203 protein-coding genes and 5 pseudogenes (2 of these 208 only partly in view) are annotated in these 226259 nt (G+C 62.0%); 106 read left to right on the forward strand and 102 right to left on the reverse strand.

Annotation, left to right across the window (positions count from 1 at the left end):
- Positions 1-93 carry the 5' end (the start) of an alpha/beta hydrolase-fold protein gene (locus ACNFHO_RS01485; RefSeq protein ID WP_392502088.1) on the reverse strand. 357 nt of this gene lie to the left of the window's left edge, so the window shows 93 of its 450 coding nt (coding positions 1-93); its start codon is at positions 91-93; its stop codon lies beyond the left edge, outside the window.
- A gap of 642 nt (positions 94-735) precedes the next feature.
- Here ACNFHO_RS01485 and ACNFHO_RS01490 point away from each other — a divergent pair.
- The gene (locus tag ACNFHO_RS01490; protein WP_392502059.1) at positions 736-1176 is read left to right on the forward strand and encodes a winged helix-turn-helix transcriptional regulator; all 441 of its coding nucleotides are present in this window, start codon (positions 736-738) and stop codon (positions 1174-1176) included.
- A 141-nt stretch (positions 1177-1317) separates the two neighbouring features.
- Here ACNFHO_RS01490 and ACNFHO_RS01495 read toward each other — a convergent pair whose 3' ends face one another.
- Positions 1318-2223: a LysR family transcriptional regulator gene (locus ACNFHO_RS01495; protein ID WP_416764893.1), complete on the reverse strand. Its 906-nt coding sequence runs from the start codon at positions 2221-2223 to the stop codon at positions 1318-1320.
- Between the two features lie 441 nt (positions 2224-2664).
- Entirely contained in the window at positions 2665-4530 is a 1866-nt protein-coding gene (gene ilvD, locus ACNFHO_RS01500) for a dihydroxy-acid dehydratase (protein WP_416764895.1), read from the reverse strand.
- A 720-nt stretch (positions 4531-5250) separates the two neighbouring features.
- Between ilvD and ACNFHO_RS01505 the strand changes: the two genes are divergently transcribed.
- On the forward strand, positions 5251-6234 hold the full coding sequence (locus ACNFHO_RS01505) for a bile acid:sodium symporter family protein (RefSeq protein ID WP_392502056.1): 984 nt from the start codon (positions 5251-5253) through the stop codon (positions 6232-6234).
- A gap of 50 nt (positions 6235-6284) precedes the next feature.
- Here the strand turns inward: ACNFHO_RS01505 and ACNFHO_RS01510 are convergent.
- Positions 6285-6487: pseudogene (locus tag ACNFHO_RS01510) on the reverse strand (transposase); the annotation flags it as partial.
- Positions 6488-6503: 16 nt separating this feature from the next.
- Here ACNFHO_RS01510 and ACNFHO_RS01515 point away from each other — a divergent pair.
- Positions 6504-6927 (forward strand): annotated as a pseudogene (locus tag ACNFHO_RS01515) (IS66 family transposase); the annotation flags it as partial.
- Between the two features lie 285 nt (positions 6928-7212).
- On the opposite strand, the gene ACNFHO_RS01520 reads toward ACNFHO_RS01515, so the two are convergent.
- Positions 7213-8610, reverse strand: coding sequence for a tyrosine-type recombinase/integrase (locus tag ACNFHO_RS01520; RefSeq protein ID WP_392502055.1), 1398 nt, complete (start codon positions 8608-8610; stop codon positions 7213-7215).
- Positions 8611-9058: 448 nt separating this feature from the next.
- Between ACNFHO_RS01520 and ACNFHO_RS01525 the strand changes: the two genes are divergently transcribed.
- Positions 9059-9961, forward strand: coding sequence for a hypothetical protein (locus tag ACNFHO_RS01525; protein WP_416764897.1), 903 nt, complete (start codon positions 9059-9061; stop codon positions 9959-9961).
- 40 nt (positions 9962-10001) lie between these two features.
- Here ACNFHO_RS01525 and ACNFHO_RS01530 read toward each other — a convergent pair whose 3' ends face one another.
- The 3 genes from ACNFHO_RS01530 to ACNFHO_RS01540 all read right to left on the reverse strand — a co-directional run bounded on the left by ACNFHO_RS01530 (position 10002) and on the right by ACNFHO_RS01540 (position 12099).
- Positions 10002-10583, reverse strand: a complete 582-nt coding sequence (locus ACNFHO_RS01530; protein WP_416764898.1) for a hypothetical protein — start codon at positions 10581-10583, stop codon at positions 10002-10004.
- A 14-nt stretch (positions 10584-10597) separates the two neighbouring features.
- Positions 10598-10957, reverse strand: coding sequence for a histone-like nucleoid-structuring protein, MvaT/MvaU family (locus ACNFHO_RS01535; RefSeq protein ID WP_416764900.1), 360 nt, complete (start codon positions 10955-10957; stop codon positions 10598-10600).
- 71 nt (positions 10958-11028) lie between these two features.
- Positions 11029-12099 carry a hypothetical protein gene (locus ACNFHO_RS01540; RefSeq protein ID WP_416764902.1) on the reverse strand — a complete coding sequence of 357 codons (1071 nt, stop codon included), beginning with the start codon at positions 12097-12099 and terminating at the stop codon, positions 11029-11031.
- Between the two features lie 419 nt (positions 12100-12518).
- On the opposite strand from ACNFHO_RS01540, the gene ACNFHO_RS01545 reads away from it, so the two are divergent.
- The 4 genes from ACNFHO_RS01545 to ACNFHO_RS01560 all read left to right on the forward strand — a co-directional run bounded on the left by ACNFHO_RS01545 (position 12519) and on the right by ACNFHO_RS01560 (position 16224).
- Positions 12519-12878: a hypothetical protein gene (locus ACNFHO_RS01545; RefSeq protein ID WP_416764904.1), complete on the forward strand. Its 360-nt coding sequence runs from the start codon at positions 12519-12521 to the stop codon at positions 12876-12878.
- Positions 12879-12892: 14 nt separating this feature from the next.
- Positions 12893-14311, forward strand: a complete 1419-nt coding sequence (locus ACNFHO_RS01550; RefSeq protein WP_416764906.1) for a relaxase/mobilization nuclease domain-containing protein — start codon at positions 12893-12895, stop codon at positions 14309-14311.
- 63 nt (positions 14312-14374) lie between these two features.
- Positions 14375-15109, forward strand: coding sequence for an HNH endonuclease signature motif containing protein (locus ACNFHO_RS01555; protein WP_416764908.1), 735 nt, complete (start codon positions 14375-14377; stop codon positions 15107-15109).
- Between the two features lie 410 nt (positions 15110-15519).
- Positions 15520-16224, forward strand: a complete 705-nt coding sequence (locus ACNFHO_RS01560) for a hypothetical protein (protein WP_416764910.1) — start codon at positions 15520-15522, stop codon at positions 16222-16224.
- A 622-nt stretch (positions 16225-16846) separates the two neighbouring features.
- On the opposite strand, the gene ACNFHO_RS01565 is transcribed toward ACNFHO_RS01560, so the two are convergent.
- Both ACNFHO_RS01565 and ACNFHO_RS01570 read right to left on the reverse strand, forming a co-directional pair.
- Positions 16847-17569, reverse strand: coding sequence for a hypothetical protein (locus tag ACNFHO_RS01565; protein WP_416764912.1), 723 nt, complete (start codon positions 17567-17569; stop codon positions 16847-16849).
- A 367-nt stretch (positions 17570-17936) separates the two neighbouring features.
- A complete protein-coding gene (locus ACNFHO_RS01570) occupies positions 17937-18251 on the reverse strand; it encodes a helix-turn-helix domain-containing protein (protein WP_416764914.1) in 315 nt (104 codons plus the stop codon).
- Between the two features lie 93 nt (positions 18252-18344).
- Here ACNFHO_RS01570 and ACNFHO_RS01575 point away from each other — a divergent pair, with 93 nt between their 5' ends.
- The 5 genes from ACNFHO_RS01575 to ACNFHO_RS01595 all read left to right on the forward strand — a co-directional run bounded on the left by ACNFHO_RS01575 (position 18345) and on the right by ACNFHO_RS01595 (position 22691).
- A complete protein-coding gene (locus ACNFHO_RS01575) occupies positions 18345-18761 on the forward strand; it encodes a hypothetical protein (protein WP_416764916.1) in 417 nt (138 codons plus the stop codon).
- Positions 18754-19344: an antitoxin Xre/MbcA/ParS toxin-binding domain-containing protein gene (locus ACNFHO_RS01580; protein ID WP_416764918.1), complete on the forward strand. Its 591-nt coding sequence runs from the start codon at positions 18754-18756 to the stop codon at positions 19342-19344. Before ACNFHO_RS01575 ends, ACNFHO_RS01580 begins: the two co-directional genes overlap by 8 nt.
- Positions 19345-19374: 30 nt before the next feature.
- A complete protein-coding gene (locus tag ACNFHO_RS01585) occupies positions 19375-19842 on the forward strand; it encodes a hypothetical protein (RefSeq protein WP_416764920.1) in 468 nt (155 codons plus the stop codon).
- A gap of 356 nt (positions 19843-20198) precedes the next feature.
- Positions 20199-21605 carry an NERD domain-containing protein gene (locus ACNFHO_RS01590; RefSeq protein WP_416764922.1) on the forward strand — a complete coding sequence of 469 codons (1407 nt, stop codon included), beginning with the start codon at positions 20199-20201 and terminating at the stop codon, positions 21603-21605.
- 60 nt (positions 21606-21665) lie between these two features.
- Complete coding sequence (locus ACNFHO_RS01595) at positions 21666-22691, forward strand: hypothetical protein (RefSeq protein WP_416764924.1); 1026 nt, start codon at positions 21666-21668, stop codon at positions 22689-22691.
- Between the two features lie 84 nt (positions 22692-22775).
- Here the strand turns inward: ACNFHO_RS01595 and ACNFHO_RS01600 are convergent, their stop codons facing one another.
- Positions 22776-23183, reverse strand: coding sequence for a hypothetical protein (locus ACNFHO_RS01600; RefSeq protein WP_416764926.1), 408 nt, complete (start codon positions 23181-23183; stop codon positions 22776-22778).
- A gap of 685 nt (positions 23184-23868) precedes the next feature.
- Between ACNFHO_RS01600 and ACNFHO_RS01605 the strand changes: the two genes are divergently transcribed.
- Together ACNFHO_RS01605 and ACNFHO_RS01610 are read left to right on the forward strand one after the other, a co-directional pair.
- Complete coding sequence (locus ACNFHO_RS01605) at positions 23869-24669, forward strand: hypothetical protein (protein WP_416764927.1); 801 nt, start codon at positions 23869-23871, stop codon at positions 24667-24669.
- A gap of 522 nt (positions 24670-25191) precedes the next feature.
- A complete protein-coding gene (locus tag ACNFHO_RS01610) occupies positions 25192-30513 on the forward strand; it encodes a hypothetical protein (protein WP_416764928.1) in 5322 nt (1773 codons plus the stop codon).
- A gap of 230 nt (positions 30514-30743) precedes the next feature.
- Here the strand turns inward: ACNFHO_RS01610 and ACNFHO_RS01615 are convergent.
- From ACNFHO_RS01615 to ACNFHO_RS01625, 3 genes and pseudogenes are all read right to left on the reverse strand, one after another.
- Positions 30744-30949, reverse strand: a pseudogene (locus ACNFHO_RS01615) (class II aldolase/adducin family protein); the annotation flags it as partial.
- Between the two features lie 306 nt (positions 30950-31255).
- On the reverse strand, positions 31256-31495 hold the full coding sequence (locus ACNFHO_RS01620) for a DUF2188 domain-containing protein (protein ID WP_064615052.1): 240 nt from the start codon (positions 31493-31495) through the stop codon (positions 31256-31258).
- A 101-nt stretch (positions 31496-31596) separates the two neighbouring features.
- Positions 31597-32322, reverse strand: a complete 726-nt coding sequence (locus ACNFHO_RS01625) for a DUF5677 domain-containing protein (protein ID WP_416764930.1) — start codon at positions 32320-32322, stop codon at positions 31597-31599.
- 367 nt (positions 32323-32689) lie between these two features.
- On the opposite strand from ACNFHO_RS01625, the gene ACNFHO_RS01630 reads away from it, so the two are divergent.
- Positions 32690-33553 carry a restriction endonuclease gene (locus ACNFHO_RS01630; protein WP_416764932.1) on the forward strand — a complete coding sequence of 288 codons (864 nt, stop codon included), beginning with the start codon at positions 32690-32692 and terminating at the stop codon, positions 33551-33553.
- Positions 33554-33884: 331 nt separating this feature from the next.
- Here the strand turns inward: ACNFHO_RS01630 and ACNFHO_RS01635 are convergent, their stop codons facing one another.
- Together ACNFHO_RS01635 and ACNFHO_RS01640 are read right to left on the reverse strand one after the other, a co-directional pair.
- Complete coding sequence (locus ACNFHO_RS01635; protein ID WP_416764933.1) at positions 33885-34253, reverse strand: hypothetical protein; 369 nt, start codon at positions 34251-34253, stop codon at positions 33885-33887.
- 259 nt (positions 34254-34512) lie between these two features.
- Positions 34513-34623, reverse strand: a pseudogene (locus tag ACNFHO_RS01640) (alkene reductase); the annotation flags it as partial.
- 225 nt (positions 34624-34848) lie between these two features.
- On the opposite strand from ACNFHO_RS01640, the pseudogene ACNFHO_RS01645 reads away from it, so the two are divergent.
- The 3 genes and pseudogenes from ACNFHO_RS01645 to ACNFHO_RS01655 all read left to right on the forward strand — a co-directional run.
- Positions 34849-35504: pseudogene (locus ACNFHO_RS01645) on the forward strand (IS3 family transposase); the annotation flags it as partial.
- A 41-nt stretch (positions 35505-35545) separates the two neighbouring features.
- Positions 35546-35791: a hypothetical protein gene (locus tag ACNFHO_RS01650; RefSeq protein WP_151924981.1), complete on the forward strand. Its 246-nt coding sequence runs from the start codon at positions 35546-35548 to the stop codon at positions 35789-35791.
- A gap of 31 nt (positions 35792-35822) precedes the next feature.
- Positions 35823-36059 carry a hypothetical protein gene (locus ACNFHO_RS01655; protein WP_151924980.1) on the forward strand — a complete coding sequence of 79 codons (237 nt, stop codon included), beginning with the start codon at positions 35823-35825 and terminating at the stop codon, positions 36057-36059.
- Positions 36060-36225: 166 nt separating this feature from the next.
- Here ACNFHO_RS01655 and ACNFHO_RS01660 read toward each other — a convergent pair whose 3' ends face one another.
- Positions 36226-36774: an RNA 2'-phosphotransferase gene (locus ACNFHO_RS01660; RefSeq protein WP_416764934.1), complete on the reverse strand. Its 549-nt coding sequence runs from the start codon at positions 36772-36774 to the stop codon at positions 36226-36228.
- 153 nt (positions 36775-36927) lie between these two features.
- Between ACNFHO_RS01660 and ACNFHO_RS01665 the strand changes: the two genes are divergently transcribed.
- From ACNFHO_RS01665 to ACNFHO_RS01685, 5 genes are all read left to right on the forward strand, one after another.
- Positions 36928-37278, forward strand: a complete 351-nt coding sequence (locus ACNFHO_RS01665) for a hypothetical protein (RefSeq protein ID WP_416764935.1) — start codon at positions 36928-36930, stop codon at positions 37276-37278.
- A gap of 113 nt (positions 37279-37391) precedes the next feature.
- Entirely contained in the window at positions 37392-37919 is a 528-nt protein-coding gene (locus ACNFHO_RS01670) for a GNAT family N-acetyltransferase (RefSeq protein ID WP_416764936.1), read from the forward strand.
- Positions 37920-38043: 124 nt separating this feature from the next.
- A complete protein-coding gene (locus ACNFHO_RS01675) occupies positions 38044-38343 on the forward strand; it encodes a DUF3077 domain-containing protein (protein WP_416764938.1) in 300 nt (99 codons plus the stop codon).
- A gap of 169 nt (positions 38344-38512) precedes the next feature.
- The gene (locus ACNFHO_RS01680; RefSeq protein WP_416764939.1) at positions 38513-38860 is read left to right on the forward strand and encodes a hypothetical protein; all 348 of its coding nucleotides are present in this window, start codon (positions 38513-38515) and stop codon (positions 38858-38860) included.
- A 100-nt stretch (positions 38861-38960) separates the two neighbouring features.
- On the forward strand, positions 38961-39224 hold the full coding sequence (locus ACNFHO_RS01685; protein WP_151924974.1) for a hypothetical protein: 264 nt from the start codon (positions 38961-38963) through the stop codon (positions 39222-39224).
- 91 nt (positions 39225-39315) lie between these two features.
- On the opposite strand, the gene ACNFHO_RS01690 is transcribed toward ACNFHO_RS01685, so the two are convergent.
- Both ACNFHO_RS01690 and ACNFHO_RS01695 read right to left on the reverse strand, forming a co-directional pair.
- Positions 39316-40479 carry an AAA family ATPase gene (locus ACNFHO_RS01690; RefSeq protein WP_200603892.1) on the reverse strand — a complete coding sequence of 388 codons (1164 nt, stop codon included), beginning with the start codon at positions 40477-40479 and terminating at the stop codon, positions 39316-39318.
- A 209-nt stretch (positions 40480-40688) separates the two neighbouring features.
- Positions 40689-41384, reverse strand: a complete 696-nt coding sequence (locus ACNFHO_RS01695; RefSeq protein WP_416764941.1) for a type 1 glutamine amidotransferase domain-containing protein — start codon at positions 41382-41384, stop codon at positions 40689-40691.
- 260 nt (positions 41385-41644) lie between these two features.
- Here ACNFHO_RS01695 and ACNFHO_RS01700 point away from each other — a divergent pair, with 260 nt between their 5' ends.
- The 3 genes from ACNFHO_RS01700 to ACNFHO_RS01710 all read left to right on the forward strand — a co-directional run bounded on the left by ACNFHO_RS01700 (position 41645) and on the right by ACNFHO_RS01710 (position 46983).
- Entirely contained in the window at positions 41645-45043 is a 3399-nt protein-coding gene (locus tag ACNFHO_RS01700) for a type III effector HrpK domain-containing protein (protein ID WP_416764942.1), read from the forward strand.
- A gap of 278 nt (positions 45044-45321) precedes the next feature.
- Positions 45322-45630: a DUF3077 domain-containing protein gene (locus ACNFHO_RS01705; RefSeq protein ID WP_416764943.1), complete on the forward strand. Its 309-nt coding sequence runs from the start codon at positions 45322-45324 to the stop codon at positions 45628-45630.
- Positions 45631-45744: 114 nt separating this feature from the next.
- Positions 45745-46983: a hypothetical protein gene (locus tag ACNFHO_RS01710; RefSeq protein ID WP_416764944.1), complete on the forward strand. Its 1239-nt coding sequence runs from the start codon at positions 45745-45747 to the stop codon at positions 46981-46983.
- A gap of 11 nt (positions 46984-46994) precedes the next feature.
- Here the strand turns inward: ACNFHO_RS01710 and ACNFHO_RS01715 are convergent, their stop codons facing one another.
- Positions 46995-47999 carry a 5'-nucleotidase gene (locus tag ACNFHO_RS01715; protein ID WP_416764946.1) on the reverse strand — a complete coding sequence of 335 codons (1005 nt, stop codon included), beginning with the start codon at positions 47997-47999 and terminating at the stop codon, positions 46995-46997.
- Between the two features lie 340 nt (positions 48000-48339).
- Between ACNFHO_RS01715 and codB the strand changes: the two genes are divergently transcribed.
- The 3 genes from codB to codA are packed head-to-tail and all read left to right on the forward strand — an operon-like array spanning position 48340 to position 52059.
- Positions 48340-49599, forward strand: coding sequence for a cytosine permease (gene codB, locus ACNFHO_RS01720; protein ID WP_054892038.1), 1260 nt, complete (start codon positions 48340-48342; stop codon positions 49597-49599).
- A complete protein-coding gene (locus ACNFHO_RS01725) occupies positions 49596-50813 on the forward strand; it encodes a PucR family transcriptional regulator (RefSeq protein ID WP_054892037.1) in 1218 nt (405 codons plus the stop codon). The genes codB and ACNFHO_RS01725 overlap by 4 nt, the downstream gene beginning before the upstream one ends.
- 4 nt (positions 50814-50817) lie before the next feature.
- Positions 50818-52059, forward strand: a complete 1242-nt coding sequence (gene codA / locus ACNFHO_RS01730) for a cytosine deaminase (protein ID WP_054892036.1) — start codon at positions 50818-50820, stop codon at positions 52057-52059.
- A gap of 36 nt (positions 52060-52095) precedes the next feature.
- Here codA and ACNFHO_RS01735 read toward each other — a convergent pair whose 3' ends face one another.
- Positions 52096-52584: an Lrp/AsnC family transcriptional regulator gene (locus ACNFHO_RS01735; RefSeq protein WP_416765404.1), complete on the reverse strand. Its 489-nt coding sequence runs from the start codon at positions 52582-52584 to the stop codon at positions 52096-52098.
- A gap of 146 nt (positions 52585-52730) precedes the next feature.
- On the opposite strand from ACNFHO_RS01735, the gene ACNFHO_RS01740 reads away from it, so the two are divergent.
- The 3 genes from ACNFHO_RS01740 to ACNFHO_RS01750 all read left to right on the forward strand — a co-directional run bounded on the left by ACNFHO_RS01740 (position 52731) and on the right by ACNFHO_RS01750 (position 54977).
- Positions 52731-53366, forward strand: a complete 636-nt coding sequence (locus ACNFHO_RS01740) for a LysE family translocator (RefSeq protein WP_054892034.1) — start codon at positions 52731-52733, stop codon at positions 53364-53366.
- 48 nt (positions 53367-53414) lie between these two features.
- Complete coding sequence (locus ACNFHO_RS01745) at positions 53415-54158, forward strand: sulfite exporter TauE/SafE family protein (protein ID WP_054892033.1); 744 nt, start codon at positions 53415-53417, stop codon at positions 54156-54158.
- 81 nt (positions 54159-54239) lie between these two features.
- Positions 54240-54977, forward strand: coding sequence for a hypothetical protein (locus ACNFHO_RS01750; protein ID WP_414155671.1), 738 nt, complete (start codon positions 54240-54242; stop codon positions 54975-54977).
- Here ACNFHO_RS01750 and glcF read toward each other — a convergent pair.
- The 4 genes from glcF to ACNFHO_RS01770 all read right to left on the reverse strand — a co-directional run bounded on the left by glcF (position 54934) and on the right by ACNFHO_RS01770 (position 59916).
- Positions 54934-56196: a glycolate oxidase subunit GlcF gene (gene glcF / locus ACNFHO_RS01755; RefSeq protein ID WP_416764950.1), complete on the reverse strand. Its 1263-nt coding sequence runs from the start codon at positions 56194-56196 to the stop codon at positions 54934-54936. The two genes, ACNFHO_RS01750 and glcF, sit on opposite strands and share 44 nt — an antisense overlap.
- A gap of 9 nt (positions 56197-56205) precedes the next feature.
- Complete coding sequence (gene glcE / locus ACNFHO_RS01760) at positions 56206-57258, reverse strand: glycolate oxidase subunit GlcE (RefSeq protein WP_416764951.1); 1053 nt, start codon at positions 57256-57258, stop codon at positions 56206-56208.
- On the reverse strand, positions 57258-58757 hold the full coding sequence (glcD, locus tag ACNFHO_RS01765; RefSeq protein ID WP_416764953.1) for a glycolate oxidase subunit GlcD: 1500 nt from the start codon (positions 58755-58757) through the stop codon (positions 57258-57260). Before glcD ends, glcE begins: the two co-directional genes overlap by 1 nt.
- 70 nt (positions 58758-58827) lie before the next feature.
- The gene (locus ACNFHO_RS01770; protein WP_416764954.1) at positions 58828-59916 is read right to left on the reverse strand and encodes an AbrB family transcriptional regulator; all 1089 of its coding nucleotides are present in this window, start codon (positions 59914-59916) and stop codon (positions 58828-58830) included.
- A gap of 116 nt (positions 59917-60032) precedes the next feature.
- On the opposite strand from ACNFHO_RS01770, the gene ACNFHO_RS01775 reads away from it, so the two are divergent.
- A complete protein-coding gene (locus ACNFHO_RS01775; protein ID WP_054892028.1) occupies positions 60033-60935 on the forward strand; it encodes a LysR family transcriptional regulator in 903 nt (300 codons plus the stop codon).
- Between the two features lie 58 nt (positions 60936-60993).
- Here the strand turns inward: ACNFHO_RS01775 and ACNFHO_RS01780 are convergent, their stop codons facing one another.
- Positions 60994-61446: an Lrp/AsnC family transcriptional regulator gene (locus ACNFHO_RS01780; protein WP_054892027.1), complete on the reverse strand. Its 453-nt coding sequence runs from the start codon at positions 61444-61446 to the stop codon at positions 60994-60996.
- Between the two features lie 110 nt (positions 61447-61556).
- On the opposite strand from ACNFHO_RS01780, the gene ACNFHO_RS01785 reads away from it, so the two are divergent.
- From ACNFHO_RS01785 to ACNFHO_RS01795, 3 genes are all read left to right on the forward strand, one after another.
- Positions 61557-62171 carry a LysE family translocator gene (locus ACNFHO_RS01785; RefSeq protein WP_416764956.1) on the forward strand — a complete coding sequence of 205 codons (615 nt, stop codon included), beginning with the start codon at positions 61557-61559 and terminating at the stop codon, positions 62169-62171.
- Between the two features lie 88 nt (positions 62172-62259).
- Complete coding sequence (locus ACNFHO_RS01790) at positions 62260-62892, forward strand: LysE family translocator (protein WP_416764958.1); 633 nt, start codon at positions 62260-62262, stop codon at positions 62890-62892.
- Between the two features lie 99 nt (positions 62893-62991).
- The gene (locus tag ACNFHO_RS01795; RefSeq protein WP_416764960.1) at positions 62992-65223 is read left to right on the forward strand and encodes an ATP-binding protein; all 2232 of its coding nucleotides are present in this window, start codon (positions 62992-62994) and stop codon (positions 65221-65223) included.
- A gap of 96 nt (positions 65224-65319) precedes the next feature.
- Here the strand turns inward: ACNFHO_RS01795 and ACNFHO_RS01800 are convergent, their stop codons facing one another.
- The 10 genes from ACNFHO_RS01800 to ACNFHO_RS01845 form a co-directional block, all read right to left on the reverse strand.
- Positions 65320-67500, reverse strand: coding sequence for an ATP-binding protein (locus tag ACNFHO_RS01800; protein ID WP_416764962.1), 2181 nt, complete (start codon positions 67498-67500; stop codon positions 65320-65322).
- A 106-nt stretch (positions 67501-67606) separates the two neighbouring features.
- Complete coding sequence (locus ACNFHO_RS01805) at positions 67607-68170, reverse strand: NUDIX hydrolase (protein WP_065862549.1); 564 nt, start codon at positions 68168-68170, stop codon at positions 67607-67609.
- 20 nt (positions 68171-68190) lie between these two features.
- Positions 68191-68937 carry a GntR family transcriptional regulator gene (locus ACNFHO_RS01810; protein WP_054892021.1) on the reverse strand — a complete coding sequence of 249 codons (747 nt, stop codon included), beginning with the start codon at positions 68935-68937 and terminating at the stop codon, positions 68191-68193.
- Between the two features lie 86 nt (positions 68938-69023).
- A complete protein-coding gene (locus tag ACNFHO_RS01815) occupies positions 69024-69413 on the reverse strand; it encodes a carboxymuconolactone decarboxylase family protein (RefSeq protein WP_054892020.1) in 390 nt (129 codons plus the stop codon).
- A 125-nt stretch (positions 69414-69538) separates the two neighbouring features.
- Entirely contained in the window at positions 69539-70024 is a 486-nt protein-coding gene (locus tag ACNFHO_RS01820) for a flavin reductase family protein (protein WP_065862551.1), read from the reverse strand.
- 13 nt (positions 70025-70037) lie between these two features.
- A complete protein-coding gene (locus ACNFHO_RS01825; RefSeq protein ID WP_416764965.1) occupies positions 70038-71519 on the reverse strand; it encodes an aldehyde dehydrogenase in 1482 nt (493 codons plus the stop codon).
- Complete coding sequence (locus tag ACNFHO_RS01830) at positions 71516-72349, reverse strand: alpha/beta fold hydrolase (protein WP_063545281.1); 834 nt, start codon at positions 72347-72349, stop codon at positions 71516-71518. The genes ACNFHO_RS01825 and ACNFHO_RS01830 overlap by 4 nt, the downstream gene beginning before the upstream one ends.
- A gap of 60 nt (positions 72350-72409) precedes the next feature.
- Positions 72410-73006: an amino acid synthesis family protein gene (locus ACNFHO_RS01835; protein WP_054892016.1), complete on the reverse strand. Its 597-nt coding sequence runs from the start codon at positions 73004-73006 to the stop codon at positions 72410-72412.
- Positions 73007-73240: 234 nt separating this feature from the next.
- Positions 73241-74284: an LLM class flavin-dependent oxidoreductase gene (locus ACNFHO_RS01840; RefSeq protein WP_414155663.1), complete on the reverse strand. Its 1044-nt coding sequence runs from the start codon at positions 74282-74284 to the stop codon at positions 73241-73243.
- Between the two features lie 141 nt (positions 74285-74425).
- A complete protein-coding gene (locus ACNFHO_RS01845; protein WP_125929614.1) occupies positions 74426-74911 on the reverse strand; it encodes a flavin reductase family protein in 486 nt (161 codons plus the stop codon).
- A gap of 318 nt (positions 74912-75229) precedes the next feature.
- On the opposite strand from ACNFHO_RS01845, the gene ACNFHO_RS01850 reads away from it, so the two are divergent.
- Positions 75230-76633, forward strand: a complete 1404-nt coding sequence (locus ACNFHO_RS01850; protein ID WP_054892013.1) for a purine-cytosine permease family protein — start codon at positions 75230-75232, stop codon at positions 76631-76633.
- Positions 76634-76676: 43 nt separating this feature from the next.
- Here ACNFHO_RS01850 and ACNFHO_RS01855 read toward each other — a convergent pair whose 3' ends face one another.
- Entirely contained in the window at positions 76677-78302 is a 1626-nt protein-coding gene (locus ACNFHO_RS01855; RefSeq protein ID WP_416764969.1) for a methyl-accepting chemotaxis protein, read from the reverse strand.
- 233 nt (positions 78303-78535) lie between these two features.
- Positions 78536-79738 carry an NAD(P)/FAD-dependent oxidoreductase gene (locus ACNFHO_RS01860; RefSeq protein ID WP_063545277.1) on the reverse strand — a complete coding sequence of 401 codons (1203 nt, stop codon included), beginning with the start codon at positions 79736-79738 and terminating at the stop codon, positions 78536-78538.
- A 278-nt stretch (positions 79739-80016) separates the two neighbouring features.
- Here ACNFHO_RS01860 and ACNFHO_RS01865 point away from each other — a divergent pair, with 278 nt between their 5' ends.
- Entirely contained in the window at positions 80017-80559 is a 543-nt protein-coding gene (locus ACNFHO_RS01865) for an RrF2 family transcriptional regulator (RefSeq protein ID WP_063545276.1), read from the forward strand.
- Here ACNFHO_RS01865 and ACNFHO_RS01870 read toward each other — a convergent pair.
- Positions 80556-80894, reverse strand: coding sequence for a cupin domain-containing protein (locus ACNFHO_RS01870; RefSeq protein ID WP_063545275.1), 339 nt, complete (start codon positions 80892-80894; stop codon positions 80556-80558). The two genes, ACNFHO_RS01865 and ACNFHO_RS01870, sit on opposite strands and share 4 nt — an antisense overlap.
- Positions 80895-81021: 127 nt before the next feature.
- On the opposite strand from ACNFHO_RS01870, the gene ACNFHO_RS01875 reads away from it, so the two are divergent.
- Entirely contained in the window at positions 81022-81921 is a 900-nt protein-coding gene (locus tag ACNFHO_RS01875) for a LysR family transcriptional regulator (RefSeq protein ID WP_063545274.1), read from the forward strand.
- A gap of 113 nt (positions 81922-82034) precedes the next feature.
- Entirely contained in the window at positions 82035-83234 is a 1200-nt protein-coding gene (locus tag ACNFHO_RS01880) for an MFS transporter (RefSeq protein ID WP_063545273.1), read from the forward strand.
- A gap of 64 nt (positions 83235-83298) precedes the next feature.
- Here ACNFHO_RS01880 and ACNFHO_RS01885 read toward each other — a convergent pair whose 3' ends face one another.
- The gene (locus tag ACNFHO_RS01885) at positions 83299-83958 is read right to left on the reverse strand and encodes an HAD family hydrolase (protein WP_063545272.1); all 660 of its coding nucleotides are present in this window, start codon (positions 83956-83958) and stop codon (positions 83299-83301) included.
- A gap of 94 nt (positions 83959-84052) precedes the next feature.
- On the opposite strand from ACNFHO_RS01885, the gene lexA reads away from it, so the two are divergent.
- From lexA to ACNFHO_RS01905, 4 genes are read left to right on the forward strand one after another with little or no spacing between them, the layout of a single operon-like run.
- Complete coding sequence (gene lexA, locus ACNFHO_RS01890) at positions 84053-84670, forward strand: transcriptional repressor LexA (RefSeq protein ID WP_416764972.1); 618 nt, start codon at positions 84053-84055, stop codon at positions 84668-84670.
- Positions 84670-85290: a translesion DNA synthesis-associated protein ImuA gene (imuA, locus tag ACNFHO_RS01895; protein WP_112898538.1), complete on the forward strand. Its 621-nt coding sequence runs from the start codon at positions 84670-84672 to the stop codon at positions 85288-85290. The genes lexA and imuA overlap by 1 nt, the downstream gene beginning before the upstream one ends.
- A gap of 6 nt (positions 85291-85296) precedes the next feature.
- Entirely contained in the window at positions 85297-86715 is a 1419-nt protein-coding gene (locus tag ACNFHO_RS01900; RefSeq protein ID WP_063545263.1) for a Y-family DNA polymerase, read from the forward strand.
- The gene (locus ACNFHO_RS01905; RefSeq protein ID WP_416764975.1) at positions 86712-89792 is read left to right on the forward strand and encodes an error-prone DNA polymerase; all 3081 of its coding nucleotides are present in this window, start codon (positions 86712-86714) and stop codon (positions 89790-89792) included. Before ACNFHO_RS01900 ends, ACNFHO_RS01905 begins: the two co-directional genes overlap by 4 nt.
- Here ACNFHO_RS01905 and ACNFHO_RS01910 read toward each other — a convergent pair.
- On the reverse strand, positions 89789-91207 hold the full coding sequence (locus ACNFHO_RS01910; RefSeq protein WP_054891567.1) for a PLP-dependent aminotransferase family protein: 1419 nt from the start codon (positions 91205-91207) through the stop codon (positions 89789-89791). The two genes, ACNFHO_RS01905 and ACNFHO_RS01910, sit on opposite strands and share 4 nt — an antisense overlap.
- Positions 91208-91540: 333 nt before the next feature.
- On the opposite strand from ACNFHO_RS01910, the gene ACNFHO_RS01915 reads away from it, so the two are divergent.
- A complete protein-coding gene (locus tag ACNFHO_RS01915; protein ID WP_112898536.1) occupies positions 91541-92953 on the forward strand; it encodes an amino acid permease in 1413 nt (470 codons plus the stop codon).
- Positions 92954-93010: 57 nt separating this feature from the next.
- Here ACNFHO_RS01915 and ACNFHO_RS01920 read toward each other — a convergent pair whose 3' ends face one another.
- Complete coding sequence (locus ACNFHO_RS01920; protein ID WP_063545260.1) at positions 93011-93745, reverse strand: FecR family protein; 735 nt, start codon at positions 93743-93745, stop codon at positions 93011-93013.
- A 151-nt stretch (positions 93746-93896) separates the two neighbouring features.
- Between ACNFHO_RS01920 and tam the strand changes: the two genes are divergently transcribed.
- The gene (gene tam / locus ACNFHO_RS01925; RefSeq protein ID WP_416764977.1) at positions 93897-94673 is read left to right on the forward strand and encodes a trans-aconitate 2-methyltransferase; all 777 of its coding nucleotides are present in this window, start codon (positions 93897-93899) and stop codon (positions 94671-94673) included.
- Here the strand turns inward: tam and ACNFHO_RS01930 are convergent.
- Complete coding sequence (locus ACNFHO_RS01930) at positions 94663-95034, reverse strand: DUF2784 domain-containing protein (RefSeq protein WP_054891563.1); 372 nt, start codon at positions 95032-95034, stop codon at positions 94663-94665. The two genes, tam and ACNFHO_RS01930, sit on opposite strands and share 11 nt — an antisense overlap.
- A 94-nt stretch (positions 95035-95128) precedes the next feature.
- Positions 95129-95998 (reverse strand): LysR substrate-binding domain-containing protein, encoded by an 870-nt coding sequence (locus tag ACNFHO_RS01935; RefSeq protein ID WP_416764979.1) that lies wholly within the window; start codon positions 95996-95998, stop codon positions 95129-95131.
- 239 nt (positions 95999-96237) lie between these two features.
- Between ACNFHO_RS01935 and ACNFHO_RS01940 the strand changes: the two genes are divergently transcribed.
- From ACNFHO_RS01940 to ACNFHO_RS01960, 5 genes are all read left to right on the forward strand, one after another.
- Positions 96238-97554 carry an MFS transporter gene (locus ACNFHO_RS01940; RefSeq protein ID WP_416764981.1) on the forward strand — a complete coding sequence of 439 codons (1317 nt, stop codon included), beginning with the start codon at positions 96238-96240 and terminating at the stop codon, positions 97552-97554.
- A 14-nt stretch (positions 97555-97568) separates the two neighbouring features.
- Positions 97569-98960, forward strand: coding sequence for an FAD-dependent oxidoreductase (locus tag ACNFHO_RS01945; protein WP_063545257.1), 1392 nt, complete (start codon positions 97569-97571; stop codon positions 98958-98960).
- A gap of 213 nt (positions 98961-99173) precedes the next feature.
- Positions 99174-99884, forward strand: coding sequence for a YebC/PmpR family DNA-binding transcriptional regulator (locus ACNFHO_RS01950; protein WP_063545256.1), 711 nt, complete (start codon positions 99174-99176; stop codon positions 99882-99884).
- A 74-nt stretch (positions 99885-99958) separates the two neighbouring features.
- Positions 99959-100903 carry a LysR family transcriptional regulator gene (locus ACNFHO_RS01955; RefSeq protein WP_416764984.1) on the forward strand — a complete coding sequence of 315 codons (945 nt, stop codon included), beginning with the start codon at positions 99959-99961 and terminating at the stop codon, positions 100901-100903.
- 107 nt (positions 100904-101010) lie between these two features.
- The gene (locus ACNFHO_RS01960; protein WP_416764985.1) at positions 101011-102423 is read left to right on the forward strand and encodes a DOPA decarboxylase; all 1413 of its coding nucleotides are present in this window, start codon (positions 101011-101013) and stop codon (positions 102421-102423) included.
- A 33-nt stretch (positions 102424-102456) separates the two neighbouring features.
- Here ACNFHO_RS01960 and ACNFHO_RS01965 read toward each other — a convergent pair whose 3' ends face one another.
- Positions 102457-103827 carry an MFS transporter gene (locus ACNFHO_RS01965; RefSeq protein WP_054891558.1) on the reverse strand — a complete coding sequence of 457 codons (1371 nt, stop codon included), beginning with the start codon at positions 103825-103827 and terminating at the stop codon, positions 102457-102459.
- A gap of 279 nt (positions 103828-104106) precedes the next feature.
- Between ACNFHO_RS01965 and quiC the strand changes: the two genes are divergently transcribed.
- Complete coding sequence (quiC, locus tag ACNFHO_RS01970; protein ID WP_416764987.1) at positions 104107-106002, forward strand: 3-dehydroshikimate dehydratase QuiC; 1896 nt, start codon at positions 104107-104109, stop codon at positions 106000-106002.
- A gap of 89 nt (positions 106003-106091) precedes the next feature.
- A complete protein-coding gene (locus ACNFHO_RS01975) occupies positions 106092-106760 on the forward strand; it encodes a TetR/AcrR family transcriptional regulator (protein ID WP_063545252.1) in 669 nt (222 codons plus the stop codon).
- Between the two features lie 15 nt (positions 106761-106775).
- Here the strand turns inward: ACNFHO_RS01975 and ACNFHO_RS01980 are convergent, their stop codons facing one another.
- Positions 106776-107783: a GlxA family transcriptional regulator gene (locus ACNFHO_RS01980; RefSeq protein WP_054891555.1), complete on the reverse strand. Its 1008-nt coding sequence runs from the start codon at positions 107781-107783 to the stop codon at positions 106776-106778.
- Between the two features lie 168 nt (positions 107784-107951).
- Between ACNFHO_RS01980 and ACNFHO_RS01985 the strand changes: the two genes are divergently transcribed.
- The 4 genes from ACNFHO_RS01985 to ACNFHO_RS02000 all read left to right on the forward strand — a co-directional run bounded on the left by ACNFHO_RS01985 (position 107952) and on the right by ACNFHO_RS02000 (position 112373).
- Complete coding sequence (locus ACNFHO_RS01985) at positions 107952-108164, forward strand: PLDc N-terminal domain-containing protein (RefSeq protein ID WP_054891554.1); 213 nt, start codon at positions 107952-107954, stop codon at positions 108162-108164.
- Positions 108165-108283: 119 nt separating this feature from the next.
- Positions 108284-108787: a GNAT family N-acetyltransferase gene (locus tag ACNFHO_RS01990; RefSeq protein WP_063545251.1), complete on the forward strand. Its 504-nt coding sequence runs from the start codon at positions 108284-108286 to the stop codon at positions 108785-108787.
- A 106-nt stretch (positions 108788-108893) separates the two neighbouring features.
- Positions 108894-111383 (forward strand): EAL and GGDEF domain-containing protein, encoded by a 2490-nt coding sequence (locus tag ACNFHO_RS01995; RefSeq protein WP_416764989.1) that lies wholly within the window; start codon positions 108894-108896, stop codon positions 111381-111383.
- Positions 111384-111494: 111 nt separating this feature from the next.
- Positions 111495-112373: a DMT family transporter gene (locus ACNFHO_RS02000; protein WP_054891552.1), complete on the forward strand. Its 879-nt coding sequence runs from the start codon at positions 111495-111497 to the stop codon at positions 112371-112373.
- A 3-nt stretch (positions 112374-112376) separates the two neighbouring features.
- Here the strand turns inward: ACNFHO_RS02000 and ACNFHO_RS02005 are convergent, their stop codons facing one another.
- Positions 112377-113006 carry a hypothetical protein gene (locus tag ACNFHO_RS02005; protein ID WP_416764992.1) on the reverse strand — a complete coding sequence of 210 codons (630 nt, stop codon included), beginning with the start codon at positions 113004-113006 and terminating at the stop codon, positions 112377-112379.
- 349 nt (positions 113007-113355) lie between these two features.
- On the opposite strand from ACNFHO_RS02005, the gene katG reads away from it, so the two are divergent.
- Complete coding sequence (katG, locus tag ACNFHO_RS02010; RefSeq protein WP_416764993.1) at positions 113356-115605, forward strand: catalase/peroxidase HPI; 2250 nt, start codon at positions 113356-113358, stop codon at positions 115603-115605.
- Positions 115606-115698: 93 nt separating this feature from the next.
- Here katG and ACNFHO_RS02015 read toward each other — a convergent pair whose 3' ends face one another.
- The gene (locus ACNFHO_RS02015; RefSeq protein ID WP_063545246.1) at positions 115699-116649 is read right to left on the reverse strand and encodes a DMT family transporter; all 951 of its coding nucleotides are present in this window, start codon (positions 116647-116649) and stop codon (positions 115699-115701) included.
- 104 nt (positions 116650-116753) lie between these two features.
- Here ACNFHO_RS02015 and ACNFHO_RS02020 point away from each other — a divergent pair, with 104 nt between their 5' ends.
- Together ACNFHO_RS02020 and ACNFHO_RS02025 are read left to right on the forward strand one after the other, a co-directional pair.
- Positions 116754-117638 carry a LysR substrate-binding domain-containing protein gene (locus ACNFHO_RS02020; RefSeq protein ID WP_063545245.1) on the forward strand — a complete coding sequence of 295 codons (885 nt, stop codon included), beginning with the start codon at positions 116754-116756 and terminating at the stop codon, positions 117636-117638.
- 81 nt (positions 117639-117719) lie between these two features.
- On the forward strand, positions 117720-118880 hold the full coding sequence (locus ACNFHO_RS02025) for a GGDEF domain-containing protein (RefSeq protein ID WP_054891547.1): 1161 nt from the start codon (positions 117720-117722) through the stop codon (positions 118878-118880).
- 15 nt (positions 118881-118895) lie between these two features.
- On the opposite strand, the gene ACNFHO_RS02030 is transcribed toward ACNFHO_RS02025, so the two are convergent.
- On the reverse strand, positions 118896-119219 hold the full coding sequence (locus ACNFHO_RS02030) for a DUF2790 domain-containing protein (protein WP_063545244.1): 324 nt from the start codon (positions 119217-119219) through the stop codon (positions 118896-118898).
- A gap of 224 nt (positions 119220-119443) precedes the next feature.
- On the opposite strand from ACNFHO_RS02030, the gene ACNFHO_RS02035 reads away from it, so the two are divergent.
- Positions 119444-120781, forward strand: coding sequence for an OprD family porin (locus ACNFHO_RS02035; RefSeq protein ID WP_416764996.1), 1338 nt, complete (start codon positions 119444-119446; stop codon positions 120779-120781).
- Between the two features lie 108 nt (positions 120782-120889).
- Here the strand turns inward: ACNFHO_RS02035 and ACNFHO_RS02040 are convergent, their stop codons facing one another.
- The gene (locus tag ACNFHO_RS02040) at positions 120890-121888 is read right to left on the reverse strand and encodes a FecR family protein (protein ID WP_416764998.1); all 999 of its coding nucleotides are present in this window, start codon (positions 121886-121888) and stop codon (positions 120890-120892) included.
- 225 nt (positions 121889-122113) lie between these two features.
- Here ACNFHO_RS02040 and ACNFHO_RS02045 point away from each other — a divergent pair, with 225 nt between their 5' ends.
- The 4 genes from ACNFHO_RS02045 to ACNFHO_RS02060 all read left to right on the forward strand — a co-directional run bounded on the left by ACNFHO_RS02045 (position 122114) and on the right by ACNFHO_RS02060 (position 126187).
- A complete protein-coding gene (locus tag ACNFHO_RS02045) occupies positions 122114-122602 on the forward strand; it encodes a MarR family winged helix-turn-helix transcriptional regulator (RefSeq protein WP_054925628.1) in 489 nt (162 codons plus the stop codon).
- Positions 122603-122618: 16 nt separating this feature from the next.
- Entirely contained in the window at positions 122619-123815 is a 1197-nt protein-coding gene (locus ACNFHO_RS02050; protein WP_153772728.1) for an HlyD family efflux transporter periplasmic adaptor subunit, read from the forward strand.
- A complete protein-coding gene (locus ACNFHO_RS02055) occupies positions 123812-125347 on the forward strand; it encodes a DHA2 family efflux MFS transporter permease subunit (RefSeq protein WP_416765000.1) in 1536 nt (511 codons plus the stop codon). Before ACNFHO_RS02050 ends, ACNFHO_RS02055 begins: the two co-directional genes overlap by 4 nt.
- 93 nt (positions 125348-125440) lie before the next feature.
- On the forward strand, positions 125441-126187 hold the full coding sequence (locus ACNFHO_RS02060; RefSeq protein WP_416765002.1) for an SDR family oxidoreductase: 747 nt from the start codon (positions 125441-125443) through the stop codon (positions 126185-126187).
- Positions 126188-126190: 3 nt separating this feature from the next.
- Here the strand turns inward: ACNFHO_RS02060 and ACNFHO_RS02065 are convergent, their stop codons facing one another.
- From ACNFHO_RS02065 to ACNFHO_RS02080, 4 genes are all read right to left on the reverse strand, one after another.
- Positions 126191-127879, reverse strand: a complete 1689-nt coding sequence (locus ACNFHO_RS02065) for an ATP-binding protein (protein WP_416765003.1) — start codon at positions 127877-127879, stop codon at positions 126191-126193.
- A 47-nt stretch (positions 127880-127926) separates the two neighbouring features.
- Complete coding sequence (mapR, locus tag ACNFHO_RS02070) at positions 127927-129336, reverse strand: GntR family transcriptional regulator MpaR (protein ID WP_054891539.1); 1410 nt, start codon at positions 129334-129336, stop codon at positions 127927-127929.
- Between the two features lie 48 nt (positions 129337-129384).
- Entirely contained in the window at positions 129385-130791 is a 1407-nt protein-coding gene (gene ccoG, locus ACNFHO_RS02075; RefSeq protein ID WP_054891538.1) for a cytochrome c oxidase accessory protein CcoG, read from the reverse strand.
- 121 nt (positions 130792-130912) lie between these two features.
- Positions 130913-131152 carry a DUF3203 family protein gene (locus tag ACNFHO_RS02080; RefSeq protein ID WP_054891537.1) on the reverse strand — a complete coding sequence of 80 codons (240 nt, stop codon included), beginning with the start codon at positions 131150-131152 and terminating at the stop codon, positions 130913-130915.
- 147 nt (positions 131153-131299) lie between these two features.
- On the opposite strand from ACNFHO_RS02080, the gene ACNFHO_RS02085 reads away from it, so the two are divergent.
- Positions 131300-131827, forward strand: a complete 528-nt coding sequence (locus ACNFHO_RS02085) for an MgtC/SapB family protein (protein WP_054891536.1) — start codon at positions 131300-131302, stop codon at positions 131825-131827.
- A gap of 532 nt (positions 131828-132359) precedes the next feature.
- Here ACNFHO_RS02085 and ACNFHO_RS02090 read toward each other — a convergent pair.
- On the reverse strand, positions 132360-132839 hold the full coding sequence (locus ACNFHO_RS02090) for a GNAT family N-acetyltransferase (protein WP_112899582.1): 480 nt from the start codon (positions 132837-132839) through the stop codon (positions 132360-132362).
- Positions 132840-132971: 132 nt separating this feature from the next.
- On the opposite strand from ACNFHO_RS02090, the gene ACNFHO_RS02095 reads away from it, so the two are divergent.
- The 4 genes from ACNFHO_RS02095 to ACNFHO_RS02110 all read left to right on the forward strand — a co-directional run bounded on the left by ACNFHO_RS02095 (position 132972) and on the right by ACNFHO_RS02110 (position 135161).
- Positions 132972-133346 carry a hypothetical protein gene (locus ACNFHO_RS02095; protein ID WP_065862587.1) on the forward strand — a complete coding sequence of 125 codons (375 nt, stop codon included), beginning with the start codon at positions 132972-132974 and terminating at the stop codon, positions 133344-133346.
- The gene (locus ACNFHO_RS02100; protein WP_063545237.1) at positions 133343-133546 is read left to right on the forward strand and encodes a helix-turn-helix transcriptional regulator; all 204 of its coding nucleotides are present in this window, start codon (positions 133343-133345) and stop codon (positions 133544-133546) included. The genes ACNFHO_RS02095 and ACNFHO_RS02100 overlap by 4 nt, the downstream gene beginning before the upstream one ends.
- Positions 133547-133647: 101 nt before the next feature.
- Positions 133648-134268 (forward strand): LysE family translocator, encoded by a 621-nt coding sequence (locus ACNFHO_RS02105; protein ID WP_054891533.1) that lies wholly within the window; start codon positions 133648-133650, stop codon positions 134266-134268.
- A gap of 20 nt (positions 134269-134288) precedes the next feature.
- Positions 134289-135161, forward strand: a complete 873-nt coding sequence (locus ACNFHO_RS02110; RefSeq protein WP_416765006.1) for an alpha/beta fold hydrolase — start codon at positions 134289-134291, stop codon at positions 135159-135161.
- An 18-nt stretch (positions 135162-135179) separates the two neighbouring features.
- Here ACNFHO_RS02110 and xthA read toward each other — a convergent pair whose 3' ends face one another.
- Positions 135180-135992, reverse strand: a complete 813-nt coding sequence (gene xthA / locus ACNFHO_RS02115) for an exodeoxyribonuclease III (RefSeq protein ID WP_372822578.1) — start codon at positions 135990-135992, stop codon at positions 135180-135182.
- A 161-nt stretch (positions 135993-136153) separates the two neighbouring features.
- Here xthA and ACNFHO_RS02120 point away from each other — a divergent pair, with 161 nt between their 5' ends.
- The 3 genes from ACNFHO_RS02120 to ACNFHO_RS02130 are packed head-to-tail and all read left to right on the forward strand — an operon-like array spanning position 136154 to position 142261.
- On the forward strand, positions 136154-136795 hold the full coding sequence (locus ACNFHO_RS02120) for a GNAT family N-acetyltransferase (RefSeq protein ID WP_054891530.1): 642 nt from the start codon (positions 136154-136156) through the stop codon (positions 136793-136795).
- A 52-nt stretch (positions 136796-136847) separates the two neighbouring features.
- On the forward strand, positions 136848-138590 hold the full coding sequence (locus tag ACNFHO_RS02125; protein ID WP_063545235.1) for an autotransporter assembly complex protein TamA: 1743 nt from the start codon (positions 136848-136850) through the stop codon (positions 138588-138590).
- Complete coding sequence (locus ACNFHO_RS02130) at positions 138590-142261, forward strand: translocation/assembly module TamB domain-containing protein (protein WP_416765008.1); 3672 nt, start codon at positions 138590-138592, stop codon at positions 142259-142261. The genes ACNFHO_RS02125 and ACNFHO_RS02130 overlap by 1 nt, the downstream gene beginning before the upstream one ends.
- Here the strand turns inward: ACNFHO_RS02130 and ACNFHO_RS02135 are convergent.
- The 4 genes from ACNFHO_RS02135 to ACNFHO_RS02150 all read right to left on the reverse strand — a co-directional run bounded on the left by ACNFHO_RS02135 (position 142243) and on the right by ACNFHO_RS02150 (position 144689).
- Complete coding sequence (locus ACNFHO_RS02135) at positions 142243-142815, reverse strand: DUF2589 domain-containing protein (protein WP_151924919.1); 573 nt, start codon at positions 142813-142815, stop codon at positions 142243-142245. The genes ACNFHO_RS02130 and ACNFHO_RS02135 overlap by 19 nt on opposite strands.
- 115 nt (positions 142816-142930) lie before the next feature.
- The gene (locus ACNFHO_RS02140) at positions 142931-143572 is read right to left on the reverse strand and encodes a DUF2589 domain-containing protein (protein ID WP_063545232.1); all 642 of its coding nucleotides are present in this window, start codon (positions 143570-143572) and stop codon (positions 142931-142933) included.
- Between the two features lie 43 nt (positions 143573-143615).
- Positions 143616-143996 (reverse strand): Mor transcription activator family protein, encoded by a 381-nt coding sequence (locus ACNFHO_RS02145; RefSeq protein ID WP_054891525.1) that lies wholly within the window; start codon positions 143994-143996, stop codon positions 143616-143618.
- Positions 143997-144227: 231 nt separating this feature from the next.
- Positions 144228-144689 carry a hypothetical protein gene (locus ACNFHO_RS02150; RefSeq protein WP_063545230.1) on the reverse strand — a complete coding sequence of 154 codons (462 nt, stop codon included), beginning with the start codon at positions 144687-144689 and terminating at the stop codon, positions 144228-144230.
- Between the two features lie 150 nt (positions 144690-144839).
- Here ACNFHO_RS02150 and ACNFHO_RS02155 point away from each other — a divergent pair, with 150 nt between their 5' ends.
- Positions 144840-145028 (forward strand): hypothetical protein, encoded by a 189-nt coding sequence (locus tag ACNFHO_RS02155; RefSeq protein ID WP_054891523.1) that lies wholly within the window; start codon positions 144840-144842, stop codon positions 145026-145028.
- Between the two features lie 35 nt (positions 145029-145063).
- Here ACNFHO_RS02155 and ACNFHO_RS02160 read toward each other — a convergent pair whose 3' ends face one another.
- Complete coding sequence (locus ACNFHO_RS02160) at positions 145064-145438, reverse strand: fe2+ zn2+ uptake regulation protein (RefSeq protein WP_416765011.1); 375 nt, start codon at positions 145436-145438, stop codon at positions 145064-145066.
- Between the two features lie 198 nt (positions 145439-145636).
- Here ACNFHO_RS02160 and ACNFHO_RS02165 point away from each other — a divergent pair, with 198 nt between their 5' ends.
- Positions 145637-147952 carry an acylase gene (locus ACNFHO_RS02165; protein ID WP_416765012.1) on the forward strand — a complete coding sequence of 772 codons (2316 nt, stop codon included), beginning with the start codon at positions 145637-145639 and terminating at the stop codon, positions 147950-147952.
- Between the two features lie 49 nt (positions 147953-148001).
- Here the strand turns inward: ACNFHO_RS02165 and ACNFHO_RS02170 are convergent, their stop codons facing one another.
- Entirely contained in the window at positions 148002-148724 is a 723-nt protein-coding gene (locus ACNFHO_RS02170) for a UDP-2,3-diacylglucosamine diphosphatase (RefSeq protein WP_416765013.1), read from the reverse strand.
- A complete protein-coding gene (locus ACNFHO_RS02175) occupies positions 148721-149221 on the reverse strand; it encodes a peptidylprolyl isomerase (RefSeq protein WP_063545226.1) in 501 nt (166 codons plus the stop codon). Before ACNFHO_RS02175 ends, ACNFHO_RS02170 begins: the two co-directional genes overlap by 4 nt.
- Before the next feature lie 246 nt (positions 149222-149467).
- Between ACNFHO_RS02175 and ACNFHO_RS02180 the strand changes: the two genes are divergently transcribed.
- Both ACNFHO_RS02180 and cysS read left to right on the forward strand, forming a co-directional pair.
- Positions 149468-151168, forward strand: coding sequence for a glutamine--tRNA ligase/YqeY domain fusion protein (locus ACNFHO_RS02180; RefSeq protein WP_054891518.1), 1701 nt, complete (start codon positions 149468-149470; stop codon positions 151166-151168).
- Positions 151169-151177: 9 nt separating this feature from the next.
- Positions 151178-152560 (forward strand): cysteine--tRNA ligase, encoded by a 1383-nt coding sequence (cysS, locus tag ACNFHO_RS02185; RefSeq protein ID WP_416765014.1) that lies wholly within the window; start codon positions 151178-151180, stop codon positions 152558-152560.
- A gap of 76 nt (positions 152561-152636) precedes the next feature.
- Here the strand turns inward: cysS and ACNFHO_RS02190 are convergent, their stop codons facing one another.
- The 7 genes from ACNFHO_RS02190 to ACNFHO_RS02220 all read right to left on the reverse strand — a co-directional run bounded on the left by ACNFHO_RS02190 (position 152637) and on the right by ACNFHO_RS02220 (position 158298).
- Positions 152637-154016: a sensor histidine kinase gene (locus ACNFHO_RS02190; RefSeq protein ID WP_065862604.1), complete on the reverse strand. Its 1380-nt coding sequence runs from the start codon at positions 154014-154016 to the stop codon at positions 152637-152639.
- Positions 153994-154674 carry a response regulator transcription factor gene (locus ACNFHO_RS02195; protein WP_054891589.1) on the reverse strand — a complete coding sequence of 227 codons (681 nt, stop codon included), beginning with the start codon at positions 154672-154674 and terminating at the stop codon, positions 153994-153996. Before ACNFHO_RS02195 ends, ACNFHO_RS02190 begins: the two co-directional genes overlap by 23 nt.
- 234 nt (positions 154675-154908) lie before the next feature.
- Positions 154909-155925, reverse strand: coding sequence for a branched-chain amino acid aminotransferase (locus tag ACNFHO_RS02200; RefSeq protein WP_063545224.1), 1017 nt, complete (start codon positions 155923-155925; stop codon positions 154909-154911).
- A gap of 223 nt (positions 155926-156148) precedes the next feature.
- Complete coding sequence (locus tag ACNFHO_RS02205) at positions 156149-156409, reverse strand: hypothetical protein (RefSeq protein ID WP_416765016.1); 261 nt, start codon at positions 156407-156409, stop codon at positions 156149-156151.
- Positions 156409-156801 carry a hypothetical protein gene (locus ACNFHO_RS02210; protein WP_416765018.1) on the reverse strand — a complete coding sequence of 131 codons (393 nt, stop codon included), beginning with the start codon at positions 156799-156801 and terminating at the stop codon, positions 156409-156411. The genes ACNFHO_RS02205 and ACNFHO_RS02210 overlap by 1 nt, the downstream gene beginning before the upstream one ends.
- 205 nt (positions 156802-157006) lie before the next feature.
- On the reverse strand, positions 157007-157375 hold the full coding sequence (locus ACNFHO_RS02215) for a glyoxalase superfamily protein (RefSeq protein ID WP_063545223.1): 369 nt from the start codon (positions 157373-157375) through the stop codon (positions 157007-157009).
- Positions 157376-157440: 65 nt separating this feature from the next.
- Positions 157441-158298, reverse strand: coding sequence for a LysR substrate-binding domain-containing protein (locus ACNFHO_RS02220; protein WP_063545222.1), 858 nt, complete (start codon positions 158296-158298; stop codon positions 157441-157443).
- Positions 158299-158575: 277 nt separating this feature from the next.
- On the opposite strand from ACNFHO_RS02220, the gene ACNFHO_RS02225 reads away from it, so the two are divergent.
- From ACNFHO_RS02225 to metC, 6 genes are all read left to right on the forward strand, one after another.
- Complete coding sequence (locus ACNFHO_RS02225; protein ID WP_416765019.1) at positions 158576-159400, forward strand: transporter substrate-binding domain-containing protein; 825 nt, start codon at positions 158576-158578, stop codon at positions 159398-159400.
- Positions 159400-160134, forward strand: a complete 735-nt coding sequence (locus ACNFHO_RS02230) for an amino acid ABC transporter permease (RefSeq protein ID WP_063545220.1) — start codon at positions 159400-159402, stop codon at positions 160132-160134. Before ACNFHO_RS02225 ends, ACNFHO_RS02230 begins: the two co-directional genes overlap by 1 nt.
- Positions 160124-160804 (forward strand): amino acid ABC transporter permease, encoded by a 681-nt coding sequence (locus ACNFHO_RS02235; protein WP_054891509.1) that lies wholly within the window; start codon positions 160124-160126, stop codon positions 160802-160804. The genes ACNFHO_RS02230 and ACNFHO_RS02235 overlap by 11 nt, the downstream gene beginning before the upstream one ends.
- Positions 160794-161612 carry an amino acid ABC transporter ATP-binding protein gene (locus ACNFHO_RS02240; RefSeq protein WP_416765021.1) on the forward strand — a complete coding sequence of 273 codons (819 nt, stop codon included), beginning with the start codon at positions 160794-160796 and terminating at the stop codon, positions 161610-161612. The genes ACNFHO_RS02235 and ACNFHO_RS02240 overlap by 11 nt, the downstream gene beginning before the upstream one ends.
- A 29-nt stretch (positions 161613-161641) precedes the next feature.
- On the forward strand, positions 161642-162232 hold the full coding sequence (locus ACNFHO_RS02245; protein WP_416765022.1) for a cysteine dioxygenase: 591 nt from the start codon (positions 161642-161644) through the stop codon (positions 162230-162232).
- Positions 162233-162375: 143 nt separating this feature from the next.
- Positions 162376-165072, forward strand: a complete 2697-nt coding sequence (gene metC, locus ACNFHO_RS02250; RefSeq protein ID WP_416765024.1) for a cystathionine beta-lyase — start codon at positions 162376-162378, stop codon at positions 165070-165072.
- Positions 165073-165076: 4 nt separating this feature from the next.
- Here metC and ACNFHO_RS02255 read toward each other — a convergent pair whose 3' ends face one another.
- From ACNFHO_RS02255 to argH, 5 genes are all read right to left on the reverse strand, one after another.
- A complete protein-coding gene (locus tag ACNFHO_RS02255; protein ID WP_054891505.1) occupies positions 165077-166273 on the reverse strand; it encodes an MFS transporter in 1197 nt (398 codons plus the stop codon).
- Positions 166274-166361: 88 nt separating this feature from the next.
- On the reverse strand, positions 166362-167186 hold the full coding sequence (locus ACNFHO_RS02260; protein WP_063545214.1) for an ABC transporter substrate-binding protein: 825 nt from the start codon (positions 167184-167186) through the stop codon (positions 166362-166364).
- A 33-nt stretch (positions 167187-167219) separates the two neighbouring features.
- Positions 167220-167984 carry an amino acid ABC transporter ATP-binding protein gene (locus ACNFHO_RS02265; protein ID WP_054891503.1) on the reverse strand — a complete coding sequence of 255 codons (765 nt, stop codon included), beginning with the start codon at positions 167982-167984 and terminating at the stop codon, positions 167220-167222.
- Positions 167985-168007: 23 nt separating this feature from the next.
- The gene (locus ACNFHO_RS02270; RefSeq protein ID WP_416765026.1) at positions 168008-168886 is read right to left on the reverse strand and encodes an amino acid ABC transporter permease; all 879 of its coding nucleotides are present in this window, start codon (positions 168884-168886) and stop codon (positions 168008-168010) included.
- An 88-nt stretch (positions 168887-168974) separates the two neighbouring features.
- Entirely contained in the window at positions 168975-170402 is a 1428-nt protein-coding gene (gene argH / locus ACNFHO_RS02275; RefSeq protein WP_416765028.1) for an argininosuccinate lyase, read from the reverse strand.
- Positions 170403-170648: 246 nt separating this feature from the next.
- On the opposite strand from argH, the gene ACNFHO_RS02280 reads away from it, so the two are divergent.
- Positions 170649-171617 carry a LysR family transcriptional regulator gene (locus ACNFHO_RS02280; RefSeq protein ID WP_416765030.1) on the forward strand — a complete coding sequence of 323 codons (969 nt, stop codon included), beginning with the start codon at positions 170649-170651 and terminating at the stop codon, positions 171615-171617.
- A 70-nt stretch (positions 171618-171687) separates the two neighbouring features.
- Positions 171688-176013, forward strand: a complete 4326-nt coding sequence (locus ACNFHO_RS02285; protein ID WP_416765032.1) for an NEL-type E3 ubiquitin ligase domain-containing protein — start codon at positions 171688-171690, stop codon at positions 176011-176013.
- Between the two features lie 4 nt (positions 176014-176017).
- Here the strand turns inward: ACNFHO_RS02285 and ACNFHO_RS02290 are convergent, their stop codons facing one another.
- From ACNFHO_RS02290 to ACNFHO_RS02340, 11 genes are all read right to left on the reverse strand, one after another.
- A complete protein-coding gene (locus tag ACNFHO_RS02290; protein WP_416765034.1) occupies positions 176018-176803 on the reverse strand; it encodes an ABC transporter ATP-binding protein in 786 nt (261 codons plus the stop codon).
- Between the two features lie 11 nt (positions 176804-176814).
- A complete protein-coding gene (locus ACNFHO_RS02295) occupies positions 176815-177570 on the reverse strand; it encodes an ABC transporter permease (RefSeq protein WP_416765035.1) in 756 nt (251 codons plus the stop codon).
- 10 nt (positions 177571-177580) lie between these two features.
- Positions 177581-178336, reverse strand: a complete 756-nt coding sequence (locus ACNFHO_RS02300) for an ABC transporter permease (protein WP_416765036.1) — start codon at positions 178334-178336, stop codon at positions 177581-177583.
- A 157-nt stretch (positions 178337-178493) separates the two neighbouring features.
- On the reverse strand, positions 178494-180941 hold the full coding sequence (locus tag ACNFHO_RS02305) for a TonB-dependent receptor plug domain-containing protein (protein WP_197890968.1): 2448 nt from the start codon (positions 180939-180941) through the stop codon (positions 178494-178496).
- Positions 180942-181066: 125 nt separating this feature from the next.
- Positions 181067-183322 carry a TonB-dependent receptor gene (locus ACNFHO_RS02310; protein ID WP_063545207.1) on the reverse strand — a complete coding sequence of 752 codons (2256 nt, stop codon included), beginning with the start codon at positions 183320-183322 and terminating at the stop codon, positions 181067-181069.
- A 446-nt stretch (positions 183323-183768) separates the two neighbouring features.
- Positions 183769-184827, reverse strand: coding sequence for an ABC transporter substrate-binding protein (locus ACNFHO_RS02315; RefSeq protein ID WP_063545206.1), 1059 nt, complete (start codon positions 184825-184827; stop codon positions 183769-183771).
- Entirely contained in the window at positions 184824-185891 is a 1068-nt protein-coding gene (locus tag ACNFHO_RS02320; protein ID WP_416765038.1) for an ABC transporter substrate-binding protein, read from the reverse strand. Before ACNFHO_RS02320 ends, ACNFHO_RS02315 begins: the two co-directional genes overlap by 4 nt.
- 20 nt (positions 185892-185911) lie before the next feature.
- Complete coding sequence (locus ACNFHO_RS02325; protein ID WP_416765040.1) at positions 185912-187060, reverse strand: LLM class flavin-dependent oxidoreductase; 1149 nt, start codon at positions 187058-187060, stop codon at positions 185912-185914.
- A 206-nt stretch (positions 187061-187266) separates the two neighbouring features.
- Positions 187267-189111, reverse strand: coding sequence for an ABC transporter ATP-binding protein (locus ACNFHO_RS02330; RefSeq protein ID WP_416765042.1), 1845 nt, complete (start codon positions 189109-189111; stop codon positions 187267-187269).
- Positions 189104-190879, reverse strand: coding sequence for an ABC transporter ATP-binding protein (locus ACNFHO_RS02335; RefSeq protein ID WP_416765044.1), 1776 nt, complete (start codon positions 190877-190879; stop codon positions 189104-189106). The genes ACNFHO_RS02330 and ACNFHO_RS02335 overlap by 8 nt, the downstream gene beginning before the upstream one ends.
- Positions 190880-190949: 70 nt before the next feature.
- Positions 190950-192167: an acyl-CoA dehydrogenase family protein gene (locus ACNFHO_RS02340; protein WP_416765046.1), complete on the reverse strand. Its 1218-nt coding sequence runs from the start codon at positions 192165-192167 to the stop codon at positions 190950-190952.
- Between the two features lie 411 nt (positions 192168-192578).
- Between ACNFHO_RS02340 and ACNFHO_RS02345 the strand changes: the two genes are divergently transcribed.
- The 10 genes from ACNFHO_RS02345 to ACNFHO_RS02390 all read left to right on the forward strand — a co-directional run bounded on the left by ACNFHO_RS02345 (position 192579) and on the right by ACNFHO_RS02390 (position 204620).
- The gene (locus tag ACNFHO_RS02345) at positions 192579-193634 is read left to right on the forward strand and encodes an ABC transporter substrate-binding protein (protein ID WP_416765048.1); all 1056 of its coding nucleotides are present in this window, start codon (positions 192579-192581) and stop codon (positions 193632-193634) included.
- 15 nt (positions 193635-193649) lie between these two features.
- Entirely contained in the window at positions 193650-194372 is a 723-nt protein-coding gene (locus tag ACNFHO_RS02350; protein ID WP_063545200.1) for a class II aldolase/adducin family protein, read from the forward strand.
- Between the two features lie 30 nt (positions 194373-194402).
- Complete coding sequence (locus ACNFHO_RS02355) at positions 194403-195590, forward strand: LLM class flavin-dependent oxidoreductase (protein WP_414155620.1); 1188 nt, start codon at positions 194403-194405, stop codon at positions 195588-195590.
- Positions 195591-195600: 10 nt separating this feature from the next.
- The gene (locus tag ACNFHO_RS02360; RefSeq protein WP_065862632.1) at positions 195601-197169 is read left to right on the forward strand and encodes an ABC transporter substrate-binding protein; all 1569 of its coding nucleotides are present in this window, start codon (positions 195601-195603) and stop codon (positions 197167-197169) included.
- Positions 197162-198241 (forward strand): ABC transporter permease, encoded by a 1080-nt coding sequence (locus ACNFHO_RS02365; protein WP_416765051.1) that lies wholly within the window; start codon positions 197162-197164, stop codon positions 198239-198241. Before ACNFHO_RS02360 ends, ACNFHO_RS02365 begins: the two co-directional genes overlap by 8 nt.
- Positions 198234-199061, forward strand: coding sequence for an ABC transporter permease (locus ACNFHO_RS02370; RefSeq protein ID WP_063545196.1), 828 nt, complete (start codon positions 198234-198236; stop codon positions 199059-199061). The genes ACNFHO_RS02365 and ACNFHO_RS02370 overlap by 8 nt, the downstream gene beginning before the upstream one ends.
- Positions 199058-200842 carry a dipeptide ABC transporter ATP-binding protein gene (locus tag ACNFHO_RS02375; protein WP_416765053.1) on the forward strand — a complete coding sequence of 595 codons (1785 nt, stop codon included), beginning with the start codon at positions 199058-199060 and terminating at the stop codon, positions 200840-200842. Before ACNFHO_RS02370 ends, ACNFHO_RS02375 begins: the two co-directional genes overlap by 4 nt.
- A gap of 206 nt (positions 200843-201048) precedes the next feature.
- Positions 201049-202548, forward strand: coding sequence for a glycine betaine/L-proline transporter ProP (gene proP, locus ACNFHO_RS02380; protein ID WP_054891480.1), 1500 nt, complete (start codon positions 201049-201051; stop codon positions 202546-202548).
- A 126-nt stretch (positions 202549-202674) separates the two neighbouring features.
- On the forward strand, positions 202675-203511 hold the full coding sequence (locus ACNFHO_RS02385; RefSeq protein WP_234465228.1) for a hypothetical protein: 837 nt from the start codon (positions 202675-202677) through the stop codon (positions 203509-203511).
- Between the two features lie 164 nt (positions 203512-203675).
- Positions 203676-204620 (forward strand): ABC transporter substrate-binding protein, encoded by a 945-nt coding sequence (locus ACNFHO_RS02390; RefSeq protein WP_416765055.1) that lies wholly within the window; start codon positions 203676-203678, stop codon positions 204618-204620.
- A 15-nt stretch (positions 204621-204635) separates the two neighbouring features.
- Here ACNFHO_RS02390 and ACNFHO_RS02395 read toward each other — a convergent pair whose 3' ends face one another.
- Positions 204636-205340, reverse strand: a complete 705-nt coding sequence (locus tag ACNFHO_RS02395; RefSeq protein ID WP_063545184.1) for an SDR family oxidoreductase — start codon at positions 205338-205340, stop codon at positions 204636-204638.
- Positions 205341-205449: 109 nt separating this feature from the next.
- Entirely contained in the window at positions 205450-206343 is an 894-nt protein-coding gene (locus ACNFHO_RS02400) for a LysR substrate-binding domain-containing protein (RefSeq protein ID WP_416765057.1), read from the reverse strand.
- A gap of 113 nt (positions 206344-206456) precedes the next feature.
- Between ACNFHO_RS02400 and ACNFHO_RS02405 the strand changes: the two genes are divergently transcribed.
- Positions 206457-206768, forward strand: coding sequence for a c-type cytochrome (locus tag ACNFHO_RS02405; protein ID WP_416765058.1), 312 nt, complete (start codon positions 206457-206459; stop codon positions 206766-206768).
- Between the two features lie 133 nt (positions 206769-206901).
- On the opposite strand, the gene ACNFHO_RS02410 is transcribed toward ACNFHO_RS02405, so the two are convergent.
- Positions 206902-207816 carry a LysR substrate-binding domain-containing protein gene (locus ACNFHO_RS02410; RefSeq protein ID WP_416765059.1) on the reverse strand — a complete coding sequence of 305 codons (915 nt, stop codon included), beginning with the start codon at positions 207814-207816 and terminating at the stop codon, positions 206902-206904.
- Positions 207817-207883: 67 nt separating this feature from the next.
- Here ACNFHO_RS02410 and ACNFHO_RS02415 point away from each other — a divergent pair, with 67 nt between their 5' ends.
- Positions 207884-208666, forward strand: coding sequence for an SDR family oxidoreductase (locus ACNFHO_RS02415; RefSeq protein WP_063545181.1), 783 nt, complete (start codon positions 207884-207886; stop codon positions 208664-208666).
- A 6-nt stretch (positions 208667-208672) separates the two neighbouring features.
- Here the strand turns inward: ACNFHO_RS02415 and ACNFHO_RS02420 are convergent, their stop codons facing one another.
- The gene (locus tag ACNFHO_RS02420; protein ID WP_054891473.1) at positions 208673-209026 is read right to left on the reverse strand and encodes a VOC family protein; all 354 of its coding nucleotides are present in this window, start codon (positions 209024-209026) and stop codon (positions 208673-208675) included.
- A gap of 183 nt (positions 209027-209209) precedes the next feature.
- On the opposite strand from ACNFHO_RS02420, the gene ACNFHO_RS02425 reads away from it, so the two are divergent.
- The gene (locus ACNFHO_RS02425; protein ID WP_063545179.1) at positions 209210-209689 is read left to right on the forward strand and encodes an isochorismatase family protein; all 480 of its coding nucleotides are present in this window, start codon (positions 209210-209212) and stop codon (positions 209687-209689) included.
- A 26-nt stretch (positions 209690-209715) separates the two neighbouring features.
- Here ACNFHO_RS02425 and ACNFHO_RS02430 read toward each other — a convergent pair whose 3' ends face one another.
- Both ACNFHO_RS02430 and fabF read right to left on the reverse strand, forming a co-directional pair.
- Positions 209716-210183: a RidA family protein gene (locus tag ACNFHO_RS02430; protein WP_416765060.1), complete on the reverse strand. Its 468-nt coding sequence runs from the start codon at positions 210181-210183 to the stop codon at positions 209716-209718.
- Between the two features lie 69 nt (positions 210184-210252).
- Entirely contained in the window at positions 210253-211524 is a 1272-nt protein-coding gene (gene fabF, locus ACNFHO_RS02435; protein WP_416765062.1) for a beta-ketoacyl-ACP synthase II, read from the reverse strand.
- A gap of 285 nt (positions 211525-211809) precedes the next feature.
- On the opposite strand from fabF, the gene ACNFHO_RS02440 reads away from it, so the two are divergent.
- Positions 211810-212298: a winged helix-turn-helix transcriptional regulator gene (locus ACNFHO_RS02440; protein WP_054891462.1), complete on the forward strand. Its 489-nt coding sequence runs from the start codon at positions 211810-211812 to the stop codon at positions 212296-212298.
- On the opposite strand, the gene ACNFHO_RS02445 is transcribed toward ACNFHO_RS02440, so the two are convergent.
- The 6 genes from ACNFHO_RS02445 to ACNFHO_RS02470 all read right to left on the reverse strand — a co-directional run bounded on the left by ACNFHO_RS02445 (position 212299) and on the right by ACNFHO_RS02470 (position 216296).
- Positions 212299-212550, reverse strand: a complete 252-nt coding sequence (locus ACNFHO_RS02445) for a hypothetical protein (RefSeq protein WP_054891461.1) — start codon at positions 212548-212550, stop codon at positions 212299-212301.
- A 117-nt stretch (positions 212551-212667) separates the two neighbouring features.
- Positions 212668-213411, reverse strand: coding sequence for an ABC transporter ATP-binding protein (locus ACNFHO_RS02450; RefSeq protein WP_416765064.1), 744 nt, complete (start codon positions 213409-213411; stop codon positions 212668-212670).
- Between the two features lie 4 nt (positions 213412-213415).
- Positions 213416-214246, reverse strand: a complete 831-nt coding sequence (locus ACNFHO_RS02455; protein WP_112898486.1) for an ABC transporter permease — start codon at positions 214244-214246, stop codon at positions 213416-213418.
- Positions 214243-215232: an aliphatic sulfonate ABC transporter substrate-binding protein gene (locus ACNFHO_RS02460; protein ID WP_416765066.1), complete on the reverse strand. Its 990-nt coding sequence runs from the start codon at positions 215230-215232 to the stop codon at positions 214243-214245. Before ACNFHO_RS02460 ends, ACNFHO_RS02455 begins: the two co-directional genes overlap by 4 nt.
- 322 nt (positions 215233-215554) lie before the next feature.
- Positions 215555-215968, reverse strand: coding sequence for a GFA family protein (locus ACNFHO_RS02465; RefSeq protein ID WP_416765068.1), 414 nt, complete (start codon positions 215966-215968; stop codon positions 215555-215557).
- A 193-nt stretch (positions 215969-216161) separates the two neighbouring features.
- Positions 216162-216296, reverse strand: a complete 135-nt coding sequence (locus ACNFHO_RS02470) for a hypothetical protein (protein ID WP_416765069.1) — start codon at positions 216294-216296, stop codon at positions 216162-216164.
- Between the two features lie 234 nt (positions 216297-216530).
- Here ACNFHO_RS02470 and ACNFHO_RS02475 point away from each other — a divergent pair, with 234 nt between their 5' ends.
- From ACNFHO_RS02475 to ACNFHO_RS02490, 4 genes are all read left to right on the forward strand, one after another.
- Positions 216531-217349, forward strand: a complete 819-nt coding sequence (locus tag ACNFHO_RS02475) for a substrate-binding periplasmic protein (protein ID WP_112898480.1) — start codon at positions 216531-216533, stop codon at positions 217347-217349.
- A gap of 85 nt (positions 217350-217434) precedes the next feature.
- Positions 217435-219624, forward strand: coding sequence for an OsmC domain/YcaO domain-containing protein (locus tag ACNFHO_RS02480; protein ID WP_416765070.1), 2190 nt, complete (start codon positions 217435-217437; stop codon positions 219622-219624).
- A 165-nt stretch (positions 219625-219789) separates the two neighbouring features.
- On the forward strand, positions 219790-220188 hold the full coding sequence (locus ACNFHO_RS02485) for an NUDIX domain-containing protein (RefSeq protein WP_054891454.1): 399 nt from the start codon (positions 219790-219792) through the stop codon (positions 220186-220188).
- A 95-nt stretch (positions 220189-220283) separates the two neighbouring features.
- Entirely contained in the window at positions 220284-221141 is an 858-nt protein-coding gene (locus ACNFHO_RS02490) for a LysR family transcriptional regulator (RefSeq protein ID WP_416765071.1), read from the forward strand.
- A 12-nt stretch (positions 221142-221153) separates the two neighbouring features.
- On the opposite strand, the gene ACNFHO_RS02495 is transcribed toward ACNFHO_RS02490, so the two are convergent.
- Entirely contained in the window at positions 221154-222623 is a 1470-nt protein-coding gene (locus ACNFHO_RS02495; protein ID WP_416765072.1) for an MFS transporter, read from the reverse strand.
- 189 nt (positions 222624-222812) lie between these two features.
- Here ACNFHO_RS02495 and ACNFHO_RS02500 point away from each other — a divergent pair, with 189 nt between their 5' ends.
- Positions 222813-223286 (forward strand): nuclear transport factor 2 family protein, encoded by a 474-nt coding sequence (locus ACNFHO_RS02500; protein ID WP_054891452.1) that lies wholly within the window; start codon positions 222813-222815, stop codon positions 223284-223286.
- Between the two features lie 422 nt (positions 223287-223708).
- Here ACNFHO_RS02500 and ACNFHO_RS02505 read toward each other — a convergent pair whose 3' ends face one another.
- Complete coding sequence (locus tag ACNFHO_RS02505) at positions 223709-223876, reverse strand: DUF2986 domain-containing protein (protein ID WP_416765074.1); 168 nt, start codon at positions 223874-223876, stop codon at positions 223709-223711.
- 74 nt (positions 223877-223950) lie between these two features.
- Positions 223951-225207 (reverse strand): D-amino acid dehydrogenase, encoded by a 1257-nt coding sequence (locus tag ACNFHO_RS02510; RefSeq protein ID WP_416765076.1) that lies wholly within the window; start codon positions 225205-225207, stop codon positions 223951-223953.
- Between the two features lie 102 nt (positions 225208-225309).
- On the opposite strand from ACNFHO_RS02510, the gene ACNFHO_RS02515 reads away from it, so the two are divergent.
- Positions 225310-226179, forward strand: a complete 870-nt coding sequence (locus ACNFHO_RS02515) for a LysR family transcriptional regulator (RefSeq protein WP_416765077.1) — start codon at positions 225310-225312, stop codon at positions 226177-226179.
- A 42-nt stretch (positions 226180-226221) separates the two neighbouring features.
- On the opposite strand, the gene ACNFHO_RS02520 is transcribed toward ACNFHO_RS02515, so the two are convergent.
- Positions 226222-226259: the end of a GNAT family N-acetyltransferase gene (locus ACNFHO_RS02520; RefSeq protein ID WP_416765079.1), read on the reverse strand. 418 nt of this gene lie beyond the right edge of the window; only the last 38 of its 456 coding nucleotides appear in the window; its start codon lies off the right edge, out of view — the gene reads right to left on this strand; the stop codon is at positions 226222-226224.

Below are 226259 nucleotides of genomic sequence, written 5' to 3' on the forward strand. Positions count from 1 at the left end.
ACTACCATCAAGCACAAACATGATCTTTGAGTTTTCAATTTCTCCATCAAATGGGATGTAAGTCTGAACTTTATATTTTTTACCTAGATAAATTTTTTGCTTTCGATGTTAAAAATTTAAATGGTCCTTTAGGGATATTTGTCGAGAGCGAAAATCTTTCGGTATTTGAGCAAATCGCTTCTGTCTTTAAGTGCTCTGCAACATCTTTGTCTGTTGTCCCGGGAAACTCATTTCGTAGAATATGTTCAAGGTTGTTAATAGTTGTCTCTGACAGGGTGGCAATAGTCTTGGGGACCTAAGGGTGTCGAACTTAACGATTTGAAACGGGTGCCAGAAGTCGTATGTGTTTCTCCTCCGCGAACCGCAACTTGCTGGTCAGCCGGTGACTAAATTTCTTACCATAGATCAACTGTAGCGTTTGCATGGTGTCTAATGGTGCGTGCAAGGACTCAGAATTGTCTCAGACCATCCGTCGCACCTCGACGCGAGGATGGCTCGCCGCTTCTGAAGGGCTGCATAGTGTAACGATTATTGGCGCAATGCCTTTTAGATTACGTTTTTCAGTAATGAACGGCCTAAGCGAGTAGTGGGGCGGTGATTTCAATCGTCACAGCAGTGCTCTTGTAGGGTGGGGAGAAGAAGAATATACACCCTATGCCCTTTCTAAACCTTTCGTAAGTGCTTACAAACAGGTAACCTTAGAGCGGTTTTTTTTGATCAAGCGAGCTTATATCGATGGAAAGAGACAACACATCTGTAAACCCAGAGTCGAGCCCCCTCACCGAAAAGCTCTTGCGAGGTGACGTGATGGCTGCCGCGTGCCCATCTCGCGAAATTCTCAAGCATCTGACAAGTCGGTGGGGCGTTCTTGTCCTAATCGCACTTCTTCCTGGAACACAGCGCTTCAGTGATCTGCGTAGACGTGTCCAAGGCGTTAGCGAACGCATGTTGGCTCAAACGTTACAATGGTTGGAAAAGGATGGAATGATTGATCGACATGTGTTCAACACCGTGTCACCACACGTAGAATACACACTGACGCCTTTAGGTATTTGTGCAGCCGAAAAAGTTCGGGATATTGCAGACTGGATTGAGTCTAATTTGGCAGAGATAGAGCAACTACGAGAGCGGAAGGCTTCACTTCATGCAAAACCAAAAGGCGACCCTTTATCGTGAATAATAATAAGGTGGCTGCAGAGCTGCCACGCTTTCTGGTGGAGCACTCCCGTGAATTAACAGAATGCCAGTCTGGCTGCGAACTCTACGGATGCCTTACTAAAGTATTGTATCGCGTGTAAACTGAATCGGATGAGTATTTTATACATGGTCTGAAAGCTTAATCAGTGCGCGCACCGCAGGTGATTCTGCATAGATGTTCCAGGCTATAGCTGTATCTACAGTCAGGCAAGTGCCGTGCAAGTAAAAATATGCTACACCCTCTCGGTTCAGATTTGCCATTGATTCGGGCACTAACGCATACCCCATGCCTTGAGAAACCAAACTTATTATTGTTTGCATTTGGATCGCCTGTTGACCCAGTAAGGGTTTCAGTCCGCGAAGTTCAAAATAACTGTAGATTAAATCATGGAGGCCGGGGCAAGTTTCGCGTGGAAACATTATTAGTGGGTGTTCAGCAAGTGCGCTTAAGTTGATGGTTCGGTTTGATTCGGCATGGAGTGTTTTCGCAGTGTCTTGATGGACAGCTGCAACGAGTGGCTCTGATCTAATTTTCTTAGACGCCAGTTCGCTAGGGAGCGTCGACCCGCTTGCTGGAATTATGACCCCGACATCTATCACTCTATCAAGCAGGTCTCGAATCTGGACGTCTGTAGTAGCTTCTTTGAGAATGAGTTCAACCTGAGCGAAGTTGTTCTTATAGTTTGCCACGAGGTTGGGTAGCAAGCTATAGACCACACTGCTAACGAAACTCAGTCGGATTGTTCCGATTTCGCCTCTCTGCAGTCGATATGCTATGTCTGGAAGGCCTTCCAGTGCAGAAATCACCGCCTTTACATAGGGTAGCCAAAGTTTTCCGATCGGGGTAAGCGCGACATTTCTTTTATTGCGCTCAAATAATTTGAATTTGAGGCTTTCCTCTAGGTCAAGGATGCTTTGACTGAGCGGCGGCTGAGTCATACTCAAGCGCTCGGCAGCTCGACCAAAATGGAGTTCATCAGCAACAGTGATGAAATGTCTGAGCTGTCTAATATCTTTTGTATTCATGGTCGTATTGCCAGTCTTTTGTATGTCGTGAGTTTTCAGCCCTCTATCTAGAGCAATATGGGCTTGGAAAGATATCCTTGTGAGAGTAGATATATTAAATATTATCTCCTGTACCTGAGTTGCTATACGATTTTGGTGCTTTAGGGGTGATCATTTTCGTGATCGCTGCTTTGACTCAAACTGAGAGTTCAGGGTAGAGCCAAGCGATGGTTCGCACAAGGTGCTTACACAAAGGGTAGTGGGGGCGATTAAGGAGCTTCCAGCTTAGCTCTCGACATGATGGCTGGGCTGTGTGGAGGCAGAACCATTTTGCGCTAGGGGATATACAGGGTTCGTGAGTTTTAGGACGGACCGAGCAAATATGGGTTACTCATCAATACTGATTATGAATATAATATATGCTCAGCCCTGTTTTAAGGTATATGTCTAGTAAAAAAGCGTCTACTTCAAACGTGTTTTTCCTGTTAGTTGATGCACGTCCCGGACAGCTCCTCTGGAAGCATTCGTTGTCAAGGCCGCATAAGCTAAAAGTGCTTCAGAGACGTGGCGCAAGCGTCGCTCTGGCTGCCAGGCTGAATCATACTGACTCAGTCTATCTTGGCGCCGCTGTTCCAAAACCCTGTTGCTAACTTTCAAAGTGATTGATCGGTTAGGAATATCTATGGAAACCAAATCACCATTTTCAATGAGTGCTATCATGCCTCCTTCAGCGGCTTCTGGTGATATATGTCCAATTGATAGCCCCGAGCTGCCTCCGGAGAAACGACCGTCCGTTAATAAAGCACATTTCTCGGCCAAGCCCTTTGACTTTAAATAGCTGGTCGGATACAGCATTTCTTGCATTCCAGGGCCACCTTTGGGGCCCTCGTAGCGCACGACGACCACATCCCCCAATTTAACTTGATCTTCAAGGATTCCTGCAACGGCACTCTCTTGGCTTTCATAGATGATAGCTCGCCCCTCAAAGCGCAACATCTCTGGCGCAACACTAGCGGTTTTGACAACGCATCCTTCTGGGGCTAAATTTCCGAACAGTATGGCGAGTCCACCATCTTGACTAAACGCATTTTCACCGTCTCGGATCGCTCCGATCTTACGATCAGTATCTAGATGATCCCATCGTCGTGTTTGGCTGAAAGCTGTTTGGGTTAGACGATTACCAGGCCCAGCCCGATAAAAATCATGGACATCTGCAGCTTGTGTGCGCTGAATATCCCATTGGTCTATCGCAGCGCCGAGACTATTCGCGTGGACGACCGGAACATTGGTGTGTATAAGATTTAGCCGATCAAGCTCCCCGAGCAAGCCAATGACGCCACCTGCCCGGTGAACATCCTCAATGTGCACAGTGGTGCTGGATGGAGCCACTTTGCAAAGCCAAGGCGTACTTTGGGATAGGCAGTTAATATCTTCTAAGTTAAAGTCGATATTCCCCTCCCTAGCAGCAGCAAGAAGATGCAAAATAGTGTTGCTCGACCCACCCATGGCAATGTCAAGACGCATTGCATTTTCAAATGCTTCGCGACATGCAATGTTTCGCGGCAGGGCTTGATCATCATTTTGTTCATATCGTCTTCGCGTAAGCTCTACTATCAAGCGTCCGCTACGGCGAAATAGTTGCTCACGATCTGCATGGGTTGCCACTAAGGTGCCGTTTCCTGGCAGTGCTAAACCGAGAGCTTCAGTTAAGCAATTCATCGAATTAGCAGTGAACATACCTGAGCAAGACCCGCATGTGGGACAAGCAGCGCGCTCGACTGCATCGACCTCTTCGTCGCTGTATCGGCTGTCTGCGGCAATTACCATTGCATCTACGAGATCAAGTGTCTGATCTTTTCCTTTGATGTTAAGTTTTCCTGCCTCCATAGGGCCGCCAGAGACAAATACCACGGGTATGTTTAAGCGCATAGCAGCCATCAACATACCTGGCGTGATTTTGTCGCAATTTGATATACACACCATCGCGTCTGCACAGTGCGCATTAACCATATATTCGACTGAATCTGCGATTAGATCGCGCGATGGCAAGGAGTAAAGCATTCCACCATGCCCCATCGCAATACCATCGTCTACAGCAATTGTGTTAAACTCTTTGGCTACACCGCCGGCACTCATTATCTCGCTGGCGACTAGCTGACCCAGATCCTTAAGGTGGACGTGTCCAGGCACAAACTGCGTGAAGCTATTGACAACCGCGATGATCGGTTTCCCAAAATCTTCGTCCTGCATTCCAGTGGCACGCCAAAGGCTGCGAGCACCAGCCATGTTACGGCCATGTGTGGTGGTACGAGATCTGTAAGCTGGCATAATGGCACCATCTAATTGTTATTGAGTCTCTAGGCTAGCTGCTGCAAAAACCGTTTTGAAATATATTATTGAAGCCAAACTAGGTCGCCCAGCCTATAAGTCGCGCCCTTTTTAGCCGGATCCCCTCAGATGCTCTGCGGTCGTCAGTGGCGACCACATAAATATATGAATTAAATCAGGGGGTTATGTAATTTTTCTTAGGGTGCGCTAGGTTTTCTACTTCCAATCTCATGCAGCCTCTACCCCCCCCCTCATTCTGGGCGATCTGACTTCCGTACGCCGGCTCACTCAACTCGGCTCGTTAGCCGCACATCCTCCCGAAAGCAGATTATCTAGCTCGGAGCTGCCTGGCACTCCCCATCGGTACAGTTAGCTGGCACTCATAGGTTAGGCAACCTTGTTCGTCTTCAATTATATATTTCTTCTTTCGTTTGGTTTGCTTTACCTTAACGTAAACAAGAGCATAAGAGCGAGGTATACCAACATGAAGCCATCTACCACGTCCAGTAGTCGGAATAAGCAGGTATTTTGGTTCTCTTCGCAGCGGCGATTTATCTTAATTGCTCTCATGAATAGTCGCCCTGCAAAGGACTTTTTCAATATCGTTTGGCCGAACTCTGAGTAGGCGTACTTAAGAATGCTGCTTGGCTATTAGCCGATTGCAAGTGTCGTCGCAGAGAAATTTTTCTAAAGTCCACATACAATAATAAAGGATTTAGTATGCGCGCTGTCATAGTTATCAGTAAGTTTTTGGGTAATACTTTTGCCTACTGGGTGCTGTTATTTGCAATTTTAGCTTATGTAATACCTGATTGGTTCGTTTTTCTGAAGCCCGCCATCATTCCGCTACTTGGGTTGGTGATGTTCGGCATGGGCCTAACCTTGAAAACAGATGACTTCTCAGAGGTGTTGCGTCACCCAGGTAGGGTAGCGCTTGGGGTCATAGCGCATTTTGTAATCATGCCCGGTGTTGCTTGGGTGCTTTGCCAGATTTTCAATCTGCCACCGGAAATCGCGATTGGCGTCATTCTGGTTGGGTGTTGCCCCAGCGGAACTTCATCTAATGTAATGACTTGGCTCGCAAAAGGAGACTTGGCATTGGCGGTAGCAATTGCTGCAGTTACCACGTTGGTAGCCCCGTTGCTTACTCCCGCTTTGATTTGGCTTCTTGCCTCTGCCTACCTTGCAGTTTCGTTTGCTGACATGCTCTTGTCGATAGTGCAGATGGTTATTTTACCAATATTCTTGGGGGTTCTTGCTCAAAAGGTGCTCGGCGCGAAAGTTCAAGGCGCCATTGATGTTCTTCCACTGGTCTCAGTAATAAGCATTGTAGTTATAGTAACAGCTGTGGTGTCTAATAGTCAGGTAAAAATCGCTGAGTCTGGGCTGGTCATACTAGCCGTTGTTATTCTTCATAATGTATTTGGATTTGTATTTGGCTATATCACTGGTGTTGTGTTTAAGCTTTCACTTGCACAACGTAAAGCTCTTACGCTGGAGGTCGGCATGCAGAACTCTGGCCTGGGTGCTGCACTCGCGAGTGCGCATTTTTCGCCACTAGCGGCGGTGCCAAGCGCACTGTTTAGCGTTTGGCACAATATTTCAGGCGCTGTTTTATCTACCTATTTCAGAAAAATGGTTGATGAGGATGCTGTGACTACTCAACCCGTTACTAGCGAAAATATCGACCAGCGCCCACTGTAGAAAGCTTGTTTGCGGCCTCGACGCCTGAGGCCGCAATTCCCTTCGGCTGGATCGTTGGGAAAAATCCCTACGACATCGGTGCGGCGTTTGATCTCGGCGTTGAGCCGTTCGAGTGGGTTGGTGCTGTGCAACTGCTGGCGGTGTGCCTCTGGAAATGCCATGTGCGCCAATACTTCATCCTCGCAGCCATCCATGAGCGTCGCGATCTTGGGATATTTTCGCGCAGCTGATCAGCGACCAAACGCCATTGCTGATGGCATTCGGCGCGGCTGAGCGATGAAGATCGGTGGCGAATACGTCAGGAGTTGGTGGTACCGATCAGCAAAACACTGCATGAGTGGATATTGGCTCAGTGCGACCTGGTACCCAACGGATCAGCCACGGCCAAAGCCCTCGATTACAGCCTAGAACGCTGGGTAGCGCTGGCATGCTACCTGGACGATGGAGCTGTGCCCATCGACAACAATCAAGTCGAGAACCAGATAGAGCCATGGGCACTCGGGCGCTCGAACTGGCTGTTTGCCGGGTCGATGCGCAGCGATAAACGGGCTGCTGCGATCATGAGTTTGATTCAGTTGGCGCGTATGATCGCGATGATCCGTATGCTAATCTCAAAGATGTTCTGACAGGGCTGCCGACACAGCGGGCCAGTGAGATCAGGCAACTCTGCCGCATCAATGGGTACCGGTTTGACGTACGCAAGGTGAGGTGGGCGGACGCTTACCCAAGGAGCCCACGGCGGAAATTAGAACTTTCGTTGAAGAGCTTCAATCCAATAGCCGCGAGATCGTCGCAACTATGCATAAGGGTGCAGCGTTTGCGGGAGCAGCGGTGAAAACTCTGCGAATGCCACTGAAACATTCGACCAGATCCGTCATGTGGTAGAAGTGATTACTGATATGACTGTGCAAATTGCCGCTGCATCAAAATAGCAGGGTAGCCGAAGAGGTGAGCCGAAACGCTCCAGTTAGCTTATGATTAGATTTCAGCTGTTGGCTCTCGAAGGATACTTTCAAGACGCTCTCCCAGAATGTTCCATGCCTCATGTTTTTCTTTGGAATAGTCATAATGCAGATAGTGCCGGCGTACCTTTGAGCCTCCCATTAAGTGATTCTGGCAGCGATCAATTATTTCCAGTGTGACTCCTAGCTCCTGCATCATGGTCGCTCCTGTACGACGCAAATCATGCGGAGTCCATTCGCCCTTGTTACCTTGGCTCAGCACCAGAGAGTTATCGTGATGGCGGCCAGACAAAGGCTTACTGCGATTTTTGAAACAGCATTGCCTGTCTCCGATCAGCTTGCTGACTGTTTTGGTATCCACATGACTGCTTTCATGCTTGCTGGGAAAGCAGAACGGAGTGTGGCCAGTTTCCTCTCTAAGACGTTTGAACTGGTTCAGTGCAAATGTTGATAGGAATACATGGTGATCCTGCCGTTTACCCCTATGCCCTTTGGTGGCTTCTGCTGGGACGAACCAAGTGCCTTTCTGCAGATCGATATGTCGCCATTCGGATTTCAGTAGTTCGCCAATGCGACAGAGCGTGCTGAGGCAGATCCAGACTGCGCATTGCACGCGCTGGTTCACAGGTCGGATGCCGGAATATTTCTGGCCAGCGGGTAGGGCATCATAATCTCGCACGAGGCGGGTGAAAATCTGCTGCAGCTCTTTGATTTCGCCACTGGATAAAATCCGATCACGCTGCTCTTGATAGTCATGATCAAGGAGCTTGTTGACGTCAATCAGCTCGGCGGGATTACCGTCGACCATCAAAGTACGCCACGGCTTGCGTTTCTCGGCCCATCGCAGCATCTGACTTATATCCTTGCTGCGAATAACGACGGTACGGTTCAAGCCGCGGGCTTTAACCGAGCGCAGTAGGGAGAGCAGGTCTTTTTCAGTTATGGTTCGCAGTGGTTTATCGCCAATAGCTGGTAGCACGTCTTTGGAGAAGCTGCGACGCAGTTCTGTGTTGCCGTCCTGGCGGGATACCCCGTCGCGCATCCACTCTTCGAAAAGGTCGGTGAGCGTCTTGTTCTCTGCAGCTTGACGTTCGGCTTCCGCAATGGTCGCGGCGACCGCAGCTTGAGCCTCAACCTTAGCTGCCTTTCGGGCAGTGGCGGGTTCTATACCTTTAGTAACGCATGCTCTCACTTCGTCTCGCTCAGCACGAATCTGCATTAATGATTTTTTGGGCCAGCTGCCCAGGCGCTGATCGCGTTTGGCTCCGCCCATTTTGAACTCATAGCGGAATAACGCTGTAACACCGCGCACACCGGCACGGACTTTGGCGGTCAGGCCACCCTCCTCACGGAGCGTTTTGCCATCATCGGCGGGGGTGAGTGCTTCGAGTTGCTTCACTGTGATCTTTGCCAATGTTTACCCCTAGCCAAGGTCGATTGCCTTGGAATTTTGCCCCACTTTTGCCCCACTGGATAGATCGGCTATAGGTGGATACTGGTGGACAGAGATAGATCATAATATAGCGCTGTATGCGTTGTGTTTACTAGCTTGCAGGTGCTCCGTGATGGTCCATATCATTCCATTAAAATTCACTAATTAAGAGCATGGGGTGCAAGGGGTCGAGTGTTCGAATCACTCCGTCCCGACCAAAATACTCCAAGAAATCCAAGGACTTAGCGGTCCTTGGATTTTTTTATGCCTGCATTTTTGTGTGCCCTCGGTTCTAGGGCACACATAGGGCACAACAGCCTGCCAGGTTGAGTGGCGTGTGCCCTGACTCGAATCTCGCTGCCGGGTTTAGGAGTTGAGTCGATGAGATTGTAGAGCCGAAGGGCGCTTGTTTCGCACGTGCAGCAAGGTCATGATTGATCCAGTTTCTGCCAGGTCTGAGATTGATAGGGAAATGACAAATTTTAGGGATTTGGACGGTGACTTCAGTGCGCTGATCGAGCTTATGTCTTGTATGGTCGATGCCCGTGCTGGCAGCTCCATTGCCCATGGCATGGGGTGGCTCAACGACATCCAGACCCTGTCGATCAAGCTTTTTAAGCAGCTCTGTTCTACCAAGAGTCTTGCCGGTGGCTGTGTATTCAAGAGCGCGACAGGCAAGAGTGTCGAGTTTATTGACCAGGGATCGGTGTCAATTCTTGCTCGGGCTTCGGTAGAGACCTTCCTTACACTGCACTGGATTTTCGGATGCCCCACAGAAAGATCACAGTTCAGGCATGCTCTGTGGCAATACGCAGGGCTCAATGATCGCGTGAGCCTAAACACCTCCACCGAAGAGGGACGTGTTAAGCAGGCTGAAGCCAAAGCGCAGCAAGCAGAATTGCTTCGGTTCATCGAACGCTCCCCTCTGCTCACCGAATATACCGCGCGCGAGATCAAGGAACTGAAGAAGGGCAACTGGAGGGTGGGCTGGTCCTGGGGCAGCGAAGCTGTGCGTGCTGGGTTTCACAAGCTGTACTTCGATAATGTCTACAGTCACCTGTGTGGATACTCACACAGCAACTACATCAGCGCTATGCAGATCGGGCAAGCACGAAGCATCGCTGACCAGTCCAAGCTCGCGTCAGCAGGCATTCAGATCAGCATCCATATTCTTGCGCATTTCATCCATCTGTATGCATCTACTTTCTCACAAGCGGCTGACCTGCTAGCAGCTTCTCCGGCTAAGCCAGTAGCTGACCTGTGGCACTTCAAAGCTGAGGATATGAATTTCATTTTCGAGCAAGAAAAAAGCGCTGATCACCAGGTTGAGTGAGCGGCGCTTTGAAGGCTTACAAAGGTGCTTGGAGTGAATGTCAGGCTACTGGGCTAAAGCGGTCTCGCGCTTCTTCCTTGAGCTGAGTGATTGCTTTTGCGAGCCTACCCCGCAGCTTTGCGTCAGGCTTGCACGTAAACGTCTGTTCAGTTGAGGTGGTCACTACGAAGCGCAGCGTCTTTAGCCACGGCTCCCCTTCCCGTAGTAGTAGCGTTCCGAACCTTACGTACCAGCCTTCATCTCCCTCTGCTGGCACGCACCAGCGCCCCTGCTCGCCATGGTGCAGCTGAAGAGGAAGTGGGTCGCTGTCCTGGTTGGTGATCATCTGCGCAAAATGCGTTTTTGTCCTCAAGCCTACAGTCCAGCCAAGGTGAGTGACGGTAAATGGTCTGTCACCCATATTCACGACTTTCAGCTGAAGAGCCGCTTCTTGTATGGCAGTGCCAGGCCCATGGCTGATAACGATGCTGGAGACAGCTGAGCATTTCGCTTTGATTCGACTAGCATCCCTTGCCAATTTCAGCGATAAGCAGACAGCTGCGATTGTGCCGAATGCAGCAAGCCAGTTAGCGAATCCGTTGATGATTTCCCACTCATCCTTCGTGAGGCCGAGGAACTCCATGTCCTATCGCCCCGTCACTGAAGCCAGGATTCAACTTTGTCAGCACCGTACTGGGCCTTCCACTCTTTCAGCAGCCTGTGATTTCCGCCTTTTGTTTCGATGATCTCGCCGTTGTGCGGGTTCTTGTACTGCTTCAACTGGCGCTCTTTGCGCTGCTTTTGAGCGACAGGAGCAGCTCGTTCAGCCTTAGCATGCGGATCGAGGATCAGCTTCACTTCACGCAGCGAGAAGCCGTATTCGGCGAGCAGGTTGCGCAGTTTGCTTTCAAACTCGATCTCGCGCTTGAGGCCATCGTCGTTTTTCAGTGCATCGAGCTGCTTCAGCTGTTCAGCGAGCTGTGCTTCCAGTGCTTTGAATTCAGCGAGTTTGGACATTTAGCTGCATCCTTGGTGTGTTTGTAGGGTTGTCAGTGTATGTGGTGTTGAATGTGTGCTGCTAGCGTCGATCAGATCTTCAGTGCTTGGATCTGAGCGACGATTGCTTCATTGAACTCTTTCGCTAGAGCTACGTCTTGCTTGTACTTCTCAAGCGTCTCTGAAGTGAGTTCAGCAGGTAGCTTTGGAACGATCAGTTGGGCTTCGAGCTGAGCGACGACGCTCTGGATGCCGGGGCTGTACTCTTTTCCGGCTGGCGGAAGGATTCCGACCGCTGTTCCTGGTGCGCCGATGACTACCGATCCCTTGGCTGCCAGGCGTTCGTCTTCGAGTTGCTTTTCGAGCGCCTGGATCTCTGCCTCTAGCTGGTTGTGTAGGCTGCTGAGAGCAACTACGTCTTCTTCAATTTCTCCGCGCTCGGCCTTCTTCAAGCGCATCCCAGCGTCACGGCGGTCGATGCGTGCGTTGTCGAGCATGATTTTGATGCGCTCGACTGCTGGCATCTCTGACATAGCCTGCTCAATGTCGCGCTTCACTTCGTTAATCTCGCGCTCGTAATACGCAACACGTTCACGAGAAGACATTGCCGGCCTGCCGATGCCGTCATATACCGGATTCGACGTGTGATCGATTGCAGCCATGGCATCCTCAAGCGTCTTGAGTTTGCGTCGGAGATGTCGGAACTTGCGCCCGATTTCGCTGATGGCAGGGCGGCCAGGGCCTTTTTGCCGAAGCTTTTCGCCCTTGGTAATGATCTCGTCTTCTGGAGTTGGTTCACGGCCTTCAGCTAGTTCTGCTGTGCGTAGCTCTGTGATGTGGAACAAATATGCGTCTTCGGCACGTTGACGCAGTACAGACAGGGCAACAGGTGGGCGACCCATACGTTTGTTGCCCTGGCGCTCAGCTTCCTGGTCGTCTTCGTCTTTTTCAAGAAGCTCTTGCCACTTCCAATAAAGAGTTCCCGCCCTGTCGATCAGCTTCTGGATCGCGTCTTTTTTGGGTCTCACTGCTTTTCCTCCTGCCTGCTGCTCATCCTGAAGAGCGGGCTTCTGGCCGGTGAATCCACGCCACATTTTTAGTAGCGGATTGTGCGTTTCCGGCTGTGTACGTGACCTGTGATTGATTGCTGCATGTGTACTCATCGCTCTACCTCGCTTCTGTGCATGCCGACGCTGATTCGTATGGCATGTATTGCAGTAGGGAGCGATGAGCGCATGCAGAGGCGCTTGACACTTCACATCCGCTGGCCACCTTCAGCGTTAGCTGGTCAAAAAGCGAACATATGACTGCTGAAGTGGCGTTAAGAAGGGCTCCCCTGCAAATGTAGGAGCCAGATAATAGATGTCAATAAAATAATCAAATAAATTTATTATAACGTCAAGAATTAGATTAGTTTAATGTTATAATATTTTCATTGACACGAAATGCAAGCTATGTTTGACCCCCGCACCAAACCTCGTTCCTCGGTTTGATGCGGTGCTCAAACGGCTTGTGCTCAAACCCTTCGGGTTCTGCGCGAGTGGTCAAAAACGCCAAATAAAAATAATAAGAAAGGTGAGTTATGGAAAAGGTAAAAAACAAGGGCGGTCGCCCAAGAAAAGATAACCCGAGGACTGTAGTGTCAGAGGTATATCTGACCCCAGACGAGGCGGATGAGCTTAGAGCTGCTGGAAAAGCATACGGCTTCGCCTATCTGTCACAGTTCCTACGTGTCGCTGCATTTGCACTTATAAAGCAAAAAAGCATCGGCTTAGATTCAAGGTCGTCAGTTCTGGCATCACATCTCGGTGCGATCATGTCAGACATTAATTCGCTGCATGACCTCTCAAGCAGCCCTGGCATGCCTGAAGCCGCATTCCTCATATCTGGTTCAGTGCAGGAAAAAATAAGAAATTTGAACAGCCTCATACAAGAACAATAATAAAAAGGTGATTTATGATTGGTAAAATTAAAGAGTTTTCAAAGACGTTTCGCGAGCGAATAATTTACGAGTTTGCCGCTCGTCAGTGTGACCGTGAAAAAATCAAGCATGTCGAATTCATCGGCGGGAACCTGGTCTCAGCTAATCCATACTATGAGTTCACCGAAGCAGGGGAGCGCAAGGTGTTTGTAGACCCAGAGCAGATCATTGAGGAGTTCGAGAATCACACGGCAATGTATAAAGGTGACAGCGACAAGCTGTGTGCTCACTATATTCTTTCCCTCGCCCCAGGCGAGAAGCTAACCAGCAGTGAATGGTTGGTGGCAGTCAACGACTACATGCGGGAGCTAGGCTACGACAGCTCTACGAAATACGTAGCCGTGGTGCATAGAGACACAGATAAAGAACACGTACACATCGTCGCTTCTCGTGTACTTCTCGTGGATCGCGACCCCAGCAGCCAGCGTGCCGCCCTGGGGGCAAATTTCCAACTCGTTTCTGACGGTAACGACAGGCGCAAAGGGATGAGTGCTGCTCGTGAAATTGAGCACAAATACGAACTCTCTACGCCGAAAACTGATGGCTGGAGCAAAGAGCTGGCTAGTCATTCAGATCCTGCTAAAGATCATGCCCATATCATACGTGGCATCTCGAAAGACGTATTCAAAGCTCCTAGCAGACCCCACACCATGTCGCAGCTTGTTGATCGCATGGCTGAGCGCGGAGTCCAAATTCGCGTTTCTGAAAAGAATGGTGCAGTCCAAGGGATTAGCTACCGTCTTGATCGTCAAGACGGCCGATGGATCTCTGGCTCTACAATTATGTCCACAAAGCTCACTTGGAGCGCACTGCAACGAAATGGTGTTGATTATTCGCCGTATCGTGACAACGCAAAGCTTGGAGTAGGACTTGGTATAGCTCAACCATCAGTGCAACCTGCTAGCGATGACGGTGCGTTATTCCGCCTTTACGCAAAGATACCCAATCAAACTAAAGAACTGAGGCAATATGTGAGTAAGCGCTCCGCACGCATGGGTTTTTATAGGGGGGATGACAGTTTTTCAACTTACTTGGGCCTCAATGTGGGCGTGAGCTTTTCTTTTAGGAAGCTAAAGAAGACCGAGGTCGAGCTTAAAAAGGAGCGCAAGCGATTAGAGGAGTTGCTCCGTCAAACAATGAAAATGATTGAGAGCATACTAAGAAACATTTTTTCAATGGATGATGTGTTTATCGATTTTCAGGCTGATGTCGGTGACTTAGAAAAGCCTGCACTAAAGCTGAGTGTTTGTGTTGATGATTTCCTTCTGGCACATGACACAAGCGATGAAGTTTTCGCTCAAAGCCATCGCCAGCTGGCGGTGCTTGCTGAGCTTTGCGCTCGAAGCCATGGGGCGGCCCCGACCCTTCCTGGGCGGTCTATCGCTGAGGTGTAGGACATCTGGTCAATACGAGGCCCTTTCGGCATTATGTGCTTGTGGAGGCCTCCGAGGCCTTTGATGAAATCTCTAGAAAGGTGGAATATGGCTGGGACGTACGATCAAAGCAGACCAAGCATTCCTGAGCCAGTGCGCAGAGAAGTAATGGTTGAAGCAAATCATAAATGCACCATACCGAACTGCAATAATCTATATTTTGATATTCATCATATAAACGAAAACAGGGAGGATAATCGCCCTGCGAATTTAATTGTGCTTTGTACTGAGCATCATAGAATGGCTCATGACAATAAAATTGATCGTCTTGCTCTGCCGATGTATAAGGCTAATCTGCGTAAAGATGTTTCTTTTTCGCAGTTTTCTCGCTCTTCAGAAAGTGATCGAGCTTACAGGTTTAAAGAAGAGCTATCTAGGATTCTGAGCTTTAACAATGAAGGGGAAGTGATTCACATCTTGACCGATGCCGGTTATGATTTTCCCATAGAGGTTTATAATAAGGCAAAGCGATTCATTGAAGATGGGCGATATTACGAGCAAATCTTGAGGTCTCATGATCCTGAATTAAGGGTAGCTCAGGATTTAGTGGTTCAGTTGCTGGCTCAAGTAACAGACCTTATCGATTCTCCAAGATATACGCCCATAGCTTATGATTATAGATATATACCTTTTGCTCAGCCTGGGACAAAAGAGTATGACAAGGAGATATCTGATCAGATAAAGCTGATCGATGGTCTTCTGCGAAAAATATTTCATTTGCTCGGCGAAATTTCAAACTACTCATCGATCAGATTGTGATGGGAACCAATTAGACGAAAAAAAGCCCCAACTGCGATTTCTCAAGCGAGTTGGGGCTTAGCGCTCAGATATGCTCCAGCAGTGGATTGCATCCAAAGTCGAGACTTAAGTTCTTAAATAAGTAGAAGGGAGAACACGGCCGCCGAACTTTCCCGGCAGTCAGAATCATGAATTTTTTTGGTCGTGCGGCCTCTCTTCTTTAGTTATTATAAGTTCATTCTTCGTCTTGCGCAAAAGTATTTAATAGTATGCGCTAACTTATCTTATTTGTTTTCTTTGGGTAAAAATTACCTGTTGCGTGATAATAAATTGTTTGCTTGTTGAGGTATTGCGCGTTTTTTGAATATAATTGTGTTATTATTATAATAAATAACAATTACAAATAGTGGTGATAATGGATGTATATTCGTATGAGTCAGTATTGCGATAAAGTTGTTGTGCTAAAGTCTGTTTCTGTGTCAGTGGAAGCCTTTGACTCTAGCGGACAACCTCTCAAAGGTGTTCGTAAAAATACTACCGTGCAGGTGGCCTCATTTGGACTGGATGATCCCATTCGCCATCCTGAAATCTCGGACGATAAGGTCGCACAGTTCGAAGCGTGGAGGGAGACTCAGAAGCAACGTATTGAGGATGCGTTCATCGACAGTGCAGTCGATGGCAAGCTAGGTGGCGTTCCGTTGCTGAAGACGAGGACCAGCATGGGAAATCCGGCCTTCAAGGTCGGTGAGTTCAGTGGCTTGATCAGCAGCGTAGTCGCGTTGGAGCCAGGTGTAATGAAAGCCGTTTTGGTCGGTGGGGAGGGTGCGACGGAGCAACAGGATACCAGCTCGGCTTTGCTCGATGATATGGTTACCAAAGAAGCGATATGCTCGCGTATCAGAGAGATCACCGAGGGCATAATGCGATATCTGCATATTACGAATCGAAAGGGCATAGAGATTTTTCCGCTTGCAGATACGCTCGATATGCGTGCTGCATGGACCGCATTAGGCTGTGCCCTTGACAGCAGAGGTATTGGCCACAAAAAGGTGACCGGCGATATGGATGGCCGCAACGCTGCGAATGAAGGTCTAGAGATCTTCAACGAGATCAAGAAGCATGTTCAAGAGGTATGAAAGAAACAAGTCCATACATATACCTGCATCTGTAAGGACTTTGCTCTCGGGCATGGCTTGACTGCTGCCGTTTTACAGTCTTCTATGTTCTGGGTTTGAGCAGCTTCTGCCCAATCGCCAAGTACTTTTGTATCAGCTGTGTATCCCAATTTGACACAGGAAGTCACGATGCTCGGGACAGTCGCCAATTAGGCTTAGGATTGTGTGCTGATCATAGGCGTAAGAGGTATAGTTGAAAATGTTCGGTCTTGGTATGCCGCGCCCGGATTCGTAGACGATGATGCTTTGAGCCATTTTTACATCGTATATGGGCAGGCCAGGCTTGAAATCTTGCGGCCCTGTAATATTGTCTGTATAAAATAATTCAATCCGGAATTTTTCAATATGCTTCCCATGATTTCTAAGAAGATCATATGTGCAGTAAGCGTACATTTTTTCATCATCGAGATCGGCGTAAATCTTTAGAGACTTGATCATTTTCTAGTTGGCAGTGGTTTAGGTTTCCATAAATTATATCCAGAAGCAATGAGGAATACAAACTGTGGGGTGGGGGCCAGTGGTTAGCCCGCAGTCTGCACAATTCTCTAGGCTGGCAGGTAAAAACATGGCACTGCTGGTTGGATCAACAGTGGGCTAAGAAGTCTCTGGGGTATTCACAAGAATTTGAAAATCGATCGAATAGCCAGTATTTGGGTTGCTGATTCAGAATTTCTTCAAAATTGTCGAGTCCGCGCGTGTAGTACTCATAGTCTTCTTTGCAGTCCTTTATGGTTTCGATAAGTTTATCGATGTTTTCCAGGTCGTCTGTGGTTTGTGATGCTGACAACAAAGTATTCTTGAGGTTTGAGATTTGCTTGTCAGTTAAGGTGCGCAGTGTTTCGTAATATTCGCAGTGGCCTAGTTCGCATAATAGGGTTGAAGACTTGGATATGAACTTGTCGGTCTCCGGTGTTGATATTTCGACAATTTTTCGAGTGTTCGTATGAATGATTACTCGCGCACCATCGCCGACTATAAGGCAAATATAAGAGTTTGACTTGGGGAGTAAATCTTCTCTGATGGCGATTTTGCTGCCTGCGTCTGATATTTTTAAGATTTGGGATTCATATGGGAATTTAGGGCTTTCTTGCTCCTCGGTTAGAGCTTTTGTCACGTATGCCTCTACAGCGGGTACGCCTGCGTCTGGTATTGCTTCAATTACGTCCAGGGTAAAGCCGATACTTATTGGGTATCCTGCTTTTTCACATGCGTTTTCTAGTATGACTCTGACGGTAAAACTTGAGTAATGGTTAAGCAGCTTAAGCGTGTTAAGGGCGATTGTGTATCTTGCTTCAATAAGGTTCATTAGCGGTTTCCAACTGTGCTTATCTTGCTATTGTTGACTCCAGAAAAATATTAGTCAATAGTTTGTTTTAAAGTGTACAGATGTTTCAGTACGGAGATCTTTGTCCGATGATAGGTTTTAAATGTAAGGAGCTAAAGTCGAATTAAGGCTTGGTGGTGGCTGGAGTGAAAATGTAAACCGGCACTGTAAAATTGCTGAATACGTCTGACCTTACCAATTGGTTCTGTCTATATCGAGCTGTAGTACGCAACGTGTTATGTCTGGCTTTCAGAGATGAGGGGAGGGCGAAGTCAGTCCGAAGAGAGCGACATTCCTCAGACACGAGGCCTGCACTGGCCGTAGGCCGTGGGCTGGCCCACGAAATGTCTTATTCGTCTTTGGTCACCGTCTCGGACTGCTCAATTAGGTCTCGCTGTAGCTGCATCCGCACCTCGCCCAACAGCTCGTCGAGGCTTCGACTTGGCTCGCGCCGGAGGTAGCACAGGATCACGAGTGTGAGCGGTGCGATGCTCATCACTTTCGCGAGCGAGTCGATGGTCTCAAGTGTCGGAGACCGCAGACCCCGTTCGAGCAGGCTGACGTACTCCCGGCTGACCTCCGGAGGGAAATCGTTCTGCGCCAGATCGGCATGCATCCGCAGCTCTCTCAGCGCTAACGCGAATGCTTCTTTCAGATCGCTCACGAGCGCTCTCCGCAAAAAGAGAGCATATAGCCACATTGCACCTTGAGTTTCAGCGTACTATAGTACGCATAGTGACCGACTGAGGTAGATAATATGTTCGAAACCAACGACATGGGTCGCTTGGAAGACAGCCTTTTTTTCCCTCCTCAGCCTGGGGCGCATAGGTGGGCGTACGTCGCCCTTGCATCAAATCAAGAGTGGTTTTTCGTCACGTACGAAGCCGTTCAAGATGAAGCCGCGCACAGGCAGCAACTGCTGATTCCAGGCCCGCAGTACCTGCTGGGGCTAGCTTCGAGAGGCGGCGAAGGGGAGAAGGTCATAGAGGTACAGCTGGTATCTCCTCCGTGGCTGAACGAAAGCGGAGGCTGGAAGATGCAGCCGCTGAGAAGAGTTCGCATCGTTGGGCGGCGTTTTTGCTATGAGCTTGATGATGGCAACTGCTATCCCTTCGAGCTTGCAGGTCAGCCGTCAAAGGTGATGTGGTCTAGCGAGGGGGTGAGCGTTGGATAGTAAAAATGAAATGATTCTCTGGGAACGCCATCGGACGTTGCTTTCTAGTTTCGCCGAGCCGGATGTCTTGTTTGGCTTCGAATGCCTTGATGGTTGGCTCTCTCTCATCGGTGGAATGCTATGTTTGATCGAGAAATACAGAGCTGAGTCTACGTTGGAGGTACGTGTTGAGCAGGTCAAGGAAAAGTTCGGTCTGCTTCGGACGTACGTTCGGGGAGGTGATATTGTCGTCGATCGAATCCTGGATGTGGCTGAAATGGTATCCAGTTGCACTTGCGAGATCTGCGGTGAACCAGGTAAGCACTTTGAACTCAATGGTTGGCTTCAAGTCCGCTGCCTAAATCATAGACTGCCAAATGACCCTGGTGCAGTTGTGTGTAGTTATAATGAGGCTTACGCCGTAAATTTTGCTAAGACGGTTTCGTTGATGCTGTGGTTCTTCAAAGACAACTATGCATCCTGGCTGAATCAAGAATGTTTAGGGCTGGGTCGAGTTAGCCCTGTTGAAGCGCTGGCTACTGTTCAAGGATGCCAAGCGGTATACGACCTATTGAAAAAAATGGAGCACGGAGTGCTTGTGTAAGTGAGAAGTTTAGTGGGTTTCAGACTGGTTATGGTTGATGAACCGGAATTGGAGGCTTTGCTTAGGCGTATTTTAGAGTCGGAGTTTGCGAAAGGTGCGGTTGATTTAACTGCTGTGCGAGATGTTGTTTCCTCGCCGCGATTGATGTCGTTTGGAGTGAAGGCGTTTAATCATCCAGGGTTGGCCCTTGCTGGGGATTCCTTTTTAGATACTTGCACTATGCTGGCGGATGGAGTACACAAAACTTACGCCATATCGATTTATGATTGGAGGCAGATCGAAGCAAGTGTGGAGTACGTCGAACAATGTGATTTTCGTGATGCCTCTGTGATGAAGATGCAGGTCTGGTCTGTTGATCCACTTAAGCTTAGTGCGTTTGCTAGAGGGGTGGCAGTAGCTTTGAGCTACAAACGTTCGGAGCTACTTGCTGAATCGAGAATATCTTCTGCATTGCATGAGCTGATGTCGCCGTGGGGCTTTTACAGTGACGAGTTTTAGCCTCTCTGTCTGATACAGTGTTTTCGAAGGAACGGTGGGGCCTACCGGCCCTCTAGGAGTATCTCTTGATCAGCGATAACCTGTAACATGAACGGTAGAAAGGTCTGGCCGTGGCTTGATAGGTGGATTATAGAAACTTGTTTTTGGGGGCGGCTGGCCTAGGCGCTCGACGCCGCTTCGACGTAGGCTTGTGCAGGTGTAAGGCGCACCATGGGCGAGGTATTGCTGGTAAGCCCTCTGTGGTCCGGTAAACTGCGGTACCACCGGCGTTTCCTCTGGAGCGAGCGCGCTCCAATCTCAGAATGCTATCATTACAGTGTCCAGTGTCTGAGATTAAGTGGAGGCGAGCGTTTTAGATGGCAAGGATGATTCCGGAGCATGGCCCACGCAACACTGACAGCTTTGGTGAGCGGGACCTCTATTCAATCTTCAAATCTCAGTTATCTAACGACTACACTGTAATCCACAGCTTACCCTGGCTTTGCTCTGCTGTGAGCAAGCTAGATAAAGGATCTCGGCCTACAGGAGAAATAGACTTCCTCATCATCCATCCCGAGGATGGTGTTCTAGCTTTGGAGGTCAAAAGCGGTAGGTATAAGTTTGAGCATTCGTACTTCGTTCATGTTCGCGATGGCTATCAAATTGACCCCCTTGAGCAGACTAAGCGAAATGTGCACGGATTTGCTTCGTGGCTTGGTGCCACGCCGTCCTTCCGATTTAGAGTTGGATATGGATTTGTTTTTCCTAATTCGGACTTCCAGCGGACTCATCTGCCGGGGATGTTCGATACTAGCGTAAGTCCGCCACAACCCCTCTACATCGATTACGAGGCGTATCCAGATGTAGCGCAGAAAGTCGTCGAGATTATGAGGTACTGGAAAGGTACGCATAGCCAACCTGATTTGGGCCTATCCAGGGCTCAAGATCTAATCGACTATCTCTCACCAACGCTTGACGGACAACCTAAGTGGTCTAGCCGCATTCAGTACGACAACAAAGTTTGGCTCCAGTTGACTAGCGAGCAAAGCTTGGTAGTAAAGTCTATTTTAAAGAGTCAGAACTCACTCATCACAGGGTGGCCCGGTACTGGGAAAACTCTTATAGCTATTGAGGCCGCTCGAAAGCTTTCTACGGAGGGGCGGAGAGTTCTTGTACTTTCCTTCAATGCAAGACTGACCGAGCATATTCGCACCCAGCTTACGGATTATAGGCTGTGTACAGTGATGACTTGGCACGGCATCTGCCGCCAGGCAGCGAATGCCTTGAGCCACCCTTCTACGGGGGAGGAGTGGTATAAGTCAAATTGTCTCGAAGACCTTAAGCTTGCAATAAATAGAGGACTTTTAGGTGTATACGATGCTCTGATTGTGGATGAGTCGCAAGCATTGACGGAAGCTTGGTGTGAGACTCTAATATGCTGGTTTGACGGTAAGCCTAAAACGTTTTTCTGCGATGAAACTCAGGTTTTCAAGTTCGAGCGGAATGGTGTGACTTTGAATGAATTGAGCAAAATTCTCAGAGTTGAAGCGTTTGCGCTAACCATCATTCTCCGAATGCCTAAGGCAGTTACAGAAATTCTTTATGAGGTTATTCCTCCCAGGATTCAATTATCGTCACCGCGTAACTCCGAACCCGACACAGCACTCGAAGTCATCACTCTGTCGCCTGGTGAAGAGCTGAAGCGTATCAAGTCTGAGCTAGTTGAGAGTGGTGTTGCTTCAGGTGATATAGTTATATTAACAGGTGCGATAATAAGTAGGTAGTACTACGATTTTCTCAAAAGTGAGAAAATTGCGACTGAAAATATCGCTAAGTTTCGAGGTTTGGAAGCACCGGTTGTCATAGTCTTCGGTGCCGAAGCCTTGGACACGGCAGAGCTTTTCAGTGCTTACTCCCGTGCTACGACCAAGTTTGTGGCTATTTACAATGCCCATAATCGACAGTGGCGAGGTAATTTGGATTTCCAGGCTCGGTTGCAGGCCAATCCTGTGAGTGCGGAAATTCTTGCAAAAGCTCAGGTTCCCCTGCGAATAAAGAATTTGGTTGCTCGCTCGACTTCTGTTCAGTCGCTGGGGATGAAGAGCTTGGATGTTATGTGGGCTAAGGACTGGGGAGCGTTATTAGTTGAGTTTCAGGCCCATGAAACACAGCTTCTTCTATGGGTGAATTATCTATCTCGAACTATCACTCACCCTATGTTCATATGGTATGGAGAAACGCTTACAAAATTTTATATGATTGTGCCCGAACTAGATGATGGAGTTGAATTCTGCAATCACTACACGTTGACTGTTGACGAGTGCAAGGCATGCGGTTGCCTAACACCGCACAGTGACACCACAAAAATTGGGTGTGCACTCTGTTACACGACGGAAAGCCGTCTTCTTCCGCCTGACCAAGAAGTCATGGACCGAATCGCATTGTATGATGCGGTGATCACCTCGCGGCTGCCAAAGAATCAGACTCTTGAGCTACGTCCCCATCTCCCGATAGAAGTGGCAGCAGTGGCTGCGTTGATGCGCGCAGAGAAGAACAAGGTCCGCAGCAAAGTCCTTATGGTCCAGTTGCCTTCGGGTCGAAATCTTTATGTAACCGCCTTCGTTTTCACTCAGTCTAGGATTGCTGCGTGTCTCACAGGCTCGATCATGTTAGTCGATGCGATCGCCGACGAAATTTACTACCGCTACAAAGAACTGGAACAAATCACCGTCGCTGAATGGCGTTCGATTGTCGCGAGCGCCTTTGCCACATTCAAGCAAAAGGGTTACGTGGAGAGGATAGCAAAAAAGACTTATCGGCCAGTGGAAGACTCCGAAGCTCCAATTCCCAAACGGTATAACGTCGACTGATATAGATCATAGGAGGGGCTCCGTAATTCTCATGCTCAAGCGGACGCCTCTCAGCCTTTCCAGTAGAGGGGGCAGTAAATATCATCAAAATTCTGCAACGATCTTTGAAATGGTTATGTTTTTGGGGAAGTCGAAAAGATACTGTTTTGAACCGGACGTAACTATGTAACGACGTCTTGCGAAATCAATTTTTAGTCTTTGATCTGCTAGGTAGCCATGTTTGTTGGAAAGTTTATTCTCTAGCTCAACCAGGTGGCGAACTTCGTTATCGAAAGCAGTCCACAATTCTAGGGAGACGTTTCTGATTTCGGCATCCCCATCAAGCAGAGTTATGAGGTGGGAGCGTTGATGGCCTGCCATTGTACCAGCAGGTTGAAGTATGTTCATATGATGTTCGGGATCATTAACCATGCGTTTGTCGAAGTGGCTTTCATTGCTCTCTAGTTCCGCTTTCCTAAATAGCTGTCCAGGCCAACTGGATTCAGCTTTCATGTAAAGCTCTTTTATTTGGTAAATAGTGTGATGATCTCCAAAAGTAATGGCATAAAATTTTTCATCTGTGAAAACTCCGAAGACTAGCTCTTTGTTGGTACCAACACCCCGCCTCGAAGTCAGATGCATATGAAAAATGTTGCTACAAGATAGGAGGAAATCGACTTTTTGCCAAATGATGTGGTCTTTGCTAAGGTAGGGTGAGAGGTCTTCGCCGCGGTGTATTTTTTCGCGAATCAAATTCCAATTGGGCTCGTGCTCCTCAGGAACGATAAAGTCTTTCCCATATTCGATTAGTCGAGGGCGAGGCGATATTTTCTTGCTAAGTATAGTGGAGTACACTATTGGAGCCATTCCTTTGACTGAACCTTGGATCTCGTCGAGATCTAAGCCAAACTCAATTCCTAGTTTTTCTTCATAGAATCGATTATACCCTCTACCAAAAGTAGTTTGTTGTAAATAATCATGCTTGACCTTAAGTGGAAATTATGAAATGTGCGGTCTTAGAGGTGGTGCGTGAGGTCAAAACCTACTACACGCTGGTACTGCGCCGCAAGAGGTACAGAAAATCATATGTGAAAATACAGCAGAGGCCAAAAACCAAAGAAAATTAGGATTGCATTGGCTGGTAACGCTGGTGGGCCATGCTAGAATACTTGACCACTTCACTTGCTTAGACTCAGCCATGCCAATGTTAGAAGAATTTAAAAAATTATCTCTCGATTTTATCAAAAAAATTTTGCTGCCTGATTTCTCTAATAAGCTCACCTGGCTGGTAGTGGGAACTGGAACAACGATTTTGTTAACCCCGGACACTGCGAGCGTTATCATAGCCAACTGGCTGATTGACACTTTAAATTTAAATTTCGTCTCAAAATTCTCCTTGGCTGAGCTGCAAAATAGCGATAAAGATAAATTTTATGGAGCGCTACTCATTCTGGGTGGTCTTGCGCACAACCTACTAGCGAATGGGGTTACAAAATATCTTACTCACAAGGGAAATCTAGCAGAATCGAAAAAGCTCGCTAAACAGTATGAAGAGTCTGCTAAGCGAGCTGAAAGACAGCGAGTGGTTGATCAAGAACTGCTAAGAAAATTTTTGAGCGATCTTCCATCCAACGGTCGCTCACTAACCTTTCTCAGAGACCATGATCTGGGCAGTTCATTTAATCAGACGTATGTAGATGAAATCGAATTATTTGTGCTTAATTGGAACTGTGCAGAGAAGAAGTTCCTGAATGAAGAGCTTGAAGGGAAACGCCAGGCATTATGGGAGGTCCTTAATCGATTTAATACCAAGCTGGCGATGAGTGCATATGATCTAAACGGTGGCCCTATGTACTCATGTATTCCTGATCAGTTCAGAGGTCGAGTCTGGCCACCATATGTTGACAGCAAGATTAAAGAACTTAATGCGCTCAGTGCACAGTGCTACCATCTTTACAATGAATTTGTAATGCTAGCAAGACGTTCCCTTCAGGCTTGATATTATCTTTATTCCACCGAAGCCCTTTAATATGAATGGGCTTCTGTGTCCCCTGTAAGTATTAGCTTAGTTGGAGTAGTCGCTATTTGTTTTAATTTAACTGTCGCGCTGTAAGCCGATTGTTGACACGCCCTTACGGCTCGGCCGCTTAGGCACAAATGGTAGCTTGCTACCGAATCAATGGAGCCATATCGGTCAATCGCGGGCGCCCGTTCTGTTCAGCAATTGATCCAAGAGTTTGCTGCCAGTGTGCGTCGGCAAATAGACGAGAATGCGCTACAGGCTTTCTTGATCAAGAGCACGCATTCGCTGGCTAGGCGGGCTAGACTCGATGGTCTTGCGCCGCTTGCCCGTAACGTCTAAGTGAGTAACGTAGCTTGTCGCTAGGACACATCACGGCCAACGCGCCACAGGTAAAGATCGACGAAGCGCCACGGAACCATGTGCGTTCAGAAAAACGAACCCAGCCCGGCCGCCTAGCCAAAACGCTGAGCGAGGCTGAGCTGCAAATTAGGCAAAAGTATGGCAAAACGTCCTCAACGCTCCCGCTCTTCAAAACTCACTGGCGGTGAAGGCTTCACCTATGAAGACCTCGTCGTGGCTTACTACCTCACAGCGCTACTGCGCGAAGAGTCTGCGATGGCAACACGCGGAGTGGTGGTGCGCGTTGCCGTTCAACAACATCGTCAGGGCGAGCCCATGGACGACCTCGTTGTCGACTCTGAAGCGGCTGGTCAACAAACGAGGACCAGCCTCCAAGTCAAAAGCAAGGTCGTCATCAGCAAGAATGATTCGGACTTCAAGGCGATCATGGCTGAGGCTGTCGCAACGCGAAAAAAGCCAGACTTTAGAGTTGGTTCTGATCGGTACGGCTTTGTAGCTGAAACAGTGGCAATCGGCCGTTTCGAAGCTCTGAGCAACATCATTTCGCGTGCTGTAGCAAGCACGAATGGAGCGGACTTCGCATCTCGCTTTGTGAAGGGCGGCGAGTCGAGCGTTGAGGACATCAGCCTCCGAGAGGAGCTACTACCTCTCACTCAAGCTGGCAACTCGCAAGAAGAGTGGGAATTTTATCGCCACTTCGTAGGCCACCGATTCGACAACCTTGCTTCGGGTGGTGACCGGTACGCCGACCTCACCAATCGTCTGGGTGAGATTTCGACTTCTGGGGGTGAGAATTTTGCGGAGGTCTTGGCGCGCCATGTCCGCGCCGGCGAAGGTTCTGCGCGAGTCTGGAAAAGGAACGAGTTGATTAACGAAATGCGCACCCTGGTAAAACTGCGCATTGCTCCCGTGTATGAGCCGGATATTGCCATCCTTACCGACCTAGCGAAGGACGCAGTCGCAGACATTCGAGACGATATTGCTGGATTTACTGTAGATCGGCCCGCGCTTCTCACCTTATCGGAGGAAGCGGTAGCGCGCCATGTGTTGACCAACATCAGTGGGCTTCCCGGCTGTGGAAAATCGGTGGTGCTCCGCCGATATGTCGAGCGCGCCATGAAAAATGGACCGGTCCTTTTCTTAAAATCGGACCGCTTGGAAGGGGCGAACTGGAGAAGCTTTGCGAGACACCATGGGCTCATTCACCACACAGCAGCGGCACTTCTCGGTGAGATCGGAGGCTCGGGCACACCCATTCTCTTCATTGATGGGGTCGATCGCATCAATCAAGAGAATAGAGGCATCATCACCGACTTGTTACATGCGATCGAACGAGAGACAGAACTCGCTCATTGGCGTGTTTTGGTAACCTCTCGCGACCAGGGACTTGAGGTACTGAGGTCATGGATATCCAGATCGCTTTACGCTACCGGTGGCATCGGGAACGTGACTGTCGGCGTGCTGGACGATGAAGAGGCTACTGTACTTGCAAAGCAACATACTGCGCTCCAGCCTCTTCTGTTAGGCGTACCTGCGGTTAGAGAAATTGCACGCCGTCCTTTCTTTGCTGCCGTACTCGCGGATCAAGCTTCTAGTCTCGGATTCGATCAAGGTGCTCCTCAGACCGAGAGTGAATTGATTGAGGCCTGGTGGCGCGCTGGAGGCCATAATGTTGAACCTGAGGCCGCGGATGCTCGCCAACGAGCCATCCTTGACTTTGCTGAGATGGGGGCCTCTTCGCTCGGCAAAGACATTCACGGGCGTGCAGTAAAACCGGAGAGCATCGCTCAACTCCAAGGACTGAGGCGCGATAGAATCATCGACGCTGTCGAGGCTGGGACAGCCTACAAATTCACACATGACATCTTCTTCGAGTGGGCATTCTACCGCCTCCTGATCGACAAGCGTGGAGACTGGCCTGACGCACTAGTTGCAGCTGGTGAACCTCCACTACTTGCGCGCATCGTTGGTCTACTTTCGCAGCGCGATTACGAGCGAGGCCATAGTTGGGGCAGTACATTTGCTGAACTGACTCAACGCCATCTGCGCCCTCAGTGGCGACGAGACTGGCTGCTGGGACCTTCTGCAAGTGGCAGGTTTCTGGAGCACGTCGCGGCATTTGATGCGCTGACATCGGCTGACCAACATGCCCTTCTCCACAAGTTTTTAGTATGGTTTCAAGCCGAGCGGACGATCCCTAGTCCGGTCGTTCTGCAAAGTCTGAATCTAGGTTTTGAAAGCTCAATGCTCGTCCGAGCTGCCGACATGTTGGGGTGGCCCTCGGATGTGCCAACTTGGCGACGCGTACTGGAATGGGTGTTTGCCAGGCACATCGACTTCCCAGCTCAAGCTATTCCTCATGTGGTTGACCTGTTCGGCGTATGGCAAAACTTGTGCGCCGACTTCCCGAACGCGCCTTCGGCCAAACTCATCGCAATCTGCGAGGAATGGCTCATAGATCTTGAAACGAAAAGTTCAGAGCGCTGGGCAGGTCTCAGGAGCGACACACTCGACAGCCTGGCTGGAGACTTGCGTAAGCTTATCCTGCGCGCTGCGCGGAGCTATCCAGAACCCGCTGGGCGTGCACTGGATCGCTTGATGGTTTGGGAAAGGAGAGAAAATTCGGTACTGAAATCGGTTTTCGCGCTCTCTGGATTGCTAGCACAGTCCTTCCCCGAGAAGCTCGCACAGCTTGTGAGGGTCGAAGTTCTGCGCGAGCTTCCGAAGGAGGAGCGCGACCGCAAGAGACGCCGGGACGAAGAATATTTTGCGAACTTGAAGGCGGTGAGAGATAAGCCCGAGCAGGATCGTAGCGAAGCCGAAAAGCGTATGCTCAATCACTCTCACATGTTCCACTCCATCGGCACTGATCATTACAACCTCGATCACATCGGCGTGGACCGGGGCCACAATCTCTTCTATCCACAGTCTCCGGCGCATGAGCCTTTTGACGGACTTTTTCAGAGCGCTCCACACGTAGCACGTTCACTGGTCCGCGACATTGCCAATCACGCGACAACCGGTTTGCGCCAAATTTACGAGATTAACTGCCAAAAGCTTGGAACTCTGATCCCGATTCAAATCAACTTTCCGTGGGGGCCGCAAACCTTCTGGGGTAACCAGCGGAGCTATTCGTGGTACTTCGGCGAAGGGGGGCCTCTCCCTGTCGAGGCTGCTTATCTAGCACTCACGCAGTGGGCACACAAAAGGCTCGACGACGGCGCGGACCTCGCCGAACTGATCCAGCAAGTCACCGAAGGCCATGAAGGAATCGCAGCGCTCGGGCTTGCCGTGTCTCTCGTAATCGAACGAAATGAGAGGTCACCCGCTCTTCGCGCACTGTTGGTATCTCAGCGGTTGTGGAGCCACGATCATATTCGGCACGTCCAAGAAGGTAGTCGCGATATCAATCTGTTTGGACTGGACCCCAGAGCGCGCATGAACCCCAAGCAGCGTGAGGGAGATGCCTACCTCAAAGGACGCAGTTACCGCAAGTCCTCTCTGAAGGATCTGGCTTACCTCTATGCGCTTAGTGAAGATGAAGGTGAACGAACCTCTTTCATGACTGATATCGGTGAGTTTCCGGCCAAGCTTCCTTACCAATTCGAGGAAGAAGTAGGCAATGAAGTCTTGGAGACAGAGATGCGCGAGCGGGCGCAGGGGTGGGCACAGTTTGCGAACAAGGACAATTATCAGCTGGTGAACGTGCGCGAAAATGAGAGTGCTGCGCAGGTTATCTATCGCAATCCAACAAAAATTAGCGAAGCTCGTAAGGAAAAATTGGAGGAGAACGCAAAAACGCTGCATGACTTCAACATCGTTGCATGGGCTGCGGACTCGCTCAGCAAGGGAATAATCAATGTCCAAGCTACCATCAAAACTGCTGTGGCATTCGCAAGGACACGGGATGATCCGAGCCTTCTGCTCAGGATCGAAGAAGCCGGTGCTGAAATAGGAATCAGACAAGCAGCTGTCGTGGCTTGTGCCGCAGCGGTCATTCGATTTGATAGCACAGCAGAAAATCTCGAATGGGCTTGGTCGATCATGGATCGTATGGCCGAGGGCCAAGAGCCAAAAGGCCTGTACGGCTACAGCAAATATGCCGATGACCCTCGAAATTATTACATGGCTGCGCTCAAGCGCGACCTGGAGAGCAACTCACCGAGGCCTACGTCGGCATCCCGCCTTCTCACCCTGGCAGCGGACCCCAATCCGAATATTTCTCAGACAGCTTTCACCGGGCTCTTTGACGCACGGGTGATGCCTGAATCGCTCGTCTGGAATGCCGGTGTTCTCGCATCTGAACTATTTGCCAACCATTTTTCTAGTCGTTCCTTTGATGATGACGGAGAAGACATGGAGGCTAGCTCTCATCGTGAGGCTGCGCTGAGGCGAGCGATTGAGCGCCTAGACGCACCTGAGAGCAAATCGACATTCATTGCACCTCCGCAACCTTGGGTCCGCAGTCCTGAGCGGCTTCACAGAGGAAAACGCTACGACGACGACTCCCAAGCGTGGACATATCCTGAATTCGACATCGATCCGCAGTATGCAGCAGGCGTGATGAAACTGTTCCCCATTGAAGCCTGGGGAGAAAGCGATGCGTATCGCCCTCAGATACTCGCGTTTACCGGCGAACTGATTTCGTGGACAGCGGAGCGGATGTTCCCCTCATTCGGTGATGAAAAGGATGATCCCTCAACGCAGCTTTACGAATGGCTCGATGCATTGGCAGGTCTGGTGGCACGCGTCATCGTCCACACGTCTACCGATGCCATAGCACATGCGTTCGTTGAGCCTTTGATAAAGCACAAACACAGAGACGTGCTTCAGTTCATCGACGTGTTGACAGATCACCTGACATGCCGCTTCATCTACGATGCGCCTGTGCTGTCCGAACGGGCTCTTGGCGTTCTAAAAGTGTTGATGAACCGAATGCTAGACGAGGGCGACTTCTCGCCGGACAGTTATCGCTCCGGAGAAATTCGAGATCGGCACCTCAACTCGATGATTCGCTCCTTCATGTTGACGTCCGCGAAGGAGTGTCCAGGTGCAGCACGCTTTGCAAATGGCAAGTGGGACGACCTTCCAATGCTTTTTGGTCAGATTGATCGACTGATGACGGCAGCGGGTTGGGTAGACTCGGTAATGGATCAGTTTCTAATCCTCAGCGAGCGGGCAGGTAGCTTAATGCCTATCCAGGACTTCGAGCGCTTAGTGTCGGTGAGCATGGACGCCGAGGGATTCCGCCTAGAACGCTGGAAGGCAGCGGACATTCCGGCATCTATTTCAGGGGTCATCCAAAGCCTCGCACATGCCAACTACCCACTGACGCACACGCAAGCCCGCGGCCTGCTAGTCATTCTCGACCGCCTTGTAGACAGTGGCGATCGACGTGCAGCAGCACTCCAAAAGTCGGAACACTTCCGGGGAATTCAAGTAAAAGGGATGGTGAAATAATGCTCGTTCCTGCATCCAAACGGTACTACCGGAGCGGATTAGTTGAAGACCATTTTTAGGACTAACCTAGCGAACCTCATATAACAGACAAGGCCGGTAGGGTGATTGTGTCCGCTCTTAGAAATGCGGACACGATCTCCACTGAACAGCCTTGTCTTTCGCGAGCGATGCTCCGGCAAGAGGAGCAGAAAATGCGAGAGCGTAAGACGACGGCTGTCGGCCCAAGCAGCTTAGTCACGATAGTCAGGCGCGATCCTATCGAGCATTCGAAGCAACGCATCCCAGGCCAATCGCATGGCATCTGGATCAGTAAGCTCACCAGCTTTCAATGCTCTAGAGGCTGGTTGAATTGTCGCTCAGTGTGAGCGCATATCTCGTCACCAGGCAGGATCAGCTTTCCTGCTTGCTGAGCTGCCAGCTGTATTTCCCAGGCTTTCAGCGAGTGGATAATTGCCGAAGTGATGGCCACCACGCACAGCGACTAAGGTTCTCATAGTCACCTCGGCCGAGGCTTAGTGATGGCCTCATCTTCGCATGACTGATTAAGTCGAGCAGAGCTGCTCGCGGCGGTGAAAGAAATTGTAACGACCTAGTCCTCCTCAAGGAGTGGCTGATTACCCGCTGGTGTCATTCTGCGCAGAGGTCAACTAGCCGGATCCCTGGAGGGCTCAGTTGGCAGTTTTTTAGAGACTGGCGCTTCGTCTGCGAAGCGCCATAGGAACCAGCGAGGAGGGCTTATCCCTCAGCCTTTGATGTTACGAGGATCATTGCCTGGCTTGATGGTGTCTTTAGCCCGGAATTGGCCGTCGCGCCCCTTGGTCGTCATTTCACCGCCACCTTGATTTTGCAGCATTTCTCGTGCGGCCTGCTGAGCCTCGGCCTGTGTGTCGTGGACGCTGGAAGCTCGGTCAGAATCGTTTCGCTTGTTCTCCCACTTTCCATCTGGGCGCTGGGAAATGGTGCGGTCTTGAGGTTTGCTCATGATGAAGCTCCTGTGATGGGGTCTCCATTTATAGACCAAGAAGTGGCCTTTTGCCTTCTCGGACTGCGCGCCTCTGCTCGTATAAGGTTTTACCAGCATGTTTACTGCCGCCCTGTACTCCCGGAGTCGGCAGATTTCTGGGGTTTAGTGTTCAGGCCTAACACATCACGTAACGACTCGTTGTCTGGCCAGGACCTATGCATCAGCCACCACACGCACGCCTGGCCGATACCTCGACTGATTGCCCCGATGCCTTGAAGATGGATAAGGCACAAAGCGCTGATTTTAGATTTTTCAGCCGGGGTCTCACTGTGACCATGCGTTTCGAGTGATAACAGTCGATAGAACACGGTATACAGATCTTGTACGTCGGCTTCCCTAGCCTGATCTTCTACATTTTTGCGTCGACGTGTTTGTTTTGCCTGCTCGCTCTCCAGAAATTTCGCGGTAACGTCTTCCCCCGTATCACGATCAAAGATCCTGGCGGTACCTGCTTTCAGGTTCATTTTGAGGGCCTTCGCCAGTTCAGCAGACCCCGCGCCCATCTGGGATTCAGCATTCTCGATGGACCTGATGCCCCATAAGGATGTGATCAATTGCTCAAGCAAGCTTCGGCTCAAAATTCCCAAACAGGCTGAGTTTTCAATCGCGCCCAAAGCTGCTGCGCCCTTGACCAGCTCCGATGCACGCCTCAGTTGCTGCCGGGTAAACTCATCGCGTTCATCAGGTGAGTCTCCAGCTTCTATTTGCGATGCCTGAAATAGCACTTCAGCTTGCACCTTCAGCGTCTCAACTAGCTCATTCGTACTCGGTGATGGGTCACTCATGCGATTCCGGCGCCTTTTCAAAAATGTTGGTGCGGACAATATTGACTTAAGGCGAATTTTTCTACCCATCCGAACCGTTCGGAGCTGAGGCTCGCCCCGCCGGTAGAGTCATCACCTTCCGCTACAGCTAGCTGGTTTCGCACCAGGCATCTGCTAGCACCTTTCGGCTATGTTGATCTAATCTACTCAACCACGCCGCGTCAATGCTGCAAGTCAGCTCTCTGCGCTTCGGGTGCGGCTAGCCCCTCTCAGGCTGCAAGCATCCTGAGAGCTACTGCATAGCGTAATGTAATTCATCTAAGATACAAACCAGCCTTCCGACGTAGTCAAGTCAGGCTCCAATCACATTCAGGTTAATTTTTCTATCATGTATAAGACAACCCCTCGGTCGATGCTTGGCCTAATAGAAATTCTCGAACAACAACGTGAAGAATCGTCTAGTGAATTAAATTGGAAGGATTTTGAAGATCACGTTCAGTACGTCTATCAGACGCTTTTGAGCCTTGGTGGCCACAACGTCGTCGTAGCTAAAGATGCTTGTTTGATAGGTAGAGATGGGGCTGAGTATCAGATTGACGTTTATTATGAGTTTGAAGTGGTTGGGATACGGCATCGAGTTGCTATTGAGTGTAAAAATACAAAAAGGCGTACAGAACGCAACGACGTTTTGGCGTTCAAAGCAAAGATTGATGAGCTTTCAGACGTGATAGGCGTCATCGTTTCTGCCAGCGGATTCCAATCCGGGGCAAAGGATTTTGCTGAGCGGAATCGAATTTCAGCTTTGAGCATTGAAGAAATACCCTCAATTGGAAAGCTTTTGGGAATGCGGCTCCGTCATAATGTAATCCCAACCGAGCTTAGTGTAGGAGCCCCTTTTTGGACACTGTTTGACCTAGAGACAGGAGCACCTTATGGGACGAGTCATGAGAAAGGCACTCACGCATTGCTGTTTTGGTCAAAAAAACAAGCCGCTAAATATAAGGTTCGGAATCGAGTTCCGGAGAATTGGCAGGTTCGAGGATTAGAATCGCGGCATCTTTTTTCCTACATTCTGATTGTTGATGCAATGAACGGCAGGTTTGTGACGGCCCCACCGCCAAATCACACACTCGCCGGCGATAGCAACATGTTCAGTAATATGCCGAGACAGATTCTTATCGATGAATACTGCGAGCAGTACAAGGAGCACCTCCGTGACCGCCGCGTAATGCCAAGTCTAGGAGGCAAATGAGTGGATAATGACATAGAAAAAGTGAAAGTGTATCGAAGTAGCTGACGGCTAGCATACGATACTTTATTAGTTGCAGGGCATTCTGCGGTGTAAGCGGACACCTATTAGGGTGCTGAGTGTTAATGTCGGGATTAGTGAGGCTGGAGTAGATTGGGGGTGAAGGTTTTTAGTCGCTGTCGTGCCTAGCTATAGCAGTTCGCGATTTTTGATTTAAAGTGAATTGAAGTCTGGCTTTGGCTGTAAGATAGTGTTTTGTGAATTGAAGCTGCCCATCACGGAAGTTGCCGAGTTTAATATTAATTTCGGTAGACTCTCGATTGGGCAGCGCTTTCTACGCAATAGGCGGTACATCCAAGGTGTCAATTGCCGCTATCTTAATCAGATGCGCTCTGTCGCCACCGTCATTCCATACAGAAGAGTTTAGCCCCCAATAGAACTCATGGGCGCGCTTGCCACCGCTCGTCTCATTTTTACCATTTGTGCCGGGACAAGTGTTCAGCCATACCACCTCTCCCTGTTTTACCTCGCACGACGGAAAGAAATACACATGGCGGTGCTTGTTGCTTGGAGTGCCATCAGAATTGAAAGTCTTATCGCAAATCATGAAGTTCTTCAGATTGCAGTCCTTGAGTACACTAATAATAACGTACTCAGTAGACGATGACCCTCGTCCATTTACTTTAGAGATCTTCAGTTCCATATAAACACTCTTTGTCTAGTCTTGGTGGCCATAGGCTACCACGATCGATCGGGCCATCCAAGACTCTGAGTACAGCCAGATCAGTATATTTTAAATGTCAGTAGGATTCTCGAAGGTGTTCATACCTCAATAGATGCTATTCGGCCAATCGGTGTAAGCCTTGGCACCGCCGCAGTAATAGGTTTCTCTGGGAGCAATGCTCAATTCTGCACCACGGCACAGGTTGCAGTTCGACACTTGAGAAGCGCCCGACATGCTACAGTTGCAGCACGATCTTGCCGCTTTCGGCATGTACAGCGTCAGTGGCTTGCTTCCAGCCAGCGGTTTGCTCTTTCTTCCAAATGCCCGGAGTCGCAGCATAGCCACGACCCTAGGTGCCTAGTCTCGGCATTCTCAAGCAGACGCTGACTGCCTTTTGGTGCCAATATGGGTAGCAGGCTTTAAAGGCGGGCTCTCAGGGGCCTTGGTAGATTGTTGAGAGCCGCTCATTCCGGGTTAGGCTCTCCTTGGCTACACTCTGTCTCTATCGCTTTGAATCGCCCCTGGTTTCGTAGACACCTCCAAGCCTCATAATGAGGCCCAAATAGGAGGTGCCATGAGTCGTCAGCGTTACCCCGAAGAATTCAAGATCGAAGCGGTCAAGCAAGTGACCGAAAAAGGCAAACCTGTCGCCGAGGTCGCCCAGCGCCTGGGCATGTCCGTGCACAGCCTTTACGCTTGGATCAAGGTCTACAGCAAGCCCCAAGAGCAGCGTCAGCAAGACAATGATCAGCAGGCTGAACTGCGCAAGCTACGCGCTGAACTCAAGCGGGTGACAGAAGAGCGAGACATCTTAAAGAAGGCCGCCGCGTACTTTGCCAAGGAGTGCGGCTGAAGTACGCCTTCATCAACAAGCACTCGACGGATTACCCAGTGCGTCGCCTTTGCCAAACCCTCAAGGTGCATCCCAGCGGCTACTACGCTTGGTTGGCCGAGCCTCAATCTGCCCGAGCCAAAGAAGATCAGCGCCTGCTTGGCTTGATCAAGCAGGCCTGGTTAGAAAGCGGCGGCGTGTATGGCCATCGCAAGATTCACGATGACCTGCGAGAGCTAGGAGAGATCTGTGGGCGAAATCGAGTCGGTCGCTTGATGCAGGCAGAGGGGCTGCGTTCGCAAACGGGCTATCGCCGTCGTCCTGGGTTTTATGGCGGAAAACCAACAGTGGCATCGCCCAACCATCTGGCCCGGCAGTTCAAGGTGAGTGAGCCGAATATTGAGTCTGGCAAGCATTGATTTATGGAAGGGGAGCTCCAATGATTGACCGTGTTACAGGTAGGCGTATAGAGGTTCTTATTGATGCGCGATATGGCCCATATATCCGTGTTTTTTCCTTTCAGGATAGTGGGGCGCTGCGTGATTTATTTGATGATGAGTACAACGTACTCTACTGGATGGGGCCATGTGAGGAGTTGAGTGTCAATGGCGGGACTGAATACTATTTTGGCGCGGCTGCTGATCCTGACAAAATTCAGGTGTTGCTGGATAATGTTCGAGTCTAGCTGCTCTAGGGCTGAATAAAGCGGAGGGGTAATGATTGACTCACTTACAGGGGCACGAGTTAAAGTATGCCTCGATGATGATCAGGGACCGTATGTCGAAATTTCCCTTGAAAAGGATGGTCGATACCTTGAGCATAAACTCGATGCCCAGTATTTCGTGCCGTTCTTGAAAATACGTTCATCTGAGGTTCCTAAGGCAGGTATTGTTTACCGTTTTGGAACCGTTGCGGACCCTGCCAAGCTGCAGAGCATTTTAGATGAGATCTAGGAGTGCATCTCGTTTAGCGATAAATCTACAGTTTCTTCAGGAGTTTAGTTGCTGATACCTAGGTTATAGGATGTGAGTAAGCTGGCTTTAGATTGATCCCATTAGTCGCGATGCTTTTCATTCCCTCGGCACTTTTTTGCCAGAGTGAAGCCAGTTACCACTCCTGCTACGCTCGACTCCAATAACCCACCGCCACCTCATTCACCAACCACACACCATTGTCCGCTTGGTAGAAACGCGCGCCAGCTTCGCGCATCTTCAACGTGTCTATCACCAGCAACACGGGTTCTCCGTAGCGCCTACCCACGCCCAGCGCCGTTTCTGGATCCTCGCTCAAGTGCACATGGTGGCGAGAACCGGCAACCAGACCCTGTACCTCGATGGACGCCATGAAACGGCTGGCGGTTCCGTGGTAGAGCAGGGCAGGTGGGGTCTTTTCGACATGTTGGAGGGCGACCTGAGTCGTGCTGTGGCCTTGGGCGGCGCGGATATATCGCGCATCGTCCGAAAGGGTGAAGCGCTTCTTGTCGTTGGTTTCAACCACGTCGCGCAGGGCGGCGCGATCAAAACTGCGTCCTTGCTCAGCGGCATTGCGCAATAGTGTATCCACCTCGGCCCAACCTTCGCGGTCCAAGGTCAAGCCGATGGAGTGCGGAGCATGGCGTAGCACATAGCTGAGATACTTACTGAGTTCGTCGCGTTGTTTCTTGTTCAAGGCAATGATCCTTTTGTCTTAATCCTTTTTTTAGCGCGGCGATCGTGATCCCTATCATGTCGCCGCTCAAGTAGTGCCGCTCGCTTGACGACCACCACGCACGCCTTTAATGTCCCGGCGCGCCTATCCGGGCAAACCTCAAAAGGAGTTGTAATGAACACGATTTCACTGTGCACCGGCGCCTTGCTCGGGCTTGTCATGGTCGGTTGCGCGGTGCAGGACAAGCTCGACACCAGTCGCCTGACCCGTTTCGATGAGTACCACGCCAACCTTGAGGCCAATGGTGCGCGCTATACCCTCGATGCCTACATCATTCCGTTCTACCAGCCGTTTTTCATCACCGTCGAACGTGACGATGGCAAGCCGATGGACCTCGCCGAAGCGGCTGCGGTCGCCCAGCCGTACATCGTACCGCGCGGCTGTACCCAGCCTGCCGTGCGGCGCCCTGATCTGGACCGCAGCAATGCGGCCAAGACCCAGTGGATCGTCGGCATCGAATGCTAACGCCAGTGGCAGCGCCACTTCTGAAGCGGCGCAACAAACGGTCAAAGCCTTGCTGACACTAGAGGGCTCCAGGCTTTCATTCTGCGATCCTGATTTCGAAAGTGCTCGTAGCTATGCTCACTACTGTCCGCGTTGCTGTGCCTGAGGATGCGAGCCTCTTACTCGCAATCGAGCGTTCTGCCGCGCAAGCCTTTCGTGTGTTTGAAGGGTTAAGCTGGCTCGCTGATTCTCCTCCTATGCCGGTTGAACAGCATCTCGAGCTCATCAAGCGCTCGACGTGCTGGGTGGCCATCGATGCTGAAAATCGCCCGCAAGGATTTCTCAGTGCCGATATCTACGGTAGAGACCTTCATATCCATGAACTTTCTGTTCGACACACCCAGCAAGGGCAAGGCATAGGGCGACAGCTCGTTCAAGTGGCGCAGGCTTATGTTGAGATCAATGGGTTGCATGCGCTGACACTCACAACCTTCAAACACGTACCATGGAATGCGCCATTCTACTCTCGTCTCGGTTTTCAGATTGAGTCCGACCAGCAGGCCGATGAAAGGCTGTCAACACTGTTGAGTGAAGAGTATGAACATGGATTTCCCGTGGGAAGCAGATGTGCGATGGTCTGGAGAGCGGATGAACAACTTTGATGAGGCACCGATAGCACCGAGCGCCTGAAGCGAAGCCGTTGACCTGTAGCTGAATCGCCCTTTCGCAGCACTGGGCGCAGAGCAGTCTCAAGAGGGACTGTCAGTGTTTCAATGACGGCTGTGCGTGGGGCACTTCGATGCGCCGAGTTCCGATCCCCTCCGTCTTTCAACCCACGCACCGCACCCTCGAAGGCTTTCCAACGAAGACCTCGTAGTCCAATGTTACGAGTACCTCGTCTGTGCGCTAACCGTCGCCCAGTCCTCTTTGTCCTGTGTCGACCAGTTGACCGAATTGGCGATGGTTGAGGCTGATGATGCCGCTACGTTGTCATGCGCGGCGCACTCTCTGAGCGGGATGTCCAAGGCGTTGGTGCAGGATGTCAGCCATGGGCTGATGCAGCAGGCGTTGGAGATCGATTGCTGAATCCAGGTGGAATGACAATGTTCTGAACTGCATTCGCTTGCCCTGAGGACTAAGCCGAAGCGGCTTGTTTGTGTGTTTGGCCGTCTGTCGTAGTCCAGGCACTCCATTCAAGAATTGTTTTTCCGATGGTAAGGCGCAGAACTCCTGCGCTTTGAACGGGAGAACGATCATGACAATCGACCACAACGGCCCTGCTGATCCCTATGCCGGCCCCTCCGAAAAACCCACCGACGTCAGTCATGACGGCGGCTCCGGCCTTGAAAAGGCCCCGTCCGAGCCCAAGCAGGGTGCGGGCGAGGCCTGGTCGCAAAAGCGTCCTGAAGACTGGAATCCTCCCCCGGGCAATCCGGGCTCGGATCAGGACTCACAACTACCTCGGGACAACGGCACCGCGCGCACTGACGACGGCCCGAAGCATGAGCCATCCACGTCGCCTGACGATGTACCCAGCGAGGATGATATGAAAGACGTAGACGTCAACAACTCGGTCTCCAGCGAGCAACCGCCGTCCAGGTAACACCGCGTGGACGGCCGACCAGCGGCCTTCAGCCATGGCGATTCTCGTCTACGGTCAAATACATACACAAGGATTCCAACCAGCAAAGGAGCAACACCCTATGATCAAACCGACTTGGACCCTCACCGCCATCGCTTTCTGCGCCCTGACCTTCACCTCGATCGCCCAGGCCGAGGGCGAGGTGGGGAAGGGGGTGCGGCACGATGTGCGGGAGATCGACAAGGGTGTCGATCATGATGCCAAGGAGATCGATAAAGGCGTGAAGCACGACGACAAGGAAATCGACAAAGGGGAGGACCACCTGAGCAAGGAGCGCCACAAGGCTGACAAGCATGTGGACAAAGAGATCAAGAAAGACCTCTGAGTAAGGTGTCCGGGCGTGTAATCAAGGGGCTGCTTTGCAGCCCTTTTGCGACACGAGGCCGCTCCACGGGGCGCTTTCAGGCCTCGAGGGCTCAGTCCACCCACCGCCACAGCGGCTCATCCAGCAACCCGACCCCGCGCAACTGCGTCTGCCCCTGATCCTTTTCAAGCTCCAGCACATTGCACCCTTCACACGCCGTCAGCGCGTCGATCAGCGGCCTGCTGTGCGACACCACCCACACCTGGCTACGCTGCGACGCGCGGATGATCAAGCGCGCTAGCGCCGGCAGCAGATCTGCATGCAGGCTGGTTTCCGGCTCGTTGAGCACCATCAGTGACGGTGGTCGGGGCGTCAACAGGGCTGCCATCAGCAACAGGTAACGCAAGGTGCCGTCCGACAGCTCCGTCCCGCCCAGGGGCCGCAGCAGCCCGTGCTGGTAAAGCCTTACGCTGAACAGCCCGCCGGGTGGTGCATCGATCTCCAGGCGGCTACCGGGAAATGCGTCATCCAGCGCGGCAACCAGGTCTTCGACGTCACCAATCTCGATGATGGTCTGCAGCGCCGAGGCGAGGTTGCGGCCGTCGTGGTGCAGTACGGGCGAGCGGGTGCCGAGCTGTGGCTGGCGGCAGGGGGCGTCGCGATCGATGCGGAAGTGATCGTAGAAGCGCCAGCTGTTGATGAACGCGCGCAGCTCGCCGATCTCCGGGGCCTGGCGGGGGCGGCCGACGATGTTGAAGAAGCTTTCGCTGCTGTCGGCATGCTGGTCGAGTACTGACCAGCTGGTGCCTTCGCGGGCACGTACCAGGGCGTTCTTGCGCTCGACCAGCAGGGAGGAGGGGCGGTAGGCGCCGGCGCCCCAGATGGCTTCGCACTTGATCTCGGGGTCAAGCATGAATGCGCTCGGGTAGGGCAGCGGGATCGGCAGACCCAAGGAGATGGCGAAGCCGAAGTCTTCGGTGGCGAACCCCAGGCGCAGGCGTCTCACGTCGGTCGGGTGCTGGCCTTGGATGGGCACTTCACCGCGCTTCATGCGGGCGCTGGTTTCCGGGCCGGCCCACCAGGTCGAGTCGAGGCCGCCTTCGCGGGCGAGGGCTTCGATCACACCGCCTTGGGCGGTTTCAGCCAATAGGCGCAGGGCTTTGTACAAGTTGGATTTGCCGCTGCCGTTTGCGCCGGTCACCAGGTTGAGTTGGCCTAGCGGCATGACGAGGTGCTTGATCGAGCGGTAGTTGCCGATGGCGAGGGTGGTGAGCACGCGGGGCGTCCTGGCTTGGGCATGAGAGGACGATTGTCACCGATGCTGGGTGGGGTTGCCAGCCGCTGGGTGCTCGGGGTTGGTGGGTGATGTGAGTCCGTCTGTATCGGTGATGGGGATGGCACCGGCTTTGCCGGTGATCGCGGGACGAGCCCGCTCCTACAGAGATCGTGGATCTGAGGGAGCGGGCAACGCCTGTGCCATTTGTCTCAAGCGCCTGGTTCGTGCTCCAGACGTTTGAGCAGCGCTTGCGCCGCCGCCTCGGACGACGCCGGATTCTGGCCGGTGATCAGATTGCCATCCTCGACCACGTAGCTCGCCCAATCGGCCGCCTTTGAGTACTCACCGCCGTTGGCCTTGAGCATGTCCTCCACCAGAAACGGCACCACATCGGTCAGCCCGACAGCCTCTTCCTCGCTGTTGGTGAAGCCGGTGACGCGCTTGCCTTTCACAACCGGCTGGCCATCCGCTGCCTTGACCTGCTTGAACACGCCCGGTGCATGGCACACCGCAGCGATGGGTTTGTTCGAGGCGTACAGGGCCTCGAGCAGGGTGATCGAATCCTTGTTCTCGGCCAGGTCCCATAGCGGCCCATGACCACCTGGATAGAACACGGCGTCGAAGTCGTAAGGGTCGATTTCTCCCAACGGAATGGTGTCGGCCAGAGCGATCTGCGCTTCGGTGTCTTGCTGGAAGCGGCGGGTGGCGTCGGTCTGGGCGTCGGGCTGGTCGCTCTTCGGGTCCAGCGGTGGCTGGCCGCCCTTGGGGGAGGCGAGGGTGATCCGCGCGCCAGCGTCGATGAACACGTAGTAAGGGGCGGCAAATTCCTCTAGCCAAAAGCCGGTTTTCTTGCCGGTGTTACCGAGCTGGTCGTGGGATGTCAGCACCATCAGGATCTTTTTCATACAGGACAAGCCTCCGGATCTTCATGGGCAGCGCGCCTTTCGCCCTGCGTTAGTGTGGGAGGCCCAAGACTTGCAGATGTTCCATCGGGTGATTTCACAACGTTTCACAGGCGCGATCCGCCCAATGATCACGGGCGTGCAGCTGCGAAAAGCGGCTGATCGCCAGCATGGCTGTCATCGTTCAGTCATCTCGCTGCTTTTCCCTGCACTCACACACCTCGGGCCCGCCAACCCGGCAGCCACCTTCAGGGAGAACGCGCATGTCAGCTCCGGTCACCAACGCCCCCGATATCAAGACGCTCACCAAAAAGGACGCCAGTGCCGAGTGGGGCGATGCGGTCGATCGTGCCAAGGCCAAAGACGCCGGCATCGAATGGCAGCGCCCGAAGGACGACAACCGTTCCGCCCAGGAAATCATCGACGATAGCCCGCTATTGAAGAACCTTGGCAACCAGAGCGGGGTGAAGGACAAGCTGCGCGAGCGGGTCGGAGATTTCGAGCACGACGCCGATGCGGCCTACCGCGCCACCCAGGTACTGGACCACATCGAGCGCTTCGACGAGGGTGGCTCGCGACTGGTCGGTGGCGATATCGACAACGGCAAGGTCGATGGTTTCACCAAGGGCGGTGATGCCAAGCACGGCACCGAGGCCGGACGCCTGCAGGACTTTGGCAAGTACGGCTGGGAAAACCTCAAGGGTGAGCTCAAGCACATCGAGGCGGCCAACGATGACCCCAAGGCACGCAGCAAGGCTGAGGCAGCGGGTATCCGGTGGGAGCGCCCCGAAGGCGACGAACGTTCGGCGCAGCAGATCATCTACGACAGCCCACTGCTCAAGAACCTGGGTAACCAGAGCGGGGTCAAGGACATGCTCAAGGAGCAGGTCGGCGACTTCGAGCACGATGCCGATGCGGCCTACCGCGCGACCCAGGTGCTGGACCACGTGGTGCGCTATGACGAGAACGGCGAGCGCCTGGCCGGCAAGGATGTCGACAACACCAGCATCGACGGTTTCACCAAGGGCGGCGATGCCAGGCATGGCACCGAAGCCGGGCGCCTGCAGGATTTCGGCAAGTACGGGTTCGAGAGCCTCAAGGGCGAGCTGCAGCATGTCGACGACGTGGGCAAGGATGACAAGCGTCGCGAGGCAGCGGAAAAGGCCGGCATCGTCTGGGAACTGCCCGAGGACGACAAGCGTTCGGCGCAGGACATCATCGATGACAACCCGCTGCTCAAGAACCTCGGCAACCAGAGCGGGGTGAAGGATGCGCTGAAGGAGCAGGTCGGCGATTTCGACAAGGATCCCAACGCCGCCTTCCGGGCCAGCCAGGTGCTCGACCGAGTGGTGGGCTATGACGAGGACGGCAAGGCGCTCACCGGCAAGGATGTGGCCAACAGTAGTGTCGATGGCTTCACCAAGAGCGGCGAGGCGCGTCACGGCACCGAGGCCGGGCGGCTGCAGGACTTCGGCAAGTTCGGTTTCGAGTCGCTGGCCAAGCCACCGGCCAACGACGAGATCGGCAGCTACAAGGCGTTCCTCAAGACCAACCCGGACGCTGACGCAGGCTCCAGGCAGATCGCCCAGTATGGCGCGATCTTCGATGCCAAGTACGACTCGATCCGCGGCAAGACTGGCGCCGATGGCGCAGTCACCGCAGACAACATCCAGGACTACCTCAAGCAGAATCCGCAACTGAGCAAGCAGGAGCAAGAAGCGCTGAACTTCTTCGCCCAGCCAGGCGCATTCCGCAAGGTCGATACCGCCAGCAGCAACATTGGCGACAAGCCTGACGGCAAGGTCAGCCGCGAGGACGTGCAGAGCTGGCTGAAGAGCGGCTCACCCACCGATGCCCAGGGGCTGGCCAGCCTGATCACCGATGTCGCCGCCGGCAATGTCACCGGCAAGGTCGACACCCGCAAGCTGGGCGAGGATGTCTTCGTGCATCCGGAAAACTACAGCGCCGAGGAAAAGGCCGCCGTACTGCTGGACCTGCAGGAGGCGCAGAAGCTGGTGGTCGATGGCGCCAATGCCGGGGTGTGGAACAGCGACTACGGTAAGGTCGCCATTGCCAACCGTTCCGGTGCGATCTGGGAGCCGCAAAAGCTGCTGGAAGACATCAACGACCACATGGCCATCCTGCAGAACGACAAGGAAACCGCCGACTATCTCAAGAGCGCGGGCGATGAGGCAGTGAAGACGCTGTTCGAGGAAAACCCTGGGCTCAAGGATGCCGTCAGCAAGACCTACGAAGACGAGGTCAAGTCTGGCAAGGCGCTGGACGTTGCCTGGGACGCCAACACCAAGGATGGCAAGACCGACCAGCACACTGCGCTGGCCAGCTTCTATGCCACCGCCACCAGCCTGCAGTCGATCCTCGGTATCGACGACGCCAAGGCGATCCAGGGCGCGGTCGGCAAGTCGTCGCACAATGAAGATTTCAAGACCTTCTACAAGGATCAGCTGGCCACCGGCGAACGCATGCGCGAACTGCTCAAGGACAACTCGCCCGAGCAGGCCGCCTCGGAGTTCAGCCTGGAGGTGGCGCTCTACAACTCGGCGCTCGATCCGCAGTTCACCGCCCAGTACGACAAGCAGCTCAACGACAACTTCTCCACCATCACCCAGGAGAACCTGTTCAAGGACGCCACCTTCGACGACCTCAAGACCGCGTTCGGCAAGGATGGCGGGGAAGAGTTGGACGAAGACAAGGTGCGCAAGCTGATCGACCAGATGCGCGACGAGAGCCCCGAGCTGCTGCTCAACCAGGATGGCACGGTGGCCACCACCGACCAGGTGCTGGCGGGCTTCCGTGGCAATTGGGACCTGTTCCGCCAGGGCACCAAGGCCCTGGACAAGATGGGCAAGCTGTCGGACTTCGACCCCAACGGCGACGCCAAGGGCGCTTACGGCAGTGGCGTGCTGCACGGGGTGAGCGGTCTGTTCCTGGCCGGTGTCACCATCGCCCGTGGCGCGCAGAGCGGCGGCAAGCTCACCGATCGCAACATCGTCGACATCACCACCGGGTCGGTGCAGACCACCACGGTGCTGATTGAGGGCGGTTCCAAGGGTTATCAGGAGCACTTGACCAAGGCGATCAAGAACGGTGAGCAGACGCTGACCGACATGAAAGATGGCAAGGTGATGCTCGACCTGCTCGATGAGGTCAAGGCCAACGTCAAGGATGGCAAGCACGCCAAGGTGGTGGCGAAGAACTTCGAGGAAGCTGCCAAAGGCATCGGCGGGCTGGCCGGTATCGTGGCCGGGGCCTATGGCATCTTCGATGGTGTGAACGCGCTGCGTCGTGGCGACAAGCTGGCCGGTGGCTTCGGCATCACTGCCGGCTCGCTGGGCGTGCTGGCGGGCAGTGCCTCGGCGGTGGAGGGCGGACTCGGCCTGCTCGGCGCCAACCTGCCACGCTTCCTTCCGGGCCTGGCGGCCACGGCTGGGGTGCTGGGATTCCTCGGCGCGGGCGTGGCGGTGCTGGCAGCGATCATCCCGGGCCTGGTCAAGGAAGGGCAGGAGCAGGTCAAGTCGGACAAGTTCGGCTCGTTGCTGGGCGATTCGATCGAGCGCTACGGCATCGACGGGATCAAGGACGGCACCTTGGCCGATATCCCCACCGAGGACTGGCCGGGTGGTGAGGAGTGGACTTCCTGATGACGCCCTGTGGTCGGCGCATGCCTGCGGATTGCGACCGGCCTAGGGGCTATTTCGCGAACCTTCCTAATACGTCGTAGGGCATTTCCGGGGATACCATTTCCCCGGGTTTTGCCGTTGTGTGGCGGCGTCCGTGCTTCTACTCTCCTGGGGCCGGTCGCACATCGTCATCGCGTTTTCAGCCGACGGGCAGAGACACACGCCAGGTTCGCGTGAGTCGGGCTGGAACACGGACGAGGGTGTGCGACGGGCGCTTTTCAACCAACGCTGGGGGAGCCATGGACAACGACGACCAATCGAATAAGCGCAGCGGCCTGAAACTGGTCAGCGCACCCGCACGTATCCGCCGCGAGCCACGCATGGCCTGGGTCCAGGCGATACCCGGGCTGCCGCCGAAGGAAACGCTGATGGAAATTTCCACGCTGCTCGGCTGCGTGACCGAACTCACCCGACGAGCCATCGACAAACCACAGGATGCCGAACCGCTCATGCGCGCCACCCATTACCTGTGCGGCATGAGCAAGGCGATGATCGACGGCCAACTGACCATCGTACGCGGTGAGGTGCCTGTCGAGGAGGGGGGCTAGCGATACCGCAAGCCGTCGATGCAGGACGCATCGGCAAGCAGACACCGGGATTCACGCGGGCAAGCGTGATAGATTCCCCGGCCTCGTAGTTGCAGACCATGGACAGGCCTCGAAATGAGCAGGACCTCGCAATCCGCTACACCCCGGGTGCGCCGCGTGCGCCCGACCTTCGCCCAGGTGTTTCGCAAGAACCTCAAGCGGGTGCTGACGCACTGGACGCCGTTCACCGTCACGCTGGTGTTCCTCGGGACCTTCCTCGGCAGCGTGAGCCTGTACATCTACACCCGGGCCATCGGTCGCGCCGACCTGTTCATGTCGGCGCTGGATTCCAAGTCATCACTCGCCGCCTGGATGTTCGTGGTCGTCGCGGTGATGTTCTCGCACCTGATCATCCTGATGGGCTCGTCGTGGCTCTACGGCACGGCGGTATCGCTGTTCGGCAGGGTGCGCTGGCTCACCCGCCATGTCGCGCTGTGGCTGGTGATCCCGTTGGCGGTGGGCTACGCCGCCTTCATCGTCCTGGGCTTCTTCTACCATCGAATGCTCAGCCCCGGCGTTGCCATGCTGTTGATCTCGGTAGCCACCGTGCTGGCGTTTGCCGCGCTGTTCTTCTCCCGGTCGTTCAGGTCGTTGTTCGTTCTCGCGGTGCCGAAGAACAAGGGCAAGGCCGATCGCTGGTTTCTTGGGATCTTTCTTTCGTTCACCCTGGTGTTCGCCGTCATCGCCAGTTCGTTGTCGATGCTGTTGATCATCGACACCTACGTCGGGCGGGATAACGAGGCGGCGGTGTCGTTCGTGGCAGGCTTTTCACTGTTCACGCTGCTGATGAGCCTGCTGCCTTCGATGTTGTACTTCGTGTTCAAGGGCGATATCTACCGCAAGTTCGCCGCAGGCATCGGCGGCGCCTTGCTGTTCTTCGTGATCTTCCTCACCACCGCGAAGGGCGCGATGTCGAGCATCACCTATTCGGTGGCCGGCAGCCTGGAAGTACGCCAGGGTTTCTCCCAGCGCTACGTGCTGGATCGCCAGGTGACACTGGCCGATATTGATCCGCTGCTCTGGCACAGCCGTCTGCGTCACGATGGCAAGGTGCAGGTCAGGGCCTACCAGCTGTTCGCCTTCGGTGACCTGCTGTTGCTGTGCCCGCACAGCCTGCTCGGGGCCAAGCTCCACCAACTGCCTGACTACACCCGGCTGTGCATCTTCACCCGCAGCAGCCAGGTGGAGCGTTTGCCGCCGCTGCTGCTGCCAATCGTGCAGCGCGAGCCGCAACGGGCGCAGTGGCAAGAGGCGGCGGAGCGGCGAATGGGCTGGGAGCAAATACGTGGGCAAATGCTGCAGGACAAGCGCTAGGCATGCGGCCTTTATCGGCCTGTCACCTGTTCACTCGTAGCTTCGCCAGCGCCCTGAGTCATGACCTCCTGCGCCGGCTGGCTGGCGACGTTGCGGTTCGCCACCCCGAACGGCACATGCACCATCGGCAGGTTACCCGCCGCCGAGAACAGGTGGCTGCGCTGGTCATCGAAGAACATGTGCGGCTTGAGAATGGACAACACACGGTCCTTCTCCATCCCACCCAGAAAGAACGATTCATCTGGCGAAACGCCCCAGTTTTTCAAGGTGGTCACCACGCGCTCATGGGACGGTGCGTTGCGCGCTGTGACGATGGCAATGCGCAGGATGCGCTTGTAGTCAGGGTCTTGCGCAAGCTTCTGGTCTTCGAGGGTGCGAATGTGCGAGAGCTTGCGGTACAGGTCCGCCAGCGGCCCCGGCTGATGCGGGATGGCTTTGCGGGCGAACTCGTGGGCCTGGAAGTCATGGAGGTTGTTGTGCTGCTTGTAGACCGTCTCGGCTTCGTCGTCGGCGATCACGCCGTCGAAGTCGAAGGCCACGCGCAGCTCGGTGTCGATCTCGTCGTCGTAGATGCGTGTGGGCAGCACCAGGCCGGCAGGATAGTCGGCGTCGATGGCGCGTTGCACGTCTTCTTCGTTGGCGCTGAGGAACAGCGATGCATTGAAGGCCGGGATGTACTCGTAGGGCGAGCGGCCAGACATGAAGGCCGCGCGGGTGATGTCCAGGTCGTAATGCGTGATAGAGCGAAACACCCGCAGCCCGGTTTCCGGCGAGTTGCGCGACAGCAGCACCACTTCAACCGGCAGTTGCCCCGGGAAGGCCTTGTTGATGCTCAGGAAGCGGCGGATGAACGGAAAGGCCACACCCCTGGGGAACGGATTGTCGAGGTTCGCTTCATGATGCTGGCGATAGGCTTCGACGCCTTCACTTTGATAGATGTCGTCGGACTCAGCGAGGTCGAACAGCGCACTGGAGGCAACGCCGACGACAAGTTTCTGTTCGATGGGGTAGGGCATGGAGAAGTCCTGGACCGATAGGCATCACCGAGACTTGGCGCGGTGCGGCCATGATTGTACTGCCATAAAAGGATAGCTGTGATGCTCAAGGTGTTCGTCAGCGCAAAGCGCTGGAAATCCCGCGGTGCGCAGGCGCAAGTCCGCCACCCAAAGGTGCACGCGTGCATCAAAATGAGATATAAAGCCCACAAATTATCGCCCTGATCAGTAATTTATGTGCGTGTTGCACATTAATGGGTATCGTTAAAGCCCAATTCCCAGTCCGAACATTGTCTACCCTGGATCCGGCCCACTTATTGCTCCGCCAGCGCCAACCCCCCAACACTGGAACACTATAAAAATGAGCTCACCCGGCGAATTCCCCCTGACCGAAGCCCCCCAGCACGCCCGCAAGGGCCTGCTGCCGATTGCCATGGTCCTGTTCAGCTTCACCTTCTTCACCGGCACCATGTTCGCTGGCGGCAAGCTGGGCATGGCCTTCAATTTCGTCGACATGCTGTGGATTGCCACCATCGGCAACACCTTGCTGGCGATCTATGCGGCAACGCTCGCGTTCATCGCCTCGCGCAGTGGCCTGAACACGGTGCTGATGGGGCGTTTCTGTTTTGGTGAGTCGGGCAGCCGGCTCTCCGATTTTCTGCTGGGTTTCGCTGAGCTGGGCTGGTACGCCTGGGGCACGGCGACAGTGGCGATCGTGCTGGTCAAGCTGCTGGGGCTGGCCGAGGGCTTGACCATTCCGCTGATGGTGTTGTTCGGATTGGGCTTCAGCATCACTGCGATCATTGGCTTCAAGGGGTTGGATTGGCTGTCGCGGCTGTCGGTGCCCCTGATGTTCGTGCTACTGGTGATTTCGATGGTCATCGCCACCCGGCACGTGGGCGGTTTCGAAGGGCTGATGGCCGTGGTGCCGCACGAGGCGATGAGCTTCTCGGCAGCGGTGACCATGGTCTTCGGCACCTTCGCCAGTGGCGCGACCCAGGCCACCAACTGGACACGCCTGTCGCGCAGTGGCCGGGTGGCGGTCACGGCCAGCGTCGTGGCGTTCCTGGTGGGTAACGGCCTGATGGTGGTGGCAGGCGCCTGGTGCGCGATGGTCTACCAGCAAGCCGACATCGTCGAAGTGATGATGCTGCAGGGCCTCTCGTTCGCCGCCGTGGTGATGCTGTGCCTGAACCTCTGGACCATTCAGGGCCCGACCATCTACAACGTAGCGGCGGCGACCTGCCACCTGGTGCGCAGCGAGCGTCGTCGTACTGCGACGCTGGTGGCGGCCGGCGTGGGCATCGTGCTGGCGATCGGTGGCATGTATGAATGGCTGATTCCATTCCTGGTGCTGCTGGGTTCGATCATTCCGCCGGTCGGCGGGGTGATCATGGCCGACTTCTGGTACCGCCACCGTGGCAAGTATCCGACCCTGGCTTCGGTCAGCCTGCCGCGCTACAACCGCGCCGGCCTGTTCGCCTACGCAGTGGGGGCGGTGCTGGCCTACAGCTCGCCGTGGGTCGCCCCGCTGGTGGGTATCGGTGCTTCGGCGCTGTGCTACATCGTCCTGCTTGAAGTCGGTGCGCGCGTGCGCCCCGTGGCACAGGCCAAGCCGTGAGCCTGGCACTCGATGAGCTGCTGGGGCTGCCCGGTCTCGAAGAGATGACCGTGCGGGCCGGTGCACGCAACCTGCAGCGGCGGGTGCGCTGGCCTTACGTGGCGGAGAACGAAGGCATTGCCGAATGGGTGATGGGCGGCGAACTGGTGTTCGTCACCGGTATCAACCATCCGCGTGGCGAGGCCAACCTGCTGAGCCTGGTGGAGGATGGCGATGCTGTCGGTATTGCCGGCATGGTGATCCTCACCGGCGGCACCTTCATCCAGCACATCCCGGCGGCGGTGGTCGAGCGTGCCGAACAGTTGGGGCTGCCGCTGATCGAGCAGCCCTACGCCTTGAAGATGGTGGTGGTCACCCACCTGATTGGCACGGCGCTGGTGCAAATGGGCCAGGTGCGGCGCTCGCGTGACGACATTCTCGGCCAGCTGTTGACCGGCGACTACCCGAGCCTGGCCATTGCCCGCCAGCGCGCTGCACACCTGCAGCTGGCGCTGGACGAGCCCCGCCGTGTGGTCGCGCTGCGGCTGTCGGCGGTCGATGGCCTGTTCGAGCGGCATCGACCGGAGCAGGCCGAACGCCTGTGGCAGAACACCCGCCAGGCGCTCGAAGAGCAACTGGAGGCCTGGTGCCGCACGGTTGCGGGGGCGGTCATGGCGCAATTGCCAGGTGACCTCTTCGTGCTGCTGCTGCCCGACGCACCGGACTTGCGCCCAGCGCTCGCAGCCTTGTATCGGCAACTGGCCGAGGTGACCGGCGAGATGGCGCTGTTCATGGGCCTGTCGTGCCTGGCCGAAGACTGCGCCCACTACCGTCAGGCCTTGGGCGAGGCGCGCCAGGCTCTCGAAGTGGCACAGAACATGCGCCCGGCTACTGGCCTGTGCGATTTCAGCGAGCTGGGTGTGTTGCGCCTGCTGCAGGGGATTGCCGACCGTTCGCTGATCGACAACTTCGTCGCCCAGACCCTCGGCCCGCTGATCGAAGCCGGGCGCAAGCATCCCTACGCCCTGGTGCACACCCTCGATGTACTGCTCAAGGAAAACGGCAACGGCGCCCAGGCGGCGCAACGCCTGGGCGTACACCGCAACACCATCATCCAGCGTATTCAACGCATCGAGCAGTTGAGCGGACAGTCGCTCGATGACTCGCTTTTCCGCATGAATGCTTCCGTCGCGCTGCTGATCTGGCGCATGAGCGAAAGCCAAGGCAAGGAGTAACCCCATGAATATCATCAACGCCCGCCTGCGCGGCAAGACCGGCCTGTTCCGGATCGAACTCGATGGCGATCGCATTGCCGCCATCGAACCCCAGGACGCGGCGGTTGCACTGAGCAACGCTGCGGACATCGATGCGGCGCAGAACCTGGTGATCCCGCCCTTCATCGAGCCGCACATCCACCTCGACGCCACCCTGACCGCCGGCGAGCCGCGCTGGAACATGAGCGGCACGCTGTTCGAGGGGATCGAGTGCTGGGCCGAGCGCAAGGCCATTACCACCCACGAAGACATCAAGGCCCGTGCCAAGAAGACCATCGGCGCATTGGTCGACCACGGCATCCAGCATGTGCGTACTCACGTCGATGTCACTGATCCGACGCTGGTGGCGCTCAAGGCGATGGTCGAGGTGCGCGAAGAGGTCCGGCACCTGGTCGACCTGCAGATCGTCGCCTTCCCCCAGGAGGGAATCGAGTCGTACGCCAACGGTCGCGAACTGATGACCGAAGCGGTCGCGCTGGGCGCCGATGTGGTCGGCGGCATTCCGCATTTCGAGAACACCCGTGACCAGGGTGTGTCGTCGGTCAAGTTCCTGATGGACCTGGCCGAGCGCACCGGTTGCCTGGTGGATGTGCACTGCGACGAAACCGATGACCCGCAGTCGCGCTTTCTCGAAGTACTTGCCGAAGAGGCGCGGGTGCGCAACATGGGCGAGCGCGTCACTGCCAGCCACACCGTGGCCATGGGCTCCTACGACAATGCCTACTGCTACAAGCTGTTCCGCCTGCTGAAGATGTCGGGCATCAACTTCGTGTCCTGCCCGACCGAGAGCATTCACCTGCAAGGGCGTTTCGACAACTTCCCGAAACGCCGTGGCGTGACCCGGGTGGCTGAGCTCGATCGCGCCGGCATGAACGTGTGCTTCGGTCAGGATTCGATCGTCGATCCGTGGTACCCGCTGGGTAATGGCAACATCCTGCGCATCCTCGAAGCGGGCCTGCACATCTGTCACATGCTCGGCTATGAAGACCTGCAGCGGGCGCTGGACCTGATCACCGACAACAGTGCGCGCACCCTGAACCTGGGCGAGCGCTACGGCATCGAAGTGGGGCGTCCCGCGAACTTGCTGGTGCTGTCGGCGCCGGATGACTACGAGATGATCCGTAGCCAGGGATATGCGCTGGTCTCGGTGCGTGGCGGCAAGGTGCTGATGCGTCGTACCCCGGCGCAGGTCGAGCGCTTCGCCTGAGGCGCTGTGTTGGGGGCAACTGCTTGCCCCCACACATCACTGTTTACCCACCGCCTGCGGCAGGTGCCCGAGCGGCAATCCTGTCTGTTCCTTCACCGTGGTAATCGCAAAATTGCTGCGGATGTCCGTCACCCCCGGCACCTTGAGCAGCGCCTCCATCAGAAACCGCTCATAGGCCCGCAGGTCCGGCACCACCACCTGCAGCAGAAAATCCGACTCGCCCGACACCAGGTGGCATGAGACCACTTCGCTCAACGCCGAGACCGCCTGGCGAAAGGCGGCCGACGATGCCTCGGTGTGCCGCTCCACCTTCACCCCAACGAATACCGTCAACCCCAGCCCCACGCCATCGCGGTCGATCTGTGCCTGATAGCCACGGATGATTCCGGCCTCTTCCAGCAGGCGTACGCGGCGCAGACACGGGGAGGGTGACAGGCCGACTTCCTCGGCCAGTTGCACGTTGGTCAGGCGCCCGTCGCGCTGCAGGGCCGCGAGAATCCGGCGGTCAAGGTTGTCGAGTTTCATTTTTGGCATTTATCCGTTTCTTTGAAATCGTGATTGGCACGATATGCCAATAATCCGCTCGCGTGTAGTGAACTACGCAACGCAGGCCGGCGCGCTGCTCGTTAAGCTTTCAAGCCAGTGATCCCTTGCAGGCAGGAGAGGCGAAGATGGCGAATCTGGAGCTGTTCATTGGTGCGCTGGTCGCGGTATGCCTGGTCCCGGGGGCGGACATGGTGCTGGTGCTGCACACCTCGAGTACCCAGGGCCGCGCTTATGCAGTAGCGACCGCAGTAGGCCTTGCGATTGCGCGAGCGGTACACGTGACCCTGGCTGCATTGGGGCTGGCGGTACTGCTCAAGACGGTCGGTTGGGCCTTCGAGCTGGTGCGCGTGGTGGGCGTGGTGTACCTGATCTGGCTGGGGCTGCGCATCGCTCGTGCGCCCAGCCTGGTGCCTGATCTCAACGGTGCAGACATGCCAGTGGCTCGACGCGCGTACGGCACGGCGGTGTGGCGTGGGCTGCTGACCAATATCAGCAATCCCAAGGCGTTGTTGTTCTGTTCGGTCCTGCTACCGCAGTTCATCGATGCCAGTGTCGGCGAGGTCGGTGGGCAGTTCTTGCTGCTGGGTGTGGTGCTGGTGATCGTCGGGCTGTTGTTCGACCTGTTCTACGCCCTGATCGGCGCTGCACTGGGCTACTGGATGGCGCGCAATCCGAAGGTCGAGGTGGTGCAGCGCTGGACCTTCGCCAGCCTGTTGATCGGTTTTGGCCTGCGCCTGGCGTTGATCGGGCGTCCGCAGTGACTGCAGCTTGGTCTAGAATGCCGCTTTCCTTCGCTCGACGGACTGGCCATGGACCCGCTCTACCTCATCGCTCTGGGCGCTTGTGTCGCCGGTTTCGTCCAAGGGCTTTCCGGTTTTGCCTTCGGCATGGTCGCCATGTCGTTCTGGGCCTGGGGCCTGGAGCCACGCCTGGCGGCGTCGCTCACGGTGTTCGGCAGCCTCACCGGGCAGTTGATTGCGGTGTTCACCGTTCGCCGCGGTTTCAGTTGGCGGTTGCTCTGGCCCTTCGTGTTGGGTGGGCTTGCGGGCATCCCGCTGGGTGTGTGGGTACTGCCCTACCTGGACATGCTCTGGTTCAAGGCAGTGTTCGGCACCCTGCTGGTGCTGTGGTGCCCACTGATGCTGCTGGCGCCGCGCCTGCCCAGGGTGCCGGGCAATCGCCTGGCGGACGGTGCGGTGGGTATGGTTGGCGGTGTGCTCGGTGGTATCGGTGGTTTCACCGGCACCGTACCGACCTTGTGGTGCACGGTGCGCGGCTTTGACCGCGACACCCAGCGCGCGGTCATTCAGAACTTCAACCTGTCGATGCTGGCGGTGACCATGCTCACTTATCTGGGCACCGGTGTGGTGACTTCGGCGATGCTGCCCTGGTTCGGCGTGGTGGCCCTGGCCATGCTGATCCCTACGGTACTGGGCACGCGGGTCTACCTGGGCATCAGCGAAGCGGCGTTTCGCCGGCTGGTGCTGGGGCTGCTGACCTTGTCGGGGATAGCCATGCTGGTGGCGTCGGTGCCGGTGTTGCTGGGGCGCTGAACGCTTGCCTATGGGCGGTTTACTTGGCACGCTTGGCCCCGGTCTGCAAACGCACATGCCGCGATACAAGGAACCGCCAAGGTGAGCTGGGAAAAAGTCGGGAAAGCCCTCGCGGGCCTGCTGGTCATCGTCGTCGCCGGCGCGGCGCTTTATGCGTCGCTCAAGGACGATCGTGGCCTGAAGGCCTATGTCGCCTACGAGGCCCTGACCTACCCCAGCCAGTTCAACGAGCGCATCGGCCAGGCCCGTGAGCAACTCAAGTACGAGCGGCTGTTCGCCGGGGTCGAGGCGCTGGCCAAAGGTGCATTGAGTCGCGATCAGGTCGAGGCCCTGGTGGCCCAGGCGCAGACGCCCTACATGCAATTATTCGCCAAGCCCTTCGAGGCGGGGCTGGTGGACCATCGCACCGGGCTGTTCATCACCTTGCGCAATACGCGTGACGAACCACTCAAACAAGTACACATCCGCCTGCCAGCCAAGGGCCTGGTGCAGGTGCGCGATGACGCCGGGGACGACAGCATTCCCGAGAACGCCACCAACATCATCGAGATCCCGTCCATCGAGGCCGGTGGGGTGTGCCGGGTGTGGGTGTACTTCGATGCCGACATCTCGCAGATCACCCAGGGCGGTATCAGCATCGTGCATGCCGAGGGGCCGGCGCAAATTCAGGTAATGCGTGAGGTGAGTGGCTTCGAGGCGACGATGGCACGTTATGGGCAGATACTGGTCGGCCTGGTCGTAGCGTCTGGTGTGCTGGTGCTGGGGCTGGCTTATGTCATCGTGCGTCAGCGGCGTCGTTTGCGCCGGTTGCGCGGCTGAGGTTCGGCAGCGCCTCGTCCACCAGTTCGATCCAGTGCCGAACCGGTGTTCGGCCAGCGCTGTCGAGGTGATGCTGGCAACCGATGTTGGCGGTGACGATCACCTCGGGGTTGCCACTCTCCAACGCGTTCAGACGGTTGTCGCGCAACTGGCGTGACAGCAGCGGCTGGGTCAACGAATAAGTACCCGCCGAACCACAGCACAGATGACCATCCGGCACCGAGGCCAGGCTGAAGCCCAGGCGCTGCAGCACGCTCTCGACTGCACCAGCAAGCTTTTGCGCATGCTGCAGCGTGCACGGGCAATGGAAGGCCAGGCGCTGGTCAGCCTGGATGCCCAACTGCTCCAATGGCTCCTCGCGCAACACCTGGACCAGGTCCCGGGTCAGTTCGCTGATGCGTGCGGCCTTGGTGGCGTAGGCCGGGTCCGCCGCCAGCAGGTGCCCATAGTCGCGCACGAAGGCACCGCAGCCGCTGGCTGTCTGCACGATGGCTTCGGCGCCGGCTTCTACCGCCGGCCACCAGGCGTCGATGTTGCGTCGAGCCCGGGCAAGGCCTCTGGCCTGTGCATCGAGGTGGTAGTCCACGGCGCCACAACATCCCGCTTCACGGGCCGCGATCACCGAAATCCCCAGGCGATCCAGCACCCGCGCTGCCGCCGCGTTGGTGTTGGGCGACAGCGCCGGTTGCACGCATCCTTCGAGCATCAGCACCCGACTCGCGTGCTGGACCTTGGGACGCGGCTTGAGTGCAGGCTCATGGCGCGGCAGCTTGGCCTGCACCGGCTTCGGCAGCAGTGGCCGAAAGGCCCTGGCTGTGCGGGTCAGGGCCTTGAACAACGCAGGCCTGGGGACGAACAGGCGCAATCCGTGGCGTAGCAGGCGCTCGCCCAGCGGCCGCGGCACCTGCGCGTCGACCACGGCACGACCGATGTCCAGCAGGTTGTGATACTCCACCCCGGACGGGCAGGTGGTCTCGCAGTTGCGACAGCTCAGGCAGCGGTCCAGGTGAGTCTGGATGCTGGCGGTGGCCGGTTGCCCTTCGAGTAGCAGCTTGATCAGGTAGATGCGCCCACGCGGCCCATCCAGCTCATCGCCCAGCAGTTGATAGGTCGGACAGGTGGCGGTGCAGAAGCCACAGTGCACGCAACTGCGCAGGATACGCTCGGCCTCGTCGGCCCGTGGCAGGCGCTTGGCCTGTTCGCTCAGGTTGGTCTGCATGGCTGGCCCTCATATGTCGGCATACAGGCGGCCGGGGTTGAAGATGCCGCGAGGATCGAGTTGTCGCTTGAGGTTGCGCTGGTACCGCAGCAATGGCTCGGGCAGCGGATGGAACCCGGCGCTGTGGCAGGCATGCAGCGTGGCATGGCCGCCGAGGCCTGCGACGGCTTCGCGGATGACGCTGGGCGAGGCGGTGGATTTCAGCCAGCGTTGGGCGCCACCCCAGTCGAGCAACTGGCGGCCGGGCAGGCTGAGCGGTGGGCTGTTATGCGGCAGTGACAGGCGCCACAAGGGCTCGTCAGCGGCGAAGAAGGCCAGGCGTTGTTCACGCAGGTCATGCCAATAGCGGTTGTCCAGCAGCGCGCCGCCCAGGCGCTCGGCGGCAGAGGTCACGGAGCCTTCCCCGCCTTCCAGGCGCAGGTGCAGGGCGTCGCCGTCATGGCAGGCGGCTGTGATCGGCAGCGCTTGCTGACCCCAGGCTGCCAGCTCGCCCAGGGTTTGCCGAAGATCCATCGTCAGGCGCAGGCTCTGGCAAGTGCGCGGTCGCGGCAGCACCTTCAGCGATACCTCGGTCAACACCCCCAGGCACCCGAAACTGCCGGCCAACAGGCGCGACAGGTCGTAGCCCGCGACGTTCTTCATCACCTCGCCACCGAAGCGCAACAGCTTGCCGTGCCCGGTGATCACTCGGGTGCCGAGCACATGGTCGCGTACCGAGCCCGCCCAAGGACGACGTGGCCCTGCCAGCCCGGCCGCGACCATCCCGCCCAGCGTGGCGCCGTCGCCCAGGTGTGGTGGTTCGAACGGCAGCATCTGCCCGGCCTCGTACAGCACAGCCTCGATCTCGCGCAGCGGCGTGCCGGCGCGTGCCGTGAGTACCAGCTCGGTGGGGTCGTAGCTGACGATGCCGCGATGGCTGCGGGTGTCGAGGGTCTGGCCGTCGACCGGACGACCGAGCATGGCTTTGCTGTCGCTGCCCTGGATACGCAATGGCGTACGCTGCTCGAGGGCCTGGCGCACCTGCTCAAGCAGGCCGGCGCTGGCATCGTGATCCTGATCCATCAGAAACGCTCCAGGTCGGGGAAGGGTAACTGGCCGTGGTGCACGTGCATCGCGCCGAATTCGGCGCAGCGCTGCAAGGTCGGGATGTTCTTGCCAGGGTTGAGCAAGCCCAGCGGGTCGAAGGCGTGCTTGACCGCATGGAACAGCGTCAGCTCGTCGGCGTTGAATTGTGCGCACATCTGGTTGATCTTCTCGCGTCCCACGCCGTGCTCGCCGGTGATGCTGCCGCCCACCGCCACGCACAGTTCCAGGATCTTGCCGCCGAGGGCCTCGGCGCGCTCCAGCTCGCCGGGCTGGTTGGCGTCGAACAGGATCAAGGGATGCATGTTGCCGTCGCCGGCATGGAACACGTTGGCCACGCGCAGGCCATGCTCGCGCGACAGCTCGCCGATGCCGTGCAGCACCCCTGGCAGTGCCCGGCGCGGGATGGTGCCGTCCATGCAGTAGTAGTCGGGGGAAATGCGCCCTACCGCCGGAAAAGCGTTCTTGCGGCCTGCCCAGAAGCGCACGCGCTCAGCCTCGTCACGCGCCAGGCGTACCTCGCTGGCGCCGGCTGTCTTGAGCACGGCCTCGACGCGCAGGCAGTCGTCCTTCACGTCTGCGTCCACGCCGTCGAGCTCGCACAGCAGGATGGCGGCGGCCTCGGCCGGGTAGCCTGCGTGGATGAAGTCTTCGGCGGCCCGTAGCGACAGGTTGTCCATCATCTCAAGGCCTGCGGGAATGATGCCTGCGCCGATGATGTCGGCCACCGCACGAGCGGCCTTTTCCACGCTGTCGAAACTGGCCAGCAACACCCGCGCCACCTGTGGCTTGGGCAGCAGCTTGACGGTGACTTCGGTGACGATGCCCAGCAAGCCTTCGGAGCCGGTGAACAGCGCCAGCAGGTCGAAGCCTGGGGCGTCCAGGGCATCGCTGCCCAGCGTCAGGTATTCGCCCTCGATGGTGAGGACTTCGACCTTGAGCAGGTTGTGCACGGTCAGGCCGTACTTCAGGCAATGCACGCCGCCAGCGTTTTCCGCAACATTGCCGCCGATCGAGCAGGCGATCTGCGACGAGGGATCGGGCGCATAGTAAAGACCGTGTGGCGCCGCAGCCTGGGAGATCGCGAGGTTGCGCACACCCGGCTGGACACGGGCGAAGCGACCTGCTGGATTGATTTCAAGGATGCGATTGAAGCGCGCCATCACCAGCAGAATCCCCTGCGCCAGCGGCAGAGCTCCGCCCGACAGGCCGGTACCGGCTCCCCGGGCCACCACCGGCACCTGGTGCGCGTGGCAGATCTTCAGCAGCGCCTGAACCTGTTCCAGGCGTTGTGGCAGCACCACCAGCAATGGCACCACGCGGTAGGCGCTGAGGCCGTCGCATTCGTAGGGGCGCAGGTCTTGCTCGGTGTGCAGGATGTCGAGGTCGGGCAGGGCGCTGCGCAGGGTGTCCAGCAGGGCGGCCTTGTCGACCGTGGGCAGTGCGCCGTCCAGGCGCTCGTCGTACAGGATGTTCATGGGGCGGACTACCAGGCACTTGTCGTTGTTGTGCGGGGAAGGATAGCTATCCCTCGGCCTGGTGCACCCTTCAGTGGGCGTTCTGGGTGAGGCGAATGATCTGCCGGGCCAGATACGCACCGGTCAGGATCACCCCGAACAGGCGCAGCGTCTGCATCGCCAGGACCATGCCGACATCGGCGTGGGTTTCCACCGCGATGATCGCCATCGCATCCAGGCCGCCGGGGCTGGTGGCCAGGTACATGGACAGGAAGTCGGTGCCGGCGAGCCGTGCCAGCAGCCAGGCGCAGCCCGCGCAGAGCAGGATCAGCACCACGGCGCCGGCGATCATGGTGGGCAGGCGCTTCCACACATAGCGCACGGTCTGGCGGTCGAAGCGCAGGCCGATGTAGCAGCCGATGGCGCCGTAGGCGATGGCCAGCACTTCGCTGGGCAGACTGACGTGCAACACCCCCGTCAGTTGCAGCACTGCGCCAAGCATCAACGGCATCAGCAGGGCGCCTGCGGGCATCTTCGAACCGGCGGCAACGCCCACCAGCACCACGCCAAGACCGAGCAGCAGGTTGCCCAGTTGCATGCTGTCGGCGACGACCGCGGCCTGGGCCGCGTCGCCAGCAACGCTGGTGGCGCCCAGTAGATGACTGACCAGCGAGCCGATCATCACCACACACACCACGCGCACATACTGCATGGTGGCCACCACGCGTCCGTCGGCGCCGTTGTCTTCGGCCATCGACACCATCGCCGAGGCTGCGCCCGGCGCAGTACCCCAGGCCGCCGTGCTGCCGGGAATGCCGCCGAAGCGCACGGTACCGAGGCCGACCAGGGCGCTGAGCACCACCGTGACGAAGGTGGCGAACAGCATCAGCGGCCAGGCGTCGGCCAGCGAGGCGAGCACCGACCAGGTCACAGAGTGCGCCACCAGCAGCCCGACACAGCCCTGGCCGAAGCGGAACACTTGGCGATGCAGGCGCAGTTGCGCGCCGGATACACCGAAGACGATGGCCATCAGCATGGGGCCGAGAAACAGCCCGGCCGGCACGGCGAGGGCGTGAAGGAGCTGCCCGGCGGCGCCAGCACAGAGGATCAGCGCGAGCCATCGCAAAATCAGGGTGGGGGACGCGTTCTTTGCTGCTTGGGGGGGTAGGGTGGTGGGCAAGTCGATCTCCCTGTACGGCGAGAGCCAGAGGTGGCTGACAGAGAAAATTATCGACCTGTGAATTGATCAAGTCTATTTTCTACTTTCTATGAATCCATAACTGAAATTCATCGATCATGGACCTACGTGACCTGACTTACTTCGCCACCATTGCCGAGCTCGGCCACCTGGGGCGCGCCGCACAGCAGCTCAACCGCAGCCAACCGGCGCTGAGTAAAAGCATCCAGCGCCTGGAAGAATCGTTGGGCGCGCGGCTGTTCCAGCGTGATGGCCGGCGCATCAAACTGACCGATGCTGGCGCGTTGTTGCTGGCGCGCGGCAAGCAGTTGCAGGTGAGCATCGCCGAGACCGAGCGTGAAGTGCGCGACTTCGCCAGCGGCCTGGTGGGCAACATCCGTTTGGGCTGTGCCGCGAGCATGGCCGAGCACCTGCTGCCGCAACTGACCGCTTCGCTGCTGGAGCGAGCGCCGCAACTGACCTTGAAGCTGTCGATCGGCCAGGACGACATGCTCAAGGACTCGCTGCGCTCAGGGCGGCTGGACGCAATCATCTGCGGCTTGATCGTCGATGACCCGCAGTTTCGTTCCTACCCGATCCTGCAGGACGAAGCGGTGGTGGTGGCCAGCGCCGATCACCCGGTGTTCTCGGGTGATGTGCAGTTGAAGGACCTGTGCAACTACCGTTGGGTGCTGGCAGCTCCCACGGTGACGGCGCGACGCTGGATCGACAATGTGTTCAGCAGCCATCAGTTGCCGCTGCCCGAGGTGCAGATCGAGACCAACTCGATCTCGCTGCTGCCCCGGTTGATCGCCAAGACCCGTCTGCTGAGCTTTGCCGCACGCGAGACGCTGGAGCATGGCCTGGGCATGTCGTGGCTGCGCGAAGTGCCGCTGGAGGCCACCACCATGCGCCGCACGGTCGGGGTGACGGTGCGCGCCGAAGGCTACCTGCCGCCAGCGGCGGGGGCGATGGTGGAGTTGTTGAGAAATGCCGGGGATGGGTTCTTTCGCGGTGATTGATCGGTTTGGCGCTGGCCATGCCGGTATTTGCGCTCAAACCCGCCCCCCCGGCCCCGGCTCACATGGGCAACAGCCGATCCTGGATCACTTCCTTCATCACCAGCGTGGAGCTCAGCCGTTTCACATTGGGAATGCTGGTGAGGATTTCGTCATACAGCTTCTGGAACGCTGGCAGGTCCTTGGCCACCACATGCAGCAGGTAATCCGGATCGCCGAACAGGCGCTGCGCCTCGACGATCTGCGGCACCTCGGTCACCGCCGCTTCGAAGTCGGCCACTGGCTGGCGGGTCACCTCGCGCAGGGTGACGAACACCAGCGCCGCAAAGTTCAGGCCCACCGCCGAAGGCGCCAGGCGTGCGTGGTAACCGAGGATCGCCCCGGACGCTTCCAGCGCCTTGAGCCGACGATGGCAGGGCGAGAGGCTCAGGCCAACGCGGTCGGCCAACTCGGTGACCGACAGGCGACCGTCCTTTTGCAGTTCGGCAAGGATTTTTCGATCAGTGCGATCCATGGGGGAGAATCTTCCAGGCTCTCTAAGGGTGTCGGCAATATACGAAAGATAATCCCCGCGCGGAATCCGTAATCTTCCTTTCAACCAGACCTCTGAAAGGAACACCCGAAATGACCCTCAGTGTATTGGCCGCGTTCTGGGCCGTGTCGTTGTTGTTCGTCATCACCCCCGGCCCCGACTGGGCTTACGCGATTTCGGCCGGGATGCGCGGCCGTTGGGTGATGCCGGCAGTGGCCGGGATGTTGTCTGGGCATTTCATGGCCACCCTGGTGGTGGCGGCCGGGGTCGGTAGCCTGATCGCAGGGCACCCGCTGGCACTGACGCTGCTGACCCTTGCCGGTTGCCTGTACCTGCTGTGGCTGGGGGGCAACCTGTTGCTCAAGCCGGCGGCGCCGCAGGCGGGAGTGGTTAAGGCGGGAGAGACCGGTTCGCGCTGGGCGCTGCGCGGATTTTGTGTCAGCGGGCTCAACCCGAAGGTGTTCCTGCTGTTCCTGGCCTTGTTGCCGCAATTCACCGACCCCACCTCCAACTGGCCGCTGCCGCTGCAGATCCTGCTGCTGGGGCTGGTGCACCTGTGCAGTTCGCTGGTGATCTACCTGATGGTCGGCTACGGCGCCAAGGCCGTGCTGCGCACCCGGCCACAGGCGGCGCAGATCGTCGGGCGGGTGTCGGGCGCGGTGATGATCGCGATCGCGCTGGGGCTGATTGTCGGGCAGTTCGGATGAATGCCTGGATTTGCAGGGGCAGCCGTTCCACGATGGCCTCGACAGCGGATACACTTCGCGCTCCCCTCGCACGCCAAGGATGCGCCCGATGCCTGAGTTATCCCACCTGCTGGCTTTTGCCCTGATCGCACTGGGCATGGTCCTGACCCCCGGCCCGAACATGGTCTACCTGATCTCCCGCTCGATCTGCCAGGGGCGGATTGCCGGGTTGATCTCGCTGGGCGGCGTGGCCATGGGCTTCGTCTTCTATATGCTCTGTGCCGCGCTGGGCATCACCGCACTGGTGATGGCCGTACCTTACGCCTATGACGCACTGCGCATCGGTGGCGCGCTGTACCTGCTGTACCTGGCCTGGCAGGCGCTCAAACCAGGCGGGCGTTCGCCGTTCCAGGTCCGCGACCTGCCGGCCGACAGCCCGCGGCGGCTGTTCATGATGGGTTTTCTGACCAACCTGCTGAACCCCAAGATCGCGGTCATGTACCTGTCGCTGATGCCGCAGTTCATCGAGCCGGGCCATGGCAGCGTACTGCTGCAATCGCTGGTGCTGGGCTCCACGCAGATCGTCATCAGCGTCACGGTCAATGCGATCATCGCCCTGATGGCCGGCTCCATCGCCGTTTTTCTCGCCGGTCGGCCACTGTGGCAGCAGGCTCAGCGCTGGTTGATGGGGACAGTATTGGCCGCGCTGGCGGTGCGCATGCTGGCTGAAGGGCGTCGCTGAAGGCGCTGATGCGAAGACGGATGGAACGTCTGCGCTGCGCTGATTTCATATCCTCAGATACTCAATACAGTGCCCGGAAACACTGATGGTCTGCATGACATGAAATCACTACAGGACGGTGATACCGAACACGCCCGGCCCCCGGCGCCCGCCTTTCTGATCAACGGCGGCACGGTCGGCTCGCTGCTGCAGAGCCTGGAATGGACCGAGTCGCCGCTTGGCGCCCCTGGCACATGGTCATTCAGCCTGCAGACGCTCATGGCGACTATCCTCCCGGCCAAGGCCCAGATCGTGCTGTTCTGGGGGCCGGAGTACGTGGCGCTCTACAACGATGCCTACGCCCCGACCATCGGTGCCAAGCATCCGCGTGCGCTCGGGCGGCCTGCCCGCGAGCACTGGAGCGAGTTGTGGGACGATCTCGAACCGTTGCTGCGCAATGTGCGTGAAACCGGCGAGACTTTCTCGGCGCGCGACCGTCCGTTCTACATCGAGCGCCGGGGCCTGGGCGAGACCGCTTATTTCGATGTCTCCTATTCGGCGGTACGCGAGGCCGATGGCAGCGTGGGTGGGGTGCTGTGCATCGTCACCGAAACCACTGAGCGCGTTCAGTTCGAGCGGCGCCAGGCGTTCCTGCTGGCATTGGGCCGGGCGCTTCCGGGGATGGACGAACCCGAGGCGATCGAGACCTTTTCCACCCGCCTGCTCGGTGAGGAGCTGGGCGCCTGCCGGGTGTGCTTTGCCGAGGATCTGGGCGATGACGAGCGCTATGTCGTCGCCCGTGACTGGGTCGATGGGGTGCCGTCGCAAACAGGGGAGCACTTCTGGCGCGGACATGACGGGTTGTTGCGCGAGCAACTTCAGGCGGGGCATGGGGTTCATGACGACTATCCGGCTGGCGCCTCCAGAGACCTGTGCGCCAGCCTGAAGGTGCCGCTGCTGCGCAGCGGTGTGCTCGACGCCATGCTGTGTGTCTACTTCAATCGCCCTCATGCGTTCGTCGACGATGAATGTCAGCTGGTGGAAGAGGCGGCCAAACTCACCTGGTCTGCGATCATCCATGCTCGCTCGGAGCGAGCGTTGCGCGCCAGCTCCGCGCACCTGGAGGCAACGCTGGCCGAGCTGATGACGCTCAACGCTACGCTGGAGGAGCGAGTTGCCAGCATGCTGGCCGAGCGTGAGTCCGACCTCATGCAGTTGCATGAAGCACGCAAGATGGAGGCCGTCGGCCAACTGACCGGCGGCATTGCCCATGACTTCAACAATATGCTCACCCCAATTATCGCCTCACTGGAGCTGATCGCCCGCCGGCCGGACGACGCGGCGCGTTCGACGCGTCTGATCGAAGGCGCCCTGCAGGCCGCGGAGCGGGCACGCAGCCTGGTCGGCCGTCTGCTCAGCTTTGCCCGGCGCCAGACCCTCAAGCCTGAGCCCGTCTGCCTGGCTGCACGGATCGGTGACATGCACGGATTGATCATGCGCTCGCTGGGGCCGACCATCGAGGTACAGGTCGATGTCGACCCGGCGCTGCCGGCAGCGGTGGTGGACCCGCATCAACTGGAGCTTGCGCTGCTCAACCTGGTGCTCAACGCGCGCGATGCGATGCCAGGCGGTGGCAGGTTGAGGATTCGTGCGGGGCTGGACGCAGCACGGGCAGCAGATCGGCCTGCAGGGCCTGGGCAAGGGGCGATGGTGTGGCTGGAGGTGGCCGATAGCGGCTGCGGTATGAGCGATGAGGTGCTGGCGCGCTGCTGCGAGCCATTCTATTCCACCAAGGGCGCGGGCAAGGGCACCGGGCTTGGCCTGCCGATGGTGCAGGGGCTTGCACTGCAGTCTGGCGGCGGGTTTGCCATTCGTTCGCAGCCGGGGCAGGGGTCGACAGCGACATTGTGGCTGCCGACCACTGACGCCGAAACCCTGTGTCGGGATGACCCGGTGGACGAAGTGTCCAGGCCGACGCGCCCGGTCAGGGTATTACTGGTGGATGACGAAGCCATCGTGCTCCATGCCACGGCAATGCAGCTGCGTGACTTGGGGTATGAAGTGAAAGCGGTCTTGAGTGCGGCCGAAGCCGAGCAGGTGCTGGAGCAGGGATTCGCCGTGGAAGTGCTGGTGACCGACCAGATGATGCCCGAGCGGACCGGCGCCGAGTTCGCCCAGGCGCTGCGGCGGCGTATGCCGGCGCTGCCGGTGTTGATCATCACCGGCTATGCCAACCTCACGCCGCGTGAGCTCTGTGGCTTCGAGGTATTGCGCAAGCCGTTCCGCCGGGCGGAGTTGGCGCAGAGCCTGGCGCGCTTGCTGCCGCTGGTTTACGCGCAATCCGAGGGCTGACGTCGTTTCCTGTGGGGGCGGACCCTGCAGACTCCAGTTGCAAAGACCCAGCGCCCACTGATCCCATCGCACAAATACTGTGCAAGGCCGTTGCAGCTACTGCGTGAGCACCTGATCCAGCAACTGGCACACCTGCTCGGCCGAATACGGCTTGGCCAGGAAGGCGAAGCCCTGATGCCCCCCTTCGGCAATGGCATCGCTGTAGCCGGAGGTGAGGATCACCGGCAGTTGCGGCCTGGTGCGGCGCAGTTCCCGGGCCAGAGCCAGGCCGCCCATACCGGGCATTACCACGTCGGAGAACACCACATCGAAGCCTTGCGGTGTCATGTGCAACTGCGCCAGTGCATCCTCGGCACTGGTCGCCCAGCTGATCTGGTAGCCATGATCCTTGAGTATCTGCGCGGTAAAGCTGCCGACGTCGCGGTTATCCTCCACCACCAGGATGCGCCGCGGCCGGCTGTCGACCGGGGCATTTGCAGCGCTGGCGAGGCTCTGTTCGGTTTCCGGGGGCGAGACCTGAGGCAGGTACAGGGTGAAGGTAGTGCCCTGGCCCGGCACGCTGGTGACCTGCACGTCGCCGCCGGACTGCTTGACGAAGCCGAACACCTGCGACAGGCCCAGGCCGGTGCCATGGCCCGAGGCCTTGGTGGTGAAAAACGGGTCGAAGATGCGCTCCAGCAATTCATGGGCGATCCCGACGCCGCTGTCGATCACCGAGATCGCCGCGAACACCCCAGGCTGCCCCGAGTGCCCACGTTGCGCCGGCATCAGCTGGTCTGGCCGCAGGCGCAGGCGCAGCGTGCCTTCGCCGTTCATGGCGTCGCGGCCGTTGATCATCAGATTGATCACCGCCGTTTCCAGCTGGCCAAGGTCGGCGCGGATATGGCAGGGCGTCTCGGGCAGATCCAGTTTGACCTGGATCCGTGCGCCGGTAGCGGTGTCGAGCATGTCGGCCATGGCTTCCAGCCGCGGGCCCACTTCGAACACCTGTGGGCTCAGGGCCTGGCGGCGGGCGAAAGCGAGCAGTTGGCCGGTGAGCTTGGCGCCGCGATCGACGGTGTCTGACACGGTCTTGAGGTAGCGCTGGCGGCGACTGTCATCCAGTTCCGGGCGCTGCAGGAAATGCAGCGACGAGCGGATGATGGTCAGCAGGTTGTTGAAGTCGTGGGCGACACCACCGGTGAGCTGGCCGATGGCTTCGAGCTTCTGGGTCTGGCGCAGTACGGCCTCGGTGTGCAGCAACTGTGCGGTACGTTCTTCGACACGCTGCTCAAGAGTGGCGTTGAGCGATTCGAGCGCCTGCATCGCTTCGCGTACTTCGGCATGTGCCTGAACCCGCTGGATGTGCGCCCAGCTACGCTCGGTGACTTCGCTGATCAGCGCCCGCTCGTAGCCGGTCCAGGCACGCGGCTGCTTGTCATGGATGGCCATCAGCGCCGTCAGGCGCCCATCCTTGATCAGCGGCATGCAGATGGTCGCAGTGATGCCGATGGCCTGGAAGGTCGCGGCCTCCTGCGGTTCGAGCTCGCTGAAGTTGTCGTTGATCACCAGCGCCAGGCCTGCGCGCAGGCGCTGTACGGCCAGGCGGCCGAAGTCGGCGAGACGATATTGGCCGAGCAGACGCGGCGAGCCGGGCGTGACCCAGTCTCCGCAGATGGTGAAACCGTCCTGATCGGGCTCCATCACTGCGTAGGCGCAGCTCGACAGGCGCAGGTGCTCGCCCAGCTTGCGGGTGGTGATGGCCAGGATCCGGTCCGGCTCGGTGGCGTTGGCCACGGCGCGGCCGAGGTCGTCGAGGAAGTTGAGGCGGCGGTTGGCGACCACGCTGGCGGTGGTTTCGGTGACAGTGTCGAGCATGCCGACGATCTGGCCGTCCTGGTCGCGGATCGGGCTGTAGCAAAAGGTGAAATAGGCACGTTCCGGCCCGTTGTGGCGGTCGATGATCAGCGGGAAGTCTTCGATGTACACCGCCTCGCCGTCCAGGGCGCGGCGGGTCATGGCGCCTATATCGTTCCAGGCTTCATGCCAGACGTGGCTGAAGGGGCGACCCAGGGCCAGAGGCTTGTCGCCGAGGATTTCGCTGAAGGCATCGTTGTGCAGGGTGATCAGGTCATCGCCCCACAGCGCCGCCTGCGGGAATCGCGAGGCCAGGCACAAGGCCACGGTGGTCTTGAGCACGTCGGGCCAGGCATCAATTGCGCCCAGGGGCGTTTTCGCCCAGTCGTGATTGCGGATGCGTTCGGCCATTAGCCCGCCGCCATCCAGCCATTTCGCCATGAGGTTTGCCGCTTCGTTTGCGTGGAGGGGATAGGGTGCACCGAGAATGTCGGGCTGGCGAGCGATTTGTGAGACAGGGCCGGCCGTGTTGAGGGGCGGGCGCTATTCAGCGCATGAAATGCACCTTGCCGGTGTCGTCATTGCCCATGTAGATGCCATACACCCCGGCCTGGCGTTCGAGGATGTAGCGTTCGAGGATCTGGCGGATCGCCGGGTAGTAGATCGCGTCCCAGGGAATGTCCTCGGGCGCGAAGAAGCGGTAGTCGAGGGTCTCGGGGCCGAACTGGCCGGTCTCTTCGGTGGCGATGGCGCGGAAGATGATGTACACCTCGCTGATCTGCGGCACGCTGAAGATCGAATACGGCGAGACGATGTCCGCGCGCACGCCGGTTTCTTCCCAGACCTCGCGCAGCGCCGCCTGCTCGGTGGTTTCGCCGGCCTCCATGAAGCCTGCGGGCAGGGTCCAGGTACCAGGACGTGGCGGGATGGCGCGCTGGCACAGCAGGTACTTGCCGTCGCGTTCGATGATGCAGCCGGCGATGATCTTCGGGTTGATGTAGTGGATGTAGCCGCAGGCGGGGCAGTGCAGGCGCTCGTGGGTGTCGCCGGTGGGAACGCCCCGGTCCAGTGCCGTGGTGCATTGCGGGCAGTAGCGCGGGGCGTTGGGCATGATCGGTGGCCTGTGGGGGGTTAAATGCGTGGATCCTTCAGCGCCAGGGGCTCGACCATGTCGCGAACCTTGGCATTGTCGTCCTGCTTCTGGCGCAGGTAGTCCAGTGCCACCTTGGCGGCGGCGCGTACGTGGTCGACCGAGGCCTGATGAGCGGCCAGCGGGTCGCCGCTCTTGATCGCCTCGACCATCTTCTCCATTTCACGGTTGCTGGCGCCGCGGCGGTTTTCCTGTGAGACCGAGGTGGCGCGCAGGTAGCTGATACGTGCCTGCAACTGGCGCAGCTGGGTAGCGGCGACGTGGTTGCCGGAGCCTTCGAGCAGCACGTCGTAGAAGCCCTGTACCGAATCGAGCACCTGCTGCAGCTCGCCTTCCTCCAGCGCTTCGCGGTTTACGTCAAGGGCGCGCTCCAGAGCGCGGATGTCCTTGGCTTTGGCGTTGAGGGTGAACAGTTGGACGATCAGGCCTTCGAGCACGCAGCGCAGCTCGTAGATGTCGCGGGCGTCTTCCAGGGTGATGATGGCCACGCGCGGGCCCTTGGCATCGGCGAACTCCACCAGCCCCTCGGACTCGAGGTGGCGCAGGGCTTCACGCACCGAGGTACGGCTGACGCCGAGACGGTCGCACAGGTCGCGCTCGACCAGGCGGTCGCCCGGCAGCAGGTGGAAGTTCATGATCGCCCCGCGCAGCTTGTCGAGCACGATTTCGCGGAGCGTGACGGGGTTGCGGTTGACCTTGAAGCTGTCGTCGAGTGGCTGGCGTTTCATCAGGTGCGCTCTTTATGAGGCTGTTGCGCCAACGTCGGAGTGCCCCGAACCCAGGCGCTCCTTGCAGTGGTTCGAACAGCCCGCTGTTAACGGGTTGGCTCCGCATCGGCTTCGGCGAACGCTTCGCGGGCCAGGCGGAAGCTGTCCACCGCCGCGGGCACGCCGCAATAAATGCCGACCTGGAGCAGGATTTCGCGAATCTGTTCACGGCTCAGGCCGTTGCGCAAGGCGCCGCGGATATGCAGCTTGAGCTCGTGGGGCCGGTTGAGGGCGGAAATCATCGCCAAGTTTATCATGCTGCGCTCTTTGAGCGATAAGCCGTCGCGGCCCCAGACATGACCCCAGCAATACTCGGTGACCAGCTCCTGGAGCGGCTTGGTAAAGTCGTCGGCGTTCTGGATGGAGCGGTTGACGTAGTCCTCGCCCAGCACCTGGGTGCGGATCTGCAGGCCTTTCTCGTACTTTTCATTGCTCATTGCAGTGCTCCGAATGAAAACAGGGGCCGCAACCGAGGGTGAGTCGATTAGCGCGGCCCCTAAAAACAGGGACATCGGTGTGGGCTTCTTCGCGGGTGAACGCGCGAAGCAGACCGCGCGGTCTATCAGCCCAGCGAGGGCAGGGCGCCAAGCTTGCCCTTGTGATAGACCATCGGTGTCACCGGCTCGGCCGGCAGCACCAGGTTTTTCACCGCGCCGACGATGATCGCGTGATCGCCGCCGTCGTACTCGCGCCACAACTCGCACTCGATGATCGCCGTGGCCTTGGCCAGCAGCGGGTTGCCCAGCTCGCTCAGGTGCCAGTCGATGCCTTTGGCCTTGTCCTTGCCTTTACCCGCAAAGGCATAGGCCTCGGCGGTCTGGTCGGCCGACAGCAGGTGAATGGCGAACTGCTTGCTGTCGCGCAGGATCGGGTAGGTGTCGGAGGCGTAGTTGGGGCAGAACAGCACGAGCGCCGGCTCGATCGACAGCGCGCTGAAGGCGCTGGCGGTAATGCCGACGATACCGCCATCGCCATCGAGCGTGGTGACCACGGTCACGCCGGACGGGAAGGAGCCCATCACGTCTTTATAGATGCCAGGTTCGATCATCTCGTGCTCCTTCTCAACGCATCACAAACGGATCGGGCATTGGCGCGGTGGACAGGTTGATCCACACGGTCTTCAGCTCGGTATAGGCCAGCACCGAATCGATGCCGCTCTCGCGACCGTAGCCGCTGTTCTTGAAGCCGCCGATCGGCGCCATGGCCGAGACTGCGCGGTAAGTGTTGACCCAGATGATCCCCGAGCGCACGTCGCGCGCCAGGCGATGGGCACGGCCCAGGTCGCGGGTCCAGATGCCGGCGGCAAGGCCGAACTGCGAGTCGTTGGCCATGGCCAGCGCCTCTTCCTCGGTCTTGAAGCGGATCACCGCGGCGACCGGGCCGAACACCTCTTCCTGCATGATGGTCATCGAGTTGCTGTCGCACTCGAACAGGGTCGGCTCGTAGAACCAGCCGTCGCCCTCGACCTCGGCGCGCTTGCCACCCAGGCGCAGCTTGGCGCCCTCGGCCTTGGCCGCAGCGACCAGGCCTTCGACCACGGCCAGTTGCTGGGCGGTGGCCATCGGGCCCATTTCGCTGGCGTCGTCCTGCGGGTTACCGATGCGGATGCGCTTGGCCCGCTCGATCAGGCGCTCGACGAACGCGTCGAAGATCTCGTCCTGCACCAGCAGGCGCGAACCGGCCACGCAGCTTTGTCCGGAGGCGGCGTAGATGCCGGCCACTGCGCCGTTGATGGCGCTGTCCAGGTCGGCGTCGGCGAAGATGATGTTCGGCGACTTGCCGCCCAGCTCCAGCGACAGCTTGGCGAAGTTCTCGGCGCTGCTGCGCACCACATGGCGGGCAGTGGCGGCGCCGCCGGTGAAGGCGATCTTGCGCACCAGTGGATGACGGGTGAGCGCCGCGCCGGTGCTTGGGCCGTAACCGGTGACGACGTTGACCACACCGGCCGGGAAACCGGCTTCCAGCGCCAGGCGGGCCAGCTCCAGGATGGTGGCCGACGCATGCTCCGAAGGTTTGAGCACGATGGTGTTGCCAGCGGCCAGGGCCGGGGCGAGCTTGATCGCGGTCAGGTACAGCGGGCTGTTCCACGGGATGATGCCAGCCACCACACCGATGGGCTCGTGCACGGTGTAGGCGAACAGGTCGGGCTTGTCCAGCGGCAGGGTGCCGCCTTCGAGCTTGTCGGCAAGGCCTGCGGTGTAGTGGAAGAATTCCGGCAGGTAGCCGACCTGGCCGCGGGTCTCGCGGATCAGCTTGCCGTTGTCGCGGCTTTCGAGCTGGGCCAGGTGCTCCTTGTTCTCGGCGATCAGGTCACCGAGGCGGCGCAGCAGCTTGCCCCGTGCGGTGGCGGTGAGCCCGCGCCAGGCCTTGCTATCGAAGGCGCGCCGGGCGGCCTGTACCGCCAGCTCGACGTCCTGCTCGTCGGCATCGGGCAGTTGCGCCCAGGCCTGGGCGGTGGCCGGGTCGAGGCTGTCGAAGGTCTTGCCGCTCTGGGCATCGCGCCATTGGCCGTCGATGCACATCTGGAAACGAACGAGGGTCATGCAACTATCCCCTTGGCGGATTCGGTGAGGGTGCGGGCTTGGCTCAGGAAGTCCAGCAGCATGCGGTTGACTTCGCGCGGAGCCTCAACGGGCATCATATGCCGTTGTTCGGCCAGGACCACGCTGCGGGCGCCGGGAATGCGCGCGGCGAGCTGGCGGGTCATGGCCGGGGTGGAGCCGGAATCGAGTTCGCCGGTGGCGATCAGCGTTGGCACCTGGATGCTGCCCAGGTCCGCTTCGCGGTACATGTCCTGGGTGGCGAACAGCGAATAGGTAGTGTGGTAGCCCTGGGGGTCGTTGCTGGCCAGCACCTGGCGGATGGCCGCGACCTGGGCCGGGTTGGCCGCCTTGTATTCGCGGCTGAACCAGCGGTCCAGGGCCGCGTCGACGTTGGCGTCCGGGCCAAGCTCGGCAGCCTGCGCGGCGCGGGCGATGACACCGGCGCTCTGCTCGGGGCTGCGGTTGAACACGCTGTTGAGCACGACCAGAGCCGCCAGCCGCTGCGGGTAGTGCAGGGCGAAGGCGCGGGCGACCAGGCCGCCCATGGAGAAGCCGATGACGGTGGCCTGGGGAATCTGCAGGTGGTCGAGCAGTTCGGCGAGCTGGGTGGCGTAGCCTTGCAGGTCGGTGTCCGGCGCGGGCAACGCGCTCTGGCCATGGCCGAGCATGTCGTAGGCGATGACCCGGTAGTCGGTGGACAGGCCGACGAACTGGCCACCCCACATTTCCTTGTTCAGGCCCACGCCGTGGATCAGCACCACGGGTTGGCCCTGGCCGAGGCTCAGGTAGCTGGTCCCGGCAGGTGTACGTTCAGCGACAGGCTGAATCATGGATGGCGCTCCTTGAAAGGCCGGTGCCGTGACGCTTGGCTCCGGCCCGTCTGCTTATTGTTATTGAGCGTTGGCTTTCTCGGCAGCCAGTTCTTCCAGGTCGATGTAGCGGTTGCCGATACGCGGGTGCAGGCGGCCACCGTCGGAGGCGCCCAGGACCACGACGATCTCGTCGGCGCGCGGAGCGTCTTCGATCTGCATTTCCAGGGTGATGTAGTGCGAGCGCAGGCCTTCGTCGTCCTTCTGCATCATCGGGATCTGGATCGAGGTGCCCGGGCCGCCGCGCTTGTTGGTGAAGCTCAGGTAGCTCTTGGCCTGGACCGCTTCACGGTAGTGGTTGCCAAAGCGCAGGGTGTGGATCACCGCCGACGCGTGCTCGATCTCACCCTCGGCACCGACCACCGCTGCCTTGCCGTATGCCTCGATCTTGTCGGCACCACCGATGGCGGCGGTCAGGCGCTCGACCATCAGCGCACCCAGTTCGGAGCAGTTGGCGCGGATTTCCGGCTTGAGGTCTTCGACAAAACCACGGCCAGCCCATGGGTTCTTGATCACCACGGCCAGGCCGACCATGGTCACTGGTTTGTCGGTGGCCTTGCCGCCTTCGATGCGGGTTTCTTCGGAGTAGGTGACGATCTTGCGGATTTCGAAACTCATGGGGGGGCTCCTGGTGAGGGTTATCAGCTCTTGTTGTCTGATGGTATACCATAATATTTGATGTGCAAGAGGGGGCGGGAAATTTCTCCTGCGGGGGGGACGAAAGGTGTGCTGTGCCGCGGTTTTCTGGGGTGTCTGTACTGATCTTCTGGTGGGCAGACGCAGTTGAAGCGCAGCCAAAAAAATGCCCGCTCTCACAGGTCATGAAAGCGGGCAGGTGCAGCGGGCTACCGATCAGGCAAACGCTGGCACCACTTCCTTGATGAACAGCTCCAGCGATTTACGTTTCTCTGCGTGCGGCAGGCTGTTGTCACACCAGAAGCTGAATTCGTCGACGCCCAGTTCCTGGTAGTACTTGATGCGCGCAATGATTTCTTCGGGGGTGCCGATCATGGTGTTCTTGCGGATGTTCTCCAGCGCGAAGGCCGGTACCTCGGCGAACTTGGACTCGGGGCTGGGCTCCAGGAAGCCATTGACCGGGGTGGTCTTGTTGCCGAACCAGGCATCGAAGGTGCGATAGAAGCGCGAGATCGCCTGGGCGCCGATCTTCCAGCCATCGGGCTCGGCCGGGCTGTGCACGTGGGTGTGGCGCAACACCATCAGTTGCGGGCGCGGCACTTCAGGGTTGTTGTCCAACGCGGCCTGGAACTTGTTCTTCAGGTCCAGCACCTCTTCGTCACCCTTCATCAGTGGGGTGACCATGACATTGCAGCCATGCTTGACCGCAAAGTTGTGCGAGTCCGGGTCGCGGGCGGCGATCCACATCGGTGGCATGCCGTGCTGCACAGGCTTGGGTACGCTGGTGGAGGTGGGGAAGTTGTACACCTCGCCTTCGTGGGCGTAGTCGCCCTGCCACAGGGCGCGGACCGCCGGGACCATCTCGCGCAGGGCCTTGCCGCCGTCGGTGGCGGGCATGCCACCGGCCATGCGGTCGAATTCGAACTGGTAGGCACCGCGGGCCAGGCCCACTTCCATGCGACCATTGCTGATCACATCGAGCAGGGCGCATTCGCCAGCTACGCGGATCGGATTCCAGAACGGCGCGATGATGGTGCCGGCGCCCAGACGGATGGTCTCGGTACGGGCAGCCAGGTAGGCCAGCAGCGGCATGGGGCTGGGCGAGATGGTGTATTCCATGGCGTGGTGTTCGCCGATCCATACGGTGCTGAAACCGCCGCGCTCGGCCATCAGGGTCAGTTCGGTCAGGTCTTCGAACAGCTGGCGGTGGCTGACCTGGTCATCCCAACGTTCCATGTGTACGAACAGCGAAAACTTCATGGGGCTTTCCTCGGAGCTTGTTGTGGTCGATGTGGGGACGGCGCGGCACAGGGAAACAAGCCGCGTCCTGAATGACACCGGCAGGGCCGGTGATCGCGGGACGAGCCCGCTCCCACAGAGTCTTGCGTCGAACTGCAGGTATCAGGCGAAGGCGGGCAGGCTGGCCATTTTGCCGCGGCAGTAGACCATCGGTCGTGGGGCGTCCTCAGGCACGATCAGGTTGTGTACCTTGCCGACCATGATGGCGTGATCGCCACCTTCGTACTCGCGCCACAGCTCGCACTCGATGATCGCGGTGGCACCGGCCAGCAGCGGGTTGCCCAGCTCGCTCAGGGCCCACTCGATACCGCTGGCCTTGTCCTTGCCCTTTTTGGCGAATGCATAGGCTTCGGCCTGCTGCTCGCCGGACAGCAAGTGGATGGCGAAGCGCTTTTGCTTGATCAGTACAGGATAGGAGTCGGAGCTGTAGTTGGGGCAGAACAGCACCAGCGGCGGGTCCATGGACAGGGAAGAAAAGGCGCTGGCAGTGAGGCCGACGACCGAGCCGTCGTCGTCCAGGGTGGTGATGACGGTGACGCCGGACGGGAAGGAGCCCAGGACGTGCTTGTAGACGGTTGCGTCGATCATGGCGTGTACCTCTAAGGGGCGTGCGGTGGTCCGCGTTTTTTATCGTTGATGTGTCTGATGGTATACCGTAATACCTATATTGCAAGCAGAATTTTCCGCGCACCGGAACACACGATGAACGGTAAAGGCCCCGTATTCATTGGTCTTGATTGCTAGAGCACTGCGCCACAGTGGCGCACAAGGCAGATCAGATGCGCTGAAAAAGCACAGCGCAGTGTTGTCAAAAGTTTGGAATACCATAATATGGTCTTCAGCTGAGAGGCCGCCCCGAGCGGTTTCCATACAAAGATAAAAATGATCCTTTCGAGCTGAAATCCTATGTCCCAACCGTCGTCGCAACACCAGTTTGTCGAGAATCACACGGTCGATCATGTTCCCCCCTCCGAGCGCCACGGGAAGGCGCGCGACCTCTTCACCCTCTGGTTCAGTACCAATATCGCGCCACTGCCGATCGTCACCGGCGCGATGGTGGTCCAGGTGTTCCACCTGAACCTGCTGTGGGGCCTGGTCGCCATCGTGATGGGGCATCTGCTGGGCGGGATCGTCATCGCCCTGGCCTCTGCGCAGGGACCGCAGCTGGGCATTCCGCAGATGGTGCAGAGCCGCGGCCAGTTCGGGCGCTACGGCGCATTGCTGATCGTGTTCTTCACCGCGCTGATCTATGTCGGCTTCTTCATTTCCAACATCGTCCTGGCGGGCAAGTCGATCCACGGCATCGCCCCGAGCGTGCCGATGCCCACGGCTATCGTCATCGGTGCCCTGAGTGCCACGGCCATTGGCGTGATCGGCTATCGCTTCATCCATAGCCTGAACCGCATCGGTACCTGGGTGATGGGCTCGGCGCTGCTGGCCGGCTTCATCATGATGTTCGCCCAGGAGCTGCCAGCCGACTTCTTCAGTCGCGGGGCCTTCAACCTGTCGGGCTTCATCGCCACGGTGTCGCTGGGCACCATCTGGCAGATCAGCTTCTCGCCCTACACCTCCGATTACTCGCGCTACCTGCCGCGCGAGATCGGTATCGCCAAGCCGTTCTGGGCGACCTATTTCGGCGCGACCCTGGGCACCATCCTGTGTTTCAGCTTCGGGGCGGTGGCGGTGTTGTGCGTGCCTGAAGGCACTGATGCGATGGATGCGGTCAAGCAGGCCACTGGCTGGCTGGGGCCGGTCCTGATGGTGCTGTTCCTGCTCAACATCATCAGCCACAACGCGCTGAATCTGTATGGCGCGGTGCTGTCGATCGTCACCGCGATCCAGACGTTCGTCGCTCACTGGACGCCGAGCGTGCGGGTGCGGGTAGTGCTGGCGTCGGTGATCCTGTTCGGGTGCGGGCTGGTGGCGCTGAATGCCTCGGCGGGGTTCATCGGCCAGTTCATCGGCCTGATCCTGGCACTGCTGCTGGTGCTGGTGCCCTGGGCGTCGATCAACCTGGTCGACTTCTACCTGATCAAGAAGGGCGAATACGACATCGCCTCGTTCTTCCGCGCCGATGGCGGCATCTACGGTCGCTTCAACCACCACGCCATCGTTGCCTATGTATGCGGGATCCTGGTGCAACTGCCGTTCGCCAATACGGCGCTGTATGTGGGGCCGTATTCGAACATCGTCGAAGGCGCCGACCTGTCGTGGCTGTTCGGGTTGCTGGTGACGGTGCCGCTCTATTATTGCCTGGCCACTCGCGGCAAGGCGCTGAAGGCGGGACGTGCGCTAGGTGTGAGCGACTAGTTGATGTGCAAGAGGGCCGCAAAGCGGCCCTCGGTGTTTCAGTTCACACCTTGAACTGCGCCACCATCCCGTTCAATTCCACCGCCAGGCGCGAGAGGTCCTGCGCCGCGGCGCTGGTCTGGTTGGCTCCCGCAGAGGTCTGCATCGCCAGGTCACGGATGTTCACCAGATTGCGGTCTACCTCACGCGCCACCTGGGCCTGCTCTTCGGACGCGCTGGCGATCACGAGGTTGCGCTGGTTGATCGCGGCGATCGCCTCGGCAATCAGCTCCAGTGCCTGACCTGCGGCCTCGGCGATCTCCAGGGTGCCGCTGGCACGGCCCTGGCTGCTGTGCATCGAACCCACGGCGCGCTCGGTGCCGGTCTGGATACCCCCGATCATCTGCTCGATCTCGGCCGTGGACTGCTGGGTCCGGTGGGCCAGCGCGCGCACTTCATCGGCGACTACGGCAAAGCCACGTCCGGCTTCACCGGCCCGTGCCGCCTCGATGGCGGCGTTGAGCGCCAGCAGGTTGGTTTGCCCGGCAATCGAGCCAATCACATCGAGCACGCGGCTGATTTCGTTGGCGCTGGTGGCCAGTTGTTCGATCTCGCTGGAGGTGCCGGTGACGTCCTCGACCAGTTGCTGGATCGAACTCAGCGCCTGGTTGACCTGGTCGCGGCCATCGCGGGTGGTCTGGTCGGCGCCTTTGGAGGCGTCGGCGGTGCTGACCGCGTTGTTGGCCACTTCCTCCACCGCAGCCGTCATCTGGTTGACCGCAGTGGCGGCCTGGTCGATCTCCGCGCTTTGCTGGTGCAGGCCGCGGCTGGTGTCTTCGGTGACGGTGTGCAGCTCTTCGGACGCCGAGGCCAACTGGTCGGACGAGGCCGCGATCTTGCGGATGGTGTCGCGCAGGCTTTCCTGCATGCGGCTCAAGGCCCGCAGCAGCAGCGCCGGCTCGTCACGACCGACGATGCGGATTTCCTGGGTCAGGTCGCCGGTGGCCACGCGCTCGGCAACGCTCACGGCTGCGGCCAGCGGTACGACGATGCTGCGGGTCAGCAGCACGGCGATGGCCACCAGCGCGAGGATGATCACCACCAGCGACAGCACGATCAGTGTAAAGGCTTCTTCATAGGCGTCACTGCTGCGCTGCGAGGCTTTGTCGGCACCGTCGGAGTTGTACTGCATCAGGGTGCCGAGCGCTTTCATCATCGAGTCGGCGTACTCGGCCAGCGGGCCGTTGACCAGGCGCCTGGCCTCGGCAATGTCGCCGTTGGCCGCGGCATCGCGGATCGACTTCTGCAGGCCGTGGTAGCGCTGGGAGAGAGAGACGAAGTTATCGAACAGGGCGCGGTCGTCCTTTTCGATGATGGTCGATTCGTAGGTTTTGATGCCTGCTTCGAGCGAAGTATTGATCTCGCCGATGCGGCCGAGGGTGGTCTGGCGGACGGCGGGATCTTCCTCGATCACGCTGCGCAGGGTCATGGCACGGGCGCGGCCGAGATTGGTGCCGACCTCGTTCAGGGCAATGATCGCCGGCATCCAGGTGACGCGGATTTCATCGGTGGCGCTGTCCATGCGCCGGGTTTCGTACAGCGATATCAGACCCATGACCAGCACCAGAACGCCCAGCAGCGTAAATACGCTGGCTGCCCGGATACCGATCTTCATATTCCTTAAGTGCATGGAGCTACTCCTTGAATGTGGCGTGCAGGCTTCAAGCGCTGGGTCGTGGTGCCGGAATCGGCGAAAGGGGCCAGGCGTCTCGGTGCGCTGCGGGAAAGTACAATGTCCTTAACTTTAGTAGGTTTTTTGACGTCAATAATGCCACGGTGCCACTATTATTGACCAGTCATTCAATGTAACTACACGTATAAACAGATCCGTCATTTTTTGACGGATCTGTCAGGTTTATTCGCTTAAACGATGGCGATCATTGGATCGGCAGCGGCCAGGGCCTTGCTGCGATCAGCCTCGGGCGGGTAGATCCACACCGAGTTGATCTGGCGCTTGAGCTGCTTGCCTTCATCGCCCTGCAGCTTCAGTTCACGGTCCCACCCTTCGCTGAACGCCGCGCCCCAGTCGCCCAGGTCGAGGCAGGTGACGTACTTGGGCTGGCGATACACCACCGGCGCCTCGCCGAGCAGGTCGGCCATGGCGTTGTTGCCCGAGTGACGGCCCATGGGGATGGCGTGCTGGCAGGTCATCAGCGCGTGGTTGCCCAGGTCATCGACTGCGGCCCAGGCCACGTCGCCGGTGGCGTAGATATGCTGCTGGCCGATGACCTTGAGGTGCTCGTCGACGCGCAGGCGACCCTGGGCATCACGTTCGCCGGCGATCTGCGCGGTCAGCGGGCTGGCCTTGACGCCTGCGGTCCAGATCACCGTCTTGCTGGCGATGTACTCGCCGTTATCCAGGGTTACGCCACCGGCATCCACCGCGATCACCGAAGCATTGGTGAGCCATTGCACGCCGGCGTGCTGCGAGGCGGCAACGATGGCTGGGGTGATGCCTGCACCCAGGGCTGCACCGACCTGTGCGCCGCGATCGATCACGATCACGCGGATATTGGCCTGCTCGCCGAGTACTGCGCGCAAGCGGGCAGGCATTTCGGTGGCGGTCTCGATGCCGGTGAAACCGCCGCCGCACACCACCACGGTGTTGCGGGCCGGGGAGGCCGGCAGGCTGGCGAGGTCGGTCAGGTGTTGCTCCAGCTTGATCGCCGACTCCATCTGGTCGACATCGAAGCTGTGCTGGTCCAGACCCGGTACGGCAGGGCGGGCAACCTGGCTGCCGGCGGCCAGTACCAGGCGCTCGTAACCCAGTTGGCGGGTCTGGCCATTGGCGTCGATATAGGCGACCGAACGTGCGTCGGCATCGATGGATTGGGCATGGCCCTGGATGAAATTCACCCCTACAGCCTCGAACAGCTCGCCAAGCGGCGCTTTCATGGTGTGCACATCGGCTTCGTAGAAGCGCGGCCGGATGCGCAGTTCGGCCTGCGGCGCGAGCACGCTGATGTGGATGTCGCCACGCTTGGCGAGGTCGAGCAGGCGGGCGGCGCTCAGGGCGCTCCAGACGCCGGCAAAACCGGCACCGATGATCAGGATGTGTGGGTTCATGGACAGGCTCCGCGAGAGGATCGAAGGGGTTTGGGTCGAGGTCCGGCGTGCGTTGCTGCGCTTGCCGAATAACTACGACTCTATTGGTCGTAGTTTAAAGCGACAAGCTTTTTTTTAGCGGGCAGTCGCAGGCGGCCCTCGCTTTGCAGGTGAACCAGCGATAAATCAAGGGTTCTGGGTGATTGAGGAAAATAGGCAGGCGACCGATGGTGGCCGATGGCTTTGCCAGTTTCTGGGGAAGGGCGTACTATTTGCGACAAATTTGGTCGGAGATTGATATGTCGTTATACAGCGCGGGCGTCGAGTACGGCATTCACTGCCTGCTGTTCCTCATCGACGAGCGCGGCGACAGCCGCGAGTCCAGCGTGCGTGATCTCGCCGAACTGCAAGGGGTGCCGCAGGAATACCTGGCCAAGGTCTTCACCAAGCTGGCGCGTGCCGGGCTGGTGGCGGCCACCGAGGGCGTGCGTGGCGGTTTTCGCCTGGCCCGGCCTTCGGACGAAATCACCGTGCTGGATATCGTCAACGCCATCGATGGACCGAAGAAGATCTTCGATTGCCGCGAGATCCGCGAGCGCTGCTCGCTGTTCGACGGCGCAGCGCCCGGCTGGGCCACCGAGGGTACCTGTGCCATCCATGCGGTGATGCTCGGCGCGCAGAAACGCATGGAAGAGGCACTGGCCCAGCAGACCATCCTCGACCTGGCGCGGCGCTTCGGGCGCAAGGCGCCGGCCGAGTTCGGGCAGAAGGTCAATGACTGGATGAGCGAGCGGCGCGATGGCAAGGGTGGGGCAGGAGACATCGCGCTCAAGCAGCTCTAGCGCGTAGGGGCTGTGTAGAACACTGCCAGCCAGACCGTCGTCGCATCGGCCTGCGTCCACTCCACGCGATGTCGGCAATGCGGCGGGATATCCAGGTGGTCGCCTGCCTTCAGTACCCGCGTTTCGCTTTCGTGCTCCAGGCGTAACCCGGCGCTGCCGGTGAGAACCACCACCCACTCGCCTTCGGCCTGGTCGTACCAGAAATCGGGCGGACTGCATTGGCCGCTGGAGACGATGCGCTCGATGCGCAGCCCTGGGCGGCGCAGCAGTTCGTCGAATTGCTCGGCGGCCGCAGGGTCGAGCGGGGGCAGGGGGCTGAACAGGTTGTCGGGCATGGACGTTTGCCTTTCTTGATTCCGGACGGTGATTGTAGGAAGGTTCCGGGATTTTCCGCACGGAGCTAGGTTGTTACGGAGCTACCTTACGGAGCTACTTTACGGCACTGCGCAAGGAATCACGCCAATGGACAAGCTGCTGGCCATCAAGATGTTCATGGCGACTGTTGAAGCCCAGGGCTTTTCTGCTGCCGGCCGACGGCTCGGGGTTGCGACCTCGTCGGTGACACGCCTGGTCGATGCGTTGGAAAGCGAGCTGGGTACCAGCCTGCTCAACCGCTCGACCCGGCAGGTCAGCCTGACCGAGGCGGGTGTCGGCTACTACCAGCGCGCCCGCGCTATCGTCGCGGCCTTGGCCGAGGCCGATGCCAGCGTCGCCGATCGCGGGCAGGAACCGGTGGGCGTGCTACGCCTGTGCCTGCCGGTGGAGTTCGGGCGGCGGATGATTGCGCCGCACCTGGGCCGCTTCATGGCCCGCTACCCCTCGCTGGAGCTGGATATCGACCTGAGCGACCGCTTCGACGATTTGCTCGACGGGCGCTACGACCTGTCCATTCGCCTGGGTGATCCGGCGCCGAGCGACGAGCTGGTCAGTCGCACCCTGGGCACTTTCGAACGCTGGCTGGTGGCCAGTCCGGATTACCTGGCCAGCCATGCTGCGCTCGAACACCCCGCGCAGTTGAGCGAGCATGCCTGTTTGCGCTTTCGCTATAGCGGCCTGGGGCGACCTTGGCAACTGCGCCAAGGAGACGAGCTGATCGAGGTGGATGTGGCCGGGCCCTTGCGCTGCGCCAACTCCGACTTGCTGCGCGAGGCGGCGGTGGCGGGCAGTGGCGTCAGCCTGCTGGCAGACTGGCTGGTGCGCGACGATGTCGCTGCCGGGCGTCTGGTGCGGTTGTTCCCGGGCTGGCAGGCCAATCCGATCGCTGCCAGTTGCAATATCAACGCCCTGTACCTGCCCAACCATCGCTGGTCGCGGCGGGTAACGGCGTTCATCGAGTTCTGCGAGTCGTTGCTCAGGCCCTGAGCGTGGTGGCGTTGCGCCTGGCGCAAAGCCGCTTTGCGTTGCGTTCCGATTCCCTCGGCAGGCCCTGGCCGCTAAGGTGCGTGGCATGTCTTGCCATGTGTGAATAATCTGAAATGACTGCTTCTTTAGCGACTTCCTCTACATCCGGCACGTCACTGAGCCGAGGCCTGGTGACACTGCTGGCGTTCTGCTGCGGTGCCATCGTTGCCAACATCTACTACGCCCAACCCATCGTCGGCCTGATCGCGCCGGACCTTGGGCTGTCCACCGAGCGTGCCAGCCTGATCGTCTCGCTCACCCAGCTGGGCTACGCCCTGGGGCTGCTGTTGCTGGTGCCGTTGGCCGACCTGGTGGAGAACCGTCGGCTGATGATCGCCACGGCTGTGCTGTCCTGCGCCAGTCTGCTCCTGGCGGGCAGCAGCGGGCACGGCCAAGGTGAGCTGTTTCTCGGTTATGCCTTGCTGATCGGCTTCAGTTCGGTGGCGGTGCAGATGCTGATCCCACTGGCTGCGCATCTGTCGCCGGAGCAACAGCGGGGCCGGGTGGTGGGCAACATCATGGGTGGCCTGCTGTTGGGCATCCTGCTGGCGCGGCCCTTGTCGAGCCTGGTGGCCGATCACTTCGGCTGGCGTGCCGTGTTCCTGGGGGCGGCGGTGCTGATGGCGGCAATCGTCGTGCTGCTGGCCGTGACCCTGCCGCGGCGGGTGCCGGAGCACAAGGCCAGCTACGTCGAGTTGATGGCCTCGCTGGGCGGGCTGCTGCGGCGCTACCCGTTGCTGCGCCAGCGCTCGCTGTATCAAGGCTTGATGTTCGCGACGTTCAGCCTGTACTGGACCGCCGTGCCGCTGGCACTGGCAACCGAGCATGGCCTGTCGCAGAGCCAGATCGCCTTGTTCGCATTGGTGGGCGCGGTGGGCGCCATTGCGGCCCCGATTGCCGGGCGCCTTGCCGATGCCGGGCATGCGCGCCAGGCGTCGTTGCTGGCCCTGGTGCTGGCGCCGTTGTCGCTGCTGTTCGGGCTGAGCGCGCCGGGCTACAGCGTGATCGGCCTGGGGTTGACCGGGGTGCTGCTGGACTTCGCCGTGCAGATGAACATGGTGATCGGCCAGCGTGAGATCTACGCACTGGACCCAGCCAGCCGCGGGCGGCTCAATGCCGTGTACATGACCAGCATCTTCATCGGCGGTGCCCTGGGTTCGGCAGTGGCCAGTGCCTTGTATGCGGGTTATGGCTGGAATGGCGTGGCGCTGGTGGGCGCGGTATTGCCGGGGCTGGCGCTGGTGATCTTCCTGATGGTTGCTCGGCGGGCTTGACCCACCCTTCGGTAGGCGCGGAACACGTCGCAGCGGCGAACCGCCGCGCCTACCGAGGCGAGAGTCAAGCCTGCATCTGTTCGATCAACGCCCACAGCCGTGGGTCGTTGTAATCCTCGATCACCAGTTGCGCGCCGGCCTGCAGCAGGCGCTCGGCCGGCTGGGTGGTGGCCAGGGCCACGGTGAAGATCCCGGCGTCGACCGCCGCCTTGACGCCGGGCAGCGAGTCTTCGAAAGCCAGTGCCTGCGCGGCCTTGGCTTCCAGGCGCTGGAGGCCGGTGAGGTAGGGCAGTGGGTCGGGCTTGGGCCGGGCCAGTTCGTCGGCCACCAGCACATGCTCGAAGCGCTCGCCCAGGCCCATGGCCCCCAGCATGTGCTCGGCGTTCAGCCGCGGGGCATTGGTCACCACGCACATGCCGATGCCATGGCGCTCGGCGTGCTCCAGCAGGCGCAGCAGGCCCGGCATCGGCTCGAGCGTGGGCGACATTTCGCGGAACAGCGCCTCCTTGCGGTCGGCCAGGTGCTTGCACTCGGCGGCATCGGCCTGGGGGAACAGCTCCTTGAACAGCAGGCCATTGGAGCGGCCGCTGACCTGGGCGTTGAATTGCTCCTGGGTCAGTTCGCGGCCGTCGTAATCGTGCAGCAGCTTGCGAAACGCCTGCAGGTGCAGGGTGTCGGTGTCGGTGAGGGTCCCATCGAGGTCGAACAGCAGGGCGGTCAGCATCGGGCATCCTGGCAGTGAAGAAACAATTCAGCAGCCATCATAGCCAAACTCGGCGACGAAGGGGGCTGTTCAGTGTTTTCGGAAAAGAGTACAAATGTGCTCTATGGACAAACTATCCCCCAAACGCCGCGCCATTCTCGAATTCATCCGCGAGCGCATCGCCGACCACGGCCAGCCGCCGAGCCTGGCCGATATCGCCGAGCGCTTCGGTTTCGCCTCGCGCAGCGTGGCGCGCAAGCACATCACTGCCCTGCATGAGGGTGGTTACATCGAGGTCACGCCTAACCAGGCGCGGGGTATTCGCCTGGCCGAACCGCTGCGCCGACCGGAAATCCTCGAGATTCCGGTGCTTGGCCGGGTCGCCGCCGGTGCGCCGATCGGTCCGGACCTGGGCATCCACGAACAATTGCTGATCGACCCCAGCCTGTTCCGCCGCACGCCCGACTACCTGCTCAAGGTGCGCGGCGATTCGATGATCGGCGACGGTATCCTCGACGGCGATCTGGTCGGCATTCTCCAGCAGGGCGATGCTCGCGACGGGCAGATCGTCGTTGCACGGCTCGATGGCGAGGTCACCATCAAGCGCCTGGAACGGGTGGCGGGTGGCTATCGGCTGCTGCCACGCAACCCGGCCTATGCCCCCATCGACGTGGGCCCCGAGCACGACTTCTGCATCGAAGGTGTGTTCTGCGGCCTGCTGAGGCGTGACTGATGGGCGCGGTAGTCGATCTCGATGGGTTGCTCGACCAGCGCCGAATCTGGCGTGGGCGGCAGGTCCAGGCGCGCCCGCTCGGCTTGCAGCCCACTGGTCATGCCGCGCTGGACGAGCGCCTGCCTGAAGGGGGCTGGCCATCGGCGGCGCTCAGCGAGTTGCTGCTGGCCAGCCCCGGTTGTGGTGAACTGCAGTTGCTCTGGCCGACCCTCGCCCGGCTGAGCGGCGAGGGTGGGCGGGTGGTGCTGGTAGCGCCGCCGTTCATTCCCTATGCGCCGGCCTGGCAGGCGGCAGGCGTCGATCTGCGCTGGCTGGCGCAGGTCGCGGCCGAGCCAGACGAGGCCCTGTGGGCTGCCGAGCAGTGCCTGCGCTCTGGCAGTTGTGCGGCGGTGCTGTGCTGGCCGGAGCGCGCCGATGACCGCTCATTGCGCCGCTTGCAGGTCGCCGCTGAAACCGGTGAGGCGCTGGCCTTCGCCTGCCGACCCCAGCAGGCGGCGCACAACCCGTCGCCTGCGGCTTTGCGTATCGCCCTCGATACGCGTCCGGCACAGTGGCGAGTGCTCAAGTGCCGTGGCGGCCTGGTGCCGGCCACGCCCATCGCCGCTCCCGGACGAGGCTGATGCGCCATGCTCTGGGCCTGCATCCTGCTGCCGCAGCTGGCGCTGGACACTGTTCAGCGCGGGCGGGACGACGCCGATTCGCCGCTGGTCCTGCTTGGCGGCCCAGCGCAACGACGGGTGTTGCAGGCGGTCAATGCGGCGGCCGCCGACCTGGGGCTGCGCGCTGGGCAGACGCTGACTGCCGCCCGGGCTCTGGCTGACGGCTTCACCTGTGTCGAGGCCGATCCGGCGCGCATCGACGAAGTACAGCAACTGTTAGCGGCCTGGGCCTATCGGTTCAGCGCTCAGGTCAGCCTGCACTATCCGCGTGCGTTGTTGCTGGAGGTGGGGTCGAGCCTGCAACTGTTCGGTCCGTGGGCGAGTTTCGAGGCGCGTCTGCGTACAGAACTGCAGGAACTCGGCCTGCGTCATCGCATTGTGCTGGCGAGCAATCCGGTGGCGGCGCGCATGCTGGTCAACGGGCACGATGGCCTGGCGCTGACCTGCGCCGAGCAGACGCGCGCAGCATTGGCGAACATGCCTCTGGATCGGGTCGGCTTGCCTGCCGATGCCGCCCAGGCCCTCTCGCGCATGGGGTTGCGCCGGCTGGGCGAGGTCATGGCCTTGCCGCGTGATGCCCTGGCCAAGCGTTTTGCTGCGCCTGTGCAGTTGCACCTGGACCAACTCTTCGGCCAGCGTGCGCTGGGGCTGGATTTCTATCAGCCGCCAGACCGGTTCGAGTCCAGGCTGGAGCTGAATTTCGATGTGGAATCGCACCAGGCATTACTGTTTCCCCTGCGCCGGCTGATCAATGATCTGGCCGCTTTTCTTGCCGGGCGTGACTGCGGTGTGCAGCGCTTCGAGCTACATCTGGAGCATGTAGAAGGGCCGGATACCGTGCTGAAGGTCGGCTTGCTGGCGGCCGAGCGCGAAGCGGCGATGCTCTTCGAACTGGCCCGTGGCCGGCTGGAACCGCTGCGCATTCCGGCGCCGGTGCGCAACGTGCGCCTGCTGGCCGCCGACCTGCCAGCGTTCGTGCCACAGCATCGCGCGCTGTTCGATCCGCGTTCGCAGCAAGCCCAGCCCTGGGAGCAGTTGCGCGAGCGCTTGCGTGCCCGGTTGGGCGACGAGGCGGTCATGGGGCTGCGCGCCGAAGCCGATCATCGTCCCGAGCATGCCTGGCAGGCCAGCGAGCAGGGCGCTGCGGGCAGCCTGGCGGTCGCGCCCGGCAGCCGTCCTGGCTGGTTGCTGCCCCAGGCACTGGCCTTGCCCGAGGGCGGCCTGCAATGGCTTGGCCAAGCCGAGCGCATCGAATCGGGCTGGTGGGATGGCGGTGATGTGCGCCGCGACTACTACCGCATCGAAACCCGCGAAGGGTTGCGCGGTTGGGCCTACCGCGACCTCGCCCAACCCGGCCCCTTGTGGCTGCAGGGCTGGTTCGCATGAGCCTGCCTGAGTACGCCGAGCTGCATTGCCTGTCGAATTTCAGTTTTCAGCGCGGTGCCTCCAGCGCCGACGAGCTGTTTCGTCGTGCCCAAGAGCAGGGCTATCAGGCCCTGGCAATCACCGACGAATGTACCCTGGCCGGGATTGTCCGCGCCTGGCAGGCGGCCCGCGAGCATGGCGTACGGCTGATCGTCGGCAGCGAAGTGCAGGTGCAGGATGGGCCGCGCCTGGTGCTGCTGGTGGAGAACCTGACCGGCTACCAGAGCCTCTGCGCGCTCATTACCCGCGCGCGGCGCCGGGCAGAGAAGGGCGAGTATCGATTGCTGGCCGAAGACCTGCAGGCGCATTGCTCAGGCTTGCTGGCGCTGTGGATCGCTGACGACCCTGGCGACCCCGAACCCGGCCGCTGGTTGCAGGCACTGTTCCCCGAGCGGCTGTGGCTGGCAGTGCACCAGCACCGTGGCAGCGACGACGCAGCGCGCTTGCAGCGTTTGCGTACCCTGGCCGGGCAACTGGCGATTCGCGCCGTGGCCTGTGGCGACGTGCACATGCATGTCCGTGGTCGTCGCGCCTTGCAGGACTGCATGACGGCGATCCGCCAGCACTGCACGGTGGCCGAGGCCGGGCGTTACCTCTACCCCAATGGCGAACGCCACCTGCGCAGCCGCGAGCAACTGGCCGAGCTGCACCCCGGCGACCTGCTGAGCGAAACCCTGGTCATTGCCGAGCGCTGCCGCTTCGACCTCAGCGAGCTGAAGTACCAGTACCCCCGTGAGCTGGTCCCGGAAGGCCACAGCCCGGCGAGCTGGTTGCGTCACCTGTGCGAGCAGCGCCTGTCGATACGCTGGCCGCAGGGCGCCAGCGCCGAGGTGTACCAGACCCTCGAAGGCGAGCTGGCGCTGATCGAGGAGTTGGGCTACGAGAGTTACTTCCTCACCGTCTACGACATCGTCGATTTCGCCCGTCGACAAAACATTCTCTGCCAGGGGCGGGGATCTGCCGCCAACTCGGTGGTGTGTTTCGTGCTGGGGATCACCGAGCTCGACCCGATGACTCACCGCCTGCTGTTCGAGCGCTTTCTCTCACGTGAGCGCAATGAACCGCCCGACATCGACGTGGACTTCGAACACGACCGCCGCGAAGAGGTGATCCAGTATGTGTTCAGGCGCTATGGCCGGCACCGCGCGGCGCTTACCGCGGTGGTCAGCACCTATCACGCTGCTGGCGCCGTGCGTGACGTGGCTCGGGTGCTGGGTCTGCCGAGCGACCAGGTGGATGCCCTGGCCAAATGCTGCGGGCGCTGGAGCGATCGCATTCCCGATGCGCAGCGCCTGGCCGAGGCTGGTTTCGAGGCGCAGAGCCCATCGTTGCGGCGTATCCTGGTGCTGGCGGGTGAGTTGATCGGTTTCCCTCGACACCTGTCGCAGCACCCTGGCGGTTTCGTGATCTGCGAGCAGCCACTGGACCAGCTGGTGCCGGTGGAGAACGCCGCCATGCCCGAGCGCACGGTGATCCAGTGGGACAAGGACGACCTGGACATGGTGGGTCTGCTCAAGGTCGATGTGCTTGCCCTGGGCATGCTCAGCGCCCTGCGCCGTTGTTTCGATCTGCTCCGGCTGCACCGTGGGCGCGAGCTGACCCTGGCCAGCATCCCCCAGGAAGACCCCGCCACCTACGCGATGATCAGCCGCGCCGAGACCATGGGGGTGTTCCAGATCGAGTCTCGGGCACAGATGGCCATGCTGCCGCGCCTGCAGCCGCGCACCTTCTACGACCTGGTCATCGAGGTGGCGATCGTGCGGCCCGGGCCGATCCAGGGGGACATGGTGCATCCCTATCTGCGGCGGCGTCTGAAGCAAGAGCCGGTCACCTATCCTTCGGAAAAGCTCAAGGCGGTCTTCAAGCGCACGCTGGGTGTGCCGTTGTTCCAGGAACAGGTAATGGAACTGGCGATGGTCGCGGCCGACTACACCCCAGGCGAAGCCGACCAGTTGCGCCGCAGCATGGCGGCGTGGAAGCGTCATGGCGGGCTGGAGCCGCATCGGCTGCGTTTGCTCGACGGCATGTTGCGCAATGGTTACGAGCTGGCCTTTGCCGAACGCATCTTCGAGCAGATCAAGGGGTTCGGCAGCTATGGCTTCCCCGAGTCCCACGCCGCCAGTTTCGCCTTGCTGTGCTACGCCAGCAGTTGGCTCAAGTGCCACGAGCCGGCGATCTTCACCTGCGCGTTGATCAACAGTTGGCCCATGGGGTTCTACAGCCCCGACCAGCTTTTGCAGGAGGCCCGTCGCCAGGGCATCGAGGTGCGACCGGTGGATGTCGTTCACAGCGTCTGGGACTGCACCCTGGAACCGCAAGGCGGTGATGCCCTGGCGATTCGCCTGGGGCTGCGGCAGGTCCGTGGTTTCGGCGAGGACGATGCCCGGCGCCTGGAGCAGGCGCGGGCGCAGCGGCCATGGCGGGATGTCGAGGATCTGTGCCTGCGTGCGTCCCTCGACAGCCGCGCCCGCGCGCGCCTGGCCGATGCCGGTGCCTTGCGTGCCCTGGCTCGCGATCGCCATCAGGCGCGCTGGCAGGTCGCTGCCGTGCAGGCGCAACTGCCGTTGTTCGCTGGGGTCGAGTCTGCGCCTGAAAGCGAAGTGAGCTTGCCGGCGCCGAGCATCGCCGAAGACCTGTTCGCCGACTACGCGACCCTGGGCACCACACTTGGCCCGCATCCCTTGACGCTGCTGCGTTCACGCCTGCGCGCGCTGGGTTGCCGCAGCTCTCGTGAGCTGGATGGCTTGAGCCATGGCGACAGCGTTGCCGTGGCCGGCATCGTCGTGGGTCGCCAGCGCCCCCAGACGGCCAGCGGCGTGACCTTCGTCACCCTGGAAGACGAGTTCGGCATGCTCAACGTGGTGGTGTGGCGGGATCTGGCCGAGCGACAGCGGCGAGCCCTGGTGGGCTCGCAATTGCTCAAGGTCAGTGGCCGCCTGGAGCAGGAAAAGGGTGTCAGACACCTGATCGCGCGGCGGTTGGAGGATGTCAGTGGGTTATTGCGGGGGTTGGATGTAAGGAGTCGGGATTTTCATTAGCCTCGCCTGACATGCCGCACCAACACCTTCTCCAGCAACTCCCACATCCCGGGATCCGTACTGAACGCCACATTGAACCGCATCCACCCCGTGGCCTGCGCATCGACCATGAACAATTGCCCAGGCCCAAGCATGATCCCCTGTTCCAGCGCATCGTCGAGCAGCGCCGCACTATCGGGAATGGCCGGGTGGCGGGTCCAGATGTACATGCCTTCGTCCGACTCGATGAACAGCTCGAAGCCCAGCCGATGCAGGTGTCTACCCACTTCCTGATGCGCTTCTGCCAGGCGCTGGCGCAGGCGCTTGAGGTGCTTGCGCCAGCGACCGTCGATCACTGCGGCGTACACCACCCGCTCCATCACCTGCGAGGTGGTCAGCCCTGAACGCATCTTCAGCTGCAACAGCTGCTGCATCACTTCGGCTTCGGCCACCAGGTAGCCCACCCGCACGTTGGGCGAGATGCTCTTGGAGTAGCTGCCCACGTATACCACCTGCTGCAGATGATCGAGGCTGGCAAGGCACGGCTGTGGCTCGGCGATCATGTCGGCGTAGAGGTTGTTCTCCACCAGGCGCAAACCATGCTGCGACGCCAGTTGCAGCAGGCGGTGCAACTGCGCGAGCGGCGTGCGCGAACAGGTCGGGCTGTGCAGGTGTGGCTGGGTGAAGAACACCGTCGGGCGATGGTGGGCGAGCAAGCGCTCCAACTGGTCGAGGTCGTAGCCCACCGGTGTGCGGGGGACGCCCACCAAGGTCGCGCCCTGAAAGCGCAGGATGCTCATCAGGTTGGGATAGCCTGGGTCGTCCACCAGCACCACGTCACCCGGTCGCACCAGGGTGCGCACGGCCAGGTCCAGCGCCTGGCTGGCGCCATGGGTGAGCATCAGTTGCGCAGGGCTGGCGACGATCGACAGCTCCTGCTGCAGGTTCTGCGCGGTCAGCGCGCGCAGTTCAGGCAGGCCCATCGGATCACCATAGCCAGACAGCTCCAGCGGGCTGCCGGCCACCTGGCGCATGCCGCGACGCAAGCCATCTTCGTACATCCAGTCGTTGGGCAGCCAGCCGCAGCCGGGTTTGAACGGCAGTTGGCGGGTTTCGAAGATCTGTTGCAGGTACCACTCGGAGTTGAACGATGGTCGGGTTGTGTCAGCTTGCGGGGTATGCGTGTCGAGCAACTCGCCCGCCGAGCGGCTGACGAAGAAACCCGCGTTGCCGCGACTGACCAGCAGCCCCTGGGCCACCAGGCGGTCGTAGGCTTCGACCACGGTGAAGGTGCTCACCGAGTAGGTCGAGGCAAACGCGCGGATAGACGGCACCTTGGCGCCGGGCTTGAGGGTCTGGTTGTCGATGAGCTCGCGCAACCCGTCGATGATCTGGTTGACCAGCGGGGTAGGGGAGTCTGGATGTAGTCGCAGCATGGGGTGCCTTCAGGTGTGCGTAACGCCAAGCGCCTGCAGGGTGTCGCGGGTGTATTGCATTGGCGGCCTGTACAGTGCAGTGCGAGTTTCATGCCACTGTGCATGGCTCTATGTGGCGGACATTTTTACATTAGGTGTCAGATATCGCCAGATGCAACACGTTCAGTTCGCCCGAGCGGCAACCCTCGGGCGCGTCAGCAGGCCGCCATGGATGGTCTGCGTGTGTTCTTCACACCTCCTGCCCGCAATAGCGCTGATGTACAGGTGAGGCCGATAACCATCGGGGTTTCACAGTTTTTCCTTGGATAAAAAGAAGCACGGGGTACACAACTGATGGACGCAACATCCACATCCACCACCTCCGCGGAAGGCGGGCACGAGAGCAAGCTCAGTGCCTCGCTCAAGTCGCGCCACCTGACGATGATGTCGATCGCCGGGGTCATTGGCGGCGCCTTGTTCGTCGGCTCCGGCAGCGTGATCCACAGCGCCGGCCCAGCGGCTGTCCTGGCGTACCTCGCCGGCGGCATCCTGGTGGTGCTGATCATGCGCATGCTCGGCGAGATGGCGACCTCCTCGCCGGACACCGGCTCGTTCTCCACCTACGCCGACCGCGCCATCGGGCGCTGGGCCGGTTTCACCATCGGTTGGCTGTACTGGTGGTACTGGGTCATCCTCATGGCCTGGGAAGCCTACGTGGCGGGCAAGATCCTGCATGGCTTCTTCCCTGGTGTCAGCGTCAACGTGTTCGTGCTGGCGACCACCTTGCTGTTGATCACCGTGAACTTCTTCAACGTCAAGCACTACGGCGAGTTCGAGTTCTGGTTCGCCTTGATCAAGGTGGTGGCGATCGTCTGTTTCCTGGTGGTGTGTACCGCCGCAGTGATGAACGTCTGGCAGTTCGGTGAGGTGCGCGGCATCACCCACCTGACCGCCGAAGGCTTCATGCCCAACGGCATCACCACGGTGATCGGCGCCTTGCTCGGAGTGATGTTCGCCTTCCTCGGTGCCGAGATCGTGACCATCGCGGCTTCGGAAGCGAAGGACCCGGCTACCCAGATCGTCAAGGCCACCAACTCGGTGGTGTGGCGTGTGTGCCTGTTCTACGTCGGCTCGATCTTCCTGATCGTCTGCCTGGTGCCGTGGAACGATCCGCACCTGGGCGTTTCCGGCTATGGCGCCTACCGTCGCACCCTGGAACTGCTGGGTGTGCCGTATGCCGAGTTGCTGATGAACTTCGTGGTGTTGACCTCGGTGAGCAGTTGCCTGATCTCCGGCCACTACACCGCTTCACGCATGCTCTTCTCGCTGTCGCAGCGCGGTGATGCACCGTCGTTCTTCAAGATCACCCGCACCGGGACCGGCGTGCCGGTATACGCGATCCTCGGCTCCTGCGCCGTGGCGGTGGTCTGTGCGCTGATCAACTTCAGCGAGACCCTGCGCCCGAAGGATGTGCTGGAAACCCTGATGAACACTACCGGCATGATCGCCCTGCTGGTGTACCTGGTGATCGCCTTCTCGCAGCTGCGCATGCGCCGCAAGCTGATCGCCGAGGGCCGTGAGGTGCGCCTGAAGATGTGGCTGTTCCCCTGGCTGACCTACCTGGTGATCGCTTTCATTGTTGCCGCACTGGTGACCATGGCCTTCATGCCTGACTACCAGATCCTGGTGATCTCCACCGGTATCGCCGCGGCCATCGTGGTGGCCATGGGTGTGGTGCATCAGATCCGTAGCGCCAAGCGGCACTGATCGCTACCTGGGTTGTACTGAAAACGCGGCCGGCTCCTCCAGGGACCGGCCGCGTTTTCATTTGCGCCGCACCACCGTCAGCCAATCGGTGTAACGGGCGACCTTGATCGGCAGGGTGGCCTGCAGGTCATCCAGGGCCTGGTCGGTGTCGTCCAGGGCCAGGTCGTCGGCGACCTTCAGGTTGGCCAGCGAGGGGGCATCGAACAGCAGCAGGCCACGGTGGTGCCGGGCCAGGCGCTCGAGGGTTTCGTTCAATGGCTGACCATCGCCGGGTAGGCGCTCCAGGTACCAGGCTGCCTGGGTATCGCCGGTATCGACCTGGGTCAGGGTGCCGGGGGTGATGCCATCGAAGCGCAACTGCTGGCCGCGGTTGAGCGAGCGTTGGCGGTCGTTGCCCGCCAGTTCGACCCGCCCCTCCAGCACGGTGACTTCGCTGCTGTCCTGCAGCCGTTCGACGATCAGTTTCGCGTCCAGCGGCCGCAGGCTGCCGTGTGGGGTGACGATGAACAGCGGGCGGGTATCGCCCCGCGCCACCTCCAGCAACAGTTGGCCCTTGAGCAGGTCGATCCGTCGCTGGGCGCGGTCGAACGTCAGGTCCACGGCCGACCCGTTGTCCAGGGTCAACAGGCTGCCGTCCTCCAGTTGCCGGGTCAGGCGGTTCTGGCTGTCGGTGGACAGGTCGGACAGCTCGAAGCCCTGGCCCATCCAGGGCGAGGCGAGCAGGAAGGAGGCGCCGATCAACGCAAGGATGGCCAGAGGCAGGGCAAGACGCGGATAGGGGAAGGCATTCATGGCAAGCGACGTGTGGAGGTTATGCGGATGACCTCCAGCATAGGCTGTCGGTTCCTGTTTTCGTTCAGGCGAAGCGGATCGGTCAGACCGATACCCCGGACGTTCGGGAAAAGGCCTATGCTAGCGCTTCCAACTGCCGAAGGAGTCGCCCATGGCCTGGTCCGCCACCCAATATTCGCTCTTCGAAAATGAACGCACCCGCGCCGTGCGCGATCTGCTCGCGGCCGTGCCACCGCGGCCGGTGCGCCATGCCACTGACCTTGGTTGCGGCCCTGGCAACTCCACCGAGGTCTTGCTGCAACAGCATGGCGACGCCCAGGTGCTGGCCTTGGACAGCGACCAGGACATGATCGACAAGGCGCGCGAGCGACCACGCCTGAAGGTGCCGCGGGTGCGTTGCGAGGTAGCCGACATCGCCACCTGGAAGGCTGACGAACCTCAGGACCTGATCCTCGCCAACGCGTCGTTGCAATGGGTGCCGAACCACCGTGAGCTGTACCCGCACCTGATCCGCCAGCTTTCCGAGGGTGGCAGCCTGGCGGTGCAGACCCCAGACAACCTTGACGAGCCTGCCCACAAGCGCATGCGCGAGATTGCCAGCCAAGGCCCGTGGAAAGACAAGTTCAGCGATTTTTCCTTGCCACCGCGACACAGCGGCGCGTTCTACTACGACCTGCTGAGCCCGCTGTGCGAACGCGTGGATGTGTGGCGTACCACCTATCACCATGTGCTTGAGGGCGGCGCGGGCGCCGTGGTGGAGTGGTTCAAGGGTTCGGGCCTGCGGCCGTACCTGGCGCGGCTGGACGAGGCCGAGCGCGAAAGCTTCCTGCAGCTCTACTTGCAGGCCATGGAGCAGGATTACCCGAAAGCCACCGATGGCAAGGTGTTGCTGCCGTTCCCGCGGTTGTTCGTGGTCGCTACCCGCTAGCACGCCACCCGCGCCAGAGCACATAGCCGTAGATGCCAAGGTTGAGCAGCAACACGATCAACCCGAGCAGCACCTGGATCTGCGGTGTCAGCCCGGCAGGGTAGATCAGCGGCCAGACATAGTGCTCGACGAACCCACCCTGGTAGCCAGCCTGGCCGGCTGCCAGGCGCATGCGGTTTTCCCAGCCGGTCAGCGGGCACTGTAGATGCAGGCACTCCACCGAAAGCCCCCAGGCCAGGGCCGGCAGATGCAGGAGCAGGGCGCGGCGCCAGCGCAGCACCAGCAGGCCGCCGAACAGCACCAGCAGGATGAAGGCCAGGTGCAGCAGGACGAGGGCGTCGGCGCTTAGGCGGTAGAGCATGGTGGGCGGGGTCCGCTGTGGGGCGAGTCATCAGCATAGGGCAGATTGCAGGGTTGTCGGGGCCGGCCTGATCGCAGGGACGGCACCGATGGATTCACAGCGCCTCTTGCACCATCTGCAAAAATGTCGCCACCACTCGCCGCGTGCGTTGTTCGCTCAGGCACACCAGCGTCTCGGTCAGGTGGCGTTGGCAATCAACGATGGGCAGCGCGCACACCCGTGAGTCGGCGCCGAACTCCGCCGCCGACACCACCCCCACGCCAATCCCCACCACCACCGCTTCACGCGCCGCTTCACGTCCCTCGACCTGGATGGCCGGGCGGATGCGCAGGCCCGCGCGCTGCATCTCTTCTTCCAGGGTCTGGCGTGTCACCGAGCCGGGCTCCCGCAAGACCAGCGGCGTGTCGTCCAGGTCGGCCAGGCTGATCGAGGCGCGGGTGGCCCAAGGGTGGTCCCGGGACACGAAGGCCACCATCGGGTCACGCCGTATCGGCACACAGAACAGCCGCTCGTCATCGACGTCGCGCCCGAGCAGGGCCAGGTCGGCCTGGTAGCTGAACAGGCGCGCCAGCGACTCATCGGTGTTGCCCGTCTCGATCTTGACCTGAATCCCCGGGTAGCGCTGGCAGAAGCGCGCAACCTGCGGCAGTACGTGCACGGGGGCATCCACCGCCAGCACCAGGCTGCCGGTGTGCAGGGCTCGCGAATCCTGCAGCAGCTCCAGTGCTTCGGCTTCACAGGCGAACAGGCGTTGGCTGATGCCCAGCAGGCGCTCGCCCAGGTCGGTGAGCTGCACCGAGCGCTTGTTGCGCTGGAACAGCAGCACGCCGAAGCGTTCCTCCAGCTTGCGCACCTGGTCGGACACCGCCGGCTGGGTGAGGAAGAGTTTCTCGGCGGCCCGGGTGAAGCTGCCGTGTTCGGCCACGGCGTGAAAGGCCTTGAGCTGCGCTTGCGAGACCGACATGAACACCTCGTAACAGGTTCAGTTAAAAGCTGGGCTTATGTGTGAAATACGATAAATCGATTTTATTTATCAGTCATCAGCTGGTTCCATGTCGCTCAACCCGGGGCAGCACCAAAAGCGGCTGCACCGGGCCATGGTCCAGCCAGATGACGTCCCTCCGTCATGTAGTGCGCAACACAACAACAAGACAGGCGTTTCTTCACATTCTGCCGGCACACTCAGCAAGAGGTCAGAGTCAAATGAACCAGTCTTTCGGTGCCATCAAGCGGTGGCGCATGCAGATCTTCGCCATCACCTGGCTGGCCTACGCCGCCTTCTACTTCACCCGCAAGGCCTTCTCGGTCGCCAAGCTTGGCATTGCTGAAGATCCAGGCTTCATGCTCGACAAGGCCGCCATGGCCAACCTCGACGCGATCTACCTGGCGGCCTACGCCGTGGGCCAGTTCACCTGGGGCATGCTCGCCGACCGCTTCGGCCCACGCGTGGTGGTACTCGGCGGCCTGCTGATCTCGGCCGCAGCAGCGGTGGTGATGGGCAGTTACGCGACCTTCCCGATCTTTGCCACCTGCATGCTGATCCAGGGCCTGGCGCAGTCGACCGGCTGGGCAGGGCTGTGCAAGAACATCGGCAGTTTCTTCCCGTCGTCCCAGCGTGGCCGGGTACTCGGGCTATGGAGTTCGTGCTACGCCTTTGGCGGCCTGGTGGCCTCGCCCTTTGCCGGGTGGTGGGCATACACCCTGGTTGGCAGCTGGCACGCAGCGTTTTTCTCCAGCGCCGTGGTGGTGGCAGTGGTGGCGCTGCTGTTCTTCTTCTTGCAGCGCAACAAGCCCGAAGACGTCGGCCTGCCGGCGGTGGAGCCGGAGCCGCAGAGCATGGCGCCAGGCGCGAACCTGTGCAGTGTCTGGGCGCCGCTGCGCGAAATCCTGCGCAACCGCACGGTACTCACGTTGGGTCTTGCCTACTTCATGCTCAAGCCGGCGCGCTACGCCATTCTGCTGTGGGGGCCGGTGATCGTTTTCGAGCAGATGCCCTCGGTAGGCAAGGTTGGCGCGGCGATCATTCCCACAGCCTTCGAGCTGGCCGGGTTGCTCGGCCCGATCCTGATCGGCCTGGCCTCGGACAAGCTGTTCGGTGCCCGGCGCATGCCGGCCTGCGTGATCAGCCTGGTGCTGCTGACCTTCACCCTGGCCGGTTTCATGGCCGCGATGCACAGCGGCAGTGTGGTGCTGGTCGTTGCGCTGTTGTTCGTCATGGGCCTGACCCTGTACGGACCTGACTCGATGATCAGCGGCGCGGCCGCGATCGACTTCGGTACCGCCAAGGCCGGCGCCACGGCAGCCGGGTTCGTCAATGGCTGCGGCTCGGTGGGCGCGGTGCTCGGCGGCCTGCTGCCGGGCTATTTCGACAGCGTCACGGTGTTCATCGTGTTCGCCGGTACTGCGCTGTTCTCCGCCCTGGTGCTGCTGCCGCACTGGAACAGCCGCCCGGCCAGTGCGGAGGCGGTACATGACGTGGCCCCCAATACCGGCATGGCGATCAAGCCGGTACGTACCTGAAGGAAAGTGAAACGATGAGACCGTTCTGGCTGCAACAGGCCCTGGATCCGCAAAACGAAGCGGTATGCCCGCCGCTGCAAGGTGATGTGCGCTGTGATGTGTGCATCGTCGGTGGCGGCTATACCGGCTTGTGGACCGCGCTGATGCTCAAGGAGGCGGTACCGGCGCTGGATGTGCTGCTGATCGAGGCGGATATCTGCGGCGCCGGTGCCAGCGGGCGCAATGGTGGTTGTGCGCTGTCGTGGTCGGCCAAGTACTTCACCTTGGAGCGCTTGTTCGGTGTGGCCGAGGCGGTGCGCCTGGTCCGTGAGTCGGAGCGCAGTATCGCGGCCATCGGCACGTTCTGCGCCGAACATCACATCGACTGCGACTACCGCATGGACGGCACCTTGTACACCGCCACCAATGCCGCCCAGGTCGGCAGTACCGATGCGGTGATCGCGGCGCTGCAGCGCCAGGGCATCAACTCGTTCCAGCGTCTGGCGCTGGATGAAGTGCAGCGCCGGGCAGGCTCTGACCGCCACCGGGAAGGCTGGTTCTCGCCAGCGGCCGCCACGGTACAGCCGGGCAAGCTGGTGCGTGGCCTGCGCCGGGTCGCGCTGCAGCGTGGCGTGCGCATCCACGAGGGCACGGCGATGACCAGCCTTGAGCACGGCGCCCCGGTGCAGGTGCGCACCGCCCACGGCACCGTGCGTGCCGACCGGGTCGTGCTGGGCCTGAATGCCTGGATGGCGCGACAGTTTGCGCAGTTCGAGCGCAGCGTGGCGATCGTCTCCAGCGACATGGTGATCACCGAGCCGTGCCCCGAACTGTTGCGCCAGACGGGCCTGGAGACCGGCATCAGCGTGCTCGATTCGCGCATCTTCGTGCATTACTACCACAACACACCCGACGGTCGGCTGATGCTCGGCAAGGGCGGCAATACCTTCGCCTATGGCGGGCGCATGCTGCCGGTCTTCGATCAGCCATCGCCCTATCGATCGCTGCTGAAACGGACCTTGGGCGAGTTCTTCCCGGCGCTGGCCGAGGTGCCGCTGGCCGCGAGCTGGAACGGGCCATCGGATCGCTCGGTGACCGGCTTGCCGTTCTTCGGCCGGCTGGACGGGCAGGGCAACGTGTTCTATGGCTTCGGCTATTCCGGCAGCGGGGTAGGGCCTTGCCACATGGGCGGGCAGATCCTTTCGTCGCTGGCCCTGGGGATGGACAACGCCTGGACGCGCTCGCCCCTGGTCAAGGGGCCGCTGGGGCAGTTCCCGCCGGAGCCGATCCGCTACCTGGGGTCGTTGATGGTGCGCGATGCCGTGCGGCGCAAGGAGCGCGCCGAAGACCGAGGCCTGCGCCCGCGGCGGCTGGATGTGCGGTTGGCGAAGTTCGCGGCGGCGGCGGGGAAGGCGGACAAGGGCTGAGTCGGCGTGGGCATTTTCGCGGGCAAGTCGGGTCGCCGCACCGCCGCTCCCACAGGTACCCACCGCTTGCAGGGGCGGCGGTTCGCCGCTGCGAGTTGCCCGCGAATGTCCGCCATGCGATTTCTTGTCGATCCCACCCGCGAGGGCGTATAAACTCTCCCCACTTTTGGCCGGTCGCTTCCTGAACCGGCCGCTGAGACAAAGAGAGTCGAGATGGGCGCACAGTGGAAAGCCAAGCATAGAGAAACGGCCGCCAACGCCAAGGGCAAGATCATGGGCAAGCTGGCCAAGGAGATCCAGATCGCGGCCAAGTCGGGCGCTGACCCGGATATGAACCCGCGTCTGCGCTTGGCGATCGCCCAGGCCAAGAAAGCCTCGATGACCCGCGAAACCCTCGAGCGTGCGATCAAGAAAGGCGCTGGCCTGGATGGCGAGGCGGTGCAGTACCATGCCGTCAGCTACGAGGGCTTTGCGCCTCACCAGGTGCCGCTGATCGTCGAATGCCTGACCGACAACGTGAACCGTACCGTCGCCCAGATCCGGGTGTTGTTCCGCAAGGGCCAGCTCGGCGCAAGCGGCTCGGTGGCCTGGGACTTCAACCATGTCGGCCTGATCGAGGCCACCCCGGAGGGTGATGCCGACCCGGAAATGGCCGCCATCGAAGCTGGCGCCCAGGACTTCGAGGACGGCGAGGAAGAGGGCTCGACCCTGTTCATCACCGACACCACCGACCTGGACGCGGTGCAGAAGGCCCTGCCCGAGCACGGTTTCACCGTCACCTCGGCGAAGATTGGCTATACCCCGAAAAACCCGGTGAGCGCCGCCAGCCTGAGTGCTGAAGCCCTGGCCGAGGTCGAGGCCTTCCTCGAGGCGATCGACGAGAACGAAGACGTGCAGAACGTTTATGTCGGTCTGACGGACTGACTTCCTGCCGGGCCGCCTCGCGGCCCGATGGGCCCCGCCATGGGGCCCTCCACCTCACCCGCGCAGGTCACCCCATGACCCCCACCTTCGCCTCACTGAGCCTGGCCCACCTGCGCACCCTCGATTGCCTCCTGCAATTGAAGAACCTCAGCCACGCCGCCGAGCGCCTGGGGTGCAGTCAGTCGGCCCTCAGTCGGCAGCTCGCTCACCTGCGCGATGCCTTCGGCGACCCGCTGCTGGTCCGCCAGGGGCGCGGCTATGTGCTCAGCGAACATGCCGAAACCTTGGTCGAACCCTTGCGCCAGGTGCTCGATGAGCTCAGCGCCCTGCGCCAGCCTGCCGCCTTCGACCCGGCGCGTTGCGAGCGGCGTTTCTGCATCGCTGCCTCCGACTATGTGGCCGAGCACATCCTTCCGGACCTGGTGACGGCACTGGAGCATGAGGCGCCCGGGGTGTCCCTCGAGTACCGCACCTGGCAGGCCGGCCAATACGCCTCGCTGGCCAGTGGTGAGGTCGATCTGGCCACCACACTGTTCGATGAGTCCCCGCCCAACCTGCATGGCCGGCTGCTCGGTGAAGACCGTGCGGTGTGCCTGATGGCGGGCGGGCATCCGCTGACCGCCTGCACCACGATCAGCCAGGACGACTACCTTGCCTATCGCCATGTGCGGGTATCCGGCGGCGGCGACAAGGACAGCTTCATCGACCGACACCTGCGTGCCCAGGGCCTGCAGCGACGCATGCAGCTGCAGGTGCCGTTCTTCAGTGCCATGGTGCAGGTGATCGGCAATGGTCAGGCGTTGGCCACGGTGCCGGAGCATATCGCCCGCCAGCTTTGCCGTTTGCATGGCCTGGCCTGGCGGCCGCTGGGCTTCATCGAGCACAGTCAGCGCTACTGGGTGGTCTGGCACCAGCGCTTGCAGGCCTCGGCCGAGCACCGCTGGTTGCGTAACCGGGTATTCGAGCTGTGGCGCCAGTCGTCGTTTGGCGTGCAGGGCGGGGATGCGCGGTTGCGATAGCAGCTATGCGCGAAACGGGGTTATTGCCCGATGGTGGGTTGCCTAGACTGGGCTTATTGCGGGGTGTCGGTGCTGACACCTCATCCCTTCGCCCAGGAGCCAGCCCAGTGACCCCCGAACAATTCCGCCAATACGGCCACCAGCTCATCGACCTGATCGCCGACTATCGCCAGACCGTCGGCGAGCGCCCGGTGATGGCCCAGGTCGAGCCCGGCTACCTCAAGGCCGCGCTGCCCGAGGCTGCGCCGCAGCAGGGCGAGCCGTTCGCCGCCATCCTCGATGATGTCTCCAGCCTGGTGATGCCCGGCCTGTCGCACTGGCAGCATCCGGACTTCTACGGCTACTTCCCCTCCAACGGCACGCTGTCGTCAGTTCTCGGCGACTTCCTCAGCACAGGGCTTGGCGTGCTCGGCCTGTCCTGGCAGTCCAGCCCAGCCCTGAGCGAGCTGGAGGAAACCACACTCGACTGGCTGCGCCAACTGCTGGGGCTGTCGGTGCAGTGGAGCGGGGTGATCCAGGACACGGCCTCCACCAGCACCCTGGTCGCGCTGATCAGCGCACGTGAGCGCAGCACCGACTACATCCTCGCCCGCGGCGGCCTGCAGGCCCAGGACAAGCCGCTGATCGTCTACGTCAGCGCCCATGCCCACAGCTCGGTGGACAAGGCCGCACTGCTGGCCGGGTTCGGCCGCGACAACATTCGCCAGATCGCAACGGACGAGCGCTTCGCCATGATCCCCGAAGCGCTGCAAGCCGCCATCGAGCAGGACCTGGCCGCAGGCAACCAGCCCTGCGCCGTGGTTGCCACCACCGGCACCACCGCCACCACGGCCCTGGACCCGTTGCGCCCGGTTGGTGAGATCGCCCAGGCGGCGGGGTTGTGGCTGCATGTCGATTCGGCGATGGCAGGCTCGGCGATGATCCTCCCCGAATGCCGCTGGATGTGGGACGGCATCGAGCTGGCCGACTCGGTGGTAGTCAATGCGCACAAGTGGCTGGGCGTGGCCTTCGACTGTTCGATCTATTACGTGCGCGACCCGCAGCACCTGATCCGGGTGATGAGTACCAACCCCAGCTACCTGCAGTCGTCGGTGGATGGCGAAGTGAAGAATCTGCGCGACTGGGGCATACCGCTGGGGCGGCGGTTCCGTGCGCTGAAGCTGTGGTTCATGCTGCGCAGCGAAGGGGTCGAGGCCTTGCAGCAGCGCCTGCGCCGAGACCTGGAAAATGCCCGATGGCTGGCCGAGCAGATCGCGGCGGCGCCGGGTTGGAAACTGCTGGCGCCGGTGCAGTTGCAGACCCTGTGCATTCGGCATGAACCTGAGGGGCTGGACGGTGAGGCGCTGGATGAGCACACCCGTGGCTGGGCAGACCGGCTCAATGCTTCCGGCGATGCCTACGTGACCCCGGCCACCCTGCAAGGCCGGTGGATGGTACGGGTGTCGGTCGGCGCGCTGCCGACGGAGCGGGCGGATGTGGAGCGGTTGTGGAGGAACCTGCAGGCGGTGGTCAAGGCTTGAGGTTGCCGGGGCCGCTGTGCGGCCCCGACTGTCTTACGGGCTCACCACCTCGAAGCTGCTTTTGCGGCTGGCTTCATAGGCGTCCTTTTCCAGCGGTTTGGCCTGCGGGTTACCCAGGTCTTCCATCGCCATCCGGTAGGTTTCAGGCGCCACATAGGCGGCCAGCGCACACACGCAGGTGATGGCGAAGGCCAGTGCCCCGACTACCAGCCAGATATGCTCCGAACCGGGTGGGGCGACGGCTGCGAACAGTGCCGGCAGCATCGCCGTGAGCATGGTGCCGATGTTCTGTGCGATGGCCATGGCCGACACCCGGTAGCGGGTCTGGAACAGCTCCGGGTAGAAGCTTGGGAACACGGCGTTGTAGCCCTGGTAGACCATGCCCCACATCAGGATCGAGCCGACGAAGGCCAGTGGCACGTTCTGGATGCTGATCGCATACAAGTAGACGAACGCCAGCAGGCCCGATCCCAGGCACCCGGCAATCATGGTCGGGCGCCGGCCGATGCGGTCCGACAGGTTGCCCACGAACGGAATCACCAGCACCGCGACGATATTGCCCACCACCGGGATCCACAGGTACACGCTCTTGTCGAAACCGATGCCGTAGGCCGGCTGCACCGCATATGCCGCGCCGAAGATGGTGGCGACCACCGGGATCACGTTCATCAATGCCATGAACATCACCAGCACCATGTGTTTCCAGCTGTGGCGGAACGCTTCGCCGATTGGGGACTTGGCCACCTTGTCCTGTTTTTCTTCCTGAACGAATGCCGGGGTTTCGTGCACCTCCTTGCGGATGATGAAGCCTGCGATCAGCACCACTGCACTCATCAGGAACGGAATGCGCCAGCCCCATTCGTTGAACGCTTCGCTGGGCATGAAGTAGGCCAGTGGCAGGAATACCGCAGCGGCCATCACCTGGCCGGCCTGCACGCCTTGCAGGGTGTAGCTGGCGTAGTAGCCGCGACGCCCGAAGGGCGCGTGCTCCATGATCATGGAGCTGGCGCCGGAGATCTCTCCGGCCACGGCGAAGCCTTGGACCAGGCGCAGGACCACCAGCAAGGCAGGGGCGAGGAGGCCGATGTCGTGGTAGGTGGGCAGCAGGCCTACGGCCATGGTCGAGATGCCCATCAGGAACATGCACAGCAGCAGCACGTTCTTGCGTCCTCGCGTGTCACCCCAATGGCCGAGCACGAAGGCGCCGACCGGACGAGCCAGGTAGCCGACGCCATAGGTGGCAAGGGAGGCGATGATGGCCATCTTCGGGTCACTGGACGGGAAGAAGATCTGCGGGAAGATCAACGCTGCCGCCTGGGCATAGATGAAGAAATCGTAGTACTCGAGGGCCGAGCCGATCCACCCGCTGGCGGTGGCTTTCTTGGCCTGTGAAGAGTGGGCCATGGTGTCTCCGTTGTTCTTGTTGGTTGTCGGATGGCGGTCGCCCTCGGGCAGGCATGAGCCCGGATGGCGGCGACTGAATCCATGGTGGTCCAGGGTTCTGCGGTGAATCAATTCGCCTGGCTGGCTTTTGTTCGATTACCGAACACAAACTAACCATTTCGTACAAAGTGCATTGCCGTCCCGACTTTACCTGCGAATAATCGATCCTGCCATCGTCGAGAACAAGCAGGCTCACGGGTCAGACGAACCTGCGCCTGTACAAACAACAAGGAACTCAACATGCAGCGTTCGATCGCCACCGTCTCACTCAGCGGTACCCTGCCTGAAAAGCTCGAAGCCATCGCTGCCGCAGGCTTTGATGGCGTCGAGATCTTCGAGAACGACCTGCTCCATTACGCCGGTGCCCCGCGTGAAATTCGGCAGCGGTGTGCGGACCTGGGGCTGGCCATCACGCTGTTTCAGCCGTTTCGCGACTTCGAGGGCTGCCGCCGTGATCGCCTGCACAAGAACCTCGACCGCGCGGCGCGCAAGTTCGACCTGATGCAGGAACTGGGCACCGACCTGGTGCTGGTGTGCAGCAACGTGCAGCCCGATGCGCTGGGCGATGAGCAACTGCTGGTCGATGACCTGCGCCTGTTGGCCGAGCATGCCGGGGCGCGGGGCCTGCGCATCGGTTACGAAGCCTTGGCCTGGGGGCGTCACGTCAACACCTGGCAGCAGGTGTGGCACTTGGTGCGCAAGGCCGATCATCCGGCGCTGGGGGTGATTCTCGACAGCTTCCACACGCTCTCGCTCAAGGGCGACCCCAGTGCGATCCGCGATATGCCCGGTGAGAAGATTTTCTTCGTGCAGATGGCCGATGCGCCGATCCTGGCCATGGACGTGCTGGAGTGGAGTCGGCATTTTCGCTGTTTCCCCGGCCAGGGCGAGATGGACCTCGCAGGTTTCCTTGCGCCGATCATCGCCAGTGGGTATCGCGGCCCGCTGTCGCTTGAGATTTTCAACGATGGCTTTCGTGCCGCGCCTTCGCGTCAGAACGCCGCCGATGGTCTGCGCTCGTTGCTGTACCTGGAGGAAAAGACCCGCGTGCGGCTGGTCGAGCAGGCGGTCGCAGTGGAGCCCGGCGTGCTGTTCGCACCGCCTGCGGCAAGCCGTTATGACGGGGTGGAGTTCGTCGAGTTCGCCGTAGATGACGCGGTCGGTGCGCGGCTGGGTGGGTGGCTGAAGCGCCTGGGGTTCGCCGAGGCCGGTCAGCACCGTAGCAAGGCGGTCAGGCTGCTGCGCCAGGGTGATATCAATATCGTGCTCAACGCCGAACCCTATTCCTTTGCCCACAACTTCTACGAGGCTCATGGTCCATCGCTGTGCGCTGCAGCCTTGCGCGTGGATGACGCCCAGGCGGCGCTGCAACGGGCAATGGCCTATCGTGGTCAGCCATTCCGTGGCCTGGTCGGCCCCAACGAGCGGGAAATCCCGGCGGTGCGCGCGCCGGATGGCAGCCTGATCTACCTGGTGGAGCCGGCCGGGGCAGGGCAGAGCATCTACGACAGCGATTTCTGCCTCGATCCGTCGGCCAGTGCCGCTGGCGGGCTGCAGCGCATCGACCACATGGCCTTGGCCTTGCCGGCCGAGGGGCTGGACAGTTGGGTGCTGTTCTACAAGAGCCTGTTCGACTTCACCGCCGACGACGAAGTGGTACTGCCCGACCCTTATGGTCTGGTCAAGAGCCGCGCCCTGCGCAGCCCGTGCGCGACGTTACGCCTGCCGCTGAACATCTCCGAGAATCGCAACACGGCCATCGCCCACGCCCTGTCGAGCTACCGTGGTTCGGGCGTGCACCATATAGCCTTCGACTGCGCCGACATCTTCGCCGAGGTCACGCGGGCCAAGGAGGCTGGCGTGCCATTGCTGGAGATCCCGATGAACTACTACGACGATCTGGCGGCGCGCTTCGAGTTCGACGATGAGTTCCTCAGCGAGCTTGCGTACTACAACGTGCTGTACGACCGCGATGCGCAGGGCGGCGAGCTGTTCCATGTGTACACCGAACCGTTCGAGGGGCGTTTCTTCTTCGAGATCCTCCAGCGCAAGGGGGACTACGCGGGGTATGGCGCGGCGAACGTGGCGGTGCGCCTGGCGGCCATGGCCAAGCTGCGCGCGAGTGCGGGCAGCTAGCACATTTCACATTCCACCCTCGCGCTTCCCAGCACCGCCCGGCTCACGGATAATCCCCGCACATTCCAAACAATAGCCTGTGAGTCGGTATGAGTGATCCGCAAGTCAGCCTCGGTCAGCCCGCGGGCGGGGCGCGCAAGTCGCGCAAGAACAACCCGGAGAAAACCCGCGAGGACATTCTCCAGGCTGCGATCCACGAGTTCGTCCAGCAAGGCCTGGCCGGCGCGCGGGTCGATGCGATCGCCGAGCGCACCGCCACTTCCAAGCGCATGATCTACTACTACTTCGGCAGCAAGGAACAGCTGTACCTGGAATGCCTGGTCAAGCTCTACGGCGACATCCGCAAGACCGAGCACAGCCTGGACCTGGAGTCGCTGCCGGTCGAGCAGGCGATCCGCCGGCTGGTGGAGTTCACCTTCGATCACCACGACCACAATGTCGACTTCGTACGCATCGTCTGTACCGAAAACATCCATTACGGTGAGTTCGTCAAGCAGGCGCCGGTGATCCGCGAAATGAGCAGCCTGGTGCTCGAATCACTCGCGCGCACCCTGCAGCGCGGGGTCGAGGAAGGCATGTTCCGTGCGGGCATCGAGGTCATCGACCTGCATATGCTGATGAGTTCGTTCTGCTTCTATCGGGTCTCGAACCGGCATACCTTCGGCCAGATCTTCCAGATCGACCTGGCGGACGACGCAATCAAGCTGCGCCACAAGCAGATGATCTGCGAAGCCGTGCTCAACTACATCCGCGCCTGATGCGCAGCATCGGCATCACTCGCCCAGCCGCTGCTCACGTGAAGGTGGGTAGCCGAAATACGCCGCGTAGCACTTGCTGAAGTGCGACACCGAAACGAACCCGCACGCCACCGCCACTTCCATGACCGACAGGTCCGAGTACTGCAGCAGCCGCCGGCTCTTGGTGATGCGCAGCTCCATGTAGTAGCGCCGCGGCGAGGTACCGAGCTGGGCCTGGAACAAGCGGTCGATCTGCCGACGCGAGCGGCCGCTGTAGGCGGCCAGCTGATCGAGGCTGAGGGTCTCTTCCAGGTTGTTTTCCATCAGCTCGACAATGGTGCGCAGTTGCAGGCTCATGGACTTCTTCGCCCCGGGCCCGACCTGGCGATAGCGGGCGCCGGAGAACGACAGGATCTCTTCGACACCTTCGGCCAAGGCATCGCCATACAGCCGGCGTACCAGGCCCAGCATCAGTTCCATGGCGCCATTGGGGCTGGCGGCGGTCAGGCGATCGCGATCAAGGGTGAAGCTGGCCGGCGTGATGCGCGTCTGCGGGCTGCGTTCGGCGAGGCTGGCACGCTGTTCGGGGTGGATGCTGCAACCGTAGTCGCCCAGCACCCCGGCGCGGCCGAGGAACCATGCACCGCTCCACAAGCCACCCAGGGCCATGCCGTGGGCCGCGCAGTCGCCCAGCAGGCGATCGAGTTCGGGATATTTGAGCGGGGTGCGCAGGCCGGCGCAGATGACCAGGAGGTCGGGCTCCTTGAGCTTGCGCGGGTCCAGCTCGCTGGCCACCAGTTCCAGGCCCAGGTCACTCAGCACTCGGTCACCTTCGAGCGACAGCGGGGTGAAGCGGAAGCTGTCGGCTCGCAGCAGGTTGGCGGTGACCAGCACGTCCATCGCCACGGTGAAACTGGCCATGGAAAAATGCTCGAGCAGAACGAAGTCGACGCGGTACGGCACCTGTTCGTCGCTGGCGCCGGATTTGAGCCGCAACATGTTACTGGTGCTAGTCTTCTTGCTGAACTGGCGAGGCGTGGGCACAGCGGACTCCGTTTCCTTCGATGGCGCAAGGAGTGTGCTGGGAGTTGCGGGGAAAGACAATCACTGGCCGGATAATGCCGCGAGCCCTGCACTGGCGGTACGCGGATTGGAATGAACCCTTGGCGCCTGGCGTGAACAAATGCATTACATGCTCACAGGAGAACGCTCATGGAAATCGGAACGGTCTGGATCCTCGTCGCAGTGCTGGTGATTCTTCTGCAGATCTGGGCGATATGGCACATCATCGGCAGCGAGCGCCGTGCCGAGCGCAAGATGTTGTGGGTCGTATTCGTGGTTTGGGCGCCGTTCCCCGGCCTGTTGTTCTGGGCCTGGCGCGGGCCGCGGGCGGTGAAGGGCAGGGCCGTGCTGGAAGAGAAATGAGCCTTGCGTGACGCCTGTCGCAAGGACAGGCGCCACGGACTTTGATCTCGGTGCCGATACCTGGAAAAACCTGTCTGGGCGGGTAGAATCGGCGCTCCTGCCTTCAGCGAGCCTGCCCCATGTCAGCGCCGTCACTCGAGCTGTTCCCGACCGGCCCTGAACACGCCGAAATCATCCGCAACCTTTATCAGTTCTATGCCTACGAGTCCTCGGACTGGGAGCAGGAAGACGTCGAGGCGGATGGGCGTTTCTACCTGCACGAGGCGCACATGGCGCGCTACTGGCAATCGTCCGGTTGGGGCGCCAGCCTGGTGCTGGTCGACGGCTTCATCGCCGGTTTCGTGCTGGTCGAGCGTAGCGAGCTGCCAGGGGTCGAGGCCCTCGAGCTGGCCGACCTGTTCATCCTCAAGCGCTACCGCCGTCAAGGCATTGGCCGTGCAATAGCGTGCCAGATGCTCTGCAGTGGCGCGCATGACTGGCTGTTGCGCTGCTATCGGCAGGATGAAGCGGCCATGGCCTTTTGCAGCCGCGTCGTCGCCGAGTTGCCGCGCGCCGTGCAGGCAATCGCGCCGGAAGATGACCCGCAGTTGCACACATGGCGTGTCGCGGCGGTGCGTCACTGAGGTCCAGCAAGCGCGAATTTTTGTGATCCACTTCACAAAATCCTGTCGCTCAAAGGCATAATGCCAGTATCTTGAAAAACGGCCCCGCAGGTTCAGGAAGAATGCCATGTCGCTAGTCGCGAGCCCCGACGTCATGTACCGGTTGTTGATCCAGAGCGTGGTGGACTATGCCATCTACCTGCTGACCCCGGAGGGGGTGGTCGCCAACTGGAACCCGGGGGCGCAGCGCGCCAAGGGCTATGAGGCCGCCGAGGTTGTCGGGCAGCACTACTCGCTGTTCTACAGCGAGGCGGACCGCGCTGCCGGCCTGCCGCAAGCCAACCTCGAGCAGGCGCGCCGCTGTGGTCGTTTCGAGGAGCATGGCTGGCGCCTGCGCAAGGACGGCAGCCTGCTGCGCGCCCATGTGGTGATCGAGGCGGTGCATGACGACGACGGGCAACTGGTGGGTTTCGCCAAGATCACCCGTGATTGCACCGAGCAGTACCATGCACAGATGGCCCAGCGCGAGCAGGAGCGGCATTTCCGCCTGCTGGTGCAGGGCGTGCGCGACTATGCCATCTACATGCTCGACAGCGCCGGCCATGTGATCAACTGGAACGCCGGGGCCGAGCGAGCCAAGGGCTACAAGGCCGATGAAATCGTCGGCCAGCATTTCTCGGTGTTCTACACCCATGAAGACCGCGTCGGCGGCCTGCCCGAACTGGGGCTGGAGACGGCACGTCGGGAAGGGCGCTTCCAGGCCGAAGGTGTACGCCAGCGCAAGGACGGCTCGCATTTCTGGACCAGCGTGGTGATCGAGGCCATCCATGACGAGGACAGCGGCCAACTGATCGGTTTCGCCAAGGTGACCCGTGACATCTCCGAGCGTCGCCGCTACGAGCTGGAGCTGCTGCAGGCCAAGGAGCTGGCCGAGCAGTACAGCCAGGAGATGAGTACCTTGTCGCAGTTTCTCGATTCGGTGATCGCCAATATTCCAGCCTGTGTCATCGTCCAGGACCTTGTCAGCCAGCGCATCCTGTTGGCCAACCAGCAGGCCGAGCGCCTGTTCGGTGGCCAGGGGGCGAGCCTGATCGGTACCCTGCCCGCAGATTGCGCGGTGCCGGCTGCCGCCGAGTTCCTCGAGCAGCAACTGGCGCGCGGCGCACGCAGTACCAAGGGCTACGCCGCTGAAACCCGTGTCGAAACCGTCGCGGGAGCTCGCACCTTGCGCAGCCGCGCGCTGCTCAGCCAGAACCGCGACAACCAGGCCGATTACGTGCTGTTCATCGCCGAGGACGCCACTGAAGAACTGGCAGCCCACGCGCAGATCCACCACATGGCCCATCACGATGCGCTGACCGGCCTGCCCAATCGCACGCTGTTCCATGAGCGCCTCAAGCAGGCGCTGGCGCGCGGCGAGGACAGTGGCAAGCTGACCGCCACCTTGTGCCTGGACCTGGACAACTTCAAGAACATCAACGACTCCCTCGGCCATGCCTTCGGCGACAAACTGCTGCGTGCCCTGGGCAAGCGCCTGCGTCGAGAGCTGCGCGAGCACGACACCTTGGCTCGGCTAGGCGGGGATGAGTTCGCCGTGGTTCTGGCCGGGCTGGACAACCGCGAGGCGGCCTGCAACACCGCCCGACGCCTGATCGATGCGATCTGCCCGCCGTTCCAGATCGAAGGGCACCAGTTCGCTGTTGGTGTGAGCATTGGCATTGCCTTTGCGCCCGAGGACCAGGACAACGCCGAGCAACTGCTCGGCTACGCCGACATGGCCCTGTACGAAGCCAAGCGCAATGGCCGCAACCGCTACGAATGCTTCCATGTCGAACTCGACGTCGCCGCACGCCAGCGCCGCCTGGTGGAGACCGACCTGCGCACAGCCCTGCACCTGGGGCAACTGCAATTGCACTACCAGCCGGTGGTGGACCAGCAGTGCAACAGCGTCACCGGCTACGAGGCGCTGCTGCGCTGGGAACACCCCAGTCGCGGCCTGATCTTGCCCATGGATTTCATTCCCATCGCCGAGGAGACCGGGCTGATCCACGAGATTGGCGCCCGTGTGTTGAATCTCGCCTGCCAGGAGGCGGCGACCTGGGAAGGGCAGGAGGTGGTGTCGGTCAACCTGTCGCCGGTGCAGTTCAAGAACACTGGACTGGTGCACACCGTTTCCCTGGCACTGTCGGACTCAGGGCTTGCCCCGCATCGTCTGGAGCTGGAGATCACCGAGTCGGTGCTGCTGGGCAACAGCGAGGAGAACGTGCGGATCCTGCGGGAGCTGAAGGAGCTTGGCGTGTCGATCTCGCTGGACGATTTCGGCACCGGCTATTCGTCGCTGGGTTACCTGCGCTCGTTCCCGTTCGACCGGATCAAGATCGACAAATCCTTCGTCCACGACATGTGCGACAGTCGCGAGGCGATGTCGATCATCCGCGCGATCACCGAGCTGTCCAACAGCCTGAAGATCAAGACTACGGCCGAGGGCGTGGAGTCGGCCGAGCAGATGGAGCGCCTGGCGGCAGAAGGGTGTTCGCATTTCCAGGGCTATTTCTATGGGCGACCGGCACCGGCCAGCGAGCGTCTGAAGACGCCGGGCAGGATTGTCAGGGACTGAGGCACGGTGTCTGCTTCGCGGATAAACTCGCCCTGACGCGGGCAAAAACACTTGCCATCCGGCGCCCCATCTCTTCTAAACTCGCAAGGTTCGTCTTACCCAGAGATCCGCATGACCACCCGTACCCCGCTGTCCGGCGTCAACCACCCCTTGCGCGGCATCGCCCTGGTGGTGGCCGCGACTTTCCTGTTCGCCAGCCACGATGGGCTGTCGAAATTCCTCGGTGGTATCTACCCGGTGATCATGGTGGTCTGGGCGCGCTATGTGGTGCATACGCTGCTGATGGCCGGCATCTTCATGCCCCAGGCGGGGCTGCGTGTGCTGCGCACCCGGCGTCCGTTGCTGCAGACCTTGCGTGCCTTGAGCCTGCTCAGCACCAGCCTGTTGTTCACGGCGGGCCTGCAGTACCTGCCGCTGGCCGAGGCCACGTCGGTCAACTTTCTCGCCCCGGTGCTGGTCACTGCGCTGTCGGCTCCGCTGCTCAAGGAGCGGGTCACGCTCGGCCAGTGGCTGGCGGTAGTGATGGGGTTCATCGGGGTACTGGTGGTGGTGCATCCGGGCGGAGCGATGTTCACCCCGGCGATCCTGTTTCCCTTCGGTTCGGCACTGGGTTTCTGCTTCTACCAGCTGCTGACCCGGATTCTGGCTGCCCATGACAGCCCAACCACCAGCAACTTCTACGCAGGCCTGTGCAACACCCTGATCATGAGTGCGCTGGTGCCGTTCTTCTGGCAGACACCGCAATGGCAACACGTACTGCTGATGCTCGCCCTTGGCGGTTGCGGCATGACCGCCCACCTGCTGCTGACCAAGGCCTTCCGCCATGCAGCGCCGGCGCTGCTGGCGCCGTTCAGCTACTGCCAGATCGTGTTTGCGGGTGTGCTGGGCCTGGTGGTATTCGGCCAGGTGCCGGACACCACCAGTATCGTTGGCATCGCCATCATCTGCCTGAGCGGCCTTGGTGCCGCCTGGATGCAGCGGCGCAAGTGACCGTCAGCCTTTGACCAGGGCCTTGAGCGAAGCGTCGAAGCTGCGCAGGGCGTCGGCCTGCACGTTTTGCTCGACCTGCAACTGGCGGGCGACATTCGCCGTGTCGCTGGGCAGCGCTTCACGGGCCTGGCCTTCGGCGCGGCCGATGTAGGTCAGTTGGTCGTCGTAGAAGCGTGCGACCACCTGGGTTTCGATGTCCGGGCTGGTGGCGCTGGCGAGCCGGCTCTGGGCATCGAGCAGCACGATCACGTCGGGGCGATCGGCGAGCAGGGTATCCAGATCGTCGTAGAAGGTGACCTCGGCGAAGGTTTGCGCCAGCGACTGGGCCAGCCAGCCATAAGCCTGGCTGCCACCGTTGAGCGTGGCCACTTGCACGGCACGCGAGGCGCCAGGCACTGAAGGAGGGACCTCGCGATGGCGCTGCAGGTAGTCCAGGGTGGCAGCGGCATTGCGGCCCAACAGCACGGCGACGTGTTGGCCCGGTTTCAGCGACACGCTGGACAACTCGGTGGCCGAGTAGAAGTGACCGTAGGGTTGCGCCACCTGCGAGGTGGTCGAGGCGGCACAGCCACCCAGAGCGGCCAGCAGGGCCAAAATCGCGGCGAGCATGCCGCCTTTGCTGATCGATGCCATGATCGATGCCTCATCGAAGGTTCAATGAAGCCATCTTCCGCCTCCGGGCCCAGCGGTGGAACTTGAAGATATTCATGGTCGCTATCGACGATGTCGATGGGGCGCGGCTGCCTCGTCTGCCTGACAGACCCAGCCTATCGCCCTTCAATAGTCGCTCTATTAGACCTCTGCCCATGCTGGGCTAGTCTTTCCCGTGGCCTCGCGATTTGCGCGTGCAGCGCCGCGGGCCTGCGTCGGCAACAGACCGACCACCCCCTGATGAAGAGAAGGCACGAGCCTTGCGGCTCGGGCTGCAGAACACCTGGCATAGACCAGAAATCTGGACAACCGACCCATAAGGTACCCGCAGATGTCGAACGAATCGAAATGCCCGTTCCATCAAACCGCAGGCGGCGGCACCACCAACCGTGACTGGTGGCCCGATCAGCTCAACCTCAGGATTCTCCACCAGCATGGCAGCCAGTCCGATCCGATGGACCCGGATTTCGATTATGCCAAGGCGTTCAAGAGCCTTGACTTCCAAGCCCTGAAAAGAGACCTCACCGCGTTGATGACCGACTCCCAGGACTGGTGGCCTGCGGATTTTGGCCACTATGGCCCGCTGTTCGTCCGCATGGCCTGGCATAGCGCAGGCACCTACCGCATCGCGGACGGCCGCGGTGGCGCGGGCTCCGGTCAGCAGCGCTTCGCCCCGCTCAACAGCTGGCCCGACAACGTCAGCCTGGACAAGGCCCGGCGGCTGCTGTGGCCGATCAAGCAGAAATACGGCAACAAGATTTCCTGGGCCGACCTGATCGTGCTCACCGGCAACGTCGCGTTGGAGTCGATGGGCTTCAAGACCTTCGGTTTCTCCGGAGGCCGCGCCGATGTCTGGGAGCCGGACGAAGATGTGTACTGGGGCTCGGAGAAGGTCTGGCTGGGGGGCGACACCCGCTACGGCAAGGCCCAGCCGCCCGGTAAAGGTGATCTGGTGGCCGAGCCTGCCAAGCATGCAGAGGAGCAAAGTCGCACCGAGCCGGCAGGGCGCAACCTTGAAAACCCGCTGGCAGCCGTGCAGATGGGCTTGATCTACGTAAACCCCGAAGGGCCGGAGGGCAATCCTGACCCGGTCGCTTCGGGCAAGGACATTCGCGAGACCTTCGGCCGCATGGCGATGAATGACGAAGAGACCGTGGCCCTGATCGCGGGCGGCCACGCCTTCGGCAAGACCCACGGTGCAGGCCCTGCGGACAACGTCGGTGCCGAACCTGAAGCCGCAGGGCTCGAGCTTCAAGGGCTGGGTTGGGCCAACAAGTTTGGCACTGGCAAGGGTGGCGATACCATCACCAGCGGCCTGGAAGTGACCTGGACCTCGACCCCGACCCGCTGGAGCAACGAGTACCTGAACAACCTGTTCAACTTCGAGTGGGAACTGACCAAGAGTCCGGCGGGCGCCCATCAATGGCGTCCCAAGGATGGCAAGGGGGCTAACAGCGTGCCCGATGCCCACGATCCGGCCAAGCGCCATTCACCGATGATGCTCACCTCTGACCTGGCCTTGCGCTTCGACCCGATCTACGAGCCGATCGCCCGGCGTTTCAAGGAGCATCCCGAGCAACTGGCCGACGCCTTCGCCCGTGCCTGGTACAAGCTGATCCACCGTGACATGGGGCCGCTGGCCCGTTACCTGGGCCCGGAAAACCCGCAGGAAGAACTGCTCTGGCAGGACCCGATCCCCAAGGTCGATCACCCGCTGGTAGACGAGCAGGACATCACGGCGCTCAAGGCCAAGGTGCTGGCCTCGGGCCTGAGCGTTGCCGAGCTTGTGTCCACCGCCTGGGCGGCAGCTGCGACCTTCCGTGGCTCGGACAAGCGCGGTGGCGCCAACGGCGGGCGTCTGCGCCTGGAACCTCAGCGCTCCTGGGTCGCCAACCAGCCTCAGCAATTGGACAAGGTGCTCAAGGCGCTGGAGAAAATCCAGGGCGAATTCAACAACGGCGGCAAGAAGATTTCGCTGGCCGACCTGATCGTGCTGGCCGGCTCCGCTGCGGTCGAGAAGGCCGCCCAGGACGCTGGGCACACTGTCAGCGTGCCGTTCCGGCCGGGTCGCACCGATGCCTCCCAGGCGCAGACGGATGTCGAGTCGTTCGCCGTGCTGGAGCCGCTGGCAGACGGCCTGCGCAACTTCACCAAGGCCAGGTACAGCGTCAAGGCCGAGAAGCTGTTGCTGGACAAGGCCCAGTTGCTGACCCTCACCGCGCCGGAACTGACCGTGCTGGTCGGTGGCCTGCGAGTGTTGGGCGCCAACCATGGTGGCAGCCAGCATGGGGTGTTTACCGACAAGCCTGGCACCTTGAGCAACGATTTCTTCCGCAACCTGCTGGACATGAGTGTGGAATGGAAGCCGACCTCGGCTGACAACGAGACCTTCGAAGGCCGTGACCGCAAGACCGGGCAGGTGAAATGGACCGGCACGCGGGTCGACCTGGTGTTTGGTTCTCACGCCCAGTTGCGGGCGTTGAGCGAGGTGTACGGCAGCAGCGATGCCAAGGAGAAATTCGTCAAGGACTTCGTGGCGGCGTGGGTGAAGGTGATGGAGCTGGACCGGTTCGACTTGTAGAAGCGGGACTGTAGCGCGCTTTTTCGCGGGTAGATCGGAGCGCCGAATCGCCGCTCCGATCTACCTGCGAAACAACGCCGAGATCATCAAGATTCAGGCGACAGCCTTCTGCGCCTCGGCCACCTTGGGCTTCGCCGGCTTGAGCCGCGATACCCCCAGCAACACCAGGACCAGCCCGGCAATCTGGTAGCCCGAGATCGCCTCGCTGAGGATGGCCCAGGACGCCAGCATGGTCAGCACCGGCCCGAGGTTGCCGACCGCCGCAGTGTGTGTCGGGCCAAGGCGCTGGATCGCCAGGGCCACCCAGTAGATCGGCAGTACCGTGGAAAACAGCGCCATCATCGCCGCGTTGGCCCACACCGCAGCGGGCAATTGCGCCAACTGGGTGACATCCGCCACCAACAGGTAGTGCGCCAGCACCATCAGCGACGAGGCCGAACCACACAGCCCGGCCATGCGCATCGAGCCCATGCGCTTGAGCATCATTCCGGTACCGGAGTAATACAGCGCGTAGGTGACGGCGCTGGCGAACACCCACAGCGACCCCACCAGCACTGCGTGCCCTCCGCCGGCGGTGCCCAGGTCATGCACGAAGGCGATCCCCAGCCCCAGGTAGCACAACCCCATCGCCACCAGGGTGCGCGGGGTAGGGCGCTCACGCAGGGCGATGGCCTGGAAGATCAGCACCAGGGTCGGGTAGGTGAACAGAATCAGGCGTTCCAGCCCCGCGCTGATGAACTGCAAACCGTAGAAATCGAACAGGCTCGACAGGTAGTAGCCCAGCAGTCCGAGCACAGCCACGCGAAACCCGTCACCCAGGGTCAGCGGGGTACTCGCCGAGCCACGACTGGCCCACACCAACCAGGCGAACAGCGGCAGCGACAGGCCCATGCGCAACGCCAGCAAGGTGACTGCATCCACAGGCCCCGCGGCGTAGGCGAGTTTGACGAAGATCGCCTTGAAGCTGAAGCCAAGGGCGGCCAGGACGGCATAGAGGCTTCCGCTTTGCAGGTGTCGCTCAAGTGAGGTACGCAGGCTGTTCATGCTGAATCCGCAACAAAATAAGTCAGAGGCTTATTCTGAATAGAAGGCTCGAAAGCTAGAATCGCTTTTTCTGGAACATGGCGTTCGCTTTTGGAGAAACCCCCATGCACTTCGATCTTCAGGACTTGCGTCTGCTGGCTGCCATCGCTGCGACTGGCAGCCTGAGCAAGGCCGCGGCCAGTTTTCCAGTGGCAGTGTCGGCGGCAAGCACACGCTTGCGCCTGTTCGAGGAGCGCAGCGGTCTGATGTTGTTCACCCGCAGGGCTGACGGTATGCAGTTGACCCCTTCTGGACGACTGGTACTGGAGTCGGCCCGTGGAGTGCTGGGCGAGGCGCAGAAACTGCAGGACACGCTCAAGGAGCTGGCCGGCCAGCGTCGAATCAACCTGCACCTGGCGGCCTCGACGGTCACCAACAGCACCTTGCTGCCGGCGGTACTGGGGCCGTTCCTGGCCGACTACCCCGAGGTCGACCTGCTGCTGGTCGAGCACAAGAGCGTCGATGTATTGCGGGTGGTGCTGGCTGGGGAGTGCGAGATCGGCGTGTTCGACGGCAACCTGGTCAACGATGGGCTGGTGTCGCTGCCGTTTCGCACCGAGCGTCTGGTGCTGCTGGTGCCTGCCGATCATGAACTGGCGACGCGTGAGCAACTGCGTCTGGTCGATGCCCTGGATCATGCCTTCGTCTGTCTGCCGGCAGAGCGTGCCATGCAGCGCTTTGTCGAGGAGCTGGCGATGAACCTCGCCATGCCGCTGAAGATTCGTGTGCGCGCGCCCAGCTTCGAGGCCATCGCCCAGTTGGTGGCCCAGCGCGCCGGGCTGGCGATTGTCCCGGAGATCGCGGCCGTGCGCGCCGAGCAGGAGCTGGCGGTGCGCAGGGTGGCACTGGAGGAGCGTTGGGCGACTCTGGAGCTGCGCATCTGCTTTCGCAGTTGGGAAGGTCTCAGTTCCCACGCCAGGCAACTGGTTACCTTCCTTTCCGGGCAGTAATCCGATGAGGTGGCACTCTGCAATCCTGGCCGGAGCGCTTACAATCACCGCTTTTGCCCTCCAAGACAGGCACGCCGGTCAATGACGCTCGACCCCCCAACCCTCCTGGCCCTGACCGTCGCCCTTGCGGCAGCAGCTGCGCTATACCTGGCGATCGAATGGCGCAGTGTGCGCGAGTCGTCGTTGCTCTACTGGAGTGCCGGTTTCGCCACCATCACCGTTGGTTCTACCCTCGCGCTGCTGCGCATGAACGGTTTTCTGCTGATTGGTATCTGGTTCGCCAATGGGATGCTGGTGTTCGCGCATTTCTGCTTCCTGCTGGGCGTTGCCCGTTTCACCGAGGTGCGATTGTCACGGGGCTGGCTGCTGGTCGTGCTGCTGTGGGTGAGCCTGCTGCTGCTGCCGGAAGGGCCGTCGTGGTCGAAGATCATGCTGGTGGTCAATTCGCTGCTGGTGGCCCTGGTGTCGCTACGTGCCAGTTTCCTGCTGCGTCCGCACGGTGTGTCGCTGAGTGTGGGGGCGGTGCAACTGCGCTACGTGATGCTGATCCACGGGCTGTTCTACGTGATCAAGGCCCTGACCGTGGTGATTCCGGGAACCTTGATCGACCTCGCGGCTTTTCGCGGTGAAATCATCCAGATTTCGCTGATCGAAGGGGCGATGGCGATCATGCTGATCGCCCTGTCGATGACCGGCACCGAGCGCTACCGGCGTGAGGAGCGCATCGCGCTTCTGGCCGCGCGTGATCCGCTCACGGCGCTGTTCAACCGCCGCGCCCTGGAAGTGCGTGCGCCGGTGTTGCTACGGGCGACAAGCCACGAGCGCCCTGGCGCCGTGCTGTTGATCGATATCGATAACTTCAAGCTGGTCAACGACCTTTACGGCCATACCGCAGGTGACCGGCTGCTGGTGGCACTGAGCGAAACCATTCGTGGCCTGCTGCCGGCCAATGCCCTGGCAGCGCGACTGGGGGGTGATGAGTTCGTCATTCTGCTGGGTAATGCGCGCCGCGACGAAGTCGAGGTGCTGGGCACGATACTTCGTGAGCGCTTCCAGGACATCGCCGCACAATCCTTCGTCACCCCGATGGCGGTGACCCTGAGCATCGGTGCCAACCTGTTCGATCAGCCGCCGGCCAGCCTCACGGCGCTGATCGAGCAGAGCGATGCCGCGCTGTATCAGTCCAAGCGCAGTGGACGCGACAGCATGCGCCTGGTGGACCTGACCTTGACGGGCGATTGAGCCGGCATCGGGTTTTCACTTGTTGTTGATGCATTCGGACTGCACCGAATAACGCACGGTGCGCAGGGTGCCCTGGCTGTCCTCGAAGGTCATCAGGCGCGGTACCACCTCGCACGTGCGCGGGTCGCCCGACTGGCGCACCAGCCGCGCCACATCCAGTGGCATGCCATAGCGGTAGTCGACGATCTCCGGCATGGGCTTGTCGCGCTTGATGGCGTAGGCGGCCACGGCTTGCTGGTGGACCTGCAGCAACTGCTCGCTGCGTTGACCGGAAAGGCCGGTGGCCTGGACGCCGAAGGCCAGCAGGAGCAGGGCGATCGCTGTGCTCAGTCGTTTCATGGGGTGTCTCCGGAAGGGCTGTGGTTTCCGGATCACGCTAGCGAGCAGCAGCCAACACGGGCATGACGACAGCCTTACAGTTGTGAAAGGTCCGCACGCATGACGCCATTGTAATGTGCCGATCACCTTCCCGTTATCCACCTGCGGCGAGCATCGATGCTGGCCGCGAACGCACCTGCGAAACGGCCTGACAAGAACAACAGCCGTTATCGAAGGAGCATCGCATGAGATATCGTCCGGGACTTTCCCTGGCCGCGCTGGTGGCGCTGGCCGGTCCTTCGGCGTGGGCCGAGGACGCTACGAAAGAAGGGTTCATAGAGGGCAGCCGCCTGAGCGTGCTGAACCGCAACTACTACTTCAACCGTGACAACCGCGACGCGGTGGCACCGACCTATGACAGAGCCAAGGCGCCCGACAATGGCTATTCCGAAGCCTGGGCGCATGCTGTCATCACCCGCTTCGAGTCCGGCTTTACCCAGGGCACCGTGGGGGTAGGGATCGATGCCTTTGCCATGCTCGGGCTCAAGCTCGACACTGGAGGTGGGCGCAACGGTGGACGCAGCTCGTTCGATGTACTGCCGGTGGATCGCGACGGCCAGGCGCGTGACGAATACAGCAAGCTTGGCGGCGCGGCCAAAGTGCGGGTGTTCGACACGGTGCTGCGGGTAGGCGATGTGTTTCCGGCCAACCCGGTGGTCGCGGCGGGCGATTCACGCCTGCTGCCGGAGAGCTTTCGCGGCGTGACCGTCGAGAACACCAGCCTGGCGGGCCTGAACTTGCAGGCCGGGCGCCTGCATGCGATGAGCCAGCCGATGTCCAGCGACATGCGCGAGTCTTTCGCGACCTTCTATGGCGGGCCGGTGGACTCGCCATGGATCGCCTATGGCGGCGGCGACTATGCCATCAACGAACATGTCAGCGTCAGTCTGTTCGGCAGTCGCCTGAAGGATGTGTGGAACCAGTACTACGCCGGTACCAGCGTTACCTGGCCATTGAGCGAAGAGCTGGCGTTGATCGGTGGCTTCAACGTCTACAACGCCAAGGACGAAGGGCGTAAACGCCTGGGCACCTTCGACAACGACATCTGGAGCGCCAAGCTCGGTGTGCGTTACGGCGCCCATACCGTCGCCTTGACCCACCAACGCAACAATGGCGACGACGATTTCGATTACCTGCGCCAGTCCGACTCGATCTTTCTTGACAACTCCATCCAGTACAGCGACTTCAACTCGCCCAAGGAGCGCTCGTGGATGCTGCGCTATGACCTGAACATGGCCGGGTATGGCGTCCCCGGGCTGTCGTTCATGACCCGTTACGGACGCGGCAGTGACGCCGATTACTCGAACGCCAACGCCTACTACATGCGTCGCGATGGCAATGGCGATCCGCTGACCGACCAGAAGCGCTGGGAGCGCGACATCGAGGTCAAGTACGTAGTGCAGACCGGCGCGGCCAAGGACCTTTCGCTGCGCGTACGCCAGGCGACCACCCGGGCGACGGCGTTCGAGTCCGACCTGGATGAGGTGCGGGTGATCGTCGAGTATCCGTTGTCGATCCTTTGAGCTTGAGCCCATTCACCTTCAGAAGCCTTGCGCTCCTTTGGTTGCAGGTGAATGTCTTGGCGCCTCGATTGAGGCGCCTTTTTTGTGGCTGCCATTTGGCAGCGCACATCACCCCTTGTCGGAGGACGGCAGGATGCGGTTGATGACCGTGCTGCCGTTGTCGTTGCGGGTCAGGTAGATCGGCAGGACCTTGGGCAGGTTGTTCACCAGGCGGTTGACGTCGCGGGTGTCGTAGATGCCGCTGATGCGGATGTTGCCGACAGCGCTGTCGGCCAGCAACAGGGGTTTGTCCAGGTAGCGGTTGATCACCGGCAATGCCTGGGACAGGCTGAGGTTGTCGAGTACCAGGCGACCGCTGCGCCAGGCCAGGCTATTGGCATAGTCGTCGCTCTGGGCCAGTTGCGGTTCGAAGTCACCGATGCTGTAGCTGGCCTGCATGCCGGGGCCGAGGCGGTAGCCGCCTTCGCCACTGTTGCTGGAAACCAGCACTGAGCCTTCCACCAGGGTCACCTTGACCTGATCTTCGTACTTCCACACGTTGAACTGCGTGCCGGTGACCCGCGTCTGGCCGTGACCGGCGCGCACGATGAAAGGGTGCTCGCTGTCGTGGGTAACCTTGAAGAAGGCTTCGCCCTTGATCAGGTCGACCTGGCGCCGGTCCTTGTAGTTGAGGTAGCGCAGCTCGCTGTTCAAGTTGAGCTCGACCTGGCTGCCGTCGTGCAGTTGCACCGTACGCACCTGCTGGTCGCTGTCGAAGTGCTGGTAGCGATTGGGCAACCAGCCTTGCTCCCAGCCAACCCAGCCGGCCAGGGGCAGGGCGAGCAGGGTGATCACCGCGGCTGAGGCCAGTCGTCGCCAGTTGCGCTGGTGGGACCTGGCCACAGGCAGTTCGGTCACGTGGGTGACACGCGGCAGCATGTCGGCGGTATGCCAGATCTCCTGCATCGCCTGGTATTCCTCGGCATGCCGGGTGTCGGCGGCCAGCCACTGGGCAAACGCCTCACGCTCGGCGGCCGAGCAGTCCTCGGCGTGCACGCGCATGCACCAGTGCGCAGCGGCATCGGTGATGGCATCGTCGTCGAGGGGGGTGAGGCGGTCTTGGTTCATTGCGGCTCCCGGTTTTGCGCATTCTACCTGCCAGAAGGGCCCTGCGAGAACCAAGATAATGGCGAATGACTATCAGTTGCGATTTTTTTGTCGGTTTTCCGGCGCAGAGGCATGGGGGCACCAAGAGGACTGAGGGAACAACGACTTAGATAGCCTGCTAATAAAAGCTTTGACATTAACTGCCTAGGCAGTAATATTTTCTAACATCTTTTCTGAGCGATGCCGATGGCCCATTTCACCCCGGAAAACTTCCAGACCTGCGCCATTGGCATGTTGCTCGGCCGCGCCTCGTTATTGAAGGACCGCATTCTCGACTGGCACCTGGAAGCTGATGGCGTTACCGCTGCGCAGTTCAAGGTGCTGATCATCGTGACCCAGTACCAGGTAGATACCCCGGCCGAACTGTGCCGCTGCCTGGGGCTGGACAGCGGTTCGATGACGCGCATGCTCGATCGCCTCGAGCAGAAGGGCCTGATCCTGCGCAACCGCTGCCCCGACGACCGTCGTCAGGTGCGGCTGGCGCTGACCGACGACGGTCAACGTCTGGCTGACCGTCTGCCGGAGATCGGGGCAATGGCGATGAACGAGCTGGTCGGTTCGCTCGAACCCGACGAGCTCAAAATCCTCGAGACGCTGCTGGCAAAGATTCTCTTGGCCGCCAGCGACCCGTTGACGATTGCCCGTTTCGGCGATCGCACCCCTGATCCGACTTGATTCAAAGGTACTTCTCATGGCCACACCCTCGGATGCACCCACTCCCGCCGAAGTGCCCGACGCCACGCGCAAGCGCAAGACCTGGCTGCTGGCCCTGCTGCTGGTATTGATATTGGCCGGCGCCGCCGGCTGGGCCTGGTACAGCTTGGTCGGGCGCTGGCACGAAAGCACCGACGATGCCTACGTCAACGGTAATGTGGTGGAGATCACCCCACTGGTGACGGGTACCGTCACCAGCATCGGCGCCGACGATGGCGACCTGGTGCATGCCGGCCAGGTGCTGTTGCGCTTTGACCCCAGTGACAGCGAGGTCGCGCTGCAGGCCAGCGAGGCCAAGCTGGCGCGCACGGTGCGCCAGGTGCGCGGCTTGTACAGTAACGTCGATGCACTCAAGGCCCAGGTACAGACGCGCCAGGCCGAACTGAAGAAGGCTCGCGAGAACTACGCCCGGCGCAAGGTCCTGGCTGACAGCGGGGCGATCGCCGCTGAAGAGCTGTCGCACTCACGCGACGACCTGACCGCCGCGCAGAGCGCCCTGGACAACGCCCGCCAGCAACTCAACACCAGCACTGCGCTGATCGACGACACCGTGGTGTCGTCGCACCCGGACGTGATGGCCGCGGCCTCCGACCTGCGTCAGGCTTACCTGGACAACGCTCGCACGACGTTGGTGGCGCCGGTGACCGGCTACGTCGCCAAGCGCACCGTGCAATTGGGGCAACGCCTGCAGCCGGGCACCGCGACCATGGCGGTGATTCCCCTCGACCAGGTATGGATCGACGCCAACTTCAAGGAAACCCAACTGCGTGACATGCGTATCGGTCAGCCAGTGGAGATCACCGCCGACCTGTACGGTAGCGAAGTCAAGTACAGCGGGACGGTCGACAGCCTGGGCGCCGGCACTGGCAGTGCCTTCGCCCTGCTGCCCGCGCAGAACGCCACGGGCAACTGGATCAAGATCGTCCAGCGTGTGCCGGTGCGGGTGCACCTGAACCCCGAGCAGCTCAAGGACCATCCGCTGCGCATCGGCCTGTCCACCGTGGTCGAGGTCGACCTGCACGACCAGAGTGGCCCGGCGCTGGCCCAACAGCCGCCGCAACAGGCCAGCTATACCACCCAGGTGTATGACCGTCAGTTGGCCGAGGCCGATCGTCTGATCGCCCAGCTGATCCATGACAACAGCGCCGCCAGTGGCAAGACGGCGCAGCGATGAGCAACGGCGCATCCGCCCAGTTCACCCCGCCGAGCCTGCTGCTGACCACCATTGGGTTGTCGCTGGCGACCTTCATGCAGGTGCTCGACACCACCATCGCCAACGTGGCGTTGCCAACCATTTCCGGCAATCTGGGGGTGAGCTACGAGCAGGGCACCTGGGTCATCACCTCCTTTGCGGTAAGCAATGCCATTGCCCTGCCGCTGACGGGGTGGCTGAGCCGCCGCTTTGGCGAGGTGAAACTGTTCATCTGGGCCACCTTGCTGTTCGTGCTGGCGTCGTTCCTCTGTGGTATTGCCCAGTCGATGCCCGAGCTCGTGGGCTTTCGCGTGCTCCAGGGCGTGGTCGCAGGCCCCTTGTATCCGATGACCCAGACCTTGCTGATTGCGGTCTACCCTCCCGCCAAACGGGGGATGGCTCTTGCGTTGCTGGCAATGGTGACGGTGGTGGCCCCGATTGCCGGGCCCATCCTCGGCGGCTGGATCACCGACAGCTATAGCTGGCCGTGGATTTTCTTCATCAACGTACCGATCGGTCTGTTCGCTGCCGCCGTTGTGCGCCAGCAGATGCGCACACGTCCGGTCACCACCAGTCGCCAGCCGATGGATTACATCGGCCTGCTGACGCTGATCGTCGGTGTCGGCGCCTTGCAGGTGGTGCTCGACAAGGGTAACGACCTGGATTGGTTCGAGTCCTCGTTCATCGTGGTGGGTAGCCTGATTTCCGCGGTCTTCCTGGCCATCTTCGTGATCTGGGAACTCACCGATCGGCACCCGGTGGTGAACCTGCGGCTGTTCGTGCACCGCAATTTCCGCATCGGCACCCTGGTGTTGGTGGGCGGGTATGCGGGCTTCTTTGGCATCAACCTGATCCTGCCCCAGTGGCTGCAGACGCAGATGGGCTACACGGCGACCTGGGCGGGGCTTGCGGTAGCGCCGATCGGCCTGCTGCCGGTGATCATGTCGCCCTTCGTTGGCAAGTATGCGCATCGCTTCGACCTGCGCCTGCTGGCAGGGATCGCCTTCCTGGCCATTGGCGCAAGCTGCTACATGCGTGCGGGTTTCACCAGCGAGGTCGACTTCCTGCACATCGCCCTGGTGCAACTGTTCATGGGGATCGGAGTCGCGCTGTTCTTCATGCCGACCCTGACCATCCTGCTTTCGGACCTGCCGCCGCATCAGATTGCCGACGGCTCTGGGCTGGCCACGTTCCTGCGTACACTCGGCGGCAGTTTCGCCGCCTCGCTGACCACCTGGATCTGGATCCGCCGGGCCGACCAGCACCATGCCTACCTGAGCGAGCACATCAGTCAGTACGACCCGGCAACGCGTCACACCCTCGAGCAACTCGGCGGGGCGAGTCCGCAGAGCTATGCGCAGCTTGAGCAGATCGTCAACAGCCAGGCTTACATGATGTCGACGGTGGACTACTTCACCTTGCTGACCTGGGTGTTTGGCGCCTTGATCCTGCTGGTGTGGCTCGCTCGTCCGCCCTTCACGGCCAAAGCCGGACCCGCTTCGGCGGGGCACTGAGGTGTACTTGCGGCACGGCTGCGTGCAGCCGTTGCCGCGATCGGGGCTTTTCCCCTAACCTTGCAGGTCTATTCCTTCGACAGTGGCAGTTTCATGGACAAGGTCATTCTCATCACTGGTGCCAGCCGCGGTATCGGTGCCGCGACCGCGCGGTTGGCGGCGCAACAGGGCTACCGCATCTGCATCAATTATCACGCCGACGATCACGCTGCCGAACGCATCCTGGCTGAGGTTCGGGGGCTGGGCGCCCAGGCCATCGCCGTGCGGGCCGATGCCAGCGTCGAGGATGAAGTGATCCAGGTGTTCCAGCGGATCGACCAGGAGCTGGGCCCCGTCACCGCACTGGTCAATAATGCCGGGACCATCGCGACTCAGAGCCGGGTCGACGAGATGTCCGAATTCCGCCTGCTCAAGCTGATGAAAACCAACGTGGTCGGCCCGATGCTCTGTGCCAAACATGCCTTGCTGCGCATGTCGCGGCGCCATGGCGGGCAGGGTGGTGCGATCGTCAACGTGTCGTCGGTGGCCGCACGCCTGGGCTCGCCCAACGAGTACGTCGACTATGCCGCTTCCAAGGGCGCGTTGGACACCTTCACCCTTGGGCTTGCCAAGGAAGTGGCGGGCGAGGGTGTGCGGGTCAACGGCGTGCGTCCCGGTTATATCCATACCGACTTTCACGCCCTGAGCGGTGATGCCCAGCGCGTCACCAAGCTCGAATCTGGCCTGCCCATGGGCCGCGGTGGGCAACCGGAGGAAGTGGCCGAGGCGATCCTCTGGTTGTTGTCGGAGAAAGCATCCTATTCCACCGGCAGCTTCATCGATCTGGGAGGCGGGCGCTGAGCTTCAGCCCAGGATGTGTGTCACCCGTTCGAGCAGTGCTTTGAGCTCGAACGGGCTGGAAATGATTTCGATATTTGTTGGCAACCCGTCGTGGTCTGCCAGCGTCTGGGTGGCGTAGCCGGTGATGAGCAAGGCTGTGCAGCCAGGTGTCAGGGCCGCATTCATTTCGATCAGTTGCCGACCCTTGGGGCTGTCGGACAAGGCGATGTTGCCGACCAGCAGGTCCGGGCGCAGCCCCTTGCGCAGGGCGGCAAGCGCCCGGTCGATGCTGGCGAAGGCATGCACGTCGTAGCCCGCCTCGCTCAGCAGCTCGCTGATGACCAGCTTCATCGCCGCCTGGTCCTCGATCAGCAGGATTGACCGCGCAGGGGGCGGGGCCGGCAGGCTCTGCGGTTCGGGGGGCGGGAGGTTTTCGGCCCTGGGCAAATAAAGGTGAACGCAGGTGCCGTTGCCCGGAATCGAGTCGAGGTGCATTTGCCCCCCAGACTGCTGCACGAAGCCGTACACCATGGACAACCCCAAGCCAGTGCCCTGCCCGAGCGGCTTGGTGGTGTAGAACGGTTCGAAGGCTCGTTGCGCCACCTCCGCTGGCATGCCTTGGCCGTTGTCCTCGACTCGCAAGTGCAGGTATTGGCCCGGGGCGAGCCGCAGACGTTGGGCTTGCGCCGGGGTCATTTCCAGGTTTTCGCAATGAATCACCAAGGTGCCACCGTCGGGCATGGCATCGCGGGCATTGATGCACAGGTTGAGCAGCGCGCTTTCCAGTTGCGAGGGGTCGATGCAGGTTGGCCACAGCTGTGAAGCTGTGCGATCGATGAGCTCGATGTCCGAGCGCAGCGAGCTCTGCAGCAGCGCAAGCATGTCGCCGACCAGTTGCTGGATGTCGGTGGCGCGGGGCAGCAATGTCTGTCTGCGCGAGAAGGCCAGCAGGCGCTGCACCAGTGACGCGGCCTTGGACGCGTTTTGCTCGATGATGCCGAACAGCCGGCTCATCTCATCGTTCTGCGGCCCGCACAGGCGTGGCTTGGCAAGCTCCAGCGCACCGAAGATGCCACCGAGCAGGTTATTGAAGTCGTGGGCGATGCCGCCGGTGAGTTGGCCGACCGCTTCCATTTTCTGCGCCTGGCGCAGTGCCTGCTCGGCTTCGCGCAGGCGCTCCTGCTCAAGGGTGCGCTCGGTGATGTCGTAGGCGAACAGACAGGCGCTGAAAGGCGGGCGTTCGTCGCTGTGCAGCGGGGTGATCCGCAGCTCGTAGTGGCGCCGATAGGGCGGCCCGTCGAAGGCGACGCTTTCGATCACCGTTTCACCCGCCAGCGCTCGGTTGACCAGTGGTAGCAGGCATTGGAGCGGCTGTGGCAGGCCGGCAAGCGCTTCGTCCAGGCGATCGCCGACTCTGAGGCAAAAACCGTGCAGGCGTTGGAATGTCTGCCGGCCGGTGCGGTTGATCGCTTGCAGGCGCAGGTCCGGGGCGATGACGAAGACATTGGCCAGGCTGTGATCGACCAGCTCGATGAACAGCCGGCGTTCGGCCAGGGTCTGGTCGAAGCGCTGCTCGAGTTGCTCGTGCACTCGGCGCAACAGGACGTTGTCCAAGGGTGGTACGTCGGCTTGCTGCGCCAGCCGGTTTTCCAGCTCGCCGTTGCGCTGCTGCAAGGCCAGGATCTGTTGGCGCAGTTGAGTGGGGTCGTCCATCGGGTGCTCGTCCATGTGCAGGTAGCCTCACTATAGCGGCTGATCCTTCAGAATGAGCGCACGATACGCCCCAGTGTCTCCATCGCAGTCTCCGTGGCGTCGTTCCACGGGCTGCCGTAGTTCAGCCTGATGCAGTTGCCGAAGCGCCGGGTCGGCGAGAAGATCGGCCCCGGTGCGATGCTGATGCCTTGCGCCAGGGCCATGTGGAACAGCTTGAGCGCGTCCATCTGCTCGGGCAGTTCCAGCCACAGGAAGTAGCCGCCGGCGGGCTGGCTTACCCGTGTCTGCGCCGGGAAATGGCGGGCAATGGCGGCGAGCATGTTGGCCTGCTGGCCTTCCAGGGCGTAGCGCAACTTGCGCAGGTGGCGGTCGTAACCGCCATGTTGCAGGTAGTCGGCGATGGCGGCCTGGGCCGGCATCGAGGCGCACAGCGAGGTCATTAGCTTGAGCCGCTCGATCTTCTGAGCGAAACGGCCGGCGGCGACCCAGCCCACCCGGTAGCCTGGGGCGAGGCTCTTGGAGAACGAGCCGCAGTGCATGACCAGGCCGTCGCGGTCGAAGGCCTTGGCCGGCTTGGGCGCTTGCTGGGCGTAGTAGAGCTCGGCGTAGACGTCGTCCTCGATCAGCGGCACCTGGTGGCGGTGCAGGAGTTCGACCAGTGCCTGCTTTTTCGCCTCGGGCATGCTCGCGCCGACCGGGTTCTGGAAGTTGGTCATCGACCATACGGCCTTGACCGGGTGTTTCTCCAGGGTTTGTGCCAGTACACCCAAGTCCATGCCTTCACGTGGGTGCACGGGAATTTCCACGGCCTTGAGCTTCAGTCGTTCGAGCACCTGCAGGCACACGTAGAAGGCTGGGGCTTCGATGGCAACCAGATCTCCAGGCTCTGTGACTGCCTGCAGGCACAGGTTGAGGGCTTCCAGCGCGCCATTGGTGATCAGCAGCTCTTCCATCGGCAGCATCAGGCCGGCGACCATGTAGCGCAGGGCGATCTGGCGGCGCAACTGCGGGTTGCCCGGTGACAGGTCGGTGACCACCACGCGTGGGTCCATGGCGCGGCTGGCGCTGGCCAGCGAGCGGGCCAGGCGCTGCAGCGGGAACAGGGTGGGGCTGGGGAAGGCCGAGCCGAAGGGGACGGTGTGAGGGTCCTTGATCGAATCAAGGATGGAAAATACCAGGGCACTGACATCGACATCGGTGGATTCGCTGACCGGTGCCTGTGCCTGGGGTTCGCTGAACTGGCGAGGTGCGTGGGTATTGACGAAGTAGCCCGAACGCGGCCGGGCACGAATCAGCCCGCGGCGCTCGAGCAGGTAATAGGCCTGGAACACCGTGGAGGGGCTGACCCCATGGGTCTGGCTGGCGTAGCGTACCGAGGGCACACGCTGTCCGGGGCCAAGCACCCCGGAGCGGATCAGTTCGGCGATATCGTCGGCGAATCGTTCGTAGCGTTTCATCGTTGTGTTATTCGGCCTGGCAGGCAAGGTTCAAGGCAGTGTAAGGGATCAGCGGTTGAGCGGCGCAACGAAACGGCTGCGTGCACGGCTGTGCACCTGCGGCTGGTCGCTGTCCTGTACTTCGAATGTGAGGTCTACCGAACTGCTCGTGGGGCGGTCGGCGAGCATCGCCACCGATACCGGCAGTTCGCTCATTTCTCCGGCAGGAATGAATATCGCTTGCTTGCCGTGCAGCACGAAGCCTTCGGCGTCGACCAGACGTAGTCGATAGTGCTGGGGATGCTGGGTCTTGTTGATGATCTTGAGCAGGTAGATATTCTCGATCTGGCCCTGGGCATTCTCACGGAACAGGCCGCGGTCCTTGATGACGTCCAGCGACACCATCGGGCGCATCTGCAAGGCCATCACCAGGGCACCGATCATGACCAGCAGGGCCGTGGCGTAACCCAGCAGGCGCGGTCTCAGCCAGTGGGTGCGGCCGCCTTGGAGGTTGTGTTCGGACTTGTAGCCGATCAGGCCGCGGGGGTAGCCCATCTTGTCCATGACCCCGTCGCAGGCGTCGATGCACGCAGCGCAACCGATACAGGCCATCTGCAGGCCGTCGCGGATGTCGATGCCGGTGGGGCAGACCTGCACGCACAGGGTGCAGTCGATGCAGTCGCCCAGATGCTGTGCCTGACGGTCGCTGCCTTTCTTGCGGGGGCCGCGGCTTTCACCGCGACCTGGATCGTAGGCCACGGCCAGGGTGTCCTTGTCGAACATCACGCTCTGAAAGCGCGCATAGGGGCACATGTGCATGCACACGGCTTCACGCAGCCAGCCGGCGTTCAGGTAGGTGGCGGCAGTGAAAAAGACCACCCAGAACAGCGCTACGCCGCCCAGCTGAAGGGTCAGCAGCTCGTGGGCCAGCGGGCGGATGGGGGTGAAGTAACCGACGAAGGTGAGGCCAGTGATCACCCCGATGGCTAGCCACAACCCATGCTTGAGGCTGCGGCGGGCGAACTTGCCGAGGCTCCAGGGCGCGGCGGCCAGGCGGATGCGCTGGTTGCGGTCGCCTTCGGTGACCTTCTCGCACCACATGAAAAGCCAGGTCCAGACGCTCTGCGGGCAGCTGTAGCCGCACCACACCCGCCCGGCGAAGACGGTGATGGCGAACAGGCCGAACGCGCAGATGATCAGCAGTGCCGAGAGCAGGATGAAATCCTGTGGCCAGAAGGTTGCGGCAAAGATGTGGAACTTGCTGTCGGCAAGGTCCCAGAGCACGGCCTGGCGACCGTTCCAGTTCAGCCAGGCCGTGCCGAAGAACAACACGAACAACAGGCCGGCGAAGCCGATCCGCAGGTTGCGGTACAGGCCTGTGAAGCTGCGGGTCTGGATGCGCCCGTCTGCGTGGCGCTTGGGGGTCTTGGCCGCAGGCTCGATCTGGATGATTCGGAAGGGGATTCTCTCGCTCATGGTGGTTCGCTCATCAGGCCTCGATCAGGCCCGGGCACTATGGCCCCCGATCTGTTTACAGCACAGGCTCAGGTAGAGCGATAAAAACCATATCAGATGAACGAGAAGTCCCTTGCAGGCCTCAGATTACCGAGCCTGGAGCACTGCTCTTGAGATGTCTGCGACTATCCACCGCACCGATCACGGTCAGGGCGTCGGCTTCGGCTTCGGTGATTGGTATACGTTCACCCGCCAGCACCGCGACCGACATGCGCAGCTGTTCATCGGTGAAGATCTCGATCTCCGGCCCCAGGCCTTCTATGCGCAGCTTGTCACCGATCAGTGTGCAGCGTTGGTTGCTTTCGTCGATTTCTACCGGCATGACGTTACCCTCCGCAGGTGGTTACGGGTGTGACCACGGCGAGCTTCGGGTTGCTGCATCGTTCTGCCGGGCGGATGCTGCCGCACTCCGGGCAAACGCAGCGGTCAATCTTTCAATAGGCCACGGCGCGCTGGTGTGGAGAAACCCATGGATTCCTGGTGGCAGAATGTTTGGCAAGCGATACGGGCAGAGTTCACCGACATCACCGATGAAGGCGAGGTGACGCGGATTCTCGTGCGTCTGCTGATGGCGGCGGTGCTTGGCGCGGTGTTGGGTTTCGAGCGCGAGCACAAGGGCAAGTCGGCCGGGGTGCGGACACACATGCTGGTGTCCATGGGTGCAGCCCTGTTCGTGCTGGCACCGAGCATGGCCGGTGCCGATGCACAGGCGCTGAGCCGGGTGATACAGGGGATCGTCGCCGGGATCGGTTTTCTCGGCGCGGGCACCATTCTCAAGGGCCATGGCCAGGACACCAATCACGTTAAAGGGCTGACGACGGCAGCCGGCCTGTGGATGACGGCGGCGATCGGCACGGCGGCGGGCATGGGGCGCGAGGCGACGGCGTTGGTCAGCACGGTGCTGGCCTTGCTGGTGTTGAGCAGCATGCCGGTGCTGGTGGAGAAGGTCGAGGGGGAGGGTGGTGAGGCGAAGAATGAGGAAAACACAAAGCACTGAGGGGAGCCGAAGCTCCCCTCAAAGCGTTGTTGCCTGCTCTTTTTATTATTGAAAACCGGCCTGTTGTTGTTTTTGTCAGCCTGTTTCGGTGTAACCGGGCCCCTATCCGGGGCCAAGAGCAAACGTATTTTTTTGAGCGCTGACCTGCCTTCATCATTGCTGATCCGATCCTGACAGTCGCTACCTCGAGGTAGTTTTGTTGTTCTGCGTCAGGTCGCGGGGACGAACCCCTGGAACGCGTGTCTACTCCAAAAAAATCTGCTTGCTGCGCCTCTGCCGTGTTGTTCTTGTTATGTCAGAGCCGGTGCATGTTGTTTTTATTGGGGTATCACGTTTTTTTATTTTTGTTGTGCCAGAGATAAAGCAGATGCCGTGCCAACTTTTCAATATCCATTAAAATCAATGACTTAGAGATTTTGGGCGATTTTTCACGACCTGAAAATCTCGCGAATTGTTTCCGTGTTACCCGATTTTTTGCTGGGTGGACGGGGCCGGGTAACACTTTTGACACAGTCGTGTGGTCGGACGCGGCTTACCCCTGTGCGAATGCCTTCAGGCGCTCGCCGTCCAGGCGATAACGTACCCATTCATCTTGCGCTTTTGCGCCCAGCGCCTGGTAAAAACCGATAGCCGGTTCATTCCAGTCCAGTACGCTCCATTCCAGGCGCCCGCAACCTCTGGCTACGGCCTCGCGCGCGATGTGCCGCAGTACCTGGCGACCAGCACCGCCGCCGCGTTGTTCGGGGGTGATGTATAGGTCTTCGAGGTAAATGCCGTTGCGGCCCAGCCAGGTTGAGTAGCTATAGAAGTACACGGCAAAGCCGATGGCCGTGCCGTCGCGCTCGCACATCAGACTGTGCACGGTGCTGCCTTCATCGAACAGGCTGTGCTCGATATCGGCGAGAGTCGCTACCACTTCGTGGCGGGCGCGCTCGTAGTCGGCAAGCTCGGTGATGAAGGCGAGGATCTGGGCGGCGTCGGCGCGACGGGCAGGGCGGATGGTCAGACTCATGAAGGCTTCCTTGTGGTTGGCGGGCACCATGGTAATGGGCCTGGGCCGGCTTGCCGAGATGTAAAGCAAGCTTGACATGGCGCGCGACCTCGCCTTCAATGTAAAACACACTTTACATCCGAGGCTGTTGGCATGCTGCACAAACGTCATGTGATTTCATTCGTCCTGTTCCTCGTCGCCTATATGGCCTGTGTGCTGGTCAGCAGCCATTTCCTCGCGTCCATGGCACCAGGCATTGCCAAGACCCTGGTGGCGCTGGTGCCGGTGCCGGCCATGATCGGTATGGCCTGGGCTGTGGTGCAGCAACTGCGCAGCCTTGATGAAATGGTCCGGCGCATCCAACTGGAGGCGTTGGGGCTGGCGTTCGTCGCGACGGCGCTGTTGACCTTCAGCTACGGTTTTCTGGAGACCGCAGGCTTCCCACGTTTGTCGATGTTCATGGTCTGGAGCCTGATGGGGCCGTTGTGGGCCCTGGGGACCTTCATCGGGGTGAGGCGTTACCGTTGAACAACCGCATCCGTGAATTGCGAAATGGGCGTGGCTGGTCGCAGGCCGAACTGGCCGAGCGGCTCGGTGTTTCGCGCCAGACCGTCAATGCCATCGAGACCGGCCGCTACGATCCCAGCCTGCCGCTGGCCTTCAGCATTGCCGGGGTTTTCGAGTTGAGTATCGAAGAGATCTTCGATCCCTCTGCGGCGGTACAGTGATGTGTACAGGTTTAATTTAAGGTAACTGTACCGGTCTGCGCGAGAGGGGTTCCGCTAGTGTGGCAGGACACGATAATCAGTACCTGACGGAAGTCCCTGCCATGCTCGGCTCATACGATCTGCTCACCGCATTCATCCTGTTCGCCTTCGTTTCTTCGATCACCCCAGGGCCGAACAACACCATGTTGCTGGCGTCCGGCGTCAACTTCGGTGTGCGCCGTTCGATCCCCCATGCAATGGGCATCAGCATCGGCTTCATGCTGATGGTGCTGGGCGTGGGGTTCGGGCTGGGCGAACTGTTCAAGGCCTGGCCGCCGCTGTACAGCATCCTGCGCTACGTGGGGGCCGCTTACCTGCTGTACCTGGCGTGGAAGATCGCCACTTCCGGGCCGATCTCAGGGGATGCCGCAGGGACGCGCAAGCCCCTGAGCTTCTGGGGAGCGGCTGCTTTCCAGTGGGTCAATCCGAAGGCCTGGGTCATGGCGGTCGGTGCGATCACGACCTACACCCCGGCCCAGGGCTATGTGCTCAACGTGATCGTCATCGCCGCGCTGTTCGCCTTGGTCAACCTGCCCAGCGTGGGGATCTGGGTCATGTTTGGCAGCGCCTTGCGCAACCTTCTGCAAAATCCGCGCTGGCTGATGCTGTTCAATGTCCTGATGGCCTTGCTGCTGGTGATTTCGTTGTATCCGCTGCTGTTTGTAGAATCGTCGTTTTCCTAGTTCGATGAGTGCGGTACACGATGCAGCTGATTCCCTGGTCCCATGATTGCTCGGAAGGTTTCACGCTACGGGGTTGGCATTCCGAGCCGAGCGGCAAACCGTTGCTGCATTTTCTGCACGGCAACGGTTTCTGCTGCCTGGCATACGAGCCCATGCTGATGCGCCTGGGGGAGCACTTCGACCTGTGGTTGTGCGACGTCCAGGGGCACGGCGACAGCGATCACGGCGGCGCCTTTCGTGGCTGGAACCGTACTGCGGAGTTGGTCCTGGAAGCATTCGAGGCGGGGCGCCAGGCGTTTGGCGATGTGCCGCGCCATGCGCTCGGACACAGTTTTGGTGGGGTGCTGACCGGGCTGATCCTCGCCAGCAGGCCTGGGTTATTCGAGCGTGCAGTACTGCTCGATCCGGTGTTGTTCAGCCGACGCATGATCGGGGTGATGGGCGCGGCGGCACTGGTGGGCCTGCACCGGCGTCATGCCCTGGCGCGCAAGGCCGCAACCCGGCGCAGCCATTGGCCAGACCGCGAGGCGGCGCTGGCGTCGCTGCAGGGGCGGGGGATCTTCAAGGGCTGGAGCGACGCGGCGCTGCACGCGTATATCGGGCATGCCATCGGCGATTGCGGCGAAGGCGTGGTGCTCAAGTGCCGACCCGGCCGTGAGGTTGAGATTTTCAGCACCTTCCCGGCGCGCATGTGGCCAAGTCTGCAGCGCATCACCACGCCGACGCTGATCCTGCATGGTGAAACCACCTATCCGTTCGTGCCGCATTCGGTACGGCGCCTGGTGGGGCTCAATGCCAATGTCAGTGAGCGGCAGGTAGCGGGTGGTCATTGCTTCATGCAGGAAGACCCGGTGAGCGCCGCGCAGGCGGTCGAGGCGTTCCTGCGCGGTTGAGTCCGGTGGCCTGCGCCGTCAGGCCAGTTCCAGCCAGATGGGGGCGTGGTCCGAGGGCTTCTCCATCGCCCGCAGTTCGTAGTCGACGCCCGCCGCCTTCAGGCGTGGAAGCAGTGCCTGCGACGCCATGATCAGGTCGATGCGCAGGCCACGCTTGGGTTCGTCCTCGAAACCGCGGCTGCGGTAGTCGAACCAGCTGAAGCGGTCCGCTACGTCCGGGTGCAGGTGACGGAAGCTGTCCACCAGGCCCCAGCCTTTGAGGCGTTCCATCCATTCACGTTCTTCGGGCAGGAAGCTGCATTTGCCGGTCTTGAGCCAGCGCTTGGCGTTATCGGCACCGATGCCGATGTCGCAGTCCTGGGGCGAGATGTTCACATCGCCCATCACCACCAATGGCTGGTCATTGCGGAACTGACCTTCGAGCAGGGTCTGCAGGTCGCTGTAGAAGCGTTGCTTGGCCGGGAACTTGGTGGGGTGGTCGCGGCTTTCGCCCTGGGGGAAGTAGCCGTTCATGATGGTGATCGGGGTGCCGTCGGCATCGGCGAAGGTGCCCCAGATGAAGCGGCGTTGAGCGTCCTCTTCATCGGTGCTGAAGCCTTTGACCAGCGACAATGGCGCCTGGCGCGAGAGCAGGGCAACCCCGTAGTGGCCCTTCTGGCCATGGAAATGCACGTGATAGCCCAATGCCTGTACCTCGGCCAGCGGGAACTGATCGTCACTGACCTTGGTTTCCTGCAGGCCGATGACGTCTGGCTGGTGCTTCTCGATCAGCGCAGCCAGCTGGTGCGGGCGGGCGCGCAGGCCATTGATGTTGAACGAGACGATCTTCATGGAAAGACGATCCTGGTAAAAGCCTCGGATGCTAGCCGACATCGGCCGTCATCACCAGCGTGGCAGCGTCGCTGGGGCGCTGCTAACGTGCTGGAGGGGGAACGATGTGCGACATGACGCCTCCAAGGCTCTGCTACGTACATTCCAGGAGGATCATCGCAATGTCCGACGCCCCGGCGCATATCAGCTTGCTCGACGATGGCTACAGCCGCGAAGTGCGTTCGCTGCTCTACCATGCCTATCGCCACGAGCCGACCTTCGCCTATCTGTTCGATGCACAGCGACGGGGTTATGAGCGGCGCCTGCGGGTGATGGTGCGCGAATGGGTGCGTCAGCACTTCTACCTGCAGTTGCCGGCAATCGGTGTGCTGGTCGACGACCGCCTGGTCGGTGCCGCGCTGATCGTGCCGCCGCAACGTCGCCTTGGCGTGGCCGACAGTTGGGCCTGGCGCCTGCGCATGCTGCTGGGAACAGGCCGGCGCTGCACCCGTCGATACCTCGAGTATCAAGCGGCACTGGCGGCGTGCCTGCCCAGTCAGCAAGTCCATGTGCTGCCTCTGCTGGGGGTGCACCCGCAGTTTCAGGGACAACACTATGGTGAGCAATTGTTACAGGCGGTGCACGACTGGTGCGCCGACGATCCCGATACCCAAGGCGTGATCCTCGACACCGGCAATGCCCATTACCTGGCCTTCTACGAGCGCCAGGGCTATCAGGAGATTGGTGAGGTCGCGGTCGGGCCAATCCGAGAGAGAGTGTTCTTTCATCCGAATCCGCTGTCCTCCAACCCGCCAATTGCTTGATCGCAACCTCCTGCGGCTTACGCTGCCGCTTCGCTCTGGTAGCATGCCCCGCATGACGTATTCAGGAAGACTTGGTTGGGGCGTGCTGTTGCTCGCCGCCAGCTGCACAGCATGGGGCCAGAGCGAACTGTTGGTACGGGTCAAACCGTCCAACAAGACGTTGCAGGCCAATATCGAAGGCTACATCGGCAGCCTGGGCGATCGCGACGAGGAGGCCTTGCTGCGGTTCAGCCGCGGGGCTGAGGAGCAGGCGCGCAAGGCGGCCCAGGCGCTGGGCTACTACCAGGCGCAGATCGATACCGAGGTCAAGCCGCCGAGCAAGGCCGATCAACCCGTACAACTGATCATTCGGGTCGACCCTGGCGAGCCGGTGCGCCTGCGCAATGTGACCGTGCGCATCGAAGGCCCGGCGAGCGAGATGAAGGCCTTTCGCATTCCGGACAGCAAGGCATTGCGCCCGGGCGAGCAGCTCAATCATGGTGTCTACGAGGACGCCAAGCGGCTGATCCAGAACCAGGCTTCGCGCTATGGCTTCTTCGACGGGCGCTTTTCCCGTCAGCGCCTTGCGGTAGACCCGCAAGCAGGCGTTGCGGATATCGAGCTGGTGTACCAGAGTGGCCCGCGTTATCGCCTGGGCAAGGTGACCTTCGGTGGCGACGCACCGCTGGACGACGACCTGCTGCAACGCATGGTCGGCTTCAAGCCGGGAACACCCTACGATTCCGAACTGGTGGCCGAACTCAATAACGACCTGCAGTCCAGTGGCTATTTCGAAGGAGTACGTGTCGATGCGGCGCCGACGGCGGCGGTCGATGACGTGGTGCCGGTGGACGTGCGCCTGGATACCCGTAAACCGCGAACGCTGGGGCTGGGCCTGGGGTTCTCGACCGACGTGGGGCCACGGGGCAAGGCCAACTGGACACGGCACTGGGTCAATCCCCAAGGCCACAGTTATGGCTGGGAGACCGAGCTCTCGGCGCCCCGGCAGAACGTCGGCCTGTGGTATGACATCCCGCTGGACCCTCCACTGACCGACAAGCTGCGCTTTGCCGGTGGTTACCAGAACGAAGAGATCGCCGGCACCGACACCCTCAGCAAGCTGCTGACTGTCGGCCCCGAATGGCACAGCAAACTGCCCAGCGGCTGGCAGCGGGTGATCTCGCTGAAGTACCAGCGCGAGGAGTACCGCCTGGGCGACGACTCCGGGCTGAGCAACCTGCTGATGCCTGGCGTGAGCTTTTCCTATTTGCGCAGTGACAACCGCATCGACCCGCACAATGGCTATCGCCTGCAGTTCGACCTGCAGGCGGCCAAGGAAGGGCTGGGCTCGGACACCAACCTGGTGCATGGCAATGTCCTGCTCAAGGGCCTCACCACCCTGGGGCAGAACCATCGCTTCCTCGGGCGCGTGCAGTTCGGTGGCAGCGCTACCAACGGCTACCAGCAGAACGTCCCGCCCTCACTACGCTTCTTCGCCGGTGGCGACCAGAGCGTAAGGGGCTATGACTACCAGACGCTGTCGCCGAAGAACAACAAGGGCGACCGTATCGGTGGCCGCTACCTGGTGGCCGGCAGTGCAGAGTACCAATATTCGGTCACGGAGAAATGGCGCGTGGCGACCTTTATCGACCAGGGCAATTCGTTCAATTCGCTGGAACTGCCCAGCCTCAAGACCGGGGTCGGCATCGGCGTGCGCTGGGTCTCGCCAGTCGGGCCGCTGCGTCTGGACCTGGCGCGCGCGCTGGACGACGACGGTGGTATCCGGCTGCATTTCTCCATGGGGCCTGAACTGTGATGCGCCTGCTCAAACCTGTGTTGTCGATCGTATTGGGCTTGCTGGTGCTGGTGGGGCTTTGCGCAGCGCTGGTACTGGGAACGCAAGCGGGCAGCCGCTGGGCTCTGAGCCGGGTGCAGGGGCTTGAGGTCGAGGACTTCCAGGGCCATCTGGGAGGCCAATGGCAGGCCGCCCGTGTGGTCTGGGCCCAGGATGGCAGCCGGGTCGAGCTGCAGGCACCGCAACTGCAATGGTCACCCTCGTGCCTGTTGCGCGCCACGCTGTGCGTGCAGCGGTTGCAAGCCGAGCGCATCGACATGGCGTTCGCTGCGAGTGAGTCGCAGCCAGACACTGGGCCGTTGCAACTGCCCGAACTGCGTTTGCCGATCGCAATCGAGCTGGGTGAGGTCAAGATCGGTCAGTTACGCCTGGATGGCAGTGACCTGCTCGGCGACCTGCAACTGGCCGCCCACTGGACCACCGAAGGCCTGCGTATCGACGCCCTGCAATTGCAGCGTGACGACCTGCACCTGAGCCTGCAGGGCAATCTGCAGCCCCAGGGGGATTGGCCGCTTCAGGCCGATGCCACCCTGCAACTGCCGGCAGTGGATGGGCAGGCCTGGCAATTGGTGCTCAATGCCAAGGGCGACCTGCAGAAGACCTTGGCCCTCGAGGGCACCAGCACGGGTTATCTCGAGGCGAAGCTCGAGGGTGAGCTGCAAGCGCTGGCCGATCACTTGCCCGCGACACTGCAGATCCGCGCCGAGACGTTCCGGCCCTCTGCCTCGTTACCCGACCCACTGCAACTGAATCAGCTCAATCTTCAGGCCAAGGGCGACCTGCTCAAGGGATACCTGCTCAAGGGTACGGCCAGCCTTCCGGCCGAGCAGGGGCCAGTGGCCCTGGCCCTGAATGGCAAGGTCGATGCCAAGGGCGCCCGGCTCGAGACACTGGACCTCAGCGCCAGTGAGACCCAGCGCCTCACGTTGCAGGCCAGTGCCGACTGGCAGCAAGGGCTGACGGCCGATGCCCGGATCGACTGGCTCGATTTTCCCTGGCTGCGTCTGTACCCGATGGACGAAGCACCGCAAGTCACGCTCAAACGCTTCAACGCCCAGGTGCACTATCGCGACGGTACCTACAACGGTGATTTCAAAGGAGACCTCGATGGCCCGGCCGGTGCGTTCAGCCTGGCCAGCCCGTTCGATGGCGACCTGACCCAGGTGCGCCTGCCACAGTTGGCATTGGTCGCCGGGCAGGGCAAGGCATCGGGTGCCGTGGCGCTGGGCTTTGCCGACGCGACTACCTGGGATGTCGATCTGCAACTGTCGGCGCTCGACCCCGCCTATTGGCTGGCGGAGCTGCCGGGCACCCTGGCAGGGCCGCTGCGCAGCAAGGGCGAATTGAAGAACGAGCGTCTGCAGCTCGATGCCCAACTCGACCTCAAAGGGCGCCTGCGTGGTCAGCCGGCGGTGCTCAAGGCGGATGCCAAGGGTGCAGGTGAGGACTGGACGCTCGGTGCGCTGGCGATCCAGTTGGGTGACAACCGGATCAATGGCAGTGGCAGCCTGCAGCAACGCCTTGCCGGTCGCCTCGATCTCGACCTGCCGCGCCTTGGCCAGCTCTGGCCGCGCTTGCAGGGGCAGGTCAAAGGTCGCCTCGATCTGGCTGGCACGCTGGCTGCGCCGCAGGGTGTCCTGAGTCTTCAGGGGCAACAGCTGGCCCAGGCCGACAACCGCATACAGCGCCTGGATCTCGACGCACGCCTGGACAGCGCCCAGCGTGGACTGATTACCCTCAAGGCCGGCAATATCCGCCTGGGCGAAACGGCCTTGGGCAATCTTGATGCCACGGGCAAAGGTGATATCCGCCAGCAGGCGCTGACAGTGGCGCTGAATGGACCCCAGCTCAAGCTCGACCTTGCGTTGGACGGCACGCTCGGCAAGGGTGATTGGCGTGGCCGCCTGGCCAGCGGGCGCATCCAGGCGGGCGGTCAGGACTGGCAATTGCAAGCCCCCGCACGCCTGCAGCGCCTGGCCAACGGCCAGCTCGACTTCGGTGCACATTGCTGGCGCTCCGGCGCTGCCAGCCTGTGTGGCGAGGATCAGCGCCTGGCGCCGGATCCACGTTTGCGCTACCACCTCAAGCAGTTCCCCATCGACAGTCTCGCCCAGTGGCTGCCGAAGGATTTCGCCTGGCAAGGCATGCTCAATGCCGACATCAACCTGGATATGCCGGCCAGCGGCCCCAAAGGCACGGTGCGCATCGATGCCAGCGGCGGCACGCTGCGGGTCCGTGATAACGGGCGCTGGATCGACTTTCCCTACCAGACGCTCCGCCTGGACAGTACCTTGGCACCGCGCCGGGTAGACACGTCGCTGGCGTTTCGTGGCGACCGGTTGGGGGCGTTGAACCTGTCGACACGCATCGATCCCCTGGGCCGGGACAAACCGCTTTCCGGTGAATTTCGCCTTTCCGGGCTGGACCTGTCGATCGCCCGGCCTTTCGTGCCGATGGTCGAGCGCCTGACCGGGCAGCTCAACGGCGACGGGCGTTTGTCGGGTACCTTGCTGGCGCCCCAGGTCAACGGCAACCTGACGCTTAGCGGCGGGCATGTCAGTGGCGCCGAGTTGCCGGTCAGCCTGGAAGACTTGTCGTTGCGTGCGCTCGTGGCCGGGGAGCAGATCCGGATCAGCGGTGACTGGCGAAGTGGCGAGGCCGGGCGCGGGCAATTGGCCGGCGAATTGGCTTGGGGGCAGGCGTTGGCTGTCGACTTGCGTTTGCAAGGCCAGCAGCTTCCAGTGAACGTCGAGCCCTATGCCGCGCTGGAGGTCGCGCCGGACCTCAATATCCGCCTGTCCGGCGACAAGCTGGCAGTGACCGGCAAAGTTCAGGTACCCAAGGGCAAGATCACCGTGCGCGAGCTGCCGCCTTCGACGGTGAAGGTCTCCGACGACACGGTGATTATCGGCCACCAGACCGAAGAGGGCACGCCGCCGATGGCGGTCGCGATGGACATCGATGTCGAAGTCGGTCGTGACAAGTTGTCCTTCAGCGGCTTTGGCCTGACCGCCAATCTGCTGGGTCATGTGCACATAGGTGACAACCTGGACACGCGTGGTGAGTTGAGCCTGGCTGACGGTCGTTATCGAGCCTACGGCCAGCGCCTGACCATCCGTCGTGCGCGGCTGTTGTTCGCAGGCCCCCTCGATCAGCCATACCTGGATATCGAAGCGATCCGCAAGGTCGATGACGTGATTGCGGGTATTCGCCTGAGCGGCAGTGCCGAGCAGCCGACTACCCAAGTGTTCTCGGAGCCGGCCATGAGCCAGGAGCAGGCGTTGTCGTATCTCGTGCTGGGACGTCCCCTGGGCAATTCTGGCGAGGATAACAACATGCTGGCTGAAGCGGCCTTGGGCCTGGGCCTTGCCGGTAGCGCCGGGATTACCGGGAGCCTGGCCTCGAGCCTGGGAATCGATGATTTTCAGCTCGACACCGAAGGTTCGGGCAACAAGACCAACGTGGTGGCCAGCGGCAACCTGACCGAACGCCTCAGCCTGCGTTATGGGGTCGGTGTGTTCGAGCCAGCCAACACCATTGCCTTGCGCTACAAACTGAGCAAGAAGGTCTATCTGGAGGCCGCCAGCGGGCTGGCGAGCTCGCTGGACATCTTCTACAAACGCGACTTCTGATCTGATCGGCGGACAGTGGCGGCTTCGATGAACTCGTTGCCGTCTGCGCCTGGCTCCGGGGCGGGCATGGGCGGTGTGCGCACAGGCATGATCAGGTTGGTGTACTCCTCGATCAGCCGGTTGATCGCTTCGGGCGGCTCGCAGGCCTGGAACTGCATGCGAATCTGTACTTCGTCGGGGTCGCGTCCTTCGCCACGGCGCGTTTGGGCGCCGACGGTGACCTTGAAGTGCGAGCACGAGGTGGTGTCGTTGGCCTGCTGCAGCAAATCCTGTCGGGCCTGAGCGTTCTTCACGTGAACCGACAGGTCGACCTGCATGCGCTCCAGGGCCAGGCCCTTGGTGGACACCAAGGCAATCAACGGGATGCGCAACGTGTGCGTGTCGTCCATCGCCACTTCGACCATCTTGGCGCGCATCGGCATGCCCGGCTGCTCGGCGTCCACGTCGAAGAACTGATCGAAGAGTCTGAGGTATTGCTGGGCAATCAGGGTATTGGTTGCCGCGGCGGCTTCCTGGAGCCCGCGCGTGATGTCGCGCAGGTCGGTGGATGTCATGGGGGTCGGTTGAGCGTGTTCGCAGGGCTGATCCAATCAAGGGTCTCCAGTGCGCAGGCCGCAGGTGCCCCGGAGGGGACCTGCGGCAGGTGTGGGTGAGGTAGGGCATTGCGCATCAAGTCGTTGTAGCGGGTTTCTCAGCGCCGGCCAGGGTGTCTTCGCTGGAGATGCTGTCGGTACTGCGTAGCTCTGAGCTGGCGAGCACGGCAGGTTTGGTTGCAGCATCGGTGAGGAATTCCATCACGCGCATGAGGGCTTCCGGTGGTTGCTGACGGCGCACGGTAGTGTTGAAGGCGTAGCGCGCGCGGGTATCGGTCTTGCGGGTCTGCTCCGACTTGTGGCTTACACTGCCTTTCACATTCAGCTTGAACGGTCCCCAGCCGAGCGAGGCCTCCATGCTGCCTTCCGCCTCCTTGGAGGATCGGTCCTCGGCCATCTGGTTGATGGTCATCTCGAACTCGATCTTGCCTTCGTCGATGGCAATGTTCGGGTGGGTGATGGCCGCCAGCAGTGGCACCTTCATGCTCTTGGCGACGATACCTTTGTATTCGCCATCCTCACCGACGATGGTCTCGTCGTAGTCGAACTGGATGGCGACTGCCTTGCCATCCTGGATGCAGACATTCATGAGGAAGTCGGCGTACGACTTGCTCGCGGTGACCTGCGCCTGGACCATGGCCTGCAAGGGGCCGGCAATCATTCGGTCCATGGGTAGAGAGTTGATGACGGAACCGATCAGGCTGTTGTCAATGGACATGGGTGATACTCCTTCGGGGGCGGTGAATGTTCAGGCCCGGTTTTCAGTGGGGGTGGTTGTCCTGGCGCCGGATGTTGCCGATCTGACGCAGGCTCAGTCCGTACTTGTCCGCGAGCAGGCTGCGCGACAGCCCGCTGGCACTTTCTTTCTGGATTTGCAGGTTGCGCAACTGGCGCTGGAAGTGGTCGGCCTTGGGAATCTCGAGGGCAATGCCGGCATAGCGCTTGATCAGTGCGTCCAGCGCGTCGGCTGGCAGCAGATCGGCCAGCCGTGTGCGGTCACGGTGTTTGGGGATGTACTTGGGGCGGCCGCCGTAGGCGCAGGTCAGCCGGTACGCATTTTCAAGGCCGATGCACTCGATCAGCGATTGCAGTGAATGAGGTAGCTGGGCGACATCGATTGCAGTCAGATCTGGCAGTTCCATATTCGATTTCCCTGTGTCTTAGAGGCCAGCACGATGGGTGCCCAGGGATTCTCAGCCACCTCTCCCGATCATTCCTAGGCGCCAAGTGGCCCATGCTCTGTAGTTCCTGTAGAGCGTTTGTTGCAGGCAGAGGAGAGCTCTTACGTAGGAAGTTGAGCGGTGATTTTCCAGTAGGTCTTGTTCTTTCTCGGTCGACTTTTTAGGCGTGTTCCAAGGGTGTCGGTACCCATTTCAATCGCAGGGGTAGGCTTTGCGCAGGCTCGCCAAGCCCAGGTAGCTCTGAGGGGCGGAAACCGCTGCGGCGGGCAATGCGCGCCAGTCCACGTCCACGCACAGTGCTTCGAGCGCTTGGCTACCGCGATAGCCGATGACTTGCGGGCTGAATACCCGGCGGTAGCGCGCGTGGGTAATGGCGAAGGGTTCCACATGCTGCGCCTGTGCCAAGGTCAATCTGACCATGGCCGGCAGTTCCGAGGGGGGAGGGACGAAGCGCAACTGGCCTGGCTGGGCCTGCAACAAGCCGTTGCCACGAACCTGTTGCCACAACTGCTGCCATTGGTTGCTGCCGCTGGACGCTTCGAGGCGTGTGCCGAGCTCGAGCAGTTGTTCGCGGGGCAGGGTGCTGGTATCGATGGCGTGGGCGCAGGTGAGTGGGAGAAACAGCAAGGTGCAAAGCAGGATGGGTGTTGGCATGGTCGCTCCGGGGCACGAGTCGGGCGTCCATGTTTTCAATCTTGAGCGGCGAAGCTCAGCAGGAAATGCATCGCGTGTGGATCTGGCCATGTATCATGTGGCCGGCTCGTGACGAGCTTCTTTTGTCCCTGATGCTCCAAGGAATTGCCGATGACACACATGCAGCGCTTCAAATATTCGATCCTCATCATCGTGGTGATGATGGGTGTGATGTTCGGCCTGAGCTACCTGCAGAAACAGGGCACGATCAGCGAGCAGACCTTCCAGTACCTGGCCATTGGTATCGCCGTGGTCGTCGTGGTGATCAACGGCATCCTGCGGCGCAAGGTCAAGTCCTGACGCAGGCCAGCCGGCCATCCTGGCCGGCCGGGGAATCAGCGCAGGGCGTTCTGCTCCAGTACGGCGCGGGCTGCGGGCTGAAGGCTGTAGCACTTGTCATCGCCCAGGCTGATGACGCCCTCGGTGCAGAGTCGCTTGAGCACTTCGCGCACGCTCAGGAATGACAGCGGGATATCCAGTTGCTCCAGCTGCGCATGCACCCCGCGTACGCCGATGCTGCGGCCACTACGATCGGCCGAATGCAGCGCATCGATGACTTTCAGGCGAATCAGGCTGGTGCGCAGGCCGTAGGCGCGCAACAGTTCGCGGATCTGTTCGTTGCCGATACGTTCCTGCGCGTCAGTGCTGTCTTGCGGCGATGTGCGCTCAGCGGTGCGCTGGCGCTGCGCCTGCAGTTGCGGGTTGTACATGTGAATGCTCCTTTTCGTGGACTGTCCCGAAATCATGAGTGCCTAACTATTAGGACGAATGAGCGCGGGAAAACTGCAGTTCTGACTGAAAAAAAACTGCCACGTCCTTTTCAAGACGTTCCCGCGTAGCGCAAGACGTAAAATTTTCATCCGGCCGCTCGTCTGATCGGGATGACCTCTCATTCCCCAGGAGTGCCCGTGATCCCACTATCGCGACCCTTATCCTGCCTTGGCCTGGCCATTGTGCTTGCCACCGCTGCTGCCGGCGCGCAGGCGCGGGAAGTTGCCGGCGATGCTTCGGCGCAGATTCGCCGCACCAGCTTCGGTGTGCCGCACATCCTGGCCAGCGATGAGCGCGGCCTGGGCTATGGCATCGGTTACGCCTATGCCCAGGACAACCTGTGCCTGCTGGCTGACGAAGTGCTCACGGTCAATGGTGAGCGATCGAAATATTTCGGTGCCGAAGGCAAGACGGTCGAGCAGCGCGACAACCTCGACAGCGATCTGTTCTTCAGCTGGCTGAACGACAATGCGGCAGTCAACGGATTCCTCCAGGCGCAGTCGGCGCCCATTCGCCATCGCCTGGAGGGCTACGCTGCCGGCTACAACCGAGCGCTTGCCGAACGCAAGGCCCAGGGGCTGCCGGTGGAGTGCGGGGCGGGCGACTGGGTCAGGCCAATCACCAGCCTGGACCTGGTGAAGCTGACCCGCCGACTGCTGGCTGAAGGGGGTATCGGCCAGTTCGCCGAAGCGGTGGTTGCGGCGACGCCGCCGGGGCTGGCCGTGCACAGGCCGAAGGCCGACTACAGCGTGGCCCTGGCACGCCAGCAGGCGTTCGCCAGCGAGCGTGGCAGCAACGCTGTGGCCGTCGGTGCGCAGCGCTCGGCCAATGGGCGTGGCTTGTTGCTCGCCAACCCGCACTTCCCTTGGGTTGGCGGCCTGCGGTTCTATCAGATGCAGTTGACCATTCCCGGGCAACTGGATGTGATGGGGGCGGCGCTGCCGGGGTTGCCAGTGATCAACATCGGTTTCAACCGTGATCTGGCCTGGACCCACACCGTCGACACCTCCAAGCACTTCACCCTCTACCGTCTGCAGCTCGACCCGAAGGATCCCACCCGTTACCTGCTGGATGGCCAGTCGCTGCCGCTCCAACAGCAGGCAATCACTGTTGCGGTGAAGGGGGCGGACGGAACGCTCAGCCAGGTGCAGCGCCAGATCCACGTCTCCAGGTTCGGCCCTGTGGTGCAGTGGCCGGGGCGCCTGGACTGGGATGGCAAATATGCCTACAGCCTGCGCGATGCCAATCTCGACAACACGCGAGTGCTTGAGCAGTGGTACGGGATCAATCGCGCCAAGGACATCGATGCTCTCAAGACCTCGGTGGCCAAGCTTCAGGGCATTCCCTGGGTCAACACCCTGGCAGTGGATGCCGGTGGCCGCGCGCTGTACCTGAATCAGTCGGTGGTGCCGTATGTCGACCAGGCCATGCTTGCCCAGTGCAGCGACCCGTCGCTGGCCGGGCCGTTGGTCGTACTGGACGGTTCGCGCAGCGCCTGCCAGTGGAAGGTTGACCCCGACGCTGCGCAACCTGGAATTTTCCCGGCGCGCCTGCAGCCAAGCCTTGAGCGCGCGGACTTCGTGCAGAACTCCAATGACTCGGCCTGGCAGGTCAACCCGGCCCAGCCGCTGACAGGCTTCTCGCCGCTGATCAGCCGTGAAGACCAACCCTTGGGGATGCGTACCCGCTTTGCCTTGCAGCGCCTGCAAGGTCGCGCCAAACTCGGCGTGGCGGAGCTGCAGCACATGGTGCTGGACGACGAGGTGTATCTGGCCAGCCAACTGCTGCCAGAGCTGCTGGACTGGTGCAAAGGCGCCGAACGCGATCTGCAGGCTGTTTGCGCCAGCCTCAAGGCCTGGAACGGCAAGGCCGGCACCGACAGCGGCATGGGGCTTGTGCATTTTGCCAACATCATGGAAGCGCTGGGCGACCAGCCGCAAATCTGGCGTGTGGCGTTCGATCCGGCCGATCCGCAGCACACGCCGCGTGGTCTTGCAGTAGAGCAAGCAGCAGTGCGCGCGCTGCTGCGTGAGGCGGCGCTGGCTTCGTTGGCGCAGGTGCAGGAAGGCGGCATGGCGCAAGAGCAACACTGGGGGCAGGTACAGCAAGCGCTGGACGGCACGCCGGTGCCGGGTGGCCCGCAGGAGTTGGGGGTCTACAACGCCATGGTCAGTGTGCCCAATGGGGCAGGGAAGCGTCTGGTGGTCAGCGGTACCAGCTACCTGCAACTGGTCAGCTTCACCGAGCAGGGGCCTCAGGCCAGGGGGTTGCTGGCGTTTTCACTGTCCAGCGAGTCGGCCTCGGTACACGCATTCGACCAGACGCGTGCCTTTGCGGCCGGGCAATTGGCGCCTATTCCGTTTACCGAAGCGCAGATCACCTCCGATCCTCAGTATCGCCAGTATGGGGTGAGCGAGCGGGATGAGCAGGCACTGGTCAGCGCGGGGAAATAGTCGAAATCAGTGGCCCTGTGGTGGCACGAGCCGCCTCAGGGCCTGCGCGTCAGGAAAATTCGAACGGCGCCAGGTGCATGCCCTGGTCGTCCACCTGCAGCGCCCAGCCTCGGCGATCCCAGTCCCCCAGTACGATGCGCCGAGCCGGCTGGCCCTCGACCACCAGCTTGTGCAGGGCAGGGCGGTGAGTATGGCCATGGATCAGCGTGCGCACACCGTGCTCGCTCATCACCTTGGGCACTTCGTCGGGGGTGACATCGACGATTTCAGTGTTCTTCATCCGCACCTGCGCCTGGCTTTCACTGCGCAGCTTGCGCGCCAGTTTCTGGCGCGTGGACCGCGGCAAATGACGCAGAATCCAGAGGCTCAGCGGGTTGCGCAGGTAGCGGCGCAGCTTCATGTAGGCCACGTCGCGGGTGCACAGGGTGTCGCCATGCATCAGCAGTACCGGCTCACCGCCCAGCTCAACCACGCTAGGGTCGGCCAGCAGGGTACAGCCAGCGGCCTTGCAGAAGTCCTGGCCGATGAGAAAGTCGCGGTTGCCGTGCATCAGGTAGATCGCCGTGCCGCTGTCGGACAGCGTGCGCAACGCCTGGCAGATCGATTGCTGGAACGGCGTCATGGCATCGTCGCCGATCCAGGCATCGAAGAAGTCGCCAAGAATGTACAGCGCCTTGGCGTGTCGCGCCCGCCCATCGAGCAGATCAAGAAACGCCCGGGTAATGTCCGGGCGTTCTTCTTGCAGGTGCAGATCGGAGATCAGCAGGATCACTCAATGATCTCGGCTTTCTCGATGATCACGTCGTCCTTCGGCACGTCCTGGTGGCCAGCCTTGGAACCGGTGGCGACTTTCTCGATGGCATCGACCACTTCACGGCCTTCGGTCACTTCGCCGAACACCGCGTAGCCCCAGCCCTGCACGTTCTTGCCGCTGTGGTTGAGGAAGTCGTTGTCGGAAGCGTTGATGAAGAACTGCGCCGAGGCCGAGTGCGGCTCCATGGTGCGGGCCATGGCGATGCTGTACTTGGTGTTCTTCAGGCCGTTGTCGGCTTCGTTCTGGATGCTGGCGCGGGTTTTCTTCTGGTTCATGCCAGGCTCGAAACCACCGCCCTGGATCATGAAGCCCTTGATCACACGGTGGAACACGGTGCCGTCGAAGTGGCCGTCCTTGACGTATTGAACGAAGTTCTCGACGGTTTGCGGGGCTTTTTCGGCGTTCAGTTGCAGAACGATGTCGCCGTGGTTGGTGCTCAGTTTGACTTTGGACATGCTGAAATTCGCTCTTTCAAGGCATTCGGGAATAGGGTGCACAGGTCGCGTACTGTACCTGACGCAGGATCTGGCGGCGGCGACACAAGGCGCGCGGCGGCCATTTTGCCAGCTGGCGACAAAACGCTGCGAGAAATCGCGCCAGTTTGTCGGTGCCCGGCTGTCAGCAGCTTGACTGCTTCGGCTATGATAGGCCCTTTGATTCAATCGGCCTACCCGGACCGGACATCTGCATTCAAGGATCCTATGAGCAAGCCCACCGACAACGCGACCAACGCCGCTGCCAAAGGCGCCCCCGCCGTCCCTGCGAACTTCCTGCGACCGATCGTCCAGGCTGACCTGGACTCGGGCAAGCACAGCAGTATCGTCACCCGCTTCCCGCCGGAACCGAACGGTTATCTGCACATCGGCCACGCCAAGTCGATCTGCGTCAACTTCGGTCTGGCCCAGGAGTTCGGTGGCGCCTGCCACTTGCGTTTCGACGACACCAACCCGGCCAAGGAGGACCAGGAGTACATCGACGCCATCCAGCGTGATGTCAAGTGGCTGGGCTTCGAGTGGACCGGTCCGGTGCGCTTTGCTTCCGATTATTTCGACCAGTTGCACGACTGGGCGGTCGAGCTGATCAAGCGCGGCAAGGCCTACGTCTGCGACCTGACCCCCGAGCAGGCCAAGGAATATCGCGGCACCCTGACCCAGCCCGGCAAGAACAGCCCGTTCCGCGAGCGCAGCGTCGAGGAGAACCTCGACCTGTTCGCGCGCATGAAGGCTGGCGAGTTCAAGGACGGTGAGCGTGTGCTGCGTGCCAAGATCGACATGGCTTCGCCCAACATGAACCTGCGCGACCCCATTCTTTACCGCATCCGCCATGCCCACCACCACCAGACCGGTGACAAGTGGTGCATCTACCCCAACTACGACTTCACCCACGGCCAGTCGGACGCCATCGAGGGCATTACCCACTCGATCTGCACCCTGGAGTTCGAGGGCCATCGTCCACTGTACGACTGGTTCCTCGACAACCTGCCGGTCCCGGCGCATCCGCGCCAGTACGAGTTCAGCCGCCTGAACCTGAACTACACCATCACCTCCAAGCGCAAGCTCAAGCAGTTGGTGGACGAGCAGCACGTCGAGGGTTGGGACGATCCGCGCATGTCCACGCTCTCCGGCTACCGCCGTCGTGGCTACACCCCGGCCTCGATCCGCAACTTCTGCGACATGGTCGGCACCAACCGTTCCGATGGCGTGGTCGACATGTCGATGCTCGAGTTCAGCATCCGTGACGACCTCGACCGCACCGCGCCGCGCGCCATGTGCGTACTGCGTCCGCTGAAGGTGGTGATCACCAACTACCCTGAAGGCCAGGTCGAGCAGCTCGAACTGCCGCGCCACCCGAAGGAAGACATGGGCGTGCGCGTCCTGCCGTTCGCCCGTGAGCTGTACATTGACCGCGATGACTTCATGGAAGAGCCGCCCAAGGGATACAAGCGCCTGGAGCCAGCCGGTGAAGTGCGCCTGCGCGGCAGCTATGTAATTCGTGCCGACGAGGCGATCAAGGATGCCGAGGGCAATATCGTCGAGCTGCGCTGCTCGTACGATCCGGACACCCTGGGCAAGAACCCCGAGGGTCGCAAGGTCAAGGGCGTGATCCACTGGGTACCGGCCGCCGCCAGCATCGAGTGCGAGGTGCGCCTGTACGACCGCCTGTTCCGCTCGCCCAATCCGGAGAAAACCGATGAGGGCGGCAGCTTCCTTGAAAATATCAATCCGCAATCGCTGCAGGTGCTGACGGGTTGTCGTGCCGAACCTTCGCTGGGCCAGGCCCAGCCAGAAGATCGCTTCCAGTTCGAGCGTGAAGGCTACTTCTGCGCCGACCTGAAAGACAGCCAGCCGGGTCGCCCGGTGTTCAACCGCACCGTGACCCTGCGCGATTCGTGGGGCAGCTAAGGAATCCTCGTGCTTAACATCTACAACACCCTGAGCAAGACCAAGGAAGTCTTCAAACCCCTGGATGGCAACAACGTGCGCATGTACGTCTGCGGCATGACCGTGTACGACTACTGCCACCTGGGCCATGGTCGCAGCATGGTGGCGTTCGACCTGATCACCCGTTGGCTGCGCAAGAGTGGCTACGCGCTCACGTACGTGCGCAACATCACCGACATCGACGACAAGATCATCAACCGCGCCAATGAAAACGGCGAGCGCTTCGATGAGCTGACTGCGCGCATGATCGATGCCATGCATGAGGATGAGCGTCGTCTCAACATCCTCAAGCCGGACCTGGAGCCGCGTGCCACCGATCACATCCCCGGCATGCACGCGATGATCCAGACCCTGATCGACAAGGGCTATGCCTACGCGCCGGGCAATGGCGACGTGTACTACCGCGTCGGCAAGTTCGTCGGCTACGGCAAGCTGTCGCGACGCAAGATCGAAGACCTGCGTATCGGCGCGCGGATCGAGGTCGACGAGGCCAAGCAGGATCCGCTGGACTTCGTCCTGTGGAAGGGCGCCAAGCCGGGCGAGCCGAGCTGGGATTCGCCCTGGGGCCCAGGTCGTCCGGGCTGGCACATCGAGTGCTCGGTGATGTCCACCTGCTGCCTGGGCGAGAGCTTCGACATCCACGGTGGTGGCAGCGACCTCGAGTTCCCGCACCACGAGAACGAGATCGCCCAGAGCGAGGCGGCCACCGGCAAGCCTTATGCGGCGGCCTGGATGCACTGCGGCATGATTCGCATCAATGGCGAGAAGATGTCGAAGTCGCTGAACAACTTCTTCACCATTCGCGACGTGCTCGAGAAGTACCACCCGGAGGTGGTGCGTTATCTGCTGGTGGCCAGCCACTACCGCAGCGCCATCAATTACTCCGAAGACAGCTTGCGCGATGCCAAGGGCGCCCTGGAGCGTTTCTATCACGCACTGCGTGGCCTGCCGCGCGTCGCCGCCAAGGGTGGCGAGGCGTTCGTCGAGCGGTTCAGCGTGGCGATGAACGATGACTTCGGCAGCCCTGAAGCCTGCGCCGTGCTGTTCGACCTGGTCCGCGAGATTAACCGCCTGCGCGACAGCGACGCTGAGGCAGCGGCAGGCCTTGCCGGTCGCCTGCGTGAGCTGGGTGATGTACTGGGTGTGCTGCAGCTCGATGCCGACGACTTTTTGCGTGCCGGTGCCGAAGGCAAGGTCGATGCTGCCGAGGTCGAAGCCTTGATCCAGGCGCGTTTGCAGGCGCGTACGGACAAGAACTGGGCAGAGTCCGATCGCATTCGCGATCAATTGGCTGCCATGGGTGTGGTACTTGAAGACAGCAAAGGCACCACCACCTGGCGTCTGGCTGACTGATACGACTCGAGGGCTGCCCAGCAACCCTGTTGCGGGACAAGTCGGGGCACCGAACCGACTTGTCCCGTGACGTTTTTCAGGCCGTCGAGCAGTGCAGCACCAGCTTCGCTCCACCCAGCTCGCTACTGCCCACTTCCAGTCTGAACCCATGCAGGTCGACGATCGCTGCGACGATCGACAAGCCTAGCCCGAACCCTGGGTGACGATGTCCTTCCTCGCTGCGATAGAAGCGCTTGAGCACCGCAGCACGCTCCTGTTCCGGAATCCCCGGTCCGCTGTCCTCGATGGCGATATGCACGCCATCGTCGTCGTGCAGTGCCTGGATCCGTACCTGCCCACCCTCCGGGGTGAACTTGATGCCGTTGCCGACCAGGTTGGCCAAAGCCTCGAACAGCAGTTCGCGGTCGCCGTGCAGCGCGGGCAGATGCGCAGGCTGCTCCAGTTGCAGGCGAATGCTGCCATCCTCTGCGAGCGGCAGGTAGAAGTCGTGCAACTCCACCAGCAAATTGTGCGGATCAAGCTCGACGAACCCTGCGCGGCGTTGGCGGTCTTCCAGCTCGCTGATGCGCAGCAGGCCGCGGAAACGTGCCATCAGGGTGTCGGTCTCGCTAATGGCTTGATCCAGCGCTTCGGCTTCCGGCGAGTTCGCTCCGCTCTGCTGGCGAATGCGGTAGAGCTGGGCGCGCAGGCGGGTCAGCGGTGTACGCAGGTCGTGGGCAATGTTGTCGCAGACACCCTTGACCTCGTGCATCAGCCGTTCGATGCGGTCGAGCATGGCGTTGACGATCGCGGCCAGCATGTCCAGCTCGTCTCGTCGTGCTGACAGCGGCAAGCGGTGGGTGAGATCGCCGGCCACGATCAGCTCGGCGCTCGCCTGTACGGCGCGGATACGCTTGAGCGGGCGCCTGCGTAGCAGGTACCAGCCGGCGAAACCGGGAATCAGCGTCAGCGAAATGCCCCAGAGCAGCGCGTGCAGAATGATCCGGGTCACCACGAACAGCGAGCCGTTGTCGCGCACCAGCACCAGCCAGCGCCCATCGGGGATGCGGATCGCCACGGCATCACAGCTGTCGCGCGGCAGGTGCGGATCGTCGGCATCCAGGCAACGCTTGAGTTCGTGAACCTTGCCGTCCAGGCCCAATTCCGACGGAATCGAGCGGATACGACCGCCGATGGGATTGAGCTGCGGGTCGAACAGGCCGTACGCGTCGAAGCTGCGTTCCTCGAAGGCCTGGCTGGCGATCAACGCATCGTCCAGCTGCTTGCCGGTCATGTGCGCGAAGAGGTGCTGACGTTGCAGCATGGAGTGGCGGGTCAGCTTGTTGAGGTAGCTGGTGACCTCGAAGTACAGCACCCCCATGAGGATGCTGCTCCAGGCCACGAACAGGAAGCTGTACAGCGCCAGCAGGCGGCTGGTCGAGGAGCTCCAGCCCTTAGATGGGTTCAGCAATGGCATAACCGGAGCCCCGTACGGTTCGGATCAGCGGTGTCTGGCCGGGTGGGTCGATCTTCTTGCGCAGACGACCGATATGGACGTCGATCAGGTTGGTGCCGGGATCGAAGTGATAACCCCACACTTCCTCGAAGATCATCATGCGAGTGATGACCTGCCCGGAGTGACGCATCAGGTATTCGAGCAGTTTGTATTCGGTTGGCAGCAGGTTCAGGCTGCTCTCGCCGCGTCGGGCCTCATGGCTGATCAAGTCCAGCTCCAGGTCGGCGACCTGGAGGCGGGTCTGGGTCATGGGCACGCTGTTGCGCCGCAGCAGCACCTCGACGCGGGCCGCCATCTCGTCGGAGGCGAAGGGCTTGGTCAGGTAGTCGTCGCCACCTGCGCGCAGGCCGCGCACGCGCTCGTCGACATCCGACAGGGCGCTGATCATCAGGATGGGCGTGGCGATCTTCAGGCTGCGCAGGGTGGTGACGATGGTCAGGCCGTCGACTTCCGGGAGCATCCGGTCCACGGTGATCAGGTCATAGCCGCCGGCAATGGCCTTGGCCAGGCCTTCGCGGCCATTGTCTGCCCAGTCGACCTCCAGCCCGTGGCTGGAAAGTTCGGCGACGATTTCCTGGGCGGTGACGGCGTCGTCTTCGATAGTCAGTACGCGGGGCATGCTAATACCTGGGCGGCGATTGGATGGCTGATTGTGCCAAAGAATAGACAAACGGCGATTTAAGAAAAATTCATCTATCAGAGGCAGGGTGCCAGTATCGGTGTTTTCACGCGTTTGGCGTTCAGCGCGACTCCGTTGGGGAGCAGACTCGCCTGCAAAGAAACCGGCCCTGACAGCAATGAAAACGGGGCGTGCCATTGCTGGCACGCCCCGTTTTCATTGCAAGGCGATGCCTCAGGCGACCTTGATGATCCAGCCCGCCGGTGCTTCGACGTCACCGCTCTGGATGCCGGTCAGCTCGTTGTAAAGCTTCTGGGTGACCGGGCCGACCTTTTCCAGGTCGTGGAACACGTGCAGTTTGCCGTTGTACTCGATGCCGCCGATCGGAGTGATCACTGCGGCGGTACCGCAAGCGCCCGCTTCGATGAAGCGGTCAAGCTTGTTGATTTCGACGTCGCCTTCGATCACGGTCAGGCCCAGGCGCGATTGCGCCAGTTCCATCAGCGACAGGCGAGTGATACCGGGCAGGACCGAGGCCGATTTTGGCGTGACGAACTCGTTGTTGGCGGTAATGCCGAAGAAGTTGGCCGACCCGACTTCCTCGATCTTGGTGTGGGTCAGCGGATCCAGGTAGATGGCATCGGCGAAGTTGGCTTTCTTCGCTTCGGAACCCGGTTGCAGGCTGGCGGCATAGTTGCCCCCCACCTTGGCTGCACCGGTGCCCTGCGGGGCGGCGCGGTCGAAGCTGGAGATCTGGAAGTTGTGCGGCTTCATGCCGCCCTTGAAGTACGAGCCAACCGGGATGGCGAACACCGAGAAGATGAACTCCGGCGCGGTGCGCACGCCGATGTTGTCACCGGTGCCGATCACGAACGGACGCAGGTACAGGGCACCCTTGCCATGCGGCGGGACGAACTTCTCGTTGGCCTTGACCACCTGCTTGCACGCCTCGATGAACACATCGGTCGGCACGTGTGGCATCAGCAGGCGGGCGCAGCTGCGCTGCATGCGTGCGGCGTTCTGGTCCGGGCGGAACAGGTTGATCGAGCCGTCCTTGCAGCGGTAGGCCTTCAGGCCCTCGAAGCATTGCTGGCCGTAGTGCAGGGCAGTCGAGCCTTCGCTGATGTGCAGCACGTTGTCGTCGGTCAGGGTGCCTTTGTCCCACTCGCCGTTGCGCCACACGGACAGGTAGCGCTTGTCGGTCTTGATGTAGTCGAAGCCCAGCTTGTCCCAGTTGATCTCGTTGCTCATGACACCCTCTATTGTCTTGCAGAGGCCCGATCGCTCGGGCTGCTTTTAAATGCGCACCTCGCCACGATAATACATCCGCAGAGGATGGGGAACGGCCAGTCATGAATTGGTTGGCTGGCTGTCGGATGATCTGCAGTGCAGTGCTGGTGGGGGCTCTGGTCGGGCGTGAGGTATTTTGCGTAGCCGTGTGGCCTATCCGCAGTGCTCGCTCTGTACCGTTGTGCTACGAGCCTTCTCCCTGATCGGCATCTGAACAATGTTTCGTCTGCTTGGTAAGCAGGTGGATTCCTGTGGCGGCGAGAAATATCGGCCATAGAAACCCTGGGATGCCCAGCAATGCTCCATGTCCGAGAAAGAAAAGGCTTGCGATGGCACATGACATTAATGCGATGCCCGCCCACTTGCGCATGTTTGGACGACAAAGGATTCGGTCTGTGATGAGCGCAATCAGGGACAATAAGATGATGCTGATCAGATCGTTCATCAGGTGGCTCGACTGTTGATGATCAGGCTCTTGTTGGTGCGCTGAGGTCCTATGCCGCCTTGAACTTGGGCTTGAATACTGACAATTCTGTCTCCGGAGTGGAATGTAGGGATGCGACTGGTGACATAGGAGCCGACCAGGCCGCCCACTACCAAGCCTCCTGCAAGCGTAACGGTCCCGATCGGGGTGCTGACAGCGCTTCCAAATAAGGCGCCGATGCTGTTGCGCTGCTCGTTCAACAGGTCAGCCTGGCTTCGAGTGAGAGGGGAGGAGATGGCTACACGCAGCGAGCACGGCCTGTCATTTGCCTGCATGCGATCGTAGACATCAATGATGAGGTCGGTAATTCGATAATTATCTTGACGGGCCGCGGTAAAACAAAGCTGGTTCAAGCGGCTTCGATCTGAGGGTTGGACGATCAATTCGTTGATTTGGAATGTGATCCCGTGATGACTGACGACTTGATATGTCCTTGTAACCTGCAAGCGAAGTTCCTTATTGGTGTCGAATCCATTTCAGGTTCGCGCACAATGCAGAACTTTCGCTGCTGAGCCTATTCACTTGCTTCTAAGTAGTGTGTAGGAGTTTTCAGTAATGCTATGCATCCCCTATCTGCTGACAAAACCGCAGCAAATTGCCGAACGGATCACGGATCTGCATTTGCAGACCCCAGTCCACCTGCTCGGCTTCGGGGCGTGAATAACCGTACTTTTTGGCCTGCAGTTCGCTTTCGAGCGCCTTCAGATCTTCGACTCGGGCAAACACGGTAGAGCCTGGCGTGGCGTCGCCATAGTGTTCGGACAGGTGCAGGATCAGCCCGTCGCGATGAATCTGCGCATACAGCGGCAGGTCCGGGGCGAAGCGGTGTTCCCAGTCGAGGCTGAAGCCCAGGAAGTCGAGGTAGAACTCCTTGGCCTTGTCGACCGAGAAGATGCGCAGCACGGGAATGGCGGGGGCGAATTGCATGGAGGCATCCTTACCGGGTGAGAGGTCGCCACTCTAGCGCATCGCGGTGGGCCATGGCGATTGGCTCACAGCCCCACGCTGGCGCGCACCATGGCATAGGCCTGGCGCACCAGCGGGTTGACCGTGTTGGCCCGCACCCACAGGTGGTAGGTGACGTCCGGCAGTGGCGGCAGGCCGTCGCTCTGGCCGAGCACGCGCATGTCCGGGCCGACCATCTCCTGGCTGCGCGCGGTGATGCCCAATCCTGCGCGGACTGCAGCCTTGATGCCGATCAGGTTGGACGCCAGGTAGGCCTGGCGCCACGGGATGCCGGCCTGTTCCAGGGCGTCCAGGGCCAGTCGGCGGTACAGGCTGGGTTCGTCCACCAGCACCAACGGTAGCGGTTCGCCGGGGATGTGCTGGTACTGCGCGGCACAGATCCACCACACCGGCGAGGTGCGCAAGGCGAAACCCTCCACGCCGGGGGCGGTGACGGTGGAAATGACCATGTCGACCTTGCCACGCTGCAGGTCGTCCATCAGGAACGGGCTGCGGCCGACGTTTATCTCCAGGCGCAGGTTCGGCGCCGAACGGGCGATATGGCCGAGCAGAGGTGGCAGGATGGTGTCGGCGATGTCATGCGGCGAACCGATCCGCAGCACGCCGCTCAGGCCGTCCTGACGCAGGCCGGCGAGGGCTTCATCATTGAGTGCGAGCATCTGCCGGGCATGGCGCAACAACTGGCGGCCGGCATCGGTGAGGGCTTTGTGTCGGCCCTGCTTGCGCAGCAGCGCCACGCCCACCTGCTGTTCCAGCCGTTGCATGTGCTGGGTGACCGAGGCCTGGGTGCGGGCCAGGTGGCGACCGGCTTCGGCGAAGCTTGTGTGATCGACGATGGCGACGAAGGTGCGTAGCAGATCGAGGTCCAGGGCGGGTGTGGTCATGGGCGGGCCTGCGGTTGGAGTGGGGGAGGCGGAACGCCCGCTTTTACATTACTGTCAGTCAATAAATGATAAAGAAACATTATGTTTTTTTGGCCTGAATTTGCAATGCCTGGATGCAATGCTCTTTGTTTTCGCTGCTTATACCAAATCAAGCTCCTACTCATTCGATCCAAGTTATAACGATAGTCAATATTTGCATTTCCCCTGATCCCACCAAGTTTCTAGGATGCGCCCTCATTGGCCGGGTGTTCCGGCTGCCGGGATGAGGAGCCCCACCATGTCGCTGTCCACCGTTGCCCGTCGCGGCCTGTTTGCCGCGTTGCTCGCCACCACCGGCCTTGCCCAGGCCGATGCCACCCTGGACAAGATCCAGCAGCGCCACAAGCTGGCGGTGGGGGTGGTGCTTTCCGGCGGTCCCTTCGGTGCCATCGACCCGAACACCCGCGAGCCGATCGGTTTCAGCGTCGACCTGGCCCGCGACCTGGCGCGCCAGTTGGGGGTCGAGGTCGACCTGGTCGCGGTACAGCCGGCCAACCGCGTGCAGTTTTTGCAGCAAGGCAAGGTCGATCTGCTGATTGCCAACATGGAATGGACACCTGAGCGCGACAAGCTGCTAGGCCATGTGCCCACGCCGTTCTACCGGGTTGGCGGCACCGCCGCGCTGGCCAAGGACAGCCCGGTCAAGACCTGGGCCGAGCTCAAGGGCCAGCCGGTGTGCACCTCCCAGGGCAGCAGCTACATCCAGGCACTGATCGACCTGGGCGCCGACCTCAAGGCCTTCAAGACCTCCGCCGAATCCTTGCTGGCCCTGCGCGGTAACAACTGCGTGGCCGCCGTGCATGACGCCACGCTGATCAATCCGCTGTTGGCCAAGGGGGGAGAGTGGAGCGGCTATCGTGCCCTGACCCCGGAGCTGAACCCGGCGCCCTCGGTGATCTGGACCCGGCTGGGCGAAACCGACACCCAGCAGCGTCTGGACCCGTTCGTCAAGCAATGGCACCGCAGTGGCTGGCTGATCGAACGTGAGCAGGCCAACCACATCACCCCGGCCTCGCCGGCGCTGGTGGAGTTGCGTGCCAAGCTGCAGGGCGAAGGCGCCTGATGAGCGACAGCCTGCACTGGCTGGTGGGGCAGCTTGCCCATCTCGGCCTGAACTATGCGTTTCTGCTCGACGCCTACGCCAGCGGCAAGCTGCTCGACGGTGCGCTGACCACGCTCGGTCTGTGCCTGTTCAGCATCCTCGGCAGCTTGCTGGTGGGTGTGCTGCTGGCTGCTGCTGTCACGTCCGGGCAGCGCTGGCTGGCTTGGCCGGCGCGGGCCTTCATCGAGGTGACGCGTAACACGCCGACCCTGGTGCAGCTGTACTGCGCCTTCCTGGTGTTGAACATGCTGATCAACCAGAGCCTGGGCAGTGCCAACCCCATGACCCCCTTCGCCTGGGTGGTGCTGGTGATCTCCCTGCACAAGGGCGCCTTTCATGCCGAAGCCCTGCGCGCAGGGATCGAGGCGGTGCCGGCAGTGACCCTCGAAGCGGCCAGCTCGCTGGCCTTCAGCCGTCGCCAGCAACTGCTGCAGGTGCAGTTGCCACTGGCCGTGCGCTTCGCCTTGCCGGCGCTGGTCAACAACCTGATCGACCTGGTGAAGATGACCGCCGTAGCCTCGGCCATCGCTGTCAACGACATCACCTACGCGTCGATCATGATCTGGACCCAGGGCGACAACGTCATCGAACTGATGCTGCTGATCCTGGCCTTTTTCGGACTGCTCAGCTTTGCAGTCAACTGTATCGGCCGCGCCCTGGAAGCGCGCCTGAGGATGCCCGGTTATGGCCATTGAGCATTTCGCCACGCTCTGGCAGTGGTCGCCCACCCTGGGCGCGGGCCTGTTGCAGAACATCCAGATCAGCGTCGGAGCCATCGCCCTGGGTACGCTGCTGGGCCTGTTGGTGGGGATTCTGCTGCTGTCGCCGCTGCGCCCCCTGCGCGGCGTGGCGCGGTTGTGGGTGCAGGTGTTTCGCAATGCGCCCTGGTTGGTGCTGATCTACTTTACCTCCTATGTATTCCCGTTCGATGTGCAGATTGCCGGTACCTGGGTGGCCTTTCCCGACTGGCTCAAGGTCACTGTGGGCCTTGCACTGCCAGCCAGCGCCAACGTTGCCGAGATCTTCCGCGGCGCGGTCGCTTCGATTCCGGCCACTCAGTGGGAGGCCGCGCGTTCGCTGGCCTTCAGCCGTGGTCAGATTTTCTCCTCGATCATTCTGCCGCAGTGCCTGCGGCGCATGTTGCCGCCGTGGATGAACCTGTACGCGGTGGTGACCATGGGCACCGCACTGGCTTCGCTGGTGGGCGTGCACGACCTGATCGACAGCGCGCAGATCGCTGCCAACACCGTCAACCGCAGCGGTTTCACGGTGCTGGTGTATTTCAGTGTGCTGGCGTTGTTCTTCGTCTACTGCTACCCGATTGCCCGCCTGACCCAACGCCTGGAGCGTCGCTATGCCTTCTGAACCTTTGATCCAGCTTCGCGATGTGCACCTGGCCTTTGGCGACAATCCGGTGCTGCGCGGTATCGACCTGGACGTGCAGGCCGGGCAGGCGGTGTCGATCATCGGCCCGTCCGGCTCAGGCAAATCGACCATCCTGCGCTGCATGACCGGGCTGTTGCGCCCGCAGCGCGGCAGTATCCGCATAGGCGATACCGCGGTGGAGCACCTGCAGGGCGAAGCCGGGCTGATCGCCCTGCGCAAGCAGGTCGGTTTCGTCTTCCAGCAGTACAACCTGTTTCCCCACCTGAGTGTGCTCGACAACCTGCTGATCGCCCCGACCAAGGTGCTCGGTCGCCCGCGTCAGGAGGTCCGTGACGAGGCCCTGGCACTGCTCGACAAAGTCCGCCTGGGGCACAAGGCCACGGCATTTCCCGGTGAGCTCTCCGGCGGCCAGCAGCAGCGCGTGGCGATTGCCCGTGCCCTGGCCATGCGGCCCAAGCTGATCCTGTTCGATGAGGTGACCTCGGCGCTCGACCCAGAGATGGTCGGCGAGGTGCTGGCGGTGATCCGCGAGTTGACCGAGGAGGGCATGACCTGCGTGCTGGTCACCCACGAGATGCGCTTTGCCGAAGAGATCAGCGACCAGGTGTACTTCACCGAGCATGGCCGCATCGTCGAGCACGGCAGCGCCGAGCAGGTGTTCCGTGCCCCGACCCATGCGCGCACCCAGGCCTTCCTCCAGCACGCGCTGGGCGAGGGCAGCCAGCGCCCGAGCCGCCCGGCGCCCGATGTATTGACCAACCTGGGGCGCTACAGCCTCAGCGTGTGATTTCAGCCTCCAGCCAAGAGAGACCGACCATGTCCCATGATTCCGTGATCCAGCCGTTCCTTGCGCAAGCGCGCGCCATCCATGCGCGCGGCGTCGACCGTGCAGCCCTGCAGCAGATCGTCAAGCTGCTCGAGGACCTGGCCGAGCGCCGCGAATTGTTCAACTTCGAGCGTTTTCCGGCCCCGGATGCCGCCACCGGCGAAACCCAGTTTCGCTATCGCCTGAACGACGACGGCGAGTCGCCGACCCTGTACGTCAATTCGCTGTTGCCGGGCAAGGCGACCCTGCCGCACAACCATGAGACCTGGGCGATCATCGTCGCCGTCGAGGGCCAGGAGCTCAACCGCGTGTACCGCCGCGAAGACGACGGCAGCGATCCGGCCCGTGCCACCCTGGCGCTGGAGCGCGAGATCGTGGTGCAGCCGGGAACCTCGGTGGCCTTCCTGGGCGAGGACCTGCATGGCATCCGCGTCGAGGGCGACAGCCCGACGCTGCACTTCCACCTCTATGGCCGCCCGCTGGAGTCTCTGGAACACCGCTACGGCGTCAAGGATGACGGCAGCGTGGTGAACTACAACAAATCACAGATGGCGCCTTCGATCGAGGCTTACGGGCTTTGAGATCGGTGTCGCGCTTTTCGCGGGCAAGCCCGCTGCTACATCCTGAATGCCCAGTAAGGCACCTGTAGGAGCGGGCTTGCCCGCGAAAAGCGCGACACGATCTGCCAGCCCTGCACCCCACCAACGACCACGGACTGCGTCCCATGATCCCCAGCATCACCCCCGAGCTCCTGCACACCTGGCTGTTCGACGGCCAGGAAATCGCCCTGTTCGACCTGCGCGAGCACGGTCAATACGGCGAGGCCCACCTGTTCTACGCCGTCAATCTGCCCTACAGCCGCCTTGAGCTCGAAGCGCAGCGCCTGGCGCCCAATCCTGCGGTACGCGTGGTGGTCTACGACGAGGACGGCGGTGCGTTGGCCCAACGCGGGGCCCAGCGTCTGCTAGCGTTGGGCTACACCTGCGTGCAGTGCCTGGAGGGCGGCAGCCTGGGCTGGCAGCGCGCCGGTTTCGAGCTGTTCGCCGGTGTGCACTTGCCCTCGAAGGCTTTCGGCGAGCTGGTCGAGCATGCCTGCCACACCCCGCGCATCAGTGCCCAGGAGCTGGCCGAGTGGCAGCGCCAAGGCAAGCCGTTGGTGCTGCTCGATGGTCGCCCGCTGGAGGAGTTCGCCAAGATGAGCATCCCCGGCGCCACCTGCTGTCCGAATGGCGAGCTGGGCTATCGCCTGGAAGACCTGGTGAGCGACCCGCACACCCCCGTGGTGATCAATTGCGCCGGCCGCACCCGCAGCATCATCGGTGCGCAGACGCTGATCAACCTGGGCATAGACAACCCGGTCTATGCCTTGGAGAACGGCACCCAAGGCTGGTACCTGGTGGACCTGCCGCTGGATCACGGCAGCCAGCGCGCGTATCCCGAACACAGCGGCGCCGCACTGGCCAGACAGCGTGCGCGAGCGCGGCAATTGGCCCAGCAGGCGGGGGTCGCCTGGGTGGACGCACAACAGGTCCGGCAGTGGGCCGCGGACGCCGGGCGCAGCCTGTTTCTCTGCGACGTGCGCACCCCTGAAGAATTCGCCGCCGGCAGCCTGCCGGGCGCACAGCATTGCCCAGGCGGCCAGCTGATCCAGGGCACCGACCTGTATATCGGTGTGCGCAAGGCCCGCGTGGTGCTGTTCGACGCCGATGGCGTGCGTGCGCCGGTGGTCGCCAGTTGGCTGCGCCAGATGGGCCACGAGGCCCATGTGCTCGAAGGCGGCCTGGACAGCGGCCTGGCTCTGGACGTCGCTGCGCCATTGCCGGTGACCCTCGCCGAAGCCCGCGCCGATGAGCTTGCAGAGGCGTTGCTGATCGACCTGCGCTCCAGCACCTCCTACCGCAAGCGCCACCTGCAAGGCGCCCGGTGGTCGATCCGTCCGCAGTTGGCGCAGCAGGTGGGCGCAGCTGGGCAGCGCCTGGTGTTCATCGCCGACGATCCGCGCGTGGCACAGTTGGCGCTCGCCGAGCTGGCACCTGCCCAGCAACAGGCTGCGCGGCTGTTCCCCCGTGCATCGCTGGACGACTGGCCGCAGGTGGACAACGACCTGTCGTTGCCGGATGCGGCCTGTATCGATTTCCTGTTCTTCGTCCATGACCGGCACAGCGGCAACAAGGACGCGGCGCGCCAGTACCTGGCCTGGGAAACCGGCCTGATTGCCCAGATGAACGAGGCCGAAACCCGCAGCTTCAGCCCATTGACCGCTGTCGACCCGGTGGCCACGCGCCTGGTGCACGGCGGGCGAGGCGAGCCGGGCGCAGGGGCGCATGGCGTCAATCCGCCGGTCAGTCGCCTGAGCACGGTGTTGTTCGACAGCGTCGCCGACATGCGCCAGGCCCGCAGCCGTCGCGACGAGGAGCGTGTGCTCAGCTACGGTGCCCGTGGCAACCCCACGGCCTTTGCCCTGGAAGACCTGGTCAGCGAGCTGGAAGGTGGGTATCGCACCCGGCTGTTTGCCACCGGCCTGCAGGCAATCGCGCAGACGTTCCTGGCCTACTTGCGTCCGGGAGATCATCTGCTGATCAGCGATGGTGTCTACGATCCGGTGCGGCGCCTGGCGCGTGAGCTGCTCGAACCCTTCGGTGTGCAGGTGCAGTACTTCGCCGCCGACGGTCGTGACCTGGAGCAGGCGCTGCGCGCCGAAACACGCATGGTCTACAGCGAAAGCCCCAGCTCGTTGCTCTACGAGCTCAACGACCTGCCGGCCATGGCTGCCCTGTGCAAGGCCCGCGGCGTGCTGCTGGCCGTCGACAATACCTGGGGCTCGGGCTACCTGCACCGGCCGCTGACCTTGGGCGCCGACATTTCGGTCATGGCCTTGACCAAGTACCTGGGCGGACACAGCGACGTGATGATGGGCAGTGTCTGCACCACTCGCGAAGCCTTTGCCGCGCTCTCGCGCATGAGCGACAACTGCGGCTGCACCGTAAGCCCCGACGATGCCTGGCTGGTGTTGCGTGGTGCGCGCAGCCTGGCCAGCCGCATGGCCGTGCACGAGCGTCAGGGGTTGGACATCGCGCGCTGGTTGCAACAGCGCGAGGACGTGGCGCAGGTGTTCCATCCAGCCTTGCCGGAGCACCCTGGGCACGCCTTGTGGCAGCGCGATTTCAGCGGTAGCAATGGCTTGCTCAGTTTTACCCTGGCGAACCCATCGCTGGCGAGCGCCGAGGCCTTTGTCAATGGCCTGCGCCTGTTCGGGATCGGTGCATCCTGGGGCGGCTACGAAAGCCTGGTGACCTTGGCCGGGACACGCGAGCGCCAGTTTGCGCCGACCCTGGGCGGGCCCCTGGTGCGCCTGCATGTGGGGCTGGAGGACGTGCGTTCGTTGCAACGCGATCTGGACCAGGCCCTGCGCCAGGTGTAGTGAGTCAGAGCGTCGGCGGTCCCTCACGCCGACGCTGCGCCCACAGGCATGCCGCAGCACACAACCCGCCGCCGCAGGCGGCGGTGACCATCAGCGCGATGAACATGCTGCCGGGCATGCCTGTGCCCAGCAGGTAGCCGCACAGTACCGGGCTCAGTGCGCCGCCGACTGCCGCCAGGTTCTGGAATCCGTAGTAACTGCCCTTGAGGTGTTCAGGGGCAATGCTGTCGATGAACAGGAATTCGCTGGGCAGCAGGATCATCTCGCCCAGGGTGAAGACGAACATTGCCAGGCACCAGCTGATCAGGTTGTCGGCATACAGGAACCCCGCCAGCCCGCCGATGAACAGCACCGCACCGATGCTCATCCAGCGCCCCAGGTTGTCACGGCTGAGCAAACGGCCGAACTGGAATTGCAGGACGATCACCACCAGGGCGTTGCAGGCCAGCAGCGCCGAGAGGGTGGTCATGGCTTGCGCGGGTGGGTATTTCACCAGCAGGTACTGCGACAGGTAGATGGTGAAGCGGCCGTGCACCAGTGCGTTGAGCAAGCTGCCCGCGGTAAACAGCAACAGGATGCGGTCGGTGCGCACAGCCGCCAGTACCGCCATGAAGCGGGTTGGCGGCTGCGCGGACGGGGCGCTGCTCGCCGTGCTCGCGGGAACCGCGCTCATCACCCACAGGCTCAGCAGTGCCACCGCACTGGCGGTCCAGAAGGGCGCCAGCGGGTGCAGCCCGACCAGCACCACGCCGAGCATCGGGCCGGTCGCATAGCCGATGTTGGTAAGGGTGTAGCGCAATGAGAAGGCCTTGGCGCGCTGCTCGACGGCCAGGTACTCGCCGAGCATGGCCTTGGAACCGATGACGAACAGCGCCGAGGCCGATTCGGTCAGCACCAGGGTCAGCACGGCCTGCCAGGCGTCCTGGGCGAAGGTCAGCAGGAGGAAACCGATCGCGGTCGAAAGCATCGCCAGGCCCAGCAGGCGACGCTTGTCGAAGCGGTCGATCACGTAGCCGCCGTAGAGGCCGAACACCGTGCCCGACAGTGCGGCGACACTGATCAGCAAGCCGACGTCATGCTGGGCCATGCCCAGTTGTGTCGTGAGGAACAAGGCCAACAGGGGGCTGGTGAGCGAGCGGCTGATCACCAGGGTCAGCGAGCTCAGCATCAGGCGGCGGATGACGGGGGAGTAGGTGGCCACAGTCCATTCTCGGGCATTGGGAAATGTCGGTATGGGCCTTTTCGCGGTTTCACCCGCGAAAAGTACGCCGCAATTTCAACCGGTCGAATCACTTCCCGCCGTTGATGGTGATCGGGTTCAGCACGCCATCGGCTGCGCCCCATTTCTCCAGGATCTTGCGGTAGCTACCATCGTCGACCATCGCCTGCAGTTCGCTGCGAATCGCAGCCGACAGCGCAGCGTTATCCTTGGCCACGCCCAGCCCGGTGAGCTGGGTGGTCAGCGGCGTGCCCAGAATCTTGAAGGTGCCTTTCTCCAGATCCTGGATATACGGCAGCGTTTCGCTGCCTTGCACGGCGGCATCAAGGCGCCCTTGGCGCAGTTGCGCACGCGCGTCGGCACTGCCTTCGGAGCCGAGCACGATCACTGCCGGCTTGCCGTTGGCCTCGCAGTTGGCCTTGCTCCAGGTAGCGACATCGTTGGGCCAGGTGGTGCGGCGGCTGGTGCCGACTTTCTTGCCGCACAGGTCGGTCATCTCGTTGATCTCGCCGCGGCTTTGCAGGGTGTAGAACTGTGGGCCGCTGGTGAAGTAGTCGACGAAGGTCACCACTTGCTGGCGTTCCTTGGTGTCGGTCATGCCCGAAAGGATGATGTCGACGCGCTTGGTGACCAGTGCGCTGATCATCTGTTCGAAGGCGGTCTCCTGCCACTTGATCTTCACCCCCAGGCGTTCGGCCAGGGCGTTGCCCAGGTCGACATCGACGCCGGTCAGCTGGTTGGTGGCCGGGTCCTTGAAATCCATCGGTGGGTAGTTGGGGACGATTGCGGCGACGATTTCGCCCTTGGCCTTGATCGAGGCCGGAAGTTCCGTGGCGGCCTGGGCGTTGAAGGCCAGGGCGGTCAGTACGCTGCACGCAAGAAGGGTTTTTTTCATGCCTAGGGTTCTCTTTATGGTTGTGGGCGGCAGTCAGGTACGAACCGCGGAAATGAAGTTCTGGGTCCGCGGGTTCTGGGGGGCCAGGAGCACCTCTTCGGGGCTTCCTGCTTCTACGATCTGTCCGGCGTCCATGAATACCACTCGATTGGACACCTCGCGGGCAAAGCCCAGCTCATGGGTGACCACGACCATGGTCATGCCGGACTTGGCCAGGTCACGCATCACCGACAGCACCTCGCCGACCAGCTCGGGGTCCAGCGCGGAGGTGGGTTCGTCGAACAGCATCAGTTTCGGACGCATGGCCAGGGCGCGGGCGATGGCCACACGCTGTTGCTGGCCACCGGAAAGCTGGATCGGGTAATGGTCGCGCTTGTCGCTCAGGCCGACCCGGGCCAGCAGTTCGAGGGCATCCTCGGTGGCTTCCTTGGGCGAGCGGCGCAGCACCTGGCAGGGGCCTTCGATGATGTTCTGCAGCACCGTCAGGTGCGGGAACAGGTTGAAGCGCTGGAACACCATGCCGGTGGCCAGGCGCTGGCGGGCGATCTGCGACTCGGTCAGTTCGTGCAGCTTGTTGCCGGCCATGCGGTAGCCGACCAGCTCGCCGTCGACCCACAGGCCGCCGCCATCGACCTTCTCCAGCTGGTTGATGCAGCGCAGGAAGGTGCTCTTGCCGGAGCCCGAAGGGCCGATCACGCAGAGCACTTCGCCTTGCTCGATTTCCAGGTTGATGTCGTTCAGCGCGTGGTAGTCGCCGTAGTATTTCTGCAGGCCGACGGCCTTGACGATGCTTCTCATGGGCATGTTCTCTCTATGGCCGATCAGGAGCGCTTGCCAGCGCCCTTGGCGAAGTGACGTTCCAGGCGGCTCTGGCCGAACGACAGCAGGGTGACCACTGCCAGGTACCAGATGCCGGCAACGATCAGCAGCTCCATCACTCGGGCGTTGGCGTAGTAGATGTTCTGCGCGTTGTGCAGCAGCTCCGAATACTGGATGACGCTGGCCAGGCTGGTCATCTTGACCATGCCGATGAACTCGTTGCCCACCGGCGGGATGATGATGCGCATGGCCTGGGGCAGGATGATCCGGCGCAGCGCCTGCAGGCGCGGCATGCCGATCGACTTGGCCGCCTCGTACTGGCCAGTGTCCACCGACAGCAAACCGGCGCGCACCACTTCGGCGGTATAGGCGCCCTGGTTGATGCTCAGGCCCAGCAGCGCGGCAACGAAGGGGGTCATCAGCGTCACGGTGTCGAACTGGAGCAGGCCAGGAATGCCGATGGTGGGGAAGATCAGCGCCAGGTTGAACCACAGCAACAGTTGCAGGATCAGCGGCGTACCCCGGAACAGCCAGGTGTAGGCCAGCGCCACGTACTGCAGGATCGGGTTCTGCGACATGCGCATCACCGCCGTGATGACGCCGAAGACGATGCCCAGGGCCATGGCGATCACCGACATGACGATGGTATTGCCCAAGCCCCAGAGGATCGCCTCGGAGGTCAGGAACTGGCCGACGAAGGCCCATTCGATCTTGCCATTGGCAAAGGCATTGGCCAGCCCCAGCAACAGCACGACGATCAGCGTGGCGAAGAACATGCGCCCGTAATAACGGCGCGGGACATGCTCGTAGCGGCTGATGTCGAACTCGTTTTCCTGTTGCCTGCGCTCATCGGCGAGGCGTTTGGCGTGTATCTGACTCATGGTGTGGCTCCGCAGTCGGCGCAGGGCGCCTGGGCGTGTCGATCGGTGGCGGGCAGCAGGTCCTTGCGAAACCGCAGCCCACAGGTCTTCAGGTGCGCGGCCCTTGGTAATGGGCAGCCCAGGCCTGCTGTGCTTCAAGGGCGACTTTCAGGCGCGCGATCTGCTCGCGCACGCGTTGTGGGGCAGTACCTCCGTGGCCGCTGCGCATGGTGATGGCAGCTTCCAGGGTGAGGCTCTCGCGCACCTCGGGTGTCAGGCGCGGGTCGATGTCGGCGAGCATCGCCGGGCTCGCCTGCCACAGCTCCATGTCCTGGGCTTCACACGCGCGCACCAAAGCCCCGGTGATCTCGTGAGCTTCCTTGAACGGTACGCCGCGCATGGCCAGCCAGTCGGCGACCTCGGTGGCCAGGGTGAAGCCCAGCGGCGCCTGGCGGCGCAGTTCGTCCACGCGCACCTGCATGGTCCGCACCATGCCGGCCATGGCCGGGAGCACCAGGCCCAACGTGTCGAGCGTGTCCATCACCTCGCTCTTGTCCTCGGCCAGGTCGCGGTTGTACGACAGCGGCAGGGCCTTGAGGGTGGACAGCAGGCCGGTCAGGTTGCCGATCAGGCGCCCGGCCTTGCCGCGAGTGAGCTCGGCGATGTCCGGGTTCTTCTTCTGCGGCATGATCGAACTGCCGGTGGCATAGGCATCGTCCAGCTCGACCCAGCGGAACTGGCGCGACGACCACAGGCAGAATTCCTCGGACAGGCGCGACAGGTTGATGCCGAGCATGCTGGCGATGAACAGGAACTCGGCGACATGGTCGCGGCTGGCCACGGCGTCGATGGAGTTCTCGCACGGGCCGCTGTAGCCCATCTCCAGCGCCGATTGCTGTGGCTGGCGGGCGATGGCCGAGCCCGCCATGGCCGCGGCGCCCAAGGGCGACAGGGCCGTGCGTGCATCCCAGTCGACCAGGCGTTGCACGTCACGCAGCATGGCTTGCGCATGGGCCAGCAACTGGTGGGCGAAGCTGATCGGCTGCGCCTGTTGCAGGTGGGTGAAGCCAGGGCACAGTGTGTCGACGTGCTGTTCGGCCTGGCTCACCAGGGCGTCCTGCAGCGCCAGCACCTGTTCGGCGAGCTTGCGTGCGTGATCGCGCAGGAACAGGCGCAGGTCGTTGGCCGCCTGGTCATTGCGCGAGCGCCCGGCGCGCAGCTTGCCGCCCAGCGCACCAAGACGCTCGGTCAGCACGCGCTCGAGGAAGGTGTGCACGTCCTCGTCGTCCTCGATCGGCTGCACGCGGCCGGCACGAAAGTCGGCGTCGAGGGTGTCGATGGCGGCCAGCATGCGCGTGGTCTCGTCGCTGTCCAGCAGGCCTGCGCGCTGCAGCTCACGGGTATGGGCACGGGAGCCTGCGAGGTCGTACGGTGCCATCTGGAAATAGCGTTGCGGCGAGCGCGACAGGGCGGCGAGGGCGGCTGCAGGGCCTGAGGCGAAGCGGGCGCCCCAGAGGCGATCGGTGGGCTGAGTCATTGTTGTCGTTCCTCGAAGGAGAATCTTCTGTCAGCAGGTTCGGGCCGTCATGAGGCCTGCGAAGGCAGGTTTCACATAGCTTGGGGCAGGGTATAAAAATGAGTTAAATCAATCGCTTGCGACTGAAATAGGGATTACGGTGAGTCTTGCAATATGCCTTTGCATAAGGTCATGATGGCGAGGCCGGCTGATTTCTTGTTGTGCTATCCAGCCTGTTGAAAGCCGAGCGCGAGGTAAATACTTACAATGGAAACCTCACTTTCCACTGCGGGAAACCTGCCGGAAAAAACCCGCATTCGTGCGCCACTGGCCTTGAGTGGCCAGGACTTCAAACTGCTCAAGGTGTTCAAGGCAGTGGTCGAGGCAGGAGGCTTCAGCGCGGCGCAGAACGAATTGAACGTGGGCCTGGCAGCCATCAGCAAGCAGATTTCCGATCTGGAAATCCGTATCGGCATGCGGTTGTGCAGCCGCGGGCGCGAAGGTTTCAGCCTGACCGAAGAAGGGCAGGTGGTGTACCAGGCCTCGATCGAGCTGTTCAACTCGGTCGACAACTTCCGCGACCGCATCAGCAGTGCCCAGAACGAGCTGATCGGCGAACTGGGCGTAGGCGCCATCGACAACACCCTGTCCGATCGCGGCTCGCCGCTGATCGCTGCGATCCGGCAAATTTCCAGCGATCACCCGAAGGTGCGTGTCCGCCTGAACGTGGCACAGCTGGACGAGGTGGAGCGCGGCGTCATCGAAGGTCGCTTCATTGCCGGCATTGTCCCGCTGTACCAGCGCCGGGAAGAGTTCGACTACTTCGAGATGTATCAGGAAGCCTCGGCGTTGTATTGCGGCGAAGGCCATCCATTGTTCGCCCGAAGCGATGCGGACATCCCCCTCGACAGCCTGCGCGAACACAACTTCGTGCACCATCGCTATGCCATGCACACGGCCAAATGGCAGTTCTTCGAACAGGAGAACAACCAGACGTCGGCCACCCAGGTCGAGGCGGTGGCCATGCTGCTGCTCACGGGCAACTTCATCGGTTTTCTGCCCTGTCACTTTGCGCAATCGCTGGTCAGCCAGGGCCGCTTGCGTGCGATCCATCCCGAGACGGTGCGTTTCCATACACCGTTCTGCCTGATCCTGCGGCACAACACCCCACGCAGCCCACTGGTGAAAACCTTCGCCCAGGCCATGGGGGTGGATCTGCGTTTGCCCGGCACTTGAGACATAGCTACCACGTGCGCTTCTGCACCCGCTGGCTTCATGCGCGTTTTCAATGCGATGGAGCAGTATCATGTCGACCCAACCCCTTCCCGATGAAACGATCGATACACTGATCGCCAGCCGTCTGCCCGATTGGTTGAGCGCAGCCAAGCCCGAACAACTGGACGCTCTGCATCGGGCGTTGCGCGCCCAGCAACGTACGCAGCATGCGGTGCGCGCCTTGCTTGGGCAGATCCAACCGCTGGACGAATTCGCCGCGCCCCTGCTGAGCGAAGCGTTGGACAAACGGGTGCAACCCTCGCTGGATGTGCGTCGCAGCATGCTGCGGCGCGAAGTCCAGATCCGCTTCCCGTCAGGCGTCGGCTGGGTCCCGGATGGCATCGTCACTCGCAGTTTCGAAAACAGTCTGCTGGCCTCGGCACTGCATAATTTCGATCGTGCCGAAACATCGAAGGTCGCCTGGCAGGCAGCGTCGGCAGTGGTCGATGCGCAAGGCAACAGGCTTGCCCTGCAGCCCCGGGCCTTTGCGGGCCTGTGTCGCTCCCTGGATCTGGGGGGGCTTTACCAGCAGCATCTCAAGGGCGTGCTGTTTGGCAACGATGCCGTACGCCGAAACAATGAAGCCTTGCTCGAGCGGGGCTGGCGAGAGGGACTGGAGGCTGCAGCGTGGCTGGCGCGGCTCAAGGGCGATATCGACGAGCACATGCTGGCGGAGCTGCAAAAGGTCTGCGCTGCGACGCCCCAGTCAGCCACGTTGACGGCACTGGACATGCGCCTGCTGGGCCGCAAGATCCAGGGGGTGGTGGTGTTCCAGATGCCCGTAAAAGAGGGCGCAGATGCTCAGCTTGCGCAGTTGATTGCCTGGATACCGGACGATCCGCAGGGCGTACTGAGTGTCCACCGCTCCTGGTCCGAGCTGTTCAAAGCGTTGGGCAAGCGTTTTCGTAAGGCTGATTACTGGTCGTTCTTCCAGCGCTTCGTCAGCGTAAAGGACCGCGTGCATTTTGCTCAGGTGCTGAAACGGTTGCTGGCCGAAGGCGGCCCGCAGGATACCATCGAGCTGGATGGTCGGTGGCAGTCTGTCGGCGGCGCGCTGTTCGCCCACCTGCGCCAGGTGCAGGTCGATACCCTGCTGGACGATGCAAAGGTGCTGGCCGTGCCGACCAGCCTGGTCGACAGCGTCGAGCGTGATCGTCGCCTGCACTGGCTCAAGGGCCTGGGTCTCGACATTCTGGGCATTGCCAGCTTCTTCGTTCCAGAACTTGGCTTGCCACTGCTGGCGATCACCGCTGAGCAGCTGACCGAAGAAGTGTATGAGGGCTACCGTGACTGGGAGCTCGGTGATCGCGAGGCTGCGCTTGGCCATCTGGTGGCCGTGGCGCAGAACGTTGCGATGCTCGGCCTCACGGTCGGCGCCAGCAAGGTGCTTGAGCGCGTAGCGCAGGTCGACGAGCTGGCACCCATACAGAATGCCGATGGTGAACTGCGCCTGGCGCGTGCCGATCTTCCGGGTTATGCCACGCAAGAGTTGGCGCTGGCGCCCGGTGAGCGCGCAATCCACGACGGACACGCGTATCAAGGGGTCGAGGAGATGACCTACCGGTTGGGCGCCGACCCGGATGTAGCCGCAGTGGCGCATCCGAACCGGCCCGAGGCACCGACCATCGCACTTGAGGACAACGGCGCCGGTGGCGTGCGTCATGCCCTGGAGTCTGCCCAACGATGGCAGGGGGAAGGCGTGCTGATACGCCGCCTGGGCAGAGGGTTGCGTCAGGTGAGTGACGATATGGCCGGCCCGCTGCTGCGCAGCATTGGCATGGATGAGTCGCAGCTACGGCGCCTGCACCTTGAAAATGCACCTGCGCCAGCGCGCCTGTACGATGCGGCGCAGCGTTATCAGTTGCACGCCAGCTTCCCCAAATTGCGTGGCGCCGCCTTCGAAGCTCACGTCCAGGAGCAGCAGGCCACACCCGTCCCGGCGGCGCAGCCCTTGCACCGTGATTTTCCCTCCCTCAGCACGCGTGCCGGCCAGGAGCTGCTCGACCAGGCCAATGCTGACCAGCTCCAGCAACTGCTGGAGCAAGGGCGGGTGCCACTGGGGTTGGCCGAGCGTGCGCGATGGCAGTTGCGTGACGCCCGTCTTGATCGGGCCTGTGCAGGTTTCGAGCAGGCCGCCGCGGTGGTTCAGGATACCGAACAACTGACGTTGGGACTGTTGCAGGCCTGGTCGCCCTGGGACAGCTCTGTACGTGTCGAGGTGCGTGACGGACAGTTCGACGGCCAGGTGCTGGCACAGGTAGGCGATTCGCTTGCCAGCCAGACGCGTCGAATGATCAAGACCGCGAAAGGCTATCTGGCAGTCGATGCGCAAGGGACGCCCATGCCGGGTGCCTACGCCACGGACGATCTGTTCCAGGCCCTGCTGCGGCATCTGGATGCCCCGCAACGCCTGCAGTTGGGCGAGGCGGGCAGTTCTGCCCGGCACCTGGCCAGTGCCCTGGCCGAGCGCGCCTTTACCCAGCGCGAGCAAGCGGCCCGCCTCATTGGCATGGCGCCCATCGGTACAGGGCTGCGCCCTCCACAACGTTTGGGCGACGGACGCATCGGTTACCCGTTGAGCGGCCGGCCCGAAGGGTCACGTCTTGCGCTGCTGCGCGGCTACCAGCAAGTCTTTCCAACCCTGTCGGACGTCGAGGTGGAAACCTACCTGGAGACTGTGCGTCAACGCGGCGAGGGCCTGTGGGATCACCTGCGCAACCTGCAACAGCTAATGATTCGCCTCAACCAAAGCCTGGGCACCTGGCGTCGCGAGGCAACCCGGGTGCCCATGCTCGAGCGGCGTCGCCTGGTAGCCCGGCGCATCCGCCATTGCTGGCGGCGCAAGCGTGCCGAGCAGGATGGCCAATACCGGCTGATCATCGACAGCGAACGGCTCGACAGCCTGCCCGTACTCCCCGAGGGCGTAACGTTCGAGCATGTCACCCAACTGACGTTGCGCCGCTTGAACCTGCCGACAATCGACGCAGATTTTCTCTCGCGCTTTGCCAACCTGCGCAGCCTCGATCTGCGTGACAACCTGATCGACCGTATCCCTGACGGGCTTCAGGTGCTGACGCAGCTCACCGAACTGCGCCTGGCCGGCAACCAGATCGTCATCGACGAAGCCGGCATGGCCAGGCTGAGCGTGTTGACACAACTGCGTACCCTGGACCTTGCGCACAACCCCATCGGTCGACTGCCGCCGCTTGGTCCCCTGGAGAACCTGCAGCGTCTGTCATTGCGTGGTACTGGTCTGGCCGAGCTGCCTGTCGAGGTGTACATGCATCCGCAGCTCGAGGATATCGACCTGCGCGACAACAATATCAACGACATGAGCCCGTCCCTTGCTCGTTCGCGTCGTCGCCTGGCAGGCCTGAGCCTGCATGACAATCCGTTGCCGGAAGCCACGCAGGCCGCACTGCGTACCACGATGGGAGAGGATGCTGCGGTGGCCTTGCCCCTGCGTCGACATGTCCCGGGAGGGCAGGAGTCGCTCGAACTCTGGCTGGCAGGCTCCACCGATGTGGAGAGAACGGTGCGAGAGCGCCAATGGACGGGACTGTTGCATGAACCGGGCAGCAGTGACCTGATGCGCTTTCTTCATGATCTTGGCCGTTCCCGTGACTACGCACTGCAGGGATTGGACCTGCGGCGCAGGGTCTGGCAGGTGATCGACGCCTGCGTACAGAACAGCGAGGTTCGCGAGGCGATCTTCCAGCAGGCTGCCGGGCCACGAACCTGCTCGGACCAGATGCTGCTGATTCTCAGCCTGCTGGAAGTCCGCGCGCTGGTCGCCACACGCACTGCCGGGCTGGCCCCCGCTGCGGTCGGCCCCGCATTGACGCAATTGGGCCGCGAGCTGTATCGGCTGGACGAGGTCGACAGAATCGCCGCGCAGCACATTCAACAGGCGCGTGCCACCAACCCCTATGGTTTGCTCGATGAGGTAGAGGTGCATCTCGCATACCGGGCCGGGCTGGTCAGGCCGCTCGGGCTGCCGGCCCAGTCACGCTACATGTACCACCGGATGTTCTCTGATGTAGGGGACACGCAACTGCGTGCGGCAAGCACGGCGATCCTGCAGGCGGAAACGGATGCCCGCATTGCCGAATCCTTGGTACAGCGAAGCTTCTGGCAGGACTATCTACGTAACACGCAGCCCGACGCATTCGAAACGCTCAACCAGCCCTACCATGATCGCCTCGAAGCACTGATGGCCGGGGTCGAGTCCGCGCCAGAGCAGAGTGTGCTGGAAAATATCGAGGCGTTGGCCGAGGAGCGCAGTGCTGCCGAGCACGAGTTGGTCCTGGCGTTCACCCTGAGCATGCTGGACGCGCATCCGTGGGTTAAAGGCTAAAGGTTCAATGCGCCATGAGCTGCTCGAGCAGGCGCTGTTTCAGGATCTGCAGGGCGGGATGGGTGCGCTCGCGTGGATGTGCCAGGTCGATAGGCAGGCCTTCGCGGATACGCCCCGGGTGGGCATCCATCACGATCACTCGGTCACCCAGGTACAGCGCTTCTTCGATGTCATGGGTGACCATCACCACCGTGCAGCGTTCGCGCTCGCGGATGCGCTGCAGCTCCTGTTGCAGGCGTACCCGGGTCAAGGCATCGAGCGCGCCCAAGGGTTCGTCGAGCAGCAGCACCTTGGGCTTGTTCACCAACGCCCGGGCAATCGCCGCACGCTGGGCCATGCCGCCAGACAACTGGTGTGGATAGGCGTGTTCGAAGCCGCGCAGGCCAACCAGCTCGATATGCTCGGCGACCAGATGCTGCTTTTCCTCGGCAGGCAGCGCGTGGTTCTTCAGGGCCAGGGCGATGTTTTGCTGCAGGGTCATCCAGGGAAACAGGCGGTGGTCCTGGAACACGATGCCGCGCTCAAGGCCCGGGCCGCGTACCGGTTGGCCGTCGAGCACGATCGTGCCCTGGTGATCGGTGTCCAGGCCGACGATCAGCCGCAGCAGGGTCGATTTGCCGCAGCCGCTGGCACCGAGGATGCTGATGAACTCGCCGGGACGAATGTCCAGGTCGATGTCCTGCAGCACCGGCAGGGTCTGGCCCTTGAGCCGATAGGCCTTGCTCAGGCGGCGGATCTGCAGGGTGCCGGCCTGCACGGCAGGCGGGTGGGGATGGGCGATGGCATTCATGGTCGCGGCCTTCAATCAGTGGTGCGCCAGCGCAGCAGGCGCCGGCAGAAACGGGTGCACAGCCAGGTCATCAGGTAGCCGCACAGGCCGATGCACAGTACACAGACGATGATCACTTCCATCCGTGCGCCGGCTTCGGCGTTCATCATCAGGTTGCCAAGGCCGGCGCCAGAGGCGAGGAACAGCTCGCTGCCAACGGCCGTGACCCAGGCGAAGGCCAGGGCCTGCAGCACGCCGGTGGCGATGCTCGGCAAGGCACCGGGCAGCAGGATCAGGCGCAGTTGCTGCCAGCGATCGAGCATCAGCACCTGGCCGACCTCTCGCTGGCGGATGTCGACCTGGCGCAGGCCTTCGTAGGTGTTGAGCACCATCGGATAGAACGCCGCCACACTCACGATCAGCAACTTGGCCGGCTCGCCATTGCCGAACCACAGGGCGATCAGCGGAATCCAGCCGAGCATCGGGACCTGGCGCAGGGCATGGAACAGCGGTGCGGTCAGGCGGTTGGCCAACGGCGACAAGGCCATCAGTGCGCCGAGGCCGATGCCGGCCAGCATGCCCAGGGCGAGGCCGCTGCTGGTGCGCGCCAGGCTCGCCAGCAGGTTGACCGGCAGCTCGCCGTTGCCAAGCAGCTCGAGCAGTGCCGAGCCGACCTTGGACAAGGACACGAAGGCATAGGCGCCGGCTGCATCCTGGCGCGAGGCATGCTCCCAGGCCGCGAGCAGCAGCAGCGGCAGTAACAGGCCACGCAAGTGTCGGACAGTCATCATTCGCTCCTCAACTGCACTGCCAGGCAGACAAGCGCCGCTCCACACGTCGCAGCGAACAGTCCAGGGTGAAGCCGATCACCCCGGTGATCACCACGCCGACCATCACCACATCGATGCGCAGCATCTGGCGCCCCATTTCGATCATCTGCCCCAGGCCGCTGTCGGCGGCGAGCAGTTCGCAGGCCACCAGCACCACCCAGGCGCGGGTCAGCGCCACGCGTACGCCGGTGACGATGGCCGGTACGGCGGCGGGCAGGGCGATGCGTGCGACCAGGGTCGGCCAACCCAGGCGATAGACCGCCGCCACCTCGAAATGGCTGCGCGGGATGGCACGGATACCGTCGCCGGTGGCCAGGGCCACGGGGAAAAACGCGGTCTTGGCGACGATGACGATCTTGAAGGTCTCGTCGATACCGAACAGCAACACGAACATCGGGATCAAGGCGATGCTGGGGACCTGGCGCAGGGTATGGAACAGCGGTGCGCAATAGGCCTCGACGGTTTTCGACAGGGCCATGGCCGTGCCCAGGGCCAGGCCCGACAGAGCGCCGAAGGCAAAGCCGAGCCCCAGCCGCGAGAGGCTGCCGGCTAGGTGCTCCTGCAGCTCGCCGGTGCCCAGCAGCTCCTGGAAGCTGCGCCAGACCTCCAGCGGCGATACCAGCAGGTTGGCTGGAAACAGCCCGGCAGCGGCCACAGAAGCCCACAACGCGAGCAGGGCCAGGGGCGAGATCAACCAGGAGAGAGGAACGAGCAGGGCGCGCATGGAAGGCCTTGAGTGATCGGTGATACGGGGATATCGCAAGACCTGTGCCAGTGTGCCGAGTCCCGTGTTTTCGGGGCTCGGCCATGGGCGCTGATGATGGCGCAGCAGTACGCTGCTGCTGGGGCAGCAGTCGATCAGCAGTGGGGAGCGCGCCGAGTCAGAAGTCGTAACTCAGGCTGGTGTAGTAGAACGCCCCCTGTGCGCCCTCAGGGCTGGTGATCGAATACTTCGGCACACCATACAGCTGCGCGCCTTCGAGCTTGTCCGGGTGGCTGTCGAACAGATTGATCGCACCGACCGACAGGGTCAGCCCCAGGTCAAGGCGGTACGACACGTCCAGGTCGGTCACCCACTGCGGGCTGAACGTCTGGTCCAGCGTCGGGTTGCTGGCGTTCAGGCTCTTCCATTCACCATAGCGACGCTGGGCCAGGGTGATGCTCCAGCCGTCGTACAGCCAGTTGGCGCTCAGGGTCAGCTTGTCCTTGGGCGTGCCGTCTTCGATCAGGCCCTGGGTGTTGCGACCGATGATCTGGTTGCCGGGAATGCCGCCGACACTGTCCAGGCCGGTGATGCGGGTGTTATTGCGCGCATAGCCACCGTTGAGGTTGACCCGGCCCCAGGCACCCAGGTCCAGGTCGTAGTGCCCGGCCAGCTCGATGCCATCGGTGCGGGTGTCGGCGATGTTGCTGTAGAACGCAGCGCTCTGGATATTGGCGTAGGGCGTACCGGCGAAGATCGGCGAGACCACCGAGGCCGGCAACTGGTCCGACAGGGTGATGCGGTTGTCGATGTCGATGCGGTAGGCATCGAGGGTCAGCGAGGCGTTGGGCAGCGGGCGCCAGACCAGCCCGACGGAGAAGTTGGTCGACTCCTCGGGCTTGAGCGCCTTGCCCCCGAGCAGCTGTGCCTCGGGGCTGTCGGCACGCAGGGTGCGTTGCTGCACCTCGACCCAGTTGCCGCTGCCAGGCGGCTGTTCGACGACTTGTACGCTGAACGACGACAGCCCGCTCTGCACCAGGGACGGTGCTCGATAACCGGTGCTGGCGCTGGCCCGCGCGGCGATCTGCGGCGTGAAGTCATAGCGTAGCGACAGCTTGCCGTTGGTGGTGTCACCGAAGTCCGAATAATGCTCGCTGCGCACGGCCAGTCCGGCCTGGAATTTCTCGGTGATCTGCCCTTCGAGGTCGAAGTAGGCGCCGATCACCCGACGATCCAGCGAAGCGGCATCGACCTGGGTGATCCCCGAGTAGTAGCCCGGCAGGCGGCGGCCGGTGATCGGGTCGAGGGTGTTGAACAGCGGGCCGTTGGACCAGCCGGCGGCGTCGCCTGCAGTGAGCTCGTAGTTCTCCTTGCGCCAGGCCAGGCCTGCAGAGACCGTCAGCGGCTTGAACAGCAGGTCCGTGGCGAAATCGCGGGTCCAGTCCAGGGTCAGGTTGGTCTGGTCGGCTTCACGTCGGCCGGTATGGATGGTCGACGGGCTGGCCGCGCCCCAGCTGGGGTTGATGGCGTCGCGGTCGGTGGAGTCGAGACGGTTGTTGCCGTAGTTCAAGGCCAGGTCGAAGTTGCCCAGGGTGGCGTCTTCGAAGCGCAGGCCACCGGTGGCGGCGTAGTCCTCCAGGCCGTAGCGAGTGATCGGCAGGCGACCATCGGGGTAGCGGGCCAGGGCTGTGCTGCCGTAGTTGTTGCGCAGGGTGGTGGGCGGGTCGAAGAAGCCCTCGGCATCGGTGTTCTTGTGCGCGTAGCTGGCAAAACCGTAGGCCGTCAGCCCGGCGCCGAGGCCGGTCTCGGCGTTGGCCGTGAAATTGTACTGATCGGACACATTGCCTGAGCCCCAACGCCAGTTACGGTAGCGGTTGTTCTGCTCGCGCGGCGTGTTGATGCTGGTGTCGCCGGGGTAGAAGATCCGGTTGTCATCGCGGGTGTCGCTGGCCGGGTCCTGGCTGCCTGCATCGAAGGCCAGGGTGAGGAAACCATCGTTGGGCAGGGCAAAGCCTTTCCAGCCGCTGAGCTTGCGCTGCAGGCCGTCGCCCTTGTCGTAACCGCCGAAGCGATAGCCGATGTTGCCGCCGTCGTCGCGTTCCTTGAGCACGATGTTGATCACCCCGGCGATGGCGTCCGAGCCGTACTGGGCGGCGGCGCCATCGCGCAGGATCTCGACCCGCTCGATAGCGCTCAGCGGGATCAGGCTCAGGTCCACGGCGGCGGCGCCACGGCCATTGACCAGGCCCTGACGGGTGACGTTGGCGCTGGTATGGCGGCGTTTGCCGTTGACCAGCACCAGCACTTGGTCGGAGGCCAGCCCGCGCAGCGAGGCGCCTTGGGCGATGGAGCCGGCGAAGGCACCCTGTGGCGATTGCGGGAAGCTGAACGACGGCGACAACGCGGTCAGCGCCCCAGACAGGTCGCTGGCGCCGGTCTCGCGCAGTTTCTCGCCGCTGAGCACGTCGACCGGGGCGGCGCTTTGCAGGGCGGTCACATCGCTTCTATGGGTGCCGACCACGACCACGGTGTCGAGTCGGTCGTTGGGTTCGGCAGCGAAAGCGGGCACGGCGAAGCCGGCGATGGCCACGGCGATGGCGCGTGCCAAGGGGGTGTGGTGGGGCATCTGGGGTTCCTGCTGGAAGGTGTGTTGGGTGGGCCGGCCCTGTCCCGGAGCAGGCCTGCCCCCACAACGACCATTGTGTCCTTGTGGGAGCGGGCTTGCCCCGCGATAGGGCCTGACAGGGCGACTCAGAACCGGCTGGTGACACTCAAGCCAACGGTGCGCGGATCGCCGTAGGTGATCACGTACTGCCCGGCGGTGCCGTTAGGCCGGCCGTGCACCTGGTAGCGGCGGTCGGTGAGGTTGTTGACGAAGCCGGTGACGCTGAGCTTGTCGTCGGCGCTGAACCAGCTCAGGCGCGCGTTGGCCAGGGTGTAGTGGGGCTGGCTGAGGGTTTCGTCGGCGCCGCTGCTCTGGCGGTCGGCCAGGAAATATTCCTTGTCGCGAAAGCTCACGTCGCCACCGGCCACCACGCGCCCTGGCACATCCAGGGGCAGGGTGTAGTCGGCGCCCAGCGAGACCACGTTGCGCGGCGAACGCACGAAGCTGTTGCCGCTGTAGTCGGCGGTCACCGCGCCGGTGGCGGGGTTGACGTTCTTGAAGTCAGTGTATTCGGTGTCCAGGAACGACAGCGCTGCGCGCAGGTGCAGGCGTTCGGTGGGCTGGCCCTCGATCTCCAGCTCCGCACCCTTGACCTTGCCCTTGGCGCCGTTGGTCAAGGCGGTGGTCAGCACGCCGTTGTTGACCGTCAGCAGGTTCACCTGGATATCCGAGTAGTCGTAGTAAAAGACGTTGGCGTTGACCGTCAGGCGCCGGTCGAACCACTCGGATTTCAGGCCCAGCTCGTAGGCATCGAGCTCTTCCGGATCCACCGTGGTCAACTGCGCCAGGCTGGTGGACAGCCCGGTGTTGAAGCCACCAGAACGGAAGCCATGGGCATAGCGGAAGAACACCCGCAGGTTGTCGTTGATGCGGTACTCGGGCGTGAGGTCGTAGGTCCAGGCCTCCCAGGTCTTGTCCTGCTGGCGATTGCCATTGCTGCCAGCGCCTGCGATGGGGATCAGCGGGCCATTGGCGGTGGCGCGAGTCAGTTGCACCAGGTCCAGGTCGATATCCTTTTTCTCCTGGGTCCAGCGCAGGCCGCCGGTCAGGCTGAAGGCATCGGTGAAGTCATAGGTGACGTTGCCGAACAGCGCATAGCTGTCGGTGCGGTGGTCGAAGTCCTGGTTGCGATAGGCGGTGCTGCCGACCTGGTTGGAGCCGGTGCCGTTGGGCGTCGGGCCAGGCGCGACGATACGCTGGGCCGAGCTGTCGAGGTTCTCGTGGAAATAATGCGCGCCGGCCAGCCAGTGCAGGGGGCGGTCCTGCGGCGAGGCCAGGCGCAGCTCCTGCGACCACTGGCGATAGGCGTTGTCGGTGATCGAGGCACCGTTGACTTCATAGGGGGTGTAGTCGGCGTCGGTGGTGGAGCGGTTGCGGATGTAGTCGTAGGCGCTGATCGAGGTCAGGGTGTAGTCGCCCAGGTACCAGTTGAAGGTCAGCGAGGCGCCATCGTGGTCGAGGCGATAGTCCTCGTTGACGTTGAGCGAAATGTCGCGGCCATTGGGGCGCTGGTAGCCGACGTTGTAGTAACGGCCCACTGGCAGCGAGCCGTTGCTGCCATCGCCCTTGAACTGGCGACTGTGCAGCTTCAGCAGGGCATCCAGATCGGGGTTGAGCTGGGCGAGGAACTGCAGGCGAATGGCCTTCTTGTTCACGTCGCCATAGGTATTGCCATCGAAGTCGTTCTTCTGGAAGCCGTCGCGCTCCTCGGAATACAGCGACACCCGGCCGGCGAGCTTTTCATCCACCAAGGTGCCGCCCAGTGCACCGTTGAGGATGCGCTCGTTCTTGCTGCCGAAACCGACGGTGCCGTAGCCGTCGGTGTCGAAGGTCGGCTTCTTGGAAATGACGTTCACGGCGCCGGCCGTGGTGTTCTTGCCGTACAGCGTGCCCTGTGGTCCGCGCAGGATCTCGATGCGTTCAAGGTCGAACAGCGGCCCGCCACCAGCAATGGGCGCGTTGAGGTAGACGTCGTCGGCATAGATGCCCACCGGGTAGACCGTCGCCGCACCGGTGTCGCCGGTGCCCAGGCCACGGATGTACCAGCGTGGGCGGCCGTCGCCATCCGGGTTCTTGGCCGAGGCGTTGGGCACGAAGGTGGTGATGTCACCCATCGAGCGAACGCCGTCGGCGGTGAGCTGGGTGCCCTTGATCGCCGAGACCGCGACGGGCACTTCCTGCAGCGTCTGTTCGCGGTGCTGGGCAGTGACGGTGACGGTTTCGAGGGCGGGTTCGGTTTTCTTTTCTTCGCTGGTTTCGGTGGCGGCGTAGGCCTGGTTGCCGGCACCGGCCAGCAGCAGGGCCAGGCCTATCTGGCGGGCCAGAGGGTTGAGCTGGTGCATGTGGTTCTCCCCGTGTTTCAAGTGTTGTTGGGGAGGGGTAGAGCAGGGACTGTGCCAGTATCTGCAAGTTATTGTTTTATATTGATTTTCTTTGATTTAAAGAAGTCTTTTCGACGCGGTTGAGGGCGGGGCAGCAAGGGGCTGTTTGCGGGGTGCTGCTGGGGCAGCAATGGGTCGGGGGGATGTTGCTTGGGCAGCAGGTCGGCGTGGTCCTTGTAGGAGCAACTGTCTTGCTCAAAATCTAAAGACCAGCCCAATCCCTGTGGGAGCGGCGGTTCGCCGCTGCGACTTGTCCCGCGAACACGGGCGTAGCCCGTGCCAGGCAGCGCGGTGTCTTTTTCGCGGGCAAGCCCGCTCCCACAGGGATTGGGCTGGCTTTTAGATTTTGAACAAGACAGGCACAGCCCCCAGTGCTGAGGGCCGTTACGCCCTATGTGGACCTACGCTCAGACCGCCAGCCGCGACGTCGAGCCGATCACCTTCTCCAGCACACTGAAATCGATCCACTCGCGCACGTCGAAGCGCCGCGGGATGAACCCCCAGCGGTGGAGGAATTCGGTGAAGTCCTGCAGCGCCTCGATCGAGCGATTGTCCAGGGTGGTGCGCAATCGCCGGTGGGCATCCTCGCCATAGGCGGCTGCCACCCAGTACTCGCTGGTGTTCAGCTCACGGGCCAGAAAACGCCGGGTCTCCTCGGGGTTGGCCCAGGCCCATTGCTCGGTGCGCAGCACGGTATCGACCAAGGTCACGCTGGCGTCGAAATGCTCGTGCAGCAAGTGCGTATCGACCGTCAGGGTCCGCGCCGTGCCGTTGTTGCTGCGAATCAGCGGATCGGGATGGCTGCCAGTATCGACCACCACGCGCAGGCCGAACTCGTGGGCCAGGCTGACCGCGTGCGCACCCTTGAGGAAGATGGCGTCGATATCGCCGCGCAGCAGGCCGATCAGTTCGTTGTTGCGCCGACTGAAGCGGCTGGTGCCCAGGCTGACGGCGGAGCCGTGCAGGTGGTGCTTGGGGTCGTCGCTGTAGGTGCCGCCGTAGGGATAGTCGACCAGCTCCACATCGGCCACCGACAGGCCTTCGAGCTTGAGCGCGTTTTCCAGGCCGCGCAGGGCCTGGGCGCGGGTGAAGTCGATCTGCACGTTGGCCCATTTCGGCAGGCCGAAGCGGCGATTCTTCAGGTCGCGGATCGTGCGCACGCTGCTTTCTTCAGTGGTGAGAATCAGCTGGACCTCGTCAATCCACGACAGCCCCAACACCCGGGTCTGGACGCCGCTGGCATAGGCCCAGATCGCCGGGATGCTACCGCCGTGGCGCACCGAGTTCTGCAGGTGATGGTCGTAGTGGGCTTCGCGCACCTCCCGTTCGCTGGACTCGCGCAGTGATTGGATATTGGTGCCGAACGGTTGAAACGCCTGGGCCAGGCGTCCGGACTGGACGGCGATACCGAGCCCGGTGGGCACCGGGCTGTGGGTGTACCAGAGGGTTTCCAGTGGCTTGCTCATAGGGCGACGGAGGTCCTTTCCATGGCAGGGGTGTTGGTCAGCAACGCGTCCAGTGGGCCGCGGTCGATCCAGTCGCTGACCGTGAAACTGGCGGGGATGAAGCGCCAGCGCTTGAGGAAATGGACGAAGTCCTGCAGAGCGGCGACAGCCTGCTCGTCCAGGGCTGTACGCAGGCGCAGGTGGGCATCGTTGCCGTAGGCGACGCTGACCCAGTACTCGCTGCTGTTGGTTTCGCGGGCCAGGTAGCGGCGGGTTTCGTCAGGGTGTCGCTGGGCCCAGTCTTCGGCGCGCAACACGGCGGCGAGGATCGTGCGGGCGACCTGCGGATGCTGGGCGAGCAGGTGGCTGTCCACCGCCAGGGTGCGCGGGGTGCCGTTGTTGCTGCGCACCAGCGGGTCGGGATGGGCACCGGTGTCGATCACCGTGTGCAGGCCAAAGGCATGGGCCAACTGCACGGCGCTGGCACCCTTGAGGAAGATCGCGTCGACCTCGCCACGCAGCAGCCCGGCCAACTCCAGATTGCGTCCGGCCGTCTGGGTGGTGGAGACCGGCGTGCCGGCCACGTTACGCACCGGGCGGTCGCTGAAGGTGCCGTCGTAGCGGTAGTTGACCAACTGCACGTCCCCCACCTGCAGGCCCTCGAGGCGCAAGGCGTTTTCCAGCCCGCGCAGGGCCTGGGCGCGGGTGAAGTCGATCTGTGCCGCGGCCCAGTCGGGCAGGCCGAAGCGCCGCCCGGCAAGGTCCTTGACCGTGCGGATGCCACTGCCCGGAAGGCTCAGAATCAACTGCGCCTCGTCTGCCCACGACAGGCCGATCACGCGGGTTTCGCGGCCTTGGGCGCGGGCCCAGATCGCCGGGATGCTGCCGCCATGGCGCACCGAGTTGCGCAGGCTGTGGTCGAAGTGCGATTCGCGCACGGCCTGGTCGTCGGCTTCGCGCAGCGACTGGACCTGGGTGCCGAGGGCAGAAAGGTCAGCCTGCAGCCAGCCTTGCTGGACGGCGATGCCAAGCCCGGTGGGAACCGGACAGCGGGTGTACCAGAGGGTGTCGAGGGGGTGGCTCATGGTGAGGTCTCTGCAAGGATTCAGGCGCGGGCCTTGAAAGGGGTGGCGGCCGGTTGCTGCACCAGCGGCAGCACTTCCTGGCCGATGCGCAGCGCCTCTTCAAGGTGCGGGTTGGCAGCCAGGATGAAGGTGGAGAAACCGGCATCGCGGTATTCGGCCAGGCGTTCTGCAATGTTCTGGTGGCTGCCTACCAGGCCTACGGTCGGGCCGGGCTTGGCCTTGGCGAAACCGGCCCAGAGGTTGCGGGCCAGGATCAACTCGTCGAAGCCTTCCAGGTGCTGGTGATAAGCGGCCTGGCGTGCGCCGCCGACAGAATCGGAGCCGGTGATGAAGCGTTTCGCCGTGCTGCTGGCCGTGCCCTCCAGGCGCTCGAACTGCTGGCGCAGCTCGCGCCAGGCCTGGTCTTCGGTCTCGCGGGCGAACAGGTCGACACGCAGGCCGAAGCGCACACTGCGCCCTTGCTTGTCGGCCAGTTCGCGAACCCGCTCAAGGTGCGGCTTGAGCTTGTCGATCGGCTCGGCCCAGTTCAGGTACACGTCGGCGTGACGCGCGGCGACCTCCAGTGCCGCGTCGGAGAACCCGGAGAAATACACCCCCGGCTTGCGCTCGTGCTGCAGGCCCGGTGGCAGGCTGCCGTGCTCCAGGCGGTAGATGTCACCCTGGTAGGAGAAGCTGTCGTTGCTCCACAGGCCCTGGATCACGTCGAGGAATTCGCCAGTGCGCTTGTAGCGCAGGTCGTGCTCGAGGAAGTCGCCATTGGCGCGCTGGCTGGCGGGATTGCCGCCGGTGATGATGTTCCAGTCCAGCCGCCCACCGCTGAGGTTCTGCAGAATCGCAGCCTGTTGCGCAGCGTAGGCGGGCAGGGTCCAGGTGGCCTGGAAGGCGATCAGGAAGCGAATGCGTCGGGTCTCACGCGCCAATGCCGCCGCCGCGATCCACGGCTCCGGCCCCGTGGGCAGCAGCGCCCCTTCGAAACCGGCCAGTTCGGCGGCCTTGGCCACCTGGGCGATGTAGTCGATGTAGCTGAAACCGTCGGCCTCGCCATTGGGCAGGCGCCCAGGCGCGATGTTGCCGGGGCGGTGCCGGGGTGCGCCACGGTTGTGGCGGTCGGTGGACAATTGCGGGCCGTCGGTGCCCAGCGGCAGGCGCCAGAAGAATTCGGTGGACATGGGGGCTCCTGTGAGCAATGAGCGAATGCATGCAGCGGTGCAACGGCTGTGCCATTGCCGCGGCGCACCCCGTGGGGCGCGGGCTCGGGCGATGCGAGGAGAGCGGGGTGCGTCTGTGGCAACACCCCGCCAGCAATGGTTGCTGGGGGAGCAGCAGGGCGCTGCGGTGCGCCGTTGCCATCCCCCGAGGCCCTGCACGTGCGACTTCAGGGTTGCGAGGTTGTTTCGAGCGCTGCGGCGCTGCGCATGTAGGCGTCATGCAGCGCTGTATAAGCACCATCCAGGGCTAGCAACTGGCCGTGCGATCCGTGCTCCACAACCCGTCCATGGCGCACCACGGCAATCCGGTCGGCATCGCGGATGGTTGCGAGGCGGTGGGCGATGACGATCGCCGTGCGCCCTTCGCACAGGCGTCGCAGCGCCTGCTGGATGCGCCGCTCGGTATGCACATCCACCGCCGAAGTGGCTTCGTCCAGCACCAGTACTGCCGGGTCGGCCAGGTAGGCCCGCACCAGGCACACCAGTTGGCGCTGGCCATGGCTCAGGTGCGAGCCCAGTGCGCCGACTTCGGTGTGGTATTGCTGCGCCAGGCGCTCCAGCACCTCGTCAGCGCCCAGCTCGCGCGCCGCAGCAATCAGCTGGGCGTCATCAGCCTGCGGTGCGGCCAGGCGCAGGTTATCGAGAATGCTGCCGCTGAACAGTACGTTGTCCTGCAGCACCACCCCGACATTGCGCCGCAGCTCGTGCTGCGACAGGTGGCGCAGGTCGATGCCGTCCAGCTTCACCGCGCCAGCGTGCACGTCGTAGAAGCGCGTCAGCAATTGCACCAGGGTGCTCTTGCCATGTCCGGAGGGGCCGACGATGGCCAGCACCTGGCCTGCGGGCACGTGCAGGTCCAAGCGGTCGATCACCGGCCTTGTGGCCTGGGGGTGATAGGCGAATTCGACCTGCTCGAAATCCACTTGCCCGCGCGCCCGGCCCAGCGGTCGAGGGCGGTCCGGGTCGAGCAGTTGCGGGCGGGTGTCGAGCAGCAGAAAGATTCGCTGGGCCGAGGCGGAGCCTGTGGCGTAACGTTCGAACAGATCCGACAGCTCCTGCAGCGGGCCGAGGAACAGGAACACATAGAACAGGCTCTCGGCCACCTGGCCGACGCTGACCGTGCCTTGCGCCAGGCCATGGGCGCCGACCAGCAACAGCACGGCCATGCCGGCGGTGCTGAGCAGCGCGGTGAAGGGGGCGAACCAGCCCGCGCGCAAACTCCCGCGGATCAACGCCTGGTTGAAGTCTTCCAGCAGGCGCCGGTAACGCTGTGCATTGGCCGTTTCCTGGCCGCACTGCTGGATCAGCCGCACGCCGTTGACGCTCTCGACCAGGTGCGCCGTGAAGCGGCTTCGCTGCTCGGCAACCTTTGCCCAGTTGCGCTGGGAGATGCGCTTGAAGCGCCAGGTCGCCAGCACCAGCAGCGGCACCGTACCTGCCAGGCTGAAGAAGAAGCTTGGCTCGATGCGCCACAGCATCACCGAGGCCAGGCCGCAGCGCAGCAGGGCGCCGAGCAGCTCCGGCGGACCTTGTACCAGCAACGGCTCCAGGGCATCCACGTCACGGTCGGCGCGGGAGATGATGCGCCCGGCGCGGGTCTGGTCGAAGTAGCTCACCGACAGTGCCTGGACATGGCTGAACACCTTCACCCGCAGATCGTTCAGCACGCGGATCGCCGCGGAGCCTGCGATGAACTGCGACACCCCCGCGAGCAGGAAACGCACCAGCCAGCTGGCCGCCAGGGCCAGGCCCAGCCACAGCACCAGGCGTTCGTCCAGCAGCCAGTGGTCGCCGTCGTGGATCAGCCCACGGTCGAGCAGCTCGCGCACGAACCAGGGCCGCAGAAACACGGTGAACACCAGCAGCAGCTCGATACCGATCACGGTCAGGATCGCGCTGCGGATCGGCTGCATCAGCGGCAGCAGGCGGTGCAGCATGCCGCGGTCCAGGGCCTGGCGGGCGAGGGTCTGTTCGATCTCGAGGTCGCTCGGGGTCTTGCGTGGCTCAGTCATGCTCGATCCCCAGCAGGTCGCGGTAATGGGCGTTGTGCGCGCTGAGTTCGGCGTGGCTGCCGCTGGCGGCGATACGGCCGTTGTCCAGCACCAGCACGCGGTCGGCGAGCAGCAGGGTGGAGAGGCGGCTGGTGATCAGCAGCAGGGTGGGGGCGTGGCCCTGATCGCCGCGCAGGCGGCGGATGTTGTCCAAGACCCGGCGCTCGGCGTGGGCGTCGAGGGCGCTGGTGGCGTCGTCCAGGCAGAGGATGTCCGGGGTGCCGAGCAGCGAGCGGGCCAGGCACAGGCGCTGGCGCTGGCCGCCGGAGAGCGTTACACCACGGTCGCCCAGCGGTGTATCCAGGCCATGGGGCAGACGCTCCAGGATGTCCTCTGCCGCAGCCAGTCGCAGGCCCTCGCGCAGTTGCTGGTCGCTGGCGTGGGATGCTGCCAGTCGCAGGTTGGCCGCCAGGCTGTCGGAGAACAGGAAGCTTTCCTGGGGCAGCACCTGCACGCGACGACGCAGTTCTGCCAGGTCCAACCCACGCACATCCTGCCAGCCGTGGTGCTCGGAGCCGATCAGCACGGCACCGCCCTGAACATCGGCCAGGCGTGGCAACAGGCTGGCCAGCAGGCTTTTGCCGGTGCCGGTGGCGCCCACCAGCGCGACCACTTCGCCGGGCTGCAGGGTGAGCGAGCAGTCGTGCAGGATGTCACGTCCGCCGTCCGGCGCGCCGACCCGTACCTTCTCGAACTTCAGGCCCAACGGCCCTCGGGGCAAGGCCTGAGGGCCGCTGCCGATCGCCGGCGTTTCGTCGAGCAGTTGCCAGATGCGCTCGGCGCTGGCACGGGCGTCGGCGAAGGTCTGCATGACCCGGCCGATGCCCTCGATGCGAAATACCAAGGTCGTGGCCAGCAGCAGCGAGGTCACCAGCTCGCCGATTCCCAGCCGCCCGTTCGCCACCAGGTGAGCGCCATGGACCAACACCCAGGCGTGCCCCAGCGCCACCACCGCCTGCGGCAGGGGAATGCGCGAGGCGGCGTAGGCGAGGGCGGCACGGGCATGCCCGGAGAACACGGCCACCTGCGCGGCAAAGCGTTCGATGCGTGTCTGTTCCAGGCCGAAGGCCTTGATCACCCGCACGCCGCCGATGCCTTCGGCGAGGTCCTGGCTGACCTGGTCATAGGCGGCACCTACGGCGCGGTCGAGGGTGACCAGGCGCTCGGTCTGTACCACGAACAACCACAGGCCGACACCGGTCAGCAGCAGCGGTACCAGGCCCAGCAGCGGGTCGTACCAGGCCAGCAGGCCGACCACCGCCAGCACCACCAGGGGTGTTTCGACGATCTGCCGCCAGAAGGTGATCAGCGCATCGCGGACCTTGTCGGCATCGCGGGTGGTACGGGTCACCAGTTCGCCCATGCCGTGCTGCCAGTGGTAGCCCAGGTGCAGGGCCTGTACCTGTTCGAGGATACGTTCGCGCAGGCTCGTGAGCAGCGCCTGGCTGAGCACCAGCGACAGTACGGCAGCCGCGTACTGCAGCAGGCCACGGCCGAGGGCGATGGCCAGCAACAGCCACAGCCAGTACCAGGCGACACTGGCGTCGAGGCTGCCGTCGGCCTGGCGAACCACGGCGTGACCGGCGCTGACGTCGTTGACGGCATGGCCGATCAGCCATTGCTGCCAGACCAGGCCGAGGTTGCCGGCGATGTAGAGCGAGGCGACCAGAAGAAAGCGCCAGGGCATCTCGCGGTAGATGGCCAGGGCGCGCAGCAGAGGGTGGGGCATACAGATGTCCGAAGGGAGTGGATGTGCCGGCCACGGCACGGGCTTGCCCCGCGACGTGGCCGCTGCGGATTCAGCGGCGCGTCGCGCCCTGGGCCTCCTTGGCATTGAGAATGGCGGTGTACTCGCCGGGATCCGCGCCATTGAGGTAGTAATTGCCGACGTTGTGCAGGCGCCAGCGGATCGGATCGTGAGTGGTGTGCACCCGCGCGTTGCGCCAGAAGCGATCGAGGTTCCACTTGCTCAGGCTGGCGCTGGCACCCAGCAACGAGAACAGATCGCTGGCGATTTTCAGCGAGGCGCTGTCGGCGTGGGCGCGGGCGGTGGCCACCGAGAGGATCAGTTCGTCCTGCAACGCCTTGTTCTCCGGGTCGCGCTCGTGTTCGTCGAACACCCGTGCAGCATCGCGCAGCACCGACTCTGCCCCGCGCAGGGCCACGGCGTATTCGCCAATCTGGCGGATCACATGGGGCTCGTCACTGGCCCGTTCGACGCCGCTTTCAACCCAGGCCCGGGCATGCTCGCGCAGGTAGGCGGTGGCCGCCTGCAGGGCGCCGGCGGCGATGCCGGTGTCGATGGCCGCGTGGAGGATCTGCGGGAAGGTCAGGCCGGTGCGCTTCATCGGCCCGTTACGGCGCGAGAGATAGCGCTCGTCGAGGACGATGTCTTCGAAGTTGACGGTGCCGCTGACCGAGTTCTGCTGACCGAAGGCGTCCCAATCGTCGATCAGTGTCAGGCCTGGCGTATCGCGCTGCAGCAGCACGCCGACGCCGCCGTCGTCGCTGGCGGCGGTCAGCGAGATCCACTCGGCCAGGTAGGCGCCGGTGGAGTAGAACTTGCTGCCGTTGAGCACCAGCTTGCCGTCCGCGCGGCGCTCGACGCGGGTCTTGAGGGCGAACTTGTTCTTGCCGCCGACCTCGGCCAGGGCATTGCCCAGGCGCTTTCCAGCCAGCAGGTCGGCGACAAGGCGATCGCGTACTTCATCCGGATAGCCGCTGACGACGCCGCGCAGCATGACGTTGTGAATCTGCAGCAATTGGCCCACGCCACCGTCGGCGACCGAGATCAGGCGCACGGTTTCGACAAGGGTGGCGACGGAGGCACCGAGCCCGCCGAGTGCCGCAGGCACGCCGATGGCGGTGAGGCCGCTGCTGGACAGCAGCTCAGCCTGGCGGCGAGGGAGTTGTCCGTTGTTGCGTGGGTCGGCAGCGATGGCGGCGATTTCCTCGGCGACCTGGCGGGCGACTTCGATGGCCTCGGTTTCGTGGGTGATGCGGCGGATGTTGCTCATGGGGAACCTCGGTGGTGTGTCAGGAAGGGCGGTGGTGTGCGTTTCGCGGGCAAGCCCGCTCCTACAGGTACGGCGCCGTTTCCAATGACGGCGAGGTTCCTGTGGGAGCGGGCTTGTCCCGCGATGGGTCGCGCAGCGGCCCCACGCTCTGCCAGACCTAGAGCAACTTCTTTGCCATACCGCCGAAACCCTTGCGGCACAAGGCTTACAGCGCTACTCACAACGTCTGTTGCTGCCCCAGCAACACCCCTATCCCGGCGACTGCTGATCTGGCAGCAGCCGCCCCGCAATCCTGCGCGCCAACCAGCACCGGTCCCCCCGAAGCCTTGGCCTGGGCCCCGTGATTCGGGGCCTGCAGCCGTTGGCACGGGCGCTGCAATAGCGCTGTCACGACCCTCAAGGAGCGACCCCATGACCCTCGCCACTGCCCCTGTACTGCCAGCCGCCGACACGCGTCTGGAGCGCATCTGGTTCACGCGCTGCCCCGTCCCGACCGCTTCGGGTATCGCCTACAAGCTCGGCTGGCTAAACGAAGAATTCGCCGCCGACGGCCTGCCGGTGGAAACCCTGCAGGAGGCCCGTCAGCTCGGCCAGCATCACTATGATCACCAACTCCCTGGGCTGTTTCGCGAAGGCGGCAACCTGCCGGCGCTGGCGGCCCGTGCTGCCGGTGCGCCGAGCCGGCTGATCGGCCTGACCTGGATCGAGGAATGGCAGACCATCCTGGTACGCCCCGACTCGGGCATTTGCAGCGCCGCCGACCTGCGCGGCAAGCGCCTGGCACTGCCGGCCTGGGGCGACAACCGCCCCGGCAGCATCGCGCGGGCCATGAGCCTGCATGGCTACAAGGGAGCCCTGGCCTCGGCCGGCCTGAGCCTGGACGACGTGCACCTCAAAGAGGTGGCGCTGCTCGACCAGACTCGGGCCGAAACTCCGCAATTGGGCCTGCAGCGCCTGTGGTCGGGCCTTGATTACCTGGCCCGCGGCGAGGTGGATGCGGTGTACGTCAAGGGCGCAGCCGCCGCCGATGCCGCGCGGCGCCTGGGCCTGGTAGTCGGTGTCGACCTCGACGCACTGCCTGATCCGCGCCACCGCATCAACAACGGCACGCCAAGGCCGATCACCGTGCACCAGAGCCTGCTCGACGATCACTTCGATCTGGTGGTGCGCTTTCTCGCTCAGACCCTGCGTGCCGCCCAATGGGCTGCAGGCAACCGCGATGCGCTCAACGCCATTCTCGAGGAGGAAACCCGCGCCGGCAGCCAGGGCGTGGCCGAGGCGTACCGCGGCGATTTCCACACCACCCTGGCGCCGGACCTCTCGGCGCAACGCCTGGACTACCTGGACGTGCAGAAGACCTTTCTCAACCTGCATGGCTTCCTCGAACGCGACTTCGACCTCGCCGACTGGGTCGACCATCGCCCCCTGCAAGCTGCCCATGAATTGCTGGCCCAGCGCCGCGCCTGATACCGGAGACCTGAGATGACCGTACTGATCAACGAGCAAATCGACCTGGACACCTTCGTCGACCAAGTGGTGGCCGAGGCCGAAGCGGCCTTCACCGTGTTTCGTGAAACCCACACCATCACCGCCAATGGCACCGTCGGCTTCATCGAGCGGGTGCCTGGCCAGGAGCTGCTGGTATCGGTGAACTATGGCGGGCCGTGGAAGCGCCACCAGCCGCTGCAGGCCAGCGTCAGCGACTTCGCCGGCAATGTGGTGCGCGGCAAGGCCAAGGGCGGGCTGGGCCGCTACACCAAGCTGTTCCAGACCCACGCCGATGTCACCACCGTGTCCCATGTGCACAGCCCCTACCTCGGCGCCTGGGCCCAGACCCACCGCACCTTGCCGTTCCACTACGTGCCGGTGCAGCGCTACCAGTTGGCCCGCGAGCTGCCGGTCTACATCGACCGACGCCAGGCCGAGGTGGACTTCATCCTCGACAAGATCGCCGAGAACCCCTTCAACCTGGCGATCCTGGAGGCCAACGGCGGCGCTACGGTATGGGGCAAGCAGGGCCTGCGCGCCACCGCCGAGTTCATCCTGCTGCTGGAGGAGGGCGCGCAGATCCAGTTGCTGGCCGACGCGCTCGGTGGCTCGCGCCCCTATGGGCCAGGGGTGCTGACCCAGCAATGGAAGATGAGCGGCCTGTACGAGCGCGCCACCGAGCTGGGCCTGGTGCCGGGCATCGACCGTCGCAACTGAGCCGTTCAATTTCTCGCAAGGAGCACGCCCATGGCGGTCAAGATCCTCTGGTACCTCACCACCCCCGACGGCCCCTATCCCTGGGAGCCCCAGGGGCGCTGGAACACCGATTTCCAGCACCTCAAGCAACTGGCCGTGGCGGCCGACCGCCTTGGCTACTATGGCGCGCTGCTGGGCTCGAGCCCGAACGAAAGCCTGGCGGTGTCGGCCGCGCTGATCGATGCCACCGAGCGCTTGCGTTTCCTCGTGGCCCAGCACCCCGGCGAGCTGTCGCCTGCGGTGCTGGCCAAGTGGGCGCTGACCTTCGACCAGTTCTCCAATGGCCGCCTGCTGTTCAATGTGGTCAACGGCAACGATGCGGGCCTGGCGACCTTGGGCGTGCATTACCCGCACGATGAGCGCTACGACTTCAGCCTGGAGTACTGGCGCGCGTTCCAGGGTTTCTATGCAGGCGAAACGGCAGGCTACCAAGGGCGTTACGTCCAGCTCTCGCCGCGCTCGCCGGCAGCGGCCAGCCACCCGTTGGGCGGCTGGCACCCACCCAAGCAGAAACCGGGCATCCCGCTGTGGGGCGCTGGCACCTCGGCGCCGGGGGTGGCCCATTCGGTGCAATTGCTCGACGTCTACCTGAGCTTTGCCGATACCCCGCAACGATTGGGGGACAAGTTCCGCCGCGTCGCCGCCGAAGCGGCGAAGATCGGCCGCGAACTCACTTATGGCACGCGCCTGCAAGTGATCGTGCGCGAAACCGAGGAAGAGGCCTGGGCCCACGCCGAACGCCTGCTGCAACGCACGTCGCTGGCCACCGCGCGGGCCTCCATCGAGCGCCAGCTACCGCCGGGGCAGACCCTGGAAAGCTTCATCAGTGACGACCCACGCATCCAGCGCAACCTCGACAGCATTCGTGCCGGGCGCCTGCCGAGCGCGCGCGAGCTGGAGATTCATCCCAACGTCTGGCTCGGCCCGAGCCTGTTCGGCTTCAACATTCTTGGCCCAGCGGCCGGGACGTACCTGGTGGGCAGCGCCGAGCAGGTCGCCGAGCGTATCCGCGAGTACGAGGCGCACGGCACGTCGGCCTTCATCCTTTCCGGCTTCCCGCTGATCGATGAAGCGCAGCGGGTCGCCGACCTGCTGTTCCCGTTGCTGGACCTGGACCACGGCTTCGAAGTGCCGCGCCTGGGCGCCGCACGCCAGGCGCCGGTGGCGCAACCGGCATGAGGACCGAGCGATGACTGAGTTTTCCCGCCGGGTCTTTCTCGGCAACAGCCTGGCGGTCGGTGGTGGCCTGTTGCTTGGCGGCAGCCTGCTCGGTGGTTGCGATGCCGGCCAGCCAGCGGCGGTCGGTGGTGCACTGCCGGGGACGCCGGTACGCGGCGGTCGCCTGCGGGTCGGGATCATCGACGGTGACCAGGCAGGCAACCTCGACGCCCACAAGCCGGTGGGCGGCGGAATCATTCGCGGCTGGGCGCTCTATGCCAAGTTCTGGGAATGGAACCCCGATGTCAGCACGCGCCTGGCCCTGGCCGAGTTCGCCGAGCCCAACCGCGATGCCAGTGTCTGGACCATCCGCCTGAAGCCGGGGCTGGAGTTCCACCACGGCAAGAGCATCACCGCCGACGACATGCTGTTCTCGATCCTGCGCCTGACCGACCCGAAGCTGGCCTCGCCCTATGCCGGGCTGGTCGGTGCCATCGACCGTGATGCCCTGCGCAAGGTCGACGAGCGCACCCTTGAAATCCGTTTCAAGGGCGGCCAGAGCTTCTACCCGCTGGATGAAACCCTGATCAGCTTTGGCGGCATCGTGCCCACCGACTATCACCCGGTCACCAACCCGGTGGGCGCCGGGCCCTATCGGCTCAAGAGCTTCATCCCCGGGCAACGCTCGCTCTACACCCGCTTCGAGAACTACTACAAGCCCGAGCGCCCCTACACCGATGAACTGGAGATCATCGAATTCAAGGACCAGGTCTCGCGCGCCGCCGCGCTGCGCGCCGGGCAGATCGACGTCGCCAGCGGCGTGCAGGCCGAACACAGTGCATTGCTCAAGGCCGACCCGCGCCTGCGCCTGTATGTGTCGCCCACCACCTCGTTCAGTGGCTTCAACCTCAACCTGGCCAAGGCGCCGTTGCAGGATGTGCGCGTGCGCCAGGCTCTGCGCTTGCTCGCCGATCGTCAGGAACTGGTGGCCCGCGGGCTCAACGGCTTCGGTCGGGTGGCCAACGATCTGTATGCGCCGCACGATCCTACCTACAACCATGACCTGCCCCAGCGCCCTTACGACCTGGATCAGGCCCGCGCACTGCTGCGCCAGGCCGGCCACAGCGACCTGCGTCTTGAGCTGACCACGCCTGCAGGCTCTGGGGTGAATGCCGCCTTGGTGTTCGCGCAGCAGGCGCAGAAGGCGGGGGTTCAGGTCAAGGTCACCCAGGTCGATGGCTCGGTGTTCAATGGGCCGCAGCGCGAGCACTGGCAACTGTCGCCAGGCTCGACGCCAGCGCGCGGTTTTCTTGCCTCGGCGCTGCACAACGATGCGCCGCAGGCGATCTACAACCGCAGCAACTTTCACGATCCGCGCTTCAGCGAACTGTTCGGGCAGGCCTTGGCCCAGCCCGACCTTGCCCGACGCAAGGCCCTGGTCCACGAGGCCCAGGCGATCCAGCACGCGCGCGGTGGCCTGCTGATCTGGGGCTTCAGTGATGTGCTCGATGCCGCCAGCGCACAGGTCGGCGGGCTCACTCCGGAGCAGACCACCTTCGCCTCCTGGCGCTTCGACGAGTTGTGGTTGAACCATGCCTGATCCTCATCACTGCACACCGCGCACGCCGGCCTGGCTGTGGTGGTTCATCGGCCGCCTGGGCTACGGCCTGCTCACCGCCTGGGTCATCAGCCTGGTGGTGTTCATTGCCACCCAGGCGTTGCCCTCGGACCCGGCGCGGGTGATCCTCGGCCCGGACGCGCCACTGGAAAGCATCCTCACCCTGCAACGGCAACTGGGGCTGGACCAGCCGATCCTGGTGCAGTACCTGCGCTGGCTCGGCGCCGCGCTACGCGGCGACCTGGGCATTTCGCTGGATTCCCAGGTGCCGGTGGCCGACCTGTTGTTCGGCCGCCTCGGCCACACCCTGGCGCTGTTGGCCGGCGTGCTCGCGCTGGTGGTGCCGCTGGCGCTGCTACTGGGCGTGACCCTGGCGCTGCGGCGCGACAGCCGCCTGGACCGCTTCGGCCTGTCGGCGCTGATCCTGTTCAAGGCCACGCCCGGTTTTCTCCTGGCCATCGGCCTGGTGCTGCTGTTCTCCATGCCCGGCATGGGCTGGCTGCCGGCAGTGTCGATCCTCGATCCGCAGCAGCCACTGTGGGCGCAACTGCAGTACCTCGTGCTGCCGGTGATTGCCCTGGGGCTTTCGGCCTTGCCCTACCTGACACGCATGGTGCGCGCCGCGATGATCGAAGCGCTGGAGTCGGACTATGTGATCGCTGCGCGCCTGCGCGGCATTCCCGAGCGGCGCATCGTCTGGCGGCATACCTTGCCCAACGCGCTGACCCCAGCGATCCAGGGCGTGGCCCTGACCCTGCGCACCTTGGTTGGCGGTGCGCTGCTGGCCGAGGTGATCTTCAGCTATCCCGGTATCGGCACGGCACTCAATGCGGCAATCCAGATGCGCGACCTGCCGATGATCCAGGGCATCGTCCTGGTCATCACCTTGGCGGTGGTGCTGATCAACCTGCTCGCGGACCTCCTCACCGTGCTGCTGACCCCCAAGCTGCGTACCGCGCGCCGGGTGCGGATGATCCGGCGCAACCGCCGCGGCATCCTGCCCTGGTGGCGCCGCTCGCGCAGCGTACCTGCCCAGGAGGCGAACCATGATTGATACCCCTTGGCATGCCGATCGGCAGATCCGCCGTGGTGCCTTCATCACTTTGCTGGTGGCCGGATTGGCGCTGCTGGGCCCCTGGCTCGCACCGCATGCACCGACTGCCATGGTCGGTCCGGTGTACGGCCCACCGGCGGCCGGTGCGCCGCTGGGCCATGATTTCCTGGGGCATGACTTGCTCTCGCGGCTACTCAGCGGCGGGCTGTCGGTCCTGTGGATGTCAGTGGCGGCTGCGACCCTCGCGCTGCTGGCCGGTGGCAGCCTGGGCTTGTTGGCGGGTTTTTCGCGGCGACGCCTGGACCAGGCGATCAGTTGGGCGGCGGATGTTTCGCTGGCATTTCCCGACCTGATCCTGGTGCTGCTGATCGTGTCGATGCTGGGGCGTGCGCCTTGGCTGATCGTGCTCACCGTGGCCATCGCCTTCACCCCTGGGGTGATCCGCCTGGCGCGCGGCAGCGCGGTGGCGGTGGCCGGGCAGGAGTTCGTCGAGGCGGCGCAGATGATGGGCTATTCGCGCTGGCGAATCCTGTTCAGGGAGATCCTGCCGAACATTCTCACGCCGCTGCTGGTGCATTTCGGCAACATGCTGACCTGGGCCGTGGGCATGCTCTCGGGCCTGGGTTTCCTCGGATACGGGGTGGCACCGCCGGCCGCCGACTGGGGCCTGATGATCAACGAGAACCAGGCCGGCCTGCTGGTGCAGCCCTGGGCCGTGCTGGCCCCGGCGTTACTGATCGGCGTGTTCGCCTATGGCACCAATATCCTGGCCGAAGGCATTGGTCGCGCCAGTGCGCGGATCGGGGAGAAACAACCATGAATGCGGTCGTGCAGAGCGTCGCCGAAGTGCTGCGGGTCAGCGAACTGCGGGTGGAACTGGCCGGCCGGGTGGAGGTGCTGTCGGGCGTGTCGTTCAGCCTGGCGGCAGGGGAGATCGTCGGGCTGGTCGGCGAATCCGGTTCGGGCAAGACCACCCTGGCGACGGCCTTGCTGCGTCATGCCCGCCAGGGCGCGCGGATCGTTGCCGGGCGTGTCGAGGTCGCCGGTCACTCGCTGCTGGAGCTCGAAGGCGAGGCATTGCGCCTGGCTCGTGGTGGGCTGGTCGGCTATGTTGCCCAGGACCCGGCCACGGCCTTGAACCCGGCGCTGCGCATCGGTGCGCTGCTACGCGAAACCGTGCTGGCCCATCAGCCGCGCCTGGCCCGCGAGGCCCTGCAACAGCGCATCGCCACGACGCTCGAGGAGGTCGGGCTGCCGTCTGACGCCGGATTCCTGCGCCGTTTCCCGCATCAGTTGTCCGGCGGGCAGCAACAACGGGTGATGCTGGCCCTGGCGTTCGTCCTGCGGCCGCGCTTGATCGTGCTCGACGAGCCGACCACGGCGCTGGACGTCACCACCCAGGCCCATGTGCTCGGCACCCTCAAAGACCTGTGCCGCAGCCACGGCGTGGCGGCGCTGTACGTCACCCATGACCTGGCCGTGGTGCGCGACCTGGTGGACCGGGTGATGGTCATGTATGCCGGGCGCCTGGTCGAGATCGCCGCGCGCGAGGCGTTGTTCGCCGCGCCAGCCCATCCCTATACCCGTGCGTTGCTCGGGGCGATCCCGGATGTTGCCCGGCGTCAGCCGCTGCAAGCCATCGGCGGTCATGCCCCGGCACCCGGACAGAGGCCCGAGGGTTGTGCCTTCGCGCCCCGTTGTGCACGGCGGCAGGCGCAATGCAGGGTGCTCGAGCCCGCGCTGGTGCGCCTGGGCCGCGAGCAGCAGGTGGCCTGCCTGGTGCCGCATCAAGAGCCGCTGGTATTGATCGATAGCGCGGCGGGCGAGGGGCACCTCGAAGCGCTCACTGCGGCGCCGCTGCTCGAGGTACAGGGTCTGGACGTGGCCTACGACCGCCAGGTGCTGTTCGACGTTGCGCTGCAGGTGGGGCAGGGCGAGTGCCTGGCGTTGGTCGGTGAGTCCGGCTCGGGCAAGACCAGCCTGGCGCGGGCCATTGCCGGGCTTGGCGAGAACGTGCAGGGGCACCTGCGCTACGCCGGGCAGCCGCTGCCCTTTGCCGCCCGCCAGCGTGATGCCGGGTTGCGCCATCAGATCCAGTACATCTTCCAGAACCCCTACCGGGCGTTGAATCCTCGGCAGACGGTGTTGCAGACCCTGAGCGCGCCGTTGGCGCATTTCTTCGGTATTCGCGGCGATGAGGCCAGGCGTCGGGTCGAAGCGGTGCTCGAGCGGGTATCGCTGCCGGCACGGGTGGCCGGCCTGTATCCGCACAGCCTCTCGGGCGGCGAACGCCAGCGCGTGGCGATTGCCCGGGCGCTGGTGTGCGAACCTCGGCTGCTGGTGTGCGACGAGATCACCTCGGCGCTGGATGTGTCGGTACAGGCGTCGATCCTGGCGCTGCTGCGGCGTTTGCAGGGCGAGGGGCTGACCGTGCTGTTCGTCACCCACGACCTTGGGGTGGTGCGTGCGATTGCCGACCGGGTGCTGGTGTTGAATCAGGGCAGGGTGGTGGAGCAGGGCGCAGTGGACGCGGTGTTCGAGCGACCTCAGCAGGGGTACACCCAGACATTGCTCGCACATTCGCCGCGCTTGCACCTGTGACCTGCCGCGGTACCGGCGCACCTCTGTCGCAGCGGACTTCAGGAAAAAATCATCAAGCGCGGAATTATTTAGTGTCCATTTGTATCTGACCCCATAGGGCCCGTTGCCACTATTGCTTTGGCTGCGTGGCCGAAAACTGTTCGCCCGCCCGATCTGCCCCGGGGACAGCGGATTGTCACGACAGGTCAGCTACAGAGTAAGCACTTATGAAATCACGCAAGAGAGTCAAGCCGATCGGCTTGAAAGACATCACCATCGTTGACGACGCCAAGATGCGCAAGGCGATCACTGCCGCAGCGCTCGGCAACGCCATGGAGTGGTTCGACTTCGGCGTCTACGGCTTCGTCGCCTATGCGTTGGGCAAGGTGTTCTTCCCCAACGCCTCGCCCAGCGTGCAGATGATCGCGGCCCTGGCAACCTTCTCGGTCCCTTTCCTGATCCGCCCGCTGGGAGGGCTGTTCTTCGGCGCCCTGGGTGATCGCTATGGCCGCCAGAAAGTCCTGGCGGCGACCATCGTCATCATGTCGCTGAGCACCTTCGCCATCGGCCTGATACCGTCCTATGCCTCGATTGGCATCTGGGCGCCGATCCTGCTGTTGCTGGCCAAGATGGCCCAGGGCTTCTCGGTCGGCGGCGAATACACCGGAGCCTCGATCTTCGTCGCCGAATACGCCCCTGACCGCAAGCGCGGCTTCCTCGGCAGTTGGCTGGACTTCGGCTCGATCGCAGGATTCGTGCTCGGTGCCGGCATGGTGGTGATGATCTCGGCCATCGTCGGCGAGGAGCAATTCCTCGACTGGGGCTGGCGCCTGCCGTTCCTCGTCGCGTTGCCGCTGGGCATCATCGGCCTTTACCTGCGCCACGCCCTGGAGGAGACGCCAGCCTTCCAGCAGCATGTCGACAAGCTCGAGCAGGGTGATCGCGAAGGCCTGGCCTCGGGGCCGAAGGTGTCGTTCAAGGAGGTCGCCACCAAGCACTGGCGCAGCCTGCTGACCTGCATCGGTGTGGTGATCGCGACCAACGTCACCTACTACATGCTGCTCACCTACATGCCCAGCTACCTGTCGCACAACCTGCACTACAGCGAAGACCACGGCGTGCTGATCATCATCGCGATCATGGTCGGCATGCTGTTCGTGCAGCCGGTGATCGGCTTCCTCAGCGACAAAGTCGGGCGTCGCCCGTTCATCGTGGTGGGCAGCGTCGGCCTGTTCGTCCTGGCGATCCCGGCGTTCATGCTGATCAACAGCGGCAGCCTCGGGGTAATCTTTGCCGGGCTGCTGATCCTGGCGGTGCTGCTGAACTTCTTCATTGGCGTGATGGCCTCGACCCTGCCGGCGATGTTCCCCACTCACATCCGCTACAGCGCCCTGGCCAGCGCCTTCAACATCTCGGTGCTGATCGCCGGCCTCACCCCGACCATCGCCGCCTGGTTGGTGGAAAGCACCGACAACCTGTACATGCCGGCCTACTACCTGATGGTCATCGCCGTGATCGGCCTGCTCACCGGGCTGACCATGAAAGAGACCGCCAACAAGCCCCTGCGCGGAGCGGCGCCTGCGGCCTCGGACCTGGAAGAAGCCAAGGAACTGCTGCAGGAGCACCACGACACCATCGAGCAGAAGATCGAGGACATCGACGAGCAGATCGCCGAGCTCGAGGCCAAGCGCAAAGTGCTGGTGCAGCAGCATCCGCGGATCGAATGAGGCCCCGCGCGATGCCGTACGCGCGTGGACTGATTAAGGTGATACGAAAGCGTTTCATGCGATGATGGCCAGCCGCCTCTAGCCAGACACCTCGGGCGCAGGGCGGCTGCCTTCGACCAACCATGGATGATCATCGTGTTCAAACCGCTACTCCCTCTCGCCCTGAGTGCCCTGTTCCTGGGCGGCTGTGCCGGCCACGCGCCGAGCAAGGACAAGGTTTCCCTGCGCACCGACAAAAGTGCGATCGTCGGTATCTGGGCGATGATGCCGCTCAAGAGTGGCATCGCCAACGTCGCCGAATACAAGGCCGACGGCAAGGTGCTACTGCACCCGTTCAACTGCGCCGAGCCCAAGACCCAGGCCGTCGAGATTTCCGACTACAAGGTGGCCGAGGACGGTAGTTCGATCCACGTTCAGTCCGAGGCGCGGGCGTTCGACCTGAAGGTATTGGGTTTTGCCCCGACGGTCATGATGTTGAGCATGCCGGTCGCCGATGCCCAGCTCACCTTCCTCTACCGCAAGGTCGACCAGGTGGCGCCGCTATGTGACCTGTACGTCGATGCCAAGGGTGAGGCGGCACGGCGAACCCCGTTCCAGGCAAGTGACTTCGCCCCGGCGCCGGCAGTACCAGCAGGCCATGCGGGGCTCGAACGCTATATCGGCAAGTGGGCGAGCAAGGCCGGCGCGGTGCAGATCGAGGTCGTCCGTGACGCCAGTGGCGTCTACCTCTATCACCGCCCGGACGAGAACTGGCGCTACCTGTACAACAACGTGCGCTGGACGGGCGATGCCCTGGCCTTCAACAGCTACGCCTATACCGAGAAGCCGGCGCTGTTCCGCCATCCCTACCACAAGACCAATACGCCCATGACCCTGGAACCGCTGGAAAACGGCCAGGCGCGCCTGACCTACCTGATCGACGGCAAGCGCTTCGACAGCCTGCTGCACAGGGCCAAGGACTGAGCCGAGCCCAGTAGAGACGAGCTTGCGTCATGGCGGCTCGTCCCTGCCGGGATATGGAATCTAAATTAATTAGCATATTAGGTTATTCCTAAAATCAATTTAATTTATCTATTGCGACTCGGTACAGTCAGTGCTCCAACGCACGTACCTTCCCGAGGAGCTCCATGCTGATCCGTTCCCGCCTACTGTTGATTGCCGCCAGCCTGCTGCTGGCAACCCAGGCCTTTGCCGCCGAGCGCCTCACGCTGCGCGTCGGTGACCAGAAGGGCAACATGCGCGCCCAGCTCGAGGCTGCCGATGCACTGCGCGACCTGCCCTACGACATCCACTGGGCAGAGTTTCCGGCCGCCGCGCCACTTGCCGAGGCGCTCAACGCAGGCGCCATCGATGCAGGCATCATCGGCGATGCCCCACTGCTGTTCGTGCTCGCCTCCGGGGCGCCGGTCAAGGCCATCGCGGTGGACAAGTCCGACCCCTACGGCACCGCGGTGCTGGTGCGCCCGGAGTCGCCCCTGCGCAATGGCGCCGACCTCAAGGGCAAACGCATCGCCACCGGCCGCGGGTCGATCGGCCACCACATCGCGCTCAAGGCTCTGGAGCAGGCCGGCCTGAGTGAGAAGGACGTGGAGTTTCGCTTTCTAGGGCCGGTGGACGCCAAGATCGCCCTGGCCAACGGCTCGGTGGACGCCTGGGCGACCTGGGAGCCTTACACTGCGCTGGCCGAGACCAGCGGGCAGGGCAGGGTGCTGGTGAACGGTCGCGGCCTGTCCAGCGGCAACAGCTTCCTGGCGGTCACCGACCAGGCACTGCAGGATCCTGCGCGACACGCGGCCTTGCAGGACTACCTCAAGCGCCTGGCTGGCGCCCAGGTGTGGGCCAACCAGCATCTGGACAGCTATTCCAAGTCCCTCGCGGCGATCATCGGTTTTCCCGAAGAGGCCGCGCGGTTGCAGTTCGAGCGGCGCAAGCTGCACTGGCAAGGCATCGATGAGCACACCGTGACCCAACAGCAGGAGACCGCCGACTTCTACCATGCCCATGGCCTGATGACGCAACGGCTGGATGTTACCCCAACCTTCGCCAAGGGTTTCAGCGTACCTGCCGACTGAGGCACGCGGCGAGGTTCACACCCCGCGGGTCAGCCCGCCATCGACCTTGATGTTCTGTCCGGTGATGTAGGCCGCACCTTCGCTGGCCAGGAAGGCGATGGTCGCGGCGATTTCCTCGCTCTTGCCGTAGCGCTTGAGCGGCACGCTGTCGCGGCGTTGCTCGGTGGCCGGCAGGCTGTCGATCCAGCCGGGCAGAACGTTGTTGATCCGCACGTTATCCTTGGCGTAGGTGTCGGCGAAGATCTTGCTGAACGCTGCAAGGCCGGCACGGAACACGGCCGAGGTCGGGAACAGGTCGCTGGGCTCGAACGCCCAGGCGGTGGAGATGTTGATGATCACGCCACCTTGCTGTTTCTGCATGGCCGGGGTGACCAGGCGGGTCGGGCGGATGACATTGAGCAGATAGGTGTCCATGCCCTTGTGCCAGTCGTCGTCGCTGATCTCCAGGATCGGCGCACGTGGGCCGTGGCCTGCGCTGTTGACCAGAACATCGATGCGCCCCCATTTCTCCAGCACGGTGTCGACCAGGCGTTGCAGGTCGTCGTTGGACTGGTTGCTGCCGGTCACGCCGATGCCGCCCAGTTCGTTGGCCAGGGCCTCGCCCTTGCCCGATGAAGACAGGATTGCCACCTTGAACCCGTCTGCGGCCAGGCGCCGCGCCGCCGCTGCACCCATGCCGCTACCGCCGGCGGTGATGATCGCTACTTTTTCTACTGACATGTGACCTCCAATGCAATGCTTGGCTGATGTGAGGGGGTCAGCCTAGCACCGGTACACCGCTGGCAGGGAGGCAGCAGGGGTTTGTCGATTCAGTAGAAAATCTATTGCCTCAGGGGGCTTCCACCTGCGCCAGCAGCCAGCCGCGAACCACGTCCAGTGCGGTCGGTGTGCTGCCCTTGCGGGGCCAGACCAGGTAGAAGTGCTTGTCCATCTCCAGCGCCTGCTCGAATACCTGCACCAGCCGCCCGGCCTGCAGGTCTTCCTGCACGAACAGTTCGCTGGACAGCGCCAGCCCTTGCCCGGCCACGGCGGCCTCGATGGCCAGCGAGGTCTGGTTGAAGCGTACGTTCTTCGGCATCGGTTGGGTCGGCTGGCCGAACAGCTGGGTGATGAACTCGGGCCAGAAATTATGCGCATCGTGCAGCAGCAGAAAATGCTGCAACTGCTCGAGGCTGTGCGGTTTACCCCACTGCGCCAGCAGGGCGGGGCTGGCCACCGCGACCACCCGCTGCCTGAGCAGCAGTTCGGTGTTGAGCCCTGCGCCGAAGGGCGGGTGGCCGTAGCGCACGGCAAGATCCACGCCGTCGGCCTGGAAGCGCGACAGGCGATCGGTGGCCAGCACCCGCAGGTCGATCTCGCCATGGGCCTCGGTGAACGAACTCAGCCGTGGGATCAGCCATTTCGAGGCGAAGGTCGGGGTGACGCTGACGGTGAGGTGACGGTTGTCCGGGCGCAATGCCGCAGTGGCTTCGCCGATCAGGGCCAAGGCGTTGCGGATACTATGGCTGTAGCCCAGGCCCGCATCGGTGAGGCGCAGGCCGCGTGGCAAACGCTCGAACAGCCTGATGCCCAGGCTCGCCTCCAGCCCCCGTACCTGCTGGGCCACAGCCGCCTGGGTGACACCCAGCTCCTCGGCCGCCAAGCGGAAATTCAGGTGACGCGAGACAACCTCGAACACGCGCAGGGCATTGAGTGGGGGGAGGGCGGTCGGGCTTTCGGTCATGATCGTGCCTGCTGGTGGAGATCGCTGGAGGATAACAGTTTGCGCCGCCGGCTCTGTTGCAGGATCGGTGTAACCGGTACCCTCGACGGCCCATCGTTTTCAGGATCATGCCCATGTCTCGAGGTGCCGTGATTGCAGCCGGGCTGCTGCTGTTCGCCAGTGTTCGGGTGTTCGCCGAGCCGCCCACCGTGATGCAGCGCTACGCCTGCAGCGCTTGCCACCAATTGGATGCGCGGGCCGTGGGCCCGTCCTGGCGAGAGATTGCTGCGCATTATCGCGACGGCAGCAAGGACGCCGGGCAGTTGGTGCAAAGCATCCGACAGGGCAGCCGGGGGCAATGGGGAGTGGTGCCGATGCCGCCACAGTCGCAAGCCCGCGAGGAAGATTTGCAGGCCATTACCCAGTGGATTCTCGAACAGCATTGAAAGCTGGGTTCACTATCCTGAAATTCGCAATGAATCATCCTGATCTGTCCTGCTTATCGCGACGGACCTGAACGCATAACCTGTGCCTCACCGACACCCGGCGAGGCCGTCCGCCATGCAGCAAGTCCCTGTCTCACGTGCCCTCGCGGCACGCCTGCTCCGCCACTTCCCGGGCCGGTGCGAGAAACGCGGTCATGCCTGCCGAGGGATTGCGCCGCCCGGCGTAGTACAGGCACAGCCCCGGCAACGGTGGCGTCCAGTCGTCCAGCACACGCACCAGGCGCCCGGCCGCGATGTCCTCGCGCACGTCCTGTTCCATGAAGTAGCCAAGGCCCACGCCAGCCATGACGGCAGTACGTGCCAGGCTGGCCTCGTCCAGAGTGATGGGGCCCTGTACGTCGATCTGCTGCGCGCTGTTGCCGTTGGCGAAGCGCCAGCGGAACAGCGCGCCATCCGGCAGGCGCACGCGGACGCAACTGTGGCGCTGCAGGTCGGCCGGCAACCGTGGCGTGCCCCGCGCGGCCAGGTAGGCGGCGGAGGCGACCACGGCATAGCGCTGCGGCCGGCCGAGGGAAAGGCTGATCATGTCGCTGGGCACCAGGTCGGCGACTCGCACGCCCAGGTCGAAACCATCGGCGACGATGTCCACCAGGCGCCCCTCGGTGACCAGGTCCACCTGCATCTGCGGATAGCGCCGCAAGAACTCCAGTACCAACGGCCCGATGATCTCGCGTGCGGCGAACGCCGCAGCGTTGATGCGCAGCATGCCACTGGGCTGATCGCGCTGGGCGCGCACCACTTCCAGGGCGCCTTGCACCTCGCCCAGCGCCGGGGCGACGTGCTCGACGAACAGGCGCCCGGCATCGGTCAGCGACACGCTGCGCGTGGTGCGGTTGAACAGGCGCACGCCAAGGTTCGCCTCGAGCTTGCCGATGGCGTTGCTCAGGGCGGTGGTGGACATCCCCAGGTCGATGGCCGCCGCGCGAAAACTGGCGCGCCGGGCGATGGCGAGGACGGCATCGAGGTCGTTGAGGCTGACGCGCTCCATGGTTCGGCTCGTTCGGACAAAACACGATTCTATCCGCAACCCAGGTTGCTACCACCGGAGAATATCCATGAGTCATCCATCAGAAACCCTGCGCGGCAAGCGCGTACTGGTCACCGCTGGCACCAAAGGCCTGGGCAAGGCCACGGTCGAGCTGTTCCTCGAGCTGGGCGCCCGTGTGCTGACCTGCGCGCGCACAGCGCCCGTCGATGCCCCTCAGGCGTCGTTCGTCAAAGCCGATCTGACCACCCTCGAGGGGTGCGAGCAGTTGGCAGGCGAGGTCGAGCGGCAGCTGGGCGGTGTCGATGTCATCGTTCATGTGCTGGGCGGTTCCAGCGCACCGGCCGGGGGCTTTGCCGCCTTGGGCGAGGCGCATTGGCAACAGGAGCTGGACCTCAACCTGCTGCCCGCCGTGCGTCTGGATCGGGTCTTGCTGCCCGGCATGCTGGCGCAGGGCGGCGGGGTGATCGTTCACGTCACCTCGATCCAGCACCAACTGCCGCTGCCGGAAGCCACCACCGCCTATGCGGCGGCCAAGGCGGCGCTGTCGACCTACAGCAAGAGCCTGTCCAAGGAAGTCGCACCCAAGGGCGTACGCGTGGTGCGGGTCGCGCCCGGCTGGATCGAGACCGAGGCCTCGGTAGCCCTGGCCGAGCGCCTGGCCAGCGAGGCGGGCACCGACTACGAGGGCGGCAAGCGCATCATCATGCAAGCCTTGGGCGGGATCCCCCTGGGTCGGCCCGCCAGCCCGAAGGAGGTGGCCAACGTCATCGGCTTCGTGGCCTCGCCAGCAGCTGCGGCGGTGACCGGCACCGAGTTCGTGGTGGATGGCGGGACCGTCCCTACCGCTTGAACCGCGTTACGAGGCGGTCCACACGGCCAGTTCGTAGCCGTCCGGGTCGATGAAGTGGAAGCGCCGGCCGCCAGGGAAGGCGAAGGTGGCGCGGCTGATGCGCGCGCCTGCTGCTTCTGCACGTCGCTGGGTGGCTTCAAGGTCGTCGGCGTAGAGGATGACCAGCGGGCCACCGGGTCGTACCGCTTCGCCGGTGGTAAAGCCGCCGCTCAGGCGGCCATCGGAGAACTCGGTATAGGTGGGGCCGTAGTCGGTGAAGGTCCAACCGAACACTGCGCCGTAGAACGCCTTGCTGCGGCCGATGTCGGTGACGTTGAACTCGATGTTGTCGATCTGTCGATCCTGTCCGCGAATACCCATGTGGCCTCCTTGCGTGATGGAGCGCGCAGTCTAGCGCATCAGCGCAAGCGCAGGGGCTTGATCACGGTCTCTCCCAGCGTATCGCCGGCTCAACTGCTCGTGGCTTGCCCAAACTTCAGGGCCTGCAACGATCGTCCACGGACGATATACTCCGCGGCCTCATGTCGTCCCCCGGAGAACCCCATGCGGCAGGCTTTGCTTATCGTCGATGTCCAGTCCACCTTCAGCCCTCCTGAGTGGCTGATCGACGGAATCCGCGCGTTGGCCGCGAAACTCCCCGCCATCGCCTCGGTCGAGTTGCACGACGAGCAGGTCACGCCGTTCCAGCAGCAGCTTGGCTGGCATCCAGCGCGCGAGGACGAGAGCCTGATCGAGGCAGACGAAGTGTTCGTCAAGCACGGCTACGGGCAGACCGCCGAGGCCATCGACTACCTCAAGCGACTGGGGGTGGAGCGCGTGCTGGTCTGCGGCCTGCAGACCGAAACCTGCGTACTGGCCGCCGGCTTTGCGCTGTTCGATGCCGGGCTGAACCCGACCTTGATCACTGACCTGACGGTGGGCTCTTCACTGGACCGCTCGGGCAAGTTGGGTATCGAGCTGTGGACCCATCACTTTCGCCAGGTGACCACGGTGGCGCAGGTGGTCGAGGGGCTGCAAGGCTGAAGGGGCTGCACGCCAGCCCCTTGCACCTACACCACCGCGATCAGGTCAATCTCCACCGCGGCATTCTTCGGCAACTGATACACCCCCACCGAGGTGCGGGTATGCTTGCCGGCGTCGCCCAGCACTTCATGCAGGATCGCCGAGGCGCCGTTGGCCACTTCGCTCTGCTGGGTGAAGTCTGCCGCCGACTGCACGAATACATTGATCCGCGCGATACCCTTGACCGCATCCAGCGAGCCCAGGCTTTCGCTCAGCAGCTTCAGGCAGCGCAGGGTGCTGATCTTGGCGGCAGTCTGCGCATCGGCGAGGCTGACGTCCTCGCCCACCCGCCCCGGGAACACCACGGTGTCGTTGACCCGCGGGATTTGCCCACTGATGTACACCTGGTCGCCCAAGTGCAGCACCGGCACGTAGTCGCCGCCGATCTTCAGCGGGCCATCGAACGAATAACCCAGCGCCTGCAGAGCGGCTTCATAGCGGTCGTGTCTGGACATCGGTAGTGCTCCCTGTGTGCTCGAGGCGATGGCCAAGCGTAATCAAACGCCCGCGTGCCGACCAGTGGCTCAACCCTCCCAGCGCTTGAAAATCACGCTGGCATTGACGCCGCCGAAACCGAAGCCGTTGGACAGCGCGTATTCGGTATCCAGGGGCCGCGGCTGGCCCGCGGCAATGTCCAGCCCGGCGGCTGCGGGGTCAGGCTCGACCAGGTTGAGCGTGGCCGGCGCCTGTTGGTCGCGCAGAGCAAGCACGGTGAAGATCGCCTCGATTCCGCCGGCGGCGCCCAGCAAGTGGCCGGTGGCAGACTTGGTCGCGCTGATCACCGGTGAGGGCACGTCGGCGAACACCGCCTTGATCGCTGCCAGCTCACCCTTGTCGCCCACCGGTGTCGAGGTGGCATGGGCATTGAGATGGCCGACCTGTTCTGCACGGATACCGGCCTGGCGCAGGGCCAGGGTCATGGCGCGTCGCGCGCCGTCGCCATCTTCCGGCCCCGAGGTGATGTGATAGGCGTCGGCGCTGGTGCCGTAGCCCACCAGCTCGGCCAGCGGCGTGGCGCCGCGTGCCAGTGCATGCTGCAGTTCTTCGATCACCAGCAAACCGGCGCCTTCGCCCATGACGAAGCCGTCGCGGGCCGTGTCGAATGGGCGCGAGGCCTGTTCCGGGTGCTCGTTGAAATCGCTCGACAAGGCTCGCGCGGCGGCAAAGCCGGCCAGGCTGACACGATGAATGGCTGCCTCCGCACCCCCGCACAAGGCCACGTCCGCTTCACCGGCCAGGATCATTCGCGCGGCGTCGCCAATCGCCTGCACCCCGGCCGCGCACGCGGTGACCGGGGTACCCAGCGGGCCTTTGAACCTGTGGGCGATCGACACCTGTCCGGCGGCCAGGTTGCCGAGGAAGGAGGGAATGGTGAACGGTGACAACTTGCGTGGGCCTTTGCTGTCGGTGGTGCGCACGGCCTCGGCAATGGCCGGGAAGCCGCCCACACCGGTACCGATGATGGTTGCCGTGCGTTCCTGCTGTTCGACGCTTTGCGGTTGCCAGCCGGCCTGCGCCAGGGCCTCCTGTGCGGCGCCCAGGGCGAACAGGATGAAACGATCGACCTTGCGCTGCTCCTTGGCTGGCAGTATGCGGTCCGGATCGAAGCCGGCCTCGCTGTCCTGCTGCAGGTCCGGCACCTGGCCGCCGATGCGCACCGCCAGGTCGCCGATCAGCGATTCCGGCAACTGCGCGATGCCCGAGCGGCCCGCCAGCAGGCGTTCCCAGACCCGCTCCACGCCACACCCCAGCGGTGTGACCGCTCCCATTCCGGTAACGACGATACGCTTGCTCATGAAGGTCTAACTCCCATGGAGGTTTGCTAGGCTCTGTACGAAAAGCCTTGATACTCGGTGATGCTGCGTTGAAAACAGCCTGGTGCGCCAGCCCGGTCGGAATGCTCATTTACAACCCGTAAAGTCGAGCGCGACTCCGACCGTTCCTCGGCTGTTTTCGCCTTGCCTGACCTTCGTCTCAAGACTTTTCATACAGACCCTACTATTCAGCTCAAGAGACGTTACTATCATTATAGAAGTAACATCCGGCCCGAATATTTCACAGACCCGTGGTGAGCCTGCCTGATGCAACGCAAGACGCTTGTGGATTCCGAATGCCCTATCGCCCTGAGCCTTGAACACGTGGGGGAGTGGTGGAGCCTGTTGATCATGCGCGATGCCTTGCAGGGCCTGAGCCGCTTCGACGATTTCGCCAAGAGCCTGGAGATCGCTCCGAGCATGTTGACCCGCAGGCTCAATGCGCTGGTGGAGGCCGGCCTGCTCGAGCGCCATGCCTACAGCACCCGGCCCTTGCGCCACGAATACCGGCCCAGTGCTCGGGGGCGCGACCTGCAGGGCGTGCTCTATGCGCTGATCGCCTGGGGCAATCGGCATTTTGCGCCTGAGGCCATCAGTGTGCAGGTGGTGGAAAAGGGTACGGGCAAGGCCTTGCAGCCGATGATGGTGGACGTGGAGTCCGGGCGCGTGGTGCCCTGGTCAGCGTGCGAGCTGGTGCAGGGCCCTGGCGCGAGCGAGGGGATGCGGGCGCGGCTGCAGCGCAGTCGCGAGGGCTGATCAGCCGCGCAGGGCAGGTGCCTGGCGCAGGCCGTCTCCGGCCACTTCCACCTGGTCGGCACGCAGGATTGCGGCGCGCTGGTGTTCGTATTCCTGCTGCGACAGGCCTCGGCGTTGCAGCGCCTCGAGCTGCAACTGGCGCGTTTCCTCGGCTGTGTAGGGGCGTTGTTCGGGATGGCTGGCACAGCCGGCAAGTGCGGCGATACCAAGGGCGGCCAGGGCAGCGAGCAGCAGGCGGGCGGTGGCGTTCATCGGCGGGTTTCCTGGTTCGAGGATTCGTCTGGCGAGTCGTTGAACACAGGGTATCGAGCACGGCCACCGGGCAGAAATCGTCGTGCTCGATAGTCACTATCGATGAACGCGCCCGGCTCAGATCACCCGCGCACTGTGCAGGGCTTCCAGCGCCTGGCCGCGCAGGCGGGCCAGGCGTTCGTCCTGGCGCTCGCGCGGGTAGCCGAGACCGACCCTCAGCTCGCGGCAGACAGTGCCCGGCCGGTTGCCGATCACCAGCACGCGGTCGCTCAGGTACAGCGCCTCGTCCACGTCATGGGTGACCACCAGCAAGGCGATGCGGTGGCGGCGTGCGAGGTCCAGCAACAGGTCCTGCAGCTTGAAGCGGGTAAAGGCATCCACGGCGCTGAACGGCTCGTCGAGCAACAGCAGTTGTGGTTGGCCGTACAGCCCGCGGGCGATGGCCACGCGCTGGGCCATGCCGCCGGACAACGCCTTGGGCAGCGCATCGGCGAAGCCGCCCAGGCCCACCTCGTCGATCAGGCCGTTGACCCGGGCACGGTCGTAGTACTGGTCCTCACTGAAGCCGATATTGTCGGCCACGCTCAACCAGGGCATCAGGCGCGGCTCCTGGAACACGAAACCGACCTGTTCCGGGCGTTGCTGCAGACGGCCAACGAAGTCGCGGTCCAGTTGCGCCACCAGGCGCAGCAGGGTGCTTTTGCCGCAGCCACTGGGGCCCAGCAGGCTGACGATCTCGCCGGGTTGCAGTTGCAGCTCGACCGCCCCCAGTACCGCAGTGGCACCGAATGCCTTGTGCTCGACGCGCAGGTCGAGCAAGGGTGCAGGTGTCGGTGCGGCAACGCGCAAGGGTTGGTTCATGGATTCAGGCTCCTCGGTCCGTGCCGTCGAAGGTGTCGCGCCAGTTCAGCCAGCGCTGCTCCAGCCCGGCCAACAGGCCATCGCTGAGTTTGCCGAGCAGGGCCAGGACAATGATCGCCGCGAGCACCAGGTCCGGTCGTGAAGTCTCCCGGCCGTCGCTGAGCAAATAACCCAGGCCGCGGGTGGCGGCGATCAGCTCGGCGGCGACGAGAAACATCCAGCTCAGGCTCAGGGCGCTGCGCAGACCGGTGAATACGCCGGGTATCGCAGCCGGCAGCAGGATGCGCCGGGCCAGGCGCAATGGGCCGAAGCCGTACATGCGTCCGACCTCGACCAGCTTGCGGTCGATGTTGCGGATCGCGGCCACGCCGTTCAGGTACACCGGGAAGAACGCGCCGATGGCGATCAGTGTCACCTTGGAGGTCTCGCCGATGCCCAGCCACAGCAGCAACAGCGGCACCCAGGCCAGGCTCGGGATCGCCCTCAGGCTGGCGAAGGTCGGTTCCAGCCAGGCCTCGGCCTCACGGCTCAGGCCCACCCAGGCGGCGAACAGCAGCCCCAGGGCGGCGCCGATGGCAAAGCCGGCCAACACACGCGACAGGCTGGCGCCGATGTGTTTCCACAGCGCGCCGTCGGCCAGTTGCACCAGGGTCTGCGCCACTTCGCTGGGTGCTGGCATCTGGTAGGAAGCGATCCAGCCCAGGCGCACGACGGCCTCCAGCAGCAGGATGATCGCCAGAGGCAGCGCCAGGCCCTTGAGCCGACGTGGCCAGGGCGAGATGGCAGTGGCGGGCGCCGGCGCGCTCACGCTGCGAGTGTGCGTGGAGAGGCTCATCGCTCGATGCTGGCCTTGCCGAAGGACGGGTCGATCAGCTGGTCGATCACGGCGTTGACGTCGGCGCCACGCTTGACCAGCTCCTCCGACACCAGGATCGGCGCCGCGGCCTTGGAGGCTGTCACGTCCTGTTCGGTCAGTTGCGGCGCCGAGAGGTCGGTACGCGACAGCTGCAGCTTGGCCACATCCAGCGGGAGCTTGGATTCATCGGCCAACAGGCGGGCGAACTCGTCCGGGTGTGCGACTGCCCAGTGGCGTGCCTGCTCGTACGCCTTGATCACCGTGGCGATGGTTTGTGGATGCTGCTTGGCGAAGGTCTCGGTGACACTGACCACGCCATAGCTGTTGAAGTCCTTGTTGCGGTACAGCAGGCGTGAGCCGGCTTGCAGTTCGCTGGCAGCCATGTGCGGATCGAGGCCGGCCCAGGCATCGACATCGCCTTTCTCCAGTGCGGTGCGGCCATCGGGGTGCTGCAGGTGCAAGAGCTCGACGTCGTCCTTTTTCAGCCCGGCCTTTTCCAGCGCGCGCAGGGTGAACAGGTACGGGTCGGTACCTTTGGTGGCGGCGATCTTCTTGCCCTTGAGGTCGTCAAGTGTCTTCAGCGGCGAGTCCTTGGCCACCACCAGCGCGGTCCATTCGGCGCGGCTGTAGACGTACACCGACTTGATCGGGCTGCCGTTGGCCCGGGCCAGCACCGCCGAGAGGCTGGCCGAAGAGCCGAAGTCGGCACCGCCGCTGTTGAGGTATTCCAGCGAGCGGTTGCTGCCCTGGCTGAACACCCAGGTGACCTTGGAGTCAGGCAGGGCTTTTTCCAACCACCCGAAATGCTTGAGCACCAGGCTTACGGGGGAGTAGTAGGCGTAGTCCAGGCGGACTTCCTTGGGCGCGGTTTCGGCGTGGGCGACGGGATTGAAGGCCAGGGCAACGAGGCCGGCAATAGACAGCGACTTCAGGGCGCTGGGCAGGGTTTGGGCAAACAGACGCATGGGGCGATCCAGTCGAGAAGAGGGATCAGGACCGGTTGCAGGCAGCGTGCCATCTCGCCAGGCCCTGGTTTTGCGCAGGTGGGCGCGCAAATCAGGGCTGACAGCTGTGCTGAGCCGGGCAAAGTGTTGCCCTGCTGTTGCAGGGCGAACAGTTGAAGGGGCAGCAGGTCAGCGCTGCGCGCCGGCAGGCCGGATGGCCACGGAGACAGCGAAGGTGCTGATCGGCCATGTTGAGCCATGGCCTTGGCGGCCGAAGCCTTTGCCCGCGCCACGTCTGCCGAGGTCCAAGGGCCGGGAGGCACGGTGCGTGGGGACTACGCGATCAATCTGGGGTTGGGGTATCACTGGTAATGTCGGGGGCGCGCCAATACCACAGCGGTTCGTCACCAACATGCACATGCTTGTGCTTGGCGGCCTCGAACGGCGTGTCCAGTGTTGCTAGTGCCACGGAAACCCAATCACTGAACGCGCCTTGTGAGCGCGACCAGAACAGTGTCGATCCGCATCGGCCACAGAACTCGCGCAGTACCGAGGCCGATGAGGCATAGGCGCTGATATCCGTGGCCCCGCTCGATATCCGCAAGGCCTCCCGCGGCACACTGCCGTAGGAGGCGAACATCGCCCCGTGCGCCTTGCGGCATTGACCGCAATGGCAATGGCTCACGGCCTTGGGACGTACCAGCAGTTCATAGGTGATCGCTGAACACAGGCAGCTTCCCTCGTACACTTCGGCCATACCCGCATCCACCATCCTTGAAAAGTCCTTTGCTTGACGGCATGCGGCCGTTATCAGGCCATTGTGTCATTTCTCGTCCAGCCGTGGCGGCGATGGCGTTCAATCGACGTTCTGCAAGTAACAGGGGTATTCGCGTTTTTGTCGCCGAGCCTGCTCCAGGTCAATCCGTACGACCTGCAACAAACCGTGGTCGTCAGCCTTGCGGCGACGGTGAGGGGCTGGCCAGAGGGGAGTACGCCATGCCGTGGCCGCCAAAGCGCTGGCCCTGTGCAGCCTGCCCGGTGCGGTTGGCGCTGATGACGTAGGCGCCGGAAACGATCGCGGCCACAACACAGCCTACAGGGTCTGACCGTTATGGCCAGCAGGGCGTTGAAAAATAGGGGCAGGTGCAGCCGAACGGGTTCGGTGATGGCATGATGCGCCGACGAATGGCATCTTGCAGCTGCCATTGCTGGCAGCTGACGGTTTCTGGTCCAGACTGTGTTAAGCCTGTCGCTGTTCATGTCGCCTGTCGGTCAGTCATCGCTTTTTCCCTGCTGTTCTATTCAGACGAGGGCCACCAATGATCGAGCGCCGTTCCTGTCGGGCCTTGCTGCTGTCGCTGACCTTCGCGGTATTGCCGCAGGTGGCGCTGGCGGTCGATGACTGCACGCGCCTGACCGCCACCGGCAACCCCGAGTATCCACCGTACCTGTGGCGTGACCCGCAGGACCCGCAGCACCTCGTCGGGGCCAATGCCGATCTGCTCAAGTACATGGCAGGTGAGCTGGGGCTGGATGTGGAAGTGAAATATTCCGGGCCCTGGGGACGCGCCCAGGAAGAAGTGCGTACCGGGCGGGTCGATCTTCTGGCGGGCTACTTCCTGACCCGCGCGCGGCAGAACGAGGTGAACTTCATCGAGCCGCCGTTCCTGCACACCCCAAGCGTGGTCTGGGTGCGCAGCGATAGCGCTTTCGCCTATAAAGGCTGGGACGATCTGCGCGGGCTCAAGGGTGGGGTACTGGTCAACAACAGCCATGGCGAGCAGTTCGACGAGTTCGCCCGGACCAACCTCAACCTGGAGGCAGTGCCCGGCGCCAGGCAGGCGTTCGAGAAGCTGCTGCACAAGCGTAGCGACTATGTGATCTTCGAGCAGTTTCCAGGCATGGCCCTGGCGCGCGTGCTGAAGGTCGACGAGCAGGTGCAGGTGCTCGAGCCTCCGGTATCCAGCGAGGGGCTGTACCTGGCGATGTCCCACGACTCGCCGTGCAACCGGCCACAGTTGCGCGAGCAACTGGCCGCGAAGATGAGGGAGATCGTGTCCAGCGATTTGCCGCAGCGCCTGGTTGCACGAAACCTGGCGCTTTGGCGCCAGCAGCAGGAGAACGTGGCGGCGCCTTGATCAGGGCGGTGTGGCTGCGGCAAGACTTCCCAGCGAAAAAACCGGATAATGGCGCCCATTTCGTTTTACGCGCTGGTGTGCCCGCATGGAAATAAAGGTCAATTTTCTCGACAATCTCCGACTTGAAGCCAAGTTCGACGACTTCACGGTGATCGCCGATCAGCCCATTCGCTACAAGGGCGATGGCTCGGCGCCTGGTCCGTTTGACTACTTCCTGGCCTCCTCGGCGCTGTGCGCGGCGTACTTCGTCAAGCTCTACTGCCAGACCCGCGACATCCCCACCGAAAACATTCGCCTGTCGCAGAACAACATCGTCGACCCGGAAAACCGCTACAACCAGATCTTCAAGATCCAGGTCGAGCTGCCCGAGGATATCAGCGAGAAGGACCGCCAGGGCATCCTGCGCTCCATCGACCGTTGCACCGTGAAGAAAGTGGTGCAGACCGGCCCCGAGTTCATCATCGAGGAGGTCGACAACCTCGACGCCGATGCCCAGGCGCTGCTGATGCCGGTGTCCGACACCACCACCTACATTCCCGGCAAGGACCTGCCGCTGGAGCAGACCATCGCCAACATGTCGGCGATCCTGGCCGATCTGGGGATGAAGATCGAGATCGCCTCCTGGCGCAACATCGTGCCCAACGTCTGGTCGCTGCACGTGCGCGACGCGCAGTCGCCGATGTGCTTCACCAACGGCAAGGGCGCCACCAAGGAAGCTGCGCTGGCCTCGGCACTGGGCGAGTTCATCGAGCGCCTGAACTGCAACTTCTTCTATAACGATCAGTACTGGGGCGAGGACATCGCCAACGCACCGTTCGTGCACTACCCGAACGAGCAGTGGTTCATGCCTGGCCCGAAGGACGCGCTGCCGCAGGAGATCCTCGACGAGTACTGCCTGGAGATCTTCAACCCCGATGGCGAACTGCGCGGCTCGCACCTGTACGACACCAACTCGGGCAACAAGGCCCGGGGCATCTGCTCGCTGCCGTTCGTGCGCCAGTCCGACGGGCAGACGGTGTATTTCCCGTCCAACCTGATCGAAAACCTCTACCTGAGCAACGGCATGAGCGCCGGCAACACCCTGGCCGAAGCCCAGGTGCAGTGCCTGTCGGAAATCTTCGAGCGGGCGGTCAAGCGCGAAATCCTCGAAGGCGAACTGTGCCTGCCGGACGTGCCGCAAGAGGTGCTGGCCAAGTACCCGGGCATCGTCGCCGGTATCCAGGGGCTGGAGCAGCAGGGCTTCCCGGTGCTAGTCAAGGATGCCTCGCTGGGCGGCGAGTTCCCGGTGATGTGCGTGACCCTGATGAACCCGCGCACCGGCGGGGTGTTCGCCTCGTTCGGCGCGCATCCAAGCTTTGAAGTGGCGCTGGAGCGCAGCCTCACCGAATTGCTCCAGGGTCGCAGCTTCGAGGGGTTGAACGATCTGCCTCAACCGACTTTCGAAAGCCACGCGTTGACCGAGCCGAACAACTTCGTCGAGCATTTCATCGACTCCAGCGGCGTAGTGTCGTGGCGCTTCTTCAGTGCCAAGGCCGACTTCGAGTTCGTCGAGTGGGACTTCTCGGGCCAGGGCGAAGACTCCAACGAGCAGGAGGCGCAGACGCTGTTCGGCATTCTGGAAGGGCTGGGCAAGGAGGCGTACATGGCGGTGTACGACGACCTCGGTGCCACCGCTTGCCGCATCCTGGTGCCGGGCTATTCGGAAATCTATCCGGTCGAGGACCTGATCTGGGACAACACCAACCGCGCGCTGGGCTTCCGAGCCGACATCCTCAACCTGCACAACCTCGACAGCCGCTCGCTGAAGTTGTTGTACAAGCGCCTGGAACAGGTCGAGGTGGACGAATACACCACCATCACCACGCTGATCGGCGTCGAGTTCGACGACAACACGGTGTGGGGCCAGCTGACTATCCTCGAGCTCAAGCTGCTGATCCAACTGGCGCTGCAGCGTTTCGAGGAGGCCAAGGAACTGGTGGAGATGTTCCTGCAGTTCAACGACAACACCGTCGAGCGCGGGCTGTTCTACCAGGCGCTGAACGTGGTGCTGGAAGTAGTGCTGGACGACGAGCTGGAGATGGACGACTACGTTTCCAACTTCCGGCGCATGTTCGGCAATGAGCGCATGGACGCGGCACTCGGCTCGGTGGACGGCAGCGTGCGCTTCTACGGGCTGACCCCAACCAGCCTGAAGCTTGAAGGTCTGGACCGCCACCTGCGTCTGGTCGAGAGCTACAAGAAGCTGCATGCGGCGCGTGCCCGCGCGGCGGGCTGAGGGCCGCTTCAGCCCAAGAGAGGGTACATAGCGACCCTCTCGTCTATTTTTTTGTACCAATCCCCTCAGCCATGTGTCCATTTGGCTGAACTTGGCGTCAGATTTGCCTGTCCATCGTGTAACAAAACTGTCATATATCCGTGACAAGTGTGACGAGCTAATCCGATGCCGCTGACAACCCCTCCCGCCAAACACAGAGCCACGATCATCTGCTTCGACAAAGGAAGGGTCTTGCTCGTGCGCAAGAAAGGCGGCAAATGGAACTTCCCGGGCGGCGTCATCGAGCGAGGCGAACAGCCGCATGAGGCGGCAGCCCGAGAGTTGCATGAGGAAACCGGCCTGAGCGACCACGGTTTGCTGCATCTGTGCACCTTGGAAGTGGCCGGGGTTCTCCATTACATCTTCACCACCCACCTTCACCCCGGCGATCGCCCATGTGCGCGCAGAGAAATTGCCGCGTGTACATGGATCGAGCGCCGTGGGCTGGCGCGTGCGCCGCTCAATCCAGCGGCCGAGGCGTTGCTCGCCTGCCAGATTCCGGCGCTGTCGGCCTGGGCAGCCTGATACCGAACGCCGCTTCGCTTGGCAATGGAAGCCGAGACTTGTGACGGCGCCCGCATTACTGCATCTTCACCGTTCATTTCTGTAGGAGGTATCCCATGGACTGGAATGACCTGCGCGTCTTCCTGGCGATTGCCCGCAGCGGCTCGCTCGGGGCGGCCGCCAAGCAGTTGGGCGTCAGTCATCCCACCGTAGGTCGGCGCCTGCAGGTGCTCGAACAGAGCAACGGCCATGCTTTTTTCCGTCGCACCAGCGAGGGGCTGGTACTCACCGCGGCCGGGGAGAGCATTCTTGACCTGGCCGAAAACATGGAACGTAGCGCCTTGGCCATCGAACGGCGTATCACAGGCTTAGGCGAACAGCCCGAGGGCTTGCTGCGCATCGCTTGTGCAGACTGGTTCGCAGGATTCGTGCTGGCACCTGTGCTGCATGAGTTGCACCGCCGTCATCCGTTGATCGTGGCCGAGGTGATCCCCAGCCATCGATTGTTCGACCTGGCCCGCCGGGATGCCGAAATCGCTTTTCGCATCGTGCCGTTCACCGAGCCGGACATCGTTCAGCGTCGGCTCATGACCCTGCGCTATGGGCTGTACCAGGCCGAGCACCAAGCCTTCGATCCCGGCGAGGGCGGTGAGGCGCTCGGTCTTGTCACCATGAATACGGCCCAATCCCATTACCCTGACGTCCACTGGTTGCAGTCGCACTTCCCCAAGGCGCGGACTGTGTTCACTAGCAGTAGCCGCAGTGTGCAGGCGCGGCTATGTGCATCAGGGCTGGGTGTTGCAGTGCTGCCGCGAGCGATCGGCGACCAGTCGCCGTTGCTGCGCCGGCTGGATATCGGCGAGCCGCCACCAGACCGTGAGATCTGGATGGGCTATCACCAGGACATGCGCCAGATGGACCGTCTGCGGGCATTGGCCGATCTGGTGGTAGAGAGGCTTGGCGATGCTCCATGAGCGCAGGCACCGCTACCGGGCAGCCGCGGGACGGCGCGCCAGGGTAAAGCTCAAGCCTGCGCCCAACACCAGGCAAGCGGCCATGCACAGCAGCGCAATGGTGAAGGCATGACTGATGGCGGTCGGGTCGGTGCCAGCGCCCAGCACGCCATAGAATATGCCGCCGATCACCGCCACGCTGAGCGCCGTGCTCACTTGCAAGGTCGAACTGGTGACACCGGCCATCATCCCGGACAACGCTGGGGCGACACGCCCTGTGATCATGCGCATCAGGGTCGGCATCGCCAATCCCTGGCCGAAGCCGATGACGAATAGCACGACGGCGAAAATCGCGGGCTGCGGGCCAGGGTTGCCCGCTGTGAGGGTAATGAGGCCTGCGAGTGCGACCAGGCCTGCAACCATCAATGCCAGGCCAACGGCGTTGGTGTAGAGGCCCAGCACGCGTGTGCACAACGGTGCGGTCAACGGCCCGATGAGAAAACCCGCGCCGAAAGGCAGGAAGACCAGGCCTGCATGCAGCGCGCTTACATGCAATGCACCTTGCAGGTAGATCGAGAAAAGCAGGAAGAAGGCACCGATCGTGTAGAACGATAGGGCGACCAGCAATGCCCGGCGCAGCCCCGGCACGCGCAGCGCGGCCGGATCGAGCAAGGGCGCTCCCCCCGCGCTGGCCAGGCGGGCCTGGTGGCGCCAGAAGGTCCAGCCAAGCAATGGACAGGCGATCAGCGACAGCCACGCCCACAGTGGCCAGCCGGCCTCACGGCCTTCGATCAACGGCACGATCAGCGTGGCAAGTGTGAGCATCGACAGCGCCATGCCGCCGAGATCGAGCCTGCGCGCATGGCTGGCGCGAGTCTCCTTGATCAAGGGAATGCCGAAGAGGATGACCAGCAGCGCGACCGGAAGATTGATGAGAAAGATCATCCGCCAGCCAAGCCCGAACAGATCGAGCGAAATCAGGATACCGCCCAGTGCCTGTCCGATCACGCTGGCCAGACCGAACACCGCACCATACAGGCTCAGCGCCAGGGGCTTTTCCGCCTCGGGGAAGATCGCCTGTACCGAGGCCAGTGCCTGTGGCGCCATCACTGCCGCGGTGATGCCTTGCAGCGCACGGCCAGTGATCAGCATCCAGGGCGTGGCAGCGAACCCGCAGAGCAACGAGGCGGCGGTGAAGCCGACAAGGCCGATGAAGAACATGCGTCCGCGGCCATGCAGGTCGCCCAGCCGGCCACCGGTGATCAGCGTTACCGCATAAAGCGCGGCATAGGCGGAAATGACCAGTTGCTCGGCCGATGCCGAAGCATTCAGGTCGCTGCGTATCGATGGCAGCGCCACATTGACGATGAAGAAGTCCAGCGGTGGGAGGAATGCCCCGACAAGCAGGACCACGAACATCGCCCAGCGGCGTTGGTCGGGGCCGGCTGCCCTGTCGTCAGGTGCCAGGGTGAGTGAGTGGTCAATATCAGGTGGGTTTTTCATACGAGGCCCTCGTAAAAGATGGGGCCATGCTAGGAAGCGCTTGAAGGTGGGGTCAACGCTTTACCCCCTTACAAAAATGAACGTTGAAACTGCAGGAATGACAGTCCCGTCAATGCCTTGCGACTCGCACAATGGCTCGGACAACCGGCTGTGAACGCCGGCTCCCCAGACTTGCAGGAGATCGTTGCAATGAACCTTGAGACTTTGGAAAAACGCCTGGACCGCATCGAAAGCCGCCTGGCGATCGAGTCGCTGATCTGGACCTACGCCCAGGCCTATGACCGCGTGGATGAGGCACTGCTGGAAAGCATCTGGCATGTCGATGCAACCCTGGACTTGCCGGCATTCGGGCACGGAACCGGGCGCGAGGGCATTCTGGCCATGGCTCGGGAATCGTGGCGGAAAATGCCGCACATGCATCACTGGATGGCCAACCCGCTGATCGAGCTTGATGGCGAAAGCGCCACCGCGGTCTCACAGGCCGACTGTCTGTTCCATGACATCGAACAAGGCCCTGTGCAGGCCGCTGGCTTGTACCATGACCGCTTCGAGCGACGCGATGGAGAATGGCGCTTTACCGCGCGCCGCTTCGAGCTGATGTTCCTGGTGCCACTGCAAAACTGGCAACCCATTGCCGGTTCGCAGGCGTTCGCCCGCTCATGAAATCAATAGCCTTGCTCGGATGTGGCAACTAGCTCGAACTCGTGTAGGCGCGGCGGTTCGGCGCCCCGACTTGTCCCGCGAACACGGGCGTAGCCCGTGCCAGGCAGCGCTGAGTCTTTTTCGCGGGTAAACCCGCTCCCACAGGGATCCGCGCTGCTTTTGTAGGAGCGGCCTTGTGCCGCGATCGGGCGCGAAGCGGCCGCAAGCCAGGCAACCGAAATTTTCCGGATAGGTCTGAGGGCCTGGTTTCACGGCCGCTTCGCGCCCGATCGCGGCACAAGGCCGCTCCCACAGGGGATTGGGCTGGTCTTTAAATTTTGAGCAAGACAGTTGCTTCTACAGGTGCGATGGGCACCTGTAGAAGCGGTTCAGGGTGTCCGTCGGAGCAGCAAGACAGCGCCCGCCAGCTTGCGAAAACACCTTCAGTCCTTCACCACCGCCAGCCCCGCCTCCTGGGGTGTTTCGGCCTCCAGCTTCAACCGGTCGGCCTTGCTGATGTACTTGGGCTTGTTGCTCTTGGGCGCCAGCTTGGCGTTGGCTTTCTTGGCGTGAGCCTTCAACAGCTGTTTGATCTTTTTCTGACGATTCATGTTTTTCGCGCCCCTTGAGCGCATCCACTGGCAAAACGCGGCGAGCTTAGCGCTGCCGATCCTGATGGACAAGGTTATCGATGTGCCGCCAACGAGAAGGGTGCATCGGTCTCGTGCGGCCGGCCGTGAATGATCTGCCGGGTGATCATCTCGCCGCTGGCGCAGGCAAGGGTGAAGCCCAGCGCGCCATGGCCGACGTTAAGCCACAGGTTCTCCAGCCCCGGCGCCCGGTCGATGATCGGCTTGCCCAGCGCAGTGGCAGGACGCAGGCCCGCCCATGCCTGGGCCTGGCGCAGGTCCAGGGCGGGGAACAGTTCCGACACCTGCGCCTTCAAAAGGTCGATGCGCCGCTTCGGGGCCTCGGCCGAACGCACGCCCATGTCCACCATCGCGGCGATCCGCAGGGTGCTGCCCAGCGGTGCGTAGACAATCTTGCGATCGGCGTCGGTGACGCTGAGCCGCGGCAGCGCGTCGGCATCGGCAGGCTGCACGCTGAGGCTGTAACCGCGCAGCCCATAGAGCGGCAGGCTGATCCCCAGCGGTTTGAGCAAGCCGACACTGGCGATGCCTGAGGCGATGATGAAGGCGTCAGCCTCAAGGGTTTCGTTGCCCAGCTTCAGCGCCGTAATCCGCTTGCCCACCTTGGTAAAACCGCTCACGGCCTGGCCCAGCTTGAAACGCACATTCGCCAGGCCATCCAGATGACGTTTGAGCCCCTCGCAGAACAACCGGCAGTCTGCGGTGGCTTCGCCGGGGGTGAAGATGCCGCCGGCAAGTTGCCCGACCACCCCTGACAGCGTGGGCTCAAGGTCGCTGCATTGGCTGGGCGTCAACAGGCGTTGCTGCGACCCGGCCTGTTGCTGAAGTTCGGCCAGCCTGACTGCGGCGCCCAGCGAAGCTTGGCTGCGATGGATGATCAGCTTGCCGGTCTGGCGCAGGTTGAAATCGATCGGTGTCTGTTGCAGCAACTGCTCCAGCAACGCCTGGCTGCGCTGGGACAGCCTGAGCATCTCGCTTACCGTGCGCTCGACCCGGCTTGCCCGGCATGCCCGCAGGAAGGCCAGGCACCAGCGCCATTGCTGCAAATCCAGGCGCGGCTGCAGGCGCAGTGGCGAGTCGCTGGCGAGCAACCACCTGGGCAGGTTGGCGAACACCGACGGGTCGGCCAGGGGCGCCACGTAGTTGTAGCTCAGTTGCCCGCCATTGGCGAAGCTGGTCTCCAGGGCGATATCCTCGTTGCGTTCGACCAGCGTGACCTGAAGCCCTTCGCGCGCCAGGTACAGCGCACTCGAAAGGCCAATGACCCCACCCCCCACGACCACCACATGCATGTGCCTTCTCCTGAAATCGTGCCACTGCGCTCAGTATCCAGCCTTGCCGTTCACGTCCGCCAAGGCCTATAACTGCAGCTTCCATAACCTTGGGCTATGACCATGCGTATCCGTCACATCGAAGTGTTCCAGGCAATCCTGCGGACCGGTTCCCTGACGCGCGCAGCACAGGCACTCAACATCACCCAGCCTGCGGCCAGCAAGCTGCTGGGCCATGCAGAGGCGAGCCTGGGTTTCGTCTTGTTCGAGCGGGTCAAGGGGCGTCTGCAGCTCACCCGCGAGGCCGAAATACTGATCCCGTCCATCGACAAGGTGTTCCGCGACCTGGACGATGTGCGGCGGCTGTCGCGCAGCCTCAGGCATCAGTCCAGGGGTGCGCTGCGCATCGGCTGCATTCCGTCACTGGGCTTGAAGGTGCTGCCTCACGCCCTGGCTGCAAGCCAGCGCGCCAATCCCGAGCTGTCCCTGGACCTGATCACCGCCCACAGCGAACAACTGGCGCAGGCGCTGCTGGCGCGCGAGATCTCGATTGCCTTCACCTTCAATGGCCAGCCGCGACCCGGCTTGAAGGTCATTGCCTTGCACGAAGTCGAGCTGGTCTGCCATGACGGCACGCAAGACCAGGGGCCGGTGTCTCTGGATGCCATCGACCCTGCGCGGATCATTGGCCTGCCGGCCTCGGACCCCCTCGGTGAGCTGGTCCGGCCATGGCTTGGCGGCGTGGACAGCCGCACCCAGGTCCAGACCTACTATGTGGCTTGCGCCCTGGCCCAGGCGGGGGCAGGTATCGCCTTGATCGATGAGTTCACCGCCGACGCCTTGCTCCCGCCAGGGCAGCGCGCGCGACGGATCACGCCACGGCTGCCCGTGGTGCTGACAGCGGTGGTGCATGAGAATGCGGCGTTGTCGAAGCTTGAGAAAGACTTCATGGCCTCGGTCAGGCTCATGGCTGCCGGGGCAGCCATAACCTGAACTCATGCTTTGCTGCGTTTGCCTGCCTGGCGAACGAGGTGTTCAGCGTGTTGGACCCAGTTTTTTCTCGAAGTACACCC

It is taken from the genome of Pseudomonas sp. NY15374, from assembly GCF_048068255.1.
GTDB lineage: Bacteria > Pseudomonadota > Gammaproteobacteria > Pseudomonadales > Pseudomonadaceae > Aquipseudomonas > Aquipseudomonas machongensis.

Excerpts from the sequence above, each read along its gene's own strand:
- ACNFHO_RS01490 (WP_392502059.1), top strand. The coding sequence starts at position 736 with ATGGAAAGAGACAACACATCTGTAAACCCAGAGTCGAGCCCCCTCACC.
- ACNFHO_RS01495 (WP_416764893.1), bottom strand. The coding sequence starts at position 2,223 with ATGAATACAAAAGATATTAGACAGCTCAGACATTTCATCACTGTTGCT.
- ilvD (WP_416764895.1), bottom strand. The coding sequence starts at position 4,530 with ATGCCAGCTTACAGATCTCGTACCACCACACATGGCCGTAACATGGCT.
- ACNFHO_RS01505 (WP_392502056.1), top strand. The coding sequence starts at position 5,251 with ATGCGCGCTGTCATAGTTATCAGTAAGTTTTTGGGTAATACTTTTGCC.
- ACNFHO_RS01525 (WP_416764897.1), top strand. The coding sequence starts at position 9,059 with ATGATTGATCCAGTTTCTGCCAGGTCTGAGATTGATAGGGAAATGACA.
- ACNFHO_RS01530 (WP_416764898.1), bottom strand. The coding sequence starts at position 10,583 with ATGGAGTTCCTCGGCCTCACGAAGGATGAGTGGGAAATCATCAACGGA.
- ACNFHO_RS01535 (WP_416764900.1), bottom strand. The coding sequence starts at position 10,957 with ATGTCCAAACTCGCTGAATTCAAAGCACTGGAAGCACAGCTCGCTGAA.
- ACNFHO_RS01540 (WP_416764902.1), bottom strand. The coding sequence starts at position 12,099 with ATGAGTACACATGCAGCAATCAATCACAGGTCACGTACACAGCCGGAA.
- ACNFHO_RS01545 (WP_416764904.1), top strand. The coding sequence starts at position 12,519 with ATGGAAAAGGTAAAAAACAAGGGCGGTCGCCCAAGAAAAGATAACCCG.
- ACNFHO_RS01550 (WP_416764906.1), top strand. The coding sequence starts at position 12,893 with ATGATTGGTAAAATTAAAGAGTTTTCAAAGACGTTTCGCGAGCGAATA.
- ACNFHO_RS01555 (WP_416764908.1), top strand. The coding sequence starts at position 14,375 with ATGAAATCTCTAGAAAGGTGGAATATGGCTGGGACGTACGATCAAAGC.
- ACNFHO_RS01560 (WP_416764910.1), top strand. The coding sequence starts at position 15,520 with ATGAGTCAGTATTGCGATAAAGTTGTTGTGCTAAAGTCTGTTTCTGTG.
- ACNFHO_RS01565 (WP_416764912.1), bottom strand. The coding sequence starts at position 17,569 with ATGAACCTTATTGAAGCAAGATACACAATCGCCCTTAACACGCTTAAG.
- ACNFHO_RS01575 (WP_416764916.1), top strand. The coding sequence starts at position 18,345 with ATGTTCGAAACCAACGACATGGGTCGCTTGGAAGACAGCCTTTTTTTC.
- ACNFHO_RS01585 (WP_416764920.1), top strand. The coding sequence starts at position 19,375 with ATGGTTGATGAACCGGAATTGGAGGCTTTGCTTAGGCGTATTTTAGAG.
- ACNFHO_RS01590 (WP_416764922.1), top strand. The coding sequence starts at position 20,199 with ATGGCAAGGATGATTCCGGAGCATGGCCCACGCAACACTGACAGCTTT.
- ACNFHO_RS01600 (WP_416764926.1), bottom strand. The coding sequence starts at position 23,183 with ATGAAAGCTGAATCCAGTTGGCCTGGACAGCTATTTAGGAAAGCGGAA.
- ACNFHO_RS01605 (WP_416764927.1), top strand. The coding sequence starts at position 23,869 with ATGCCAATGTTAGAAGAATTTAAAAAATTATCTCTCGATTTTATCAAA.
- ACNFHO_RS01610 (WP_416764928.1), top strand. The coding sequence starts at position 25,192 with ATGGCAAAACGTCCTCAACGCTCCCGCTCTTCAAAACTCACTGGCGGT.
- ACNFHO_RS01620 (WP_064615052.1), bottom strand. The coding sequence starts at position 31,495 with ATGAGCAAACCTCAAGACCGCACCATTTCCCAGCGCCCAGATGGAAAG.
- ACNFHO_RS01625 (WP_416764930.1), bottom strand. The coding sequence starts at position 32,322 with ATGAGTGACCCATCACCGAGTACGAATGAGCTAGTTGAGACGCTGAAG.
- ACNFHO_RS01630 (WP_416764932.1), top strand. The coding sequence starts at position 32,690 with ATGTATAAGACAACCCCTCGGTCGATGCTTGGCCTAATAGAAATTCTC.
- ACNFHO_RS01635 (WP_416764933.1), bottom strand. The coding sequence starts at position 34,253 with ATGGAACTGAAGATCTCTAAAGTAAATGGACGAGGGTCATCGTCTACT.
- ACNFHO_RS01650 (WP_151924981.1), top strand. The coding sequence starts at position 35,546 with ATGATTGACCGTGTTACAGGTAGGCGTATAGAGGTTCTTATTGATGCG.
- ACNFHO_RS01655 (WP_151924980.1), top strand. The coding sequence starts at position 35,823 with ATGATTGACTCACTTACAGGGGCACGAGTTAAAGTATGCCTCGATGAT.
- ACNFHO_RS01665 (WP_416764935.1), top strand. The coding sequence starts at position 36,928 with ATGAACACGATTTCACTGTGCACCGGCGCCTTGCTCGGGCTTGTCATG.
- ACNFHO_RS01670 (WP_416764936.1), top strand. The coding sequence starts at position 37,392 with ATGCTCACTACTGTCCGCGTTGCTGTGCCTGAGGATGCGAGCCTCTTA.
- ACNFHO_RS01680 (WP_416764939.1), top strand. The coding sequence starts at position 38,513 with ATGACAATCGACCACAACGGCCCTGCTGATCCCTATGCCGGCCCCTCC.
- ACNFHO_RS01685 (WP_151924974.1), top strand. The coding sequence starts at position 38,961 with ATGATCAAACCGACTTGGACCCTCACCGCCATCGCTTTCTGCGCCCTG.
- ACNFHO_RS01695 (WP_416764941.1), bottom strand. The coding sequence starts at position 41,384 with ATGAAAAAGATCCTGATGGTGCTGACATCCCACGACCAGCTCGGTAAC.
- ACNFHO_RS01700 (WP_416764942.1), top strand. The coding sequence starts at position 41,645 with ATGTCAGCTCCGGTCACCAACGCCCCCGATATCAAGACGCTCACCAAA.
- ACNFHO_RS01705 (WP_416764943.1), top strand. The coding sequence starts at position 45,322 with ATGGACAACGACGACCAATCGAATAAGCGCAGCGGCCTGAAACTGGTC.
- ACNFHO_RS01710 (WP_416764944.1), top strand. The coding sequence starts at position 45,745 with ATGAGCAGGACCTCGCAATCCGCTACACCCCGGGTGCGCCGCGTGCGC.
- ACNFHO_RS01715 (WP_416764946.1), bottom strand. The coding sequence starts at position 47,999 with ATGCCCTACCCCATCGAACAGAAACTTGTCGTCGGCGTTGCCTCCAGT.
- codB (WP_054892038.1), top strand. The coding sequence starts at position 48,340 with ATGAGCTCACCCGGCGAATTCCCCCTGACCGAAGCCCCCCAGCACGCC.
- codA (WP_054892036.1), top strand. The coding sequence starts at position 50,818 with ATGAATATCATCAACGCCCGCCTGCGCGGCAAGACCGGCCTGTTCCGG.
- ACNFHO_RS01735 (WP_416765404.1), bottom strand. The coding sequence starts at position 52,584 with ATGAAACTCGACAACCTTGACCGCCGGATTCTCGCGGCCCTGCAGCGC.
- ACNFHO_RS01740 (WP_054892034.1), top strand. The coding sequence starts at position 52,731 with ATGGCGAATCTGGAGCTGTTCATTGGTGCGCTGGTCGCGGTATGCCTG.
- ACNFHO_RS01745 (WP_054892033.1), top strand. The coding sequence starts at position 53,415 with ATGGACCCGCTCTACCTCATCGCTCTGGGCGCTTGTGTCGCCGGTTTC.
- glcF (WP_416764950.1), bottom strand. The coding sequence starts at position 56,196 with ATGCAGACCAACCTGAGCGAACAGGCCAAGCGCCTGCCACGGGCCGAC.
- glcE (WP_416764951.1), bottom strand. The coding sequence starts at position 57,258 with ATGGATCAGGATCACGATGCCAGCGCCGGCCTGCTTGAGCAGGTGCGC.
- glcD (WP_416764953.1), bottom strand. The coding sequence starts at position 58,757 with ATGAACATCCTGTACGACGAGCGCCTGGACGGCGCACTGCCCACGGTC.
- ACNFHO_RS01775 (WP_054892028.1), top strand. The coding sequence starts at position 60,033 with ATGGACCTACGTGACCTGACTTACTTCGCCACCATTGCCGAGCTCGGC.
- ACNFHO_RS01780 (WP_054892027.1), bottom strand. The coding sequence starts at position 61,446 with ATGGATCGCACTGATCGAAAAATCCTTGCCGAACTGCAAAAGGACGGT.
- ACNFHO_RS01785 (WP_416764956.1), top strand. The coding sequence starts at position 61,557 with ATGACCCTCAGTGTATTGGCCGCGTTCTGGGCCGTGTCGTTGTTGTTC.
- ACNFHO_RS01790 (WP_416764958.1), top strand. The coding sequence starts at position 62,260 with ATGCCTGAGTTATCCCACCTGCTGGCTTTTGCCCTGATCGCACTGGGC.
- ACNFHO_RS01795 (WP_416764960.1), top strand. The coding sequence starts at position 62,992 with ATGAAATCACTACAGGACGGTGATACCGAACACGCCCGGCCCCCGGCG.
- ACNFHO_RS01800 (WP_416764962.1), bottom strand. The coding sequence starts at position 67,500 with ATGGCGAAATGGCTGGATGGCGGCGGGCTAATGGCCGAACGCATCCGC.
- ACNFHO_RS01805 (WP_065862549.1), bottom strand. The coding sequence starts at position 68,170 with ATGCCCAACGCCCCGCGCTACTGCCCGCAATGCACCACGGCACTGGAC.
- ACNFHO_RS01810 (WP_054892021.1), bottom strand. The coding sequence starts at position 68,937 with ATGAAACGCCAGCCACTCGACGACAGCTTCAAGGTCAACCGCAACCCC.
- ACNFHO_RS01815 (WP_054892020.1), bottom strand. The coding sequence starts at position 69,413 with ATGAGCAATGAAAAGTACGAGAAAGGCCTGCAGATCCGCACCCAGGTG.
- ACNFHO_RS01820 (WP_065862551.1), bottom strand. The coding sequence starts at position 70,024 with ATGATCGAACCTGGCATCTATAAAGACGTGATGGGCTCCTTCCCGTCC.
- ACNFHO_RS01825 (WP_416764965.1), bottom strand. The coding sequence starts at position 71,519 with ATGACCCTCGTTCGTTTCCAGATGTGCATCGACGGCCAATGGCGCGAT.
- ACNFHO_RS01830 (WP_063545281.1), bottom strand. The coding sequence starts at position 72,349 with ATGATTCAGCCTGTCGCTGAACGTACACCTGCCGGGACCAGCTACCTG.
- ACNFHO_RS01835 (WP_054892016.1), bottom strand. The coding sequence starts at position 73,006 with ATGAGTTTCGAAATCCGCAAGATCGTCACCTACTCCGAAGAAACCCGC.
- ACNFHO_RS01840 (WP_414155663.1), bottom strand. The coding sequence starts at position 74,284 with ATGAAGTTTTCGCTGTTCGTACACATGGAACGTTGGGATGACCAGGTC.
- ACNFHO_RS01845 (WP_125929614.1), bottom strand. The coding sequence starts at position 74,911 with ATGATCGACGCAACCGTCTACAAGCACGTCCTGGGCTCCTTCCCGTCC.
- ACNFHO_RS01850 (WP_054892013.1), top strand. The coding sequence starts at position 75,230 with ATGTCCCAACCGTCGTCGCAACACCAGTTTGTCGAGAATCACACGGTC.
- ACNFHO_RS01855 (WP_416764969.1), bottom strand. The coding sequence starts at position 78,302 with ATGCACTTAAGGAATATGAAGATCGGTATCCGGGCAGCCAGCGTATTT.
- ACNFHO_RS01860 (WP_063545277.1), bottom strand. The coding sequence starts at position 79,738 with ATGAACCCACACATCCTGATCATCGGTGCCGGTTTTGCCGGCGTCTGG.
- ACNFHO_RS01865 (WP_063545276.1), top strand. The coding sequence starts at position 80,017 with ATGTCGTTATACAGCGCGGGCGTCGAGTACGGCATTCACTGCCTGCTG.
- ACNFHO_RS01870 (WP_063545275.1), bottom strand. The coding sequence starts at position 80,894 with ATGCCCGACAACCTGTTCAGCCCCCTGCCCCCGCTCGACCCTGCGGCC.
- ACNFHO_RS01875 (WP_063545274.1), top strand. The coding sequence starts at position 81,022 with ATGGACAAGCTGCTGGCCATCAAGATGTTCATGGCGACTGTTGAAGCC.
- ACNFHO_RS01880 (WP_063545273.1), top strand. The coding sequence starts at position 82,035 with ATGACTGCTTCTTTAGCGACTTCCTCTACATCCGGCACGTCACTGAGC.
- ACNFHO_RS01885 (WP_063545272.1), bottom strand. The coding sequence starts at position 83,958 with ATGCTGACCGCCCTGCTGTTCGACCTCGATGGGACCCTCACCGACACC.
- lexA (WP_416764972.1), top strand. The coding sequence starts at position 84,053 with ATGTGCTCTATGGACAAACTATCCCCCAAACGCCGCGCCATTCTCGAA.
- imuA (WP_112898538.1), top strand. The coding sequence starts at position 84,670 with ATGGGCGCGGTAGTCGATCTCGATGGGTTGCTCGACCAGCGCCGAATC.
- ACNFHO_RS01900 (WP_063545263.1), top strand. The coding sequence starts at position 85,297 with ATGCTCTGGGCCTGCATCCTGCTGCCGCAGCTGGCGCTGGACACTGTT.
- ACNFHO_RS01905 (WP_416764975.1), top strand. The coding sequence starts at position 86,712 with ATGAGCCTGCCTGAGTACGCCGAGCTGCATTGCCTGTCGAATTTCAGT.
- ACNFHO_RS01910 (WP_054891567.1), bottom strand. The coding sequence starts at position 91,207 with ATGCTGCGACTACATCCAGACTCCCCTACCCCGCTGGTCAACCAGATC.
- ACNFHO_RS01915 (WP_112898536.1), top strand. The coding sequence starts at position 91,541 with ATGGACGCAACATCCACATCCACCACCTCCGCGGAAGGCGGGCACGAG.
- ACNFHO_RS01920 (WP_063545260.1), bottom strand. The coding sequence starts at position 93,745 with ATGAATGCCTTCCCCTATCCGCGTCTTGCCCTGCCTCTGGCCATCCTT.
- tam (WP_416764977.1), top strand. The coding sequence starts at position 93,897 with ATGGCCTGGTCCGCCACCCAATATTCGCTCTTCGAAAATGAACGCACC.
- ACNFHO_RS01930 (WP_054891563.1), bottom strand. The coding sequence starts at position 95,034 with ATGCTCTACCGCCTAAGCGCCGACGCCCTCGTCCTGCTGCACCTGGCC.
- ACNFHO_RS01935 (WP_416764979.1), bottom strand. The coding sequence starts at position 95,998 with ATGTCGGTCTCGCAAGCGCAGCTCAAGGCCTTTCACGCCGTGGCCGAA.
- ACNFHO_RS01940 (WP_416764981.1), top strand. The coding sequence starts at position 96,238 with ATGAACCAGTCTTTCGGTGCCATCAAGCGGTGGCGCATGCAGATCTTC.
- ACNFHO_RS01945 (WP_063545257.1), top strand. The coding sequence starts at position 97,569 with ATGAGACCGTTCTGGCTGCAACAGGCCCTGGATCCGCAAAACGAAGCG.
- ACNFHO_RS01950 (WP_063545256.1), top strand. The coding sequence starts at position 99,174 with ATGGGCGCACAGTGGAAAGCCAAGCATAGAGAAACGGCCGCCAACGCC.
- ACNFHO_RS01955 (WP_416764984.1), top strand. The coding sequence starts at position 99,959 with ATGACCCCCACCTTCGCCTCACTGAGCCTGGCCCACCTGCGCACCCTC.
- ACNFHO_RS01965 (WP_054891558.1), bottom strand. The coding sequence starts at position 103,827 with ATGGCCCACTCTTCACAGGCCAAGAAAGCCACCGCCAGCGGGTGGATC.
- quiC (WP_416764987.1), top strand. The coding sequence starts at position 104,107 with ATGCAGCGTTCGATCGCCACCGTCTCACTCAGCGGTACCCTGCCTGAA.
- ACNFHO_RS01975 (WP_063545252.1), top strand. The coding sequence starts at position 106,092 with ATGAGTGATCCGCAAGTCAGCCTCGGTCAGCCCGCGGGCGGGGCGCGC.
- ACNFHO_RS01985 (WP_054891554.1), top strand. The coding sequence starts at position 107,952 with ATGGAAATCGGAACGGTCTGGATCCTCGTCGCAGTGCTGGTGATTCTT.
- ACNFHO_RS01990 (WP_063545251.1), top strand. The coding sequence starts at position 108,284 with ATGTCAGCGCCGTCACTCGAGCTGTTCCCGACCGGCCCTGAACACGCC.
- ACNFHO_RS01995 (WP_416764989.1), top strand. The coding sequence starts at position 108,894 with ATGTCGCTAGTCGCGAGCCCCGACGTCATGTACCGGTTGTTGATCCAG.
- ACNFHO_RS02000 (WP_054891552.1), top strand. The coding sequence starts at position 111,495 with ATGACCACCCGTACCCCGCTGTCCGGCGTCAACCACCCCTTGCGCGGC.
- ACNFHO_RS02005 (WP_416764992.1), bottom strand. The coding sequence starts at position 113,006 with ATGGCATCGATCAGCAAAGGCGGCATGCTCGCCGCGATTTTGGCCCTG.
- katG (WP_416764993.1), top strand. The coding sequence starts at position 113,356 with ATGTCGAACGAATCGAAATGCCCGTTCCATCAAACCGCAGGCGGCGGC.
- ACNFHO_RS02015 (WP_063545246.1), bottom strand. The coding sequence starts at position 116,649 with ATGAACAGCCTGCGTACCTCACTTGAGCGACACCTGCAAAGCGGAAGC.
- ACNFHO_RS02020 (WP_063545245.1), top strand. The coding sequence starts at position 116,754 with ATGCACTTCGATCTTCAGGACTTGCGTCTGCTGGCTGCCATCGCTGCG.
- ACNFHO_RS02025 (WP_054891547.1), top strand. The coding sequence starts at position 117,720 with ATGACGCTCGACCCCCCAACCCTCCTGGCCCTGACCGTCGCCCTTGCG.
- ACNFHO_RS02030 (WP_063545244.1), bottom strand. The coding sequence starts at position 119,219 with ATGAAACGACTGAGCACAGCGATCGCCCTGCTCCTGCTGGCCTTCGGC.
- ACNFHO_RS02035 (WP_416764996.1), top strand. The coding sequence starts at position 119,444 with ATGAGATATCGTCCGGGACTTTCCCTGGCCGCGCTGGTGGCGCTGGCC.
- ACNFHO_RS02040 (WP_416764998.1), bottom strand. The coding sequence starts at position 121,888 with ATGAACCAAGACCGCCTCACCCCCCTCGACGACGATGCCATCACCGAT.
- ACNFHO_RS02045 (WP_054925628.1), top strand. The coding sequence starts at position 122,114 with ATGGCCCATTTCACCCCGGAAAACTTCCAGACCTGCGCCATTGGCATG.
- ACNFHO_RS02050 (WP_153772728.1), top strand. The coding sequence starts at position 122,619 with ATGGCCACACCCTCGGATGCACCCACTCCCGCCGAAGTGCCCGACGCC.
- ACNFHO_RS02055 (WP_416765000.1), top strand. The coding sequence starts at position 123,812 with ATGAGCAACGGCGCATCCGCCCAGTTCACCCCGCCGAGCCTGCTGCTG.
- ACNFHO_RS02060 (WP_416765002.1), top strand. The coding sequence starts at position 125,441 with ATGGACAAGGTCATTCTCATCACTGGTGCCAGCCGCGGTATCGGTGCC.
- ACNFHO_RS02065 (WP_416765003.1), bottom strand. The coding sequence starts at position 127,879 with ATGGACGACCCCACTCAACTGCGCCAACAGATCCTGGCCTTGCAGCAG.
- mapR (WP_054891539.1), bottom strand. The coding sequence starts at position 129,336 with ATGAAACGCTACGAACGATTCGCCGACGATATCGCCGAACTGATCCGC.
- ccoG (WP_054891538.1), bottom strand. The coding sequence starts at position 130,791 with ATGAGCGAGAGAATCCCCTTCCGAATCATCCAGATCGAGCCTGCGGCC.
- ACNFHO_RS02080 (WP_054891537.1), bottom strand. The coding sequence starts at position 131,152 with ATGCCGGTAGAAATCGACGAAAGCAACCAACGCTGCACACTGATCGGT.
- ACNFHO_RS02085 (WP_054891536.1), top strand. The coding sequence starts at position 131,300 with ATGGATTCCTGGTGGCAGAATGTTTGGCAAGCGATACGGGCAGAGTTC.
- ACNFHO_RS02090 (WP_112899582.1), bottom strand. The coding sequence starts at position 132,839 with ATGAGTCTGACCATCCGCCCTGCCCGTCGCGCCGACGCCGCCCAGATC.
- ACNFHO_RS02095 (WP_065862587.1), top strand. The coding sequence starts at position 132,972 with ATGCTGCACAAACGTCATGTGATTTCATTCGTCCTGTTCCTCGTCGCC.
- ACNFHO_RS02105 (WP_054891533.1), top strand. The coding sequence starts at position 133,648 with ATGCTCGGCTCATACGATCTGCTCACCGCATTCATCCTGTTCGCCTTC.
- ACNFHO_RS02110 (WP_416765006.1), top strand. The coding sequence starts at position 134,289 with ATGCAGCTGATTCCCTGGTCCCATGATTGCTCGGAAGGTTTCACGCTA.
- xthA (WP_372822578.1), bottom strand. The coding sequence starts at position 135,992 with ATGAAGATCGTCTCGTTCAACATCAATGGCCTGCGCGCCCGCCCGCAC.
- ACNFHO_RS02120 (WP_054891530.1), top strand. The coding sequence starts at position 136,154 with ATGTCCGACGCCCCGGCGCATATCAGCTTGCTCGACGATGGCTACAGC.
- ACNFHO_RS02125 (WP_063545235.1), top strand. The coding sequence starts at position 136,848 with ATGACGTATTCAGGAAGACTTGGTTGGGGCGTGCTGTTGCTCGCCGCC.
- ACNFHO_RS02130 (WP_416765008.1), top strand. The coding sequence starts at position 138,590 with ATGCGCCTGCTCAAACCTGTGTTGTCGATCGTATTGGGCTTGCTGGTG.
- ACNFHO_RS02135 (WP_151924919.1), bottom strand. The coding sequence starts at position 142,815 with ATGACATCCACCGACCTGCGCGACATCACGCGCGGGCTCCAGGAAGCC.
- ACNFHO_RS02140 (WP_063545232.1), bottom strand. The coding sequence starts at position 143,572 with ATGTCCATTGACAACAGCCTGATCGGTTCCGTCATCAACTCTCTACCC.
- ACNFHO_RS02145 (WP_054891525.1), bottom strand. The coding sequence starts at position 143,996 with ATGGAACTGCCAGATCTGACTGCAATCGATGTCGCCCAGCTACCTCAT.
- ACNFHO_RS02150 (WP_063545230.1), bottom strand. The coding sequence starts at position 144,689 with ATGCCAACACCCATCCTGCTTTGCACCTTGCTGTTTCTCCCACTCACC.
- ACNFHO_RS02155 (WP_054891523.1), top strand. The coding sequence starts at position 144,840 with ATGACACACATGCAGCGCTTCAAATATTCGATCCTCATCATCGTGGTG.
- ACNFHO_RS02160 (WP_416765011.1), bottom strand. The coding sequence starts at position 145,438 with ATGTACAACCCGCAACTGCAGGCGCAGCGCCAGCGCACCGCTGAGCGC.
- ACNFHO_RS02175 (WP_063545226.1), bottom strand. The coding sequence starts at position 149,221 with ATGTCCAAAGTCAAACTGAGCACCAACCACGGCGACATCGTTCTGCAA.
- ACNFHO_RS02180 (WP_054891518.1), top strand. The coding sequence starts at position 149,468 with ATGAGCAAGCCCACCGACAACGCGACCAACGCCGCTGCCAAAGGCGCC.
- ACNFHO_RS02190 (WP_065862604.1), bottom strand. The coding sequence starts at position 154,016 with ATGCCATTGCTGAACCCATCTAAGGGCTGGAGCTCCTCGACCAGCCGC.
- ACNFHO_RS02195 (WP_054891589.1), bottom strand. The coding sequence starts at position 154,674 with ATGCCCCGCGTACTGACTATCGAAGACGACGCCGTCACCGCCCAGGAA.
- ACNFHO_RS02200 (WP_063545224.1), bottom strand. The coding sequence starts at position 155,925 with ATGAGCAACGAGATCAACTGGGACAAGCTGGGCTTCGACTACATCAAG.
- ACNFHO_RS02205 (WP_416765016.1), bottom strand. The coding sequence starts at position 156,409 with ATGAACGATCTGATCAGCATCATCTTATTGTCCCTGATTGCGCTCATC.
- ACNFHO_RS02215 (WP_063545223.1), bottom strand. The coding sequence starts at position 157,375 with ATGCAATTCGCCCCCGCCATTCCCGTGCTGCGCATCTTCTCGGTCGAC.
- ACNFHO_RS02220 (WP_063545222.1), bottom strand. The coding sequence starts at position 158,298 with ATGACCACACCCGCCCTGGACCTCGATCTGCTACGCACCTTCGTCGCC.
- ACNFHO_RS02225 (WP_416765019.1), top strand. The coding sequence starts at position 158,576 with ATGTCGCTGTCCACCGTTGCCCGTCGCGGCCTGTTTGCCGCGTTGCTC.
- ACNFHO_RS02230 (WP_063545220.1), top strand. The coding sequence starts at position 159,400 with ATGAGCGACAGCCTGCACTGGCTGGTGGGGCAGCTTGCCCATCTCGGC.
- ACNFHO_RS02235 (WP_054891509.1), top strand. The coding sequence starts at position 160,124 with ATGGCCATTGAGCATTTCGCCACGCTCTGGCAGTGGTCGCCCACCCTG.
- ACNFHO_RS02240 (WP_416765021.1), top strand. The coding sequence starts at position 160,794 with ATGCCTTCTGAACCTTTGATCCAGCTTCGCGATGTGCACCTGGCCTTT.
- ACNFHO_RS02245 (WP_416765022.1), top strand. The coding sequence starts at position 161,642 with ATGTCCCATGATTCCGTGATCCAGCCGTTCCTTGCGCAAGCGCGCGCC.
- metC (WP_416765024.1), top strand. The coding sequence starts at position 162,376 with ATGATCCCCAGCATCACCCCCGAGCTCCTGCACACCTGGCTGTTCGAC.
- ACNFHO_RS02260 (WP_063545214.1), bottom strand. The coding sequence starts at position 167,186 with ATGAAAAAAACCCTTCTTGCGTGCAGCGTACTGACCGCCCTGGCCTTC.
- ACNFHO_RS02265 (WP_054891503.1), bottom strand. The coding sequence starts at position 167,984 with ATGAGAAGCATCGTCAAGGCCGTCGGCCTGCAGAAATACTACGGCGAC.
- ACNFHO_RS02270 (WP_416765026.1), bottom strand. The coding sequence starts at position 168,886 with ATGAGTCAGATACACGCCAAACGCCTCGCCGATGAGCGCAGGCAACAG.
- argH (WP_416765028.1), bottom strand. The coding sequence starts at position 170,402 with ATGACTCAGCCCACCGATCGCCTCTGGGGCGCCCGCTTCGCCTCAGGC.
- ACNFHO_RS02280 (WP_416765030.1), top strand. The coding sequence starts at position 170,649 with ATGGAAACCTCACTTTCCACTGCGGGAAACCTGCCGGAAAAAACCCGC.
- ACNFHO_RS02285 (WP_416765032.1), top strand. The coding sequence starts at position 171,688 with ATGTCGACCCAACCCCTTCCCGATGAAACGATCGATACACTGATCGCC.
- ACNFHO_RS02290 (WP_416765034.1), bottom strand. The coding sequence starts at position 176,803 with ATGAATGCCATCGCCCATCCCCACCCGCCTGCCGTGCAGGCCGGCACC.
- ACNFHO_RS02295 (WP_416765035.1), bottom strand. The coding sequence starts at position 177,570 with ATGACTGTCCGACACTTGCGTGGCCTGTTACTGCCGCTGCTGCTGCTC.
- ACNFHO_RS02300 (WP_416765036.1), bottom strand. The coding sequence starts at position 178,336 with ATGCGCGCCCTGCTCGTTCCTCTCTCCTGGTTGATCTCGCCCCTGGCC.
- ACNFHO_RS02305 (WP_197890968.1), bottom strand. The coding sequence starts at position 180,941 with ATGCCCCACCACACCCCCTTGGCACGCGCCATCGCCGTGGCCATCGCC.
- ACNFHO_RS02310 (WP_063545207.1), bottom strand. The coding sequence starts at position 183,322 with ATGCACCAGCTCAACCCTCTGGCCCGCCAGATAGGCCTGGCCCTGCTG.
- ACNFHO_RS02315 (WP_063545206.1), bottom strand. The coding sequence starts at position 184,827 with ATGAGCAAGCCACTGGAAACCCTCTGGTACACCCACAGCCCGGTGCCC.
- ACNFHO_RS02320 (WP_416765038.1), bottom strand. The coding sequence starts at position 185,891 with ATGAGCCACCCCCTCGACACCCTCTGGTACACCCGCTGTCCGGTTCCC.
- ACNFHO_RS02325 (WP_416765040.1), bottom strand. The coding sequence starts at position 187,060 with ATGTCCACCGAATTCTTCTGGCGCCTGCCGCTGGGCACCGACGGCCCG.
- ACNFHO_RS02330 (WP_416765042.1), bottom strand. The coding sequence starts at position 189,111 with ATGACTGAGCCACGCAAGACCCCGAGCGACCTCGAGATCGAACAGACC.
- ACNFHO_RS02335 (WP_416765044.1), bottom strand. The coding sequence starts at position 190,879 with ATGCCCCACCCTCTGCTGCGCGCCCTGGCCATCTACCGCGAGATGCCC.
- ACNFHO_RS02340 (WP_416765046.1), bottom strand. The coding sequence starts at position 192,167 with ATGAGCAACATCCGCCGCATCACCCACGAAACCGAGGCCATCGAAGTC.
- ACNFHO_RS02345 (WP_416765048.1), top strand. The coding sequence starts at position 192,579 with ATGACCCTCGCCACTGCCCCTGTACTGCCAGCCGCCGACACGCGTCTG.
- ACNFHO_RS02350 (WP_063545200.1), top strand. The coding sequence starts at position 193,650 with ATGACCGTACTGATCAACGAGCAAATCGACCTGGACACCTTCGTCGAC.
- ACNFHO_RS02355 (WP_414155620.1), top strand. The coding sequence starts at position 194,403 with ATGGCGGTCAAGATCCTCTGGTACCTCACCACCCCCGACGGCCCCTAT.
- ACNFHO_RS02360 (WP_065862632.1), top strand. The coding sequence starts at position 195,601 with ATGACTGAGTTTTCCCGCCGGGTCTTTCTCGGCAACAGCCTGGCGGTC.
- ACNFHO_RS02365 (WP_416765051.1), top strand. The coding sequence starts at position 197,162 with ATGCCTGATCCTCATCACTGCACACCGCGCACGCCGGCCTGGCTGTGG.
- ACNFHO_RS02370 (WP_063545196.1), top strand. The coding sequence starts at position 198,234 with ATGATTGATACCCCTTGGCATGCCGATCGGCAGATCCGCCGTGGTGCC.
- ACNFHO_RS02375 (WP_416765053.1), top strand. The coding sequence starts at position 199,058 with ATGAATGCGGTCGTGCAGAGCGTCGCCGAAGTGCTGCGGGTCAGCGAA.
- proP (WP_054891480.1), top strand. The coding sequence starts at position 201,049 with ATGAAATCACGCAAGAGAGTCAAGCCGATCGGCTTGAAAGACATCACC.
- ACNFHO_RS02385 (WP_234465228.1), top strand. The coding sequence starts at position 202,675 with ATGATCATCGTGTTCAAACCGCTACTCCCTCTCGCCCTGAGTGCCCTG.
- ACNFHO_RS02390 (WP_416765055.1), top strand. The coding sequence starts at position 203,676 with ATGCTGATCCGTTCCCGCCTACTGTTGATTGCCGCCAGCCTGCTGCTG.
- ACNFHO_RS02395 (WP_063545184.1), bottom strand. The coding sequence starts at position 205,340 with ATGTCAGTAGAAAAAGTAGCGATCATCACCGCCGGCGGTAGCGGCATG.
- ACNFHO_RS02400 (WP_416765057.1), bottom strand. The coding sequence starts at position 206,343 with ATGACCGAAAGCCCGACCGCCCTCCCCCCACTCAATGCCCTGCGCGTG.
- ACNFHO_RS02405 (WP_416765058.1), top strand. The coding sequence starts at position 206,457 with ATGTCTCGAGGTGCCGTGATTGCAGCCGGGCTGCTGCTGTTCGCCAGT.
- ACNFHO_RS02410 (WP_416765059.1), bottom strand. The coding sequence starts at position 207,816 with ATGGAGCGCGTCAGCCTCAACGACCTCGATGCCGTCCTCGCCATCGCC.
- ACNFHO_RS02415 (WP_063545181.1), top strand. The coding sequence starts at position 207,884 with ATGAGTCATCCATCAGAAACCCTGCGCGGCAAGCGCGTACTGGTCACC.
- ACNFHO_RS02420 (WP_054891473.1), bottom strand. The coding sequence starts at position 209,026 with ATGGGTATTCGCGGACAGGATCGACAGATCGACAACATCGAGTTCAAC.
- ACNFHO_RS02425 (WP_063545179.1), top strand. The coding sequence starts at position 209,210 with ATGCGGCAGGCTTTGCTTATCGTCGATGTCCAGTCCACCTTCAGCCCT.
- ACNFHO_RS02430 (WP_416765060.1), bottom strand. The coding sequence starts at position 210,183 with ATGTCCAGACACGACCGCTATGAAGCCGCTCTGCAGGCGCTGGGTTAT.
- fabF (WP_416765062.1), bottom strand. The coding sequence starts at position 211,524 with ATGAGCAAGCGTATCGTCGTTACCGGAATGGGAGCGGTCACACCGCTG.
- ACNFHO_RS02440 (WP_054891462.1), top strand. The coding sequence starts at position 211,810 with ATGCAACGCAAGACGCTTGTGGATTCCGAATGCCCTATCGCCCTGAGC.
- ACNFHO_RS02445 (WP_054891461.1), bottom strand. The coding sequence starts at position 212,550 with ATGAACGCCACCGCCCGCCTGCTGCTCGCTGCCCTGGCCGCCCTTGGT.
- ACNFHO_RS02450 (WP_416765064.1), bottom strand. The coding sequence starts at position 213,411 with ATGAACCAACCCTTGCGCGTTGCCGCACCGACACCTGCACCCTTGCTC.
- ACNFHO_RS02455 (WP_112898486.1), bottom strand. The coding sequence starts at position 214,246 with ATGAGCCTCTCCACGCACACTCGCAGCGTGAGCGCGCCGGCGCCCGCC.
- ACNFHO_RS02460 (WP_416765066.1), bottom strand. The coding sequence starts at position 215,232 with ATGCGTCTGTTTGCCCAAACCCTGCCCAGCGCCCTGAAGTCGCTGTCT.
- ACNFHO_RS02465 (WP_416765068.1), bottom strand. The coding sequence starts at position 215,968 with ATGGCCGAAGTGTACGAGGGAAGCTGCCTGTGTTCAGCGATCACCTAT.
- ACNFHO_RS02475 (WP_112898480.1), top strand. The coding sequence starts at position 216,531 with ATGATCGAGCGCCGTTCCTGTCGGGCCTTGCTGCTGTCGCTGACCTTC.
- ACNFHO_RS02480 (WP_416765070.1), top strand. The coding sequence starts at position 217,435 with ATGGAAATAAAGGTCAATTTTCTCGACAATCTCCGACTTGAAGCCAAG.
- ACNFHO_RS02485 (WP_054891454.1), top strand. The coding sequence starts at position 219,790 with ATGCCGCTGACAACCCCTCCCGCCAAACACAGAGCCACGATCATCTGC.
- ACNFHO_RS02490 (WP_416765071.1), top strand. The coding sequence starts at position 220,284 with ATGGACTGGAATGACCTGCGCGTCTTCCTGGCGATTGCCCGCAGCGGC.
- ACNFHO_RS02495 (WP_416765072.1), bottom strand. The coding sequence starts at position 222,623 with ATGAAAAACCCACCTGATATTGACCACTCACTCACCCTGGCACCTGAC.
- ACNFHO_RS02500 (WP_054891452.1), top strand. The coding sequence starts at position 222,813 with ATGAACCTTGAGACTTTGGAAAAACGCCTGGACCGCATCGAAAGCCGC.
- ACNFHO_RS02505 (WP_416765074.1), bottom strand. The coding sequence starts at position 223,876 with ATGAATCGTCAGAAAAAGATCAAACAGCTGTTGAAGGCTCACGCCAAG.
- ACNFHO_RS02510 (WP_416765076.1), bottom strand. The coding sequence starts at position 225,207 with ATGCATGTGGTGGTCGTGGGGGGTGGGGTCATTGGCCTTTCGAGTGCG.
- ACNFHO_RS02515 (WP_416765077.1), top strand. The coding sequence starts at position 225,310 with ATGCGTATCCGTCACATCGAAGTGTTCCAGGCAATCCTGCGGACCGGT.